This is a genomic window from Nocardioides sp. SLBN-35, assembly GCF_006715725.1.
In the GTDB taxonomy this organism is placed as follows: Bacteria; Actinomycetota; Actinomycetes; order Propionibacteriales; family Nocardioidaceae; genus Nocardioides.
Window position 1 is genome coordinate 3,653,690 of the sequence record NZ_VFNU01000001.1, and the last position, 229,391, is coordinate 3,883,080.

The window sequence follows — 229,391 nt, forward strand, 5'->3', positions numbered from 1 at the left end:
CGCGTACCTGCTGCCGACGGTCAACGAGCTCGGCGACTTCCCGGCCGACACGCTGTGGTACTTCCGCCGCTCCTCGCTGATCACCCTCGCCGCCCTCTGGGCGAGCATCGGCGTCGGCCTGACCGTCCTGGTCGGCCGGCTCCACGACCGAGCGGCGGCGGACCTCGCCCGCCGCGAGCTCGCCGCCAGCCTGTGAGGGCTGCCGGACTCCTGCTCGGGTACGCCGCGGATCGGCTCCTCGCCGATCCGCGGCGTGGTCATCCCGTCGCCGGCTTCGGTCGGGTCGCGGCCGCACTGGAGCGGAGCCTGTGGCGTGACGACCGCGCCACCGGGGTGCTGTACGCCGGCACCCTGGTCGGCGGCGCCGTGGTGCTCGGCGTCGCGGCCGAGCGCGCCCTGCCCGGCCCGCTCCCCCGCACGCTCGTCACCGCGGCCGCCACCTGGGCGGTCCTCGGCGGCACCTCCCTGGACCGCGAGACCACCACGGTCGCCCGGCTCCTGGCGACGGAGGACCTTCCGGCAGCACGACGGCAGCTGACCCACCTGGTCGGGCGCGACACGACGCGCCTCGATGAGGCCGAGGTGGTCCGGGCGACCCTCGAGTCGCTGGCCGAGAACACCAGCGACGCCGTGGTCGCGCCGCTCGTGTGGGGCGCCGTCGCCGGCGTACCCGGCCTGGTGGGCTACCGCGCCGCCAACACCCTCGACGCGATGGTCGGGCACCGCAGCGCGCGGTACGAGCGGTTCGGCTGGGCCGCCGCGCGCCTCGACGACCTGCTCAACCTGCCCGGCTCGCGGCTCACGGCCGCCCTCGCCACCGCCCTCGGCACCGACCCGCGAGGAGCGTGGCGGGCCTGGCGTCGGGACGCGGCCGGCCACCCCAGCCCCAACGCCGGTCCGGTCGAGGCCGCCTTCGCCGGCGCACTCGGCATCCGGCTGGGCGGCACCAACGACTACGGCGGCCGGGTCGAGCACCGCGCGGTGATGGGCGACGGGCCGGCACCGGTTCGTGCCGACCTGGACCGGGCGCGCGCCCTCGCCGGTCGCATCGGCACCGCTGCGGCCCTCCTCGCCGCGGCCGTCGCGCTCCGCCGCCACATCTGACCCACAATTCGGGTATCAACCGGCCGCGTTCCCGACTCCGTGGGTGTCAGTCACACCCCTCGGAAAGGAACCTGACATGCGTGTTCGACCCTCCAGCACCCTGGCCCGGGCGGCCTCGGCCGGCCTGCTCGCGCTCGGCGTGAGCGCAGCCGCGACCGTCGCCGCCGTCGGCGACCCGGGCGTGAGCCCGCAGCACTACACCGACGCGCTGGCTCCCGGCGCCTCGGTGACGATCACCAAGACGGTGGAGACGCCGCCCATCCCGCCCAACCCCGACATCGTGTTCCTGGCGGACACCACCACGAGCATGACCGCGAGCATCGGCAACGTGCAGGCCAACGCCACCAGCATCGTCGGCCAGATCCTCGCGGCCCAGCCCACCGCACGGTTCGCCGTCGCCGACTACAAGGACACCGCCGACGCGAGCGGGTACTTCCTGCTGCGCCAGCAGCTGAGTGGCGACACCACCGCGGTCACCAACGGCATCAACGCCTGGACACCGCTCTCGGGTGGCGGCGGCGACGCCGCCGAGGACTGGATCGGCGCCCTGGCGCAGGTCCCGGGCGCGATCGACTTCCGCGCCAACGGGTCCCCGATCGTCGTCATGTTCGGCGACTCGACCAGCCACGACCCGTCGGCCGGCCAGTCCCTGGCCTCCACGACGGCGGCGCTGCAGGCAGCCGGCATCCGGGTGATCGCGATCTCGGTCCCCGGCGCCGACGGCTACCTGTGGGACGGGCTCGACTCGGCCGGCCAGGCGTCGTACGTCACCTCGCAGACGGGCGGCACCCTCACCAACGCCGATCCCGACGAGGTCTCGGACGTGATCCTCAGCCAGCTGCAGAACCTCCCGGCCGAGGTCACCCACGAGGTCTCCTGCGACCCGGGTGTGACGGTCTCCCTGAACCCCGCCTCCCGCAGCGTCACCAGCGGCGAGACCACGACCTTCGACGAGACCATCACCCTCGCGGGCGACGCACCCCAGGGCCAGACCGTCTCCTGCACGGTGTCGTTCAAGATCAACGGTGAGGTCCCCGGCCCGGCGTTCGTGCAGACCGTCGACATCGACGTGGTGGACGTGACTCCCCCGGAGGTCACGGTCGAGAGCAGGACCGTCGAGGCCACGAGCCCGGCCGGTGCGGTGGTGTCGTACGACGCCAGCGCGGTCGACAACGTCGACGGCCCGCTCACGCCCACCTGTGTCCCGCCGTCGGGCTCGCAGTTCCCGCTCGGCAGCACCACCGTGGACTGCCAGGCCACCGACGCCGCGGGCAACACCGGCCACGGCTCGGGCACGATCGAGGTCGTCGACACGACGCCGCCGAGCGTCGCCTGCGCCGAGTCGACCAACCCGGGCGGGCGCGTGCCTCCCGCCGGCGGCGGCCAGCCGAACCCGCAGGGCCAGAACCAGGACGGCTTCTACCGGCTCGACGCGAGCGACGTCGTCGACACCGACCCGGAGGTCTACCTGCGCGACACCGGCAGCGGCCACGTGTGGGGCCCGTTCGCCAGCGGTCAGCGGATCAAGTACACCGAGGCCGCGTCCGGCCCCCGGCAGTCGCCGATGGCAGGCGGCATCCTGCACCTGACCGGGACGGGTGACGCGGAGCTGTACGCCGTGGACTTCTCCGGCAACACCGCCGACCCGGTGGCGTGCCTGGTCCCGGCCCCGCCGAAGTAGTCAGCACAAGCAGTCGGTCCAGGTCGTCGGGCCGGTCACGTCGTGGCCGGCCCGATGATCCCGTCGGCGTTGCGACCGACCCACCGCAGCAGCGGCACCATCACCTCGGCCAGCTCCTCGCCGAGCGGGGTGAGGCTGTAGTCGACCCGCGGCGGCATGACCGGCTGCTGCTCGCGATGGACCAGCCCGTCGGCCTCGAGGGTCTTCAGGGTCTGGGCGAGCATCTTCTCGCTGATCCCCTGGGCCCGGCGGCGCAGGTCGCTCCAGCGCTGCGGCCCGTCGGTGAGCGAGACCAGCACGAGCACGCCCCACTTGCTCATCACGTGGTCGAGCAGCACCCGGCTCGAGCAGGCCGCGGGGAACACCCCGCCGGGGAACTGCTCGAAGATCGTCTCGGTACTTCCTGCCACGGAAGTACCTTACTTCAAAGTGCGTACTAACTATTGGGAAGCAACTTCCCGAACGGCCCGTTGAGGACGTCGACAAGCACGACTCCCACCCGTTCCCGGAAGGAACCCACATGTCCCTCGTCGTCACCGGAGCCACCGGCCAGCTCGGCCGCCACGTCGTCGCCTCCCTCCTCGCCAAGGGCGTCCCCGCCGACCAGGTCGTCGCCCTGGGTCGCGACGAGGAGCGGCTCGCCGGCCTCGCCGACCTCGGCGTGACCACCCGCCGGGTCGACTACGCCGACACCGACGCCCTCGCGGCCGCATTCGACGGCGCCGACCGAGTGCTGCTCATCTCGGGCAGCGAGGTCGGCCAGCGCCTGCCCCAGCACCAGAACGTCATCGACGCCGCGAAGTCCGCCGGCGTCGCCCTGCTCGCCTACACGAGCATCCCGCACGCCGACACGTCCGGCATCGCGCTCGCGGCCGAGCACCGGGCCACCGAGGAGGCGATCCTCGCCTCCGGCCTGCCGCACACCTTCCTGCGCAACAGCTGGTACCTCGAGAACTACACCGACCAGCTCGCGACGTACGCCGAGCACGGCACCGTCCTCGGCGCCGCAGGTGACGGCCAGGTCAGCGCCGCCACCCGCGCCGACCTCGCCGAGGCCGCGGCCGCCGCGCTGCTCCTCGCGCAGCCGAAGGCCGTCTACGAGCTCGGTGGCGCCGCGTTCAGCCTCAAGGAGCTCGCCGCCACCGCCGGTGACGTCCTCGGCAAGGACGTCACCTACACCGACCTGCCGGCCGACGAGCTGACCAAGGTGCTGGTCGGTGCCGGCGTACCGGAGCAGTTCGCCGCCATCCTCGCCGACGCCGACCTCGGCCTGGGCCGCGGCGAGCTGTACGTCGACCCGGCCGACCTCCAGGAGCTGCTCGGCCGACCGGCGACCTCGCTGTCCGACGCGCTGCGTGCCGCTCTCTGAGGATCCGGGCGTGTGCTCCTCGTCGGTCGCGGGCATCGACGATGCATGGCGATCGATGAGGAGCACATCCGGCCCGACGGCGTCGACGACCTGACGGTCGAGGCGCTGGGCAACATCTCGGAGGCACTGGAGGCCGTCGAGGTCGCGCGCGGCCACCTGTACGCCTTCCACCGGATGAGCGGCACCGCCGACCTCACCCTCGGCAGGGGCGTCGACCAGCTCCGCGAGGCCGGACACACCGAGCTCGCCGACCGGATCGACCGCGAGCTGGTCGGCCGCAACGTGCTGCAGGGCCGGTGGACCTTCCAGGTCGTGGAGGAGTACGACGACGGCTACTACGCCACCTTCAAGGAGCTGGATCGCGCGGCCCGTGACAGCCTGGTCGGCGGCCGCCGGCACCTCTACGAGGCCGAGATGAAGGAGGACCGGCGCACCCAGGGGCGGCCCGGTCACGAGCGCATCCCCTAGCCTGGATCCACCGATTTGCCGCGTCGCGAGCGTCATCAGATGGGTGCGGTGGCAAGGCGTCCGGCGCGAAGCCAGACTGGGCGTCTGTCGAGCGTCGGCAACGCAGCCAACGTGCCCAGCTGGTGGCGCGTAGCAGCGGGAAATCGGTGGATCTAGGCTTAGGACTGGAGGGATCCCAGCCAGGCGACGACCGCGTCGACGTCCTGCACGGTCCCGACGCCCTCGGGCGCCGCGGCCCGTCGTACGACGACCACCGGGATGCCGAGCGCGGCGGCCGCCTCCATCTTGGGCCAGGTGAGCTCGCCGCCGGAGTCCTTGGTGACGAGCACGTCGCGGTCGGCCATCAGGTCGAGCTCGCGCTCGAGCGTGTAGGGCCCACGCGAGGTGAGCAGCTCCCAGGCGGGCGGGACCTCGAGGTCGGGCGGGTCCACGACCCGGGCCAGCACCTGCCGCTCGGCCAGCGCCGGGACGAACCGGGCCAGCTCCTGGCGGCCGATGGTGAGGAACGGGCGGCTGCCGAGCTCGCCGGCCACCGTCGCGGCCTGCTCGTGCGTGTGCACCCAGATCCACGAGGGGGTCGCGCGGTCGGCCCAGCCGGGGCGCTCGAGCCGGAGCAACGGCACGCCGCTCGCCGCGCAGGCCTCGGCTGCATTGCGGGAGATGCCCGCGGCGAACGGGTGGGTCGCGTCGACGACCGCGCCGAAGTCGGCCAGGGCCTCCTGCAGCCCCGGGACCCCGCCGAAGCCGCCGATCCGCACCTCACCGACAGGCAGCCGGGGCCGGGCGACTCTCCCGGCGAGCGACGAGACGACGGGGATGCCGGCGTCGACCAGCCGGGCAGCGAGGTCGCGGGCCTCACCCGTACCTCCGAGCAGCAGCACTCTCACCGGGTGAGCTCCAGCAGCGCGTCGACGTCGAGGTGCTCCTCGACCAGGTCGCCGAGGAGGTCCAGCCGGGCGGCGCGTGCTGCCGTGAACGACGCCTCGGACGACACCCCCAGCGCGTCGCGCAGGTAGGCGGCGCGGGTCGCATCGTCCTCCAGGCTGCCGTGCACCATCGTGCCGCTCACCACCCCGGCGACCGTCGAGCCGGTGATCCGGCCGTGGTGGATCTCGTAGCCCGCGGGGTCGTGCAGCACCAGCCGCTTCTCCGCCCCGAAGCGGGTGGTCAGGTCGAGGAGCCCCAGCCCGTCGACCGCGGCGCCCGGCGTGCCCTCGATCCCGTCGGAGTCCTCGATCCGCACGCCCAGCATCTGGCAGCCACCACAGATCCCCAGCACCGGCCGCCCCGCCCGCGCGTGCCGCACGATCGCCGTGTCCAGGCCGCGCTCGCGCAGCCACGCGAGATCGGCCAGCGTCGCCCGGGAGCCCGGCAGCACGACCAGGTCGGCGTCGGCCAGCCGGGCCGGGTCGGAGACGAACTCGACGTCCAGCGCCGGCTCCAGCCCGAGCGCGTCGACGTCGGTGAAGTTGCTGATCCGCGGCAGCCGTACGACGGCGACCCGCCGCACGCCCGCACCCACCTCGGCCCGGCGACCGGCCAGGTCGAGCGCGTCCTCGGAGTCCAGCCACAGGTCGGGGTGCCACGGCAGCACGCCGTACGTCGGACGTCCGGTGCGCTGCTCGAGGTCGGCCAGGCCCGGGCGCAGCAGGTCGACGTCGCCGCGGAACTTGTTGACGACGTACCCCTTGACCAGCGCCTGGTCCGCGGCATCGAGCAGCATCAGCGTGCCGTAGGCGGAGGCGAACCAGCCGCCGCGGTCGATGTCGCCGACCACGATCGTCGGCACGTCGCCGTGCCGCGCGAGGCCCATGTTGACGTAGTCGGTGGCACGCAGGTTGATCTCCGCCGGGCTGCCCGCACCTTCAGCCACGACGAGGTCGTAGCGCGAGCGGAGGTCGTCGAAGGCGTCGAACGCGGTCGCCGCGAGCCGCGCGCGCCCGTCGTGCCAGTTGCGCGCGGAGACCTCGCCGTCGGGCCGCCCCATCAGCACGACGTGGCTGCGCCGGTCGCTGCCGGGCTTGAGCAGCACCGGGTTCATCGCGACCTCGGGCTCGGCCCCGGCAGCGATCGCCTGCACCCACTGGGCCCGGCCGATCTCCCCGACCCCACCGTCCCCGTCGACCACGACCATCGAGTTGTTGGACATGTTCTGCGCCTTGTACGGCGCCACCCGGATCCCGCGCCGCGCGAACGCCCGGCACAGGCCGGTCGTGAGCACGCTCTTGCCGGCGTCGGAGGTCATGCCCGCGACGAGCAGGGCTGCGCCCCGCGTCACCCTCGCTTCCCCCGGAAGACGTGGCGCTGCAGCGTTGTCGGCACGGGTCCACCCTCGCGCACCCAGTCCACGACCGCATCCGTGGCCGCTCCCGAGAGGACACCGCCGAGCCAGGTGTCCTTGGGCCGTCGCCCGCCGGGGAACCAGGTGAAGTCGCGGACCAGCACGACATTGGACCGGTCGCACTCGTCGAGGCAGTCGACCACGCGGACCCGGACCCGCGGTCCGCGACGCCCCGCCGGGTCGTCGAGCGCCTCGATCTCGTCGCGCTGCGCACGGTGGTCGACGTCCGGATGCTTGCCGGCCGTGCCGCAGCAGCAGTCGCGGCAGAGCAGCACGTCACGCTCAGGCAGCCCCATCGGCTCCCCCGTCCGCCGGTCCCCGCAGCAGGAACAGGTCCATCACCCAGCCGGCCTCGGCCTTCGCATCCGCCCGCGCCGCGGCGATCTGCCCGGCCACGTCCCGGACGAGACCGGACACGAGGCGTTCCCCGACGCCGCCGAGGTTCGCGCCCCACCAGATCGTCCAGTCCGCGAAGCCGTCGAGGTCGACGCCGGAGGTCAGCATCACCACGAGATTCCGTTGCCCCAGGCCGACGTCGGCCCGGAGCCGACGCGCGGTCGTGACGTGGACCGGCTGCCCGACCTCGTGCAGCACGATCCCGTGCCGCGCGGCGAGCACCTGCGGCGCGCTGATCCCCGGCACGACGTCGAAGTCGGCACCGAGCTCCTGGAAGACCCGGATCGCGCCGTCGTACAGCGACGGGTCGCCCCAGACCAGGAAGGCGCACGTGCCGTCGCGCCCCTCGATCACGGAGCGGTACGCCGCCAGGCGGGCGGCGTACCAGTCGGCGACGGCGCCCTCGTAGCCCGCGCGGTCCAGTCCCGGCGAGCGGTCCCGCTCGGGGTCGCGGACCACGACGAGCTCCAGGCCGTGCGCGTCCGCGACCGCCTGCCGGACGGCCAGCAGCGGGTCGTCGTCCCGCTTGGCCACGGCGAGCGCGTAGTCGCACCCGGCCAGGGCCGCCGCGGCCTCCGGCGTGACGTGCTGCGGCCCCATCCCGAACCCGACGATCCTGACCCTCATCGGTCCTCGAGGTCCCCTTCGACCTCGAGGTACGCCGCCTGCAGCGCGGCCAGCACCTCGGGATCGGGCGACTCCCACAGGCCGCGGTCCTTCGCCTCGTGCAGCCGCTCGACGATGCTGCGCAGCGCCCACGGGTTCGACCTGCGCAGGAACTCCTGGTTGGTCTCGTCCAACACATACGACTGGGCCAGCGACTCGTACATCCAGTCGTGCACCACCCCGGCGGTCGCGTCGAAGCCGAAGAGGTAGTCGACGGTCGCGGCCAGCTCGAAGGCGCCCTTGTAGCCGTGCCGCTGCATCGCGCCGATCCAGCGCGGGTTCACCACGCGCGCACGGAAGACCCGGTTGGTCTCCTCCTGCAGCGTCCGGGTGCGGACGGCGTCCGGCGTGGTCGAGTCTCCGACGTACGCCTTGGGCGCGGTTCCGGTCAGCGCGCGGATCGTGGCGACCATGCCGCCGTGGTACTGGAAGTAGTCGTCGCTGTCGGCGATGTCGTGCTCGCGGGTGTCGATGTTCTTGGCCGCGACCTTGATCCGCCGGTAGTTGGCGCGCATGTCGTCGGAGGCGGGTACGCCGTCCAGGTCGCGGCCGTAGGCGAAGCCTCCCCACGCCGTGTAGACCTCGGCGAGGTCCCCGTCGTCGCGCCACGAGCCGGACTCGACCGCCTGCAGGATGCCGGCGCCGTAGGACCCCGGCTTGGAGCCGAAGATCCGCGTCGTCGCCCGCCGCTCGTCACCGTGCTCGGCGAGGTCGGCCTGGGCGTGCGAGCGCACGAAGTTCCGGTCCAGCGGCTCGTCGAGCTCGGCCACCATGCGGACCGCGTCGTCGAGCATCGCCACGACGTGCGGGAAGGCGTCGCGGAAGAATCCGGAGATCCGCACGGTCACGTCGATCCGTGGCCGGCCCAGCTCCTCGAGCGGCATCACGCTCAGCGTGTGCACCCGCTTGGACGCCTCGTCCCACTCCGGGCGTACGCCGAGCAGCGCGAGCACCTCGGCCACGTCGTCGCCGGACGTGCGCATCGCCGACGTCCCCCACACCGAGAGGCCCACCGACTCCGGATAGGCGCCCTCTTCCGACAGGTAGCGCTCGACCAGCGACTCGGCCATCGCCTGCCCGGTCTGCCACGCGAGGCGGGACGGGACCGCCCGCGGGTCGACGGTGTAGAAGTTGCGTCCGGTCGGCAGTACGTTGACCAGGCCGCGCAGCGGCGAGCCCGACGGACCGGCCGGCACGAAGCCACCGGCCAGTGCGTGCAGCGTGTGGTCGAGCTCGTCGGTGGTCCGCCCGAGCCGCGGGACGACCTCGGTGGCGGCGAACGCCAGCACCCGTCGTACGTCGGCCGAGGGGTGCAGGTCATCGACGTGCCCCGCGTCCCAGCCCGACTTCTCCATCGCCTCGACCAGCGCCCGCGCCTCGGCCTCGACCCGGTCAACCTCCACCGTCGGCGCGTCAGGGGCCAGGCCGAGCGCGGCCCGCAGCCCCGGCACCGCCTGCGCCTGGCCGCCCCACACCTGCGCGGCACGCAAGATCGCGAGCACCAGGTTGACCCGCGCCTCGCCTTCCGGCGCCTGGCCCAGGACGTGCAGCCCGTCGCGGATCTGGACGTCCTTGATCTCGCACAGCCAGCCGTCGACGTGGAGCAGGAAGTCGTCGAAGTCGTCGTCCTCCGGGCGGTCCTCCAGCCCGAGGTCGCGGTGCAGCTCGGCGGCCCGCATCAAGGCCCAGATCTCGCCGCGGATGGCGGCCAGCTTGGCCGGGTCCATCGCGGAGATCTTGTCGTACTCCTCGAGCAGGCCCTCGAGACGCGCGATGTCGCCGTACGCCTCGGCGCGGGCCATCGGCGGCACCAGGTGGTCGATGATCGTCGCGTGCGCGCGGCGCTTGGCCTGCGCGCCCTCGCCGGGATCGTTGACCAGGAACGGGTAGATCAGCGGCGTGCTGCCGATCGCCGCGTCGGTCGCGCAGGACGCCGACAGGGCGGCGTTCTTGCCCGGCAGCCACTCCATCGAGCCGTGCTTGCCGAGGTGCACGACGGCATGCGCGCCGAAGCCGTGCTGCACCCAGCGGTACGCCGCCAGGTAGTGGTGCGACGGCGCCAGGTCGGGGTCGTGGTAGATCGCGACCGGGTTCTCGCCGAAGCCGCGGGGCGGCTGGATCATCAGCACGACGTTGCCGGCCCGCAGGGTGGCGAGCACGATCTCGTCGCTGTCGTTGACGAACAGCCGTCCCGGCGCGGGCCCCCACGCCTCGACCATCGACTCGCGCAGGTCCTCGGGCAGGTCGGCCGTCCACGCGGCGTACTCCTCGGCGGAGACCCGCACGTGCGCGTCGGTCAGCTGCACCGACGTCAGCCACTCCTCGTCCTGCCCGCCGGCGGCGATCAGCGCGTGGATCAGGGTGTCGCCGGCGACCGTGTCGTCGTCGAGGTCCAGCACACCGAACCCGTCGCCGACGTCGTAGCCCGCGTCGCGGAGCCGGCGCAGCATCCGCACCGCGGAGACCGGGGTGTCGAGGCCGACGGCGTTGCCGATCCGCGAGTGCTTGGTCGGGTAGGCGCTCAGCATGAGCGCGATCCGCTTGTCCTGGTTGGGGATCCGCCGCAGCCGCGCGTAGTTCACCGCCAGCCCGGCGACACGCGCCGCCCGCTCCGGGTCGGCGACGTATGACGGCAGCCCGGCGGGATCACGGGGGTCGATCTCCTTGAACGAGAACGGCGCGGTGCTGATCCGCCCGTCGAACTCGGGGATCGCGACCTGGTTGGCGTAGTCGAGCGGGGTGACACCGTCGTCCGACTCCTCCCACTCCGCGCGGCTGCTCGTCAGGCACAGTCCCTGCAGGACCGGGATGTCGAGCGCGGCGATCCGCTCCACGTCCCAGGTCTCGTCCTCCCCGCCCGCACTCACCGAGGCCGGCGTGGAGCCGCCCGCCGCCAGCACCGTGACCACCAGTGCGTCGAGGGCGCCGAGCGCGGTGAACAGCTCGTCGGGAGCGGCCCGGAGCGAGCCGGCGAAGATCGGCACACCGACCGCGTCACCGGTCGCGTCGATGGCGTCACACAGCGCGTGCACGAACGCGGTGTTCCCGCTCGCCTGGTGCGCCCGGTAGAAGAGCACCCCCACCTTCGCCGACCCCGAGCTCGACGGCGTGTCGAGACGCTCCCGCTCCACGATCCCCCACGCCGGGATCACCTCGGGAGCGTCGAAGCCCTCACCGGTCAGCAGCACCGTGTCGGACAGGAAGCGGTGCAGCTCGGTGAGGTTCCGCGGCCCGCCCTCGGCCAGGTAGCGGTGCGCCTCCGCGGCGATCCCGACCGGCACGGTCGAGGCCTCCATCAGCTCCGCGCTGGGCGTCAGCTCGCCGCCGAGCACCACGAGCGGCCGGCCGGTGCCGCGCAGGGCGGCCAGCTCCGCGTCGTACTGCTGCGGGGAGCCGAGCAGCCGGATGACGACCAGGTCGGCGTCGGACGCCAGGGCGACGAGATTCTCGAGGTCCGAGCGACTCGGGTTGGCCCAGCCGTAGTCGGCGCCGCTGGCCCGCGCGGACAGCAGGTCGGTGTCGGACGTGGACAGCAGTGCGATGCGCGCCATGACGCTCAAGGCCTCCTCGGGGTTCGCGCCCCTCTTCGGTAGGTGTGTCCGCGGCCAGTGTCTGGCTGCCCGCCGCACGAAGGCGTCGGGGTCACAGTGGCGGAACCGCCCCGGTCTCACACCGGGTTCCTGCACCGCGGACCTGTGGGGCATCACCTTACGGTGGACCCGTGACTTCCCCGCAGGCGCCCGGCCTCAACGTGGCCGTGCACGGCCACCCCAACCTGGACACCCTCGTGCTGTGGCACCCCGCCGTCCGCACCGACGCCGACGCGGTCGGCGCCCTGGCGAGCCGGATCGCCACCCGCAGCGGGGTCCGCGTCGTCGTACCGACCTGGGAGGACGGCCGCGACCTGCTCCGCTCGGTCCGCTACGCCCGCCAGTCGGCGGTGCACCCGCCGGACCAGGTCTCCGTCGTCGGGTACGGCGCCGCCGGGATCGCCGCGCTGAGCCTGGCCCAGCACCAGCGACGCCTCGGCATCGGCCTGCGCCGGGTGACCTGCGTCGACGGCGCCCCCGACCTCACCGACCCGATCAGCGGGCAGCCGCTCGCCGCCCCGACCCCGGCCCCGGTGGACACCGCGGTCGACGTCGTCGCCTCGGAGGACCCGGCGTGGGCGCAGGCCACCGTCACGGCGTGGCAGGCCGCCGACTGGGCCGCCACGCTGGTCCCTGCCGATCAGTTCACCTGGCGCATCGCCTGACCCGCCCGCAGGTCGCCCAGCACCCGGCGCGCCGTGGTGATGCCGGACTCGATCGCACCGTCGACGACGACGCCGTTCCACCCCTTCGCATAGTCGGCGCCGGCGAAGTGCAGGCGCCCCGAGGGCTCGGTGAAGTGGCTCCAGCCGTTGATGAACTGCCCCGACTTCAAGGTGGCCCAGGTCTGCCCCGACCAGGGATCGGCGACCCAGTCGTGGCCGCCGCAGTCGATCACCCTCAGCCCGGCCTCCCACACGTCGACCGCGCGCTGCACCGAGGCGACGTCCTCGATGTCGATGGCCGTGTGATCGGACCCGAAGCCGACCAGGATCGTGGCGTCCTCCTCGTCGAGGAAGTACTCGCTACGCACCAGGGAGATCGGGTGCACGCCCGGCGCGCCCGCGATGACCGAGTGCCGGCCGGCGACCTTGATCCAGACCTTGAAGCCGACCGAGTTGGTGCCGTCCGCGACCACCTCCCGCTGCAGGTCCGAGAGGGCCGGTGAGAACTCGATCCGCCCCAGCGCACCGATCGGCGCGGTGACGATGACGGCGTCCGCCTCGTCGACCCGGCCGTCGGCGAGCACGACCCGTGCCCGGTCGGCGTCGTGCCGGACCGAGGCGACGGGCGTCGAGAGGGAGACCGGGCAGCGCAGGTCGGCGGCGATGGCGTCGTACAGCCCGCGCATCCCGTTGCTCAGCTTGAACCGAAGGGTCTGCTCGTCCATCAGTGAGCTGCGGTGGTCGCTCAGTGACGCCCAGTGCTTGGCCATCAGAGGCGACGCGGTCGCGGTCGACCCCTGGTAGCCGGCCGACCAGTACGAGTCGGCGAGGTCGATGTCCTCCTGGCTGAACTCGCCGGTGCGCAGACAGTCGAGCACGCTGCCCTTGTCCGCGGCGAGGAAGCGTTCGCGCAGGTCGGGGTCGGTGTCGTCCGAGCGCAGCACGAACAGCGGGTCGTGGGGATAGGGGAAGAACTCGCGCGACCCCTCGAAGATGGTGTCCTGCAGGCGCGCCAGCCTCGTGTCGAGCTCGTGCTCGGTCCCGGCGTGGACGACGCCGTCGCTGACCCAGTAGGCCGACTCGACGTCGGGGCTAGGGTGGATCTGCTGGGCGTAGCGGGTGATCTCAGTCCATATGAACGGCTGCATCCAGTGCACCCAGGTCGCGCCCATCTCCAGGGCGTGACCGCCCAGTCGCTCGTCGGTCCAGGCCCGGCCGCCGATCCGGTCGCGGGCCTCGTAGATCCGCACGTCGACGCCGGCCGCCTCCAGCTCGCGGGCGGCGACCAGGCCGGCGAAGCCGGCCCCGACCACGATCACGGACGGGCTCTCGGGTCGTGCGGGTGCAGTGTGGGTGGACATGGTGACTCCTTCGGGAGGGACGGTTCGGTGGTCAGGCGGAGCGGCGCGCGGGACGCCGCCAGCGCCCCACGGCCGTGCCGCCGAGGAAGGTCGCTGCGACGAGGGCGAGGAAGGCGATCGCCAGCACCCTCGACCCGCCGATCAGCGTGGTGAAGTTGGCGATCACGAGCACCGTGATGCCGACCAGTCCGAGGGTGCCGAGAACCGGCGCGACGGTCGTGTGCCACAGCGTCCGGCCCGAGCCCACCGACCGGAAGTAGGCGATGATCGCGACACTGGTCAGCACCATGACGGCGAGGATCGCCACGATCGAGACGCCGGCCATCCAGGTGAACAGCTCCAGGACGGGGTCGGCGCCGGCGAGGGCGAACACCCCGACGAGGACGACGGCGCTGGCGGTCTGCACGAGCGAGCCCGCGTGGGGGGACCCGTGCCGGGGGTGGACCTCCATCAGCCGGCGGGGCGCGTAGCCGGCGCGGGCCAGCGCGAAGGCGTAGCGCGCGATCGCGTTGTGGAAGGCGAGCAGGGCTGCGAACAGGCTGGTCACCAGCATCACCATCATCACGTCGGCCGCCGTGCCACCGAGGAAGGTGCTCGCGGCGACGAAGGTGAGCCCCGCCGGGTCGGCCTGCGCCGCGGCCTGGACCTCGTCGCTGCCGAACGCCAGCACCACGGCCCAGCTCGCGACGGCGTACAGGACCCCGATGGTGGCCACGGCCACGTAGGTCGCGACCGGCACGGTCCGCCTCGGGTCGCGCGCCTCCTCGCCGTAGATCGCGGTCGCCTCGAAGCCCACGAAGGAGCCGATCGCGAACATGAGGGCGATCCCCGGCGACCCGGACAAGAAGGCGGACGGCGTGAACGACGCCGCGTCGACGCCGTGGGCGCCGCCCCGCACCAGGACCGCGACCGAGAGCAGGACGATCAGTGCGATCTCGGCGACGAGAAGGAAGCCCAGGACCCGGGCGCCGAGGTCGATGCTGCGGTAGCCGAGCAGGGCGACCACGCCCAGCAGCACCACCGCCCACAGCCACCACGGCAGGTCCGGGCCACCGAAGCGCAGCACGACGTCGCGCAGGGTCGAGGCGGCCAGGCCGTAGATGGCCGCCTGGATGGTCGTGTAAGCCAGCAGGGCGAGTGCCGCCGCGCCGAGGCCGGACGAACGGCCGAGACCCTGGGTGACGTAGGCGTAGAACGCTCCGGTGTCGGTCACCTCGCTGCTCATCGCGGCGTAGCCGACGCTGAACACGAGCAGCACCGCCGCCGCGACGACGTACGCCAGCGGCGCGCCCGCGCCGTTGCCGATCGCCACCATGACCGGCAGTGAGCCCGCCACGGCCGTGAGGGGTGCCGCCGCCGCGATGACGAGGAACACGATGCCGGCGACTCCGACCGAGCCCTTCAAGGACGTGCCGGTCGTCGGCGCCGCCGATCGCGTGGTGTCGACCATGTGAACTCCCTGGGGTGCGCTATGATTCAACGAACGTAGAACCAACAATGTGACGCACGCTACAGCCGGCGGCCGGCCGCCGACATGGGCAATACCTTTACGGCGAGAGCGAGGACGCAAGGTGCCGCGACTGGTCGACCACGACGAGCGCCGCCGCGCGATCATCGCGGCGGCCTGGCGGCTGCTCGCCACGCGAGGCGTCGACGGCGTCAACATGCGTGACCTCGCCGCGGAGGCCGGGTACACCAACGGTGCCCTCAGCCACTACTTCGCCGGCAAGGACGAGATCCTGCGGACCTCCTACGAGCACGTCCTCGACGCGACCAACCAGCGGATCGAGGCCTCGGTCGGCCACCGCACCGGGCTGAGCGCCCTGCGCCGGCTGTGCCACGAGGTGATGCCGCTGACCGCGGAGGCCCGGCTGGAGGCACGGATCGCGATGTCGCTGTGGCAGCGCGCCATGGGCGACGCCGCCATGGCCGAGCTCAACAACGCGGCGGTCGCCGAGTGGAAGCAGCAGATGGCCCGGCACTGGCAGGAGGCCATCGACGCGGGAGAGCTGCCGGCCGCGGCCGTACCCGCCGGCGTGGAGCTGTTGATGACCACGATCATCGGCCTCCAGGTCACGGCCGTGCTCGACCCCGCGACGACCTCCCGCGCCGCCCAGGTCGCCCTGGTCGACGGGATCCTCGGTCAGTTCACGCCGCGGGAGTAGCCCTCCCAGTAGGGCGCGCGCAGCTTGAACTTCTGCAGCTTGCCGGTCGCCGTCCGCGCCAGCTCGGTGCGGAATTCGACCGACGTCGGCGACTTGTAGCCCGCCAGCCGGTCCTTGCACCAACGGATCAGCTCGGCCTCCATCTCGGGGCCGGCGGTCGCGTCGGGCGTGAGCACGACGAGCGCCTTGATCGTCTCGCCCCACTTCTCGCTGGGGACGCCGATCACCGCGACCTCGGCGACGGCCCGGTGCGAGAACAGCGTGTCCTCGACCTCGATCGAGGTGACGTTCTCGCCGCCGGTGATGATGACGTCCTTCTTGCGGTCGGCGATGGTGAGGTAGCCGTCCTCGCCCAGCACACCACCGTCACCGGTGTGGAACCAGCCGCCGGCCAGCGCCGCGGCCGACTCCTCGGGCTGTTCCCAGTAGCCCTCGAGGATCACGTTCGACTGCGCGAGCACCTCGCCGGCGCCCTCGTCGGACTCGTCGATCGCCAGCCGTACGCCGATCGCGGGCGCGCCCGCGCGGGTGAGCCGGGTCGCCCGCTCCTCGGCCGAGAGGTCGTCCCACTCCTCGCGCGTGCGGTTGATGGTCAGCAGCGGCGAGGTCTCGGTGAGGCCGTAGATCTGGATGAACTCCCAGCCCAGCTCCTCCTGGACCCGGATCACCGTCTTCGTCGGCGGCGGGGCGCCGGCCATGATGATCCGCACCTTGTCGCGCCCGGGGATCTCGCCCTCCCAGCTCTGCGCGGCCTCCAGTACGGCGGCCGCCACCGCGGGTGCCGCACACATCACGGTCACGCCGTGGTCGCGCACCCGGCGCAGGATCTCGGCACCGTCGACCTTGCGCAGGATGATGTGCCGCGCACCGACGCCGGTCATCGCGAAGGGCATCCCCCAGCCGTTGGCGTGGAACTGCGGCAGCGTGTGCAGGTAGACGTCGCGGTCGCCGATCCCGGCGTGCAGGCCGAAGGTCAGTGCGTTGACCCAGATGTTGCGGTGCGTGATCTGCACGCCCTTGGGGCGCGCGGTGGTGCCGGAGGTGTAGTTGATGGTCGCGGTCGCGGCCTCGTCGTGCTCCCACGCCTTGGGCTCCACGCCCGGCGCGGCATAGAGCGCGTCGTCGTCGCCGAGCAGGTACTTCTGCTCGCAGGTCACCCCCGCCAGCGACTCTTCGAGCTCCGGATCGACGTAGAGCACCCGGGCGCCGGAGTGGTCGACGATGTACTGCACCTCGTCGGGGCTGAGCCGGAAGTTCACCGGCACCAGCACGCGGCCCCAGCCGCTCACGCCGAAGAACGAGGTCAGCAGCCGGCTGCTGTTGTGGCTGACGACCGCCACCCGCTCCCCGACGCCGATCCCGAGCTCGTCGAGCTTCGCGGCCTGGCGCCGGGCCAGCTCGCCGATCCGCGCATAGGTGAGCTCGCCCTGGCTCGGCGCGGGCTGGGTCGGCTCGTCGACGACACCCACCCGCTCGCCGTACACCTGGACGGCCCGGTCGAGGAAGTCGTTGACGCTGAACGGGACGAACACGCGGGGCCTCCTGGGCTCGGGACACACGGATGTGACACCCACCACCCTAGGCCCGCGGCCCCCTCGGGCGCCCCCTCCGAAAGGAGGCACCCGAGGTGTCGGATGAGAGGACTCTCATCCGGATCTCACGGCCGGCCCACGATCAGGCAGGATGATCGGGTCATGAGTCGTGCGTGGAAGATCCTGCTGCCCGTGGCGGCGCTGATGGTGCTGGCCGGGTTCACCGCCGGCGCCGTGGTCCGCGCCGGCGCCGACGAGCCGCCCGCACGGACCCCGATCGACCTCGGCCCCGCACCGGCCGGCAGCACCGCGACGCCCTCCACGCCCTCCACCTCCCCCACCGTCCCCCAGGGCCCGCCGACGACCCCCTCGGCCGAGGTGATCACGCCGCAGCCCGATCTCGACGACGACGGTGACGACGACCGCCGCGGTCGCGACGACGACCGGGACGACCGGGACGACGACCGCCGCGGGCACGACGACGGCGACGACCGCGACGACGACCGTCATGACGACGACCGGGGCGACCGCGGGCACGATGACGACTGAGCCCGTTCGGGCGGGGCTGTCCGTCCGGACCCGGATCACCGCGGCCGTCGCGCTGCTCGTCACCGTCGCCCTCGCCGGCGCCGGCCTGATCGTCTACTGGGTCGAGAGCCGGGCGCTGACCGAGACCCTGCAGAGCGAGGTCGAGCAGGAGCTCGACGAGTTCGTCGCCCTCCAGCGCACCGGCGACTTCGCGACGGTCCGCGACCTGCTCGAGGGCTTCTTGACCCGCAACGTCCCCGACGACGACGAGCTGCTCGTCGGCTGGATCGGCGACGGCACCCTGGTGCAGTTCCCCGCTGACGACCTCGTCGACGAGCCGGCCTTCCAGGAGGCGGTCGCGTCGCTGGTCGTCGACGGCGGTACGACCTACCTCGACACCGACCGCGGCGAGGTGCGGATCACCGCCCAGCCGGTCGCCCAGGGCAGCCAGCGCGGCGCCCTGCTGGTGGTCACCTACCTCGCCGAGGACCGCGGCGAGCTCGGGCAGACGATGCGCACCTACACCCTCGTCGCGCTGTTGTCCGCCGTCCTGGTGACCGCCACCGCGGCCTGGGTGTCCGGGCGGCTGCTGCGTCCGCTGCGCACCCTGCACCAGGCTGCCGACACGATCACCGCGACCGACCTGTCGCGCCGGCTGCCGGAGCGTGGCAACGACGACATCACCGCCCTCACCCGCACCGTCAACGGGATGCTCGACCGGCTGGAGCGGGCCTTCGCCGGCCAGCGGCAGTTCCTCGACGACGCCGGCCACGAGCTGCGCACGCCGCTGACCGTGCTCCGTGGGCACCTCGAGCTGCTCGACACCGGCAACCCGCAGGAGGTCGCCGAGACCCGGGCACTGCTGCTCGACGAGGTCGACCGGATGGCCCGCCTGGTCGGCGACCTGATCGTGCTGGCCAAGAGCGACCGGCCCGACTTCCTCGCCCCCGGGCCCACCGACCCGTCCGCGCTGCTCGCCGCCGTGCTCACCAAGGCCAGCGCCCTCGGCGAGCGGCACTGGGTGCTCGAGACGTCCCCGGCGCTGCCTGCCGAGCTGGTTCTCGACGGCCAGCGGATCACCCAGGCGCTGCTCGCGCTCGCCGACAACGCCGTCAAGCACACCGGGCCCGCCGGCCGGATCGCCATCGGCGCCACGGTGGATGACGCGACCCTGCACTGCTGGGTCCAGGACGACGGCGCCGGTGTCGCGCCCGGCGACGAGGAGCGGATCTTCGGCCGGTTCGGCCGCGCCGCCGTACCCGAGGGCGACGAGGGCTTCGGGCTCGGGCTCTCCATCGTGGGCGCGATCGCCCAGGCCCACGGCGGGAGGGCGTACGTCGACCGCTCGGCTCCCGGCCCCGGCGCCCGGTTCGCGATCGACGTACCCGCGGTGCAGCCGGACCCCGCCGACTCCGAGCAGACCCAGGTCCTGACGTGGCCCACATCCTGATCGTCGAGGACGAGGAGCGGATCGCCTCCTTCGTGGCCAAGGGCCTGCGCGCCGAGGGGCACCGCACCACCGTCGCCTCCGACGGCCACCGCGGCCTCGACCACGCCCTCGCCGGCGACGTCGACCTCGTCGTCCTCGACATCGGCCTGCCCGGCATCGACGGCTTCGAGCTGCTCGACCAGCTCCGCTCCCAGGGCTCGCGGGTGCCGGTCATCGTGCTCACCGCCCGCGACTCGGTCGCCGACACCGTGACCGCGCTCGAGGGCGGGGCCGACGACTACATGGCCAAGCCGTTCCGCTTCGCCGAGCTGAGCGCCCGGGTCCGCCTGCGGCTGCGGCAGGCGAGCACCGTACCCGCGGGCAACGGCACCCCCGACACCCTCGCCGCCGCCGGCATCGAGCTCGACCTGCGCACCCGCCGCGCCACCGCCTCCGGACGCGAGGTCGAGCTGTCCGCGCGCGAGTTCGCCCTCGCCGAGACCTTCCTGCGCAACGCCGGCCAGGTGCTCTCCCGCGAGCAGCTCCTCGACCAGGTCTGGGGCCTCGACTTCGACCCCGGCTCCAATGTCGTCGACGTCTACGTCGGCTACCTGCGCCGCAAGCTCGGCGCCGACGCGATCAGCACCGTGCGCGGGATGGGCTACCGCCTCGACCGTTGACTTGCCCCATCCTCACCGTTGACTTGCCCCATCCTCACCGTTGACTTGCCCCATCCTCACCGTTGAGTTCGGACCTCGACGGTTGGGATGCGGCAACTCGACGGTGAGAAAGCGGCAACTCAACCCTTCCAGTGCAGCCGTGGAGCCGGCAGCGCCGCGATCTCCGGCTCCAGCGCCTCGGCGACCTCGCGGGGCAGTGGCCGGTCGGCCGGGTCGGGCTCCAGCAGCGCGTGCACGACCTTGTCCACCGCCGCCGGTACGTCGGCCGGCAGCTCCGCCGGCGCGTCCAGCAGCTGCGGGAACCGGTCGGCGGCCTCGGCGGCGGCCGGGTCGCCGTCGCGGAAGGGGCGATATCCGGCAACGGCGTGGAACAGGGTCGTGCCGAGACCCCAGAGGTCGCTCGCATGACCGGGGACGCCGTACGCACCACCGGGCGCGGCCTGCTCGGGCGCCATGTACGCGTCGGTGCCGATGTTCCCGGTGATCTCGGCGGCATGCGCGGCCTGGCGGGCGACCGAGAAGTCGATCAGTCGCGCCGGCGAGCCCATGATCACGTTGCTCGGCTTCAGGTCGAGGTGGCACACGTCAGCGTGCCGGAAGAAGTGCAGCGCGGAGGCGAGGTCGACCGCGAGCGGGAGGTACTGCTGCGGCGAGAGCCGACGGTGCCGCCGGATCAGGCGGGACAGGCTGGGTCCCTCCACGTACTCGAGCACCAGGTGCGGACGGGGGCCGTCGACGGCGTACCGCAGGCCGCGGGCGGTCACGGGGTGGTGCGCGACGTCCAAGGCGGTCGCCTCGCGGACCAGTCCCTCGAGCGTGTGCGTGTCGTCGACCTCCGCCGGGCGGACGACCTTGACGACGACGGGCCCGTAGGTGATCTCGTCGAAGGCCAGGTAGGCCTCGTACGCCGAGCCACCCCCGAGCGACCGCAGCGCGGTCAGCTCGGGGGTGATCGCGTCACCCTCGGCGAGCTCCCAGGACGACAGCGTGCCCATGGTCAGCCGCGCGTGTTGTGGCGGGTCTTGTCGTTGGTGTGGTTGCGGGTCCAGTCCCGCACCTTCGGCCCGGGCCCGTCGTTGGTCCAGTCCGCCGCGGCCGCGCGGCCGGTCCGGCTGTCGTCCCGGCCGCTGCGGGCACCGGTCCGGGTGCCGTCGCCCTGGGTGTTGGTCACGCCTCCGGCGGTGGTGCCGGTGGCGGTGTTCGTGTGGGTGTCCGCGTTGGTCGGGTCGTCGTCCGGGTCGTCATCGTCGTTGACGAGCACGACGTCGGCGGTGTCCTGCTCCCGCTTGAACGCGACCTTCGTGTCGGCGGCGCCGGCCTGGGCGGGCCAGGCGAGCACGCTGACGGCGACTCCGGCCGCCGTGACACCGCCCAGCGCGCTGACCGCGACCATCAGGGGCTTCTTCATGGGTACCTCCTCGATCGGTGGACGTCGACGTCCCGTCGACACCGCCACCCTCTCGAGCCGGGGTGAGGCACGCATGAGTCACCGGTGAGAGGGTTCTCATGAACAGCCGGCACCCTGGAGTGCAGGCCATGTACGTCGAGCTGGCGCGGATCAGCGCCTGATCTTCGGCGACTTCCCGGAGGCGCCGCTGAGCGTTGTACCGGTCCGTAGTCCGTCGTCGTCCATGCTCTGCCCGGTGACTAGGCCGAACGTCGACAGCGTCGCCCCGACCCGCACCCAGCGCGGGTCGTCGAGGCAGGTGCGCGGCACCGAGAGCCGGATCCCGGTCCTGCCCGCGACGAGCCTGCGCTTCAGGTCGCCGCACCGCACGGTGAGGTCCTTGCTGTTGAAGTCCATCAGCTCGGCGCTGTTCGCCCCCGGCGCCCGCATCCACATCAACGCGAAGTGGTGACCGCGCGTGCGCAGCTCGACGCCGGCGATGAAGGCACCGGTGATCCTGGTCCGGGTCCGGATGTCGATGACCACCTTCGAGCGTCGGTGGTCGACGGCGACTTGCACGATGTCGCCGTTCGCCTGCTCCGGGACCGACTGGACCGACAGCGAGGTGTCCGTCTCGACCAGCTGGGTCACGTCGCCCACCGCGTCGTCGTACGTCCACCGGTCAGCCTGCGCCGGCGCGGCGAGCAGGACCGAACCACCCGAGAGGAGGACGGACAGCAGCAGGGCGGGGACGGCCCGCGACACCGAGATCGACATGGCGCACACCCTCGCACAGATGTTGACGACATGTCGCCAAATCACCGGACCGGTGGGCGCAGAGGGGATCGAACCCCCGACCACCTCGTTGTAAGCGAGGGGCTCTACCGCTGAGCTATACGCCCGGAAGCCGGGCAAGCGTACCGAAGCGCGGTCGCAGGACCGAAACCAGCGCCCCGCCGGACCGGAGGCAAAAATGAGCTGAACCGCTGGCGTCTCGGGTCACCAGCGGTTCAACGAGTAGAACAGTAGCCGCCGGATCCCGTCCGTCCAACGGATCGAGCCCAAATAGTTGAAAAATGACCCAAATGGACTACGCGAACGGACCGAACTGTCTAGGAGCAGGCTCCTAGACAGCAGCCGCGCGCAGCGCCTCGAGCAGGTCGTCGGCGCTCCGGGCGGCGGGCTTGGGGTTGTGCACCGACCAGGCCAGGCGGCCCGCCTTGTCGATGACGTACGACGACCGCTCGGCGCTGCCACCGCGCTCGTCGAACACGCCGTACGCCCGCGCGACCTCGCCGTGCGGCCAGAAGTCGCTGAGCAGCCCGAAGTTGAGACCGTCGGCGTCGCTGAACGCGCGCAGCGCGTAGACCGGGTCGCAGGAGATCGCGAGCACCTCGGTGTCGAAGGTGAGGAACTCGTCGAGCCGGGTCCGGATGCCGTGCATCTCGCCGCTGCACACCCCGCTGAACGCGAACGGGTAGAAGACGAGCGCGACCGCCTTGACCCCGCGGTACGACGACAAGGTGATGTCCTGCCCGAACTGGTCGCGCAGCGTGAAGTCGGGCGCGAGTCCGCCGATCTCGATGCCCGCGGCGGCGCTGGGCGGTCCGGCCACGTCGGGCCTCACGGGGTGGAGTCCGTCGGCTCGATCGCCGCGAGCTCGCGCTTGAGGACCTTGCCGGTGGCGTTGCGGGGCAGCTCGTCGAGGAAGACGATCTCGCGCGGCACCTTGTAGCGGGCCAGGTTCTGCTTGACCAGGTCCTTGAGCTCGTCGGCCGAGACCGGCTCGGCCTCGGGGACGCGGACCACGAAGGCCCGCAGCCGCTTGCCGAAGTCGGGGTCCTCGACGCCGATGGCGGCGACCTCGGCCACCCGCTCGTGGGCCGCGAGGCAGTCCTCGACCTCCTTCGGGAAGACGTTCTCGCCACCGGAGACGATCATCTCGTCGTCACGGCCCTCGACGTAGAGCCGGCCCTCGGCGTCGAAGCGGCCCACGTCGCCCGACGACATCAGGCCGTCGACCATCTCCTTGCCGCCACCGCCGGTGTAGCCCTCGATCTGCAGGGAGTTGCCGACGAAGATCCGGCCCGACTCCCCCTGCGGCAGCTCGCGGCCGTCGGCGTCGAGGATGCGTACGACGGTCTGGTGCGGCAGCCGGCCGGCACAGCCGGGCGCCTCGCGCAGGTCCTTCGGGGAGGCGATCGAGGCCCAGGCGACCTCGGTGGAGCCGTAGATGGAGTACAGGTTGTCGCCGAAGCGGTCCATCCACTGGGTCGGCAGGTCGCCGGGCAGCGCGGAGCCGGAGGACGCGACCGCCTTGAGGTGCGGCAGCGGGTAGCGGTCCAGCGTCTCGGCCGGCAGCGCCAGGATCCGCTGGAGCATCACGGGGATGACCGCGAACGAGTCGCACTCCTCGTCGTGGAGGATCCGCAGCGCGTCCTCGGGGTCGAACCTGCGGGTGAGCACCAGGGTGGTGCCCAGCATCATCGCGAGCTGGTAGTGCGCGAAGCCCCAGGTGTGGAACAGCGGCGCGGCGACGTGGCACTTCCAGCCGCTCTTGAGCGGCATCCGCGACAGCAGCGAGATCGCCGCCGGCAGGCCGCCCTGGGGCCGGGGCGCACCCTTCGGCGTACCCGTCGTGCCCGAGGTGAGGATGATGGTGCGGCCCTTGCTGGCCGGCGGCGTGAGGTCGGCGGTGCGACCGGCGGCGACCCCCGCCGAGATGAGTCCCTCCAGGCTGTCCGGACCCGCGTCGCCGTCGGTCCAGCCGAGCACCCGGTCGGCGATGTCGGCGCCGGAGAGCAGGCCGGTGAACTCCTCGTCGTGGACGACGACGCGCGGCTTCTCCCGCGCGATCACGTCGGCCAGCTGCGGGCCGGCGAAGGCGGTGTTGAGGTAGAGCACGTCCGCGCCGAGCTTGCTGACGGCGATGGAGGCCTCGATGAAGCCGCGGTGGTTGCGGCACATGACGGCCACGCCGTCGCCCGCCCTCACCCCGCGGGCGCGCAGCCCGTGGGCCAGCGCGTTGGTGCGCTCCTGCAGCTCACCGAAGGTGAGCGCACCGCGCTCGTCGATGATCGCGACCTGCTGGGGCATCCGCAGCGCGATGGTCTTGAACCCGCCCGCGGGCGTGGTGCTCCACTGCCGCAGGGCGTTGGCCATGCCGGCGATCACGAGCGGCGAGTAGGGGCGCACGATCCCCGACTCGGTCAGGATCTTGAGGCTGGTTCCGGTGTCCTTGACCCGGCCGGTGACCAGGTGCGCGATCTTCCCCATGCCCCTATTCAAGCCCACGCCGTCAGGCGACGGACTTGGGTGCCACCAGTCGGGTCGCCGCCCAGTCCTTGCTGACCGCGGCGGCGGTCGTCTGCGAGAGGCCGGCGATGGGGGCCGCCTCGGCGATGTCGGCCGCGTCGACCGCGCCCGGGCGCCCGATCTTGGGCGTCAGCAGCCAGATCACGCCACCCCCGACGAGGTCGGTGAGGGCGTCCACCAGGCCGTCGACCAGGTCGCCGTCGTCGTTGCGCCACCACAGCAGGACGGCGTCGACGACGTTGCCGTAGTCACCGTCGACCAGGTCGCCGTCGATGGCGTCCTCGATCGCGACGCGCAGCTCGTCGTCGGTGTCGTTGTCCCAGCCGAGCTCCTGGACCACCATCCCCTGCTTGAGGCCCATCCTCTCTGCGGGTCCGGTCGGGCCGGATGAGCTGGTGCCGCCGGTGGCGGTCGAAGTCACGGTGAGTCCTCCAGTGGTTCGGGTACGACGAACGTCCCGCGGGTGCGGGATGAGGAGTAGTCCAGCGGAGTCTGGGGTCGTGGCGCAACCCTCAGGCGCCCAGAACGTCTCCCTCGCAGTACTCACGGGTAGATTTTCTGCCCTTCTGAGAGGTGCAACGATGGGCGACGTGACCTCCGACACGAACACCGGCACCAACTCCGACGGCACCACCCCGGCCGTGCGCGCGGCGTCGACTCCCTCGGTCATCCACGAGGGCCTGCCGACCCAGCTCCCCGACATCGACCCCGACGAGACCCAGGACTGGATCGACTCGTTCAACGCGCTCGTCGACGAGCGCGGCCGGGAGCGGGCCCGCTACGTCATGCTGCGCCTGCTGGAGCGCGCCCGTGAGGCGCAGGTGGGCGTGCCGGCGCTGCGCAGCACCGACTACATCAACACCATCCCGCCGGAGCGCGAGCCGTGGTTCCCCGGCGACGAGGACGTCGAGCGCCGGATCCGGGCGTTCATCCGCTGGAACGCCGCGGTGATGGTGTCCAGCGCCAACCGCAAGGGCCTCGAGGTCGGCGGGCACATCGCCACCTACCAGTCCAGCGCGAGCCTCTACGAGGTCGGCTTCAACCACTTCTTCCGCGGCAAGGACCATCCGGGCGGCGGCGACCAGCTGTTCATCCAGGGCCACGCCTCCCCCGGCATCTACGCCCGCGCCTTCCTCGAGGGCCGCCTCAGCGAGGATCAGCTCTTCCGCTTCCGCCAGGAGGTCCAGCACGGCAAGGGCGCCGGCCTGCCGTCGTACCCCCACCCCCGGCTGATGCCGGACTTCTGGGAGTTCCCGACGGTCTCCATGGGACTGACCGGCATCAACTCGATCTACCAGGCGCGGTTCAACCGCTACCTCGCCAACCGTGGCATCAAGGACACCGGCCAGCAGCACGTCTGGGCGTTCCTCGGCGACGGCGAGATGGCCGAGCCCGAGTCGCTCGGCGCCATCCGGATCGCCGCCCGCGAGGAGCTCGACAACCTCACCTGGGTCATCAACTGCAACCTGCAGCAGCTCGACGGCCCGGTCACCGGCAACGGCAAGATCATCCAGGAGCTCGAGGCCAACTTCCGCGGCGCGGGCTGGAACGTGATCAAGGTGATCTGGGGTCGCGAGTGGGACGCCCTGCTCGCCCGCGACGTCGACGGCGTGCTCGTCAACCAGATGAACTCCACCCCCGACGGTGCCTTCCAGACCTTCTCGGTCGAGTCCGGCGCCTACAACCGCGAGCACTTCTTCGGCCCCGACCCGCGACTGCGCGCCATGGTCGAGCACATGACCGACCGGCAGATCGAGAAGCTGCCGCGCGGCGGCCACGACTACCGCAAGGTGTACGCCGCCTTCGACTCGGCGACCAAGCACGTCGGCCAGCCGACGGTGATCCTCGCCCACACGGTCAAGGGCTGGACGATCGACGCCCTCGAGGGCAAGAACGCCACCCACCAGATGAAGAAGCTCACCCAGGACGACCTCAAGAAGTTCCGCGACCGGCTCTACCTGCCGATCAGCGACCGCGACCTCGAGGCGGCCTACGAGGCCACCGGCGCCGCGCCCTTCTTCCACCCCGGTGCCGACTCGCCGGAGATCGAGTACATGATGGAGCGCCGTCGCCAGCTCGGCGGCTCGATCCCCCGGCGCGTGATCCGCGCCAAGGCCCTGAAGCTCCCCGGCGACGCGATGTACGCAGACCTGAAGAAGGGCGCCGGCAAGCACAAGGTCGCCACCACCATGGCCGCGGTCCGCCTGCTCAAGGACTGGATGAAGGATCCCGAGATCGGCAAGCGCCTGGTGCCCATTGCGCCCGACGAGTACCGCACCTTCGGCATGGACGCGATGTTCCCCTCGGCCAAGGTCTACGACCCGCACGGCCAGCAGTTCGAGTCCGTCGACCGCAACATGCTGCTGTCGTACAAGATGTCGCCGCAGGGTCAGATGCTCCACGAGGGCATCTCCGAGGCCGGCGCGATGGCCTCCGCGATCGCGGCCGGCTCGTCGTACGCGACCCACGGCCAGCCGATGATCCCGTTCTACATCTTCTACTCGATGTTCGGCTTCCAGCGCACCGGCGACTCGATCTGGGCGATGGCCGACCAGCTCGCGCGCGGCTTCCTGATCGGCGCCACCGCCGGCCGCACCACGCTGACCGGCGAGGGCCTGCAGCACGCCGACGGCCACTCCCCGCTGCTCGCGGCGACGAACCCGGCCGTCGTCCACTACGACCCGGCGTTCGGCTACGAGGTCGGACACATCATGCGCTCGGGCATCGAGCGGATGTACGGCGTGAACTCCGCGCACCCGCTCGGGGAGGACGTGATCTTCTACCTGACCGTCTACAACGAGCCGGTCGACCAGCCCGCCGAGCCCGAGGGCCTCGACGTCGCGGGCCTGCTCAAGGGCATGTACAAGGTCACCGACTCCCCCACGTCCGAGGGACCGCAGGTGCGCCTGCTCGCCTCCGGCGTCGGCTTCCCGTGGATCGAGGAGGCCAAGCGCATCCTCGCCGAGGAGTGGGGCGTCCAGGCCGAGACCTGGTCGGTCACCTCTTGGAACGAGCTGGCCCGCGACGGCATCGCCGCCGAGAAGTGGAACCTGCTCCACCCCGACGAGGCCCACCGCACGCCGTACGTCGCCGAGGCGCTCGGCGCCGGCGCGAACGCCGACGCCCCGGTCGTCGCGGTCTCCGACTACATGACCGCGGTCCCGCTGCAGATCGCGCAGTGGGTGCCCGCCGACTACCACGTGCTCGGCGCCGACGGCTTCGGCTTCGCCGACACCCGCCCGGCCGCCCGCCGGTTCTTCCAGGTCGACGCCCCGTCCGTCGTCGTGCAGGCGCTCGCCGCGCTCGCCGACGCCGGCGAGATCGACCCCGGCCGGGTCAAGGAGGCCGTCGAGCGCTACCGGATCGACGACCCGACCGCCGTCGCCGGTGTGCTGCAGGAGGGCGGCGACGCCTGACGCCCGACCGGCACGAGCGAACGTCGAGGGGCGGTCACAGCCAGCCGGCTGCGACCGCCCCTCGCGTCGTCACCAGCAGGACCGCCAGGAACGCGACGTTGACGAGCGTGAAGACCCGCAGGAACGTGCGGGTCTCCCCCGGACGCGCCGTGGCGTGCTGGCGCAGGGTGATCAGGCTGGCCAGGGACGCGACGATGGTGCCGACGCCGCCGACGTTGACCCCCACCAGCAGCTGCGCGTGCTCGGTCGTGAAGGGCGCCGCGAGCACCGCCGTCGGCACGTTCGACAGGATCTGGCTGGCGAGCGCGCTGACCAGCAGCGGGTCGAGCGCGAGCACGTCGCGCAGCGCCTCGGCGACGCTCGGCACCCGGGCCAGGCCCTCGGCGATCGCGAAGAAGCCGGCCAGTACGACGAGGAGCAGCCAGTCCACCTTCAGCAGCGCGGAGCGGTCGGCGACGAGCAGCACCAGCACGACGACCAACCCCGCCCACACCGGCACCGCACGGACGACGATCGCGACGGTGACGGCGAACAGCGCGAGGTAGAGCAGCGTGCGGCCGAGCACGACGCGGTGGGGGAAGACGACCGGCTCGTGCGGCGTCCGCCGTACCTTCAGGCAGACGAGCACGATGAGCACCACCGACGCGGCGAACGGCAGCACCATGATCCGCCAGAAGTCCCCCAGCCCGAGCCCGTAGAACTGGTACAGGTAGAGGTTCTGGGGGCTGCCGAAGGGCGTGATCATCCCGCCCAGGTTGGCGGCGACCGTCTCCATCACGAAGACGAAGGTCACCAGGTCGTCGTTGCCCGTCGCCCGCAGCGTCACCAGGGTGAGCGGCAGCAGGGTGAGCAGCGCCATGTCGTTGGTGATCAGCATCGACGCGACCAGCGTGAGGCCGACCAGGCCCAGCACCAGGGAGCGGCGGGTGCGCAGCAGCGCGATGATCGTCTCGGCGACCGCGCCGAAGAAGTGGACGCCGTCGAGGGCCCGTACGACGGCGAGCAGGCAGAAGACGCTGGTCAGGGTCGTCAGCACCGACGACCGCCAGCTGCGGGCTCAGGCAGAGGTGACCGCCTCGTCGCGCGCCTGTGCCGCGGCGACCGCGGCAAGCGGCCCGAGGGGCGCGGTCGCGCCGGCCTTGAGCATCCGCCGGAACCGCGCCCGGTTGTACGACGCCGGCTCGGTCGTCGAGATGAAGTCGTCGAGCAGCCGGACGAACTCCTCGGGGTGGTCCTTGTGCGGGAAGTGACCGGCGTCCGCGAGCACGTCCACCCGTACGTCGGGCGCCAGCGCCCGGGCGTTCTCGGCGTGGGTGGCCGGGATGACCTGGTCCTCGCGGCCCCACAGCACGGCCATCGGCATGGCCTCGCTGAGGTACGCACGGTCGGACATGGTCACGATCTGGCCGCGCCAGTCGATCACCGCGCGGACCAGGTGACGGATCGCGAACCGGGTACGTCGGTCCTTCCACGACTCGACGATGTCGGCGACCTCGTCGAGGTCGCGGGTGTACTTGCGCAGCGGTCCGAACGTGAGCCGCCCGGACGCCGTACGCAGGGCGAAGGTCTCGACCTGCCGGACGCCGGGCAGGGTCAGCAGCCCGACGGCGCGGAACCAGCCCGGCACCTGGATCAGCCGGATCATCGGCGACACCTCGGGCCCGAGGCCGCCGGTCGACACGAGCATCACCCGCTGGGTGCGCTCGGGGAACTGGTAGGCGAACTGCATCGCGACGCCGCCGCCGAAGCTGTGGCCGACCACGGTGACCTTGTCGATGCCGAGGACGGTGAGCAGGTCGCGCATCCCGTTGGCGTACCCACCGAGCGTGTAGTCGGCGCGCGGCTTGTCCGACAGGCCGTGCCCGAGCAGGTCGGGCGCGATCACGGTGTACCGCTCGGCGAGGTCGTCGATCACGTGCGCCCACGTGGTGTGGTCGCACGCGAGACCGTGCAGCAGCAACAGCGCCGGGCCGGAGCCCTTCTTGACGTACGCGCGGCGCTTGCCGTGCAGCATGACGTACTCGACCCCGTGCCGGACGTCGTTCCCCACCGACATCGCTGCGCCCCCTCCGCGCTCGGCTAGCAAATGCTCACTCCTGCTAGCAATGGTGCACGATTCAACCACGCGAGCCCGGCGCCCGACACCCCCGCCTCCGCATCGCGGGCGAGGCCTTGACCCCTAGGCTTTGACCATGTCCCCCACCGGTTCGGCGCAGCGGGCCGAGGCCACCCGGCAGCTGCGCGCCGCGACCGGCTCGCTGAGCACGGCGGCGACCGCCCGGATGGACTCCGACCTGCCGTGGTTCCGCGACCTGAGCGCCGAGGAGCGCTCCTACGTCGCGATGATCGTCCAGGCCGGCGTGAAGGGCTTCGTCGACTGGTTCGCCGACGCCGGCGCCTCCGACCCGCAGGACCACGCGCTGGTCGGCCAGGTCTTCGGCGCGGCGCCCCGCGCGATGGCCGGCACAGTCGACCTGCACCAGACCGTCGACCTGATCAAGCTCACCATCGACGAGGTCGAGGCCAACATCGAGCGCCTCCTGGACCCCGAGGTGCTGCCCGACGTGCACGCCGCCGTGCTGCGCTACGGCCGCGAGGTCGCCTTCGCCACCGCCGAGGTCTACGCCCGCGCGGCCGAGGTCCGCGGCCGCTGGGACGCCCGGCTCGAGGCGCTCGCCGTCGATGCCGTCCTGCGTGCCGAGACCGACGAGGCCGTGCTCTCGCGGGCCAGCGCCGTCGGCTGGTCCTCCCGCGGCGAGGTCGCGGTGGTGGTCGGCACCGCCCCGCCCGAGGCCGACGCCGCGGGCCAGACCGGCGTCTTCGACGACGTACGACGCGCCGCCCGCGAGGGCGGCCTCGATGCCTTGAGCGCGGTCCAGGGCCATCTGCTCGTCGTCATCCTCGGCGGCGTCGACCAGCTCGAGAAGGACGCCAGCACCGTGGTCCACCTGTTCGGCGAGGGCGCCGTCGTGGTCGGCCCGACCGCGACCGACCTGGCCCACGCCCACGTCTCGGCCCGGGTCGCCCTCGACGCCCTGCGCGCCGCCGTCGGCTGGCCCGACGCCCCGCGCCCGGTCTCGGCCCACGACCTGCTCCCCGAGCGGATCCTCGCCGGCGACGACCTCGCCCGCTGGGAGGCGATCGACGACCTCTACCGCCCGCTCGCGGAGTCCCGCGGTGAGCTGGTCGAGACCCTCGTCGCCTACTTCGCCAACGGTGCCGGCATCGAGGCCACCGCCCGCACCCTGTTCGTCCACGCCAACACCGTGCGCTACCGGCTCGGCCAGATCGGCGACCTCACCGGCCTCACCCCCTCGGTCCCCCGCGACGCGCTCACCCTGCAGCTGGCGCTCGTGCTGGGCCGCCAGTCGACCTGACCCCGAGGACGCCCCAGGCGGATCGGCGTCCTTGTAGGACTCCCACAAGGACGCGGCGCCAAGTTCGTGGACGGTGCAGGCGCGGTCGTCAGGCCCCGGACGGCAGTCTGGATCCGTGCTCGTGATCGTGGCCCCCGGACAAGGCGCACAGACGCCAGGATTCCTCTCGCCCTGGCTGGAGGATGACGCCGTCGCCGCCTACGTCGACTGGCTCTCCGCGGTCGCCGGGCTCGACCTGGGCCACTACGGGACCGAGGCCGACGAGGACACCATCCGCGACACCAAGATCGCGCAGCCGCTGCTGGTCGCCGCCGGCCTGGTCGCCGCACGCCGGCTCGGTGTCACCCCGGATGCCGTGACCGGCCACAGCGTCGGCGAGATCACCGCGGCCGTGGGCGCCGGTGTGCTCACCGCCGAGCAGGCCATGGTCCTGGTCCGTGAGCGCGGCAACGCGATGGCCGATGCCGCCGCCGTCACCCCGACCGGCATGACCGCCGTCCTCGGCGGCGACCGTGACGAGGTGCTGGCCGCCATCGCCGCGCAGGGCCTCACCGCCGCCAACGACAACGGCCCCGGCCAGATCGTGGCCGCCGGTACGACCGAGCAGCTGGCGGCATTCGCCGAGAACGGCCCCAAGGGCGGCCGCCTGCGCCCGCTCTCGGTCGCGGGCGCGTTCCACTCCCCCCACATGGCGCCGGCCGTCGACCACGTCACCGGGCTGGCCCGGGCCGTCACCGCCGCCGACGCACACACGCCCTTCATCACCAACTCCGACGGCACCACGCTCACCGACGGCCGAGAGGTGCTGGAGCGGATCGTCGGCCAGATCGCCCGTCCGGTCCGCTGGGACCTGTGCCTGGCCCGGATGGCCGACCTCGGCGTGACCGGCATCCTCGAGCTTCCGCCCGCCGGTACCCTCACCGGTATCGCCAAGCGCTACTTCCGGGGCGGCGAGCAGGAGGTCGAGACCTTCGGGCTCACCGGCCCGGAGCAGCTCGACGAGGCCCGGGCGTTCTGCGAGCGGCACGCCCTCCAGACCCAGGTGGTGCCGGCATGACGACGCTGCGGACCGAGACCGGACCGTCGTACGCCGCCGTGCTCGGCGTCGGCGCCTACCGTCCGTCGCGCGTGGTCCCGAACTCCGAGGTCGTCGACGCGATCGACTCCAGCGACGAGTGGATCCAGCAGCGCTCCGGCATCAGGACCCGCCGTTTCGCCTCCGAGGACGAGACCATCGTCTCGATGAGTGTCGCGGCCGCACAACAGGCCCTCGACGCCGCCGGGGTCGACGCCCGCCAGGTCGACTGCGTCATCGTCGCGACCGTCAGCCACCTGCTGCAGACCCCGTCGGCGGCCACCATGATCGCCCACCAGCTCGGCACCGAGCAGCCGGCGGCCTTCGACATCTCGGCCGCCTGCGCCGGCTTCTGCCACGGCGTCGCGCTGGCCAACGACATGGTCCGCGGCGGCTCCGCCGGCTACGCGCTGGTCATCGGCGTCGAGCGGCTCTCCGACATCACCGACCCCACCGATCGCGGCACCGCGTTCATCTTCGCCGACGGCGCGGGTGCGGTCCTGGTGGGCCCGTCCGAGACCCCCGGCATCGGCCCGGTCGTCTGGGGCTCCGACGGTGAGCACTACGACCACATCCGCACGCCCGACTGGCGCGACATCCTCGCCTCCGGCGAGAAGAAGATGCCGTGCCTGTCGATGAAGGGCAACGAGGTCTTCCGCTGGGCCTCGTACGGGATGGCCAAGGTCGCCCAGCAGGCGCTCGACCGTGCCGGCATCACCGCCGACGAGCTCGACTGCTTCGTGCCCCACCAGGCCAACAACCGGATCACCGACGCGATGGCACGCTCGCTCAAGCTGCCGGACTCGGTCAAGATCGCCCGCGACATCATCGACGCCGGCAACACCTCGGCCGCCTCGGTCCCGATGGCCCTGCGCCGGATGATCGACGACGGCGACGCGAAGAGCGGCGACACCGCGCTCCTCATCGCCTTCGGCGCCGGCCTGGCGTACGCCGCCCAGGTCGTCGTCGTTCCCTGACGGGTCGCCCCGCGGCCCGCCCACGGATTGCACCACCCTGCACCACCCATCAACCACGGGAGAACAAGAAAATGAGCACCGAAGAGATCCGCGCCGCCCTCGCCGAGATCGTCAACGAGGTCGCCGGTATCCCGGCCGACAGCGTGCAGCTGGACAAGTCGTTCAGCGACGACCTGGACGTCGACTCGCTCTCCATGGTCGAGGTCGTCGTCGAGGCCGAGGAGAAGTTCGGCGTCACCATCCCCGACGACGAGGTCAAGAACCTCAAGACCGTCGGCGACGCCGTCGCCTACATCGAGCGCAACCGCGCCGCCTGATCCCCACCTGACTCACCAAGGAGACCGACAGCCATGTCCCGCACTCGTGTCGTCGTGACCGGCCTGGGCACCACCAGCCCGCTCGGCGGCGATGTCGCCAGCACCTGGGAGGGCCTGCTCGCCGGTCGCTCGGGGATCCGTCCCCTCGGCGACATGGCTGACGGTCTCCCCGTGAAGATCGGTGGTACGGCGGCCGTCGAGCCCACCGATGTCCTCGACCGCGTCGTCGCCCGGCGTCTGGACCGCTCCTCGCAGTTCGCCCTCGTGGCGGCACTCGAGGCCTGGGCCGACTCCGGGCTCGACGCCGTCCAGGAGGCCGGCGACCTCGACGGCGACCGCTTCGGCGTCGCCTTCGCCTCAGGCATCGGCGGCGTGCAGACGCTGCTGTCCAACCACGAGGTCCTGCTCGAGAAGGGTCCGCGGCGGGTCTCCCCGATCGCCGTCCCGATGCTGATGGCCAACGCCCCGGCCGCGACCATCAGCCTCAAGCTGGGCGCCCGTGGCCCGGTCAACACCCCTGTCTCGGCCTGCGCGTCGGGCAACGAGGCGGTCTCCCTGGCCGCCGACCAGATCCGGCTCGGCCGGGTCGACGTCGCGATCGCCGGCGGCACGGAGGCAGCCATCCACCCGCTGCCCATCGCCGCGTTCGCCAACATGATGGCCCTGTCGAAGAACGACGGCGACCCGACCACGGTCTCCCGTCCCTTCGACGTGGCCCGTGACGGCTTCGTGCTCGGTGAGGGCGCCGGCGCCCTCGTCCTCGAGTCGCTCGAGCACGCCCAGGCCCGCGGCGCCCGGATCTACGCCGAGGTGCTCGGCACCGGCATCACCGCCGACGCCCACGACATCGCCCAGCCCGACCCGGAGGGTCGTGGCGGCACCCGTGCTCTGCGCGCCGCCGTCAAGGACGCCGGCGTCGCCGCCGGCGACATCGTGCACGTCAACGCGCACGCCACCTCGACCCCGCAGGGCGACGTCGCCGAGTCCCTCATGCTGCACGCCGTGCTCGGCTCGGCCGCCAGCGACCTGGTCGTCTCGGCCACGAAGTCGATGACCGGCCACCTGCTCGGCGGTGCCGGCGCGCTCGAGGCGGTCGCGACCGTGCTCGCGATCCACCACCGCACCGCGCCGCCGACCATCAACCTCGACGAGCAGGACGAGCGCGTCGAGCTCGACGTCGCGACCAAGCCCCGGGACCTCCCGATCGGCGACATCGCGGCGATCAACAACTCCTTCGGCTTCGGCGGCGCCAACGTGGCCGTCGTCTTCGGGTCGCTCGGCTGACCCTCCCCCGGACCGGGGTCGCTGGAACCCTCCCATCCGGCGGCCCCGACTGCAGATTGCTCCCAGACGAAAGGCGCCCCGGCTCGAGCTGAGCCGGGGCGCCTTTCGTCGTGTCGTGGGGGCGGGGGGTCAGACCACCTGGTGCAGCCAGCGCACGGGCGCGCCTTCACCGGCATGCCGGAAGGTCTCCAGCTCGTCGTCCCAGGGCTTGCCGAGGAGCTTGTCGATCTCGTTCTCGAGGGTGACCTCACCGAGCGCGGCGCGGACCACGGAGGCCTTGAGCCGGTCCTCCGGGATCATGATGTCGCCGTGCAGGCCCATCACGGCGTGGAAGACGCCGAGGTCGGGCGTGTAGGAGAACCGGGCGCCCTCGGTCGAGGACGTCGGCTCCTCGGTCACCTCGAAGCGCAGGTGGTTCCACCCGCGCAGCGCGGAGGCCATCTCGGCGGCGGCACCGACCTTGCCGGTCCACGAGAACTCGGCCCGGTAGGTCCCCGACTGCGCCGGCTGCGGCGTCCAGTCCGGGTTGACGGGTACGCCGAGGACACCGCCCACGGCCCACTCGATGTGCGGGCACAGCGCGGACGGCGCGGAGTGGACGTAGAACACGCCCCTGGTCGCACTCATGCTTCCGGTCACCACGAACCCTCGCTTCCTCTACCTCCGGCGCGAGATACGCCTTCCCCAGCGGTCTCAACGGAGATGTCGGATGTGCGAACGCGTGCGGACACCGTTTGCGGAGTGACACCTGTGATGTTGTGTTCCCATTGTGGCCCATGGGGCGGCGCGACACCAGCGCAACCGCCGCGTGTCTGGGTCACACCCTGCCGCAATCAGGCGCCGAGCGCGAGCAGCTCGTCCATCACCTGCACGGCGATGCCCAGGCCGCCGAGGTGGCTCTCGCCGTCGATGGTCGTCATCGTCGCGTCCGGGAGCCGGTCGACGCAGTGCCGCCCGTGCCGGAACGGCACGATGTGGTCGTCGTCGCCGTGCCACCAGCGCACCGGCACCTTCACATCGGCGAGCCGGAACCCCCAGTCCCGCGTGAAGAGCAGCAGGTCGGCCAGCGGCGCCGAGGTCTGGAACCGGCTGCCGTTGAGCAGGTCGTCGAGGAACATCGCCTTGAACTCCGGCCGGCCTAGCAGGTTCTTGTCCCCCGGCGGCTGCACCGCGGCGTAGAGGTCGAGTGCGGGGCCGGCGAGCGGCTTCACCGTCCGGATCGCACCGGTCAGCGCGACCCCGAGCGGCACCCGGGTCGCGGCCAGCAGCGGCGCCGCGTGCACCGCGAGCTGGATGATGCCGCCCTCGGCCGCGTCGGGGCCTCGCGTCGGCGCCACGCCGCCGAGGACGCCCACGCCAGGCACGCGATCGGGCAGCGCCGCACCAGCGGCCAGGGCATACGGCCCACCGCCGGACAGGCCGATCACCCGGGCGCTGTCGATGGCCAGAGCGTCGAGCAGCAGGCTCAGGTCCCCCGTCCAGTCGTGCACGTTCTCGTACAGGTGCGGGGTCGAGGACCCGATCCCCGGCCGGTCGATCCCGATGATCCGCGCACCCACCTCGGAGGCGTACGCGCGGGCGTCGACCGGGATCTGCCGACGCGCTCCGGGGGTGCCGTGCATCCACACGATCGCCGGACCGCGGCGCGACCCGTACTCGGCGAAGCTGAGCCGTCGCCCGTCGCGGACGGCGACGTTGCCCTCCAACGTCGGGCGCTTCGGCTGCTCGGGCATCCGGGGAGCGGGGAACGTCATGCGCAGGAGTGTGGCAGGTGCGACGCGCGGGGATGCCGGTGTCCTACGCTTCGGCCATGACCGACGGAGGAACCGCTCCCAGCACCGCGCCCAAGCCGGGACGCCGGCGCGCGGAGCGTCCGGCCCGCGGGCGCGACCCGGAGCTCGACACCTCCCGGGTGCCCCGTCCCTCGCTCCAGTCCCGGGGCTGGCGGATCGCCGCCCTCGCGGTCGCGCTCGTCCTCGCCGTGGCCTGGCTGGTCTGGTATGCCATGACCCCCGAAGACCTCCCGACGTCGAAGAAGGTCGTCAACGCCAACGGCGTCGCCGGCACCCCCCTGTATGTCGGCATGTTCGCCGCGCCCGCCGACCTCGGCCGGACCCTGCGGATCTCCGGGGTCCGGGTGCACACCACGAGCGACGTGAAGCTCAAGGTCACGCCGATGCTGTGCCGCCGCGGGACGATCGGCGTGACGACCCAGCCAGGCCAGTTCTGTGCCGACCTCGTCGACCCCGAGGGCGAGCGCCTCGTCGGCGGCGACTCGATCGTCGTCCGCATCGAGGCCGCGGAGGCGGCCCTGGCCGTCATCGACCGGGTGCGGATCGCCTACCGCGAGGACATCCGTTGGGACACGCAGCCGGCCGGCAACCAGCAGGCGATCGTCACGATCGCCGGCCGGCCCTGATCAGCCCCGGTCGATCTTCTTCTCGAGCGCCTCGGCCCGCTCGGCCGCGTCGGTGATCTCGTCGGCGTCGATCGCGTTGGTCTTGTGGAACCAGGTCAGCGCGTCGTTGAGGCGGCCGGCCTCCTCCAGGGTGTCGGCGTACGCGTAGCGCAGCCGGACGACCCACGACTCGCGGGTCTTGGTGTTGAGCGGCGACACCTCGAGGGTGCGCAGCGCAGCATCCACCTGCCCGAGGTCACGGCGGGCGCCGGCCTCGACCAGCGTCATCTCGGCCTTGGCCGCCGGCACGAACTTCACCACCGAAGGGCTCTTCGCGAGCTCGAGGGCCCGGGTCGGGTTCCCAAGCGCGCGGTGGCAGTCGGCCATGATCGGCAGGTACGCCGTCGCGCCGTTCATCCGCTTCGCCGCACGCAGCTCGGAGAGCGCCTCGGCGTAGTGACCCGCGGCGTAGGCGGCCTCGCCCACGGCCTCGCGCACGGAGGCGATGCGTGGCGCCCGCGCCTTCGCGGCCAGGGTGTGCTGGTAGGCGGTCTCCGGGTCGTCGTCGACCAGCTGGCCGGCAGCCGCCAGGTGTCGCGCCACGCGCGCGGCCAGCTTCTCGGGAAGGCCCTTGAGGTGCGCCCGCACGGAGGCGCTGAGCTCGGACCCGGTCACGTCCTCGGGTAGCGGCGGACCGTCGTAGACCGCCTGCTTCTCGGTGCGCTCCGCCGGGTCCATCCGCGGCCGACGCTCGCCGTCGGTGCGCGGAGCACCACGGCGCTCCCCCGACGGCTTCCCGCCGCGACCGGCAGGCTTGCGGTCGTCGAAGCGTCGGTCGCCACTGGGCTTCCGGTCGCCCGTCGGCTTGCGATCTCCACTCGGCTTGCGGTCGTAGGGCTTACGGTCCTCACCGCTGCGGGAGCTCGCACCCTTGCGGGGAGCTCCGCCCTGCCGAGGCCCGCCCTTGCGGGGGGCACCCGCGCCGTCACGACGGCCACGCTGGTCTGCCACGTCAGTCTCCTGGGACTACTCGAGATCGCTATTGAGGAATCTAGGTCCAAAACAGAGTAGGGGCCACCCGTGACGGGTGGCCCCTACCTGAATGTTTGTCCGGCGGCGTCCTACTCTCCCACATCCTCTCGGTTGCAGTACCATCGGCGCTGGCAGGCTTAACTTCCGGGTTCGGGATGGGACCGGGTGTTTCCCTGCCGCTATGGCCGCCGTAACTCTATGAACCCCTGTCTACGACACGTATGTCGGGGTTGGTCATCTTCATGTGGACGCGCGCACCAACACAGTGTTGTCTTGTGCTTGTTGAGTGTGTTGGGGGTTTGTTGTGGCAAGTCTTCGGCCTATTAGTACCGGTCGGCTGGGCATTACTGCTGTACACCTCCGGCCTATCAACCCAGTGTTCTGCTGGGGGCCTTAACCCACAAAGGGGTGGGAAACCTCATCTTGAAACGTGCTTCCCGCTTAGATGCGTTCAGCGGTTATCACTTCCGAACGTAGCCAACCAGCCATGCACCTGGCGGTACAACTGGCACACCAGAGGTTCGTCCATCCCGGTCCTCTCGTACTAGGGACAGCCTTTCTCAAGTTTCCTACGCGCGCGGCGGATAGGGACCGAACTGTCTCACGACGTTCTAAACCCAGCTCGCGTGCCGCTTTAATGGGCGAACAGCCCAACCCTTGGGACCTACTCCAGCCCCAGGATGCGACGAGCCGACATCGAGGTGCCAAACCATCCCGTCGATATGGACTCTTGGGGAAGATCAGCCTGTTATCCCCGGGGTACCTTTTATCCGTTGAGCGACGACCCTTCCACTCGGAGTCGCCGGATCACTAGTTCCGACTTTCGTCCCTGCTCGACATGTCTGTCTCACAGTCAAGCTCCCTTGTGCACTTACACTCAACACCTGATTGCCAACCAGGCTGAGGGAACCTTTGAGCGCCTCCGTTACATTTTGGGAGGCAACCGCCCCAGTTAAACTACCCATCAGGCACTGTCCCTGAACCAGATCATGGCCCTAGGTTAGACATCTAGTACGACCAGAGTGGTATTTCAACGATGACTCCACAACCACTGGCGTGGCTGCTTCAAAGTCTCCCACCTATCCTACACAAGCCGAACCAAACACCAATGCCAAACTATAGTAAAGGTCCCGGGGTCTTTCCGTCCTGCCGCGCGTAACGAGCATCTTTACTCGTAGTGCAATTTCGCCGAGTCCATGGTTGAGACAGTAGGAAAGTCGTTACTCCATTCGTGCAGGTCGGAACTTACCCGACAAGGAATTTCGCTACCTTAGGATGGTTATAGTTACCACCGCCGTTTACTGGGGCTTAAATTCTGAGCTTCGACTTGCGTCTAACCCGTCCTCTTAACCTTCCAGCACCGGGCAGGAGTCAGTCCGTATACATCGTCTTACAACTTCGCACGGACCTGTGTTTTTAGTAAACAGTCGCTTTCCCCTGGTCTCTGCGGCCTCCGGCGCTTCCCCAGCAAGTGGGTACACGCCTCGGGCCCCCCTTATCCCTAAGTTACGGGGGCATTTTGCCGAGTTCCTTAACCATGGTTGTCTCGATCGCCTCGGTATTCTCTACCTGATCACCTGAGTCGGTTTCGGGTACGGGCGGCTCATGGCTCGCTAGAGGTTTTTCTCGACAGCATAGGATCACCCACTTCGACATAAATGTCTCGGCATCACATCTCAGACTCACCCACCAAAGGGCTGGGACCCGGATTTGCCTAAGCCCCGTCCTACATGCTTACCCGCCGTCTACCATCGCGGCGGTTGGGCTACCTTCCTGTGTCACCCCATCGCTTGACTACTACCGGATGGGATCCCACGCTCCACACCAAGCCCTCACCCCGAAGGGATCAGTACGAGGTGCTTCGGGTGGTTAGCATCACCGGGCTCGTCATGGGCGCCATTTCGCCGGTACGGGAATATCAACCCGTTGTCCATCGACTACGCCTGTCGGCCTCGCCTTAGGTCCCGACTTACCCAGGGCAGATTAGCTTGACCCTGGAACCCTTGATCAATCGGCGCACGGGTTTCTCACCCGTGATTCGCTACTCATGCCTGCATTCTCACTCGTGTCACATCCACACCTGGATCACTCCGGCGCTTCACCCGTGACACGACGCTCCCCTACCCAGCTCCACCCCTGGACGCCCCTCAAGGAGACGCCTGGGTTGAATGGAACTGCCATGGCTTCGGCGGATGGCTTGAGCCCCGCTACATTGTCGGCGCGGAATCACTTGACCAGTGAGCTATTACGCACTCTTTCAAGGGTGGCTGCTTCCAAGCCAACCTCCTGGTTGTCACTGCGACTCCACATCCTTTTCCACTTAGCCACCTCTTAGGGGCCTTAGCCGATGGTCTGGGCTGTTTCCCTCTCGACTATGAAGCTTATCCCCCACAGTCTCACTGCCACGCTCTCACTTACCGGCATTCGGAGTTTGGCTAACGTCAGTAACCTGGTAGGGCCCATCGGCTATCCAGTGCTCTACCTCCGGCAAGAAACACGCAACGCTGCACCTAAATGCATTTCGGGGAGAACCAGCTATCACGGAGTTTGATTGGCCTTTCACCCCTATCCACAGGTCATCCCCTCCATTTTCAACTGAAGTGGGTTCGGTCCTCCACGCCGTCTTACCGGCGCTTCAACCTGCCCATGGATAGATCACTCCGCTTCGGGTCTAGAACACGCGACTCAAACGCCCTATTCGGACTCGCTTTCGCTACGGCTACCCCACACGGGTTAACCTCGCCACGTATCGCTAACTCGCAGGCTCATTCTTCAAAAGGCACGCTGTCACCCCAAAGGGCTCCAACGGATTGTAGGCACATGGTTTCAGGTACTATTTCACTCCCCGCCAGGGGTACTTTTCACCTTTCCCTCACGGTACTGGTCCGCTATCGGTCATCGAGGAGTATTTAGGCTTAACGGGTGGTCCCGCCAGATTCACACACCATTTCAGGGGTGGCGTGTTACTTGGGAAATGCTGAACACAGCCAGACACTGTCGTCTACGGGGCTATCACCCGCTACGGCACCGCTTTCCAACGGACTTCGACCTCGCGTCTGGTTTCTTACTGCGCGCCATCCCGGCAGAGACAGCAACAACACTCCCACAACCCCCACACCGCAACGCCTGCCGGCTATCACACGACATGGGTTTAGCCTCATCCGATTTCGCTCGCCACTACTCTCGGAATCACTTTTGTTTTCTCTTCCTACGGGTACTGAGATGTTTCACTTCCCCGTGTTCCCTCCACACATCCTATTTTATTCAGATGCGGGTAACTGGACATGACTCCAGCTGGGTTTCCCCATTCGGACATCCCCGGATCAACGCTCGGTTGCCAACTCCCCAGGGCATTTCGCAGGCTCCAACGTCCTTCATCGGCTCTCGATGCCAAGGCATCCACCATGTGCCCTTAACAACTTGCCCACAACAAACCACCAACACACACAACAAACACCCCACCACGAACACCCAGAATACAAGGCCCGCAGCAGAGCATCCATGCAGTCAGTGGTCCTCATCACAAGACGTGTGGTACAAACCTGATAAGAGAACACACAAAACAATCACGAAACAAACACTATTATTAATGCTCGCGTCCACTATGAAGAAGTCAAACAACCAGAAGCCAAACCAGCCCCACACCCGGAACCAATCCAGGCAGGCGTCTGATGCCTCAGACACCCAACAGCGTGCCATACCTACCGAACAGCAACCACCTCACCCGAAGATGAACCAGCACCGTCCAACGATCGTTGCGTTCCACTATCCGAACACCCCAAGTAACAACAACACATTCGGCTGTCGTTGCGGGTGTGCTCCTTAGAAAGGAGGTGATCCAGCCGCACCTTCCGGTACGGCTACCTTGTTACGACTTCGTCCCAATCGCCAGCCCCACCTTCGACGGCTCCTTCCACAAGGGTTAGGCCACCGGCTTCGGGTGTTGCCGACTTTCGTGACGTGACGGGCGGTGTGTACAAGGCCCGGGAACGTATTCACCGCAGCGTTGCTGATCTGCGATTACTAGCGACTCCGACTTCATGGGGTCGAGTTGCAGACCCCAATCCGAACTGAGACCGGCTTTTTGGGATTCGCTCCCCCTCACGGGATCGCAGCCCTTTGTACCGGCCATTGTAGCATGCGTGAAGCCCTGGACATAAGGGGCATGATGACTTGACGTCATCCCCACCTTCCTCCGAGTTGACCCCGGCAGTCTCCCATGAGTCCCCGGCATAACCCGCTGGCAACATGGAACGAGGGTTGCGCTCGTTGCGGGACTTAACCCAACATCTCACGACACGAGCTGACGACAGCCATGCACCACCTGTACACCAGTATCAAAGAGACCCCCATCTCTGGGGGCTTCCGGTGTATGTCAAACCCAGGTAAGGTTCTTCGCGTTGCATCGAATTAATCCGCATGCTCCGCCGCTTGTGCGGGCCCCCGTCAATTCCTTTGAGTTTTAGCCTTGCGGCCGTACTCCCCAGGCGGGGCGCTTAATGCGTTAGCTACGGCACGGAACCCATGGAATAGGCCCCACACCTAGCGCCCAACGTTTACGGTGTGGACTACCAGGGTATCTAATCCTGTTCGCTCCCCACACTTTCGCTCCTCAGCGTCAGGTAATGCCCAGAGAACCGCCTTCGCCACCGGTGTTCCTCCTGATATCTGCGCATTTCACCGCTACACCAGGAATTCCATTCTCCCCTGCATACCTCTAGTCTGCCCGTATCGGAAGCAAGCACCGAGTTAAGCCCGGTGTTTTCACTCCCGACGCGACAAACCGCCTACGAGCCCTTTACGCCCAATAATTCCGGACAACGCTCGGACCCTACGTATTACCGCGGCTGCTGGCACGTAGTTGGCCGGTCCTTCTTCTGTACCTACCGTCACTTGCGCTTCGTCGGTACTGAAAGAGGTTTACAACCCGAAGGCCGTCATCCCTCACGCGGCGTTGCTGGATCAGGCTTCCGCCCATTGTCCAATATTCCCCACTGCTGCCTCCCGTAGGAGTCTGGGCCGTGTCTCAGTCCCAGTGTGACCGGTCACCCTCTCAGGCCGGCTACCCGTCAAAGCCTTGGTGAGCCATTACCTCACCAACAAGCTGATAGGCCGCGAGCACATCCTGTGCCGAAAAAACTTTCCACCACCAATAGATGCCTATAGTGGTTATATCCGGTATTAATCACCGTTTCCGGTGGCTATCCCAGAGCACAGGGCAGATTACTCACGTGTTACTCACCCGTTCGCCGCTCGAGTACCCCCGAAGGAGCCTTTCCGCTCGACTTGCATGTGTTAAGCACGCCGCCAGCGTTCGTCCTGAGCCAGGATCAAACTCTCCATAAGAAACTTGATACCTGACAATCAAGACCCTGCTGACAAACTTGTCATCAGAATCATCATTGCCGAAAACACACACCCAACCCCAAAGGATCGAGTGCACACAAACGTCACAACAATCTATGCATGACACACTGTTGAGTTCTCAAACATCACACGCTTCGAAGTTCCCCGCACAAGTCTGCGCAGTTCGTCTTCGAGCTGATGCAGTCCGAAACCTTAGGGTCTGACTCCGGTCTGTGCCAAATCCGAAAGGACTTGCTTTTCTGACCGGCGTCCGAACCAGCGGTTCAAGACTTGGTGGTCGCGGGGCCGGAAGCCCTCCGGCTGACCGCCGTCTTGCTTCCCGCCGCACCCGGCGACAAAGAGAACATTACGCACACCCGGCCAGAAGCACAAATCGAAACGACGTGACCCGGGCCACAGGCGTCCGCAGGGGCCTCCGAGGGCCTGAAAACGCCTCGTGGGCGGCCCCGCGAGGGGCCGCCCACGAGGGGGGTGCGAGGGGGATGTCGGGCTGGCTCAGCGCACGCGCACGCCGGCGAACCGCTTCTTGCCGCGGCGCAGGACCAGCCAGGAGGAAGCGATCAGGTCGCCGGGTGCCGGGACGTGTTCCGGGTCGTCGACGCGCACGTTGTTGAGGTACGCACCGCCCTCGGCGATCGTGCGCCGCGCCTCGCCCTTGGACTTGGCGAGCCCGGTGAGGGTCAACAGCTCCACGACATCGGGGATCCCGGCGCTGCCGTCGACGTCGATCGTGCCAGCCTCGCCGAGCGCTGCCTCGAGTGTCGTACCGGACAGCAGGGTGACGTCGCCGCCCCCGAAGAGCGCCTCGGCCGCCGCCTTGGCGTTGACGGTCTCGGCCTCGCCGTGGACCAGGGTGGTGACCTCGTCGGCCAGCACCTTCTGTGCCTCGCGCAGGAACGGCTTCTCGGCGTGGCGAGCCTCGAGCTCCTCGATCTGCTCGCGCGGGAGGAAGGTGAACACGCGCAGCAGCTCGCCGACCTTCTCGTCCTCGACGTTGAGCCAGAACTGGTGGAAGGCGTACGGCGGCATCATCTCCGCGTCGAGCCAGAGCGCGCCGCCCTCGGTCTTGCCGTACTTGGTGCCGTCGGCCTTGGTGATGAGCGGCGTGGCGAACGCGTGGGCGGTGCCGCCCTCGGCTCGGCGGATCAGCTCGACGCCGCCGGTGAGGTTGCCCCACTGGTCGGAGCCGCCGAACTGGAGCGTGACGCCGCGCTCGCGGAAGAGCGTCAGGAAGTCCATCGACTGCAGGAGGACGTAGGAGAACTCCGTGTAGCTGATGCCGGACTCGAGGCGACGCTTCACCGTCTCGCGTGCGAGCATCCGGTTGACCGGGAAGTGCTTGCCGATGTCGCGCAGGAAGTCGATGACCGACAGACCCTCGGTCCAGTCGTGGTTGTTGACCATGGTCGCGGCGTTGTCGCCCTCGAAGGAGAGGAACGGCTCGATCTGGCCGCGGACCCGCGCGGTCCACTCCTGGACGGTGTCGAGCGAGTTGAGGGTGCGCTCCCCCGAGTCACGCGGGTCGCCGATCATGCCGGTGGCGCCACCGACGAGGGCGAACGGCGTGTGGCCGGCGCGCTGCAGGCGCATGGCCGTGACGATCTGGACCAGGTTGCCCATGTGGAGGCTCGGCGCGGTCGGGTCGAAGCCCACATAGAACCGGACGCTCCCCTCGCCCAGCGCTGTGCGCAGCGCGTCGCGATCGGTGGACTCGGCCAGCAGGCCGCGCCACTCGAGGTCGTCCAGAAGCGTGGTGTCGACGGACACGTCGGTCCTCTCTGATTCGTGAGTCGGGGAAGGTCCCCGCCCCTAGGGTGCCCCATGGCCGGCGGGACGGCCCACTGGGTTCGCCTCGGTGGACGCGGGTACGTTGCGAGGGCGATGACCAACCAACGGGTAGCGGGGCGCTACACCCTCCAGCAGCAGATCGGACACGGCGCGCACGGCGCGGTGTGGGCGGCGTACGACGAGGTCCTCGGTCGCACGGTCGCGCTCAAGCGGCTCGGCACCACGACCGGTCTCGGCGGTGACGCGGTCCGCGCCGAGCGCGAGGCGCGGCTCGCCGCCCAGGTCGGCCACCCGAACGTGGTCGCGGTCTACGACCTCGTGACCGGGGACGGCGGCACCTGGCTGGTGATGGAGAAGGTCGACGGGCAGGCGCTGTCGGCGGTGATCCGCGACGCTCCCCTCTCGCCGGACGACGCCGCGAGGGTGCTGGCGCCGGTCGCCGACGCACTCACGCAGGCGCACGCGCTCGGGATCGTGCACCGCGACGTGAAGCCGTCCAACATCCTCGCCGGTCCGGACGGGCCGAAGCTGACCGACTTCGGCATCGCCCGCGGCTCGGACGACGCGACGCTCACCCGGACCGGGCTGGTGACCGGCTCCCCCGCCTATCTCGCCCCCGAGGTCGCGGTCGGCGGTCAGGCGACGCCGGCCAGTGACGTCTGGTCCCTGGGCGCGACGCTGGTCCACCTGCTGACCGGGCGGCCGCCGTACCACCGCGACGACCTCGACAACGGTCCGCTGGCCGTGGTCTACCGGATCGCCCACGAGGACCCGCCGGTGGTCGAGGGCGCCGGCTGGCTGGCACCGCTCCTGGCGCGGACCATGGCGAAGGACCCGCAGGCGCGGCCCACGATGGCGGAGGTGCGCGACCAGCTCGCTCGCACGGCGAGCGCCGCCGACCACACGATGGCGCTGCCCGCGGTGCCGTCAGCGCGCCGGTCGACCGGGCTGCTGATGGCCGCCGTGGCCGCTGTCGTGGTGGTGCTGCTCGTCGTCGCCTTCCTCGTGCTGCGCCCCAGCGGCGACGACGGTGCGCCGGCCGCAGGCGGCACCCCGAGCACGTCCGCGACCCCGACCGAGACGTCGAGCGCGGCGAGCACGCCGACGGCGGCCGAGCTCGAGGAGTTCGCGCGGACCTATGTCGCCACCGCGAGCGCCGACCCGGCCCGGGGCTTCACGATGCTCACCCTGGCCTACCAGGCACAGAGCCCCGACTACACGGGGTTCTGGGGCAGGGTGAAGAACCCGGAGCTGCTGGAGGTCGCCGCCGATCCGGCACGGATGACGGTGACCTACCGCTACACCTACGTCTTCAAGGGCGAGGGACGCCGGCGCGAGCGGGTCACCCTCTTCCTGGTCGCCGATGGCGGCAACCTGCTGATCGACAACTCCACGGCTGGGTAGCCTGCGAGCCGTGAGCGGGTACGGCGTGCTGTCACCTGACGACGCGGCCCGGCTGCTGCTGCCGGTCGCCGAGTCGGTCGCCTCCGTGCACGCCGCGTCCGGTCGCCACGGCGCGATCTCGCCCGCGGCGATCGAGGTCGACGACAGCGGCCGAGCACTCCTCGTCGACCGCACCCGAGTCGCACCCGACCCCGCGTTCTCGGCGCCCGGTGCCCCGGACGACGTCTGGTCGATGGCCGCGCTGCTGCTGCACGCGACGACAGGCGAGCCGCCGGCCGCGCTCGGCCAGCCGCCCGTCGTACCTCGCTCCAGCGGGTGGCTCGCGCCGCTCATCGAGCTCGGACTGCGCTCCGACCCGCGCGAGCGCCCGTCCACGGAGGAGCTGGCCGCCTACTTGCGGGCCCGGGTCGCTCCGCCGGACCAGCGCCGGCGGATCCCCGTGGCGGGACTGGCGCTCGCCGGAGCGGCGATGGTCACGCTGCTCGGGCTCGTCGGCGCTGCGCTGCTGTTCGGCGGCGGCGACGCGGAGTCCCCCGGCACGCGGCCGGAGACGTCGGACACCACCACTCCGGAGGAGAGCGAGCCGACGACCGCCGTACCGTCGAGCGGGCCGACGCCGCCGACCGCCGCCCAGCTGGAGACCTTCGCCCGCGACTACGTCGCCACCGCCAGCGGGGACCCCGCGCTCGGGTTCACCTGGCTGACCGAGGCCTACCAGCAGCGCAGCCCGCGGTACCGGGAGGTGTGGGCCTCGATCCGGGACCCGCGGATCCTGTCCGTCAGCGCGGATCCGGCGGCGATGACGGTGCGCTACACCTATCGCTACCGGTTGCGCGGCGGGGGTTCGCGCACCGAGGACATCACGCTGTTCCTCGTGCAGGACGGCGAGCGGCTGCTCATCGCGGACGCGACGGCGCGTTAGTGGGTACCGCTGCCCCATGGGCAGCATCCGGATCGGCACCTCGGGATGGTCGTACGCGTCGTGGCGTGGCGACTTCTACCCGAAGGGACTGGTGCAGCGCCGCGAGCTGGCCTACCTCGCAGAGCGGCTGACGACAGTCGAGGTCAACGGCTCCTTCTACTCGCTCCAGCGGCCGTCGACGTACCGGAAGTGGCGCGACGAGACACCGGACGGCTTCGTGCTCGCGGTCAAGGGCAGCAGGTTCATCACGCACCTCAAGCGGCTGCGCGACGTCGAGGAGGGACTGGCCCGGTTCTTCGGCTCCGGGGTGCTCGAGCTCGGCCCGAAGCTGGGGCCGTTGCTGTGGCAGCTGCCCGCCTCGCTGCCGTACGACGCTGCGCTGATGGGCTCGTTCTACCGGCTGCTGCCCGACGGTGTGCGCCACGTCGTGGAGTTCCGTCACCGCAGCTTCTGCGTCGAGGAGGCGTTCGCGCAGATGCGCGAGCACGGGATCGGCTGCGTGGTGTCGGACTCCCCGGGCCGCTGGCCGATGGCCGAGGTCGTGACCAGCGACGTCGTGCACGTACGGCTGCACGGGCACACCGAGCTGTACGCCAGCGGGTATGCGCCGCGGTCCCTGGACCGGTGGGCGCAGCGGTGCCGGCGCTGGGCCGAGGACGCGGACGTCTTCGTGTACTTCGACAACGACGCCCGCGGTCGTGCACCCCACGACGCCGTGGCGCTGCGGCGGCGCCTCGAGGAGTGACATGCTCGACGCATGACCGAGAAGCCGTCCCCGCTGGAGCCGCTCGACGAGACCTGGGAGCGGGCTCTGTGCGTCGTCGCGCATCCCGACGACATGGAGTTCGGAGCGGCGGCCGCGGTCGCGCGCTGGACCGGGCAGGGCAAGAGCGTCGTCTACTGCATGGTGACCAGCGGCGAGGCCGGCATCGACGGACTGGATCCCGACGCGTGCCGCGAGTTGCGCGAGGCCGAGCAGGTCGCCTCGGCGCGGGTCGTGGGCGTCGACGTCGTCGACTTCCTCGGCCAGGCCGACGGCGTCCTGGAGTACGGCGTCGCGCTGCGTGGCGTGATCGCCGCCGAGGTGCGCCGGCACCGGCCCGACATCGTGATCACCGGCAACTTCCGCGACACCTGGGGTGGGCGGAACCTGAACCAGGCCGACCACATCGCGGTCGGGCGCGCGGTGGTGGACGCCGTACGGGACGCGGGGAACCGGTGGGTGTTCGCCGACCAGCTCGGCGGCGCCGACGGCCTGGAGCCGTGGGGCGGCGTACGCGAGGTGTGGGCGTTCGGCTCACCCGAGGCGACCCACGCCGTCGACACGACGGCCACCTTCGACGCCGGGGTCGAGTCGCTGCAGGCGCACGCGGCGTACATCGACGGGCTGGGCTGGGAGAACTGGGACCCGCGGGAGTTCCTCGAGGGGATGGCCCGGGCGACCGGCGCCCGGCTCGGCGTGACGTTCGCGGCGCCGTTCGAGGTGTTCCCCATGGGGTGGGGCGAGTAGGGCGCCACTAGGGTTGTGGCCCTCGGGGCGGTAGCTCAGTCGGTCAGAGCAGAGGACTCATAATCCTTGGGTCGTGGGTTCGAGCCCCACCCGCCCTACGCAGGCGCGTCACCTCACGGACGGCGAGGCCCAGCACGGCCAGCGCGACGACGGCGACGGCGCCGCCCCGCACGCCGTCGTCGTGGCCGCCGTCGAGGAGCGGCCCGGCGGCGACGAGAGCGAGCAGCAGTCCGAGCGCGACGAGCGGGACGAGGTGCCACGACCGGGTCTCGCTCGGCGGAGCGCTCCACATGAGCACGAGGTTGCGCACCAGGCAGTAGCCCACCCACAGGACGAGCAAGCCTCCGACCGCCCAGTGCTGCCACGGCGCGCCGGCGACATCGGGACCGGTGAGCGAGCCGGCCACCGCAGGCAGGATCAGCCCGCCCTGGAGCAGGACCCAGGGCAGATGCCTGCTGATCGCGGTTCCTCGGCGGTCGGCCACGGGACGACTCTAGGGCGTGCCGAGCGGCGGTGGGTCGAGCAGCGAGGCCAGGCGTACGGCGGGCGCCGAGCCGAACTCGCGTCGTTCGTCGGGCGTCATGGTGGCCACGCAGCGGCGCCAGGACTCGACGCGGGCCAGGCGGCCGAGCTGGAGGGCGGCGGGCAGGGCGGCGCGCAGGTCGGCCGGGGCGGCGAGGTCGGACCAGACCTCGAGGGCGGCGTCGGCGATGCGCCACAGGGCCGGGTCGTCCGGTGGCAGCCCGAGGGACTCGCGGGCCATGGCCAGCGGGACGTAGAGGCCGGCGAGGGGATCGCCGACGAGGGCGTCGCCGAAGTCGAAGAAGCGCAGGCCGCCGTCGGGCGCGAGGACGACGTTCTCGGCGTGCAGGTCGTTGTGAAGCAGGGTGAGCGGCAGGTCGAGGTCCTCGACCCGGTCGGACCAGCGCTCGACGGTCGGGAGCAGCGCCTCGAGCAGGACCGCGACCTCGGGAGCCAGACGACGGGGGTCGTCAGGGGCGAGGGCGGCGAGGCGACCGACCGCGTCGGCGACGTACGTCGTGGCGTCGGCGGGGGCCAGGACACTCAGGCGGAGGTCGTCGACCGCGCCGACGAGCCGGCGCTGCAGGTCCGCCGCGTCGGCGGCGATCCGGGCCCAGGTCGCCGGATCCGCTGCTCCCCCGCGGTCGTGGACGGTCGGGCCGAGGTCGGCGGTGAGCAGCAGGTCGCGGTCCGGGTCGGCCGCGAGGACCGGCACGACACGGTCGGGGGCGACCCGGGCAAGGCGTGCCATCAGCCGGGCCTCGTGGGCCTGGCCCGGACAGTTCTGCTTGGCGTAGGACGTCCGGCCGCCCGCCGTGACCCGCCACAGCGCGGACCACGGCCGCAGCGCGACCACCTCGACCCGTTCCGGGATCCCGACCGCGGCGGTCAGGAACGCGCACAGCTCGGCGCGGAACTGCTCCGTCGCCCACACCGCGCTCGTCCAGGTGCTCGTGCTCACCCCTGCAGCGTGCTCCGCGAGGGCAGGCGGCGCCACCGGTTTCCGTGGCGGGTGCGCTCACCGGCGGATCGTGACGCTGCCGCCGGGCGGTCCCATCCGGACCCCGTTGCCGCCGAACCCGCCACCGCCGAAGCCCTGCTGGTCCTGGCCGTCGCTGCTCGGCAGGTCGGCGTCGAGATCCGCCAGGACCACCCGGGTACCGGCCTCGATCCCGTCGACGATCTCGACGTCGGTGCTGCCGACGATGCCGGTCGTGACCCGCACCCGCTCGGCCCTGCCGTCCACCAGGGTGGTCACGGTGCCGTCACTGATGGCCGAGGCGGGGACGGTGACGGCGTCCTGCGCGCTGCCGACGACCACCTCGACCGACGCGGGCAGGCCCTCCGGCAGCGCGAGATCGCGCTCGTCCAGCGTGATGTCGACGGCGTACGTCGGGTCGGAGGCCGTGTCGGAGGTCGAGTCCGAGGCCGAGGTGGTCGGGACGTTCGACACCCGGCTGATCTCGCCGGCCAGCGGGTCGGTCGCGCCCGAGGGCGTGGCCTCGACGGCGGTACCCGTCCTCAGCCGGGCGGCCTGGGTCTCGGTGACCTCCAGGGACACCGTCGTCACCCCTGGGGCGACCACGACCGCGATCGTGTCGCCGGAGGACACGTCGTCGCCCTTCGCGACCGACAGCGAGGTGACCGTGCCGGCCGCGGGGGCGCGGACCGCAGCGGCCTCCAGGTCGGCGCGAGCGGAGGCCAGGTCGGACTTCGCCTTGTCGATCGCGGCCTGGTCGTCGGCCAGCGTCGCTGCGGTGACGGTGCGCGACGGAGCTGCATCGGAGGGGGCGGCATCGGAAGGCGCGGCGTCGGAGGTGGGAGCGCCGGAGGTGGGAGCGCCGGAGGTGGGAGTGGCGGACGTGGGGGTGTCGGAGGTGGCCGCTCCGGATCCGGTGGCGAGGTCACCGAGCGCGGAGGTGAGCGTCGCGGTCAGGGTGGAGATCGCGTCCTGGAGCGCCTGCTGGGCCTGGGCCGTGGCGGACTGGGCGGACTGGACCGCGGCGAGTGCCTGGGTGCAGTCCTCGTCGAGGCCGGACCCGTCCGTCGGTTCGCTGCTGGGTGGGTCGGTCGGGTCACTGCTGGGTGCATCGGTCGGGTCGGCCGTCGCCCGGCAGGCCTGCTCCTGGGTGGCGAGGGCCGTGGTCGACCTCTCCAGGGCGGTGCCGGCCGTCGACTGCGCCGAGGTCACGGCGTCCTGCTGGGCCGTGAGCGCGGTGAGGTCGGGGGTCGTCGCGGTCGGGGTCGCGCTCTTGGTGGGCGAGCCCGAGGCGCCGGAGGATCCCGACGGCTCCGCGGTCGCGGGGGTGCTGGTGGTCGCGGTCGAGACCGAGGCGGCCTGGGCGTCCTCGTCGTCGACGAGGCGGGCCTTGGCGCTCGCGAGGTCGGACCTGGCCTGGTCGACCGCGGCCCGGAGCGCGGCGCGGTCGAGGACCGCGATCACCTGGCCCTGCCGGACCTCGTCCCCCACGGCGACGGGCACCCGGGTGACCTCGCCGTCCGTGCCGAAGGCGAGGTCGGACCGGCCGCTCGCCCCGATCACGCCGGACAGGTCGAGGGTCTGCTCGACGTCGCCGGTGGCGGCCGCGACCGTGCGGTAGGAGACGGCGTCGTCGCCCGCGGCGCCGTACGCCGCGAAGCCGGTGCCCGCCAGCGCCAGCACCGCGAGGGGTACGACGACCCGGCGGGGTGCCCTCCTCAACGCCCGCACTGGTCGTTCACCGCGTCGCTGACCTGGATCGCCGTCGCGGTGACCGCGCCGGCGTCGTCCGCGTCGCCCTCGACGCGGACGCAGCGGCCCTTGTTCAGGGCCGAGGAGTCGGAGGCGACCTGGTGGGTGTAGGTCGTGGTGCCGTCGACCGTGACGGTGACGTCGCCGTCGATGCCCTCGACGACGAAGCCGCTGTCGCTGACCGAGGTCACCTTGCCGATGGTGCCGAAGCCGCCGGGGCGTCCGCCGCCGGGCAGGCCGGAGGGCAGGTCGGAGGGCAGGTCGGAGGGCCGGTCGGTCGGCATCCCGCTGGGCCGTTCGCCGTTCCCGCCGCCCGGGCCGCCGCCGAAGCCGCCGGTGCAGGTGCCGTCGTCGCCCGCGGTCACGGAGACTGAGGCCGCGGTGACCGCGGTGACGGCCTTGTCGGCGCCGTCGGTGGAGCCGCTGTCCGCCGTACGCACGACGACGCAGACACCGGTGGTGACGTCGGCGAGGGTGCCGGCGGCCTGGTCGGTGACCGTCGTGCTGTCGGTGACCGTGACCGCGGTCTGGCCGGAGCCCTGGCCCTGGCCGCGGACCTGCAGCACGTCGCCGTCGACCGCGGCGATCAGGCCGAAGGTGCCGGGCATCCCGCCGCCGGGGCCGCCGTTCCCGGCCTCGCCGCCCTGCGCGGTCGCGGTGCCGGCAGCGGCGTCGGGCGTCGGGTCGTCCCCGCCACAGCCGGTGAGGGCGGCGGCGAGAGCGGTGCCGGCGGCGACGACGGCGAACGGGCGGGCGGTACGCCGGGTGAGGGCTGGGATGGTCATGGATGCTCCTGGGTGGGTGGTGCGGGGACGGGTCATTCGCTGCGCAGCGCGTCGATGGGGGTCAGCCGGGCAGCCCGGCTGGCCGGGTACACGCCGAAGCCGACGCCCATCGCGAGCGACGTGGCGAGGGCGGCCGTGGTCGCGAGCAGCGACACGGAGACGGCCTGGTCGATGAAGTGCGGGAGGACCTGGGCCCCAGCGATGCCGATCACGACACCGACGACGCCGCCGGTCAGGCCGAGCAGGGACGCCTCGACGAGGAACTGCCGCCGGATGACGCGCGGCGCCGCGCCCAGCGCCTTGCGCAGGCCGATCTCGCGGATCCGCTCGGTGACGGAGACGAGCATGATGTTCATGACCCCGATGCCGCCGACGAGCAGCGAGATGCCGGCGACGCCGGCGAGCAGGACGGTGAAGGTCCGGTTGGTGGAGTTCGCCGTCTCGACCAACGAGTCCTGCGTGGCGATCGAGAAGTCGGCGTCCGCGGTGGTCACGCCGTGGCGGGTGGCGAGCAGCGCCTGGACCTCCTGGTACGCGGCCGCCAGCGTGGTCTCGCTGGCGGCCTCCACGTAGATGGTCGACACCGCGCTGGAGGTGCTCCCGGTGAGCCGGCTCGCCGTACCGACCGGGACGACGGCCACGTCGTCCTCGCTCGCCCCCGAGGACGAGGCTCCCGACGACGAGAGCACGCCGATGATCGTGACGCGGGTGCCGTTGACGCTCACCTGCTGGCCGACCGGGCTCTGCCGGCCGAACAGCTCCGTGGCGGTGTCGGCGCCGATCACCGCCACCGCGGCGCCCGTGGCGGCCTCGTCGGTGGTGAAGAACCGGCCGGCGCTCAGCTCCCGGCTGCGGACGTCGAGCCAGGCGGTCGTCGTACCGGCGAGCGAGGTGGTCCAGTTGGTGGCGCCGTTGACGAGGGACACCGAGGCGGTGGACACGGGCGCGACCGCCGCCACGTCGGGTGCGGCGTCGGCATCGGCGAGCGCGGCGGCGTCGGCGATCGTCAGCGTCGAGGCCGAGCCGAAGCCGCCTCGTACGCCGGAGCTGCTGGTGGTGCTGCCGGGCGAGACGATGAGCAGGTTGGAGCCCAGGGCGTCGATCTGGTCCTTGACCTCCTTCTGCGCGCCCTGGCCCAGACCGACGGTCAGGATGACCGAGGAGATGCCGATGACGATGCCGAGCACGGTGAGCGACGAGCGCAGCCGGTGCGACCTGATCGCCGCCAGACCGGAGCGGACCGTCTCCCACCAGCTCATGCGGGGACCCGCGCGGTGAGCCGGTCGACGGTGATCAGGCCGTCGTCGATGACCAGGTTGCGCCGGGCGCGCCCGGCGACGTCCGGCTCGTGGGTGATCAGCACGATGGTGCGACCGGCCTCGTGGAGCTCGTCGAACAGGCCGAGCACGTCGCGGGTCGAGGTGGAGTCCAGGTTCCCGGTCGGCTCGTCGGCCAGCAGGAGGTCGGGCTCGGTGAGCAGGGCGCGCGCGACGGCGACCCGCTGCTGCTGGCCCCCGGACAGCTCCCCGGGGCGGTTGTCGATCCGGTCGGCGAGGCCGACCCTGCCCAGCGCCGCGATCGCCCGCTCCTTGCGCTCGGGACGCGGCACGCCGGCGTACACCAGCGGCAGCTCGACGTTGCGCCACGCCGACATCGACGGCAGCAGGTGGAACTGCTGGAACACGAAGCCGATCCGGCGGTTGCGGATGACCGCGAGGGCCGCCTCGTCGAGCTCGGCGGTGTCCTCCCCGGCGAGGACGTAGTGGCCCTCGGTCGGTACGTCGAGGCAGCCGATCAGGTTCATCAGGGTCGACTTGCCGGAGCCGGACGGGCCGATCACGGCGACGTACTCCCCCTCGTCGATGGTGGCGTCGATGCCGCGCAGTGCCTCGAACTCCACGCTGCCGGAGGTGTAGGTCTTGCGAACGCCGGAGATCTCGATCAGGGCGCTCACCGGCTGCCACCGCCCGGGAGCCCGCCGGTGCCACCGCCCGGGAAGCCACCGCCGGGGAAGCCGCCGTTCTGCTGCATCTGCTCGCGGAGCTGCTGCATCTGCTGGTCGCCGCCGGGGCCGCCGGGGCCGGCGAAGCCGGCGACCTCGACGACGTCGCCCTCGCTGAGGCCCGAGGTGATCTCGGTGGCCATGCCGGAGGTCTCGCCGACCTCGACCTCGGTGCGCTCGGTGGTGCCGGTCTTGCTGTCGGTGACCTTCTCGACGTAGGTCTTGTCGCCCTCGGTGGTGATCGCGCGGCTGTCGACGGTGAGGACGTCGGCACGCTGGCTGACGACGATGGCGACGTCGGCCGACGTACCCCCGAAGAGGTCGTCGCGCTGGTCGGTCACCTGGATCGTGACGGGGAAGACCGCGGCGCCGGTGGAGTCGGTCTCGGCGACGAGGCCGACCTCCTCGACCGTGCCGTAGACAGTCTCGTCGACGCCGCTGACGCTCAGCTCGGCCTGCAGGCCGACGCTCACCTTCTCGATGTCCGCACTGGCGACGGAGGCGTCGACGACGAACTCGCCGGTCGACACGACGGTGATGGTGCCGGAGTCCGAGCCGTCGGCGGAGCCGGTCGAGCCGGTCATCGAGCCGCTGCTCGCGGTGTCGCCGACCTCGAGGCCGACGTCGGTGACGGTGCCCTTGGTGGTCGAGCGCAGCACGGCGTCGTCGACGGCGTCCTGGGCCTGGGCCAGCTTGGACTCCGCGGCGAGGACGGCGGCATCGTCGGCGGCGAGCTGCACCTCGGACGCATCGTCGGCGACGTCCTGCGAGCGTGCGGTCCGCGCGGCTGTCAACGAGCTCTCCGCGGCGTCCAGCTCGGCCCGGAGCACGTCGTCGTCGATCGCCGCGAGCCGCTGGCCCTTCTTCACCTTCTCGCCCGGCTCGACGTAGACGGCGGCGACGGTGCCGCTCACGTCGAAGGAGAGCTCCGCGGTGGTCGCGGCCGCGACCGTGCCGCTCGCCGAGACGGTCTGCTTCAGGGTCTGGGTCTGCACGGTCGCCGTCGTCGTGGTCGCGGCGGCGGGCTCGCCGCCCCGCAGGAGCAGCCAGCCGCCGGCGACACCGGCGACCACGACGAGAGCGACCAGGGAGAGGACGAGGCGCCGGGAACGACGCAGGCCGCGGACACGGCGCAGGAGCTTGCGTTTCACGAGCCCGACTCTGTTCGGTCGGACTGTGGCGCTCCTCGGCCGAACCTATGGGCGCGCTGTGAGGGTGATGCTGATCCGGGTGTCCCCCGGCACGCTGTGCAGGGCCACCGATCCCCCGTGCGCACTGATGATCGCCTGCACCAGCGCGAGCCCGAGCCCGACCCCGTCGGAGCGGTGCCGGGACGCGTCGCCGCGGGTGAACCGCTCGAAGGCCGTGTCCACCAGGTCCGGCGGGAAGCCGGGACCGTCGTCGTGCACGTCGAACCCGTCGGGGCGCACGGTGACCGTGACGGTGGTGCCAGCCGGGGTGTACTTGCGGGCGTTGGTCAGCAGGTTGGTCACGACCTGGTGCAGCCGGTGCTCGTCGCCCGTGATCTCGACGGGCTCGCCGTCGTCGGGCAGCACGATCCGCCAGCGGTGGTCGGGCGCAACCACCCGGGCGTCGTCGACGGCCTCGAGCAGCAGCCGGGTCAGGTCGACCGGCTCGGCCGCGAGCGGGCGGCCGGCGTCGATGCGGGCCAGCAGCAGCAGGTCCTCGACCAGCGCCGTCATCCGCGCGGCCTCCTCCTCGACCTTGGCCAGCGCGACGGCCGAGGTGTCGGCGTCGCCGCGACGACGGGCGAGCTCGGTGTAGCCGGCGATCGTGGTCAGCGGGGTCCGCAGCTCGTGGGAGGCGTCGGCCACGAACTGGCGCACCTGCAGCTCGCTGCGGTGCCGGGCCGACAGGGACGACTCGACATGCTCGAGGAGCTGGTTGAGGGCGAGACCGACCTGGCCGGCCTCGGTCCGCGGGTCGGTGAGGTGCTCGGGGACCCGCTCGGTCACGCCGATCTCGCCCTCGGCCAGGGGGAGCTCGGCGACCGCGTGGGCGGTCGCGGCCACCTCGGTCAGGGGACGCAGCTGGCGGCGTACGACGGCGGTGCCGGCCAGCGCCGCGGCGACGATGCCGAGCAGGCCGAGGACGACCTCGAGGCGGATGAGCGACCCGGTCGCCTCGTCGACGTCCTCGGTGGGCAGGCCGGCCACGACCGTGATGCCCGACCGCTCGTCCCGCCCCCGCATGACGCGGTACTTGCCCAGGCCGGGCAGCTCCACCGTCGTCGGCTCGCTGCCGACCTCTGCCAACACCGCGAGCACGGCTGGGTCGAGGGACTCGGGCTGCACGACCTTGTTGCGCACCCGGACGACCTCCCCTTCCCGGGCACTGCCGGCGAACCGGGCCTGCAGGGTGCCCGGCGAGCCGAACAGCACGCGGCCGCCCGGTCCGGGGCGCAGGCTCTCGGCCACGTCGGAGTCGAGCCGGTTGGTCAGCCACGCATGCATGCCGAGGGTGGTGACCGTGCCGACGAGCAGCGACACCAGGGCGACCAGGGCCACCGCGGTGATGACGAGCCGCGCGGTGAGCGAGCGCGGCCAGAGCCGCCCCATCAGCCGGCCGGCTTCAGCACGTAGCCCGCGCCCCGCATGGTGTGGATCATCGGTTCGCGGCCGGCATCGATCTTCTTGCGCAGGTAGGAGATGTAGAGCTCGACGACATTGGCCTGGCCGCCGAAGTCGTAGTTCCAGACCCGGTCGAGGATCTGGGCCTTGCTGAGGACCCGGCGCGGGTTGCGCATCAGGTAGCGCAGCAGCTCGAACTCGGTGGCCGTCAGCGCAATCTCCTCACCGGCCCGGGTGACCTCGCGGCTGTCCTCGTCGAGGACCAGGTCGCCGACGACGAGGGTGGAGCGGCTCTGCTCGACGGCGGTGCCGGCGCGGCGCACCAGCGCGCGGAGGCGGGCGACCAGCTCCTCGAGCGAGAACGGCTTCGTGACGTAGTCGTCGCCACCGGCGGTGAGGCCGGCGACCCGGTCCTCGACCGCGTCGCGGGCGGTGAGGAAGAGCACGGGGACGCCGGGGTCGTCGGCGCGGATGCGGCGCAGCACCTCCATGCCGTCGTAGTCGGGCAGCATCATGTCCAGGACGACGACGTCCGGGCCGTGGCTGCGTACGGCGGTGACGGCGTCGGTACCGGTGTGGGCGGTCTCGACCGCCCAGCCCTCGTAGCGCAGCGCCATCGCCACGAGCTCGGCGATGTTGACCTCGTCGTCGACGACGAGGGCGCGCAGCGGGGTGCCGTCGGGACGGGTCGCGGTCTGGCTCATGACCTCAGACTGTGCCAGGAACCTGTGCGGATCCTGTGGATCCCTTGTGCGGATCCTGCGGCTCCTCACGGCCGGACCACAGCATCAGCACAGGGTCCGGAGGCAGCGTGGAGGCATGAGCCAGAACGACGACCCGACCCCTGAGCCGACCCCTGAGCCGACCCGTGAGCCGACCCCCGACGTACCACCCGCTCCCATCGAGCCGACTGCCCCGGCGCCGGTCCTGAAGACCCGCTGGCGCGACCGGGTGTTCCACCTGCGTGCGATGGTCGCGGTCGGCCTGGCCGGCCTCGTCCTCGGTGCGGGCGCCGGCGCCGGCACCGCGCTGGTCGCCGGCCACGACGACCGCCCGGACTTCCGCCACCAGCGGATGGGCGGACCCGGCGAACGCGGCTTCCCCGGTTGGGGCGGGCGCGGGGGCCAGGAGGGCCCGCCGAACATGGGGCAGGTGCCGCCCGGGTCGTCGCAGCAGGACGACGACTCGTCGGGAGGTACGTCGCAGGCTCCGTCGAGCAGCTGAGGCCGGGAACGACGAAGCCCCGCCGGGTTCCCGGCGGGGCTTTCATGGTGGCTCCCCCGATTGGACTCGAACCAATAACCCTGCGATTAACAGTCGCATGCTCTGCCAGTTGAGCTACGGGGGAAAGCTGCTCCCCACCCGCGGGGTGGAAGCGGGGAAACACTAGCAAGGACGCGGCCCGCGGCCGAAATCGAGGTGGGGCTCAGGCCAGGACGTCGGCCTGGGCGGCGCTGAGGGCGTCCTGGACCACGGCATCGACGCGGGGGTCGGCGGGGTCGAGGCCGTCGTCGTACTCGACGAACCAGGCCAGCTCGCCGCGGGTGCCGGGTGCGCGGCGGGCGAGGATCCGCACCTGGCGGCGGCCGGAGACCGCGACGTGGCGCTGGACGGCGATGCTGGCGGTGACCCGCTCGCGGACCAGCTCGAGGAGGCGGCCGGCGTCGTCGAGGCGCAGCAGGTGGACGGGGCTGGGCTCGCCGAAGCCGGCGACCTCGACCACGCGCAGGGTGGACTCCTCCTGGTCCCAGTCGGCGCTCGCCACCTGCTCCCACGGGATCCGGTCGGGCAGGTAGAGCGCGTCGCGGGTGCCACCCACCAGGCCCGGACCATCGCCGGGCGCACGGACGGTGGCCCAGGCGAGCAGCCGCTCCCCCGCGCCGACCGGGAACGGCGGGCGGCGCGACGGCAGGGGCACCCACCTCATGTCCACCGCCTCACGGGACGCCGACGATCTTCTCGCGCAGCGTGCGCCGGTGCTGCTCGAGCGCGGCGAGCTCGCCGAACATCTTGTTGTAGTCGGTGGGGTTGTCGAGTGGGTTGGTGCGCTGAAGGCGCGACTTCACCTCGTCGATGCGGCGCAGCACGGTGAGCTCCTGCAGGCGGAACAGGTGGGTGGCGATGTAGCCGGCGTCGATGTCGCGGTTGGCGGGGATCGGCTCGACCGCGAGGGCGCTGACGATCGAGGACACCGCGGGGTCCGTGGCGGCGTCGCGGACGTGGGCCACCCAGCCGGCGTCGTTCTGGCCCGCGACCGCGCCACCGGCAGCGGTGATCGCCTCCCAGACGCCGCGGTAGGTGGGGTGGACGAAGTCGTTGAGGCCGATGTCGGCGCTGGTGCGGCCGATCGCGACCGGGTGCTGCAGGACGAGCTTGAGCGTCTCGCGCTCGATCCCGAACCGAGGGTCGCGCAGGTCGGGGACCCGGGTCGCCGGCGCCGGCTGCTCGGGGGGCCGCTCGGCGGCACGCGACGACTTCATCCCGCGGTCCTGCTGCGGGCCCTTGGCCGCGGCGCGTCGTACGGCGGCCAGCACCTGGTTGGTGTCGATGTCGGCCCCGACCAGCCGCGAGATCTCCTGGGCGAACGCCGTGACCTTGGACTGGTCGCGCACCGAGGCGACCAGGGCGGCCGCGTCGCGGACCGCGTCGATGCGGCCGTCGGCGCGGTCGAGGTCATGGCGCTTGACGACGTTCTCGAGCACGAAGCGGTAGAGCGGGCGGCGGCTGGCGATCAGCTCGCGGACCGCGTCGTCACCCTTCGAGATCCGCAGCTCGCAGGGGTCCATGCCCTCCGGGGCGACCGCGACGTACGTCTGCGACACGAAGCGCTGGTCGCCCTCGAAGGTGCGCAGCGCGGCCTTCTGCCCGGCCTCGTCGCCGTCGAAGGTGAACACGACCTCGCTGCGCAGCTCGGCGTGGTCGTCGAGGAAGCGACGCAGGACTCGGGCGTGGTCGTCGCCGAAGGCGGTGCCGCAGGTGGCGACCGCGGTCTCGACGCCGGCGAGGTGGCAGGCCATCACGTCGGTGTAGCCCTCGACGACGACGGCCTTGGAGCTCAGCGCGATCGGCTTGCGGGCCAGGTCGATGCCGTAGAGCACCTGGCTCTTCTTGTAGATGGGCGTCTCGGAGGTGTTGAGGTACTTGGCCTCGATCCGGTCGTCCTCGAAGATCCGGCGCGCCCCGAACCCGATGGTGTCGCCGTTGGTCTCCCGGATCGGCCACAGCAGCCGGCCGCGGAACTTGTCGTAGAGGGAGCGGCCCATCGCCACCAGCCCGGCGGCGATCACCTCCTCGCGGGTGAACTTGCGCCCGCTCAGGTGACGCCACAGCGCCTCCCCGTCGCGCGGCGCGAAGCCGACCCCGAACTTCAGCGCGGCGCCCTGGTCGAAGCCGCGCTCCGCCAGGAACTGGCGCGCGGCCAGCGCCTCGGGGGTGCCGAGCTGCTCGGCGTAGAACTCCTGGGCCACGGCGTGCGCCTCGACCAGGCGGCGCCGCTGGGGACCCTTGGGCCGGTCGTCCTGGCCGGTCTCGTCGCGACGCAGCTGGACGCCGTACTTGTCAGCCATCCGCTCGACGGCCTCGCCGAAGCTGAGGCCGTCGATCTTCATCAGGAAGGTGAAGACGTCGCCACCTTCCTGGCAGCCGAAACAATGGAAGAAGCCCCGGCTCGGCGTCACGTGGAACGACGGGGACTTCTCGTCGTGGAACGGGCACAGGCCCTTCATCGAGCCGCCGCCGGCATTGCGCAGGGTGACGTACGACGACACGACCTCGTCGATCTTGACCCGCTCACGGACCGTGGCGATGTCCTCGTCACGAATCCGGCCGACCATGCGGCGATCCTACTGAGCACCCCTCGGCCGGGATCCGGCAGCCGACACCCCTGTGGACGACCGGGCCGACAGCGGTGCGTTTCCGCAGGTCGGCGTGACCTTCGTCGCTCAGTCTCGTTGCTCGACCGGGAGGACCGCACGAAGGGGTCTGGGGATGAGCGTTCGGGGAGGGACCGCGCATGGAGGAGTCGCGCCGCCGCACCAGCTGGCCGGTGACCCTCGTCGTGCTGCTCTTCGCGCTCTCGACGTTGGTCATGGTGCTCAAGGACGGTGGGGACGACGAGACGTCGCCGGCCGCGGCGCCGGCGGCCTCGGTCGACCTGGACCTGAAGAAGCTGCCGGTCAGCTCCACCCACTCCACGATCAAGGCGGCGCCGCAGGACCCGCGGCCCACGAAGACGCCCTCGGGCACCGTGGTGCACCCGAAGCGGGCGACTGCGCTGTACGACGAGCCCGACGGCAAGCCGTTCGCCAAGGTGCGACCGACCGAGTTCGGGGACGTCTGGCTGCCGGTGATCACGCGCAACCGCGACTGGGTGCAGGTGCTGCTGCCGTCGAAGCCGAACGGCTCGACCGGGTGGATCAGGGGCTCCGAGCTGACCGAGGCGCACAGCCGGTTCCGGGTCGAGGTGCATCTCGGCGAGCGGTCGCTGGAGCTCTTCGAGGACGACGCGCTGGTCGGGACCTGGACCGTCGCGATCGGGGCCGGAGGCACGCCGACGCCGGTCGGCCGGACCTTCGTGCTCGGGCAGATCATCGACGACAAGCAGCCGTTCTCGCCGGTGATCATGCCGCTGGGCAGCCACAGCGAGACGCTCGACTCCTACGGCGGCGGGCCCGGCACGGTGGCGCTGCACGGCTGGACCGACCCGTCGGTCTTCGGCAAGGCGATCAGTCACGGCTGCGTGCGGGTGCCCGACGACGCCCTCGACCTGCTGCGCACCGTCCCGATCGGCACCCCGGTCATGGTCGACGAGGCCTGACCCCCACGAACTGCTCCATCTCGGGGACACAGTGATGAAGATGAAGGGAACACGATGAAGAACAAGCGGCAACTGGCTCCGTTGGCCGGCGCCCTCGCCCTGGTGGCGGGAGCGGCGACGTCCGCCGCACTCCTCACCGGCGGTACGGCGACCGCGGCGGGCACCCCGTCGTCTGCCTTCGGCCTCGAGCTGTCCATCGCCGGCAACGGGGTGATCCCACGGACTCCCGCCGTCAGCTCCACCGACGGCTCGCTCAAGACCGACTCCCTCATCGGCCTGCCCACCAACCCCGTCGCCAGCGGCGGCATCATCAACGCGTCCGCGCAGAACGGTGCAGCCACGGCCAGCGTCGCCGACCTCGCGGTCGGCGACGGCCTGCTGAAGACGCTCGACCCGCAGGGCACCCTCACCACCCAGCTCAACACGGTCTGCACGCAGATCACCTCACAGCTCGGCCCGGCCCTCGACCCGGTCAACACCCAGGTCCTCGGCCCGGTGCTCACGCAGCTGCAGGGCGTCCTCGACCAGGTCGGCACCGCGACCCAGGGCACGCCGCTCAACCTGAGCGCACTCGGCGCCCTCGACATCAGCAAGCTCACCAACGGCCAGCTCGGCGGCCTGTGCGACGTCCTCGCGGGCAAGCTGAAGCTGGTCGGCGCGGGCGCCGTCGAGGCCAAGTGCACCGGCAACACCGGCACCACCACGATCGCCGACCTCAAGGCCCTGGGCCTGCCGGTCAACGTCGACACCAAGAAGGCCAACCAGTCGGTCAAGATCCCCGACGTCGCGGGCGTGCCGCCGATCATCGAGCTCGTCGTCAACCGGCAGAGCGCGAACGCCGACGGCACCTTCACCGTGGACGCGCTCTACCTGAACCTGCTCGACCAGGTGAAGGTCACCGTCGCCTCGGCCACCTGCGGCAACGTGACCAGCGACAAGGCGCCGGTCCCCGGCGACGCGCCGCCGCCGAAGCCGGTCAAGGAGCACATCCCGGTCACCGGCTGACCCGGCACCACCGATCGAACCGACCGGCCCGTCGCGCACCAGCGCGACGGGCCGGTTCGCGTCACAGCCCGGATCCGGGCTCAGCCCTCGCGCACGGTCCGGTAGTGCAGGAAGACGACCCCGCTCCCGAAGGTGCGGCTCTCGACGAGCTCGACGTTCCTGCACACCGCGTCCTGGGGGACGTACGGCGTACCGCCGCCGACCAGGACCGGGTAGTACCGGATCCGGTACTCGTCGACGAGGCCCGCGGCGATGACCTGGGCCGCGAGGTCGGCGCCGCCGATGGCGATGTCGCCCTCCCCCGGCTCGGCCCGCAGCCGCTCGACCTCCTCGACCAGCCCGCCGGACAGCAGCCGCGCGTTGCCCTCGACCTCGGTGAGCGTCGTGGAGAACACGACCTTCGGGATGCGCCGCCAGCGGTGGGCGAACTCGGCCGTGGAGAAGCCGAGCCCGGGGACCTCCTCGGTGGTCTCCCAGACCAGCATCGACTCGTAGAGGCGGCGGCCCAGCAGGTGGGTGCCGACCCCGCCGACCTCCTCGGTGCTGAACCGGAACACCTCCTCGCTGGGCGCGGTCCAGGCGAACTCACCGTCGGGCCCGATGACGTAGCCGTCGAGGGAGACCCCCATCGAGTAGGTGACCTTGCGCATCGCGAGCTCCTGTCTCGTCGTACCTGCTCAGCCCAGTAGCCGGTCATGCCAGGCGACAGCGCTGGCGTCGGTCAGTGACGCGACCTGGTCGATGACGACCCGGGTCCGGGCCGCGTCGTCGGATGCGGCGTGCCAGTCGGCGGCGTACATCTCGTCCAGGGCGTCCGGCCCCCGATCGAGCAGCACCTCGACCAGGGCCGCGAGCAGCTCGCGCTGGCGGATCTGCAGCGCGACCCGGTCGGCGGCCTCCATGACGTAGTGCGCCGCGATCCCCTTGAGCACGGTGATCTCGGCCCACGTGTCGGCCGGGATCACCAGGTCGCCGGCGTAGCGCACGAACGGGCCCTCGGTCGCCGCGAACGTCGCCTGCTGCACGGCGCCGCAGAACCGGCCGATCAGGTCGCTGGTGAGGTTCTTCAGCGCGGCGAGGCCCGCCCGTCCGCCGTCGTACGGCGCCCGCGGCCAGCTCCCGACGGCCCGGAGCCGGTCGAGGACCGCGTCGAGCTCGGCGTCGGTCGCGTCGGGGCGGTACCAGACCCGGACCGTGTCCCACAGGGCCGGGGCGTCGAGCCGGGTCAGGTCGACCTTGCCGGCGACGGTGCCGTCCTCGACGTCGTGGACGGAGTAGGCGACGTCGTCGGCGAGGTCCATCACCTGCGCCTCCAGGCAGCGGCCGCCGGCAGGCGCGCCCGCCCGGAGCCACTCGAAGGCCGGCAGGTCGTCGTCGTACACCCCGAACTTGCCGGCATGCTCCGCCCCGCCGGCGCGGCCCCAGGGGTACTTGGTGCAGGCGTCGAGGGTGGCCCGAGTCAGGTTGAGCCCGGCACCCGGCGTCTTGGCCTCGAGCCGGGTCAGCAGGCGCAGGGTCTGGGCGTTGCCCTCGAACCCGCCGCAGCCCGTGGCCAGCTCGGCCAGCGCGCGCTCGCCGTTGTGGCCGAACGGCGGGTGGCCGAGGTCGTGCGCGAGCGCGGCCGTCTCGGTGATGTCGGGGTGGGTTCCCAGCGCGCGGGAGAGGTCGCGCGCGATCTGGGCGACCTCCAGGCTGTGGGTGAGCCGGTTGCGGACGAAGTCGTCGCTCTGCGGTCCGACCACCTGGGTCTTGGCCGCCAGCCGCCGGAAGGACGCCGCGTGCACCACGCGCGCCCGGTCGCGCTCGAACGGCAGCCGCTCGGGCGCCTCAACACGCTTCGGCGGCTCGGGCACGATCCGCTCGCGCGCGTGCGCGTCGTACCGCTGCTCGACCGGGTCCACGCAGCGACCCTAGCGGGGTCTCCGACGCCAGCGCGGCGATGCCGAGGCAGCCGGAGGCCATCGTGGCACCGAGGACCAGCCAGCCGACCGGGCCGAGCGTGAGGACCAGCGGCAGGGCGAGGCTGGGGCCGACGATGCGGGCGGCGCTGGTCGACATGGAGTACGCCGCCTGGTAGCGCCCCTCCGCCGCGGCCGGGACCTCGCTGAGCGCCACCCGCCAGGTGGCCAGGCCGCCGCCGATCTCGCCGACGGTCAGCGCGAGGACACCGGCGACCACCACGACGCTGAAGGCGATCGGCGAGTCGGTGCGAGCGGAGACCGCGAGCAGGGCACCTGCGGCGGCCAGGGCGATCGCGGCGGCGACGCCCGTGCGCACCGTGCTCCGCGTCGACGTGACCCGCGCGGCCCACCGCCGCTGCCCGGCGATCACCGCGACGGTGTTGAGCGCGAGCGCCACGGCGGGCAGCCAGGCCGGGCCGCCGGACCGGAGCACGACCCAGACGGGGAGGATGACCGAGAGCACCGGCATGGTGAGCTGGATCGCCGCCGCGAGCCCGAGGGCCGTCGCGAACCGGCGGTCGCGCAGGGCGAGCAGCATGCCGCCGGTGGCGGGGGCCGAGGTCCCGGCGCCGGGGCGCCGGCGTCCGGTCAGGGCGACGAGGAGGAGCGCGGCCAGGGCCATGGACACCGCGCCGACGCCGTACGCCGTCTCGGTGGTGGTCCCGAGGTCGACGGCGGCCAGGAGCGCGCCGATCGTGGTGCCGATGCCGATCCCGGCGTTCAACAGCATGTGCATGGTGGCCCGGATGGCCAGTCGGTCGGCCGGGTCGGCCCCCTCGACGGCGAGCGCCTGGCGTGCGGCGCCGGAGGCGGACTGCGCGACCGCGAAGGCGATCGCGGCCGCGGTGAATCCGGCGCCGGTGTCGGTGACGGCGTACCCGGCCAGGGCGAGCGAGGCCAGTGCCGAGAGCGCGGCCGCCGCACGCCCCAGGCCGAGCCGGTCGGTGAGCATGCCGAGCGGGACCGCCAGGGCGATGGCGGTGCCCGCGCCCAGCGCCAGGATGACGCCGACGGAGGCGGGCGGGAGGCCGAGGGTGACGGTGGCGTGCAGGACGATCGTGGAGAGCACGATGCCCTCGACCGTCGCGGTGCCGAGCTGGACGGTGCGGATCAGTCGCTGCTTCGCGGTCGTGGTGGTCATGACCTCAGCGTGCGCCGCAACAGTCCAGTAGTCCAACAGATGCTTCTACTGCTTGCTAGTATCAACGCTTATGGAGGTGCACCAGCTCCGCTACGCCGTGGCGGTCGCGGACGAGGGCTCGTTCACGGCCGCCGCCCAGGCCCTGCACGTCACCCAGTCCGGCGTCAGCGCCCAGGTCGCTCTGCTCGAGCGCGAGCTGGGCACCCGGCTCTTCGACCGCACACCCAAGGGCACCCGGGTGGCGCCCTCGGCCGCTCCGGTCCTCGACCAGATCCGGTACGTCGTCGCGGGGCTCGATCGCGTGCGGAGCACCGCGGACGAGGTCAACGGGCTGCTCAGCGGGACGGTCGCCGTCGGCGCGGTCGCCGGACTGAGCTGGCCGGCGTTCCTCGACGGGATCCAGTCGGTCCACGACGAGCACCCCGGCCTCGAGCTGTCCCTGCGCGAGGGTCGCTCCTTCGAGCTGCAGGCCGACGTCGCCGCGGGCCGTCTCGACCTGGCGCTGGTCTCCTGGCCGGACCAGCCGTTGGCCGGGCTCGCGTCCTGGGTGGCCCTCGACGAGCGCGTCGTGGTCGTCGTCGATCCTCGGCACCCGTGGGCCGGACGCACCGAGGTCTCCCCCGCCGAGCTGCTCGACGAGCAGGTGATCTGCACCTCCGAAGGCACCGGCATGCGGCTCGCCTACGCGACGCTGATGCGGGCCGAGGGCCTGCCGGCGCCGGTGACCTGGGACGTCACCTTGCCGACCACGGCTCGCGCACTGGCCGCGCGCGGTCTCGGCGTCGCCGTCGTGACCAGCTCGTCGGCGGACGCGCCGAGCGAGCTGCACCACGTCCGCGTCACCTCGACACAGGCCGACTCGCACCTGGGCCTGGTCTGGCGCGCCGACCCGGCGCCGTCGGCCGCCGCCCGGGCGACCCTGGCTGCGCTACGCGCCCACCTGGGGCAGGGTTCGAGGACCGGTCAGTAGACCGAGACGTGCACGTGGTCGTAGTGGTTGGCGGTGGCCGAGCCGCGGTTCGGCATGCCCCGCCAGCCCTCGCCGGCCCGCTCCACCGACCAGATCTTCTGCGAGTAGATGATGTAGGAGACGCCGAGCGCCGCGTAGTTGGCCCGCACGAACTCGGCGACCTTCCAGCCCTCGGAGCCCGAGATCATGATGTCGACGGCACGGCCGGTCTCGTGGTCCCCGGAGATCGAGGCACCGCGGAACGTGCCGTAGACGCTGATGTCGGGGAAGTTGGCGCAGACCGCCTCGTGGATCTTCTCGATGCTGGGGCTGACACCGGGCGACACCGACGTGCCGTTGGTGCAGCGCCCGCCCAGCGTCGGCGGCTTCTCGTCGGTGAAGTAGCCGGCCGTGACCCAGCGGGACTTGCCGTCGAGCACGATCTCGGCGCGCTCGCCGTACGTCCGCCCGGTGACGAGGACCCTCTCGCCCTCGTCGATCTCACCGATCTCCTTGGCCCGCTTGTCGGGGCGCGTCCACAGGTTGAGGGACGTGGAGGTCCAGCTCTTCTTCGCCCCGGCGATCGCCTGGGCGGTCGCTGCGTCGGAGAGCAGCGCGTCGAGCTTGGTGCCGATCGCGTCGGCGGAGCGGTCCGTGCTGCGGGAGATGAGGGGCACCCGGGTGCCGGTGTCGCCCACGGAGCCCGCGGCGGCCTTCGAGCGGTCGACCGCCACGAGGTCGGCGTCGGGGGCCGAGGAGTTGAGGACGCCTCCCGTGACGACCGCAGTGGTCGCGAGGGCGGCGAGGGAGCCGGCCAGCAGGGCGGCTCGGGGTGTACGTCGCGCGGTTTCCCGCTTGTGGCTGGTGGCCACGCGCTGATCCTTTGCTGTTGCTTGCAGATGCATCCCGAGAACCCTGACCTGGGCCAGAGCATCGTGCTACTAGAGCACAACGATCAAGCCTTCAACCAATTGGTGAGACCGCACGCTGGGGTGAGTCGGCTCACCCCACGACTCACCCACCCGTGGTCTCGTCGACGTCCTCGAGCACGCCCACACCGCCACCGGAGAGGCCGTCGGTGTCGTCGAGCCAGCCCTCCGGGAGCACGATCCTGGACCGCGGCGCGCCCTGCCGCCCGCGCGGGGCACCGAGCTCGGAGGCCGGGAACGGCTCAGCCGGGTCCAGCTCGGCGAGCAGCCGGTCCAGGGCTGCCAGCGAGTCGACCAGGCCCAGCGAGCGGCGCAGCTCGCCGCCGGCACGGAAGCCCTTGAGGTACCAGGTGACGTGCTTGCGGAACTCCTTGCAGCCGCGCTCCTCCCCCATGTGCTCGCACAGCAGCTCGGCATGCCGACGCATCATCGCGGCCACCTCGCCGAGGGTCGGCAGCGTCGTCTCCCCGACGCCGGCCTCGGAGAACGCGGCGGCCAGGTCGCGGAACAGCCAGGGCCGGCCCAGGCAACCGCGGCCGACGACGACGCCCGCGGCGCCGGTCTCCTCGACCATGCGCAGCGCGTCCGCAGCCTCCCAGATGTCGCCGTTGCCGAGGACCGGGATGTCGACGGCCGCGACCAGCTCAGCGATGGCGTCCCAGTCGGCCTGCCCGGAGTAGGCCTGCGCCACGGTCCGCCCGTGCAGCGCGATCGCGGCGACGCCTGTCTCCTGCGCGATGCGGCCGGCGTCGAGGAAGGTCAGGTGGTCGTCGTCGAGGCCCTTGCGGGTCTTCATCGTGACCGGGACGTCGTAGGGCGCCGCGGCGGCGACCGCCTCCTCGAGGATCGCGCCCAGCAGGTTGCGCTTCCACGGCAGGGCGCCACCGCCGCCCTTGCGGGTGACCTTGGGCACCGGGCAGCCGAAGTTGAGGTCGACATGGTTGACGCCCCATTCACCACACAACAGCTTCGTCGCCTGGCCGACGTACGTCGGGTCGGTGCCGTAGAGCTGGACCGAGCGGACCGTCTCGAGCTCGTCGAAGACCAGCATCCGCTTGGTCGTCTCGTCGCCCTCGACCAGCCCGCGACTGGTGATCATCTCGCAGACGTACAGCCCGGCGCCGTGCTCGGCACACAGCCGGCGGTAGGCGGCGTTGGTGATGCCGGCCATCGGGGCGAGCACCACCGGGGTGGGCACCTCGAGCGGGCCCAGGCGCAGTCCGGTCACGAGGCCTTCTCGTCGCTCTCGGCCGACTTCTCGGCCTTCTTGCCCTTCTTGCCCGGCTTCTTGACCTTGCTCAGCTCCCCGCTCCAGGTGACGGCGTCCAGGCCACCGAACGGCGGAAAGGACACGTTCACGAGCTCGTGGGTCGGGGCGATGAAGTAGACCTGGCACAGCTCGGCGCTCGCGCCGGCGGCGAACGGCGCCGGCAGCGGGTCGCCGGAGCAGACCGGCAGCTGGTCGGCGGTGTAGTAGTTGGGCGCCTCGAGGTTGGTGCCGTCGTCGGCCCACAGCACGTTGTCGAGCCGCAGCCCGCCGAGGTCGGTGTCGCCGACGTTGGTGACCCTGACCCGGACGAAGTACGGCGTGCGCGCGGCGGTGGCCGCGTCGACGTTCCAGCCCGGGAACGACTTCTGGAACGAGGTCCGCTCGATCCGCTCGACGGTCACCGCAAGCACCCCGACCTCGTCCTGGCGTCGCTGGAACGCCACGACGCCCTCCGTACCGAGCGCGAGCGACGTGCCCGGCTCGGTGAGGGTGACGTCGTCGGGCACGGGAAGGTAGTCGGCCGGCGCCGTGGTCGTGGCGCTCGCGGTCGGCTTCGCCTTCCTCGCATCCTTCGAGTCGTCCGATCCGCAGCCCGAGAGACCGGCGGCCACCGCGAGGGCGAGCGCCGGCACGGCGACGGACCGGAGGCTCAGCACCCGACGAGCCGCTCGGCGAAGTAGGACGTCAGCTTGGTCAGCGAGACCCGCTCCTGGGACATGGTGTCGCGGTCGCGGACGGTGACGGCCTGGTCCTCGAGGGTGTCGAAGTCGACGGTGACGCAGTACGGCGTACCGATCTCGTCCTGGCGGCGGTAGCGCTTGCCGATCGCGCCGGCGTCGTCGAAGTCGACGTTCCACAGGGCACGCAGCTCGGTGGCGACGGCCTTGGCCTTCGGGGTGAGGTCCTCGTTGCGGCTCAGCGGCAGCACCGCGGCCTTGACCGGGGCCAGGCGCGGGTCGAGCCGCAGCACGGTCCGCTTGTCGACGCCGCCCTTGGTGTTGGGGGCCTCGTCCTCGGCGTACGCGTCGACGAGGAAGGTCATCAGGCTGCGCGAGAGGCCTGCTGCGGGCTCGATGACGTAGGGGACGTAGCGGGTGTTGGAGGCCTGGTCGAAGTAGGACAGGTCCTTGCCCGACGCCTCGGCGTGGGTCGACAGGTCGAAGTCGGTGCGGTTGGCGATGCCCTCGAGCTCACCCCACTCGGAGCCGGCGAACCGGAAGCGGTACTCGATGTCGACGGTCCGCTTGGAGTAGTGGGAGAGCTTCTCCTTGGCGTGCTCGTAGTGGCGCAGGTTGTCGGGGTTGATGCCGAGGTCGGTGTACCACTGCGTGCGGGTGTCGATCCAGTACTGGTGCCACTCCTCGTCCTCACCCGGCTTGACGAAGAACTCCATCTCCATCTGCTCGAACTCGCGGGTGCGGAAGATGAAGTTGCCCGGCGTGATCTCGTTGCGGAAGCTCTTGCCGATCTGCGCGATGCCGAACGGGGGCTTCATCCGCTGCGAGGTCACCACGTTGGCGAAGTTGAGGAAGATGCCCTGCGCGGTCTCGGGGCGCAGGTAGTGCAGGCCCGACTCGTCCTCGATGACGCCGAGGTAGGTCTTGAGCAGGCCGGAGAACTGGCGCGGCTCGGTCCAGGCGCCGCGGCTGCCGCAGTTGGGGCACGCGATGTCCGACATCGGGACCGTGTCGGGGTCCTCGATCCCCTTCTTCTCGGCGTACGCCTCCTGCAGGTGGTCGGCGCGGAACCGCTTGTGGCACGACTGGCACTCGGTCAGCGGGTCGGTGAACGTCGCGACGTGGCCGGACGCCTCCCAGGTCTGCCGCGGCAGGATCACGCTGGAGTCGAGGCCGACGACGTCGTCGCGGCTCTGCACCATCGAGCGCCACCACTGGCGCTTGATGTTCTCCTTGAGCTCCACGCCCAGCGGGCCGTAGTCCCAGGCCGAGCGGGTGCCGCCGTAGATCTCGCCACAGGGGTAGACGAAGCCTCGGCGCTTCGCGAGGGAGACGACCTGGTCGACGGTGGACGGGGGCGGCTTGGCCACGGTGGATTCCTTGCGTGGGACGAGCCCGGCTGGCTGCCGAGCGGGTTTGTGATGGTGTCGCGGAGCGAGTGCCTAGGTTACGCGAGGCTCCACCACATTGAGGACTCCGCCGGGCTCCACGACCTCGTAGGCACCGGGCTCGTCGACGGCCCGGCTGAGCACGGGGACGCCGTGCAGCTTGAGGTCGTACGTCGACAGCGCGCGCCGGTAGGCGCCGACGTTGGCCCAGCGTGTGGTGAGGGTCCACAGGTCCGGGTCGTCGAGGTTGCGGCCGACCCAGCCCTCGACGTACCCGGTCTGGGCGGCGAGGAGCCCGTGGACGAGCTCGAGCTCGGCCCGGAGTCCGGCCGGGTCCTGGCCTGCGCGGAAGCGGTTCACGACGAGCACGGCCGCACTCTACGCACGCGAGCGCCGGCGTCGGCTTGACCGACAGCCGCCAACGGTTGAGAATGATTCTCATGCGCTTGTCTTCCGGCCTCGTCGCCCTGTCCTCGCTCGCCCTGCTCGCCTCCGGCTGCTCCGCCTTCAGTGACGACACGAAGGGCGACGACGGCAAGGTGAGCGTGGCGGCCGCCTTCTACCCGCTGGCGTACGTCGCCGAGCGGGTCACCGAGGGCACCGGCGCACGGGTGGACCTGCTCACCCAGCCCGGTACCGAGCCGCACGACCTCGAGCTGACCATCAAGGAGACCGCGGACCTGGCCGACGCCGACCTGGTCGTCTACGAGTCGGGCTTCCAGCCCGCCGTCGACGACGCGGTCGAGCAGAACGCCACCGGCGCAACGGTCGACGCGACGAAGGTCGTCGACCCGCTGCCGTTCGAGGAGCACGCCGACGAGCACGCCGAGCACTCCGACGAGGAGGAGCACTCCGGCGAGGAGGAGCACGACCACGACCACGGCGACCTCGACCCGCACTTCTGGCAGGACCCGCTGCGGGTCGCCGACCTCGCCGACGCGGTCGCCGACGAGCTCGCGGGCGTCGACGCGGACCATGCCGACGCCTACCGGGAGAACGCGGCGGCGCTGCGGGCCGACCTGACCACGCTCGACGAGTCCTATGCCGCTGGTCTGGCCGACTGCGATCGTGACACCATCGTGGTGTCCCACGACGCGTTCGGCTACCTGGAGAAGTACGGCCTCCACGTCGCTTCGATCGTGGGCCTCTCCCCCGACGCCGAGCCGACCGGTGCGGTGCTCGGGGAGCTGCAGGACCTCATCAAGACGGAAGGCATCACCACGGTGTTCAGCGAGCCGCTCAAGCCGGCGCTCGGCGCGAGCTTCGCCGACGACCTCGGCCTGACCAACGGAGTGCTCGACCCGGTGGAGGGCCTCACCGACGCCACCGCCGACGAGGACTACCTGTCGCTGATGAAGACCAACCTCGCCACCCTGCGCTCCGCGAACGGCTGTCGATGAGCGCAGTGCCCGCTGTCGAGGTCCGTGACGCCAGCGTCGCCCTGGGCGGACGCCCGGTGCTGCGCGGCATCGACGTGGCCGTCGTACCTGGTGACTTCGTGGCCCTGATGGGCGCCAACGGCTCCGGGAAGTCCACGCTGGTGCGGGCGATGGTCGGACTGCGGCCGCTGATCGGCGGCGAGGTGCGGCTGTTCGGCACCCCGCTCGAGGAGTACGACGCGTGGAGCCGGATCGGCTACGTCCCCCAGCGCGCCACCGCCGGCTCCGGCATCCCGGCCTCCGTGTGGGAGGTGGTCGCCGCCGGCCGGCTGACCCGGCGCCGCCTGCTGCGCCCGCTGTCGAAGGCGGACCGCGCGGCCATCGACGACGCGCTCGAGGTGGTCGGGCTCGCCGACCGCCGCCGCGACGCCGTCACCAACCTGTCCGGCGGCCAGCAGCAGCGGGTGCTCATCGCCCGTGCGCTGGCCGGCGAGCCGGAGCTGTTCTTCCTCGACGAGCCGACCGCGGGCGTCGACCTGCCCAACCAGCAGGTGCTCGCCGACACCCTGCGCCGGCTCAAGGAGCGCGGCGCGACCATCGTTCTCGTCGCCCACGAGCTCGGCCCGCTGGCCCCCCTCGTCGACCGGGCCGTCGTGCTCCGCGACGGCCGCGTGGCCTACGACGGCGCCGCGCTGCGCGACCACGAGGTGCACCAGCCGTGGTTCGCCGAGCCCCACACGCACCACCACCATCACGACCCCGTCCCCCATCCGTCGACGCCGCTGGGGACCGAGCCGCACCTGCCGGGAGACCGCCTGTGAGCGCCCTCGAGCTGTTCAGCCAGCCGTTCATGCAGCGCGCGCTCATCGCCGCGCTGCTCACCGGCCTGGCCGCGCCGGCGATCGGCACCTTCCTGGTCCAGCGCCGGCTCGCGCTGATGGGCGACGGGATCGGGCACGTCGCCGTCACCGGCGTCGCGATCGGTCTCGCTACGGGCGCGTCCCCGCTGTGGACGGCGGTCCTGGTCGCGGTCCTCGGCGCGGTGCTGATCGAGGTGATCCGCGAGCGCGGCCAGACCAACGGCGACGTCGCGCTGGCGCTGCTGTTCTACGGCGGCCTGGCCGGCGGCGTGTTCGTCAGCGGACTGGCCGGGCAGAGTGCCGCTGCGCTCAACCGCTTCCTCTTCGGCTCGCTGACCACCATCTCCTCGGGAGACGTGCTGATCACCATGGTGCTCGCGATCGCGGTCGTCGGGCTGTGCGTGGGGCTCGCTCCGCAGCTGTTCGCGGTCGCCCAGGACCAGGAGTTCGCCCGGGTCGCCGGGCTGCGGGTGCGCGTCTACAACGTGCTCGTCGCCGTGCTGGCCGCCGTGTCGGTCACCGTCGCCATGCGCACCGTCGGCCTGCTCCTCGTGTCCGCCCTGATGGTCGTCCCCGTCGCCACCGCCCAGCAGCTCACCCGCTCCTTCCGCACCACCATCGGCGCCGCCATGGTCCTCGGCACCCTCGCCTCGGTCGGCGGGCTGGTCGCGGCCACCTTCGCGTCGTACCAGGCGACCGTCGCGCCCGGCCCGACGATCGTGCTGCTCGCCCTCGCCTGCTACGCCGTCGCCTGGCCGATCGGCATCTGGCAGCGTCACCGTGCCCGCCTGCGCGAGCCGTTCGCGGCCGGTCAGGCCGCGCCGTCACACGAGGCGTGCGGCGAGCACCCGCATGCCCACGGGCCGGGGTGCGGGCACCTCGCCGTACCCCACGACGACCACGTCGACTACGTGCACGACGGGCACCGGCATGCCGTGCACGGCGGGCACTACGACGAGCACTGACCCGCGCGCTGGGTCCCTCAAGTCGTTCGATCGAACGGTTCGAGGGAGTTTGCGAGCCAGAACTCCCCCGGACCGTTCGATCGAACGGTTCGGGGGGCGCACCAGTCCCGATCAGACGGCCGGGTTCGGCTCCGCGCCGCCGTAGCGCCGGTCCCGGCGGGCGTACTCGTCGATGGCGGCCCACAGGTGACGGCGGTCGACGTCGGGCCAGAGCACGTCGGAGAAGACGAACTCGGAGTAGGCGGCCTGGTAGAGCATGAAGTTCGAGAGCCGCTGCTCGCCGGAGGTGCGCCAGATCAGGTCGGCGTCGGGGAGCTCGGGAACGTAGAGGTAGCGGCCGAGCGTCTTCTCGTCGACCTTGTCGGGGTTGATCCGCCCCGCGGCCACGTCCCGGGCGAGCCCGCGCGCGGCGTCGCCGAGCTCGGAGCGGCCGCCGTAGTTGACGCACATGGTCAGCGTGAGGACGTCGTTGTGCTTGGTCATCTCCTCGGCGACCTGGAGCTCGGTGATGACCGACTTCCACAGCCGCGGTGCGCGACCGGCCCACCGGACCCGGACCCCGAGCTCGTGCATCTCGTCGCGACGGCGGCGGATCACGTCGCGGTTGAAGCCCATGAGGAACTTGACCTCCTCGGGGCTGCGCGACCAGTTCTCGGTGGAGAAGGCGTACGCCGAGATCGCCTTCACGCCGATCTCGATCGCGCCCTCGACCACGTCGAACAGGCTCGACTCCCCCTCCTCGTGGCCCTTCGTGCGTGGCAACCCGCGCTCCTTGGCCCAGCGGCCGTTGCCGTCCATCACGACCGCGACGTGGTGCGGGACCAGCTCGGCGGGTACGGCGGGCGGCCGGGCACCCGAGGGGTGCGGCGTGGGCGGGCGGACCGGGCCCCGGGTGGCGGCAGCGGCCGCGGCGGCGCGGGTACGACGGGTGGAGCGGGTCACGGGGAGCAGTCTGTCAGCGCTCGACGTACGCCAGCGACCGGAGGCCCCGCTCCAGCTGCCACTGCACGAACGCGGCGACCAGGCCGCTGGCCTCACGGACGTGGCGCGGGTCGGCCGCCTCGATGACCGACCAGTCGCCGGAGAGCAGGCCGCCGAGCAGGGTGAGAGTCTCGGCGGCGGGCGTGGCGGAGCCGGGGATCCGGCACGTCGAGCAGAGCACGCCGCCCATCGACGGGTTGAACCAGCGGTGATGGCCGAGCTCGCCGGTCGCGGTCACGGGCGGTCGACCGCAGTGGGCGCAGTCGACGAAGGCCGGGGCGTAGCCGGCGATGGCGAGCGCGCGCAGCAGGTAGGAGTCGAGGACGTGGCACTGGTTGCGGGTGCCTGCCGCCATCGCGTTGAGCCCGCCGAGCAGCAGCGTGAACTGCTGGCGCGCGGGCTCGCGCTCCTCGACCACCAGCCGCTCGGCGGTCTCCAGCATCGCGGTGCCGGCGGTGTAGCGGTCGTAGTCGGCGCCCAGCGGGGCGGCGTACGCGGCCCGGGTCTCGGCCTGGGTGATCGTGTCGAGGTTGCGCCCCTCGGCGAGCTGCAGGTCGACGTGGGTGAACGGCTCGAGGCGCGAGCCCCACCGCGACGTCGTACGGCGCACGCCCTTGGCGACCGCACGGACCACGCCGTGCTCGCGGGTCAGCAGCGTGACGATGCGGTCCGCCTCACCCAGCTTGCGGGTGCGCAGGACGATCGCCTCGTCGCGGTAGAGCGGCACCCCACCATTGTGCGGCCTCGGGCGTGACGAAGCGCGTCGCCACCCCGCCGACGGTGATTCACGATCCCCTCACCTGGGGCTGGGGTCCCGGCCGCATGGTCGCGAAGGACCACCTCGCCTCGTCCGGCCGCGGGTGTGCCGACCCCTCGACGGCCAGCCATGCTCGAGGACTCCGGCACGAAAGGACCTCTCCACCATGCGTACTCGCCGAGCCATCGCGACCGCCGCTGCGGTCTCCGCGCTCCTCCTCGCCCCGTCCCTCGCGAGCACGGCGGCTGCCGGGCCCCCGGCCGACACCCCTCCCGCGCACGCCGGCGGGCATTCCGGCGGGCATTCCGGCGGGCAGTCCAGCGACAAGGGCGGCGCCGGGAAGTCACCCGGCTCGGGCAAGAACGCCGGAGCCACCGCCAAGGCCGTGGCCAAGCAGATCAGGGCCGTCGACCGCATGCTGGCCAAGGTCGCCGACGCGCCACGACTCCTCGCGCTGCCCGAGGACCAGCGGGCCACGCTGCTGGCCTCCGTCCAGGCCGACCGCGACGCCCTCACGAGCCTCGGCGAGGCGGTCGCGACCGGCACCACGACCGGCAAGCAGGCGCGCAAGAGCCTGCGTGGCTACCGTCCGGAGAACTACCGCAAGGCGGTCAACATCCTGCGCGACGCGGCCGACCTCGCCGACGTCAGCGACGGTGACAGCGCGGTGGCGGATCTCATCGACCAGGCGGTGACGGCCGCACTCTCCGTCACCGCGACCAGCCCGCGCGGCCTCGTCAAGCAGGCACGCAAGGATCTCGCGACCGCGTGGGACCTGGACGACGAGGGCACCGACGACGCCCCGGACGGGACCGACGAGGACGAGGACTGACGAGGACTGACCGCCTCCACCTCTCCGGACACCCGCCGCCGATCAGGACGATCGCGTACGACGCCCGCGCCGCGTCGGCCGCGCGCACTCGAGCACGAACCGGGTGACCACCAGGTCCAGTCGCTCGGGGCGCCGCCGCCACTCGAACGGCGTCTCGGCCCGCTCCAGGACCGCGCCGGCGATCTCGCCGACGAGCGTCTCGGCGTCGCCGACCGGGTGGAACGGGTCGGCGGTGCGGGCCAGGACCAGCGTCGGCACGGTCAACGCGGCCCGCTCGTCCGAGGAGGGCGCGATCCGGCCGAAGAGCACGCCGCGGACCACGGCGGCGACCGGGCCGGGGCGGGCGTCGAGGGTCTCGAGCGCCAGCCGCACCCATTCGGGAGCGAGGCGACGCGGGAGCGGTCGGGTGACCAGGCGCAGCGCGGTGAGCGCGAAGGGCGCGAACCGGGCGGTCGCCAGCACCGGGGTGAGCACGGAGAGCTGGGCACCGAGGGCGTTCTCGAGGACCGGCCCGTCGAGCAGCAGGCCGGTCACCCGCTCGGGGGCGCGGACCGCGACCTCGAGCGCGACGTCGGCGCCGATCGAGCTGCCGCCGACCACGGCCCGCGCGGCGCCGACGTGGTCGAGCAGCGCGACGACCTGGTCGGCGAACGCGCTCACCGAGTAGGACAGCGGGTCGGCGGGCTTGTCGGAGCGGCCGTGGCCGAGCGGGTCCAGGACGAGCACGTGCAGCCCGCTGGAGGCGAGCATCCGTGCGGAGCGGTCGTGGACCCGCCGCGGCACCAGCAGCGGCGGGACCAGGACGACCCAGGCGTCCCCGGCGCCGTACTCGGTGAACTCGAGACGGTCGCGGCCGCGCCGACCCTCGACGAAGACCTGTCCGACCTGCTCGGAGGCCAGCGCGGGTTTCGAGGCTCGCTGCGCTCGCACCTCAACCACCGAGTTTCCGCCGTCAGCCGATCGGCTCGACGGGAGCGGCCGGGATGGTGGTCGTCCGCGCCCGGTTGGCGGCGCAGACCACCGCACGGAGCGAGGCCGTGACGATGTTGTGGTGGATCCCGATGCCCCAGACGATCTCGCCGGCGATCTCGCACTCGACGTACGCCGCCGCGAGGGCGTCGCCACCCGAGGAGAGCGCGTGCTCGGCGTAGTCGAGGACCCGGATGTCGGCGCCCGCCTGGCGCATGCCGTCGACGAACGCGGCGACCGGGCCGTTGCCCATGCCGGTGAAGGTCTGCTCCTCGCCGCGCACGGCGAGGCGGACCTCCTGGCGGTCGTCACCGTCCTCGCTGGTCGAGGAGGAGAACGAGACCAGGTCGTAGGGCGTCTCGCGGTCGAGGTACTCCTTGCGGAAGATCGTCCAGATGTCCTCCGGCGTCACCTCGCCGCCCTGGGCGTCGGTGTGCTGCTGGATGACGCGGCTGAACTCGATCTGCGCGCGGCGCGGCAGGTCCAGGCTGTGCTCGGCCTTGAGGACGTACGCGACACCGCCCTTGCCCGACTGGCTGTTGACCCGGATGACCGCCTCGTAGGTGCGGCCGACGTCCTTCGGATCGATCGGCAGGTACGGCGCCTCCCACGGGATCTCGCCGACCGGCTTGCCCTGCTCGGCGGCGATCCGGTCGAGGTCCTCCAGGCCCTTCTTGATGGCGTCCTGGTGGGAGCCGGAGAAGGCGGTGTAGACGAGGTCGCCGGCCCACGGGTGGCGCGGGTGGACGGGCAGCTGCGTGCAGTACTCGACCGTGCGGCGGATCTCGTCGATCCCTCCGTTGCTCGCGAAGTCGACCTGCGGGTCGATGCCCTGGCTGAACAGGTTCATGCCGAGGGTCACCAGGTCGACGTTGCCGGTGCGCTCGCCGTGTCCGAACAGGCAGCCCTCGACCCGGTCGGCGCCGGCCATCAGTGCCAGCTCGGTGGCCGCGACCGCCGTACCGCGGTCGTTGTGGGGGTGCAGGCTGATGACCGAGTGCTCGCGCCGGGTCAGGTTGCGCCCGAAGTACTCGATCTGGTCGGCGTAGGTGTTGGGCGTCGACATCTCGACGGTCGCCGGCAGGTTGAGGATGATCTCGCGGCCGGCCTCGGGCTGCCAGACGTCGGAGACCCGCTCGCAGACCTCGAGCGCGAAGTCGGTCGGCGTCTGGGTGAAGATCTCGGGGCTGTACTGGTACCCGAAGTCGGTGCCCTCGAGCAGCTGGTCGGCGTACTTCATGACCCACTCGGTGCCGCGCGTCGCGATCGCGATGCACTCGGCCTCGGTGACGTGGAAGACGACGCGCTGGAACAGCGGCGCGGTGGCGTTGTAGAGGTGGACGGTCGCCTTGTCGGCGCCCTTGAGCGACTCGACGGTGCGCGCGATCAGGTCCTCGCGGGCCTGGGTCAGCACCGAGACGCGTACGTCGTCGGGGATCCGGTCCTCCTCGACGAGCTGGCGCACGAAGTCGAAGTCGGTCTGGCTCGCGGCCGGGAAGCCGACCTCGATCTCCTTGTAGCCCATCTGGACCAGGAGCTCGAACATCTTCATCTTGCGCGAGGGGCTCATCGGGTCGATGAGCGCCTGGTTGCCGTCACGCAGGTCGGTGGACAGCCACCGCGGCGCGCGGGTGATCTTCTGGTCCGGCCAGGTGCGGTCCGGCACGGTGACGGGCTCGAAGGCGGTGTAGCGGTGGTACGGCATCCCGCTCGACTGCTGCGACGGGATGGTGACGCTCGGCTTGGTCATGACTTCCTCGGCTGGGTCGTGGTTCTGAGATGGGCGCCGGGCGCGCGACTCACTCCGCAGCGAGGGGGTCCGGCTGAGTCAGACCTCGCTGCGGCCGCTAAGAAGGAGCGCTCGCGTCATGATGGAAGTCAGCGTAGCAGCACCCGGTGTCGGGGGCAGGGGCCCGGGTACCGCGGGGACCCGCTACCCCCAGGAGCCCCCCATGGACCCGAAGCAGGCCCCCCTCCCCGGTGCGCCGAGCGCCGTCCCGCCCAGCCTCGCCGAGCCGACGGAGCCCGTCGAGCCGCTGCCGCCGAAGCCGGATCAGGCCACGCCCGACACCCGGACGCCGACCGGCGCCCCTGCGAGTGACGATCCCCGCTCGGCGGGCCAGCAGGGTCGCTGGCTGACCACGTCGACCGGGACCCGGCTGCGCGACACCGACCACTCGCTCAAGGCGGGCGAGCGCGGGCCGACCCTGCTGCAGGACCACCACCTGCGCGAGAAGATCACCCACTTCGACCACGAGCGGATCCCGGAGCGGGTCGTGCACGCCCGCGGGGCCGGAGCGCACGGCTACTTCGAGGGCTACGGCACGGCGGCCTCCGTCACCTTCGCCGGACTGTTCGCCGAGGGGAAGCGGACGCCCGTGTTCGTGCGCTTCTCCACCGTCCTGGGCTCCCGCGGCTCGGCCGACACGGTCCGCGACACCCGCGGGTTCGCGACGAAGTTCTACACCGACGAGGGTGTCTGGGACCTGGTCGGCAACAACATGCCCGTCTTCTTCATCCAGGACGGGATCAAGTTCCCCGACATCATCCACGCCGGCAAGCCGCACCCGGACCGCGAGATCCCGCAGGCGCAGAGCGCCCACGACACCTTCTGGGACTTCGTCTCCCTGCACACCGAGGCCCAGCACCACGCGCTGTGGAACATGTCCGACCGCGGGATCCCCCGCTCGTTGCGGATGATGGAGGGCTTCGGCGTCCACACCTTCCGGCTCACGAACGAGGCCGGTGAGACCTCGCTGGTGAAATTCCACTGGAAGCCCCGGCTCGGCATCCACTCGCTGACCTGGGAGGAGGCCCAGCTGATCGGCGGCCTCGACCCTGACTTCCACCGCCGCGACCTCGCCGACGCCATCGAGGCGGGCGCCCACCCCGAGTGGGAGCTCGGCATCCAGGTCTTCGAGGACACCGACGACCAGCTGTTCCAGGGCATCGACCTCCTCGACCCGACCAAGCTGGTGCCCGAGGAGCTCGCCCCCGTCCAGCCGATCGGCCGGATGGTGCTCGACCGCAACCCCACCAACTACTTCGCCGAGACCGAGCAGGTCGCCTTCCACGTCGGGCATCTCGTGCCCGGCATCGACGTCACCGACGACCCGCTGATCCAGGCCCGGCTGTTCTCGTACGTCGACACGCAGCTCACCCGGCTCGGCGGCCCGAACTTCAACCAGATCCCGGTCAACCGGACCCATGCGCCCGTCAACGACATGCTCCGCGACGGCTTCCACCAGCATGCGGTGCACGCCGGCGTGGCGCCGTACCACCCCAACTCCCTCGACGGTGGCTGTCCCTTCATGGCCGGCGCCGACCTGTCGGACGAGCAGACCCGCGCCTTCGTCGACGCGGCCCGCAACGTGGCGGGGTCGAAGGTCCGGGCCCAGCCCGCGACATTCGACGACCACTTCACCCAGCCCCGGCTGTTCTGGGCGAGCATGAGCCCGGTCGAGCAGGAGCACATCATCCGGTCGTACTCCTTCGAGCTCGGCAAGTGCTACGAGCAGGCGATCAAGGAGCGCCAGCTCCAGGCCCTGGCACAGATCGACCCCCGACTCTGCTCCGAGGTCGCCACGGCGCTCGGCCTGCCCGCACCCGAGCCCTCCGACACGCTCCCCGACGTGACGCCGAGCCCTGCCCTGTCCCAGCTGGCCGGCGGGCCGTGGCCGGGCGACGGTCGTGTCGTCGGGATCGTGGTCGACCCCGACGGCGACCTCGCGGACGTCGCCGAGGTGCGCTCCACCGTCCGGTCCAGCGGCATGGTCCCGCTGGTCATCGCACCGCACGGCGGCACGGTCGGCGACCTCGATGTGCAGCGGACCTTCGCGACGGTGCGCTCGGTCGAGCTCGACGCGGTGCTCCTTGCCGGATCGCCCGTGGCCGCGCCCGACGCCCTGCCCGTGCGCGACGCCAAGGCCGGCGCCGCCCGCACCACGACACTCGACCCGCGGGTGGTGCTGCTGCTGGAGGAGGCCTACCGGCACGCGAAGGTCATCGGCGCCTGGGGCGAGGGCGTCCGCGCGCTCGCCGTCGCGGGCATCCCCGAGGACGTCCCCGGCGTCGTCACGGGAAGCGCGGGCATCGGCGTGCTGGACGAGGTCCTCGCCCTGTCCGGCATGCACCGGGCCTGGGATCGCTTCGTCACGTCGGGTCTAGCCTGAGCGGGTGCCTCGGCTCCTCATCGTCCACCACTCCCCCAGCCGCTCGATGCAGTCGCTCCTCGAGCAGGTGGCGTCGGGGGCCCACGACGAGGACGTCCAGGCGGGCACGCCGGTCGAGGTCGTCGTACGGCCGGCGCTCGAGGCGAGTGCCGACGACGTCCTGGCCGCCGACGGCTACGTCCTGGGCACGACCGCCAACTTCGGCTACATGAGCGGCGCGCTCAAGCACTTCTTCGACTCCACCTTCCTCGCGGTCGGCGGGGCGCTCGACCCGAGCGGCGCGCCCGCGGTCTCGACAGGCTCGACCACCTCGGGGAGAGAGACGACCGGGCGTCCGTACGGGCTGTGGCTGCACGGACGCTACGACCTGACCGGCGCCGAGCGGTCGGTGCACTCGATCGTGGGCGCGCTCGGCTGGCGTCAGGGGTACGACGTCCTCGGCGTCCTCGGCGAGGTCGACGACGCCGCGTTGGATGCGGCCTATGCGCTGGGCGCTACGATCACGGCACTCCTGACCGACTGACCACCGAGGGGCTGACCGCGTGCTGCACCGAGCCGTCGTGCTGATCGCGCTCGCCCTGCTGGCACCCGTGCTCGCGGCGTGCGGCACCCAGAACCAGGGCAGCAACACCGACGACGACCTGGTCGACTCCCTCGAGGTCCCCGAGAGCGGCGTGTGCCGCTCCCTGACGCCCGAGGACGTCGCCCACCCGGCGAACGCGACCCGGACCGTCCCCTGCTCGAAGGAGCACACGGCCGAGACCTTCGCGACCGGTGAGCTGCCCTCCGAGTTCGACGACGCCGACTACGACGACAAGGACCTCGGCCGGTTCGCCTACAAGACCTGCTCGACCGCCTTCGCGACGTTCGTCGCGGCCGACGAGAGCCTGGTGCTGCGCACGACCCTGAGCTGGGCCTGGTTCCGGCCCTCGGAGAAGGCGTGGGGCAAGGGCGCGCGCTGGTATCGCTGCGACGTGCTCGGCGGGAGCGCGGCGAGCACGTCGTACCGCCCCCTTCCGGAGACCGCGAAGGGGATGCTCGCCGGGCGCCCGCCGGACGTGTGGCTCAGCTGCGCGCGCGGCCCGTCGGTCGGCGAGGGCGAGAAGGTGCCGTGCTCGCAGAAGCACGACTGGCGTGCGGTGACGACCGTGAAGCTCGGGCAGCCGGAGGACGCGTACCCCGGCGACCGCGTGATGGAGAGCCGCACCCGGTCCTTCTGCTCCAACTCGGTCAAGGCATGGCTGAACTACCCCTCCGAGTTCGAGTACGGGTTCACGTTCTTCCACAAGGCCGAGTGGGACGCCGGGATCCGGCGCTCGGTGTGCTGGGCGAGGACGAGCGAGTGAGCCGATGAGGAACCCGACGCCCCGGCCGCGCCGCGCGAGCGCCGTCGCCGCGGCCCTGCTCGCCGTGACCGGCCTCGCCGCCTGCAGCAGCGGCGGTGACGACGGCGGCACGGCACCGAAGCAGGAGCCGACGACCCAGACGACCGCGTCCGCACCCGACCCGGGTCCCGCCACCGGCGCCTGCTACTCCCTGCCGTACGACGCCGCCGTCGCCCCCACCTCCAAGGTCGAGGCGATCGACTGCGGCCAGGCGCACACCAGCGTCACCTTCGCGATCGGCGCCATCGACGCGGTCGTCGACGGCCACCTGCTCGCCGTCGACTCCGAACGGGTCCAGTCCCAGGTGTCCTCGGCCTGCCCCGCCCAGCTGCTGACCTACGTCGGCGGCACCCTCACGAGCCTGCGGCTGAGCATGATCCGCTCGATCTGGTTCACCCCCACCGTCGAGCAGTCCGACGCCGGCGCCACCTGGTACCGCTGCGACGCCGTCGTCCTCGACGGCGCCTCCAAGCTCGCCGACCTCGACAGCGACCTCAAGGGCGCGCTGGCCAAGGGCGTCCCCGACAAGTACGCCATGTGCGGGACCGCCGCCCCCGACGCCCCCTCCTTCGAGCGGGTCCGCTGCTCGGCCAAGCACTCCTGGCGCGCGATCGACGTCGTCGCCTTCGAGGAGGCCGACTACCCCGGTGCCAAGAAGGTGCAGGAGGCCGGGCGCACTCGGTGCGAGGATGCCGCCGCCGACGTCGCCAAGGACCCGCTGACGTTCAAGTGGGGCTACGAGTGGCCGACCAAGGAGCAGTGGGCGATGGGGCAGAAGTTCGGGCGTTGCTGGACTGCTGAGTAGCCACAGTCTTCGCGCTGGGTCAGTGCGTCTCGCGACCGACTCACGGTGTTTGTTTGGCGCTCGCTTCGCTCGCGCATGTCGGGCGCCCTTTTGCGCGTGATCTTCCCTCGCTGCGCTCGCTTCCTCGCTGGCGCTCGGTCGCTCGCTCCGCTCAGTCCAGATCACGCGGGGCGCCCGACGGGATTCAGCTGAATGAGACTCGCATGCGCACAGCGTTCAGCCGAGCCCGTCGCGCCGCCCGCCGTTTCTGCACGGAGGAGCCCGCGACCGAGGAACGAGGGAGCGGGCGGGGGAGGAAGAAACGGCGTTGGCAGGCGGCGCGACATGCGCGAGCGAAGCGAGCGCCAAACAAACACCGTGAGTCGTCCGTGAGACGCATCAACCCCGAGCCGACCCGACCGGCACACCGACCCGCTAGAACCCCAGCTTCCGCAGCTGCCGGGGATCCCGCTGCCAGTCCTTGGCGATCTTGACGTGCAGGTCGAGGTAGACCGGCGTGCCGAGCAGCGCCTCGATCTGCTGGCGGGCGGCGGTGCCGACCTGGCGCAGGCGGGCACCCTTCTTGCCGATCACGATGCCCTTCTGGGAGTCGCGCTCGACGTACAGGTTGGCGTGGATGTCGAGGAGCGGCTTGTCGTCGGGGCGGCCCTCGCGCAGGCCCATCTCCTCGACGACGACGGCGATGGAGTGCGGGAGCTCGTCGCGGACGCCGTCGAGGGCGGCCTCGCGGATCAGCTCGGCAGCGAGGATCTCCTCGGGGGCGTCGGTGAGGTCGCCGTCGGGGTACAGCGGCGGGCCCTCGGGCATCAGCGCGACCAGCAGGTCGCCGAGGAGGCCGATCTGGTCGCCGCCGACCGACGACACGGGGACGATCTCGGCCCACTCGGTGCCCGTCTCGCGGCCGAGCTCGGCAATGTCGAGGAGGTGCTCGCCGATGCGGTCGGCGGTGACGAGGTCGGTCTTGGTGGCGACGGCGATCTTCGTCGTACGACGGACCTTGGCCAGCTCGTTGACGAGGAACTTGTCGCCGGGGCCGATCTTCTCGTCCGACGGGAAGCAGACGGCGACCACGTCGACCTCGGCCCAGGTGGTCTTGACGAGGTCGTTGAGGCGCTCGCCGAGCAGGGTGCGGGGCCGGTGCAGGCCGGGGGTGTCGACCAGGACCAGCTGGCCGTCGGGGCGGTGCACGATGCCGCGTACGACGGTCCGCGTGGTCTGCGGCTTGTCGGAGGTGATCACGATCTTCTGCCCGACCAGGGCGTTGGTCAGCGTCGACTTGCCGACGTTGGGGCGCCCGACGAAGCAGGCGAAGCCGCTGCGGTAGCCCTCGGGTACCTCGCCCGTGCCGAACACCGGCGCGGCCGGCGGCGGCAGGGCGCCGAAGTCCTCGTCGAACTCGTCCTCGTCGTCGAACTCGTCGTCGAACTCGCCCTCGAGCTCTTCTCCGTCGTGCTCGCTCATCCCTGTGCCTCCCGTGCGGCGTCGTAGTCGGCCCAGATCTCCTCGTCGGACTTCCCGGCGGCCTTGCCGGCCCGCCAGATCGGGCCGGGGTCGACGGCACGGGGCTGGCGCTTGGCGACCGAGCGCCAGTAGCCCATGACGTCGTAGTGGGTGCTGGGCAGCTTGCGCTCCCGCATCAGGTGCTTGCGGATCGCCCGCATCTGCGCGGACTCCCCCGCCATCCAGAAGTAGCCCTCGCCCTCGGGCCAGGCGATCTCCTCGACCACCTCGGCCAGCCGGCTCTGCTCACCGAGCGGCAGCCAGGTGACCTCGACGCCCGCAGGGAAGTAGTCCTCGATCCGCGAGTCCGCAGGCACCTCGGCGTGGATCCGCACCGGCAACCTGTCGCGGTGCTCGAGCGCGATCCGAGCCATCGCCGGCAGCGCGGTCAGGTCGCCGACCAACAGCAGCCACCGCGCGTCGTCGGGCGGCAGGAACGAGCCCTTCGCCTCGGTGAGCACGACCTGCTGGCCGACGACGTCACCCGAGCGGCCCGAGGCCCACTCGGTGACCAGCCCGACGTCGTGGACGACGACGTCGAGCACCATCTGCCCGGCCTCGAAGGAGCGCACCGTGTAGTAGCGGCTCTGGAACTGCCCGGGCACCACCAGGCCGACCCACTCGTCGGCGATGCCCGTCGAGCTGAAGCCGGGTACGTCGAGCGTCAGCCGCACGAGGTGAGGGGTGATCTGCTCACGGCCGCGGACCGTGGCGTCGTACTGCTGGGCCCGGGTGCTCACCCACCAAGGCTAGTGGTCGGCGCGCGCGACACCCACTCAGCGGTTGTTGATCGTGGCCCGGTAGCGCCGGTGCGTGGCGTCGGTGGGCACCAGGAACAGCGAGGTCCGGCGGAACTTGCGGCGCCTGAGAGAGTATGTCCCCTGCCCGGGGCCGGGTCGCTTCGTGGTGAAGGTCAGCTCGAAGCTGCGGTTGGAGCCCTTGGTGACCAGCGGGATGTTGGAGATGTCGACCAGCTTCATCCTGAGCCGGACACCCGGCCCGGTCACGGTGAACCGCGCCTTGCGGTGCTTCGTGAACCGCTTGCGTCGGTACAGCTTCGCGTCCCGGGTGATCGCGCGCTCGGCGACCTCGGACGGTCCGACCACGAGGTCCGGTACGGCGACCGCGGGCGGCGGCGTGAGGCCGACCGCGGCCACGGCGACACCGGTGGCGGTCGCCCCGAGGACGGTACGGCGGGTCAGCTCGGTCATCGAGGCTCTCCTAGGCTGGCTGCATGACTGCGTGGTTGGACTTCGACGACTTCTCCGGCCTCGTGGGCGAGCCGTTCACGACGACCGTCGCGGATGACGCCGAGGTCACCCTCACGCTCGCGGAGGCCACGCTCGGCGCGGAGCTCGGCGGGCCCGGCCCGGACGGCACCCCGCGGCGGCAGTTCTCCCTGGTGTTCTCCGGCCCAGCGCAGCCCGCGCTCGGCCAGGGCACCCGCGACCTCAGCCACGCCGGCCTCGGCGTGATCGCGCTCTTCCTGGTCCCCGTCGGCGGCGACGCCGGGGGCACCCGCTACCAGGCCGCGTTCGCCTGAGCGCCACTCGAGGAGACGCCGGATCCCTCGGTCCTCGACCTGCCGGAAGCCCAGGCGCTCGTAGAGGGCACTCGCCCGGTGCCCGGTCTCGACGTGCAGGCTGACGGTGCGGCCGTCGGCGGCGGCGCGGTCCGTCACGGCACGCAGTAGCGCGCTGCCGATCCGTTGCCCCTGGAACGCCGGCAGCAGGGCGATGTCGACGATGCGGATGTCCTCGGACCGCTCGGAGACGTAGAGCCGACCGGCGGGCTGTCCGTCGACCTCCACGACGTCGAAGGACCCCTGTGGGTGGGCGGTCCGGTACTGCCGGTCCTGGAGGTCGAACTGCATCCGCTCGAAGGCCTCGCGCTGCCCCGGCTGCCAGCTCGCCCGGTCCAGCTCGTCGGCCCGGCCGGCGGCGTACACCTCGACCAGGAGCGGGGTGTCCGCTGCTGTCGCCGGCCGCAGCCGGACGGCCCGGCCGTGCACGGTCAGGGTGGTCATCGCAGCCTCATCCGCGCGGCGGGAACACGCCCTGCAGCGCGATGCAGAAGTTGAAGGTCAGGTAGGGCTGCATGTTGTTGTGGGGCAGCGACCCACCGGCGACGGACAGCGCCGAGAGGGCCAGCGAGTCGGCCGCGGTCGGCGCGGACTGGTAGAGCGTGCCGCCCGAGGACAGGGCGAACGAGGCGTTCGGGTTCGGCGTGCTGGTGTCCGCGAGGTCGGCCGTGTCGGCGCGCAGGGTGTGGGTGTGCACGGGGATCTCGGACTGGATCAGGGTGACCGTCTCCGACCCGGAGGCCTCGCCGAGGAACCGCTCGGAGAGCCCCTGTCCCTGCCCCTGGCCCAGCGGCGCCGCGCCCTGCAGGTTCGGCAGCGCGAACGTCGACTTCCCGTCGCCACCGTAGAACGTGCCGAGCAGCGAGAACAGCGCGGTGTTCTGGGAGATCGGGAGCAGCTGACCGTCGCAGAACGCCCAGCCCTTGGGGGCGAGGTTGAAGGGGAAGATGCGGATCTCCGCAACGAAGGGGTCGGCCATGATCCGTCCTCAGGTCGGGTTCGGGAAGATGCCGAACAGGGAGATGATGAAGCTCACGCACAGGAACGGCTGCATGTTCTCGTGCGGCTGGGAGCCGCCCACCGGGTCGATCGCGCCCGCTGCGAAGCTGCCGTTGGGCACGTCGTTGATGAACGGGACGACGTTGAGCGACATCGCGGGCAGGTTGCCGGCCGGGGACACCTGGTTGCCCGGCTGGCCGCCCACGGCCGTCAGCGCGTGCGTGTGGTTCGGGATCTGCTGCGTGCTCAGGGTGACCGTCTCGACGCCGCCGGTCTCGCCGATCTGGTAGGTGGTCCCGGTCGCGGTGCTGGTGCCCATGTGGATCGGGATGCGGCTCTGCAGGTTGGGCAGCGCGAAGGTCTCCTGGCCGTCGCCACCGTAGGTGGTGCCGATCAGCTGGAAGAGGACGTCGTTCTCGCTGATGGGGAGTACTGCTCCGTTGCAGAACGCCCAACCGGCGGGGGCGAAGCTGCCCGCGAACATCCGGATCTCACCGACATAGGGTTGTGCCACCGGTTCTCCTAGGTCTGGCTCGGGAAGATGCCCTGGAGCGCGATGCAGAAGCTCAGGGTCAGGAACGGTTGACGGTTCTCGTGCGGCTGGCTCCCGCCGACGGACGTCACGGATGCCGGGTTCAGGGAGGTCGACGCCGGACCCGATCGGTAGGCGTTGTTGGCGCCGCCGAGGTACGCGCCGGCCGGGCTGGCCGTGCCTCCGGTCGCGGTGGCCGAGACCCGGACCGCGTGGGTGTGGGCCGGGAGCTCGCCGACGGTCACCGTGTGGGCCTCCTGGCCGCCGGTCTGGCCGAGGGTGAACCCGCCGCCCATGTGGATCGGCACGCGGCCACGCAGGTCGGGCAGGGCGAAGGTGGTCTGCCCGTTGCCGCCGTACGTCGTGCCGAGCAGTGAGAAGAGGGCCTGGTTCTGGTTGATCGGCAGGAACTGGCCGTTGCACAGCGCCCAGCCCTGGGGCGGGAAGTTGAACGACATCAGCCGGATCTCGGAGAGGAAGGGCTCAGCCACGGGGTCTCCTGGCGGTCGTGGGGCGGTGGACGGGGAACGGCTGACGGCTCATGGGACCGCCGGGGCGGGGCAGGACGCGACGTTGACGAAGCCGGCGCCCGTGGGGAACGTGCTGCTCGCCGCGGCGGTCGGCCCTCCGGTCGGGTTGTTGGCCACCAGGAAGGTCTGCACCGCGGTGGTGTCCCCCGCCGCTCCGGCGTAGCCCGGGAGCTGGACAGTGGTCGCCTGGCGCTGCCGCACTCGGATGTCGTACGTCGACGCCGGGCCGGCCTGGTCGAACCCGCTCGCTGCGACGTCGTTGGTCCGTACGTCGGCGCAGGCCGTGAAGCTGTCGCCGATCTGCGTGCCGATGTTGTAGTGGATGCCGTTCTTCGGGATCGCCAGCGTGCTGAGGGTCGTGCCGGGCTCCGCCACCGTGTTGCCCGTGACCGTGGCGTTCACGAAGCCGGGCTCCGGGTCGGCCCCGCCACCGGCGAGGACCTCGACACCGAAGTTGTTGTACTGGCGGATCGCGTTGCCGGTGACCGACCAGGTCGACACTCCCCCACCCATCTGCTGGAGCTTGAGCGCCGAGCCCTCGGCCGAGCCCGAGTTGGCCACACCGCTGACACCGATGGTGTTGTTCTTGAACAGGCCCTGCTGGACGGCGATGCCGACCCGCTTGACGATCAGCACACCGGGCCCGACGGCGTCGCGGAAGGTGTTGTTCTCGACGTCCATCGTCGCGTTGCCGCCGGTGCCGCTCTGGAAGATCGACACGCCACCGCCGCCGGTGGCGATCGCCGGGTGGCTGTTCGAGAGGGTGTTGCCGGTGACCGTCAGGGACGACGTCCCGGTGCCGTTGAGGTCGACGCCGAGCAGGTCGCCCGCGGCGCTGCTGAACGTGTTGGCGGTGATCGTGGCGTCCACTGCGCCCGCGCCCGGCTCGGTGATGATCGACAGGGCGTCGTTGGCGGTGAGCGCGCCGTTGGCACCGAACGTGACGTGGTCGACGGTCAGGGTGACCGAGCCGCTCGTGTTGTCGACGCGCAGGCCGTCCTCGACCCCGCCGCTGACGTGGGTGTCGGTGACCGAGACCGCGCCCGTGGCGTTCTGCAGCAGGATCGCCGAGTCGTCGTACGGCGTTGCTCCGGTGGTCCCGTTGGTCCCGTTGACCACGCTGTTGGCGAGGGTCAGGCCGGAGACGCCGGACCCGCGGATCGCGTAGTTGCTGTGGTCGTGGATCCACATGCGGGTCAGCGACGGCGCCTTCGTGTTGCTCAGGACGACGCCGGCACCGTCGGGTGTGCTGCTCGAGCTGTCGGCGCCGGTGCTGCCGCTGACCGTGCCGCCGGTGCACCCGCTGGTGTTCGCCGCGGTGCACGTGCCGCCGGTGCCGGTGACGGTGAGCGAGCCGGCGCTGCCGGTGTCGGCGAGCAGGATGCCGCCGGCGCCACCGGTGGAGTCGATCCGGGCGAAGGTCAGCCCGGTGGCACCGATGCCGGTGGAGGTGACCCACAGCGCGCGTCCGGCACCCGAGCTGATCGTGTTCCCGGTGCCGGTCACCGCGATAGTGCCGCTGGTGGCGGCCCGGATGCCGTCGCCGGTGGTGGTGGTCACGGCGAGGCCGCCGCCGGTGATGGTGAGCGTGTGGCCGGCACTCGACGTCATCGACACCGCGGTACTCGCACCGGTGCTGAGCGTCTTGGCGGCGCCGCTGAGAACCGTGGTGCCGCCGGTGTTGCTGCTGAGGGCGATGCCGCCGCCGGCGTCCGCGCCGTCGGTGAGCGAGCCGCTGAGGGTGATCGTCCCGCCGGAACGTCCCGTCACCTCGAGGGTGCCGCCCGTCCCGTCGGTGATCGGGCCGGGGTAGGTGATCGCACCGCTTCCGGCGTTGACGTCGAACGCCATGACCTGGGCGCCGGAGACGGATCCGCTGGTGGCGCTGAACGTGCCGCTGCCGAGGCCGTCGAGGTTGACGCCCTTGGTCGTGCTGCCCGTCGAGGTCACCTCGCCGAAGGAGAGGGTGGAGCCGGCCGCGTTCGTCACGTCGACCGCCGGGCCGCCCTTGGTCCGCACGTCGGCGGCCTGGACGCTCACGGCGCCGGTGCCCTGCAGCTGCAGCCCGGCGGCCCCGCCCGAGCCGGACGTTGCGGTGTTGTCGATGACCACGTCCTGCAGCGAGAAGGCGCCGGTCGTGCTCACCAGCGAGATGCCGGCCCTGGTGCCGGCGGCGCCGGTGTCCACGACGCGCAGGTTCCGCAGCACGCCGCCCGAGTCCCCGGCCGCACCGGCGATGCCGCTGCTGGTGCCGGACGGGTCGAGGGTCAGGCCCGCGACGGTGTTGCCGGCCGCGAGGGTCACCACGTCGGCCCCGCTCGCCGTGATCAGGGGCCGCTGCCCGGCGACGCCGGTGCTCAGGGTGACGCCGTCGACGACGAGGTCCTCGACCTCCCCGAGGAGCCGCTGGTTCGTCTTCAGGGTGACCCCGGCGGCGTACCCGGTGCTGGTGCCGTCGCCGGCGTCGACGTAGATGGTCTGGTCGGTGCCCGAAGCGGTCTGGGCCTGGGCGAGCGTGTCGAAGGGCTCGGTGGAGGTGCCGCTGTCGCCGGCGCCGTTGTTGGCGACGTACCAGACGCAGCCGCTGAGCGGGATCGTCACCGTGCCGGTGCCGGTGGCAGCGCCGTCGGGGTCGTTGTCGGTGACCTGGTAGCTGAAGCCGTCGCTGGCGATGCAGCCGGCGGGCGGGGTGTAGACGAAGTCCCCGTCGGCCTGCAGCGTCACCGATCCGCCCTGGGTCGTGCTGACGGTGGCCGCGACGACCGTGACCGTGCCAGGCGTCTCGGCGTCGTCCGCACCGGACAGCACATCGGCGGTCGTGGTCTTGCGGGGGCCGGCCGCGGAGGGCACGCCGTCGGTCGGGTCGTCGACGACCAGGACGGTGTTGCCCACGGCGGCCGCAGCGGCGCTCAGGGTGAGTGGGGCGACCGTCGGGGCGTCGTTGACGCAGGTGACGGTCACGGCCACGGTCGCGGTGCTGCCGCCGGTGATCGTGTACGTGAACGTGTCGGCCGTCCCGCCGGCCTGCGTGTTGCAGTAGTTCGCGTGGGGCGTGTACCCGACCGTGGAGCCGTTCGTGGTCGTGGTGCCGTCGGCCGGTTGGGTGACCGAGATGATCTGCGGCGAGTCGTCGCCGATCTGGTCGTTGGCCATCACCGTGAGCGGACCGGCCTGGTCCTCCGTGATCGTCACGTCGTCGTCGACGGCGACCGACGGGTCCACGACGCAGGTGACGGTCATGGCGACCGAGGCGGTCGTGCCGCCGGTGATCGTGTACGTGAAGCTGTCGGGGGTGCCCCCGGGCTGGGTGTTGCAGTAGTTGGCAGTGGGCGCGTAGGTCAGCCCGGTGCCGCCGCCGGTGATGACCACGACGCCGTTGGCCGGCTGGGTCACGCTGGTGATCGACAGGGTGAGCCCGTCGGGGTTGAGGTCGTTGGCGAGCACGGATACGGCAGTCGCGCCGCTGTCCTCGCTCACCGTGGCAGTGTCGTCGACGGCGGTCGCCGCGTCCGCCACGCAGGTCACGGTGACGGCGACGGTCGCGGAGTCCCCGCCAGGGGCCAGGGAGTAGGTGAACGTGTCTGCCGCTCCTCCGGGGGCGCTGTTGCAGTAGTCCGCGGAGGGCGCATAGGTCAGCCCGGTGCCGCCCCCGGTGATCACCACGACGCCGTTGGTGGGCTGCGTGACCGACCCGATGGTGAACGCGTCGCCGTCGGCGTCCGTGTCGTTGCCGAGGACGAGGAACGGGGTCGCGGCCGCGTCCTCGAGCACCGTCTCGCTGTCGTCGACGGCGATCGGCAGGTCCTCGACGCAGGTGACGGTCATGGCGACCGAGGCGGACGAGCCTCCGGAGATCGTGTAGGTGAACGTGTCGGCGCTCCCGCCGGCCCCGGTGGTGCAGTAGTCGGCCGCGGGACGGTAGGTCAGGCCCGCACCGCCGCCGGTGATCGCGACGGTGCCGTGGCCCGGTTGGGTCACCGACACGATGCTCCGGGGGCCACCGTCGGTGTCGGTGTCGTTGGCCAGGACGTCGACGGCGCTGGCCGACGCGTCCTCGCTGACGGTGTCGCTGTCCGCGACGGCGACCGGCGGGTCGTCGACGCAGGTCACGTGCACCGAGACGGTCGCCGTGGCGCCGCCCGGTGTGAGCGTGTAGGTGAACGTGTCGGGGGTCGTCCCCGGCGGGTCCGTGCAGAAGTCGGCGTCCGGTTGGTAGGTCAGGCCGGTCCCGCCACCGGTGATGACGACGGTGCCGTCGCCCGGCTGGGTCACCGACGCGATGGCGAGCGGATCGCCGTCGATGTCGGCGTCGTTGGCGAGCACGTCCACAGTGGTCGCCGCGGCGTCCTCGCCGACCGTCGTGACGTCGTCGACGGCCGTCGGGTCGTCGGGCTGGCAGGTGATGTCGACCGTGACCCGGCCGGCGTCGGTGCGACCGGTCCCGTCGCCGACGGTGTAGTCGAACCGTCCGGCACCGGTGCCGCACAGGTCGGCCAGGGGCGTGAATCGGATGACGCCGCCCGTGAGCACCACCGCGCCGCCGACGGGTCCGGCCACCGAGGTCACGCTCAGCGGATCGCCGTCGGGGTCGGTGTCGTTCGCGACCGGGCTGCCGGCGCCGCTCGCGGGCAGCTCGAGGACGGTGTCCTCGTCGGTCACCACGGTGTCGTCGACGGCGACGGGTGCGCCGGGCGCGTTCGGCGGCTCCGGCGTGACGGGCGGGGTGGCGTCGTCGTCGCAACTGCGGCCGAGGTCGTCGTCGGGCGAACCCACGGCGGTGTCGGCGCCCCTGCCGCAGCCGAGGTCGTCGGCGCCCGGGCCGCCGTCGAGCCGGTCGTCGCCGCGCCCGCCGTACAGGGCGTCGGCCCCGGGTCCGCCCCGCAGGACATCGCCGCCGGGGCCACCGTGCAGCTGGTCGTCGCCCGCCGCGCCGCGGAGTGTGTCGTCGCCCGCGCCGCCGAACAGGCGGTCGGCACCGCCGCCGCCGCGCAGCACGTCGTCGCCGCTGCTCCCCCAGACGAGGTCGTCGCCGGCTCCCCCGTCGATCACGTCGTCGCCGGGACCCCCGCTGATGGCGTCGTCACCACCGCCGCCGGAGATGCGGTCGTTGCCACCCAGGCCGCAGATGACGTCGCGTCCGGAGGTGCCCACCAGCACGTCGGGGCCGGGGGTGCCGGCGATCGTGCAGGAGCTGCGTGCCGGGACACCCGGCGCGACCGCCGTGGCCGGGAAGGCCGAGACGACCAGGAGCAACCCGGTTCCGACCCAGCTCGTCGCTGCCACTGCGTGCCTCGTCACACGACCGATCGTCATGATCGTTCCCCAAGCTGTGTTGTCGTCCAGTGCGCACGACGCAGCACCGCCCCCAGGTCGAGGAGTCTGGCACCTGCGGAACCGGCGCGGACGAGAACGCGACGACCCGGGACCTAGGTCCCGGGTCGTCGTGGCGTGCGGTGCGGCGGGGTCAGAACTCGTGCCGCAGCGGGTAGCCGCTCGCCCCGTCGTCGGTGCGCGTCGCGAGCACGTGGTGGAGCTGGATCTCGTTGCGCTCGAAGGCGATCCGGGAGCCGGCCATGTAGAGGCCCCACACCCGGGCGGTGCCCTCGTCGGTCTCGGCGACGCAGGCGTCCCAGTTGTCGGCGAGGTTCTGGCACCAGCCGGCGAGGGTCTTCGCGTAGTGGACGCGGAAGTTCTCGTGGTGCTGCACCTCGAGACCCGCGTCCTCGACCGCCGTGACGATCGTGCCGGAGCCGGCGAGCTCGCCGTCGGGGAAGACGTAGCGGTCGATGAAGGCACCCGTGCGCCGGTCGATGTTGTCGTGGCGGGTGATGCAGTGGTTGAGCATCCGGCCCTGGGGCTTGAGCTTGTCGCGCATGAAGGAGAAGTACGCCGGGTAGTTGGCGATGCCGATGTGCTCGGTGAGACCGATCGAGCTGACCGCGTCGAAGTCGCCCTCCTCGACGGCGCGGTAGTCGCAGTGGCGCACCTCGGCGAGGTCGTCGAGGCCCTGCTTCTTGATCTCCTCCTGGGCCCAGGTGGCCTGCTCGCGCGAGAGCGTCACGCCGAGCGCCTTGACGCCGTAGTGCCGGGCCGCGTGGCGCACCATCCCGCCCCAGCCGCAGCCGATGTCGAGCAGGCGCTGGCCGGGCTGCAGGTCGAGCTTGCGGCAGACCAGGTCGTACTTGTGGGCCTGCGCCTCCTCGAGGGTGGTGTCGTCGGTCGGGTAGACCGCACAGGTGTAGGTCATCGAGGGACCGAGGACGTGCTCGTAGAAGGCGTTCGAGACGTCGTAGTGGTGGTGGATCGCGTCCGCGTCGCGCTCCTGGGAGTGGCGTCCCCACCAGCTGAGCGAACGCAGCCCCTCGAGGCGGTTGCGCCAGGCGGGCAGGTGCTCCTGCGGCGGGGGCGGCGGCGGGACGAGGTGGCTGAGACCGAGGGAGCGCAGGATGCCGACCAGCTCGAGTGGGCCGGGGATGCCGAAGTCGGTGTGGTCCTTCAGCAGCGAGAACGCGGGGTACGGGTCGCCGGGGTGGGCCCCGTGCAGGACCAGGTCGCCGGCGACGTAGGCCCGCGCCAGGCCGAGGTCGCCGGGCGCGGTCATGATGTAGGAGAGGCCGCGCTCGCTGACCAGCTCCATGCCGTACGGCAGGTCGAGGTCCCCCGCGGAGGACCCGTCGTACGCCTTGAGCCACAGGGGCAGCCCCCCGGGGAACAGGGATGCGATCGTGGGAGCAATGCCCTTGCCAGGCTGAGCCGTCATCGGCTCCTCACCGCCTTGTCGTAGAGAGTGGTCAGTCGGTCGTCGGGATCGTGGACGCGCTTGACCGCCGCGAGCCGGGCGGTGTTGTAGAGCGCGTCGAAGGTGTCCTTGTCGTAGAAGGCGTCGGAGTAGAGCGACTTGTGGCCGCCGAGCTCGTGGACCTTGGCCTCGATCGCACGGTTGCGCGGGCCGTCGACCGCGTCGGGTCCGACGTGGACGGTGCCCCAGAAGCCCACGTTGACGTAGACCTTGCCGGCCTCGAGCGGGTAGAGCGGCCAGGGCCGGGTGGTCGCCAGCGGGCACAGCCAGACCGGCCGCATCCCGATCTCCTCGTCGAACCAGGCCAGGAACTCGCCCAGCCGCTCGACCGGGACCTCGATGTCCTGCACCACCCGCTCGCGCAGCGGGCGGCCGGCGCGAGCGTCCAGCCGGTCGGCGATGCCGAAGCGGCGGTCGAGGTGGAGCATGCGCATGTAGACGTCGGAGCGCCGGTAGCGGCGCGGCCAGAACCGGCGGATCCGCGGGTTCTGCGCGCCGAAGGCGCCCGAGCACCAGAACCAGTCGGTGTCCCAGCGCCACAGGTAGTCGTGGAAGGTGAGCCGGTCGCGGTCGCAGGTCTGCAGCGAGCGGTAGTAGATCTGCTGCCCGGCGTAGTCGGACGTCGCGCCCGGCTCGTCGGTCCACCGCGCCAGCGTCAGGACGTGCTCGCCGGGGCCGAAGGAGACGCCGTCGAGACCGTGGACCGGCTCTCCGTCGTACTCCTGGGTCGCGGCGATCTCGGCGATCGTCTTGGCGAGCAGGTCGGCATCGTCGATGCGCAGGTGGCGCAGGGCGACGTACGGCGGCACCTGCGCCAGCTTGATCCGCAGCCGGGTCGCGTAGCCGAGCGAGCCGTAGGAGTTGGGGAAGCTGTCGAAGAGGTCGTCGCCGGGGCGCGTGGTGACGACCTGGCCGCTGCCGGTGAAGACGTCCATCTCGAGCACCGACTCGTGGGGCAGCCCGAGCCGGAAGCTGGTCGACTCGATGCCGAGGCCGGTCACGGCGCCGCCGAGAGTGATCGTGCGCAGCTGCGGGACGACGTGGGGCACCAGGCCGTGGGGCAGGGTCGCGTCGACCAGGTCCTCGTAGGTGCACATGCCCTGGACCTCGGCGACCGGGCCGTCAGGTCCGTCGGGCAGCACCTCGATCACGCCGGCGAGGCCGCTGACGTCGAGACCCGGCGCGGTGGTGGCCGCGCGGGCGCGGAACAGGTTGGTCGTCCGCTTCGCGAGGCGGACCGGCTGGCCGGCGGGGATCGCGGCGTAGGAGTCGGAGAGCCGCTGGACGGCCCGCGCGTGCTCCTCCCAAGAGCGGTTTGCCATGTTGCGAAAATACTCCTGTCCTCGGACAACGGGCAGCCGGGTGGTTGACCTCACTCAACCAGTGGCGTCTGCCAAGGCCAAGTGGTTTTCACAGCCAGCCATTCCCGACGGCGACGAGAACCGCCTCGGTGCGGTTGGTCGCGCCGGTCTTGCCGATCGCCGCAGAGAGGTGGTTGCGCACGGTGCCCTCGGAGAGGAAGAGCTCTCCCGCGATCGCCGCGACCGAAGCCCCGTCGCGAGCCGCACGCAGCACGTCGGTCTCCCGGGCGGTCAGCGGCGACTCCCCCGTCAGCAGCGAGTCCGTGGCCAGCGCCGGGTCGACGACGCGCAGGCCCCGGTGGATGCGTCGTACGGCGTCGGCGAGCTGGGGCGCCGGGGTGTCCTTGACGACGAACCCCGAGGCACCGGCCTGCAGGGCGCGGCGCAGGTAGCCGGGACGGCCGAAGGTCGTGACGATGAGGACCCGGGTGCCGGGACTCGCCTCGCGCACCGCCGCGCAGGCGGCGATCCCGTCCATGCCGGGCATCTCGACGTCGAGCAGGGCGACGTCGGGCGTGTGCTCGGCGGCGGCGCTGACGGCGTCCTCGCCCGTGCCGACCTCGGCGACCACCTCGAGGTCGGGCTCGAGGCCGAGCAGGGCGGACAGGGCGCCGCGGACCAGGGCCTGGTCGTCGGCGAGGAGCAGGCGGATGCCCGTTCGACCGGTCATTCGACGACCACCGCCAGGGACCAGCCGGGATCGAGCCGAGTGGTGACCAGTCGGGCACCGAGCGCGGTGGCGCGCTCCTGCAGGCCGTTGAGCCCCGACCCGCGCGACGGTACGGCGCCCGGCCCGGTGCCGTCGTCACGGACCTCCGCCCGGCCCGGCGCGAGCAGCACCTCGCAGCGGCGGGCACCGGAGTGCCGGACCACGTTGGTCACGCCCTCGCGCACCGTCCACGCGAACAGCTCGCGCAGCTCGCTGGGGACCTCGTCGGTGCTGTTGGGCAGGCGGGCCTCGATCTCGGCGGCCTCGAGCGCCGTCCGGGCCCGGGCGAGCTCGCCGGGCAGGGTCAGCTCGCGATAGCCCTCCACCGCCCGTCGTACGTCGGCCAGGGCGTCGCGGCTCAACCGCTCCAGGTCACCGATCTCCTGCCGCGCGCGCTCGGGATCGGCGTCGAAGAGCCGTCCGGCGAGCTCGGCCTTGATCGTGATGACGGTCAGCGAGTGGCCGAGGATGTCGTGCAGGTCGCGCGCCAGGCGGTTGCGCTCGCCCTCGGCGGCGAGCTCGGCGTTGGTGGCGTGGGCCCGGATCAGCTCGACGTTGCGGTTCATCATCGAGCGCACACCGAAGACGGCCAGCGACGCGGCGATGATCGAGAAGGCCAGCCACGGACTGTGCTCCCAGCCGGGCACGGTGACGCCGGTGACCAGGACCGCCGCCGCGAGCGCGGCCACCGTCGGCACGAAGACCACCGCGGGGTAGAGCATCACCACGGTGACGGCGAGGTAGACCACGCTGGCCGTGCCGACCTGGCCGAGGGCGGCGACCATGACCCCCGCCAGGCCGGCCAGGGCGGCCGTCCACACCAGCCGGGTCCCCAGCGGCGGTACCTGGACCAGCCGGGCCCGGTCGGCGCGCATGGCGATCCACAGGCACAGGTAGGTCCCCGCGAACACGAGGGTCGCGACCAGCCCCAGCCAGGCGCGCGGCGCCGGCAGGTCGCTCCAGGCGGCGCGGGCCGGGTCGAGGAGGAAGGCCAGCCAGATGGCCGCGAACATCGGCCCGAGCCTGCCCAGTGGGCGCGGCGTCGCGTCCTGGCCCGGCGTCTCCACGGTCGTCACGTTAGCCCCCGCTGGTCCTTCTCGGCCGGGCCCGGGTCAGACCCGGGCGGTGTCCTTGCTCATCCGCCACGCCGCGCCGGCCACGAACAGCGCGAACCAGGCGACCGCGTTGACGACGGCGTACCAGGGCAGCTCGTGGGTCAGCGGCCACCGGGCGATCTCGGCGACGCCGTACATCGGCGTCCAGTAGGCGATCTGTCGGACCGTCTCCGCATAGTTGTCGAGCGGGACGAAGACACCACCGAGGAAGGAGAGGAGGGCCAGGCCGGGACCGAGGATCTGCATGGCGTTCTCGCCGGGGACGACATAGCCGATGAAGACGCCGAGGGCGGCGAAGGTCAGCGTGCAGAAGAGCGTGACGACGGCGCACTCGACCCAGACGTGGGTCGGCATCTGCGCCTTGCCCTGGAGGATGCCCACGAGGTTGACCGCGGCGATCGCGAGTCCGCCCATGACCAGCGCGACGAGGGCCTTCATCAGGATGTAGACGACCGGGTTGAGAGGGGTGAGGCGCAGCTGGCGCGACCAGCCGAGGGAGCGCTCGAGGGCGACCATCGAGCCGCCGGCGGCTGCGGTGAGGGCGGAGCCGTAGAGCGCCATGGAGGCGAGGATGTACGCCGCGACGTTGCCGTCGCCGACCTTGTCCTGCCAGCCGTGCTGGCCGCCGAAGGCGAGGAACATCGCGCCGGGGAAGAGCAGCGTGAAGATGATGGTGCGGCGGTTGCGCAGCATCCGGCGCAGCTCGATGCGCAGCACGGTCGGGTTGAACCCGCCCAGCGGCGGGACCCGGCGGGTGGTCGGGTCGATGGTGCTCGTGGCGCTCGTGCTCATGCGTTGTCTCCTGTCAGGCTGAGGAAGGCCTCTTCGATGCCCTGGGCGGTGATCTCGACGTCGCGGGCGTCGGTCTCGGTCAGCAGGTAGCGGGCGACCGAGTCGCTGTCCTTGGCGTGGATGGTCACCGACTCGCCGCGCAGGTCGACGTGGTCGACGCCGCCCAGCGCGGTGATCGCGGCGACCGCCGTGTTGTCGGCGCCCGGCAGCCAGGCGCGGATCGTGCGTCCCGAGGCGAGCGCCCGGATCTGGGGACCGGTGCCGTCGGCGACGACCCGGCCCTTGCTGATGAGGACGATCCGGTCGGCGTACTGGTCGGCCTCCTCGAGGTAGTGGGTCGCGAACATGACGGTGCGGCCGGTGGCGGCGTCCGCGCGGATCGCGCTCCAGAACGAGCGTCGGCCCTCGACGTCCATGCCGGTCGTGGGCTCGTCGAGGAGCAGCAGGGCCGGGTCCGAGAGCAGCGCCATCGCGAACCGCAGCCGCTGCTGCTCACCGCCCGAGCACTTCCCGACCCGGCGCTCGGCGATGCCGCTGATCCCGGCCCGCTCGAGCACCTCGTCCACCGGCCGGGTGTCGGCGAACAGGCTGGCCGTGTAGGCCACGGTCTCGCGCACGGTGAGGTCCTTGAGCAGGCCGCCGGTCTGCATCACGGCCGACACCAGGCCCCGGGCGATCGCCTTGCGCGGCTCGAGGCCGAGCACCTCGACGGTGCCGGTCGTGGGTCGGCTCAGGCCGAGCACCATGTCGATGGTCGTGGTCTTGCCCGCCCCGTTCGGGCCGAGGAAGGCCACGATCTCGCCCGGGTGCAGCTCGAGGTCGATCCCCCGCACCGCCTGCACCTGGCCGAAGTCCTTGGTCACCCCGGCCAGTCGGACCGCCAACAGGTTCGTGGTCGTCGTCATGCTCCCAGCCTCGTCGGCTGCGGGGCCCGGTACCTCTGGCAGTCGTCACGACCGGGGCATGACATCTGTCATGGCCGGCTCGGGAGTTTCACCGGCCGGCCGGTGAAACTGGCACTGGGACGAGGAAGCATCCTCGTCCCAGCGCCAGTTTCGTCGTCCAGGCTCGGGTCGGGTCAGGGCGAGACGGTCGCGGAGATGGTGCCGCGGGCGTCACCGACGTGCACGACGACGCCGCTCGCGCCGGCGAAGTCCCCCAGCGCGGCCGCGTCGGGCTCGGTGAGGTCCTGCGCGTCGCCGAGCACCACGCAGGCGTCGACGCCGGTCGAGCCCGAGGCGACGGCCATGGCGACGACGGCCTGGACCGCGGTCAGCTGCAGGGAGGGCAGGTCGACGGTGGCGGCGGCATACGTGCGGCCGTCGGAGTCGCGGACGGCGGCGCCCTCGGCGGCCTGGATGCGGGCCCGGGTGGCGCGGGCGAGGGTGACGAGCTTGTGGTCCTCGGCGGAGAGGTCGGGCATAGGACGAGTGTTCCAGAGCCCGACCGCCCCGGTCCCGCCAGGTCGCGTCAGGCCCCCCGGGTCAGGCCCGGTGCATCCGCTCCCCCGCTACCCAGGTCTCGTGGACAGCGACCCCGGCCAGCTCACCCGGCGGTACGTCGTACGGGTCACGGTCCAGGACGACGAGGTCGGCCAGCTTGCCGGGCTCGAGCGTGCCGCGGTCGTGCTCGAGGTGCACGGAGGTGGCGCTGCCGAGGGTGTAGCCGCGGATCGCCTCGTCCACGGTGACCGCCTCCTCGGGCTGCCAGGGCGTGCCGCCGTCGAGCGGGGCGCGGGTGACGGCGCACTGGACGCCGACCATCGGCTCCATCTCCGCGACGTTCCAGTCGCTGGAGAAGGCGAGCACCGCGCCGTGCTCCTGCAGCGAGCGCAGCGGCCAGGCCTGGTGCCAGCGGGCCTCGCCGACCGCCTCGGCCCAGGCGTGGCCGGGGCCGGCGATCTCCGGGCTCGCGTGACGCGGCTGCATGCACGCGACCACGCCGAGCTCGGCGAACCGGGGCAGGTCGCTGCGCCGCAGGCACTCGACGTGGACGACCTGGTGGCGAGCGTCCCTGGGGCCGTTCGCGGTGCGCGCCGCCTCGACCGCGTCGAGGACCGTCGTGATGCCGCGGTCGCCGGTGGCGTGCACGAACAGCTGGAAGCCCTCCGCGTCGAGGCGGGTGACCAGGTCGGCGAAGACGGCCGGGTCGTAGTAGGTGCGGCCCCGCGTGTCGGGCTCGTTGGCGTACGGCTCGTGCAGCGCCGCGGTGTGCGGCTCGACGACGTCGTCGATGTAGAGCTTGAGCGGCCCGACTCGGATCCGGTCGTCGGCGTACGTCGATGCGAGTGCCTTGAACTCGGCGCGGTCGGCGTCGGTGGTGGTCGGCGGGTGGAACATCGCCAGGACCAGGCGCGGCCCGAGGCGGCCCTCGTCGCGGGCGCGCTCGAACAGGGCGAGGTCGTCGGGCGAGTTCTGCGGTTCGACGACGGTGGTGATGCCGCTGGCGACGGCGAGGTCGAGGCTCGTCAGCAGTCGCTCGTACTGCCGGTCGGTGCTCGCCCACGGCAGGCCGCGCTCCTTCAGCGCGCGCATGCCGGCGCGGGCCAGGCCCTTGACCGCGAAGTCCGCGACGAAGCCGGTGGGCCGACCCCGGTCGTCGAGCTCGGCGGTGCCGAACGGCTGGTCGGCCGCGGTGACGCCGAGGGCCTCGAGTCCCGCGGTGTTGAGCCACAGCGTGTGGACGTCGTAGCTGAACACCGCGGCAGGCCGGTCCGCGACGATGGCGTCGAGCATCGCGGCGGTGGGGTGGGCGCCGTCCTCGAGCCCCGCATAGCCGTAGCCCTCTCCCTCCACCCAGCCCTCGCCCGGGTTGGCTGCGCACCAGTCGCGGAGCCGGCGCGCGACCTCGTCGAGGGTCTCCGCACCGGCCAGCTGGGCGCAGGCGGCGTCGGACCCGAGGCGCACGTGGTTGTGGGCGTCGACGAAGCCGGGCAGGACGGTGCGTCCGGCGAGGTCGACGTTCCGGGCCGCCCGCCGTACGTCGTCCGGCGCGTCGGCGAGGTCGCCCACCCAGGCGATGCGGTCGCCGGCGAGGGCGATGCTGTCGACGACCGCGCGCTCGCCGGCCAGCGGCCGCACGATGCCGCCGGTGAGCAGGGTGTCGATGCTCATCGGTCCTCCTTGGCGTCGACCACGAAGTGGGTCTCGCGGCGCGGCTGCAGGTAGAGCTGGTCGTAGGCGAGGGCGGCGAGCACGATGCCGCCGACGATGAACAGGTCGGCGCGCGCGGACTCGAGCAGCGCGTACCCGACCCCCAGGATCACCAGCACCGACGGGAGCGGCCACAGCGGCATCCGCCAGCCGGGGTGCGGCGTACGGCGGACAGCGAGGCCGGCGAGCGCGAGCAGCAGGTAGACCGCGGAGACGGTGACCGAGGTGACGCCGAGGAGCGACTCGATGTCGACCAGGTAGGCCAGTACGGCACCCGGCAGGCTGATCACGAGGGTCGCGGCGGCCGGGGAGTTGAAGCGCGGGTGCAGCCGGCTCAGCCGCTTGTTGACGGCGTCGGGCCAGGCGCGGTCGCGGGCCGAGGCGTAGATGACGCGGCCGTTCTGGAGCACCATCACGATGACCGCGTTGAGGATCGCGACGGCGATGCCGACGCTGATCGCGGCGGAGACCCGCGAGCCGCCCCAGGCGGTGACGAAGTCCGGGAAGGTGCCGGTCGCCAGGTCGCGCAGGTCCGCGACGCCGAGCACCGTCGCCGCGGTGGGGATCACGATGATCAGCGACCCGATGAACAGCGACCCGAAGACGGCGCGGGCGACATTGCGTCGGGGGTCGATGATCTCCTCGGCCAGGTAGGACGCGGTGCCGAACCCGTTCGCGACGAACATGGCCACGGCGAGGCCGGAGAGGAGGATGCCGAGGGAGAACGGTGCGAGGTGCCCGGCACCGTCGAGCGCCTGGGGGTGCCACAGCGTGCTGACGCTGCGCTCGCTGTGCGTGAAGCCGAGGTAGGCGACGACCGCGGCGGCGAGGGTCTCGATGGCGAGGAAGGCGCTGGTGACGATCGCGTTGGCCTTGATGTCGAGCACCGCGGTTGCGGTGGCGAGCAGCATGACGACGGCACCCGTGGTGGCCCGGTCGAGGCTGAGGACGGGCGCGAGGTAGTCGGCGGTGCCCAGGGCGATCACCGGCGGGATGACGACGAGCGTCGCGCAGGTCAGCACGAAGGTCAGCCAGCCGAGGCGGCGCCCGAGCGTGTGCGTGACCATCGCGTACTCGCCGCCGGAGCTGGGCGTGCGGGTGCCCAGCTCGGCGTAGCAGGCGCCGACGCCCACCGAGACCAGGACGCCGGCCAGGATCGTCAGCACCACGCCCGAGCCCTGGGAGGCCAGCAGCGTCGGCACGATGATGAACAGGCTCGACGCCGGGGTGATGCACGAGATGGTCAGCAGGATCGCGGCCTTGACGCCCAGGACGGGCGTCAGGCCGGCCACCGGCGCGGTGAGCTCGACCGGGTCGACGGGCTCGGAGGGGGAGACAGTGGTCATCGCAACCTCGACTTTGAATGACGTACAAATGTGACGTGGACCACCGTGACTGAACGGTCAGTCAGGGTCAATGGTCGTCCCACCCCTCGGACGTGCCGGCGCCCTCCGCTGCCGTGCGGCGGAGCAGGCTGCGGCAGGATGGCGGCATGCCCGCCTACTGGATCAGCAGCTACCGCGCCATCACCGACGCCGAGAAGATGGCCGCCTACGCCGCCCTGTCCGTCCCGGCACTGACGGCCGCCGGCGGCCGGTTCCTCGCTCGCGGCCTGCCGGAGCAGGTCTACGAGGCCGGACTGCACGAGCGTGCCGTGCTCATCGAGTTCGACAGCATCGAGGCGGCCCGGGCGGCCCACGACACCCCGGCCTACCAGGAGGCGCTGGCCGCCCTCGGTGACGGTGCCGAGCGCGACATCCGGATCGTCCCGGGCGCCTGAGGCGGCCACGCGTGCGGTCCCTGAGCCTGCGGCTGCGGCTGGGGCGCCCTGAGATCGGCCGGTACGCCGACAGTTTCGGCCTGCCACAGGCGTCCGCGCGGCCCGACGGCCCCACGGTGACCTTCCTCGGCGTCGCGACTCTGCTGTTCGAGGACGGCACCACCGCCGTGCTCACCGACGGCTTCTTCTCCCGGCCCTCCCTCCCCCGCGTCGCACTCGGACGGCTCGCCCCCGACGAGGCGCGGATCGAGGCGACCCTGGCCCGCGCGGGCATCGACCGGGTGGCCGTGGTCGCACCGGTCCACACCCACTTCGACCACGTGATGGACTCCGCCGTCGTGGCGCGGCGCACCGGCGCCCGCCTCGCCGGCGGTACGTCGGTCGCCCAGGTCGGCCGCGGCGGCGGGCTCCCCGACGACCGGATCGACGTGGTCGTGCCGGGCGAGCCGATGACCGTCGGCGGCTTCCGGCTGACCTGGGTCGAGGGCGAGCACTGCCCGCCGGACCGGTACCCGGGCACGATCACGGCGCCCGTCGTACCGCCGGTGAGGACCGACGCCTACCGGTGCGGCGAGGCCTGGTCGATCCTGGTCGAGCACGACAGCGGTCGCAGCGCCCTGGTCCAGGGCAGCGCCGGGTTCCGGCCCGGGGCGCTCGCCGGCCGGCACGCCGACGTCGCCTATCTCGGGATCGGGCAGCTCGGGGTGCAGGACGAGGCGTACATCGCGGAGTACTGGGCCGAGACGGTCGAGGCGGTCGGCGCCCGGCAGGTCGTGCTCATCCACTGGGACGACTTCTTCCGTCCGTTGGACAGGCCGCTGCGGGCGCTGCCGTACCTCGGCGACGACCTGGACGCGACGATGGCCGTGCTCGGCCGCCTCGCGGACGAGCAGGGGGTCGGGCTGCACTTCCCCACCGTGTGGCGGCGCGAGGACCCGTGGGTGCTGCTCGGCCGCTGACAGCTCAGCGATCGACGCGGTCGCAGGGCACCCGCACCCTCCAGTTGGACAGGTCGGGCGCGACCTGGACCACCACGCTCCGGTCCGCGGCTGCACACAGCGTCGAGAACTCGGCGGTCGTCGGCCAGGCCGGCCCCTGGTCGCGTACCACGAGGGCGGGCCGGGCCGCGAGCACCGCGACGGTCAGCACGACGAGGACGACCGCCGCGCTGACGAGGTGGTGCGCGCGGGTCCGGGCCAGGTCCAGGGCGAGCAGGGGCACGGCGAACAGGAAGAGGCCCGACGACGCCGCGTAGCGGAGGAGCCCGCCGGCTCGCCAGTCGTCGCCGCTCCAGCCGGCGAACGTCATCGGATAGGCGTTCGCGGCCAGGCTGGCGCTCCACACCAGGCCGGCGAGGAGGACCAGGCCGACGGCGGCCGTGCGCTGGATGCCGCTGCCGCGTCGCAGCACCAGTGCGAGGGAGACCGCCGCCGGCAGCAGGAGCAGGAAGGCACCCGCCGGGCCCACCTCGTCGACGATCCGGGCCGCGGGCTCGACGGTGTCGGCCCACAGGGCCGAACCGGACTGGCCGGCGAAGCCCACCACGAGCCCGGGGAGCGACCAGTCGATGTCGCCACGCGGCGGGCGTGGGTGCTGCACTGTCGTCACGATCTGGGCGAGGGCACCGAGCAGCAGGCCGGCGCGCGGGAGCCAGCGCAGCCGGTCGCGCCAGCCGACGACCATCAGCGGAGCGAGCAGGACCACGACGACCTCGGTCAGCCCCACCAGAAGCCCGGCGACCGCCCAGGCGAGGGCAGCCGCGCGGGAGGCGGGGCGGTGCAGCACCAGCCAGAACGCGAGCCACAGCCCGAAGCCGTGCAGGTTCGCCAGGTTGCCGAGCACCTCGGCGGCGCCGCCCGGCAGCAGCGCCGGCGCGAGGGCGACCAGGCCGCGGACCCAGCGGTGTTCGATCACGTCCTCGGTGAGCAGCCAGGTCAGCGCACCGACCAGGCCGACCAGGCCCACGGCGGCGAGGGTCAGCGCGACGTCCCACCAGCCGACCGGGACCATGGCGGCGATCAGGTCGGTCACCAGGCGGGGCACGACGTGCAGGTAGCCGTCGTACGACTGCCAGACCGGGGCTCCGTCGAGGCTGCCCTGCAGGAAGATCACGCCGTCCTCGGCCCAGATCCGGTTGCGGGCGCCGACGGGGATCCGCCACCAGCAGTAGGTCGCGCCGGCCACCCAGATCAGGAGCGGGACCGCCGCTCGACGCAGCACAGGCACGGCCCGCATCCTGTCATTCGGCAATCGGCTCGTCCTGCGGAACGCGCGAGATGAGCACGGTGCCGATCTTGTTGCGGCGCCCGGCGGCGTGCTCGGCCTCGAAGCGCAGGCCGTGCGCCTCGACCACCGAGCCCGGGATCGGGACCCGGCCGAGGTGCTTGGCGAGCAGGCCGCCGACGGAGTCGACGTCCTCCTCCTCGATCGTGAAGCCGAAGAGCTCGTCGAGGTCGTCGACCGGGTAGCGCGAGGAGACCCGCACCTTGCTGTGCGGGTCGTCGATGCCGTCACCGAGGTGCTCGACCTCGACCTCGGCCTCGTCGTACTCGTCGGTGATCTCGCCGACGATCTCCTCGAGCAGGTCCTCGATGGTGATCAGGCCGGCGGTGCCGCCGTACTCGTCGACGACGATCGCCACGTGGAGGCGGCGCAGCTGCATCTCGCGCAACAGGTCGTCGACCGGCTTCGACTCGGGCACCCAGATGGCGGGTCGCATGACCTCCTCGACCTTCTGGGTGAGCTCGACGTCCGGGGCCTCGAAGTCGCGGCGGACGACGTCCTTGAGGTACGCCATGCCGCGCACGTCGTCGAGGTTCTCACCGACGACGGGGACCCGCGAGAAGCCGGAGCGCAGGAACAGCGACATGGTCTGGCGCAGGTTCTTGTGGCACTCGATGTAGACCACGTCGCCGCGCGGGACCATCACCTCGCGCACGGTGGTGTCGCCGAGCTCGAAGACCGAGTGGATCATCTTGCGCTCGTCGGCCTCGATCAGCTCGGAGGCCTCCGCGATGTCGACCAGCTCGCGCAGCTCGGTCTCGGTCTGGAACGGGCCCTCGCGGAAGCCGCGCCCGGGCGTGATCGCGTTGCCGACCAGGATCAGCAGCCGCGGGATCGGGCCCAGCACGGTGGTGAGCGCGGACAGCGGCCAGGCGCACACGGTCGCGACCGTCTCGGCGTGCTGCCTGCCGACGGTGCGGGGCGCGACGCCGATCACGACGAAGGACACCACCAGCATGATCCCGAGGGCCACGCCGGCACGGGCCCACCAGGAGGAGTCGAGCCGGTCGTCGACGTACAGCGTGACGACGACGATGGCCGCGATCTCGCACAGCAGCTGCAGCAGAAGCGCGGTGTTGAGGTGGCGTGGCGCGTCCTCGAGCACGACGACGAGGCGCCGCGCGCCGGCCCTGCCCTCTCCCACCATCTCCTGCGCGCGGGCGCGCGAGAAGCCGGCGAGCGCCGCGTCCGCCGCGGCGAACAGGCCCGCGAGCACCACCAGGACAGCCGCTGCTCCCAGCGGCCACAGACTGTCGGCGATCATGTGGCCGGCTGGGCCCGCCACTGGGCCAGCAGCTGGTCCTGCAGGCCGAACATCACCTTGTGCTCCTCCGGCTCGGCGTGGTCGTAGCCGAGCAGGTGCAGGATGCCGTGGGTGGTGAGCAGCTCGAGCTCGGCGAGGGTGCCGTGGCCGGCCGTCTCGCCCTGTCGCTCGGCGACCGCCGGGCACAGCACGAGGTCGCCGAGCACACCCTCCTCGGGCTCCTCGTTGACCAGGCCGGGCCGCAGCTCGTCCATGGGGAAGGCGAGCACGTCGGTCGGGCCCTCCTTCTCCATCCACTTCTCGTTGAGTTCGGCGATGGTGTCCTCGTCGACCGCCTTGATGCACAGCTCGGCGAGCGGGTGGACGCGCATCTGGTCCATCACGAACCGCGCCAGCTGGGAGAAGTGCTTCACGTCGAGACCGCTGCCGGACTCGTCGAGGATCTCGATGGTCACTCCTGGTCGCCCTTCTTGACGGCCTTCCTGGCCACCTTCTGCGATTCCTTCTTGGCATCGAAGTCGTCGTACGCCGCCACGATCCGCGCCACGAGCTGGTGGCGGACGACGTCGTGGCTGGTCAGCCGTACGAACGCGAGGTCCTCGACGCCGTCGAGGATCTTCTCCACGATGCGTAGGCCCGACGTGGTGCCCGACGGCAGGTCGACCTGGGTGACGTCACCGGTCACCACGATCTTGGAGCCGAACCCGAGCCGGGTCAGGAACATCTTCATCTGCTCGGGCGTGGTGTTCTGCGCCTCGTCGAGGATGATGAAGGAGTCGTTGAGCGAGCGACCGCGCATGTAGGCCAGCGGCGCCACCTCGATGGTCCCGGCGGCCAGCAGCTTGGGCACCGACTCGGGGTCGAGCATGTCGTGCAGCGCGTCGTAGAGCGGGCGCAGGTAGGGGTCGATCTTCTCGCTGAGCGTGCCGGGCAGGTAGCCGAGCCGCTCGCCGGCCTCGACCGCCGGGCGGGTCAGGATGATCCGGTTGACCTGCTTGGCCTGCAGCGCCTGCACGGCCTTGGCCATCGCGAGGTAGGTCTTGCCGGTGCCGGCCGGACCGATGCCGAAGGTGATCGTGTGCTTGTCGATGGTCTCGACGTAGCGCTTCTGGTTGAGCGTCTTGGGCCGGATGGAGCGACCGCGGTTGCTCAGGATGTTGAGCGAGAGGATGTCGGCGGGCCGCTCGGAGGTCGCGGTCTGGACGCGCAGCATCGCCTCGACGCGCTCGACGACCTCGGCGGTGATGCCCTGGCCGGTGCGCAGGATCGCGACCAGCTCGTCGATCAGCTTCTCGGCCAGCTCGATCTCGTGGACGTCACCGGCCAGCGTGATCCGGTTGCCCCGGACATGGATCGTGACGCCGAGCCGCTTCTCGATGATGCCGAGGTGCTCGTCGCCCGGCCCGAACAGGGTCACCATGTCGATGCTGTTGGGCACGACCACCGTGTGACGGGTGGGTGCCGGGCGCGTGGCTGCGGGGACGGTGGCGTTGGGGAGTGAGTCGGTCATGGATGCCCGAGGACGGGCGGCCTTTCAGGGACGACGATGCGGCCTCTCCATGGTACGTGGCGGGGCCGTGCCGCGCCCACTCGTTTGCGCAGGCGCGGTGGGGTGCGGCTCAGCCGGGCGGCCAGCCCATCGGACGCCCGGCGAGCACGTGGCAGTGGGTGTGGAAGACCGTCTGCCCGACGCCGGCACCGGTGTTGAAGACGAGCCGGTAGTCGTCGTACCCCTCACCGGTGGCGACACTGCGCGCGGTGGTGGCGATCTCGGCGAACATCGAGGCGTCGGCGGTGGCCGAGGCGGCGGCGTTCGGCTCGTGGTCGCGCGGCACCACGAGGACGTGCAGGGGTGCCTGCGGGTTGATGTCGCGGAAGGCGACCGTGCGCTCGCCGGTGTGGAAGATCTCGGCCGGGATGTCACCGGCGACGATCTTGCAGAACAGGCAGTCGGGATCCGTCACGAGCCCCACCCTAGGACCTCGCGCGATGCCGGCTCACCACTCCCACCGCACGCCGAGGTAGCCGGGCCCGAAGGCGGTCTGCCGGTAGTGCACGCTGGTCCCGCCGGCGAGCTCGACCGGCCAGCTGTGGCTCAGCCCGCCCTCGGAGAAGTACACCCAGCACCGCGAAGGAGTCCGGTCGGCGTGGAACCGCACCCAGACCAGGGCTTCCTCGAGACGCTGCTCGGCGGCCAACGCGTAGTCGGTCTCCAGGTCCAGTCCGTCGGTCGTCGCCTCGATCTCGGTCACCGTCGACTCGCCCAGTGCGAGCGGCCGCTCGAAGACCAGCCGTGAGCCGCGGATGCCGTTCTCGACGTCGTAGGTCTCCTCGATCGTGCATCCGGCGACCGCGGTCATGACGACGGCGTTCTCCTGGGTCCCGACGTCGGGGCCGACGAACAGGGTGACGCCGTCGACGCCCTCCCGGTCGGCGACGACGACCTGACGGACCCGCGCCCGGAGGATCTCGCCCCGGGCTCCCACGTCGACCACGAGGTGGGAGGAGACCCGGCAGACGTCCTCCTCCCCGATCACCGACTCGACCGCGGGGTCGCCCAGGAGCTCGTCGAAGGGCTCGACCGCGCCGACGCGCCGACGCAGCCGGCCGGACAGCCGCCGGCTCAGGGCGCCGTCCTCGAGGCCGAGGAGGGCCTCCAGCTCGGGGATCGCCTCGAGCGAGGCGGCACGTTCGGGCTCGCGCTGCCCGGAGCGCCAGTAGGACAGCGCGGTGAGGGACACGGGGTGGCCGAGCGCGGCGAGCCGGTCGCGCAGGTGGGTCAGCGTGGCGCCACGACGCTCCATCGCGGCCCCGAGGGCCTCGGCGAAGGTGGTCGGAGCGGTCCCGGAACGGTCTGCCACGCCGCCCATGGTGCATCATCCGAGCCGCTGCATCGGAGAGGATCGAGGCATGACCTTCCCCCGCACCCTCGTCGCCGCCGGCGCCGTCCTCGCCCTGGGCGTGCTGGCCGGTTGCGGTGACGACGACCCTGCCGCCGAGCCGACGCCCAACGCGCCGACGTCCGATGTCGCCACCGGCAGCGCCACCGGCAGCGCCGCTGGGACGCCGTCGGCGACCGGCAGCCCGGACGACGAGGCGTCGGCCGTGCCGGCGTACTACGCGGGCGAGACGCCGCAGGGCGACCGGCTCTACCGCGAGTTCATCCAGGTCGCCGGCGCCGACCGGCTGGTCGCGACCGCCGCCGCGGTCACCAGCGGCGACCCGGTCGATCCCGACTACCGCACGCTGTGGCCGAAGGGCCGGTTCGCGTCGGTGACGAGGTCCGCGGACGCGATCGAGGTCGGCCTGGCCGACGACACCTGGCTCACGGGCGGCTCGCTGCAGCCCGCCCGGGCGAAGCTCGCCGTCCAGCAGCTCGTCTACTCCCTGCAGGGAGCGGTCGGCGAGCGGCTCCCGCTCCGGGTGACGTACGACGGCAAGCCGGCCGCCACCCTGCTCGGAGTGCCCGTCGGTGACGGCCTGAGAGCCGCTCCCGAGCTCGACGTCCTGGCCCTGGTCAACGTCACCGAGCCCGCGGAGGGCACCGCGGTCAGCGACACCTTCACCGCCTCCGGCCGCGCCAGCTCCTTCGAGGCGACGGTGCCCTGGGAGATCCAGGACTCCTCGGGCAAGGTCGTCCTCGAGAACTCCGCCATGGCGGACGGCTGGATCGACAAGCTCTGGCCGTGGACCACGCAGGTCGACGTGAGCGAGCTGCCGCCGGGCAGCTACACCTTCGTCGCCCGCACCGACGACCCGTCGGGCGGCGAGGGTGGCGGGCCGACCGAGGACACGAAGCGGATCACGGTCGAGTGAGGTTCTCGCGGCGCCGGCTGAACCGGACGCTCCTGCTGCGCCAGCACCTGCTCGAGCGGGTGACGATGGAGCCGGCCGCGATGGTCGGGCACCTGGTCGGGCTGCAGGCGCAGGAGCCGCTGTCGCCGTACCTCTCCCTCGCGGCGCGGCTCACCGACCTCGACCCACACGCCGTGAGCGCGGCGATCGAGGACCGCTCGCTGGTGCGGATCCTCAGCCTGCGCGACACCGTCCACCTCCACCTGCCCGCCGACGCGGTCACCCTGCCCGTGTGGGCGGCGCCGGTGCGCGAGCGTGAGATGAAGGTGAGCCAGTCGATCGGTACGGCGCGCGAGGTCGACCGCGCGGCCTTCTCGGCCGCCGTCCGCGAGGTCCTGGCCGACGGCCCGCTCCCCCAGCGCCAGCTCGGCGCGGCGCTCGCCGAGCGGTTCCCCGCCTACACCGCCACCCAGCTGGGCCAGGTCGCCCGGGTCGCCGAGGTGCTCGTCCAGCTGCCCCCGCGGGGCTGCTGGAAGCCGACCGGGTCGACCGCCGTCGCCTACGACCACGCCGAGCGCTGGACCGACCTGCCCCTGGCCGCGCCCGACGTACCGTCCCTCGTGCGTCGCTACCTCGCGGCCTTCGGCCCCGGCACCGCCGCCGACGTCACGGCCTGGTCCGGCATCACCCGCCTGGGGCCGGTCGTCAAGGCGATGGACGACCTCGAGGTGCACGAGGACGAGGACGGCAAGGCGCTGTACGACGTACCGGGCGCCCCCATCGCCGACGAGGACGCGCCCGCGCCCGTGCGGCTGCTCGGCAACTACGACAACGTCTGGCTCTCCCACGCCGGTCGCGACCGGGTGACCGCACCCGAGCACCGCCGGCTGTGGATGGGCGTCAACGGCGCCCAGGCCCTGTCGATCTACGCCGACGGCTGGCTGGCCGGCCTGTGGCGGGTCGAGGACGGCCGGGTCGTGGTCGTCGAGCTGGTCCGGGAGCTGACCCGGTCCGAGCGCGCCGGGCTGGACGAGGAGATCGGGCGGGTCGAGGCGCTGCTGGCCCGCTGAGTTGTTGCGGTTTGGGACCAAACCGCAACATTTCGGGCCGTCCAGCTGCGGTTCGTGCCCAATCCCTAACTGGTCAGACCACCCCAGCGGCGGGTCCGCGACAGCAGTGCGGCGACCGCGGCGACGCCGGCGGTGGAGGTGCGCAGCACCTCGGCACCGAGGCGTACGGCGACCGCGCCCTGCGCCACGAACCGGCCGACCTCCTCCTCGGTGAGCCCGCCCTCCGGTCCGACCACGACGACCAGGTCGCCGTCGGCGGGCAGGGCGAGGGCGCCGAGTGGCTCGGTGGCGTCCTCGTGGAGGACGACCGCGACGTCGGCGGAGCCGATCAGGTCGGCCACCTCGTCGGTCCCGGCGAGCGGCAGCACGGTCGGGTGCCAGGCGCGGCGGGCCTGCTTGGCCGCCTCGCGGGCGGTCGCCTGCCACTTGGCGTGCGACTTGGCGGCGCGCTCGCCCTTCCAGACGGCGACGCTGCGGGCGGCGGCCCACGGGACGATCCGGGCGACCCCGATCTCGGTGAGGACCTCGACGGCGAGCTCGCCGCGCTCACCCTTGGGCAGCGCCTGCACGACGGTGACCGACGGCCGGGGCTCGGGATGGTCCTCGACCGCGGTGACGCTGACGGTGAACGCCCGCTTGGCGGTGGCGGTCACCTCGCCGGTCGCGACCAGGCCCAGCCCGTCGGTGAGCAGCAGCCGCTCCCCCACCCGCAGCCGTCGTACGACGACCGCGTGGTGTGCCTCGTCGCCCTCGACGGTGACCGCGTCACCGGGGCCCACGCCGCCGAGCGACGCGACGAGGTGCTGGGGCAGCGTCATGTGCTCAGCCGTGGGTCAGTGCGCGGTGAACGCGTCGCGGAGCCGGCCGAACATGGTCTTGTGGGCCGGGCGGACGTCGCCGGTCGGCTGCTCCTCTCCGCGGATCGCCGCCAGCTCGCGAAGCAGCTCCTCCTGGCGGGGGTCGAGCCGGGTCGGGGTGTCGACGGCGATGGTGACGGCGAGGTCGCCGCGCCCGCCACGCAGACCGGGGACGCCGCGGCCGCGGAGCAGGACCTGGTGGCCGGACTGGGTGCCGGCGGGGACCTGCAGGTCGAAGGAGCGCTCGACGTCCGCGCTCGCGTCGAGGTCGGCCTCGAGGGTGGGCAGCTCGATCGTCGTACCGAGGGCGGCGGCGGTCATCGGCACCGACACGGCGCAGTGCAGGTCGTTGCCGTGGCGCTCGAAGACCTCGTGCGGCGCGACGTGGATCTCGACGTACAGGTCGCCGGCGGGGCCGCCGCCGGGACCGACCTCGCCCTGCTCGCTGAGCTGGACGCGAGTGCCGTTGTCGACGCCGGCGGGGATCTTGACGGTGAGGGTACGACGCGAGCGGACCCGACCATCGCCCGCACACTCGCGGCACGGGTCGGGGATCACGGTGCCGAATCCGCGGCACGCCGCGCACGGGCGCAGCGTGCGGATCTCGCCGAGGAAGGAGCGCTGGACGTGGGCGACCTCGCCCTGGCCGTGGCAGGTCTCGCACGGAACCGGGTGGCTGCCGGGGGCGGCGCCCTCGCCGCCGCAGGTGGTGCACCGCACGGCGGTGTCGACCTTGAGCTCGCGGGAGACGCCGAAGGCGGCCTCGGCGAGCTCGACCTCGATCCGGATCAGGGCGTCCTGACCGCGCCGCACGCGCGGCCGCGGACCGCGGCCACCGCCCTGCGCGCCACCTTGGCCGCCGAAGAAGGCGTCCATGATGTCGGTGAACGAGAAGCCCGCGCCCTGACCGCCGAAGCCGCCGCCGAACGGGTCGCCGCCGCGGTCGTAGGCCGCCCGCTTCTGCGGGTCGGAGAGCACCTCGTAGGCGGCGGTGACCTGCTTGAACCGCTCCTGGCTCTCCGGGTCCGGGTTGACGTCCGGGTGGAGCTGGCGGGCGAGCTTGCGGTAGGCCTTCTTGATGGCGTCGGCGTCGGCGTCGCGACCGACGCCCAGCAGCTCGTAGGGGTCCTGGCTCACTTCTCTTCTTCTCAGCTCTCGTCGAGGATGCGGGAGACGTAGCGCGCCACGGCACGCACCGCCGCCATCGTTCCGGGGTAGTCCATGCGGGTGGGGCCGACGATCCCGAGCGCGGCGAGCGCGTCGTCGGGGCCGTAGCCGGTGGCGACCACGCTGGTGGAGGCGAGGTTCTCGTAGGGGCCCTCGGCGCCGATGCGGACCGTCACCGCACCGCCGGAGGTCGCCTCGCCGAGCAGCTTGAGGAGCACGACCTGTTCCTCGAGCGCCTCGAGCAGCGGGCGGACCGAGGTCTCGAAGCTGTCGCCGAACCGGGCCAGGTTCGCCGTACCGCCGACGACGACGCGCTCGTCGGAGCGGTGGTCGCTCATCGCCTCGACCAAGGTGTCGACGACGGCGACGGTGGGCGCGGAGGCCGTCGGGGTGCCCGCGTCGTCGCGGACCAGGGCGAGGAGCGCGGTGGCGGCGTCGGCGATCACCTCGCCGGTGGCGGCGAGGTTGATCCGCGAGCGCAGGGTGGCGAGCTCGTCGTCGCTGATCTCGGCGTCGAGCTCGACGAGGCGCTGCTCGACACGGCCCGAGCTCAGGATCAGCACCAGCAGCAGCCGCACCGGCGTCAGCGCGACGACCTCGATGTGGCGCACGGTGGAGCGCGAGAGCGTGGGGTACTGCACGACGGCGACCTGCCGGGTCAGCTGCGCGAGCAGGCGGACCGAGCGGTTCACGACGTCGTCGAGGTCGACCGCGCCCTCGAGGAATCCGGCGATCGCGCGGCGCTCGGCCTGAGTGGTCGGCTTGACCGTGGAGAGGCGGTCGACGAAGAGCCGGTAGCCCTTGTCGGTCGGCACCCGACCGGCGCTGGTGTGCGGCTGGTGGAGGTATCCCTCCTCCTCGAGCGCCGCCATGTCGTTGCGGATGGTGGCCGGCGAGACGTTGAGGTGGTGGCGCTCGACGAGCGCCTTGGAGCCGACCGGCTCCTCGGTCGAGACGTAGTCCTCGACGATCGCCCGCAGCACGGCGAGCCTGCGCTCCTCCTGCATGCCCACCTCCTGAACCTTCGCCGAGCCCCGTGGAACCTGGCACTCCACCGCCGGGAGTGCCAATCCTAGCCCTGACCCGGTCGAATCCCCGGACCCGCGGGACACGCCCTTCCCTCTCCAGCGCGATTCAAGTAGGTTAGGCTCACCTAATATCATCCAGGCTCACGACGGAGCTGCAAGGAGCGGACATGACGGTCGACCCCGGTCTCGACGTACGACGCCTCGCCGCTGCCGCGCGCAGCATCCTGGCCTGCCCGCTCGAGGTACAGCTCGTCGTCGACGGCCTCGACGACGTGACGGCCGGGCTCGACGACAGCCTGCTCGAGATGCAGGACCACGGCGGTCGCCCGGTCCTCTCCTGCCCCGCCGACTCCGCCCTCGCCATCGCCGCCACCGACGCCCGCGGCGCGCTGCTCACCCTCACGAGCGGCCTCGGCGCCGCCGGCTCCCCCGACCGCGACGCCACGCTGACCCTGTCCGGGCGCCTCGACGCGCTCGGTCTCGAGCAGTGCGAGTGCTGCGACGAGATCCGGATGCGGATCGGCGTCGAGCTCGACTTCGCGCTGCTCGCCCGGGCCAGCGCGCCGGACGACGCGCCCGACGAGACCCGCGTCCGGGTGCCGCTCGCCGCGTTCACCTCCGCCGAGCACGACCTCAACCGCGGCTTCCTGCAGCGCTCCGCCGAGCACGCCAACCACTGCCACCAGGATGAGCTGCGCCGCGCCGTCGCCTCGATGACGCAGACGCGCCTCGGCGAGGTCGTCGGCGTCCAGCTCACCGGGCTGCGCCCCGAGGGCGTCGAGCTGCGCTGGGTCGACCTCACCGGCGCCCACCGCACCGTGCTCCGCTTCGCCACCGCCGCCTGCTCCGCGCAGGAGCTGGGCGAGCTGCTGCGCACCGAGCTGCACGCCGGCCTCTGCTGAGCCGCTCCGGATCGCTACGGTGGACGCGTGCCGTTCACCGAGGTCGCGGACCGGGTCTGGGTCCGCCGCGTTCCGTCGTACGACGTCAACCTGGTCGCCGTCGGGGGCGAGCGGGGCCTGGTGGTCATCGACACGCTGGCCAGCGCCGCCGAGGCCCGCGCCGCCATCGCCGCGATCGGCGACCTGCGCGCCGGCCCGGTCGTCGCGGTCGTCAACACTCACGACCACTTCGACCACGTGCTCGGCAACGCCGCCTTCAAGGACCGCTACGACGACCTGCCGGTCCACGCGACCGACGAGGCCGCGGCCCGCACCGACCCCGCCGCACCGCCCGCCGACCACACCTTCTCCAGCGCCGCGGTCATCGACCTCGGCGACCGTCAGCTCGAGCTCGTGCACCCCGGCCGCGGCCACACCGCCGGCGACCTCGTCGTCCGGGTCCCCGACGCCGACGTACTCCTCGCCGGCGACCTCGTCGAGGAGTCCGCTCCCCCGTCGATCGGCTCCGACTCCTGGCCGATGGACTGGCCGCAGACGCTCGACCTCGTCCTCGGCCTGACCACTCCCTCGACCGTCGTCGTACCCGGGCACGGCGGCGTGGTCGACCGGCGGTTCGTCGAGCAGCAGTGCGACGACCTGCGCGCCGTCGCCGAGACGATCCGCGAGCTCGCTGCCCGCGGCGTACCCGAGGCCGAGGCGCTCGGCGCCGCCGACTGGCCCTTCCCTCTCGAGGCGCTGCACCACGCGATCGGGCGGGGGTACGCGCAGCTGCCTCCGGCGCGGCGACAGCTGCCGCTGGCCTGAGCTCCCACGTCGCAGGACCCGACCACCCGCGGCGCAGACCGGACGAGGTCCGCGCACAACGGATAGTCGCGGCGCGTCCTGCCTCCCTAACGTCCCCTCCCAATCTCTTCCCGAGAACAAGGAGGCAGGAACGATGGGAGCACTCGACGCCCGCACGGCGATCGTGACCGGCGGCTCGACCCTGATCGGACACGGCGTGGTCCAGGCGCTCGCCGACGCCGGCGCGCACGTGGTCGTCGCAGACCTCGACGCCGCCGGCGCGGCCCCGGTCACCGGCGGTTCGGTGACCTTCCGGCGCACCGACGTCACCGACGACGACCAGGTCGCCGCGCTGGTGCGGGAGACCGCCGCGCAGCACGGCGGCATCGACGTCGTGGTCAACCTCGCCAGCGTCTACCTCGACGACGGACCCGCGACCTCCCGAGCCGACTGGCTCACCGCGCTGGACGTCAACGTGGTCTCGATGGTCGCCGTCGTCCAGGCCGCCCTCCCCTGGCTCCGCGCCAGCCGGCACGCCTCGGTCATCAACTTCGGTTCGGTCTCCTCGAAGGTCGCCCAGCCGGGCCGATGGACCTACCCGGCCAGCAAGGCGGCCGTCGTCCAGCTGACCCGCAGCATGGCGCTGGACCTCGCCGCCGACGGGATCCGGGTCAACTCGGTGAGCCCCGGCTGGACCTGGTCGAAGATCATGGACCAGCTCTCCGGCGGCGACCGCGCGAAGACCGACGCCGTGGCCGCACCCTTCCACCTCACCGGCCGGGTGGCCGACCCCGCCGAGATCGGCGCCGTGGCGGCCTTCCTGGCCTCCGATGCGGCGTCCGTGGTCACCGGCGCGGACTGGGCGGTCGACGGCGGCTACTCGGCGCTCGGACCCGAGCAGGCACTGCCCGCGATCCCGCAGCTGATGGCGTGAGGTGGTCGGGATGAGGATCGCCATCGTCGGCGCGGGCTTCGCCGGCCTCGCCTCCGCCAAGGTGCTGCGCCAGCTCGGCCACGACGTCACCGTCCACGACAAGGCCCCGGACGTCGGCGGCGTGTGGAGCCGCACCCGCCGCTACCCCGGACTGCGGACCCAGAACAACAAGCAGACCTACCACTTCTCCGACCACCCGATGCCGCGCCGCTTCCCCCAGTGGTTGGAGGGCGCCCAGGTGCAGGAGTACCTCGAGGAGTACGTCGCGCGCTTCGGGCTCGCCCCGTTCCTCCGCCTCGGCACCGGGGTCGAGCAGGCCGTGCCCGCTGCTGGCGGCGGGTGGGACGTGACCACCACCGGCGCCGAGGCCGGCACCGAGCACTACGACCACCTCGTCGTCGCGAACGGCATCTTCTGCGAGCCCGCGATCCCCGACTTCGAGGGCGTCGCCGAGCTCACCGCCGCCGGTGGCCGGCTGATCGCGACGAGCGAGCTGGCCGGCCTCGAGGAGGTCCGCGACCGGCACGTGCTGATGGTCGGCTACGGAAAGTCGTCGTGCGACGTCGCGGTCGAGGTGAGCCGCGTCGCCGCGAGCACGACCGTGGTGGCCCGGAGCCTGCTCTGGAAGGTGCCCCGCCGGATCAAGGGCGTGCTCAACTACAAGTACCTGCTGCTCACCCGGCTCGGCGAGGGGCTGTTCCCCTACCAGCGGCTCACCGGTGTCGAGCGGGCCCTGCACGCCCGCGGCTCCGCCCTGCCGGACGCGATGCTCGGCAGCGTCGAGAAGGTCGTCACAGCCCAGCTCGGGCTGCCCGGCCTGGGGCTGGTCCCCGATGCTCCCTTCGCGAGCATCGCCAAGGCCTCGGTGTCCCTGGCGACCGAGGGGTTCTACGAGGGCGTCGCCGCCGGCACGATCGCGGTCCGTCGCGACACGGTCGTCGCCCGCTTCCTGGAGAAGGACGGCCTGCCCCACGCCGAGCTCTCCGACGGCTCGGTGGTCCGCGCGGACGTCGTCGTGTGCGGCACCGGCTTCCGGCAGGAGGTCCCGTTCCTCCCCGAGGACGTGCAGCACCGCCTCCTCGACGAGCGCGGGAACTTCGCCCTCTACCGCCAGATCCTGCCGGTCGACGTGCCGGACCTGACCTTCGCCGGCTACAACTCGTCGTTCTTCTCACCGCTCTCGGCCGAGATGTCGGCGGTCTGGATCGCCTCCTACCTCGCGGGCCACCACACGGTCCCCGCACCGGAGACGATGCGGGCGGTCGTGCGCGACCGGGTCGCGTGGATGGAGGATCGGACCGACGGGCACTCCGCGCGTGGCACCAACGTCGTGCCCTTCTCGATGCACAACATCGACGAGGTGCTCGGCGAGGTCGGCCTCGACGTCGGCCGTGCCACGAAGGCGGTGCAGTGGCTGCTCCCGGTCCGCCCGTCGTCATACCGGAAGGTCGCCCAACGGCTGGCACGGCGGGTCGCACGACAGGCCTCCGCCGATTCCGCGTGACGAAAAACCCGACCGGATCCGGTGCGTGAACGGGTCCCCCGGCCCTAGGGTCGGCGGACCCGTTCACGCAAGGAGCAACCCATGGGCGCCGACCTGCTCGCCCAGCACCCCGTGGTCGTCACGACCGAGCTCGACGTCGCTCGGGAGCAGGTCGCCGCGCGCTACTGCGCCCACGCGCTGACGCTGGCGCGCCGTGACGGCCGACTGGACCTGGTGCACAACGCCGTCGGGATCGGCGAGGACGTGGTCCTCAACTACATGCGCTACGGCGAGGAGGTCCGGATCACGCCGGGCCGCTTCCTCGACTTCTACCTCGTCCAGCTGCCCCTGCGTGGGCGGGCCCGGGTGCGCTCGGGACGGCGGGAGCTGGTCGCCGACCGGCGCACGGCGTTCGTCGGGTCGCCCGACGACCCGGTCGACATGCGCTGGTCCGCGGACTGCGCCAAGCTCGTCGTCCAGGTACGACGCAGCGCGGTCGAGGCCCTCGCCGCACCCGGCGTCGCCTTCGACCCGGTGCTCGCCCTCGACCGTCCATCGGCGCGGGACTGGCTGCGGCTGCTGTGGCTCTGCGTCGAGCAGCTCGAGGTCGGCAGCGACCTGATCCACTCCCCGCTGGTCGCGACCAGCTACGAGCAGACCCTCGTCGCGGCGCTGATCGCGCTGCAGCCCAACAGCGCGCTCGCACAGCCGCGCACCGCCGCTCCCACACACGCGGTCCGCACCGCGCAGGCGCTCATCGACGGCGACCCCGGCCGGCCGTGGCGGGTCGCCGACCTGGCCGAGCTCAGCGGAGTGTCGGCGCGCACGCTCCAGGATGCCTTCCACCGCGACCTGGGGACCACTCCCCTGGCCGAGGTACGGCGGGCCCGGCTCGAGCGCGCCCGGCGCGACCTGGTCGCCGCCGACCCGCTGTCGACGACCGTCGCCGTGGTGGCCGCCCGGTGGGGCTTCTTCCACCTCGGCCGCTTCGCCCGGGCCTACCGCGACCGCTTCCACGAGCTGCCCTCACAGACGCTGGCGCGCTGACCCCGATGGTCAGCGCGCCAGGTGCGTGCGAAGAGGGTCGGACTGGACTGCCTACTCCGCCAGCTCCAGCGCGGCGCTGGCCGCGACGGTGTTCGTGCCGCGGCCCTCGGGCAGCAGCGAGGTGCGCAGGACGACGTACACCACCGGGCACAGGACGAGCGCGACCAGGAAGCCGAGGTTGGTCCGGCCGGAGTCCTGCAGCCAGTAGGCGACGGCGGACGAGCCCAGCATCGCGACGACGCCCGCCCAGTTGACCTGCTCGACCCGCTCCGCGCTGCGGGCCCGACCACGCCCGACCACGAAGAAGTCGGTGATCATCAGCGCGCACAGCGCGGTGGTGAGGATGCCCAGCAGGCCGAGGAACGAGTTGATCCGGTCCAGGATGTCGCCCCAGATCGCGAGCAGCGCGATGACGTTGCCGAGCACCACCATGAACAGTCGGCCCGGGCTGCGGCCGAGGACCGCGTCGGACAGGTTGCTCAGCGCGAGCGAGCCCGAGTACGTGTTGAGCACCTGCGCCTTGGCCTGCGCGGCGTACATCACGAGGAACCCGAGGAAGCCGGACAGGACGATGAAGTACGCGCCGGGGTTGGCCGACGACATGAAGGCGATCTTCTCCGGGATCGTGGCACCGGCCTGGCTGGCCGCCTGGGCCGCGTTGGCCGGGTCGGCGAGGTACTCGGCGACCACGACGTTGCCGGCCTGGAAGACGATGGTGCCGATCGCGACGATCACGATGTTGACCACGATCGCGCCGCCGACGGCGAGCACCTTCACGTCGCTCGACGTCCGGGCGTAGCGGCTGAAGTCGGCCCCCACGAGGGCGAGGGCACCGGCGATGCCGGCGATGATCGAGAGCGCGCCGGTGACCTCGGTGAAGCCGACGTTCGGCGGGCTGTAGGCCCAGATGTCGGCCAGCGAGACGTGGGACTTGTCGAGCGCGATCACGGTGACGACGACGAACAGCACGCCGCAGACGGCGGTGAGCAGCAGGGAGACCTTCTGCACGAGCCCCAGGCCGAACGTCGTGAGCGCGATCCAGGCCAGCGTCAGGACGCCGAAGATGCCGATCTTGTTGGCCGCCGACGGCTCCCAGCCGAACATGAAGATCGTGCCGTAGTAGAGCAGTGCGTTCTCCAGGGCGAGGAAGCCCAGGATCATGAACGCGAAGACCAGCGAGGCGATCGCCGACCCACGGGCGCCGAGGCCGTGGAAGCGGGCGGTGACCGTGGAGGACGTGCCGGTCACCTGACAGATCCGGCCCACGGCCCAGCCGATCGACGAGCCGAAGACCGCCGCGACCAGGGCGACGACGAGTCCCCACTTGGTCCCGGCGGTGAAGGTGACGGCCGCGCCGACCCCGAGGACGACGAGGGTCGAGCCGACACCGGCGGTGTTGGCGAACAGCGACCAGCCGCTCTGGCGCTGGTCGAGGGGCACGGACTGGAGGGCGTTGTCCTCGATGACGGCCCGGAGATCGGGCCGTCGTGGGGTGTTTTCGGGCATGACGGAACTCCTGACGGGGTGGGTGGGGTGACCGGCCCGGCGCTGACTGCGCCGGGCCGGTGTGGGAGCCCGAGAGACGGTGAGGCTCAGAGGTTGAGCTGCGCCTCGATCTCCGCTGCGCGCTCGCGCAGGTACATCACGAACGAGCCGCTGCGGTCGACGACGCAGTCGTACTGGTCGAGCACGACGATGGTCGTCGTACCGAGCTCGATGACCGCGGGCCCGCTGAGCCGGGTGCCCGGCCCCATCGAGGTGCCCTGGTGGACGTCGACCTCGACCATCGCCTTCTGTGCCGGAGACCAGATCTCTCGCCGGGCGGGACGCGCGGGCTTGTCGACCGGGACTTCCGAGCTCAGGTCGATCCGCTCGTCGGAGGTCCGGCCGACCGCCGAGAGGCGGACGTTGAGGACGTCGATGGGCATCTCGTCGCTGTGGTAGCCGAAGAGCAGCTCGTGCTCGGCGTGGAAGGCCGCCGCGATCGCGGCGACGTCGGGGGCCTCCAGCATCGAGGCGTCGAGCGGGATGCCCAGCTCGTACCACTGGCCCTTGTAGCGCAGGTCGAGCGACGGCTCGAAGGAGATCGCGTCGTCGCCGACCCCCTCGCCGTGCAGGGTCGCGCGGCCCTCCTCGGCCATCGCCTTCCAGGTGTGGACCAGGCCGTCGAGGTCGAGGCTGTCGAGCCGGTCGTTGGCGCTCTGCACGTAGTCGTGCTTGAAGTCGCACACGAGCATGCCGGCGGCACAGAAGATCGACGAGTCACGGGGCGTGATCAGTACCGGGATGTCCAGCTCGCCCGCGATCGCGGCCGCGTGGACCGGTCCCGCACCGCCCGCCACGACGATCGGGAAGTCCCGCGGGTCCAGGCCCCGACGCACCGTGATGTCACGGACGCCGGAGGCCATCGAGACGTTGACCATCTCGTAGATGCCGGCCGCCGCCTCCAGCACGCTGATGCCCAGCGGCTCGGCGACGTCGCGGCGGATCGCCTCCTCGGCGGCCTTCTTGTCCAGCTGCATCTGGCCGTTGAGGAAGCTGTCCGGGTCCAGGTAGCCGAGCACGACGTCCGCGTCGGTCGTCGTCGGACGGTCGCCGCCGCGGCCGTAGCAGGCCGGGCCGGGCACGGCTCCGGCGCTCTGCGGTCCGACACTGAGCAGACCGCCCTCGTCCACGGAGGCGATGGAGCCTCCCCCCGCGCCGATGGTGTGGATGTCGACCGAGGGCAGCGCCAGCGACCAGCGGTCGATGCTGCCGTCGGTCATCACCAGCGGCTTGCCGCCCTTGACCGCCGCGGCGTCGAAGCTGGTGCCGCCCATGTCGACGGTCAGGCACGAGTCCCAGCCGTGCTCGGCGGTGACCAGCAGGCCCGCGGTCGGCCCCGACGCCGGGCCGGACAGCAGCGACAGGGCGGCCCGCCGGGCCAGCTGGTCGGGCGTCGCGACGCCACCGTTGGACTGCATCATGAGGAGGAGTCCGCCGAAGCGCACCTCCTCGAGCAGGCCGGTCAGCGTCGTCAGGTACGACGAGATGATCGGCCCGGCGTACGAGTTGAGGACGGCGGCGCTGGAGCGCTCGTAGTAGCGCGCCTGGCCGAGCAGTTCCGCCGACTCGGTGAGGTAGACGTCGGGCAGCAGCTCGCGGAGCAGGTCCGCGGCCCGCTGCTCGTGCGCCGCGTTGGCGTGCGAGTGCATGAACGAGATGGCGACCGACTCGACGCCCTGCTCACGCAGGGTCGCCGCAGCCGCGCGTACACCGTCTTCGTCGAGCGGCGTCACTTCTTCGCCCTGGTAGTCCATCCGGCCCTCGATCGGCAGCCGGAGGTGTCGCGGCGCGAGCGGCTCCGGCATCGCGAGGAGGTTGTCGTAGCCGTCCTCGCGGGTGCCGTGCCGCATCGGCAGCACGTCACGGAAGCCCTCGGTGACGAGCATGGCGGTCTTCGGGCCGCGCCGGGTCAGCAGCGCGTTGGTGGTCACGGTCGTGCCGTGCACGATCATGCCGATCCGGTCGACGAACTCCTCGACGGTCGTGCCCTCGAGGTCGGCCAGCTCGCGCAGCCCGTTGAGCACCGCCTGCGGTGGATCGGACGGGACCGAGCTGGTCTTGTGGATGCGGCGGCTGCCGTCGGGGTAGATCACGAGGAAGTCGGTGAACGTGCCGCCGACGTCGATTCCGATTCGGATGCTCATGGTGGTGCTCATGGTGGGTCCTTGCGGGTCAGGCGCGCAGCGCCGCGGTCTGGACTTCGTCGACGGCCTGACCGTCGGCGGTGAGTACGACGCCGTAGTCGGCGCGGGCCTTCTCGGCCGAGAGGAGGCCGTCGCGGACCTCCGCGAGCACCTTCGCCGCGGGACGGCGGCGCGGGTCGCCGTACCCCGCTCCGCCCCCGGCGTTCGAGACGATCCGGGTGCCGACGGGCTGGTCGATGATCTCCTTGGAGCCCCAGTCCTGACCGGAGCCGTCGGGGTACTCGACGCGCAGCTCGTTGAGGCCGGAGTCGCGGCCACCGAACAGACCGCGAGCCGGGTAGGCGCCCTCGTGCGCCATGTTGTCGGCCAGGGTCACACCGATCTGGCCCTCCCCGTAGGTCCGCCAGGCCGACCGCGTGCCGTAGCCGCCGCGGAACTCGCCGGAGCCCGCGGAGTCCGGGAGGTACTCGTTGTACTCCAGGAAGTGCGGAGTGGTGATCTCGAGCATCTCCGGGTCGGGGTAACGCATCTGGCCGGCGGTGCCGGTGAAGCCGAGCGCGTCCCAGCCGTCCTGGCCCTGGACGCCGCCGGGACCTGTCCTCTGGAAGACGGTGAAGGCCGCGAACGGCTCACCGGTGCGCGGGTCGATGCCGTTGGTGGCGGTGCACATGTACTTGTTCCAGCCGGCGCAGACCCGGTCGGGCAGCGCGTCGGCGAGCGCGAGCATGATCGCCTCGACGACCTCGTCGCAGAGCTGGTTGCCGTAGATCGTCGCGGCCGGGAACTCCGGGTCGACGATCGATCCCTTGCGGAACCTCGTCGCGATCGGCGCGAACAGCCCCTGGTTGGTGGGGATCCGGATCCCGCCGCTGGCCATCAACATGAGGAACGCGATCCGGACCGCACCCTTGGCCGCGGCGGGAGGCATGTTGCAGATGCCGGGCGACTGGTCGTCGGAGCCGGAGAAGTCGAAGGTGATGTCGCTGCCGGCGATCTCGATGTCGACGGCGATCTTGTACTTCTTCTCCGGGTCGACGCCGTCGGAGGTCATGAAGCTCTCCCCGTGGTAGCGGCCGTCGGGCCAGCGCCCGACCTCGGCCTCGACCTGGCGGCGCGAGCTGTCGAGGATGTAGCGCCAGTGCGACTCGTAGCTCTCGAGCCCGTAGCGGTCGACGACCTCGACCACCCGACGCGCGCCCACGGTGCAGCAGCCGACCATCGCCCGGATGTCCTCCATGACGAAGCCGAACCGGATGTTGGCGGCGAGCAGGTCCCACACGTCCTTGCGCGGGACGCCCTTCTCGGCGAGCTTGAGCGGCGGGATCCGCAACGCCTCCTGCCAGATGTCACGGGCGTTGGGGTTGTAGCCACCCGCCGTCATGCCGCCGATGTCGGCCAGGTGGCCCTTCGCGGCGGTCCAGCCGATCAGCTGCCCCTCGGCGAAGATCGGCAGGAAGATGCCGGTGTCCGCGTTCTGGTTGCCGCCGTGGTAGACGTCGTTGTGGATGATGACGTCGCCCTCGTGGATGTCGTCGCCGAAGTACTCGATGATGTACTCCAGCGACGGGTGCGCGCCGAAGGCGATGATCGCGGCGAACTCGGCCTGGGCCAGGGTGTTGCCGTTGCGGTCGAAGATGACCGTCACCAGGTCGCCGATCTCGTTGAAGATCGGGGAGCGCGACGAGCGCATCAGCATCGTCGCCATCTCCTTGGCGACGGAGTCGACCCGGCGCTGCAGGACCGACGCGGTGATCGGGTCGATGCCGGCGGCCGGCGCGGTGGTCGGCTCGGTGGTCATGGGCTCAGTGGTCATGGATGGTGACCCCTCCTCGGGAGACGCGGTGGAGACCGGTCGGGTGCTCGGAGAGCTTCCGGCTGCCGCCGGACTCCACGATGAAAGTGTCGGACATGTAGCCGCTGTGGCGCCCCTCGATGTCCTGGACCATCGGGTGCAGGGTCAGGACCATGCCTGCCTCGATGGTGTTGTCGGGTGACTGCTCGGGATCCTCGACGACGTCGAGGCCGATCATCGGGTCCTCGATCACGTCGAGGCCGAGCGAGTGCCCGGACCAGTACGACGTGGTGGCACCGTGCTGCTCGACGCCCGTCAGCACGGTTCGCTGGATGTCGCTCGGGATCGCGCCGGGTGCCATCGCCCGGGCGCCGTTCCCGATGCCGTCGGTGACCGCGCGCGCCATCCGCGCGGTGACCTCGTCGGGCTGGGCGAAGGTGACCATCCGGGCCAGCTCGGTCCAGTAGCCGCGCGGCCCGATCATCTCGAAGGAGAACGTGTGCACGTCGTGGGTGCCGAGCACCCGGTCGCGCGGGCTGTCGAAGGTCGAGCGGGAGTGCTCGTTCTGCTCGTCGGTGTGCATGGACAGGAAGATCGGGTCCTCTCCGCCCAGCAGGTGGCCGACGCGGTGCATCTCGGCGCCGATCTCGCGCTCGGTGATCCCGGGGTGGACGATCTCGAGCAGCCGGTGGAAGCACTGGTCGAGGATGTGCGCCGACTCCTCGGCTCCCGCCAGCTCGTAGCCGCTCTTGACCGCGCGGATCCGCTCGAACTCCTTGGTGAAGTCGACGAACGCGCAGCCCGGGAACGCCTCGGTGAGGGCGAGGTACTCGTTGACCTTGAGCACCTGGCCCATGCCGATGATGCCGACCTTCTCGACCCGGCTCGACTCCTTGAGCGCCTCGACCAGGCCGGCGCCGGTCGTGGCCGGGAACCGGTAGTCGCGCACCCAGCCGGAGACCGGCTTGCGGGCACTGACCAGGCTGCCGGACAGGACGAGCACCGGCTCACGGTCGCGCAGCAGGACGGCGTTGCCGTACTTGTGGCACAGGTTGTAGTCGGCGACGTAGCGCAGCGATCCCTTGTGGCCGCGGTAGTCGTTCGCCGCGAAGACGAGGGCGTCGAGGTCGTGCTCGACCATCGCCTTGTCGAGCGCGGCCCAACGCCGATCGCGCTCGTCGATGGACTGGGACATGGGGAACCTCCTCCAATGAGGGCAGGGGCGGACGACGGCGTGGCCGGCGCGCCCGGACTCGGTGAGGACCGGCGCCACCGGGTCGCAGAGTCGCGAGCCGGGCGGCGTCTCCGAGGTCGGTCCTCGAGGTGACGTGAACGTAGTCCCGCGGCAACAGCACCGAGAACGAACGGCGCTATGTTTTTCGTTGTGGCGAATTCCACACCACCGATCGAGTCCCTGCACCGCGGGCTGGTCCTGCTCAAGGAGCTGCGCGACGGCCGCGTCCTCGGCGTCAAGGAGGCGGCCGAGCTCCTCGGCGTTGCCCCGTCGACCGCGCACCGGCTGCTCGCCGCGCTGTGCTTCGACGGCTTCGCGATGCAGGACCGGGACCGGCAGTACCGGCTCGGCCCGGAGATGCGGCCCGAGCAGGTCCGCGGCCGCGACGTCGGCGAGTTCCGCACGCTCGTGCACCCGGTCATCGACCGGTTGAGCCAGGCGGTCGGCGAGACGGTGCACGTCTGGGTGCGCCAGGGGCCGCTGCTGCGCTGGGTCGACGGCGTGGCCGGCCCGACCCCGTCGCACGTCGCCACCGACCGCTGGGACCGCGTGCCGGCGTACGCCTCCGCAGCGGGCAAGGCGTTGCTCTCCGAGCTCAACGGCAAGCAGCTCGAGGAGGTCTTCGCCGACGGCCTCCCGCCGGCGCGCTCCTCGCGGATCACCAGCATGCAGTCACTCAAGCGGCACCTGCACGCCGTCCGCACCCGCGGCTACGCCCTGAGCATCGAGGAGTCCGCCCAGGGCGTCGACGGTGTCGCGGTCTGCTCGAAGGACGCTCTGGGCCGCCCGATCTTCGCGATCTCGCTGGCGATCCCGAGCTCGCGCTTCGACCGGTCGAAGGTGGCGGACTACGTCGAGGCCCTGCGCTACGCGGTCGAGCAGACGGAGGAGGCGCTAGGTACGTCGACCTCCTGAGCCTCGCCGAGCCTGACCTGACGGTCCGGAATTTCCCTGGGGGGAATTCAGCACGTACGGCGTAGTCCCACGACGCTCGCCGTCAATAGCGTGCCGCCACCCGCAGCGCGGTGGAGGCGGACGCATCTCTGGCGAACCTCTGCCGCTGCTCATCGACAGCGATCCGAGCGAGGCGCGAGATGACCGTCCAGGAACAACGACCGACTGCAGCACCGGAGAGGGGCCGAACCGACCGCTGGGGCGACCTGGTGCACGAGGACCGGGTGCACCGCACCCTGTACACCGAGCCCGAGGTCTTCACCGAGGAGATGGTGAAGGTCTTCGGCGGCGAGTCGTGGGTGTACCTCGCCCACGAGTCGCAGCTGCCCGAGCCGAACGCCTTCGTGTCGGTGCGGATGGGGCTGCGTCCCGTACTGGTGACCCGCGACCGGCGCGGCGCGCTGCACGCGGTCTTCAACCGCTGCGCCCACCGCGCGGCGACGGTGTGCCGCGAGGAGTCCGGCACGGCGAAGAGCTTCCAGTGCCCGTACCACGGCTGGACCTTCCGCAACACCGGCGAGCTCGTCGGCGTCCCGTGGCCGCAGGGGTACGGCGAGATGGACCGCTCCGAGTTCGGCCTGACCCGGGTGAGCCGGGTCGAGAGCTACCGCGGCTTCGTGTTCGGCACGATGAACGCCGACGCACCCTCGGTCGAGGAGTGGCTCGGCCACGCCCTCCCCTGGCTGGACTACTGGATCGACCGGGCCCCCGAGGGCGAGGTGCTCCTCGGCTCCGCCGCCTACCGGATGGGCTTCCGGGGCAACTGGAAGCTCGCGTACGACAACGCGGGCGACGGCTACCACCCGTCGTTCTCACACCGCTCGTTGCTGGAGATGGCCTCGCGCATGGGCGAGTCGAAGGACATGTCGTACTTCGGCCGCACGCCTGACGACGGCCCGATGCAGTCGTACTCCCTCGGCAACGGCCACAGCGTGATCGACCAGCGGCCCGCCCACGGCGACGATCCGGGCAGCTTCTGGGCCAACCAGCGGCCGCAACCGGGACGGGAGTCCTTCGAGCAGCGGATCCGCGAGCAGCACGGCGACGACGCCGACCGGCTGCTGGACCTGGCGATCGGAGCCCAGATCAACCTGAGCATCTTCCCGAACCTGCTGATCATCGGGAACCAGATCCAGGTGATCGAGCCGCTGGCCGTCGACCGCACCCAGCTCACGTGGCACGCGACCCGGATCGGCGGTGTCCCGCAAGAGGTGAACACCCTGCGGATGCGCACCCAGGAGGACTTCCCTGCCTTCGGGGAGCCGGACGACCAGGCCAACTTCGAGGAAGCCCAGCGCGGGCTCGCCGCGCCCGAGGCCGAATGGATCTTCATGAACCGCGGCCTCGACGTGGCCGGCTGGCAGTCGCTCGGCGACGACGGGGTGATCGGTACGGCTGTCACCGACGAGCTGCACATGCGCAGCTACTACGACGAGTGGCTGCGCCGGATGCGGGAGGAGGTCCGATGAGGCTCTCCGCGCTCCCGCCGCAGTTCCAGGACACCTCCGCGCACTCGTTCCACGTCGACGCCGACTGGTACGACGAGCTCGACGGCTTCCGTGCCCTGTTCGCTGACGACTGGCCGGCCGCAGCCCTCGAGGAGTGGCACCAGGCGCAGTCCTTCCTCGCCCACGAGGCACGCCTGGTCGACGAGGGCCGGTTCAACGACTGGCTCGACCTGTTCGCCGGCGACGGCCTCTACTGGGTGCCTGTCACCGCCGGCGGAGGCAACCCGCGCACCGAGGTCAGCCACGCCTTCGACGACCACCGCAGGCTCACCGACCGGGTCTACTGGCTGCGCACCGGCCTGGCCTACAGCCAGCTCCCGGCCTCGCGAACCCGACGCACGATCACGAACATCGAGACGGTGACCGATCCGGACGGGCGCCTCGTGGTGCGCTCGAGCTTCGTCGTGCACGAGTTCCGCGCCGGGGTCGCCAAGGTCTACGCCGGCTGGTACGGCCACGTGCTCCTCCCGCACGACGACGGCTGGCGGATCCGGTTGAAGATGGTGAACCTGCTCGACTCCGAGCAGTACCACGAGAACCTCACGCTGGTGTTCTGAGATGGCGGACGACCTGCCCCGCCTCGAACGCGAGCTGGCGCTGTCGCGTGCCCGGGTGAGCCGGTTGGAACGCGAGCTGGCCTCGGTCCAGCCGCTCGTCCAGACCGCGCGGCACCTCGCACCGTGGGACTTCACGCCCTACCAGGTGTACCCCGACGGCGACTGGGTCGCCGTCGACCGGCACCGGATGGAGGAGCTGCTCGCCGCGCTCGCCGCCATCGACCACTGGGCGCCGTGGCGCACCCCGATCGAGCCGAGGCCCCAACCATGAGCATCGCTGTCCTGAGCCACGTCCCCGACCCGTCGATCGGCGTCCTGTGCAAGCAGGCCCAGGCGGCCGGTCGTGAGCTCGTGATCCATGCCGCCTACCGCGGCGAGCTCCCCGACCCCGACGCTCACGAGGCCTGGGTGGTGCTCGGCGGAGCGCAGAGCGCGTACGCCGACCGGGAGCTGCTACGGCCCGAGATCGAGGCGCTCTCCGCTGCCGTCCAGCGGGAGACTCCCCTGCTCGCCATCTGCCTCGGCTCCCAGCTGCTCGCCGTCGCCACTGGCGGCCGGGCCTTCCCCGGGGCCAGCGGCCTCGAGTTCGGCTACATCGACGTGGCGTCCACGGCCGAGCAGCCACCGTCCGGTCGCTACCTCTCCTTCCACTCGGACTCCATGGAACCGCCGCCGGGAGCCGCCGTACTCGCCCGGACCGACCGGTACCTGCAGGCCTGGAGCTACGGCTCCGCGCTGGCCGTGCAGTTCCACCCCGAGCTCGACAGCGCCGGCTTCTACGCCGTCCTGGACGCCGAGGAGGAGAAGCTCACCCGCTTCGGCGTCGACGTCCCCGCGCTGCGGGCCGAGGTCGCGGCGGGTCCGCCGTCGCCGACCCCGGGCGAGCGCCTCATCGATACCTGGCTCGCCGGTCTCCCGGCAGCCGTCTGACCTACCCACCCTCACAGGAGGACCCATGTCCGCGAAGTTCATCGACAAGCACGGCCTCTACACCCCGGACCAGGCGGCCGCTGCCGAGCAGTCCCTGAAGACCATCGAGCAGCAGGGCGTCGAGATCGTGCGCCTGGTCTGGCCCGACCAGCACGGCCTGCTGCGCGGCAAGGCGCTCACGGCCGACGCCTACCGTGCCGCGTTGGCCGCGGGGAACGAGATCACGATGGCGCCGTTCTTCTTCGACCCGGCCAACGCGATCGTGTTCAACCCGTTCACCCCCGACGGCGGTTTCACCATCGACGGCCTCGGCGGCAGCCCGAACGTGAAGATGGTCCCGGACCCGGGCACCTTCACCGTGCTGCCCTGGATCGAGAAGACCGCGCTCGTCTTCTGCGACCTCTACATGGTCGACGGACGGCCGCTGCCGCTGGCGCCGCGCACGATCCTCAAGCAGGCTCTCGCCGAGATGGCCGGGGCCGGGCTGACCCTCATCGCCGGCGTCGAGATGGAGTGGTACCTGACCAGGCTCCTCGAGGAGAACCTGGCCGGGGTCTCGCTCGGTTCTCCCGGCACGCCGGCCGACCCGCCGGCGGTCGCGCCGGTGGCCCGGGGCTACAACTACCTGCTGCTGGAGCACCTCGACGAGATCGACCCGATCCTGGCGCCGATCCGCGACTCGCTCCTCGCCATGGGCCTCCCCCTGCGCTCGTTCGACGACGAGTGGGCACCGAGCCAGGTCGAGACCACCTTCGACATCCTCGAAGGACTCGCCGCGGCCGACTCCGCCGCCCTGTTCCGGACCACCGCCAAGCAGGTCGCCAAACGCCACGGCCACCACGCGTCGTTCATGTGCACGCCCGCCATCGCCGGGTTCTACGCCAACGGCTGGCACCTGCACACCTCGATCGTCGACGCCGAGGGCCGCAACCTGATGGTCCCGGGCGAGGGCGAGTCGCTCTCCGAGCTCGGTCGCCACTACGTCGGCGGGACGCTCGCCCACGGCGTCGCCGCCTCCGTGTTCACGACACCCACGGTCAACGGCTACCGCCGGCGTCGTCCGTACTCGCTCGCGCCCGACCGCCTGACCTGGGGCCAGGACAACCGGGCGGCGATGATGCGCGTCATCAGCGCACCCGGTGACGCCGCCTCGCACGTCGAGAACCGCGTGGGCGACTCGGCGGCGAACCCGTACCTCTACATCGCCGCCCAGGCCGCCGCCGGCCTCGACGGCATCGTCAACCGGATCGAGCCCGGCCCGATCAGCACGGACCCGTACGCCGCCGACGTCCCGCAGCTGCCCACCTCGCTCGCCGAGGCGGTCGACGCCCTGGAGGACGACGCCTTCTACCGCAAGTCGTTCGGCGACGGCTTCATCGACTACCTGGTCACGATGAAGCGCAGCGAGGTCGACCGACACCGGGCCTGGGTGGAGGCCAACCCCGACGAGTCCACCTACGTCAACGGGGTGACCGACTGGGAGCACCGCGAGTACTTCGACCTGTTCTGACCCGCTTCGACGAGGACGAGGAGCCGTCATGCCCACCATCGAGTTCACCTGCCCGGACGGGAGCCGTCGTACGGTCGAGGCGCGCCCCGGCGCGTCCGTCATGGAGACCGCCGTCAAGCTCGGCGTCCCCGGGATCGTCGGCGAGTGCGGCGGCGGCCTCTCCTGCGCCACGTGCCACGTGTTCGTCGACGTCGACCAGATCGACCTCACGGGTCGCGCGACGGACTTCGAGGAGGAGATGCTCGAGGACGCGGTGACCCCGCCGACCGAGCTGAGCAGGCTGTCGTGCCAGATCACGATGACCGATGCGCTCGACGGCCTGCGCGTGACGATCGCCAAGGAGCAGCAGTGACCGGGTGCATCGCCGTGGTCGGCGCGGGTCAGGCAGGACTGCAGGTCGCACTCGGCCTGCGGGCGCTCGGGTACGACGGCAGGGTGGTGCTCGTGGGCGCCGAGCCGGAGCTCCCGTACCAGCGCCCGCCGCTGTCCAAGGGCTTCCTCGCCGGCACCGTGCCCGTCGAGGAGCTCGAGCTGCGCGACGCGTCGTACCTGGGCGAGCAGCGGATCGACCTCGTCCTCGGCCGCTCGGTGGTCGAGGCCTCCGTCGGTGACTCCGGCGGCGAGCTCCGCCTGGACGACGGCACCACGCTCGCGTTCGACGGCCTCGCCCTCGCCACCGGCGCGAGCGCACGCCGGCTGCCGGTCCCGGGCGCCGACCTGTCCGGCGTCCTCGGCCTCCGCAGCGTCGCGGACGCCGAGCGGCTCCGAGCCGGCCTGGCGGACGCCTCCGACGTCGTCGTGGTCGGCGGGGGCTTCGTCGGGCTCGAGGTGGCCGCGACGGCCCGTGCCCAGGGGAAGCGGGTGACCGTCGTCGAGGCCGCTGACCGCCTGCTGGCGCGGGTCGCCGCGGCCCCCTTCTCCGCGCACGTCCGGGCGTGGCACGAGGCGCAGGGCACGACCGTGCTGACCAGCCGGACCGTCGCGGCGCTGGCCGGTTCCGGCCGGGTGGGCGGTGTGGTCCTGGGCGACGGGCACCTGCTGCCCGCCGACCTGGTCGTGGCCGGTGTCGGTGCGGCGCCCGTCACGGACCTCGCGAACGCACTGGGCCTCCGGGTCGAGCACGGCATCGTCACCGACCCCTCGGGCCGCACCAGCCATCCCCGGGTCGTCGCCGTCGGCGACTGCACCGTCCAGCCGCACCCTCACGATCCGGGCCGCCTGCTCGGCGTCGAGTCGGTCAACAACGCCGTCGAGCAGGCGAGCGCCGCGGCCGCCGTCCTCCTCGGGCTGGATCCGGGACCCCGCGGTGTGCCCTGGTTCTGGTCGAACCAGGGTGAGCTCAAGCTGCAGCTGGCGGGCATCTCCGACGGTCACGACACCCAGGTCGTCCGCGGCGACGGCCAGGACGGCCGGCTGACCGTCCTCTACTACCGCGCAGGCCGCCTGGTCGCCGCCGACGTGGCGGGCAACCCGCGCGACTTCAACGCCGTGAAGGATGCGCTCGCCCGCGGGTGCACGATCGACCCGGATGCCGCGGTCGACACCGCCGTGCCTCTCAAGACGCTCGTCAGCGCGGTGAGGGAGCCGGCGAGCCTGGCCTGAGTTCTCGCGTCGCACCTGACGAATGGGTCGCGATCCCGGCCAATTCACAACCCATTCGTCAGGTGCGCGGTGTGTCAGAGTCCCTGACCGGAGGGTCCGATCCGTAGGGTGGTCCGTCGTGGATCGCTACGGGACCGACGTGCTGTCAGGTGACTGGAAGGCCCCCAAGCGGGGCCGGGCCGTGGAGACGCCGGCAGATCCCGGTCTCGTGGTCGAGGAGGTCACCACCGACTGGTGCGGCGAGATCGTCGCCGTCGACCGCGACATCGACACCGTGACACTCGAGGACCGGCACGGGAAGCGTCGCACCTTCCCGCTCGGCACCGGCTTCCTGCTCGAGGGCAGGCCCGTCATCCTCACCGCGCCGATCACGAAGGCCGGACCGGCGAAGCCGACGCGGACGGCGAGCGGGTCGATCGCGGTGCACGACGCCAAGGCGCGGGTGGCGCGAGCCAGCCGGATCTTCGTCGAGGGCCGGCACGACGCCGAGCTGGTCGAGAAGGTGTGGGGCGACGACCTGCGGATCGAGGGCGTGGTCGTGGAGTACCTCGGCGGGGTCGACGACCTCGCCGACCACCTGCGCGACTTCAAGCCCGGCCCCAACCGGCGCGTCGGCGTGCTCGTCGACCACCTGGTCGCGGGTTCCAAGGAGAGCCGGATCGCGCAGAACATCATGAAGTCGCTGGTCGGCAAGGACGTGCTGATCGTCGGGCACCCGTTCATCGACATCTGGCAGGCGGTCAAGCCGTCGCGGCTGGGCTTCGCGGAGTGGCCGAAGGTGCCCAAGGGGATCGACTGGAAGAAGGGCACCTGCCAGCAGCTCGGCTGGCCGCACCGCGACCAGGCCGACATCGCCCGGGCGTGGAAGCACATCCTCGGTGGGGTGCGCGGGTTCCAGGACCTGGACCCGACGCTGCTGGGGCGGGTCGAGGAGCTGATCGACTTCGTCACGGCATGATTTTGGCGCTCGCTCCGCTCGCGCATGTCGCGCCGCCTGCCAACGCCGTTTCTTCCTCCCCCGCTCGCTCGTTCCTCGCTCGCTCCTCCGTCCAGAAACGGCGGGCGGCGCGACGGAAACCACTTCGGGCGCCTGCGCTGGCTACAGCCCCGCGCGGAACCTCGCCAGCACGTCGTCGACACGACCCTGGTCCCGCGACTCCAGCGGGATGAGCAGCTCGGTGACGACATCGGTGAGCTCGGCGATGCGCCGGTTGAGCTGACGGCTCTCCTGCACCTCCGCCTCGAGGACGCGGACCCGCTCGCGCAGGCCGGCGCGCTCACGGAGTCGGTGGCGGGCCTGGCGGGCGCGGCGGGCGAGGTCGGTGGCGGTCATCGGGACTCCTTCGTGGTCCAGGCGGCGCGGATCCGGCACACGGCCGGGTCGGGCAGGTCGAACATGTCCTCGCCGGGGCCGGTGGTGAGGCGCTCGACGACGCCGCCCGAGGCCTCGATGCCGCGGCGCACCACCTCGACCGGCGTACGCCGGACCAGGCCGTCGCTCTCACTCGCCGAGCCCGCGGCGAACTCGAGGAACAGCCGCCCGCCACCGGGACGCAGGGCCATCCGCGCGAGCAGCCAGAGGTGGTCGAGGGCGGCGGGGTCGAGGCAGCCGACGAGGTGGCGGGCGTGCAGGTGGTGCGGGTCGCGGGCCAGGCGGGCGCCGTGCAGCAGGGTCGAGCGGAGCTCGCCGAGGATCAGCTGGTCGACCTCCACCTCGACGCCGCGGCGGCGGGCCCGGCGGCGTGCGACTGCCAGGGCGCCGCGTGAGAAGTCCAGGGCCGCCACCCGGCGCCCGGAGGAGGCGAACCAGATCGCGTCGCGGCCGGTGCCGGCGCCGAGGTCGGCGACGGGCAGGGCGCCCAGCTGCGGCTCCACCCACTGCGCGAAGGCGGACGGCGACCGCGGCACCGCCGCCCGGCGCGGACCGTTGTGCAGCTCGGTCCAGCGGCCCATCTCGGTGCGGAAGCCGCGCAGCCACCCGTCGAGTCGTCGTACGCCGGCCGGCGGGTCGGCGTACTTGAAGGACGGGTCGGGGGTGCGCCAGTGCGGGCCGTAGAGGAAGGCGAGCATCGCCTCCGGGTCGCGCGGGGCCGGGAACGCGTGCCCGTGCAGCGTGATCGTCGAGAACGGCACGATCGCCTCCCGCCGTAGGCGCCCGCTGCGGTTGCCGAGCTGGTAGAAGGTCCCGCCGACGTGGAACGCCGAGAACACGTCGATGTGGCAGACCCGGCCGTCGGACAGCGGCAGCAGCAACTTCACGTCGCCGCCGGACATCCGCAGCACCCGCCAGCCACGGTCCCGCATGGCGCGGGTGATCCGGTACGACTCGAGCACGATGTCGGCCGGCGAGCTGTGCTCGGAGAGGTAGCACAGGTCGGTGTCCGAGTCGTGCGCGAGCATCCGGCCCTCGCGCACGGCACCGAGGAGCGCTCCGTAGTTGAGGTACGCCGCCACGCCGGCGTGCTCGCGCAGGTCGTCGATCGCGCGCCGGGTGCCGGCGAGGATCTCGTCGCGGACCGCCTCGTCGGTGGCGGCGAACGAGCGGGCCAGGTGGCCGACCTTGTCGACGCTGAGGCGGTGGCCGGCCGGGTCGACCACGGCGAGGGTGCCCTCGCCGGACCCGAGGCCGACCTCGTCGTCGTACAGCACCGCGGCACCGGCGGCGTCGGTCACCCGGACCCGGCCGCGACCACTGAGGTGCGGTCGGAGCGCCCCGGGCCAGGGCACCAGGACTCCCCCGGTGGTGGGCCGGCCGTCGCGCAGCGGGGTCAGCGACCAGACGTAGTGCCCGTCGATCTCCACGACCAACGGCTCGCCCCCGGGCGGGACCAGCAGGCCGTCGTCGGAGACAGCCACCGTCATGCCGACGAGGCTCCCCGGTGGGCGAGCGCCTTGCGCAGCGCGGTGGACGAGGTCTGCAGCGTGTAGGGGAAGTAGGTGACCTCGACACCGAGCGCGGCCATCCGCTCCTCGAGCCGGCGGCCCTTCACCGTGCCCTGCCAGTCGTCGCCCTTGAAGATCCGGTGGAAGCCCACGTCCCGCCAGGAGTCCGTCTTGTCAGGGGTGTTCTCGGCGTAGACGGCGTCGACGATGCCGATGGCCTCGACGATCTCGAGCCGCTCGGCGAGCGGCACGGTCGGGAGCACGCCCTTCGTCGCGACGCACACCTCGTCGGCGACGACCCCGGCGACCAGTACGTCGCACCACTGCCGGGCCTGGCGCAGCGCGTTGAGGTGCCCGACGTGGAACAGGTCGAAGGCCCCCGGGACGTACCCGATCACAGGGCCGACGATGTCACCCGACTTCTCCATAAAGTCGAGTGTAACACTAGATTTAATAGTTGTTCACGCGAGGAGACGGTGCACGACCCCGTCCGCGAGCAGGCGCCCGCGCAGCGTGAGCACCACCCGGTCGGCCCGGTCCTCGACCAGGCCGTCGGCGACCAGGCCCGGCAGCGCGGCCCGTTCGTCGTCGTCGAGGACGTCGACCGGCAGCCCGGAGCGCAGCCGGACCTCCAGCAGCACCCGCTCCACGCGCCGCGTCTCGGCGCCGAGGACCTCCCGCGCGTGCGCCGGGGTGACGCCCTCAGCCAGCCGCCCGGCGTACGCCGCCGGATGCTTGACGTTCCACCAGCGGACCCCGCCGACGTGGGAGTGCGCGCCGGGACCGATCCCCCACCAGTCCGCGCCCGCCCAGTAGCCCAGGTTGTGGCGGCACCGGGCGGCGTCCTCGCGCGCCCAGTTGGACACCTCGTACCAGCCCAGTCCGGCGCCGACCAGCCGCTCGTCGGCCTGCACGTACTTGTCCGCGAGGTCGTCGTCGTCCGGCATCGGCAGCTCACCGCGGCGCACCCGGCGGGCCAGGGCGGTGCCGTCCTCGACGATGAGGGAGTACGCCGACACGTGGTCCGGCACGCACGCGAGCGCCGCCTCCAGCGTCTCCTCCCAGTCGTCGTTGCTCTCCCCCGGCGTCCCGTAGATCAGGTCCAGGCTCACCTGGTCGAAGCCCGCGGTGCGTGCCGCCTCGACGACGCCGGGCACCCGCAGCGGGTCGTGGGTGCGGTCGAGCACCGCCAGCACGTGCGGCACTGCGGACTGCACGCCGAACGAGACCCGCGTGTAGCCGGCCTCCCGCAGCCGCTCGAGGTAGGACAGGTCGACCGAGTCGGGGTTGGCCTCGGTCGTCACCTCCGCGTCGGGTGCCAGCCCGAACTCGTCGTCGATCGCCCGCAGGACCCGGCCCAGGTCCTCGGGCGGCAGCAGCGTGGGCGTGCCGCCCCCGAGGAAGACGGTGTCCACCGGGAGGTCGCGCTCGCCCAGCACGCGGCGCGCCAGCCGGACCTCGGCGACCGCCTGGTCGGCGTACGACGCCCGGGAGACGCCGGGACCGAGCTCCTCGGCGGTGTAGGTGTTGAAGTCGCAGTAGCCGCAGCGCACCCGGCAGAACGGGACGTGCACGTAGAACCCGAACGGGCGGGTGCCGGCCTCGGCCAGCGCCTCGGGCGGGAGGGACCCGTCGGTCGGGACGGGATCACCTTCGGGAAGCGCAGACGGCACCGGCCCAGTTTCTCAGACGGGGATGTTGAGGCTGACGGTGTAGCCCTCGTCGACCGATCCGGTGACCTTGGCGAGCTGGAGCGAGTACCCGTCGCTGAAGATCCCGTCGGTGTCCAGGCTCAGTCGGGAGAGGTTCTTCACGCTCTGCTCGTAGCCCTCGGTCGCGTACACGTCGTTGCAGACGTCCTCGGGCAGGGCGAGCTGCGAGGTGCGCAGCTTGTTGGCGACGTCGGTCGCGGCATCGAGGCTCTCGTAGACCTCGAAGTGCATGTGCGGCCAGCGCCCCGAGTAGCAGGCCGGGAAGATGGTGGTGAAGCTCAGGTTGCCTTCCTCGTCGGCCTCCTGGACGCCACGCAGGTAGTTCTCGTCGGCGATCTCGTCGTCGTACATCGAGTAGCGACCCTCGCGGTCGCAGTGCCACAGGTAGATCGCGGCGCCGGCCAACGGGGTGACCTCGTCGCCGTCGAGGTCGTAGACCTTCAGCCTCACGGTGGTCGGGATGCCCTCGGCCACGCCGGACGCGGTGCCGAAGCTGGAGGTGAGGTCGCTGCGTACGACGCCCGACTCGCTCAGCACGTCGGGGCCGTTGCTGCCGTCACCCGGGTACGGGCCGGCCGTCTCCTCCGGGATCTCGCCCTCGGCGACCTCGACGCTGCTGTCGCCGCCCATGCCGCCGGGAGGCGCCCCGTTCGGCGGCTGCCCCGTCGTACCGGAGGATCCGGTCGATCCGGAGGAGGCGGTCGTGTCGTCGGCGCCGCAGGCGCTCAGCGCCGCCGCGGCACCGACCCCGCCCAGGAGGCCGAGCAGCCCCCGGCGCGCCATGATCCTCGGCAGGTCATGGGACAGCCCGAGGTCGTGCTCTTCGGTCTCGTCGGGTGCGTGGGTGTGGTGGCTCATGCCCCGAGTCTGGCGCTGGATGCTGTCCGAGATCTGTGAGCCGGCTGTTGGCCGGCGACGAGCGGGAGTTTCACCGGTCGGCCGGTGAAACTCCCAGGGTTGGACGACAAAACTGGCGCTGGGACGAGGATGCTTCCTCGTCCCAGCGCCAGTTTCACCGGTCGGCCGGTGAAACTGGCTTTCGGCCCCAGCCGCAGCGTCAGCCGTAGAAGGACGCGATGAGATCCTTGTTGTTGTTCTCGACGACGTTGCGCTTCACCTTCAGCGAGGGGGTGAGCTCACCGGACTCGATGGTCAGGTCGTGGTCGAGCAGCTTCCACTTCTTGATCGTCTCCCAGCGGTTGAGCTGGGCGTTGAGCTCGTCGACGTACTCCCCGACCATCGCCTGGACGGCGTCGTCGTTGACGAGGGCGGTGTAGTCCTTGCCGTCCTTGCCGTTCTCGGCGGCCCAGCCGGCGATGGCGTCGGGGTCGAGGGTGATCAGCGCGGAGACGAAGTTGCGCTCGGCACCGAAGACCATGAACTGGCTGACGTAGGGGCAGATCGCCTTGAACTTGGCCTCGATCGCGGGCGGGGCGATGTACTTGCCGCCGGAGGTCTTGAAGAGCTCCTTGATCCGGCCGGTGATCTTGAGGAAGCCGTCGGCGTCGAGCTCGCCCTTGTCACCGGTGCGCAGCCAGCCGTCCTCGGTGAGCGCCTCGCTCGTCGCCTCGGGGCGGTTGTGGTAGCCGGCCATGACGTGCGGGCCCTTGAGCTGGACCTCGCCGCCGTCGCCGATGCGGACCTCGGTGCCGGGGAACGGCTGGCCGACGGTCCCGAGCTTGTAGGCGTCGGGGTGGTTGACCGTGGCACCTGCGGCGTTCTCGGTCATGCCGTAGCCCTCGAGGATGAGGACGCCGGCGGCGTGGAACCAGGCGGCAATGTCGGCGTTGAGCGCGGCCGAGCCGGAGATGAAGAACTTCACCCGGCCGCCGAAGCGCTCGCGGACCTTGCTGAAGACCAGCTTGTCGAACAGGGCGTGCTGGACCTTCAGCGGCAGCGGCACCGACTTGCCGGCCAGCCGCAGCGCGTCGACCTTGCGGCCGACCTCGAACGCCTTGAGGAAGATCTTCTCCTTGGCGCCGCCCTCGGCGGCCTGCATGGTGACGATCCGCGCGTGCGCCTTCTCGAAGATGCGGGGCGCGGCGCCCATGAAGGTCGGCTTCACGATGCCCAGGTTGTCGACGATCTTGTCGACACGACCGTCGATCGCGGTCGCGAAGCCGCAGGCGAGCTGCGTGGAGAGCAGCACCTTGCCGAAGGAGTGGGCCATCGGCAGCCACAGGAACTGCAGGTCGTCCTCGTGGAGGATGTCCTGGGCCTTGATCGCCTCGCCCTCGAAGACCCACGCGCGGTGCAGCGTGCGCACGCCCTTGGGCTTGCCGGTGGTGCCGGAGGTGTAGATCAAGGTGGCGAGCTGGTCGGGGCCGATCGCCTTCGCGACCTCGTCGACCGCGTCGGGGTTGGCGGCGAGATGGGCGTCACCGAGCTCGGCGAGCTGGTCGAGCGAGATCACCCAGTCCCCGTCGGCGGCCCCGGCGAGCGTGGCGTCGAAGGTGACGACCTTCGTCAGCTCCGGCAGCTCGGCGCGGTGGTCGCGCAACTTGGCCAGCTGGGACTCGTCCTCGGCGAACACGATCCGGCAGGCCGAGTCGCTGAGGATGTACGCCGTGTCGTCGCCGCCCGTCGACGGGTAGACCGTCGTGGTGGCACCGCCGGCGCACATCACGGCCAGGTCGGCGAGGATCCACTCGTAGCGCGTCGAGGACGCGATGCCGACCCGGGTCTCGGGCTCCAGGCCCAGGGCGAGCAGGCCCGCCGCGAGGCGGCGTACCCGGTCGCCGGCCTGGCGCCAGGTCACCGACTCCCACGCCTCACCCCGCGGGAAGCGGAAGGCCTCCCGGTCGGCACTCTTCTCGACGCGGTCGAGGAACTGCACCGCGCAGTTCGCCGGCATGTGCTCGAGGAAATTGGTGTCGTGGATGACGGGCATGACGCTCCCTGTGGTGCTCGTCCGAGACAGTGACTGGGCAGTAACCTAAGCCACCGGCTCCGCCGGGGGTAGCGAACCACCCGTCCTCTGGACGAAATCCTCCGCTTTCGCGCGCACCTTGGGCAGCAGTCCGTCCACCACCAGCAGCCCGGGGAGCAGGCTGCGGTCGGTGTTGAGGGCCACGAACATGTCGCGGATCGTCCTCTGGTGCGTCGGGACGTGCACCAGCTCGATCTCGTCGCCGGGAGCGATGGTGCCGGTCTCCAGGACCCGCAGGTAGGGCCCGGGGCGCGCCTCGAGCGTGAACCTCTTCACCCACGCACGCGGGTCGTAGCCGCTCTCCCCCATCCAGCCCTTGAAGTCGTTGCAGGGGGTGCGGACGTAGACCGCCTCCAGGAGCACGCCGATGCCGGGCGTCCCGATCCGCAGCCGGGTGCCGATCGGCAGCGCGTTGAGGTCGATGCCCTCGGTGGTGAGGTTCTCGCCGAACTGTCCGTCGCGGATGGGCATGCCGAGCTCGGCCTCCCAGAAGTCCAGGTCCTCGCGGGCGTAGGCGTAGACCGCCTGGTCGGGCCCGCCGTGGTGCTTCGTGTCGGAGACCGAGTCGCCGTCGATGCCGAGCTCGTGGACCGCGACCGGGCCACCCACCGGACGCTTGTCGATCGAGGTTCGCCCGATCCCCGCCCAGTCCCTGTCCCGGGGTTGGCCGACACTGATGCTCCGCACGAACGCCATGGCGTGAGGCTACCTTCGAGACATGGGCCGCTTCCTCCTCGTTTCCGGCGTGGGGCTCGCCCTGGCCCTGGGCGCGTGCACCGGCGACGCGCAGGAGCGGTCGGCCGACCCTCCGCCGGCGACCATGGCGGCGCCGGGCCCGTTCCCGGCCGAGACCACCGACGTGCCGGCCGGCTTCCGCGAGGTGCTGTGCCCCGACCTGCGCGGCGACGGCACCGGGCTGACGGTGCGGCTCGTCGTGCCGGACGCGACCGAGTTCGCCCAGGCGAACGGGCGCGCCTGCGGATTCAGCCGTGGCTACGTGCGCGGGGTCGGCGTCGAGATCGGGCCGCGGCAGAGCCTGGCGACGTTCCGCAAGAGGTCGCTGGACGCGTTCGAGGACATCGGCGGCGACGACGAGGTCAACGACATCCGCTACCGCACCCGCGTCCCCGGGCTCGGCGGGCAGCCCGCCGAGGAGCTCACCTGGCGGGTCTACAACGACGGCCTGCCGTTCTGGGAGATCGCCGTCCAGGCCGCCGGGGTGCGGCTCACCTGGAGCGTGCCGGACGAGAAGCCGCGCCTGCTCGACGCGTTCGACGTCGTGCGGCGCTCGGTCGAGGTGCGCACCGGCACCAGGTGGCGGTGCCCGTCGTGGGGCCCGCCCGACGGCTCCCGGGTGAGCTTCGCGCCGCCGAAGGACGTCGGCTGGGTCGAGCGGGAGGGCGACCACTGCCGGATCTACGTCGAGGGCTCACCGACCGTCCTGGAGTACGGCGCGGTCGACCCGACTCCCCCGCCGCTCGAGCGGCTCGCCACCCGGATGCGCCGCGACCCCGAGGTGACCCGGGTGCGGCTCGAGCGCGGCGCCGGGCGGATCGACGGCCAGCGGGCCGACCGGCTGACCTGGACCGTCGTGCGGACCGAGGAGACCGAGAACTACGAGCCGCCCGGCACCTGGCGCATCGTCGTCCTGCAGAGCCCGGCGGCCCGGGTCGAGTGGGGCGGCACACCGCAGTGGTGGCGCACGCACCGCTCGACGTACGACGACCTGGTCGCCTCGGTGCGCGTCAGTCCTGGACCGCCTTCGCGACCGTGATGCACGCGGTCACGTGCGCGCGCTCCTCGGCGTCGAGCGGCCGATCGGCACGGACCGCGTCCTCGTGGGCCCAGTGGGCGTTGAGCACCGAGCGGACCACGACCCAGTCACGGGCGCGGGCCTCGTCGAGCCCGGCGGCGTCGACGAGGGCGTGGAAGCGGCGGCGGATCCCGTCGCGGACCGAGCCGACGGCCCAGGGCGCGGCGTACTCCTCGAACCGGTCGCGCAGCATCGGCTCGAGCTCGTAGTGCGGGTCGCCGTTGGCCGGCTTCGGGTCGATGACCAGCCAGGTCTCCTCGCCGTCGCGGCGACCGCGCAGCACGTTGCCGTAGTGGAGGTCGCCGTGGATGACCGCGGTCGCGGGCTCGGTGGTCAGCTCGGCGGCCAGGGCCAGCGCCTGCTCGACGAGGCGGCGCGGGATCGGCACCGAGGCGGCGTCGCGGGCGAGGGCGGCCGCCCACCGCCGGACGTAGGACGCCTGCGGGCGCAGCTGCGGCATCGGAGGCACGTGCAGGTCGGCGTACCTGCTCGCGACGATCTCGCACGCCTCCACGTCCCAGGCCTCGGTGAGGTCCTCGCGGTCGAGGCGCTCGAGCAGCAGGGCCCGCCGGCCGGGGTCGGCGCGCAGCAGCTCGACCGCGCCTCGGCCGTGCCAGCGCTGGAGGGCGAGGTGCTCGTGCTGCGACTCGTCGTCGGGCAGCCCGACCTTGAGGGCCGCGGGAGTCCCGTCCGCCGTCGTCACCGGAAGCACGAGGGAGCAGAAGCCGTGCCAGGTCTCGCCGTCGGGCGTGAGCTCCCAGTCGTCGAGGACGGACCGGGTGGTCGCCGGGAGCCGGTCCAGCCAGGCCGCCCACTCCGGGCCGAGGTGACGTCGTCCGTCGAGCTCGGCGGGGATGGTGAGCGGCACGCGCTCACCGTAGGTCGTCGCCGGTGATGCTGCTGGGCCGGCCCTCGTCGTCGACGAGCAGCAGCAGCTCCTGGCCGACGACCAGGGTGCCGTCGGGCTCGGGCAGCCGCTCGCCGGTCGCCGCGTCGAGCACGACCTGCCGGTCGATGTCCGCACCGTCGCGGACCACGACGACGCCCGATCCGACCTGCGGGTCGGCCAGGTTGACCTCGCCGCGCTCGAGCTCGGAGGTCCACCGGGTCGCGCCGGTCGCGAGGTCGAGCCCGACCGGGTGTCCCTCGCGGTCGGTGGCGAGCACGATGCCGGTGGTCAGGTCCGCCGCCTGAGCCGACACCGCGGCATAGCTGACGTCGCCGCGCTGCCACAGCGTCGCCGCGTCCGCGAGCCGGACCAGGCTGAGCCCGCCGGCCCCCGCCAGCAGCACCCGGTCGGCGTCGACGCCGGCCGCGATGCCCTCGAGGTACGGCGACCACCCGGGCAGCCGCACGACAGTCGCCTCGAGGGTCGAGACCAGGTCCCGCGCCAGCGCGAGCGCGGGACGCCGGGCGTCCGGGTCGGTCCGGTCGCCCTCCCCCTCGGCGACGGTCGCGCCGGTCCGGGCGTCGACCACCGCCCAGTGCCCGGCCTCGGGCCCGAGCCGCTCCAGCAGGAAGGAGCCGGTGCCGTCGTAGTCGCCGAGCACCTGGCCCGGCTCCTCGCGGACCCACAGCTGCTCGCCCTCGGGCGTGAGGCCGGCGACCAGCTTGGGCGGCGCGTCGGCGATGTCGGTGAACAGGTCCTGCGTCTCGACGACAACGACCGGGCCGTCGGGGGTCGGCACGCAGCCGCCGTCGGTCAGCCAGCGGTCGTCGGGCTCGAGGTCCGAGCCCGGCGGCGGGGTGACCTTCGGCAGCAGCACCCGGTCGTTCGCAACGTCGACCACCTGCAGCTGCTCGCCGATGTCGGCGCGGACCACCCAGGTGCCGCAGGCGTCGGCGGTGGCGATGGCGTCGTCGATGTCCCAGCGCAGGTCGGCCATCGTGGCCGGGGCCGCGTCGGAGCGCCCGTCGCGGCCGTCCTCGTGGTCGCCGTCGCCGCACGCGGTCAGCGGGAGGAGCAGGCAGAGCACGGGCAGGGCGAGCAGGCGGGAGCCGCGGGTCGTCGTACGCACGGCGGCATCCTGTCCCCTCGCCGCGACCGGCAACCCTCTTGTCCCCACGCCTAGCGTGGGTGCATGCGGATGGACGACGTGCGGCGCATCGACCTCGGCAGCTTCGTGCGCCCGGCCGCGGAGACCGGCACCGGGCGGCCGCGGGTCGAGGCGGTGCTCGGGTACGTCGTCCGCACGTCGGCCGGGCTGGTCCTGCTCGACACCGGGATGGGCGATGCCGGCGCGGAGACCGAGGCGCACTACCAGCCCACCCGGGTCCCCCTCCCGGAGGCGCTGGCACGTGTCGGCGTGGACCTCGACGAGGTCGCCGTCGTGGTCAACTGTCATCTGCACTTCGACCACATCGGCGGCAACCCGCTGCTCGCCGGACGGCCGGTCCTCGCCCAGCGCGGCGAGCTGGAGATCGCCCGCGGGCCGGACTACACGGTGCCGGAGCTCGTCGACTTCCCCGGCGCGCGCTACGAGCTGCTGGACGGGGAGGCCGAGCTCGCGACGGGGGTGGTCGTCGTACCGACGCCGGGGCACGTCGAGGGTCACCAGTCGCTCGTCGTGGCCTGCGCGGACGGCACGGTCGTGCTCGCCGGCCAGGCCCACGACACCGCTGCGGAGTGGGCGGCGCACGCGGCAGCCGACCAGCAGAGCCCGTGGATGCGCCGGATCCTGGCCCTCGACCCGCGCCGCGTCGTGTTCGCGCACGACGGGGCGGTGTGGGAGCCCTGAGCCCTACTTCTTGGGCTTGTCGCCCGCCGGGCCGGTGGTGGACAGCGCGGCGACGAAGGCCTCCTGGGGGACCTCGACGCGGCCGACCATCTTCATCCGCTTCTTGCCCTCCTTCTGCTTCTCCAGCAGCTTCCGCTTCCGGGTGATGTCGCCGCCGTAGCACTTGGCGAGCACGTCCTTGCGGATGGCGCGGATGTTCTCGCGCGCGATCACCCGGGCGCCGATGGCGGCCTGGATCGGCACCTCGAACTGCTGCCTGGGGATGAGCTCCTTGAGCTTGCCGGCCATCATCACGCCGTAGGAGTAGGCGGCGTCCTTGTGGACGATCGCGGAGAAGGCGTCGACCGGCTCGCCCTGCAGCAGGATGTCGACCTTGACCAGGTCGGAGGCCTGGTCGCCGGAGAACTCGTAGTTGAGCGAGGCGTAGCCCTTGGTCTTGGACTTGAGCTGGTCGAAGAAGTCGAAGGCGATCTCGCCCATCGGCAGCGTGTAGCGCATCTCGACGCGGTCCTCGGACAGGTAGTCCATGCCCTGCAGGGTGCCGCGCTTCTGCTGGCACAGCTCCATGATCGTGCCGATGTAGTCGGCCGGCGCCAGCACCGTGGCGTCGACGATCGGCTCGCGGACCTCGGCGATCTTGCCGTCGGGGTACTCGCTGGGGTTGGTCACCGTGAGCTGGGTGCCGTCCTCCATGACGACCTCGTAGACCACGTTGGGGGCCGTCGAGATGAGGTCGAGGTTGAACTCGCGCTCGAGCCGCTCGCGGGTGATCTCCATGTGGAGCAGGCCGAGGAAGCCGCAGCGGAAGCCGAAGCCCAGCGCGCCAGAGGTCTCCGGCTCGAAGGTGAGCGCGGCGTCGTTGAGCTGGAGCTTCTCGAGCGCGTCGCGCAGCGTCGGGTAGTCGTCGCCGTCGATCGGGTAGAGCCCCGCGAAGACCATCGGGTTGGGGTGCTCGTAGCCGCCGAGCGGCTCGGCGGCCTGGCGCCCTTGGACGGTCACCGTGTCACCGACGCGGGACTGGCGCACGTCCTTCACGCCGGTGATCAGGTAGCCGGTCTCGCCGACGCCGAGCTTGGCGGCCTTCATCGGCTCGGGGCTGATCACGCCGACCTCGAGCATCTCGTGGAGCGCTCCGGTCGACATCATCTTGATCTTGTCGCGGTGGGACAGCTCGCCGTCGACGACCCGGACGTAGGTGACCACGCCGCGGTAGGTGTCGTAGACCGAGTCGAAGATCAGGGCGCGGGCCGGGGCGGACGCGTCGCCGACGGGCGCCGGGACGGAGCGCACGATCTCGTTGAGCAGGGCCTCGACGCCGACGCCGGTCTTGGCCGAGGTGAGCAGCACGTCCTCCGGCTCGCAGCCGACCAGGTTGGCCAGCTCGGCGGCGTACTTCTCGACGTTGGCGCTGGGCAGGTCGATCTTGTTGAGCACCGGGATGATGTGGAGGTCGGCGCCCATCGCGAGGTAGAGGTTCGCCAGGGTCTGCGCCTCGATGCCCTGGGCGGCGTCGACCAGCAGGATCGCGGCCTCGCAGGCCTGCAGCGACCGGGACACCTCGTAGGTGAAGTCGACGTGGCCCGGGGTGTCGATCATGTTGAGGATGTAGGTGCCCGGCTCGGCGCCCGCCTCGTTGCCGGCCGTGACGGTCCACGGCATCCGGACGGCCTGGCTCTTGATGGTGATGCCGCGCTCGCGCTCGATGTCCATCCGGTCGAGGTACTGTGCCTTCGCCTCACGCTCGCCGACGACGCCGGTGAGCTGCAGCATCCGGTCGGCGAGCGTCGACTTGCCGTGGTCGATGTGCGCGATGATGCAGAAGTTGCGGATGATCGCGGGGTCGGTGTGACCCGGCTGCGGGGCGGCGGCAGACATGGTGGCTCCATTGTCCCCGAGCGGGACGCGGTTCAGGAATTCGCCGCCCGCGGTTCACCGTCGACGGGGCTCGCCGTTCGCCGTACGCCGACAGCGTGGCGCCATGATCTCGGCCTCCCCGGAACCCACCTCCCGTCGCGCCCTCCTGCGGGGCGCCGTCCTGACGGCGGGCACTGCCGCCGCCTCCGGCCTGCTCCCCGCCCGCTCCTCGGCCGCTCCCCTGCTCGTGCGCCGCGACCGCCCGGCGCTGCCGTTCGGCGTCCAGTCCGGCGACGTCCGGCCCGGCTCGGCCGTGCTGTGGTCGAAGGCCGACCGCCCGTCTCGGCTGGTCGCCGAGATCAGCCGCGACCCGTTCTTCCGCAGGGCCCGGACCGTGCGGGGCCCGGTCGTCACGCCCGGCACCGACCTGACCGGGCAGATCGTGCTCGGCGACCTGCCCGAGGGCACCGACCTGCACTACCGGATCCGGGCCGTCGACCTCCACGACCACCGCGCGACCAGCGCACCGGTCCTCGGGCGGCTGCGGACCGCGCCGGGCCGCCGTGACGACGTCCGGTTCCTGTGGTCGGGCGACATCGCGGGGCAGGGCTGGGGCGTGAACCCGGCGTACGGCGGCTTCCGGATCGCCGACGCGATGCGGGCCCGCGACGCCGACTTCTTCCTGTGCAGCGGCGACAACGTGTACGCCGACGGGCCGGTCCAGGCGTCGGTGGCGCTGCCCGACGGGTCGACCTGGCACAACCTGGTGACCCCGGAGAAGTCCAAGGTCGCCGAGACGCTCGACGAGTACCGCGGGCAGTACCGCTACAACCTGATGGCCGACAACTGGCGTGCGTTCCTCGCCGAGACGTCCCAGGTCTCGCAGTGGGACGACCACGAGGTGCGCAACAACTGGTTCCCCGGCCAGGTCCTCGACGACGCCCGCTACACCGAGAAGCGGATCGACGTGCTCGCCGCGCGGGCGCGGCAGGCGTTCCACGAGTACGTTCCGGTCGCCTCGATCTCGCCGGACTCCGAGGGCCGGGTCTACCGGGTGATCCGGTACGGGCGGCACCTCGACCTGTTCGTCCTCGACATGCGCACGCACAAGGACCCCAACACCGGCAACCGCGAGCCGGTCGGCGACGGCGGCGTGCTCGGCGAGGAGCAGACCGCGTGGCTGATCCGCGAGCTGCGGCGGTCGAGGGCGACCTGGAAGGTGATCGCCAACGACCTGCCGCTCGGCCTGGTCGTGCCCGACGGCGCCAGCGCGCAGGAGGGCCTCGCGCAGGGCGACCCGGGCGCCCCGCTGGGCCGCGAGATCGACATCGCGCGGGTGCTGACCGCTCTGCAGCGCGCCGGGATCCGCAACCACGTGTGGCTGACCGCCGACGTGCACTACACGGCGGCCCACCACTACTCACCCGACCGGGCGGCGTACCAGGCCTTCGACCCGTTCTGGGAGTTCGTCTCCGGCCCGCTCAACGCGGGCGCGTTCGGGCCGAACGCGCTGGACGGCACGTTCGGCCCGGTGGCCGACTTCGTCGCTGCCCCACCGGCGGCCAACGCCTCACCCGCGCAGGGCTTCCAGTTCTTCGGCGAGGTCGAGGTCGACGGTCACAGCGGTCGGCTGACGGTGACCCTGCGCGATGTCGACGGTGCGGCGATCTACACCAGGACGTTGGACCCCGCCGCGTAGGTGCGCAGCACCTGGGTCTTCAGCAGCGCCTCCGGCTCGTCGGCGAACGGGTCGGCGGCCAGCACCACGAGGTCGGCGGACCGGCCGGGCGCGATGGTGCCGATGGTCCCCTCCATCCGGGACGCGTACGCCGCGTCCCGGGTGGCGTGGGTCAACGCCTCGGCCAGCGGTACGGCGAGGTGCGGGGTGTTGGCCGGCAGCCCCTCCACCAGCGCGGAGCGGCGGGTGGTGGCGACGTACATGTTGTGCAGCGGGAGGTGCGGCGCCGTGGGAGCGTCGGTGCCGAACGCGAGCACCGCGCCCGCGTCGGTCATCTCGCGCCACGGGTAGCCGCGCTCGACCCGCTCGTCGCCGAGCATCGCGCGCCAGTTGTCCTGGACGGCCGGGTCGGCGTGCACCGGCTGCATCGACGCGACGACACCGAGCCGGGCGAGCCGGGCGACGCTCTCCTCGGAGACCACCTCGAGGTGCTCCATGCGGTGGCGGCGCTCGCGGGGTCCGTTGACCCGGATCGCCTCCTCGAGGGCGTCGAGAGCGATGGCGGAGGCCTCGTCGCCGATGGCGTGGATCGCGATCTGCAGGCCGGCGGCGTCCGCGGCGACGACGACGGGGGTCAGCGCCTCGCGGTCCCATATCGGGGCGGCGTTGCTGCCGTCGGCGTACGGCCTGGCCATCGAGGCCGTGCAGCTGTCGATGACGCCGTCGGCCATGATCTTGATGCCGGTGATCCGCAGCCGGTCGCCGTCGAGGCGGCGGGCGTGGGCGAGCGCGGTCTCGACCTGGGCGAGGTTCTCGGCCTCGCTCGCCGACGGCTTCACCAGCCAGTGCCCGACCACCCGCAGCGGCAGCGCGTCGGCGGCCAGCGCCCGCTCGAAGGTCGCGAGGTCGTGGCCCTCGACACCCATGTCGACGACCGTGGTGACGCCGTCGGCGAGGTAGCGGGCCATGCCGGCCTGCAGCCAGGCGTCGCGGTCGGCGTCGGTGACCTGGGCGGCGAGGAAGCTGCGGGCCAGGCCCAGGGCCGCCATCTCGCTGAGCAGACCGGTGGCCTCGCCGTCGGCGTCGCGCTCGATGGTCCCGCCGATCGGGTCCGGGGTGGCGGCGTCGATGCCGAGCTCACGGAGCGCGGCGGAGTTGCACCACGTCGAGTGCAGGTCGTTGGACTGCAGGTAGACGGGCACGTCCGGGACGACCGTGTCGAGGATGTCCCTGTGCGGCGCGCGGCCCTCCAGGGCCGGGAAGAGCCAGCTGTTGCCGATCACCCGGGTGCGGCCCTCGGCCGCGGCGGCCGCCACGCGCGCCTGGATGTCGGCGATGTCCGCGGCGTCGACGAGCCCGACCTCCTCCGCGGAGGCGCCCATCTCGACGAGGTGGGTGTGAGCGTCGACGAAGCCCGGCAGCACGAAGGCACCGTCGAGGTCGATCACCTCGGCTCCTGCAGGCACCGGCCGGTCCAGGCCGCGGACCCGGCCGTCCGCGATCTCGACGGACCCGGCCCACGGCTGGTCGGGGTCGGCGGTGAAGATCCGGGCGTTGCGCAGGACGACGGTGCCGGTCGCGCGGCTCATCGGGCATTCCTTCCGTAGAACAGGCGGGTCAGGCCGACGTACAGCGCCGAGGCGCCGATCATGCCGACCGGGACGGACAGGTCGAGACCGTCCAGCGCCTTCGCGACCGGACCGGTGAAGGCCTCCGTGCTGGCGCACATGAGCGCGGCGACGAAGGCGGTGAGGCAGGCGATCGCGCCGGCGAGGTTGACGCCCCCGGTGTACCAGTAGCGCGAGCCGGGGCTGCTGTCGCTGAGCTCCACGCCGTCGTAGGCGTTGCGGCGCATCAGGATGTCGGTCACGTAGATCGCCATGATCGGGCCCACCAGGCTGACCAGCAGGACCAGGCTGCTGCTGACGGTGTCGAGGAAGTCGAAGACGAACAGCGCGTAGAGCGTCATCGCGACACCGACGACGGCGGTGACGGCGACGCTGACCACGCGGGAGAACGGCAGGCCGACGGCCTGGAGCGCGAGTCCGGAGCTGTACGTCGTGAGCGCGTTGTTGGCGAGGATGCCGATGATGATCGCGACCAGGAAGACCGTGACCAGCCAGCCCGGGACGATGCCCCTCAGGCCGGCCTCCGGGTCGGACAGGTCGGTGACGGTGGCGGCCAGGATGCCGACGGTGAGCAGCACGATGCCGGGGACGGCGTTGCCGAGCGCGGTCCAGGTGGCGACGGCGACCGGGTTGGTGTCGCGAGGCAGGTAGCGGGCGAAGTCGGAGCTGATCGTGTACGACAGCGGGGTCGCGGCGATGAGGGTGACGCCGGCGACCCAGGTGAGCCACAGGTCGGCGCCGTGCAGGGCGACCGGCGGCGCGTAGGCGAGGTCGGCCTTCGCCACGAGGAATCCGGACACGACCAGGAACACGACGGTCAGGCCGGCCGAGAGCGGGCCGTAGAGCCGCATGATCAGGCCCTGGCCGTAGATCGAGATCGCGGTCGTCGCCGATGCGATGACCAGGACGACGAGCACCTGGACCGGCGTCGAGGAGCCGAGCCCGATCCGCTCGGTGAGGGCGAAGCCGATGACCGAGGCGGTCAGCCAGTTCAGCGCGATGTAGCAGACCGAGACGAACCAGCCGTTGACCGCGATGGCGACCCGGTTGCCGCGCACGCCGTACATGGCCCGGGTCGCGACCTGGCTGGGCGTGCCGGAGACGGGACCGGTCACCGCGACGATGCCGGTGGCGATCGAGAACAGGCAGCCCACGACGACCGCGGCGATCGCTTGGGCCAGGCTCAGGCCGATCAGGACGAGCACGCCGCCGACGACGAACGAGAGGTAGTTGACGTTCGGCGCGACCCAGAGCGCGAACAGGCTGCGGGCGGTTCCGGTGCGCTCGCTGTCGGGGATGACGTCGATGCCGTGGGTCTCGACGTGGCCGGGCAGCAGGCCCTCGTCGCGCGGCGCTTGTGTCTGGTCGATGGCCATGGCTCCCCCGGGTTCGGTCGGTGTGTCGGCCGTCACGCTAGGGAGCCAAAACGATTTGGACCAGACCTTGTGCCACCCTGGCCAAAACGGTTTGGGCGGGCCTACCGTGGCCGGGTGACCGCGCGGCGCCCCACCATCCGCGACGTCGCGCACCGGGCGGGCGTCTCGGTCACCACGGTGTCGCACACCTTCACCGGCAACGGCACCGTCGCGCCGGCCACCCAGCAGCGGGTGCGCACCGCCGCCCACGACCTCGGCTACCGGCCCGACGTGATCGCGCAGGGCCTGCGCCGCAACCGGCTCGGGGTGATCGCCCTCGTCGCCCGCCAGCTCGACGCGCTGCGCCCCGACCTGCTCGTCGACGTCGACTACTTCGCCCGGTTCGCCGGCGCCGCGGCCGTCGCCTCGCTCGCCGAGGGGCTCGGGCTGATGCTCGTCTCGGACCCGACCGGACCGCGCGCCGCGGGCGCTGCCCTGGCCAGCGACGGGTTCATCGTCACCGAGCCGGTCACCGACGACCCGCTGGTCGCGATGCTGACCAGCGCCGGGATCCCCTTCGTTACCGTCGGGGAGGTCCCGGGCGTCCCCCTCGGACCGGAATCCCCGCCCCACGTCGACATCGAGTCCGGCCGGCTCACCACCCTCGCCCTCGACCACCTCTGGGACAGCGGCGCGCGCCGGATCGCGCTGGTCACCGGCACCGACCGCAACGAGTGGAACCTCCGCACGGCCGCCGTCTACCGGCGCTGGGCCCGCTACCGCCGGATCACCCCCTCGATGGTCCACGTCCCCGAGCACCTCGACGACGAGGGCGGGCGCCGCGCCGCCAGGACCCTGCTCGCGTCCGGACCCGCGCCGGACGGCGTCTACGCCCTCACCAGCAACCATGCTCTCGGCGTCGTCGCGGTCCTCGCCGAGCACGGCCTGCGGGTCCCCGCCGACGTCCGGATCGTCGCCGGGTCCGATGCCGAGAGCCTGCGCGCCGCCCACCCCACCATCTCCTCCATCGACCTGCAGCCCGACGAGCTCGCCCGGCGCGCCGTCGAGACCCTCTCCGCCCGCCTCGACGACCGGCCCCTCCCCGACCACGGTGAGCAGCGGGTGGGGCGACTGGTCGTGCGGGCCTCGTCGACGCCGCCGGGCCCTCAGCCATGATGGGCCGCGTGTTCCCCACCGTCATCCCCCACGGTCGCACCGCCCGCCGCCTGTCCTGGGTGCACCTGCCCCCGCTCGTACGGCGCGCGGTCGAGCAGCGGCTCGGCTCGCCGGTCGTGGACGCGGTATCCCAGGACGGCGGGTACACCCCCGGGTTCGCCTCGGTGCTGACCTGCGACGACGGGACCCGCACGTTCGTGAAGGCGGCTTCCACCAAGGCGCAACGGCTCTTCGCCGACGCGTACCGCGAGGAGGCGCGCAAGCTCGCGGGGCTCCCGGCCGGCGTACCGGCTCCGGGGCTGCTGTGGACCGACGAGGTCGCCGACTGGTTCCTGCTCGCCACCGAGTACGTCGACGCGCGCGCCCCGCACCGCCCCTGGACCGCCGAGGACCTCGCGTCCGCGTCCGCGATGACGGTGACCATCGCGGAGTCGCTGACCCCCGCGCCGGGCATCGCGCTGGACAGCGCCGTCGACGACTTCGCGTCGTGGCCGGCCCTGTGGGACCGGGTCACCCACCCGCGGCGCGACGAGCTGCGGGCCCTGGCCGACCGGTACGCCGAGGTCGTCGCCGGCGACACCCTCGTCCACACCGACATCCGCGACGACAACATCCTGGTCCGGCCCGACGGCAGCGCCCTGCTGTGCGACTGGACCTGGCCGACCGTCGGCGCCGCCTGGTTGGACTCGCTGATCCTCCTGATCGGCCCGCGCGGCGACGGACTCGACGTGGACGCGCACATCGCCGCCCACCCGCTGCTCGCGAGTGTGCCGGCCGAGGACGTCGACGTGTTCCTGGCCCTGATCCTCGGCTACTTCGCCGCCAGCGCCGACCAACCCGTCCCCGCCACGTCGCCGCACCTGCGCGCGGCGCAGGCCTGGCAGCGCGACGTCATCGACCACTGGCTGGCCGAGCGGCGCGGCTGGCACGCCTGAGCGCGCTCAGTGCTCGGCGAGGGGAGGTCCCCAGCCGAGCTGCATGCCCAATGCCAGGTCGTCCCGGTTCGCCCAGTGCTCGGTCACCTGGCCGTCGTGGACCCGGAACCAGTGGCTCTGGGTGACCGCGAACGACCCGCCGGCCGGCGGGAAGGACGCCTGGACACCACCGTCGGGCCCGTACGTGACGAACGGGCCCGTCTGGCGGCCGGACATGGTGGCGTGGACCGCCACGAGGTCGCCGGTCCGCGCGGTCGCGTGGACCTCCCACGCCAGGTCGGAGAAGGCCGAGCGGAGCCAGTCCGAGGTGGCCAGGAAGGCCGCCGGCCCGCGCCCCCGGGTCTCGGGCGGCTCGGTGACGGACTCCCGGTTGACGGCGTCGGGGGCGAACACCGCGTCGAACTCCTCCCGCGTCCCGCCCGCCATGAGGTGCAGCGAGGCCACCGCCACGGCGACCGGGTCGGACTCGGGCACCCGGGTCGTGTAGAAGCGCACCTCGTGCCCGTCCGGGTCGTGCAGCCCGGGCAGGATCCATCCGATCGTCGCGACCCGGATCCCGGCGTGCTCCTCACCGAGCGCGGCGAGGCGGGCGGCGAGGTCGTCCAACGACTGCTGGGTCGGGACCCCGATCGCGAAGTGGTCGAACGCCGCCGACGCAGCGGCCTGCTCGGGGGCGAGCCGCAGCGCCACCTCCGGGCCGCCGTTGGGATGCAGCATCGAGATGCCGCGCAGCACGCCGTCCTCGACGAACTCGAGCACCTTGCGGTAGCCCAGCCGGGACTCGTACCACTCGCGCGACCGGGCCAGGTCCCGGACCGGGAGCTTGACGTGGTGGATGCCGTCCAGCGTCGGAGCGGACATGGCGCCTCCAGAGCTCAAGTTGCAGCCCCACTGCAACATTGCAGTTAGACTGCAACTCATGGCCGATCCTGTCAAGACCCAGAGCCTCCGCACTGCGCGCGTCCTCGAGAACGAGGAGCGGATCCTGCGCGCGGCGCACCGCCTGTTCGTCCAGCAGGGCTACCGCGCCACGACGCTGACCGCCGTCGCCGAGGAGGCCGGCGTCGCCTCGCGCACGGTCTACGTCCGCTTCGGCACCAAGGCCGCCGTCCTCAAACGGGTGATCGACATGGCCGTCGTCGGCGACCTCGCGCCCGTCGACGTGCGCGGCCGCGACTGGTACCGGACCGCGACCACGGCCGCCACGCTCGCCGAGCGGATCGCCGCCTTCACCCGGGGCGGAGCTCGCCTGGCCAGGTCCGCGGCCGACGTCGTCGCCGTGTCCCGCGAGGCCGAGCCCACCGAGCCGCTGCTGGCCGAGCAGGCGCACGCGGGCCGGGCGGCGACGTACGACGCGGTCCGCACCTTCTGGACCCGGGCCCAGGAGGACGGGCTGCTGCCCCCCACGTGTGACCTCGCCTGGCTCGTGCGGACGACGGCGCTCGCCGCGCACATCGACACCTACCTCCTGCTGCGCGAGATGGAGCCGGGTGCCGAGGAGGCCTACGAGACCTGGCTCACGACCACCTTCGAGCGAGCGCTGCGCGGTGCCGACGGGGGCTGAAGGTCAGCGGCCGAGCGCGACCGGGTCGATGACCACGAACCGGTCGTCGTCGGGGTGGACGTGCACGTCGACGACCGCGTCCGGCTGGATCCGCGGGATCGCCAGCTGCGAGACGAGCTCGGTGACGCTGGTGCGGTAGGGCGCGCCGGTCTCGGGGGTGACCTCGAGCTCGAACACGACGTACGGGTCCTGGTTCAGGTGCCCCTTGACCCGAGTGCTGACGATCCGGGCCGTCGTACGGATGCCGTCGCGCACCGCCCGCCGCTCGTCGGCGTTGCGCGCCCGGACCTGGCGGATCTTGAAGAACGCGAAGATCGCCAGTGTCACGCCGGCGATCCCGAACGCGTACCCGGCGTAGCGGCCCGCGTCGCCCTCGTCGCCGCTGGTCGCTCCCCTGATCACCAGGATCCAGAACAGCAAGGTCGGTAGGATGAACAGCGCGCCGAGCGGGAGCGGCGGCCGGGAGGGTTCGCGCACGGGGTCATCCTGCCCGATTTGGGCGACGGATCGACCCGCTGTTAGCCTTGCTGGTCGCGACTGCGCGTTCCCTCCTGCCCGTCCCCGGACTCGTCCGGAAGGTAAGGATCACGGTGACCGAGGCGCGCTCCGGACCAGAACCAGCATTTCCACCTGACACAGAGGCGAGTAACCCGTGGCGAACATCAAGAGCCAGATCAAGCGCAACAAGCAGAACGAGAAGCGTCACGAGCGCAACAAGGCCGTCAAGTCCGGCCTGAAGACCGCGATCCGCAAGTTCCGCGAGGCCGCCGAGGCCGGCGACAAGGACGCCGCCGTCGCGCTGGGCCGCGAGGCCACCAAGAAGCTCGACAAGGCCGCCTCCAAGGGCGTCATCCACAAGAACCAGGCCGCGAACCGCAAGTCGTCGATCGCGAAGCAGGCCGCCTCTCTCTGAGACCACCCTGCTGGCTCCGGTCCTGAGCCATCACGTCAAGGGAGTCCCCGTCAGGGGGCTCCCTTCGTGATTTTTCACGGCCCCGTTGAGTTGCCACTTTCTCACCGTCGAGTTGCCGAAGAGCGCCAACTCAGCGCTGCGGAGGTGGCAACTCAACGCTGGCGGAGAGCGGTGACGGTCAGGACAAGGCGTTCGAGGGCGTACGACGCGTCGCTGGCCGCGCCCTTGATGTCGGCGTCGGCCTGGGCGACGGCACGGATGGCGCGGGCCAGGCCGACGTCGGTCCAGCCGCGGGCCTGGTCGCGCAGCGAGCGCAGCTTCCACGGCGGGACGCCGACCTCGCGGGCCAGGTCGGCGTCGCGCATGCCGCGCGGGGCACTGACCATCCGGGCCAGGCCGCGAGCGCTGCCGGCGAAGGCGGAGGTGATGAGCACGGCGGCCGTCCCCGCGTCGAGGGCCCAGCGCAGCTCCTCCAGCGCGACCCGGTCGCGGCCGGCGAAGGCGGCGTCGGCCACAGCGAAGGACTTCGCCTCGGCGCGGCCGCCGAAGTAGCGGCGGACCTGCTCCTCGCTGATCCGCTCCCCCGGGAAGTCGCTGGTGAGCTGGTGGGCGGCGCCGGCCAGTGAGCGGAGGTCGCGACCGATCGCCTCGATCAGGACGTCGGCCGCCTCCCGGTCGATGGTCGCGCCGTGGCGGCGTATCTCGTTGGCCACGAAGGCCGGGAAGTCCGACGGCTTGAGCTCCTCGGACTTGTGCTCGGAGACGGCCTTCAGCTTGCGCAGCTTGGTCAGCACGCCGCTGCCCTTCTGACCGCCCCCGTGGACGAGCACGAGCGCCACGTCCTCGACCGGCGCGGCGGCGTAGCCCAGCAGGCCCTCGACCGACTCGTCCGGCAGGTTCTCCAGGCCGCGGACCACCACGCAACGCACCGCGGAGAACAGCGACGGCGCCGCCATCTCGCCGAGCGTCGCGAGGGTCAGGTCGGACGCGGAGCTGTCGGCGAACTCGGCCTCGGCGTCGTGCGCGCGCACCGCCGCCCTGACCTCGTCGACGGTCCGGGCACCGAGGAACTCCTCCTTGCCGGTGACCAGGATGACCCGCCCCAGCACGTCCTCGGCCCGCATGTGCTCACCCTCCCACACGCCCCCGACACGGTCCCCGGCACCTTGGCCTGAATCCACGCTTGACGCTCACTGCCGGGTGGTCGCCCGCACCCCGCCGGAACTGTCGCCGACCACCGCGATGTCGCCGTCGCGGTCGGTCCGCAGCACCTCCGCCCCGGCCGCCTCCAGACCCCGCACCACCTCCGGCGACGGGTGGCCGTAGTCGTTGTCGGCGCCCACCGACACCAGCGCCACCTCGGGACGTAGGTCGGTCAGCCAGTCCAGGTCCTGGTGGGAGCTGCCGTGGTGCGGCACCTTCAGCACGTCGATGTCCAGGTCGCCCACGAGCCCGGCCACCTCGGCCTGCCCGGGTGGCTCGAGGTCACCGGTCAGCAGCAGCCGCACGCCGGCCACCTCGACCAGCAGCACCACGCTCGCGTCGTTGGCGGTGCTGCCGTCGCCGGGACCGTCGACCATCGCGCCGGGTAGCTCGGGGTGGAGCACCTGGAGGGTGGCCTCGCCGATCCGCCGCGTGAGACCGTACGCCGCCGTCGCCACCGGCACGCCCGCAGCGGCCGCCGCACGCCGCACCAGCCGCACCCCGCCCGGCGGGTCGGCCAGGGCCGTGGTCTCGACGGCTGCCACGCTCCGCCCGTCGAGGACTCCCGCGATGCCGTCGACGTGGTCGGCGTGGAAGTGGGTGAGCACGAGCAGCGGCACCTGCTCGACGCCCAGCCTGTCCAGGCAGCGGTCGACCGCCCGCGGGTCGGGTCCGGCGTCGACCACGATCGCGGAGCGGCGACCGACCGCGAGCGCGAGGGCGTCGCCCTGCCCGACGTCGCAGGCCACCAGCACCCAACCCGGTGGCGGCCACGCCCCCGAGGCGGCCGACCAGAGCCGGCCGGGCACCCCGAGCACGACGAGCAGCAGCAGGGCGACCAGAGCCGCCCCGGCGGCGCGGTACCGCACCAGCCGTGGCAGCGCGATCCCCAGCAGCAGGCAGAGCACCGCGAGCGCCCCGATCGCCAGCGTCCCGCTCCCCCAGCCGATGGCGGCGCCGGGCAGGGCGGCGGCGTGCTCGGCGACGGCGATGATCCATCCGACGCTCCAGCCCGCGGCGGTGCCGCACCACCGCCCCGCCCACGGCCACACCAGCCCGACCAGGCCGCCCGCCAGGCCGAGCACCGTTGCCGGTCCCACGGCCGGTCCCGCCAACAGGTTGGCGCCGACCGCCACCAGGCTCACCTGCCCCGACAGGCCGGCGATGACCGGGGTGCACGCCAGCTGGGCCGCGGTCGGCACCGCAACTGCCTCGGCCACACCTCGTGGCAGCCACCGCGCCAGGGACCGCGCGAGCGGCGGACCGAGCAGCACGATCCCCGCGGTGGCCAGCACCGAGAGTGCGAAGCCGGCCGCCACGGCCAGGTCCGGCTGCACCAGGACCAGACCGGCCACCGCGACCCCGAGGGCGCGCAGGCCCCGCCGCCGGCCGTCGGGGCCGAAGGCGAACAGCCCGACCGTCCCCATCACCGCCGCACGGAGCACGCTCGGCTCGGTGCGGGCCAGCAGCACGAACCCGACGATGCCTGCCAGGCCGACCACGGCCAGCCACCGCCGGCGGACCCCGGCCCCTCGGGCGAGCAGCAGCAGCGAGCCGACCACCAGCGTCAGGTTGGTCCCACTGACGGCGGTCAGGTGCGTGAGGCCGGTCGTGCGGAAGTCCCGCTCGACCGCGTCCGGCAGCCCGGCGTCGTCGCCGTCGACCAGCGCCGGCACGAGTCCCGCCTGGTCGGGCGGACGGTGCGCGACCGCACGCCGGATCGACGTACGCACCGCCGCGGACGCCCGCCACCAGGGATCGGGACCCCGGATCCGCACCGGGTCGCGGGCACCGGTGAGCAGCGCTGCCGTGCCCGGGTCGTCGGAGGCGGCGAGCCGTCCCTCGGCGATCACCCGCGAGCCCAGCTCGGCCGTGGTCCAGCCCGGAGTGCCGATGACGACGATGCTGCCGCCGGTGCGCAACCGGTGGCCGCGCGAGGTCACCTCCCGCGCCCGGAGCCGGACCACGACCTGCGGCCCTGCCCGCCCGGTGATCTTCCGGGGATCGGAGACGACGGTGCCGACCAGGTCGGCCGTGGCACGCTCGGCGGCCAGGTCGTGCAGCGGTGAGGCGCGGACGGCATCGTGGCGCAGCACCGTGCCGGTGGTCGCGGCACCCGCGATCACCAGGGTGGCGAGCAGCAGCCGGAGCCCGCCGGGCGGCAGGCGTGGGGCGAGCACCCAGACGAGGAGACCGAGTCCGGCGAGTCCGGCGTACGCGATCCGTCCGGACTGCTGCGCGGCGATGCCGCCCAGCCACGCCGCGGCGCCCAGCGCGGGCATCCGCAGGTCGGGCGCGGTTGCCCTAGGGTCGGGCGGGTGACCCGCTACAGCTCCGCCGAGCTCGCCCGCGGCGCGCTCGGCGCCCTGCTCGGGATCGCCGTCGCCGGCGCGACCGCCCGGGCCGTGCCCGGCGGCCCCGAGCTGTTGCCGTTCATCGTGGCGCCGATGGGCGCGTGCGCGGTGCTGCTGTTCGCGGTGCCCGCCAGTCCCCTCGCCCAGCCATGGCCGGTGCTCGGCGGCAACCTGGTCTCGACGGCGATCGGCCTGGCCGCGCACCTGGTCGTGGACGACGTCCTGCTCGCCGCGGCCTTCGGCGTCGGGGCCGCGATCGGCGCGATGATGCTGCTCGGCTGCCTGCACCCGCCCGGGGGCGCGTGCGCGCTGCTGGCCGCCACCGCCACCCCCGCCATCCACGAGCAGGGGTTCCTCTTCGTCCTCACGCCGGTGGCCGTGAACACGCTCGTGCTGCTGCTGATCGCGATCGCGGTGAACAACCTGAGCGGGCGGAGGTACCCGCACCGGCCGGCCGCGGCCGCCGCCTCCCCCGCCGCCGCGGCCCTCGGCATCACCACGCCCGACGTCGAGCAGGCGATGAAGCGCCTCGCCGACCGGCTCGACGTACTGCCCGCCGACATCGTCTCGATCGTGCGCGACGCCGAGACCCACGCCCTCGACCGGCGGCTCGGCTCGATCCCGGTCTCGCGGATCATGAACACCGACGTCGTGGTCGTGCACCCCTTCGAGTCGATCTACCGCGCCCGAACCCTGCTCGTGCAGCGCCAGGTCAAGACCCTGCCGGTCGTCGACGCCGAACGGCACGTGGTCGGGGTGGTCTCGATCATCGACCTGTTCACCCGCGACATCGTCGAGCTGGAGTCGGTCGACTCGATCATGCGGACCGACGTCACCACCATCGCCGCCGACACCCCCGTTGCCGACCTGGTCCCGATCATGACGACCGAGGGGTACAAGAACGTCCCCGTGGTCGACGACGAGGGCCGGCTCGTCGGCATGATCACCCGCGGCGAGCTGATCGCCGTGCTGCACCGCGCGCTCCTCGGCGCCACCTGATCCGCTCGTCACGTCCGGCACCGGTCACACCGTCACGTGCGGGGTGATCTGCTCGAGCGTCTTGGCGCCGATCCCGTCGACCTCGAGCAGCTCGTCGACGCTGGTGAACCCGCCGTGGGCGTCGCGCCAGGCGATGATCGACTGGGCGGTGACCGGGCCGACCTGGGGCAGGGACTCGAGCTCGGCCTGACCGGCGGTGTTGAGGTTGACCAGCGGGCCGGGCGGCGCACCGCTCCCGGTCCCCGAGGCACCCGTGGCGCCCGGGGCTGCCTGCGGCCGGGCCGGGCCGCCGACCACGATCTGCTCGCCGTCGACCAGCACCCGGGCCAGGTTGAGCGGAGTCAGGTCGACCCCCTTGCGCGGGCCGCCGGCCGCCGCGAGCGCGTCGGTCACCCGCGCCCCCGCATCGAGTACGACGATCCCGGGCCGCCGCACCTCGCCCGCCACGTCGACCGTCACCCTCCCCACACTCGGGGCCGGCGCACCCACAGCACCCGAGGCGGACGGGACCGTCGCGCCCGGGGCGGCGGGTGTGGTCGCGACGAGCGGGGCGGTCGGCTCCGCCGCGACCGGCGCGAGCGCCTCGGGGCGATCGCGCAGCACCCACCAGGTGGTCACGGCCAGGCCGAGAGCGACAGCGAGCGCCACGACCGCGACCTGGGCCATCCCGAGGGCGGGGAGCCGGTCGGCGAGCGGAGCGAGCACGGTGCGCGGGTGGGGTCGCGGTCGTCGGCGGCGGGCTGCGTGACGGCCCGGCTCGGGCAGCGCCGGCGCCTCCCGAGGCTCCGGCGGCGCCGCTGCCCGGGACGCCCGGGACGCCGGGGACGCCTGCGGCACCAGGCTCAGCGAAGGCCGGGCGTCAGGCTGGTCGGCCACCCGGGTGTGGTCGGCCCACCAGGGCTCGACCGGCTCGGCCACGTCCCCGGGCGCCTCCGGGGTGGCCGCCGGCGCGACCCCGAGGTCGGCGGCGATCAGCGCCAGCCGGCGCGCCGCGGCATCGGCGGCGGGCGGGTCGGGGCGGGCGGCGGAGCGTCGTACGGACATGGCGGCACGCTAGGTCGGCCTCCGGTCATCGAGCCGCCGGAGCGAGCCGGCCTGGGGATGACCAGCACCCCGAGCCCCGCCTGTGGACAGCCGACGTCCCCGCCCGTGACTGGAGTGACGCCGGAGCGCTCAGAGCACCGGCGCCACACAGATCGCCAGCATCCCCGGTCCGACATGCGCACCGAGCACCCCGCCGAGCTCGACGCAGCGCACGACCTCGCCCGACCGGGCCGGCACGACCTGGTCGCCCAGCGCCTCGGCGAGCCGCTCGGCCAGCGCGGAGGCCCGCTCCTCGGCGGCGAGGTGGGCGACGCACACCTCGACGGGGACGTCCCCGGCCGCCTCCACCGCCAGCGCCTCGAGGCGGGCGATCGCCTTGGCTGCGGTGCGGACCTTGGCCTGGGGCGAGATCACGCCGTCGACGATGCCGAGCAGCGGCTTGACCGCGAGCGCCCCGCCGAAGACGGCGGCGGCAGCACCGACCCGGCCACCACGGCGGAGGTACTCGAGGGTGTTGACGTAGAAGAGCGAGGCCGCCGAGGCGGCCCGGGCCCGCGCCGCCTCGGCGGCCTCGGCGGCCGTGCCGCCGCGCGAGATGACGTCGAGGGCCGACTCGACGGCGTACCCCGTGGCGACCCCGACCTGGCGCGAGTCGACGCAGGTCACCGGGACCGGAGCCTGCCGTGACGCGACCAGCGCCGACTCGAAGGTGCCGCTGACCTCGGCAGAGAGGTGGATCGACACGATCTCCGTCGCGCCCTCGGCGGCGAGGCGGTCGTAGAGGTCCGCGAACACCGCGGGCGAGGCCCGCGAGGTGCTGACGGCGCGCTTCTCCTTCAGCGCGACGGCGAGCCGCTCGGGAGTGACCTCTTCGGCACCCTCGTCGTAGACGTCGTCGTCGATCACCACCTGCAGCGGTACGACGTGCACCCCGCTGGCCTCCGCGACCTCGGCCGGGACGGTCGAGGTGGAGTCGGTGACCACGACGATCGACATGCGCTGAGGCTAGCGGCTCACGACTCAGAGCCCGAGCAGGGCGGGCGCACAGCCCAGCTCGCGGACAGCCGCCTCGAGCCACAGCCGCGGGATGGTCTCGACGGGTACGTCGCGGTCGCCGAGCGTGGCGGACACGGACAGCCCGTCGAGCAGAGCCGACAGCCGCAGGACGGCGTCGGCGGGCGCCGCGGTCGTGAAGCAGCCCTCCCGCACGCCCTGGTCGATCACCTCGCGCAGGGTGGCGCGCCACCGCGCCTCCAGGCCGGCACACAGTGCGGCCGTGGCGGGGTCGCGCATCGCCCGCACCCAGAACTCCATCCACAGCGTCCACGCGGGGATGCCGGTCACCGGGTCACCGGAGCGCTCGACGAGCAGCCGCAGCCGCTCGGGGGCGGGTCGGTCGGCGCCGTTGTCGTCGAGGCTGCGGTAGTAGCGGTCCTCAGACTCCTCCATCGCGGCCGCGACCAGGCCGTCGAGGGTGCTGAAGTGGTAGAGCACCAGGCCGGTGCTCACCCCGGCGCGGCGCGCGATCTCGAGCGTGCGCGTGCCGGCCAGCCCGTGGTCGCGGATCACGTCGAGGGTCGCGTCGATGATCCGGCGTCGCCGCGAGTCCGCCTCAGCCATCGCCCGTCCAGCTCAGACGACGATGTTGACGAGCTTCGGCGCCCGCACGATCACCTTGCGCACCGCACGCCCGTCGATCGCCTTGACGACCGCCGGGTCGGCGAGCGCCGCGGCCTCGAGGTCGGCCTCGCTGATGTCGGGCGCGACCTCCAGGCGGCCGCGGACCTTGCCCTGGATCTGGACGACGGCGGTGACCGCGTCCTCGACCAGCAGGGCGGGGTCGACGGTGGGCCAGGCGGCCTGGGCGACGGACGGCTCGTGGCCGAGCCGGGCCCACATCTCCTCCGCGGTGTACGGCGCCACCAGGGACAGCAGGATCGCGACCGTCTCCGCGGCCTCGCGCACGGCCGGGTCCTCGGGACCGCACCCGCTGTCGATGGCCTTGCGGGTCGCGTTGACCAGCTCCATCGTGCGTGCGACGACCACGTTGAACCGGTAGGAGTCGAGCAGGTGCGCGGCCTCCTCCACCGTCTTGTGGGTGACCTTGCGCATCCCGACGTCACCGGTGGTCACGTCCACGTCCACGGCCGACGTCACGTCGCCGGACAGCCGCCACGCACGCTGCAGGAACTTCGCCGAGCCGGCCGGCGACACGTCGGCCCAGTCGATGTTGTCCTCGGGCGGGCTGGCGAAGACCAGCGTGAGCCGGACCGCGTCGACGCCGTACTCGTCGAGCTGGGCGCCCAGCGCGACACCGTTGCCCAGCGACTTGCTCATCTTGTGGCCGTTGTTGATGACGGTGCCCTGGGAGAGGTACGCCGAGAACGGCTCGTCCCAGTCGATCAGGCCCATGTCGCGCATCGCCTTGGTGAAGAAGCGTGCGTAGAGCAGGTGCAGCACGGCATGCTCGGAGCCGCCGAGGTAGAAGTCGACCGGCCCCCAGGCCTTGGCCAGCGCCGGGTCGAAGGCCTGCGTGCTGTCGTGGGGCGAGAGGTAGCGGAAGAAGTACCAGGACGAGTCCACGAAGGTGTCCATGGTGTCGGTGTCGCGGGTCGCCGGGCCGCCGCACGTCGGACAGCTGACGTTGACCCACTCGGTGGCCGCGCCCAGCGGCGAGGTGCCCTTGGGCTTGAGGTCGGCGCCGCGCAGCTCGGGCAGCTCGACGGGCAGCTGGTCCTCGGGGACCGGCACCTCACCACACGCAGCGCAGTGGATGATCGGGATCGGCGCGCCCCAGTAGCGCTGGCGGGACAGCAGCCAGTCGCGCAGCCGGAAGTTGACGGTGCCCTCGCCGTGGCCACTGGCCTCGACGGCGGCGATCGCCTTCGACACCTCGGCGGCCTTGTCGTAGGGCTGCTCGTCGTCGTAGACCGGCACGATCGGGAGCCCGAACTTCTCGGCGAACTCGCGGTCGCGGTCGTCGTGGGCGGGGACCGCCATGATCGCGCCGGTGCCGTAGTCGGCCAGCACGTAGTCGGCCGCCCAGACCGGGATCTGCTCGCCGGTCAGCGGGTTGGTGGCGCTCACGCCCAGGTCGACGCCGGTCTTGGGCCGGTCGGTGGCGAGCCGGTCGATGTCGGACGCCTTGCGTACGTCGGCGAGGTACTCCTCCAGCGCCTGGGCCCGCTCCGGCGCGACCAGCTGCTGGGCCAGCTTGGCATCGGCGGCGACGACCATGAAGGTCGCTCCGACCAGGGTGTCGGGACGCGTGGTGAAGACCGTGATCGGGTCGTGGCCCTCGACGTCGAAGGACACGTGGGCGCCCTCGGAGCGACCGATCCAGTTGCGCTGCGCGTTGACGACCTTGGGGATCCAGCTGTCCTGCAGGTCATCGAGCGAGTCGTAGAGCTCCTGCGCGTAGGCGGTGGTCCGGAAGTACCACTGCGTGAGCTCCTTCTTGGTGACCTCGGCGCCGCAGCGCTCGCAGGTGCCGTCGGCCAGCACCTGCTCGTTGGCCAGCACGGTCTGGTCGTTGGGGCACCAGTTGACGGCCGAGTTCTTCCGGTAGGCCAGGCCCTGCTCACGCAGCTTGAGGAAGATCCACTGGGTCCACTTGTAGTACTCGGGGTCCGAGGTGTGCAGGCGGCGCGACCAGTCGAAGCTCAGGCCGTACTTCTTGAAGGAGGAGAACTGGGTCTCGATGTTGGCGTAGGTGTAGGTCGCCGGGTGCTCGTCGTTCTTGATCGCGGCGTTCTCGGCGGGCAGGCCGAAGGAGTCCCAGCCCATCGGGTTGAGGACCTCGAACCCGCGGAACCTCTTGTAGCGGCACAGGACGTCGTGCAGCGCCATCACCTCGGCGTGCCCCATGTGCAGGTCGCCGCTCGGGTAGGGGAACATCGTCAGCCCGTAGAACTTGGGCCTCTCACCGGCGAGCACGGCCGCGTCGTCGGCCCGGAAGGCGTCGAGGCGCTCCCACACGGGAAGCCACTTCGCCTCGACGGCATGCGCGTCGTAGTGGACCTCGGGGGATGCAGCCGTTTCACTCACGACCAAAGGATAGTCGTCGGCGAGCGCGGGTCAGGCCACGGCCTCACCTGTCTGGACACGCCACAGCGCGGCGTAGGCGCCGTCGCGCGCGACCAGCTCGTCGTGGGTGCCCGCCTCGGCCACCCGGCCACCGTCGAGGACCCAGATCCGGTGGGCGTGCCGGACCGTCGAGAGCCGGTGGGCGACCACGATCGTGGTGCACCGCTCCCCCGCCCGGCGCAGGGACTGCTGGATGGCGGCCTCCGTCTCGTTGTCGACCGCGCTGGTGGCCTCGTCGAGGACGAGCAGGGCCGGCTCGCGCAGCAGGGCGCGGGCCAGCGCGATCCGCTGCCGCTGCCCGCCGGACAGCGTGATGCCGCGCTCGCCCACCCACGCGTCGTACCCGCCGTCGAGGCGCTCGATGAACTCCGCGGCCGCCGCAGCCTCGGCTGCGTCGCGGACCTCCTCGCGGGACGCGTCGGGCCGGCCGTAGGCGATGTTGTCGGCGATCGTGCCGCTGAACAGGTAGACGTCCTGGGCGACGTAGCCCATCGAGCCGCGCAGCGAGTCCCAGTCGAGGTCGCGCACGTCGGTGCCGTCGAGCAGCACCTGTCCGGCGCGCGGGTCGTCGAAGCGCAGCACCAGCCGCAACAGCGAGGACTTGCCGGCGCCGGTGGGGCCGACGATCGCGTGCGTCTCGCCCGCCGGTACGACGAGGTCCAGGTCGTGCAGCACGTCCGGGCCCTCGGCGTACCCGGCCCGGACACCGCGCAGCTCGATCCGGCCGCCCACCGGCTTCGCCAGGCTCGCCGAGCCCGCGGGCACGTCGACCGGCTCGGCCAGCAGCGCGAGGATCCGCACGGTCGAGGCGCGGCCGCGCTGGTAGAGGTCGAGCACCTCGGCCACCTCGGTCAGCGGCCACAGCAGCCGCTGGGTCATGAACACCAGGACCGAGTACAGGCCGACCTCGAGGCGCCCGTCGAGCGTCGCCCAGCCGCCGAGCAGCAGGGTGCAGGTGAAGCCGGCGAGGATCGCCATGCGCACCAGCGGGACGAAGGCGGCCGAGGACCGGATCGCGCGCAGGTTCGCATCGCGGTAGGCCGAGGACACCGCCGTGATCCGGTCGTGCTCACGGTCCTCTGCCGTGAAGGACTTGATGGTCGCGATGCCGGCGAGGTTGGCGCTGAGGGCACCGGACAGGTCGCCCACCCGGGCCCGCACCTCGTCGTACAACGGCTCGAGGCGGCGCTGGAAGACCAGCGAGCCGACCACGATGAGCGGGATCGGAAGGAACGCGTAGAGCAGCAGCTCCCAGGACGCGATCGCGAACACGATGCCGACCAACAGGACGTTGAGGGCGGTCTGCAGGATCGCCTTGAGGCCGACGTCGAGCATCCGCTCGAGCTGGTTGACGTCGTCGTTGAGAGTGGCCAGTGTCGCGCCCTGCGGTCGGGCCTCGTGCCAGCCCAGGTGGAGGTGCTGCGCGTGGTCGTAGGCCTCGACCCGCAAGTCATGCTCGATGCCCTGCGCGAGGCCTCGCCACAGGACGTCGGCGGCGTACTCCGAGGCGGACTCGACGATCCACACGACGAGGTTGATCACCGCGAGCCAGCCCAGCTGGGCGTAGCGGGACTCGACGCCGAGCAGGTCGCCGACGAAGGAGTCGGCGCCACGGACCACGACGTCGACGGCGGCGCCGATCAGCAGCTCGGGCACGACGTCGGCGACCTTGTTCAGGGTCGACATCGCGACGGCGAGCACGAACCGGCCGCGGTAGCGCCGGTAGCGCTGCCACAGGGCCGCCAGGGGGCGGTCGACGACCGGTTCCACCGGGTCTCCTCCTCGAGGTCAGGGAAGTTAGGTGAACCTTAGTTGGTGGGCGCCGCCGACCGGCAGGTGGGGCCGCTACCGTGCCTCCATGACCGTCACCGATCTCTTCCGCCTCGACGGCAAGGTCGCCGTCGTCACCGGCGCCAGCTCCGGGCTGGGCGTCGACTTCGCCAAGGCGCTCGCCGAGGCCGGCGCGGACGTCGCCCTCGGCGCGCGTCGCGCCGACCGGCTCGCCGACACCGCCGCCCTCGTCGAGGCCGCGGGCCGCCGCGCGCTCGGCGTCGCCACCGACGTCGCCGACCCCGCCTCCTGCCAGGCACTGGTCGACGCGACCATGGCGGAGTTCGGCCGGGTCGACATCCTGGTCAACAACGCGGGTGTCGGGACCGCCGTACCCGCGACGCGGGAGACGCCCGAGCAGTTCAGCCAGGTCATCGACATCAACCTCAACGGCAGCTACTGGATGGCCCAGGCGTGCGGCCGCGTGATGCAGCCCGGCTCCAGCATCATCAACATCTCCTCGGTGCTCGGCATCACCACCGCCGGCCTCCCCCAGGCCGCGTACGCCGCCTCGAAGGCCGGTGTGATCGGCCTGACCCGCGACCTGGCCCAGCAGTGGACCGGCCGCAAGGGCATCCGGGTCAACGCGATCGCGCCGGGCTTCTTCGCCTCGGAGATGACCGACAGCTACCCGCCGGGCTACCTCGACTCCCAGCAGGCGCGGATCCCCGCCGGCCGCAAGGGCGACCCCCGCGAGCTGGCCGCCACCGTGGTCTTCCTCGCCTCCGACGCCGCCGGCTACGTCACCGGCCAGACCCTCCCCGTCGACGGCGGGATGACCATCACCTGACCCCCGGCCCCCGCCGACCCGGCGCGAAGTTGCCCGGGAATTGCGCCGACCCGGCAGAAAGTGTCTTGACGAGAAAGACTCTTTCTGCCGGGTCGGCGGGTTCTGAGGGCCAGTTCGCGCCGGGTCGGTGGGCGGGGCTACTCGTTGACGAGGACCGGGACGCCGATGGCCGCGGTGACGGCCTGGCCGCGCAGCCGCTTCGGTACGACGATCGCGAACTCCTCGTGCTCCGAGGGCGGACCCTCGTCGTGATGGGTGCCCTCGTCGAGGTGGTGGGTGTAACGGCCGCGGCCGAGCAGCGCGCCCGAGGCGTCGTAGAAGCCTGCCAGCACCTGCAGCTCGAGCAGGTCGGAGACATCGGTGGTGACATCGAGTGAGCCGACAACACGCTCGCCGTCGAAGGCGAGCTCCCCGAACCGGAAGCGGTCGTCGAAGGGCCCGGGAATGTGGCCGACGGCGCCTGCCGAGGCTGGTGCCGCGGTGGCGATGCCGGGCAGGTCGGGCTCGCCGGTCGGGGCCGGCAGGTCGGGGAAGCTGGTGACGACCACCGGGCTCGGGGTGCTCGTCGAGGGGTCGGAGGCGGCGGAGCCGCCACCGTTCCCGGCGCCGCCGCAACCCGCGAGAGCGAGGGCGGCGGCGACCGAGACGGCAGTGGTGCGGAGTCTCATGGTCAGCGCACGTGCACCTTGACGGCCGGAGACGTCGACGGGTCGTACGACGTGCTGCCGGCGTACTCCGCCCTGAGCTTGTGCTTGCCCTTCTTCAGCCTGACCTTCACCTTGACGGTGGAGCCCGACACGGCGACGGTCCTGATGACCTTGCCCTTGTCGAGGATCCTCACCGACCCCGTGGCGGCGGCCGGGGCCACGGTGACCTTGACGGTCGCCTTCTTGCCCACCTTGACCGTCTTCGGTGCCTTGATCGCGGTCGTCGACGCAGCCTTGGCCGGAGATGCCGAGCCGTCGAGGTTCAGCGCGGTGCGGACGATGCCGAACAGGTCGGTGTTGTCGATCTCGGCGCTGATCGCGGACGAGCCTGGACCGTAGGCGAAGACGGGGACGTCGGCGCCGGTGTGGTTGCCCGACAGGTAGGTGAGCCACAGGCTGGCTGCGGCGTCGCCGTCGTGGACCGAGGCAGGGTCGTCCTTCGTGCGGAAGGTGGCCGGGGCGAACTCGGTGCGGCCGGCGTCCTTGGCCTGGTTGCCCGGTCGCGACGGGGTCGAGTTGTTGGCGGCGTTGCCACCGTCGACGTTGACCGGGAGGTGGTCGGCCTCGGCGTTGGTGAAGGTGCCCTTCTCGATGATGTTGAAGCCCGCGCACTCGTGGTCGGCGGTCACGATCACCAGGGTGTTGCCGTCGGACTTGGCGAAGTCGAGTGCGACCTTGACGGCGTCGTCGAACGCCTTGATCTCCTCCAGCGTCTGTGCGGCGTCGTTGGCGTGCGAGCGCTTGTCGATGAGCGCGCCCTCGACCTGCAGGTAGAAGCCCTTGCCGCCGTTCGCGTCGCTCTTGGACTTGAGCAGGCTGATCGCCTTGCTGGTCATCTCGGCGACGGTCGGCTCCAGCGCCTGCGGGGAGGCGGGGTTGTCCTGCTTGGACTTCTCGACGGTCAGGTTGCCCTTGTTGAAGAGGCCGAAGACCTTCTGCCCGCTCGCACCGTCGAGGTCGCTCTCGGTCGCGACGGTCTGGGTGCCCGGCGAGCCGAGCACGGTGTAGCCGTTCGCCTTGAGCGCGGTCTCGTCCGCGGCGTCGAACCGGGCGAGTCCACCACCGAGGATGACGTCGGCGGTCTGGTTCCGCGCGATCTGGTCGGCGATCGGGGTGACCCGGAGGTCGCTCGTCGGCAGGTCGGCGCCGGTGATGGCGTTGTCCTGGCAGCTGGCGGAGTAGCTCGGGCCCTGGCAACCGCGCGCGAGCGCGTGCGACATCTGGCCGGCCGGCGTGGCGTCGGTGATCTCCGCGGTCGACACGTTGCCCGTCGCGAGGCCGGCGGCGTGCGCCTGCTCCATGACGGTCGGCGCCAGGTTGCCCTTCGCGTCGATGCCGAGCGCCGCGTTGTAGGTCTTGACGCCCGAGGACCACGCGGTGGCGGCCGAGGCCGAGTCGGTGACCAGGTTGGGGTGGAAGTCGGCCGCGCCGGGCTGGCCGGAGTTCTTCTCGACGGCGTACGTCGACACCTGGCCCACCACCGGCATCGTCTCCATGTTCAGCTTGCCGTCGGCGCCGTAGTACCGCTCCCGGCCCGCCGTCACGTGAGTGCGGCCCATGCCGTCGCCCAGCAGGTAGATGACGTTCTTGGCCTTGCCCGCGGCGGGCTCGGCAGCAGCCTGGTTGGTCAGGCCCGCACCGATGCCGGTGGTACCGGCCAGCAGCACGGCCGCCAGTGCGGTCGTCTTGATGCGAGATCGCATGCTCGGGATGTCCCTTTCCTCCGCGCCGCTGTTCGGCACGATCGTCGGGAGGCTAGGGATCCCTCGTCAACCGGTCGCCAGCAGCGGTTGGCCGCCAGGCGTGCACGAGGTGAACGGCTCGTTCCGCCGTTCCGAGGCGGAGGTGGCCGGCTACCGGACCGGGTGGTGGCTGGTGATCGAGATCCGGTTGAACGCGTTCATCGTGATCGCGACCCAGGCGACAGCGCTGTAGGCGTCGTCGCCCAGCACCGCACGCGCCTCGTCCTCGGCGTAACGACGCTCGTCGGGCTCCGGCAGCCGGGTGATCGACTCCGCGAGCTGCAGCGCGGCCCGCTCCTGCTCGGAGAACAGGGCGGTCTCGGCCCAGGCGTCGAGGACGATCAGCCGTCGCTCCGACTCCCCCGCCTCGACGGCGCGGCGGCGGTGGAGGTCGAGGCAGTAGGCGCAGCCGTTGATCTGCGAGACCCGGATGTTGACCAGCTCGAGGAGCCTCCGGTCCAGGCCGGCAGCCTCTGCGGCCGCGCCCACCTCGAGGGCCAGGTCGGCCGCCGCCTGGTAGGACGTCGGGTGCGACTTGTCGAGGTAGACGTTGCGACGCCGCTCGGCGGTGCTCACAGCGCGGGGTCGGTGATGTCGTCGTACTCGGGGTGCTTGGTCAGCCACCGGGCGACGTAGGGGCAGTGCGCGATGATCCGCTTGCCCTGCTCGCGGACGTCGGCCAGCGCCGCGGCGACCAGCTCGCCGGCGAGGCCGCGGCCGCCGTACGCGTCGTCGACCTCGGTGTGGACGAAGTCGACGTGCTCGTCGTCCGGCAGGCGGTACTGCGTGAACCCGGCGAGCGTCTCGCCGTCGCGGATCTCGTAGCGGTGCTTGGCGGGGGCGTGGACGTAGGCGATGCCGCTGTTGTCCGGGCCGTCGGTCATGCGGGGTCCCCGACAAGTTGTTCGCTGGAGGAGCGGAGCGGGGGAAGCGAAGAACTTGGTGGGGTGCTCATGCGGACATCCTGCCGGTAGGTCCCTGAAAAGGCACGGAGGCCGCCCCGGACGGGGCGGCCTCCGCTCACGACACCGGAGGAGTCATGCGCTCAGCGCAGGTCCCAGCGGTCAGCGTCCATGACCTTGGTCCACGCGGCGACGAAGTCGTTGACGAACTTCTCCTTCGCGTCGTCGCTGGCGTATACCTCGGCGAGCGCGCGCAGCTCGGAGTTCGAGGCGAACACCAGGTCGTTGCGGCTGCCGGTCCAGGTCGCGCCGGACTCGGTGGTGGCCGCGAACACCTCCTGCGAGGAGTCCGTGGGGGTCCACGTCGTACCGAGGTCGAGCAGGTTGACGAAGTAGTCGTTCGTCAGCACACCCGGGTTGTCGGTGAGGACACCGAGGTCCGAGCCGTCCCAGTTGGTGCCGAGCACGCGGAGGCCGCCGATGAGGGCGGTGAGCTCCGGCGCGCTGACGCCGAGGAGGTTGGCGCGGTCGACCAGCGTGAACTCGGCCGGGAACCGGCTCGACTTCGCAAGGTAGTTGCGGAACCCGTCGGCCTTGGGCTCGAGATAGTTGGTCAGCTCGATGTCGGTCTGCTCCTGGGTGGCGTCGCCGCGACCGGTCGTGGTGGTGACCGTGACGTCGAAGCCGGCCGCCTTGGCAGCCTGCTCGACGCCCACCGAGCCGGCGACCACGATGGTGTCGGCCAGCGAAGCGCCCTGTGCGGTGGCGATCTCCTGGAGCTTCGCGAGCACCGCGGCCAGCTCGGCCGGACGGTTGATCGCCCACGACTTCTGCGGTTCCAGCGCGATGCGGGCCCCGTTGGCGCCGCCGCGCTTGTCAGAGCTGCGGTACGTCGATGCAGAGGCCCAGGCGGTCGAGACCAACTGGGACACCGACAGCCCGGCGCCGGCGACGGCCTGCTTGAGCTCGGCGACCTGTGCGTCGGTGAGCGCGGTGCCGGCCGGGATCGGGTCCTGCCAGATGAAGTCCTCGGCCGGAACCTCGGCGCCGAGGTAGCGCGCCTTCGGGCCCATGTCGCGGTGGGTCAGCTTGAACCAGGCGCGACCGAACGCGTCCGCGAACGCTGCCTGGTCCTCCTTGAACCGCAGGGAGATCTGACGCATCTCCGGGTCCTCGCGCAGCGCGAGGTCGGAGGTGAGCATGCGCGGCTCACGCTTGGCGTCGCCGAACGACTCGGGCACCAGGTCGGCGCCGCCGTTGTTCTTCGGGCGCCACTGGTTGGCACCGGCTGGCGACTGGAAGAGCTCCCACTCGTAGGCGAAGAGGATGTGGAAGAACTCGTTGTCCCAGCGGGTCGGGTGGTAGGTCCAGGTGACCTCGAGGCCCGAAGTGATGGCGTCGATGCCCTTGCCGGACTTGTACGACGAGCGCCAACCCAGGCCCTGCTCCTCGATCGGGGCGGCCTCCGGCTCGGGACCGACGAGCCCGGCGTCGCCGGCACCGTGAGTCTTTCCGAAGGTGTGGCCACCGGCGATGAGCGCGACGGTCTCCTCAACGGTCATCCCCATCCGGCCGAACGTGTCCTTGATGTCGACCGCCGACGCCAGCGGGTCCGGGTTGCCGTTGGGGCCCTCGGGGTTGACGTAGATGAGGCCCATCTGAACCGCGGCGAGCGGGTCCTCGAGATCGCGCTCACCGGTGTAGCGCTTGTCGTCGAGCCACTCCGACTCGGGACCCCAGTAGACGTCGTCGTCGGCCTCCCACACGTCGGGACGGCCTCCGGCGAACCCGAAGGTCGAGAAGCCCATCTCCTCGAGCGCGACGTTGCCGGCCAGGATCATCAGGTCGCCCCACGACAGCGCTCGGCCGTACTTCTTCTTCACCGGCCACAGCAGGCGGCGGGCCTTGTCGAGGTTGCCGTTGTCGGGCCAGGAGTTGATCGGCGCGAAGCGCTGCTGACCGTGGCCACCGCCGCCGCGACCATCCTGGGCGCGGTAGGTGCCGGCAGAGTGCCAGGCCATGCGGACGTAGAGCGGGCCGTAGTTGCCGAAGTCCGCCGGCCAGAAGTCCTTCGAGTCGGTCAACGTCGCGGCGATGTCGGCCTTGACGGCGGCCAGGTCGAGGCCGAGGAAGGCGGCCTTGTAGTCGAAGTCGCCACCGAAGGGGTCGGCCACGGCCGGGTTCTTGGCGAGGATCTTGAGGTTCAGCTTGTTGGGCCACCACTGCTGGTTGGCCGAGCCCTGGGTCGGGTGGGTCAGACCGTGCATGACCGGGCACTTGGCCTGCGGCTGCTCGGCATCCTGCGGCTCCTCGCTGACGAGAGGCTCGGTGTGCTGGGTGTTGTCGGGCATCGGGGTTCCTTCCGGGACCTACTGGGGGCGGGATGTGCAGTCGGGGCAGAGGCCCCAATAGATGACCTCGGCCTCGTCGATGACGAACCCGTGGGAGTCGGACGCGGTCAGGCACGGCACGTGGCCGACCGCGCAGTCCACGTCGGCGATGGACCCGCAGGTCCGGCACACGACGTGGTGATGGTTGTCGCCGGTGCGGGTCTCGTAGCGCGCGACCGACCCGGCGGGCTTGATGCTGCGCACCAGTCCGGCGTGGGTCAGCGTGTGCAACGAGTCGTACACCGCCTGGTGGGACACCTCCGGCAGCAGCGCGCGCGCCGCGGAGATGATGGACTCGGTGTCCGCGTGGGGGTGCTGGTGCACCGCCTCGAGGACCGCGAGCCGGGGTCGGGTGACCCGGAGCTCGACGTCCCGCAGCTGTTGCTGGAAGTCGGGCGCCGTCATGGCACCCAGCATGCCACTTTTCTTGAACGAGTCAAGACTTCGCGTGGGTGTGTCCGGACTGCAGCCGGACCGCCCGGGTACCGCCCCGCCATGGACATCTCACCTGCCTGGCTCATCCTGGGCGTCGTCGTCGCCGCGTTCATCGTCGGAGGCATGATCTGGGCCTTCGTCGCCGACCGCCGGCGCAACGAGCGGGTCGCCCACGACACGGACCGCTTCGACCAGCCGGCGAACCCGGCCGACCCCACGCCGCCGTCGGGTCGGACCGGACCAGGCCGCGAGCGACTGCACGTCGACCCCGAGTACCGCGACCCCAGCGAGCGCTGACCACCTCCCGACAAGGAGCACGACCGACTCCCGTCCGAGGGAGCCGGTCGTGCGCTGGCGTCGTCGGCCTCAGCCCTCCGCGACCCGCAGCGCGCGCGGACGCGGGACTGCGCCGGGCGCCCAGTAGGCACGGTCGTGGTGCACCAGCGGGGCGGTCGCCGGCCCGAGCTCGACACGCTCGACCTCGAGCAGTACCAACCAGGACCCACCCGCGGGGATGACGTGAGCGGGGCACCCGCGGAAGGTCGCGACCGCGTCGGGCAGCACCAGCCGCCCGTCGTCGCGGACCCAGCCCTGGGCGGCGGTGAAGCGCTCGGCCTCCCGATCGGCGTACGTCGCGGCGAGGTCGGCTTGCGTCGCCGCCAGCACGAACACCGAGAGCGCGTCGCAGCCGACGAGCTGCGGCCCCACGCTGCTCGCCCGCGCCAGCGAGAAGGACAGCAGCGGCGGCTCGACACTGACCGAGGCGAGACTCGACACGGTGGCGCCGACCGGCCCGACCGGGGTCTCCCCCACGACGAGCGCCACACCGGCGGCATGACGGCGGAAGCCGGCCTTGAGCTGGTCTGCGAGGGATCCGTTCACGGATGAAACGCTAGAACCTCAACAGCGCTTGAGGTCCACCGATCATGGCGGACGTCACACCGCGCGCACCACGCGCTACCGTCGCGTCATGGCACACAGGATGCGGGTCCGCCGCTCGATCGCCCGTGGCGCGCTCAAGGTGACGCGGTGGCGACTGGTCGGCGACGTCCCCGAGGCGGGGATCCTGGTCGGCGCACCGCACACCTCCCAGTGGGACTGGGTCGCCATGCTGATGATCGCGTGGGCCAACGGCGCCCGGCCGCGGGTGCTCGTCGCCGCGCACTACTTCGACGGGCCGGTCGGCTGGGTGCTGCGGCGCACCGGTGGGATCCCGCTGGACCGCTCCAGCCCGGGCGCCACCGTCCGGGCGCTGCTGAAGGCCGCCGAGGAGGACGACGCCTTCCAGCTCGTGATCGCACCGGAGGGCACCCGCAGCAAGGGCGAGTTCTGGAAGCCGGGCTTCTACCGGATCTCCGAGCAGACCGGGCTGCCGGTCACCCTCGGCTTCGTCGACGGCCCGACCCGCACGCTCGGGATGGGACCGAGCTTCCACCCCTCCGGCGACGTCGCCGCCGACATGGACCTGGTCCGCGCGTTCTACGCCGACAAGCAGGGCATCAAGCCCGAGCTGCGCACCGAGCCGCGGCTGCGCGAGGAGACCGCGGAGCCTCCTACCGACCGCTGACCCGATCGGCGAGTGTCGCGACCCACGACGTACGACGCCCGCCGCGCGCCTCCAGCCGGTCGGCCAGCCCGTACGCGCGGTAGAGGCCGTGGATCCCGAGCCAGCGCAACGGCTCCGGCTCCCAGGGCCGGGCCCGCTGGTCGACCCACGGCAGGGTGGTCCGCTCGGTCCGCTCGCCCGCGACCAGGTCGGCCAGTGTGCGTCCGGCCAGGTTGGTCGCGGTCACCCCGGTGCCGACGTACCCGCCGGCCCAGCCCCGGCCGCTCGCGGCGTCGTACCCGACCGTGGCGCGCCAGTTGCGCGGCACGCCCAGGACACCGCTCCACGCGTGGGCGATCCCGACCTCCCCGACCTGGGGGAACCAGGAGCAGAGCACCGCTCGCAGGTGCTGCACGGTGCGGTCGGGGATGTCGCCGTCGAGGTCGGTGCGCGAGCCGAAGCGGTAGGGGTTGCCGCGCCCGCCGATCGCGATCCGCCCGTCCGGGGTGCGCTGCGCGTAGGAGTAGACGTGGGCGAAGTCCTCGAGGGTGTCGTGGTGCGCCCACCCGATCTCCGCCCAGGCCAGCGGAGGCAGCGGGTCGGTGACGATCATCGAGGAGTTCATCGGCACCCAGGTACGCCGCTCCCCCGCCAGGCCGGCGGTGAAGCCCTCGGTGGCACGGATGACGTGACGCGCCCGGACCGTCCCGCGGTCGGTCTCCACCCACCCCGTGGCGATCCCGCGGACCGTCGTGCCCTCGTGGATCCGCACCCCCCGTTCGCGCACGACCCGGGCCAGGCCCTGCACCAGCCGGGCCGGGTTGATCCGCGCGCAGTGCGGCTCCCAGATCGCGGCTCGCGTCCCGGCGACCCGGATCCGCCGGTCCGCCTCGTCCGCGCCCAACAGCCGGGCCCCGGTCTCCGGCCACCGCGCCGCGGTCCGGGCCGCTTCGCGGGCACGGCCCGCCTGCGCGGCGTTGCGGGCGACCAGGAGGGTCCCGCCCCGCCGTACCTCAGCGTCGATGCCGTGCCGCTCCGCGACCGCGATCACCTCCTCGACCGCGTCGTTCATGGCGAGCTGGAAGCGGGCGACGTCGGTGCGCGGGTGGGTGCGCGCATAGCCGTCGAGCCCGCCGGTCACCGACGCCGAGAGCCACCCGCCGTTGCGCCCCGACGCGCCGTACCCGGCGAACCGCTGCTCGACGACCCGCACGTCGAGGTCGGGCCGCAGCCCGGCGAGGTAGTACGCCGTCCACAGCCCGGTGTAGCCCGCACCGACGATCACGACGTCGGCCTCGACGTCGCCGGCCAAGGGGTCCTGCGGCTCGGGGATGCCGAGGTCGGCCCACCAGTAGGAAACGCCACCCGTCGTCCGTGCGCCCGTCGCTCCCGTCACGCGGGCGAGCCTAGGGCCCAGGCGATGAGGTGCGCCGCGCGACGCTCTCCGCGAGTCCGTGGGCGGACGAGGTCATCGTTCCAGCGCGGTGCAGCGACTCTCCGCAGCCTCCACCACGTTGCTCAGGAGCATCGCCCGTGTCATCGGTCCGACCCCGCCGGGGTTCGGCGAGACCCAGCCGGCGACCTGGCGGACGTCGGGCGCGACGTCGCCCGCGATCTTGCCCTCATCAGTTCGTGACACCCCGACGTCGAGGACGACGGCGCCGGCCTTGAGCATGTCCGCAGTGATGATTCCGGGCACGCCCGCTGCCGCCACCACGATGTCGGCGGCACGGGTGTGCGCGGCCAGGTCGCGAGTCCCGGTGTGGCACAGCGTCACCGTCGCGTTCTCGGTACGCCGGGTCAGGAGCAGCCCGAGTGGCCTTCCGACCGTGATTCCGCGCCCCACGACCACCACCTCCGCGCCGCCGAGCTCCACCCCGTGGCGGTGCAGGAGCTCGACGATTCCGTTCGGAGTGCAGGGCAGGGGTGCCCGACGGCCGAGCACCAGCCAGCCGAGGTTCGTGGGATGCAGGCCGTCGGCGTCCTTGTCGGGGTCGATGAGCCCCAGGACGGCGTTCTCGTCGATGTGCGCCGGCAGCGGCAGCTGCACGATGTAGCCGGTGCAGGCCGGATCGGCGTTCAGCCGCAGCACCGCCTCCTCGACGGTGGCTTGGGAGGCATCGGCCGGGAGATCGATCCTGATCGACTCGATGCCGACCTCGGCACAGTCGCGATGCTTGCCGGAGACGTACCAGGCCGATCCGGGGTCGGCGCCGACGAGGATCGTGCCGAGCCCGGGTACGACCCCGTGCTCGCGCAGTTTCTCCACCCGCGCGGAGAGCTCAGCCTTGATCGCGGCAGCGGTCGCGACACCGTCGAGGATGCGCGCGCTCACGCGAAGACCACCGTGCGCGCACCGACCAGGAGGACGCGATCCTCGGCGTGCCGCCGTACGGCCCTCGACAGCACGGTGCGCTCGACGTCGCGGCCCAGAGCGACCAGCTGGTCGGCGGTGTAGGCGTGGCTGACGCGGTGGACGTCTTGCTCGATGATCGGCCCCTCGTCGAGATCGGCGGTGACGTAGTGGCCGGTCGCCCCGATCAGCTTCACGCCGCGGGCATGGGCCTGGTGGTACGGCTTGGCACCCTTGAATCCCGGGAGGAACGAGTGGTGGATGTTGATGACCCGCCCGGAGAGCTGGGCACACAGGTCGTCGGACAGCACCTGCATGTAGCGGGCCAGGACGACGAAGTCGATCCGGTGCTGCTCCACGAGGGTCAGCAGGTCGCTCTCTGCCTGCGCCTTGGTCTCCTTCGTCACCGGCACGTGGACGAACTCGATGCCGGCCTGCTCCGCGACCGGGGCGAGGTCGGGGTGGTTGGAGACGATGAGGGGGATGTCGACGGGCAGCTCTCCCGTGCGGTGGCGGTAGAGCAGATCGACGAGGCAGTGGTCGAACTTGGAGACCATGATCAGCACGCGCCGGCGGTGGCTCGCGTCACGCAGGCCGATGATCGGGTCGAAGTCGGCCAGTGCGTCGTCGAGGCTCCGGCGCACGGCCTCCACGCTCGCCTCGGGCGAGTCGAGCTCGGCGCGGAGGCAGAACGTGCCGGTGTCGGGGTCGGTGTACTGCTGGCTGTCGACGATGTTGCCCTTGACGTTGACGACGCCGTCGGCGAAGGCACGGACGATGCCGGGTTGGTCGGGGCAGCGCAGGGTGAGCACGTAGCTGTTCATGGCAGTTCCTCTCAGCCCCGGACGCGGACGCGCTCCGGGTCGTGGATCGGCGTGCGGACGACGACGGCCGTGCCGCCCTCGTCCCCGAGGCGCAGCTCGGTGCCGATCCTCGCGGCAGGGGCGGCGACGCGAGCCAGTGCGAGGGTCGCACCGCCGAGCGCTGGCGAGGGTACCGCCATCGTGACGAAGCCGACGTCCGCCCCGTCCTGGAGCAGTCGGGCCCCGTCGGCGGCGTCGGGCTCGCAGTCGAGGGTCACCGAGACGACGCGGGTGCGGACGTCGTCCTTGAGCGCCAGCAAGGCCCCGCGCCCCTGGAAGTCGGGCTTGTCGAGGTCGACGGCCCAGCCCATCCTGCACTCGAAGGGTGTGCTGGTCTCGTCGTACTCCAGCTCGCCCATGATCATCCCCGCCTCGACGCGGACCTGCATGAGCGCGGCTGCCGCCGCCGGCTGCACTTCGAGGTCCTGGCCGGCCGCGAGGACCGCGTCCCAGAGCTCGAGAGCTCGCTCCACGGGGACCATGACCTCGTAGCCGAGCTCGGCGGTGAAGCCCATGCGGTTGACGTGCGCGGGAATCCCGGCGACCTCCATCGCCGGGTCGAACGTGTAGTAGGGAAATGCCTCTTTCGACATGTCGCGGTCGGTCAGGCGCTGGAGGAGCGTGCGACTCCGAGGCCCCTGCACCGAGAGCACGGCCAGCGTGTCGCGGATCTCGTCGACCTGGACGTCGCGTCCGGTGCCGGCGGACTCGAGCGCCTCGCCGGTTGCCGGGTTGCCGCCGATGATGCGCACGTGTCCGTCGTCGATCACTGCTGCAGTGACATCGTCGAGCATGTGGCCGTCCGGCGAGACCACCACGCCGTAGGCGATACGTCGCGGGCCGAGGTCGCGAAGGTTGCGTGAGAAGACCGCGTCGGCGACGGCGAGCGCGTCGGCTCCCGTGAGGTCCCACTTGTAGAGCATGGAGAACTCGAGAACGGCGACCCGGTTGCGGATGGCGTCGTACTCCGTCTCCGGGTCCGCGTACCAGAGCGGTACGGCGAAGCCGTAGACGTCGATCACTTCGCCGGCGGACTCAGGGAAGCGCGGCGAGAAGGGGGTCGAGCGAAGCTCGTCGGTCTGGATGGTCACGAGATCTCCTCGGTCGGGCGGTCAGCGGACCGCGATGGGAAGTGCGGTGATCGAGCGGATGAAGTCGGAGTGGTCGTGGGTCACCGGGCCGGTGAGCTCGAGCGCTGTGAACCGCTCGACCAGGGCCGTGAAGACGACGTGTGCCTCGGCTCGGGCGAGCACCTGTCCGGCGCAGCCGTGGATGCCTCCGCCGAAGGCGAGGTGCTTGCTGAGGTCCACGTCCCGGTCGAGGCGGAAGCTGTCCGGTTCCTCGAAGACCTGGGGATCGCGGTTCCCGGCACCGATGAACAGGACCAGGACCTCTTGTGCAGGGATCTCCTGCCCGTCGAGGGTGATCGGTTCGGTGGTGGTGCGTACGACGAACTGTTCGGGGGTGTCCAGCCGGAGCGTCTCGTTGACGATGGCCTCACGCTGCTCGGGGTGGTTCCGGTACGCGTCGAAGATCTCGGGGCGTCGCGCCATGAGCTCGATGCCGTGGGCGATGAGATAGGTGATGTCGAGGTGCCCCACGGCGAAGAGCAGCGTGGTGGAGGCGATCACTTCGTCGTGCGACATCGTTCCCTCGTCCTCGAAGCCCAAGAAGGCGTCCAGGAGCCCGTCGCCGGGCTGCCGCCGCTTGTCGGCGATCAGGCGCTCGATGTGGCCGACGAACCAGTCGAACGCCGCGGCAGTTCGGGCCGCCTCGGCCTCCGTCGGAGCGAGACCGAGGCTCTTCCCGAGGTCGTAGGTCGCTTGGCGCACCTTGGCCCCGTCGGTGTCGGGGACGCCGAGCAGGTGGCTGATGGTGGCGAACGTGATGGGGAAGGCCAGGTCGCGGACCGCATCGAACCTGCGCGGGCCCGCTGCGATCGCGTCGAGCCGGGAGTGGACCTCGGCACGCGTGATGTCGGTCCAGGTCCTCACCGCCTTGGGGGTGAACCATCGGCTGTGGGTGCGCCGCACGCGGGTGTGCTTGGGCGCGTCGGCGCCCAGCATGCTGTCGTGCAACGGGCCGGCGGGGCCGTAGTCGAGCTCGGCGACGCCCAAGGTCCGGTCGTAGAGCAGGTGCCGGATCGCGTCGTAGGAGGTGATCGCCCAGAACCCGTCGGGATGCCGGTGCACCGGATGCTGCGCCCGCAGCGCCGCGTAGAACGGATAGGGATCCGTCCGGTACTCCTCGGTCAGGTACGGCAGCGGGTCGGCCGTCGGCTGCAGGGTCGTCATGGCCGCTCCTCAGGCCGCCGCGGTGACCACGTCGGCCAGGACCGCTTCTGCCCACGCGATCGCGGAGGCGACCAGGTCGTCACTGCTCGACGCGTCATGACGACCGAACTCTCCGAAGCGCTCGGCACCGAGCGCGTCCAGTCGCTCGGCCACCTGGTCGCCGCCGAGGCTGTAGGACTCTGCGTAGCTGCTGTCTCCGAGACCGAAGATCGCATAGCGGACTCCCGTCAGGTCCGGCCGCTGCGTGTGGAGCGCCTCCACGAACGGCTGGGCCGAAGCCGGTAGCTCGCCGTCACCGTAGGTGGAGCAGAGCACCAAGTAGACGGTCGACGAGACAAGGTCACCGGGGTCGAGGTCGTGGAGGTCGACAGCCCGCGCGTCACCGAGCGCGGCGACGATCTCCTCGGCCGCCATCTCGGCATTGCCGGACTCGGTCCCGTACAGGACGTCGATGCTCATGCTGGTTCTCCTTCGAGGTGGTTGAGGTGGGGCCGGGCCAGCTGCAGCAGCGCCCGGCGGTCGGTGACCTTGTTCCGGATGCGCCCGTCGGCTGCGGTGGCCCGTTCGTAGCGTTCGATGGCGTGCCAGCCGCCGAGATCCGTGGCGGGCAGTGCCATGAAGCAGCGGTGCGGATCGGACCGGACCGGCGACGATCGCCGTGCCTCGAGGTCGTCCACGAGGAGTCCTGCGACGACGCGGGCATCGGCGCGCGCCTCGGGGATGGTTCCGCGAGCGCCGCGCCGCGCCCATCCCACGCAGTACAGTCCGGCGGCGAGCCGTCCCGCGTCGGCCGGGGCGTCGTCCGGGACGAGCGCGGCCGGGCCGGTGAACCCGATGGCTGAGACGACGACGTCGGTGGCGACGGGACGCTCGGTGCCGGTGGCGTCGGCGAAGACGACCTCTTCCACCCGGGCAGCGCCCTCCATCCGCAACGGGGTCCAGCCGAACCTGAACCGCACCGTCACCCGGTCGCCGCGTCCCTGCCTCTCCTCGAGATGACGCAGGGCGGCGGCCTGAGGGCTTGCATCGGCGCTGGAGAGGCCAACGATCTCGAAGGTCGCTCCCCCGATCTGGGCCAGCTCCTTGACCATGGCCGGGTCGAACCTCGCCTGATCCACCGTTCCGCGGCCGGCCACGACGAGCTCCTCCACAGGGACGGCGGCCAGCGCCGATGCCACGTTGCCCGGCAGGTCGCTTCCCACGAAGTCGCTCTCCGCCTTCGCGAGCAGACGCACGACGTCGATGGCCACGTTGCCGTTGCCGATGACCACGGCGCGGCGGCAGAGGAGGGGAGCTGCGTCGCTGACGTCCGGATGTCCGTTCGCCCACCGGGTCAGTCGGCCGGACGGGATGACACCGGGCAGGTCCTCCCCCGCGATGCCGAGGCGCCGATCGCGGTCCAGGCCGGTGGCGATGACGACGGCATCGAAGCTCGAGCGAAGGGCTTCGAGGCTGATGTCGATGCCGACGTCGACATTGCCGACGAAGGCGACGTCCGGGTGGGTGAGGACGCGGTCGAACTGCCGGGCGACGGACTTCGTGCCCTGGTGGTCGGCGGCGACGCCGTACCGGACAAGGCCGAAGGGGACCGGGAGACGCTCCACGAGCGTGATCCGCACTCCGGGGAGGGTCTTGAGGAGGGCCTGGGCGGTGTAGCAGCCAGCAGGGCCGCTCCCGACGATGGCGACCTGGACGGTCATCTCAGGCCGCCGTCTCGACAGCGACTTCGACCGCGCCCGCCCCTGCCCGGCGCCTGAAGGCCGTCGAGACCAGCCAGCCGAGGAGAGTCACCGCAGGCACCGACCAGAGCAGGACGTCACACGTGGTCGCACTGCCGCCGGTGAGGGTCTGGAAGTTCCTCACGATGATGAAGAGCTCGCCGAGCATCAGCACCACCGAGGCAGCTGGGGCCGCGACGGTGCTCCAGGCGTTGGAGTGCACGCGGTGGGCCCGGAAGTAGCGGATGATCGAGACGGAGACGAGCACGTACAGGACGACCAGTGCCGCGACGGCGGTCCCGCTGAGCCATCCGAACAACGTCGCGACGGGGTTCTTGTCGCCGATCATGAACCAGGCCATCACCAAGACGACCGTGAGCGACTGGACGGCAGCCGCGACCGCGGGTGCCTGGTGCCGGTTGGTGCGGCTGAGCTGCCGGGGCAGCTCGTCGTGCTCGGCCATGGAGTGCAGGTACCGGTTCACGATGTTGTGGAATGCCAGCAGGCCGGCGAGCAACGAGGTGCACAGCAAGACGGACGTCAGGTCCGCGGCCCAGCCGCCGAGCACGCTGCTGATCGGCACGAGCACGAAGTTGCCGGGGTCCGTGGCGAGTGTGTCGAGCGCCGCCCCCTGCGCGCCGCTCGCGCCGTAGTACGAGATGAGCACCCACATGATGAAGGCGAAGAAGACCGCGATCAGGCTCACCGAGAGGTAGGTCGCGCGGGGAACCGTGCGCTGGGGCTCCCGGGCCTCGCCGGCGTAGATCGCCGTGGACTCGAACCCGAACATCGACGCGATCGCGAACAGTACGGCGATGCCCGGCGCTCCCGCGGTGATGGCCTGCGGGCCGAAGCTGGCGGCGAGGTCGAAGCCGTGCGGGGCACTGCCCCGGACGATGACGCCGATGGCGAAGGCCAGCAGGATGGCCACCTCGGCGCTCACCAGCACTGCCATCACCCGCGCCCCCACCTCGATGTTGCGGCAGCCGAAGGCATAGACCAGGGCGACGGTTGCCAGCACGATCGCCCACCACGCCACGTCGACGTGCAGGTACCGCGAGATCAGGCCGCTGGCAGTCGCCCCGAAGAGCCCGTACATCGCGGCCTGGATGGTGTTGTAGGTGATGAGCGCCAGCCAGGAGCCCGCGCGGGCCATGCTCACACCGAGGCCCGCGCGGATGAGCGCGGAGAAGCCGCCGACGCTGTCGACGTAACGGGTGATCGTCGTGAAGCCGACCGCGAAGAGGATGATCACGAGGCCCACGACGAGGTAGGCGCCCGGCGCGCCGGCGCCGTTGCCAAGGGCGACCGCCAACGCCGCCGCGCCGACGATCCCGGTCAACGGCGCCTGGGCGGAGAGGACGAAGAAGAGGATGCCGACCACGCCGACAGCGTCCTTGCGCAACGCAGTGGTGGACCGAGTGGGTTCGGCGACAGACATGTACACCCCGCAGAGGTTCGATCGAAGGACTAAACTAGCCAGATGACAAGTTCTGGGAACAAGTAACGCGGATCACATCGAACTTGTCAAGTGGCTAGTTTGCTTCGAGTCGCATCTCTGCACCACGCGCGGCGGGGACGCCTCTGCCGGACGGTTCGATAGGTTGATGGCGATCAACGAGGAGCACCATGAGCAACGAGTCATCCCGCGCCGTGCAATACGGCGGAGGCCGCGAGGCGCTCCTGGAGGCGACGATCCGGGTGGTGGCGCGCGCAGGGTTGCGCAAGGTGACCAACCGAGCCGTGGCCGAGGAAGCGGGTGTCACGCACGGCTTGGTGAGCCACCACTTCGGGAACCGCGACAACCTCATCGCCGAGGCGTTGAGGTACGTCCTCGACCGGAGCCTGGACCGGTCGACGCTCGAGTCCGGAACGGGCTCCGTCGACGACTTCGCGCGGACACTGGTGGAGATGGCGACCGGCGACGCGGACGGGCAGGCATTCCAGTACGAGCTGATCCTCGAGAGCCGCCGGCGGCCAGAACTGCGACCACTGGTGGCCAGCCTCTACGGCACCTATCGGGATGCCACTCGTCGCGAGCTGGCACGCATCGGGCTGGCCGACACACCAGGTCTGGACCACGCCGTGTTCGCGGCCCTCGACGGGCTGGTCTTCCAGGAGCTCGCCGATCCCGACCCGGAGCGGATGCAGTCGGCACTCGATGCCCTGCACGACCTGCTCCGCTCCGCCACTGGTTCGCTCGCGACAGCTGCCACGGCGCGCGCCGCCCAGGGGTGACAGCGCGCCGAACGGGTCACTGGCTCATCCCACCGGCCGGCCGTAGCTCGACGAGCGCGACACACGGCCTGGACAACGCAGAAGGCCGGATCCTGTCGGATCCGGCCTTCTGTGTCTCGGTGGAGGTGAGGGGACTCGAACCCCTGACCCCCTGCATGCCATGCAGGTGCGCTACCAGCTGCGCCACACCCCCGGAGTCATCGCTCCGCCCGAAGGCGGGGCAACGACGGAAATACTAGCCACACCCCCAACCCAAGGTGAAATCGGGGGGCGGTTTCGAGGCTCGCTGCGCTCGCACCTCAACCACCGAGGACCGCTCCGCTCGGTCCTCAACCACCGAGGTTGTACGACGCCAGCGCCCACTGCCCCGTCGAGCGCTCCTCGAGCACCACGCGGGCGCAGTTGCCGAGGGCGCGCAGGTCGTGGGCGAGCTCGCGGGGCCAGCCGAGGAAGCCGACCAGGCCGGAGCGGGTGGCGGCTCCGTGGGAGACCGCGACTCCCGTCTCGCCGGGACCGAGGGCGGCGGCGAGGTCGGTGACCGCGGCGGTGAAGCGATCAGCGACCTCACGGGTGGTCTCGGCGCCGGGGATGGCGTCCCACTCGCCGCGCTGGAACAGCGCGAAGGCCGCGGGGTCGCGGGCGTCGAGCTCGGCGTGGGTGAGGCCCTGGTACTCCCCCAGGCGGAACTCGCGCAGGCGCTCGTCGTACGTCGGCACCAGCCCGGCCTCCTTGGCGATCGTCTCCGCGGTCTGCCGGGCTCGGGCCAGGTCGCTGGACCAGACCAGGACCGGGTCGAGGGCGGCGATCACGGGCGCGACGGCTCGGGCCTGCTCGAGGCCGGTGGCGTCGAGCTCGACGTCGAGCTGTCCCTGGATCCGGCGCTCGGCGTTCCAGGCGGTCCGTCCGTGGCGGACCAGGACGATGCGGCGGGCGGTCACGCCACGGGACCGTGGACCTCGGCGGGGAGGTCGATGGTCGGGCAGTCGCGCCACAGCCGCTCGAGGGCGTAGAACTCGCGCTCCTCGGAGTGCTGGACGTGGATGACGACGTCGCCGTAGTCGAGCAGCACCCAGCGGCCGTCGCGGTGGCCCTCGCGGCGGATCGGCTTGGCCTCGAGCTCGCGGAGCTTGTCCTCGATCTCGTCGACGATGGCGCGGACCTGACGGTCATTGGCGCCGGTGGCGAGCAGGAAGGCGTCGGTGATGGCGAGCTGCTCGCTGACGTCGAAGGCGAGCTGGTCCGTCGCGAGCTTGTCGGCCGCGGCGAGGGCGGCGGCGTGGACGAGCCGGACGGCGTGGTCGGTGGCGGTCATGCGGTTTCCGTTCCGGGTGCGGCCGAGTAGAGGCCGTGCTTGGTGATGTACTGGACGACGCCGTCGGGGACGAGGTACCAGACCGGCTGGCCGGCCCGCTGTCGCTCGCGGCAGTCTGTTGACGAGATCGCCAACGCGGGGATCTCGACCATGGTGACCCGGTCGTGCGGGATCCGGGCCAGGGTGGCCGGGTCCATCTCCGACCCGGGCCGGGTGCAGCCGACGAAGTGCGCCAGCTCGAAGAGCTCGTCGGCGTCGCGCCAGCTGAAGATGTCGGTCAACGCGTCCGCACCGGTGATGAAGTACAGCTCCGCGTCGGGCCGCAGTGAGCGCAGGTCGCGCAGGGTGTCGCCGGTGTACGTCGGCCCGCCGCGGTCGATGTCGACCCGGCTGACCGTGAACCGCGGGTTGGCGGCGGTCGCGATGACCGTCATCAGGTAGCGGTGCTCGGCGGGCGCGACCTGCCGGTCCGCCTTCTGCCACGGCTGGCCGGTGGGCACGAAGACGACCTCGTCGAGATCGAACCAGCCCTGGACCTCCGAGGCGGCGACGAGGTGGCCGTGGTGGATGGGGTCGAAGGTGCCGCCCATCACGCCGATCCGGGTGCGGCGCGGCGCGTCCGTCACCGATCCACCACTGTCTGCCTCGGGCTCAGCTGTGGTCGCGGCCGCCGCCGAACCAGACGAGGCCGAGGAGCAGGAAGAGGAGGAACGCCAGCACGCCGCCACCGATGAACCACGGGTTCACGGCGGGCTCGCCGTGCTCCTCCGCGGCGCGGGCGACAAGGAGGGCGACCTGGCTGATCTGGCTGAGCATGGCGGCATGCTATCGAAAGACCGGCGCCCGGGATCCATCGCGGGGTCTCGTGACGCTCGCTGCGCGAGCGCGCCGAGCCGGATGACTCAGTGGACGGCGAAGTCGACGCCCAGGAACAGCAGGGTGAAGCGCACCGTGCGGCCGAGGAAGACGGTGGGCACGAACACCCACATCGGCATCTTCAGGATCCCGCCGATGGCCGCCATCGCCAGCAGCGGCGGGATGCCGGCGGAGGCGGCGAGGAACATGATCGCGGCGGCGTACCAGGGACGGCCCTGCATCCGCTGCATCCACTTGTCGTAGGACGCCTTGATCTTGGGGCCGGAGAGCTTCTTCTGGGCCCACTTCGACTCCGAGCCGCGACGAGCGGCCTCGTAGACGATCACCTTGCCGACGGTGGCGCCGGCACCGGCGGCGATGCCGAGCGAGATGGCGGTCGCCGTACCGGCCTCGGCGGCGCCGGCCCCGAGGATGTAGACCTCGATGGGCAGGAACGGGAGAAGGGCGGACGCGATGCTGAAGGCGAACGTCGTCAGCCACAGGATCATGCTGCCGGGGCCCCTTCGGGGCGGGCCTCGCGCGTCGGCACCGGCAGCCCGAGCTGGAGCAGCCAGCGCAGCGAGACGCACTTGAGCACGAGCAGCCCGATCGCGATGACCGTGCCGAGCCACACCCACCCGCTGACCAGCAGGATGACGGCGAAGGCGCCGGAGTTGGCGGCCTTGCCGATGCGCGACCAGTTCCACAGGTAGATCCGGCGGTCGATCACGTGGAAGTAGTTGGGGCTGCGGATCGGCCAGGCGAGGAAGGCCAGCGACAGGTACATGTCGATGACCATGAACTCGAACAGGTAGATCGCGATCGGGATCCCGATCCACTTCATCGGCTCGTCGCTGATCCATCCGCCCGGCTGCAGCCACACCAGCCCGACGTACAGCGCGCCGCAGCTGAGGCGGTCGCACATCATGTCGACGACTGCGCCCATCCGGGTCTCGCAGTCGCGCCAGCGCGCCCACTCGCCGTCGATGCTGTCGCCGACCCAGTAGGTGACCAGGCCGACCACGATCAGGGTCAGGCTGTGGTCGTACGCCGCCCACACCGCGATCGCGAGCGTGATGACGGTGCGGATGAACGTGATCACGGTCGCCCCGGTCAAGAGACGCTCGACCGACGGGTCGGCGTAGATCCGGTCCGGGGAGCCTGCCATGCCGCGAAACCTACCCCGTTGCCGGAAGTGTCCTGACGCCAGACCCCCTGTGACTCGCAGGGATTCACCGACCGTCCACCTGGCGCTCCTAGCCTGGATCCGTGGCTGGCCACCTACTACGCGACACCGCCCATCCACGGATCCAGGCGGCCTCGCCATCGTGATCTGGCTGGCGGTGGTGTTCGCGCTCGCGAGCGCGCTGACGACGGCCGTGTCGACCTCGACCCAGCACCTCGCCGCGCCGCGCGCCCCGTTGGTGGCACTGCTACTGGCAGCGGTGCTCGGTCCGGTCGGCTTCACCTTCCACGTGCTCGCGCTCGACCATGGCCCGATCGGGCTGGTCCAGCCGATCGCGATCCTGGGGATCGTGCTCGCGGTGCCGCTCCGCGCGGCGCTGGCCCGGACCCGGCCCGGTCGCGGCGAAGTGGCCGCGGTGGCGGTGACGGCGCTCGCGATCGCCGCGCTGCTGCTGGCCACCGACGCCCGCGAGAGCGCCGCGCCCCTCGATGCCGGGCAGCTGGTCGTCGCGGTCGGCGCCTGCGCGGTGGTGGCGGTGCTGCTCATCGCGGTGGCGGTCGGCGTACCGCACCCGACGAGCCGGGCGTTCCTGTTGGGCAGCGCGTCGGGGGTGCTGTTCGCGCTGATGTCCGTCCTCGTCGAGGCGGACCGGCTGTACGCCGTGCTCGCGGTCTGCGGCGTCGGCGGGGTGGTCGTCAACCAGCTCGCCTACCGGGCCGCGCGCCTCTCGGCGTCGATGCCGGTGCTCAACGTCGTCAATTGCCTGCTCACGCTGGGTTTCGCGCACCTCGTGCTCGGCGAGGTGCCCCACCGGACGCCGGTCTCGACCGCGGTGTCGGTCCTCGCGATCGCCGCGATGGCGTGGGGGTTGTGGAGGCTGGCGTCAGCGGACGTGGCCGTCGCCGATGACGACGTACTTGGTCGAGGTCATCTCCGGCAGGCCCATCGGGCCGCGGGCGTGCAGCTTCTGGGTGCTGATCCCGATCTCGGCGCCGAAGCCGAACTCGCCGCCGTCGGTGAACCGGGTCGACGCGTTGACCAGCACCGCGGCTGAGTCGACCTCGGCCACGAAGCGGCGCGAAGCGGCGAGGTCCTCGGTGACGATCGCGTCGGAGTGACCGCTCGACCAGGTGCGGATGTGCTCCAGCGCCCCGTCGAGGTCGGGTACGACGCGCGCGGCGATGTCGAGTGAGAGGTACTCGGTCGCCCAGTCCTCGTCGGTGGCCGCGACGACGCCGTCGAGGGCGCCGAAGGCGGCGTCGCCGTGGATCGTCACGTCGGCCTCCTGCAGCGCGGCGACGACGCGCGGCAGGAACTCCCCCGCGACGTCGGCGTGCACGAGCAGCGACTCGGCGGCGTTGCAGACGCTGGTGCGGTGCGTCTTGGCGTTGAGCACGATGGCGAGCGCCTTGTCGAGGTCGGCCGCCCGGTCGACGTAGACGTGGCAGTTGCCGACGCCGGTCTCGATCACGGGGACCGTGGACTCGTTGACGACCGACTGGATCAGGCCCGCTCCCCCGCGCGGGATGAGCACGTCGACCTGGCCACGCGCGCGCATCAGCGCCTTGACGCTGTCGTGGGTGTCGCCGGGGACCAGTTGGACGACGTCGGCCTCGAGGCCGGACGCGGAGACCGCGTCCCGCAGCACGGCCACGATGGCAGCGTTGCTCGAGCGGGCCGAGGACGAGCCGCGCAGCAGGACGGCGTTGCCGGACTTGAGGCAGATGCCCGCGGCGTCGGCGGTCACATTGGGCCGGGCCTCGTAGATCATGCCGACCACGCCGAACGGGACTCGCACCTGCCGCAGCTCGAGGCCGTTGGCCAGCACGCTGCCGCGCACCACCTCGCCGACCGGGTCGGCCAGCCCGGCGACCTCGCGCAGCCCCTGGGCCATGCCCTCGAGGCGCTCGGTGGTGAGACGGAGCCGGTCGATGATGTTGGGCGGCGTGCCGTCGGCCTCGGCGCGGGCGACGTCCTCGGCGTTGCCGGCGAGGATCTCGTCGGCACGGGCCAGCAGGGCGTCGGCCATGGCGTGGAGCGTGGCGTCCTTCTGGGAACGCGTCGCGAGCGCCAGCGAGCGGCTGGCGACCCGGGCGCGCTGGGCGACCTCGCGGACCTCGACCTCGGCTGTCATGGCACCAAGTCTAGAGAGGGTCAGCGACAGGGCCGCGACGTCGGCCGGATGCCGGGCCGGTGGGTGATCCGGGTGCTGGCGAACATCTTCTGCCACTGGGTGTCGTACGCCGCGACCGCGGCCGGGTCGTGCACCTCGAAGGTCACCTCGTCGCTGCTCAGGCCCGGCGGCGACCAGTTCTCCGAGCCGGTCCAGACCACCTGGGTGCCGGCGCCACGGAAGGTGCCGTCGACGGTGACGTACTTGAGGTGGGAGTAGCAGCGGGCCCCGAAGACCATCTCGTCGCCGGCGGTCGACAGCTTCTCGCCCCAGTCCCAGTCGGCGATCCGGACCGGGATGCCGGCCTTCTGCAGGATCTTCACGACCGGCCCGCTCACGACCGAGCCCACGACGGCGATGTCGCAGCCCTCGGCCCGCATCGAGGCGAGCTCGCGGGCCAGCGCCTCGCCGCGCCCGGCGTACCAGGCGTACATGTTGACCCGCACCACGCTGTGTCCCTGCCCGTCGCCGAAGCCGCCGGGCGCGGCGCAGTCCACCCGGCGCAGCCGCCGCAGCTGGGGGTCACCGGTCGCCGCCCGTGCGACCCGGACCCGCTGGAAGTCGGCGCCGACGGTCTCGCTGTCGTACTCCAGGTGCCGGGGCTCGGCCGTCCGGTCGCGCTTGAGCTGCTCGAACACCTGGGTCCACGCAGCGAACAGCGCGTCGTCGTTGCTGAAGGTGAGCGCGTCGTTCCACTGGCCCGCCGCGGCGCCGTACCCGAGGTTGCTCGAGCTGCTGATCACCACGGAACGGGCCGCGCCGGACTGGCTGAACGAGTAGACCTTCATGTGCAGGTTGCCGGTGCGCGAGCCGTTGCGGCAGGCACTGGTGCAGATGTGGAGGAAGCTCTCGGCCTTGCGGTTGGCGCCGAGCCGCGCCCGGAGCCCGCGGATGGTCCGGCCGACGATGTTGTCGTTGACGACGATCTGCACGTGGACGCCGCGCTTGTGCGCCTTGAGCAGCAGCCGAGCGGTGTCGTTGCGGTCGATGTTGTACGTCGCGATCCGGATCGTCGAGCCCGGCGGGGCGTGCCGGATGGCCGCATGCACCTGCCGGACCACCTTGGTGCGCGCCTTGAAGCCGCCCATCGGGTTGTTGAACGTCGGCCCGGTCGTGGGCTGCCAGGTGTCGTCCGCGGTGGCCGCGGGCACGGGTGCGACGAGCAGGGTGGCGAGCACCAGGAGCAGCGCGGCGACGGTCTTCACTCGAAGAACACTAAGCCACTTGATTTAATCGACCAAGGTGCGGGGTGAAAAGCAGCGCGGGACGCCGTACCGGAGTACGACGTCCCGCGGCCGGGTGAGCGGCTGGCTCAGCCCTTGCGCTTCTCGATCTCCGCGGTCACGGCCGGGAGGACGGCGTGGAGGTCACCCACGACGCCGAAGTCGACGAGCTCGAAGATCGGCGCCTCCTCGTCCTTGTTGACCGCCACGATGGTCTTCGAGGTCTGCATGCCGGCGCGGTGCTGGATCGCACCGGAGATGCCGTTGGCGACGTAGAGCTGCGGCGAGACGACCTTGCCGGTCTGGCCGACCTGGAAGGTGTGCGGCTTCCAGCCGGAGTCGACGGCGGCACGCGAGGCGCCGACGGCGGCACCGAGCGCGTCGGCGAGGCCCTCGACCGCGGTGAAGTCACCGCCGGTGCCACGACCACCGGAGACCACGATCGCGGCCTCGGTGAGCTCGGGGCGACCGGTGGCCTGGCGCGGCTGCGCGGCGACGATCTGGGCGGTCTTGGCGCCGTCGGAGATCGCGGCGGCGAACTGCTCGACGGCACCGGCGCCCGCGCCCTCCTCCGGGGCGGCGGCATTGGGCTTGACCGCGATGATCGGCGTGCCCTTGACGACCTTGGCGTCGACGGTGAAGTTGCCGGCGAAGACCGACTGGGTGGTGACGATGTCGTCACCGTTCACCTGGACGTCGACGGCGTCGGTGATCAGGCCCGAGGAGAGCTTGATCGCGAGGCGGCCGGCGATCTCCTTGCCCTCGGCCGAGGCCGGGATCAGGATCGCGGCGGGCGAGGTCTTCTCGGCGAGCTGCTGGAGCACCTCGGCCTTGGGGGCCACGAGGTAGCCCTTGATCTCGGCGTCGTCGACGACGTAGACCTTGTCGGCGCCGTACGCCTTGACGGCGTCGGCGGCGGCAGCGGCCTTGTCGGCACCGCCGATGAAGACGGCCGAGGGGGATCCGATGCGCTTGGCGATCGCGAGCAGCTCGTAGGTGGGCTTGCGGACCGCGCCGTCGACGTGGTCGACCAGAACGAGAACTTCAGACATGACTAACCGATCTCCTCTGGGGCTCTCAGATGAACTTCTTCGACGCGAGGAACTCGACCAGCGCAGTGGCGCCCGACCCGTCCTCGTCCTTGACGATCTCACCGGCGGTGCGCGCGGGGCGGGCGGTCACGTTGTCGACCTTCGTCCACGCGGCGTCGAGGCCGACCTCGGAGGCGTCCACGCCGATGTCGGCGAGGGTCAGCGACTCGAGCGGCTTCTTCTTCGCGGCCATGATGCCCTTGAAGGACGGGTAGCGAGCCTCGCCCGACTGGTCGGTGACCGAGAGGACCAGCGGCAGGGTGCCGCCGACGACCTCGGTGGCGGTGTCGCCGTCACGCTTGATGCGGACCTGGTCGCCCTGGGTCTCGACGACGGCCGCGAGGGTGACCTGCGGCAGGCCGAGGCGCTCGGCGAGCATCGCCGGGACGACGCTCAGGCCACCGTCGGTCGACGCGAGGCCACCGACGACGAGCTCCGGGACGCCGATCTTCTCGATCGCCTTGGCGAGCACCAGCGAGGTCGCCACGGCGTCGGAGCCGGCGATCGCGTCGTCCTGCACGTGGACGGCCTTGTCGGCACCCATCTGCAGCGCCTTGCGGACAGCGGCCTCGGCCTCGGCCGGACCGACGGTCAGCGCGGTGACGGTGATCTCCTCGTCGGCGCGCTTCTCCTTGATCTGGAGAGCCTGCTCGACGGCGTACTCGTCGAGCTCGGAGAGGAGACCGTCGACGCCGACGCGGTCGACAGTGTTGTCCGCCTCGAACTTCCGGTCACCCGTGGCGTCGGGGACGTACTTCACAAGGACGACAATGTTGGAGAGAGTCATGGTTGTGGCCGGACCGGCCCCTTCCTGTGCAACGTGAGCCCTGCCGCGTGATCGGGCAGGGAACAGCTCTGGTCCGCTGAGGACAGCGTCTCGCAGGCTACCGCCCGGTCACCAACGACGGGAACCTCGTCCACGTGGCGTCCGCCACAGGGAACCCGCCGGGGTCAGGGCCGGATGATCCGCTCGAGCACGCGCCCGACGACGAGGTAGACGACCGAGGCGAGGCCGTAGTTGAACAGCGCGGTCTTGACCACGGCGTTCTTGCCGGCGAACGCCTTCACCGGGTTGTCGAGGTCGAAGAAGCCCAGGTCGAAGACGTCGGCGAGGTCGCGGACCACCTTGACCAGGCTGTTCTTGTCGTTGGCCTCGAGCGCATAGGTGAACGCCGCGATCGCCAGGACCAGGGCGAGCGCCATGCACACCATCCACACGACGCGGGCGATGTTGTCGCGGACGCGGGCGGCGGTCAGCGAGCGGGTCGCCGCGGGCGTCGTCCGGCCGTGCTGGTCGGTGGCGCCGTCGGCCGTCGTGTTGTTGTCGTCACTCTTGCTCACCGGGCTCACCGCCCCTCGAAGGTGGCCTTGCCCGGGCCGTTCTCGATGAAGGACCGCATGCCGGTGCGGCTGTCCTCGGTGGCGAAGATCGCCGCGAAGCTGTGCCGCTCGACCTGCAGGCCGGTCTCGAGGTCGACCTCGAGGCCGCGGTCCACGCTCTCCTTGATCGCCCGCAGCGCGTACGGCGCCGCGGTGGCGAACGTCGACGCCCAGGCCACGGCCTCGGCGTAGACGTCGGCAGCGGGGACGACACGGTCGACGAGGCCGATCGCCAGCGCCTCCTCGGCCTTCACGAACCGCCCGGTGTAGAGCAGGTCCTTGGCCTTGCTGGGCCCGACCAGCCGGGGCAGCCGCTGGGTGCCGCCGGCACCCGGGATGATGCCGAGCAGGACCTCGGGCTGGCCGAGGACCGCGTTCTCCGCGGCGAAGCGCACGTCGGCGGCGAGCGCGAGCTCGCAGCCACCGCCGAGGGCGTAGCCGTTGACGGCCGCCACGACCGGCTTGGGGATCCGGGCCACCGCGTTGACGGCGTCCTGCAGCCTCTGCACGCGGTCGACCATGTCCGTGTAGGACATGTCGGCCATCTCCTTGACATCGTTGCCGGCGGCGAACACCTTCTCGCCACCCCACACGACGACCGCACGGACGTCGCTGCGGTCGGTCGCCTCGGCGGCGGCGAGCGCCAGCTCGTCCTGGACCTGGATGCTGATCGCGTTCATCGCCTTGGCCCGGTCGAGCCGAATGGTCCCGACGCCGTCGGCGACCTCCAAGCGCACGAACTCCGCAGTCATCTGCTCCCTCTCGTCACGGCGTACCGGGGCCCCGTTCTTGGGTCGGGACCCCGTCCCCGCCCCGCATTCTGCCGCGTCCGGACCGGCCGGGTCACCTGAACCCGGCACCTCGGCGCGCCGCAGGCACAATGGGGCGGGTGACCCCCGGCCTCTGGCGCACCCTCGGAGAGCGGGCCCCGGTGTGGCCCGGACGCAACTGGCCCCTCGGCGCGACCTGGTCGCCCGAGGCCACCAACTTCGCCGTGCACTCCCCCGCGGCGAGCGCCGTGTGGCTGTGCCTGTACGACGACGAGGCCGGCGAGCGCCGGCTGCCGCTGACCGAGCAGTCCCTCGGCATCTGGCACGGCGCCGTCCCCGACATCGCTCCGGGCACCCGCTACGGATTCCGGGTCGAGGGGCCGTGGAAGCCCGAGGAGGGCTTGCGCTTCGACCCGGACACGCTGCTGCTCGACCCCTACGGCCTGGCCGTGGCCGGCACCGAGGGCGACGCGCAGAGCGTGGTCGTGGACCCGGCGTTCGACTGGGGCGACGACACCCCGATGCGGCGGCGCTGGCGTGACACCGTGATCTACGAGCTGCACGTCAAGGGCTACACGAAGCTGCACGACCGGATCCCTTCCGAGCTGAGGGGGACGTACGCCGGGCTCGGACACCCGGTCGTGACGCAGTACCTCCAGGACCTCGGCGTAACCGCGGTCGAGCTGCTCCCGGTGCAGCAGTTCTTCTCCGAGCCGGCGCTGCTGGAGCGCGGGAGCGTGAACTACTGGGGCTACAACCCGATCGGCTACTTCGCGCCCGAAGCGTCGTACTCCTCGTCCGGCGACCGGGGCGGACAGGTCGCCGAGTTCAAGCAGATGGTGCGCTCGCTGCACGCCGCGGGCATCGAGGTGATCCTCGACGTCGTCTACAACCACACCGCCGAGGCGGGGGCCGAGGGGCCGACGTACTCATTCCGTGGGCTCGACGACCGCGGCTTCTACCGCCGGGTCCCGACGGCCGAGGGGTACGACGACACCTACTGGGACGTCACCGGCTGCGGCAACACGGTCGACTCCGAGGACCCGCTGGCGTTGCGGCTGATCCTCGACTCGCTGCGCTACTGGGTCACCGAGATGCACGTCGACGGCTTCCGGTTCGACCTGATGTCGGCGCTGACCCGCACCGCCGGGCCCGACGCGATCCCCGTCGACATGGCCTGCAAGCTGCTCATCGCGATCGGCCAGGATCCCGTGCTGCGCCACGTGAAGCTGATCGCCGAGCCGTGGGACACCTCGATGGACGGCTACCTCGTCGGAGGGATGCCGCCGCCGTGGGTGGAGTGGAACGACCAGTACCGCGACACGATCCGCGACTTCTGGCGCGGCCACTCCGACGGCACCCACGCCGTCGCCACCCGGCTGGCGGGCTCCTCGGACCTGTACGCCGACGACGGCCGCTCGGCGTACAACTCGGTCAACTTCGTCACGGCGCACGACGGGTTCACGGTGCGCGACCTGGTGTCGTACGACGCCAAGCACAACGAGGCGAACGGCGAGGACAACCGCGACGGCACCGACAACAACCGCTCGTGGAACCACGGCGTCGAAGGCGAGACCTCGGACCCCGAGGTGGTCGCGCTGCGGCGGCGCCAGGCGGCGAACCTGATGGCGACGCTGTGCCTGTCGAACGGCGTGCCGATGCTGACCGCGGGCGACGAGCGCGGGCGCACCCAGGGCGGCAACAACAACGCCTACTGCCAGGACAACGAGATCTCGTGGGTCGACTGGCGCGCCGACGACGCGTGGCTCGACGTCTACGAGGTGACCCGGGCGGCCCTGCGGCTGCGCCGCGAGCACCACGCACTGCGGCAACGGCACTGGTTCGAGGGCCGTCCTGCCATCGTCGGCGGCCCCAAGGACCTGGCCTGGCTACACCCGTCGGGGCGCGAGATGACCGACGAGGACTGGTACGACTCGACGTTGCGGACCATCGGGATGTTCGTGTCCGGGCGCCCGCTGCGCGAGCCGGGGCCGCACGGCGAGCAGCAGATCGACACCTCGTTCCTGATCTGGTTCCACGCCGGAGCCGACCCGGTCGAGGTGCACCTGCCCGACAACGACTGGGTGCACGCCGGCGCGGTCGTGCTCTCGACCGACCCGGACCTGGCCGCCGGCACCGAGGTGGCGGTCGGCGGGGTCGTGCCCATCGGCCCGCGATCGGTGGTGGTGATGCAGGAGGAGTCCTGAGCATGAGCCGCGATGGCCTAGGTTGTGGTCACCGTCACACCTATCTCGGGAGGTCACCCATGCCTCGATCCAGGACCGTCCTCGGCGCCGCACTGGCGTCGCTGGTCGCCATCGGGCTCACCGTCACCGCCGGCGTCGTACCGGCCACGTCCACCCCGCCCTCACCGGGCTCGCCCGCGGCGGCGCTGTCCGTCGCGGGCCGCGCACCGGACGCCGAGGGCGACATCCTCGACCGGGTCCGGAGCCTGCGCGGCGTCACCTCGATCACCGAGGCGGCCGCACCGGCCGGCTACCGGTTCTTCAAGATCACCTTCCGACAGCCGGTCGACCACCGCCACCCCGAAGCCGGCACGTTCGAGCAGCGGCTGACCCTGCTGCACAAGGACACCAGCCGTCCGATGGTGATGTACACCAGCGGCTACAACGTCTCGCAGAACCCCAGCCGCAGCGAGCCGACGCAGATCGTCGACGGCAACCAGCTGAGCATGGAGTACCGCTTCTTCGAGCCGTCGATCCCCGACTCCCCGGACTGGCCCCGGCAGCTGACGATCTGGCAGGCCGCCTCCGACCAGCACCGGATCATCCGCGCGTTCCAGCGGATCTACCGGGAGAGCTGGATCACCACCGGCGGCTCCAAGGGCGGCATGACGGCGACATACCACCGCCGCTTCTTCCCCGACGACGTCGACGGGACGGTGCCGTACGTCGCGCCGAACGACGTCGACAACGACCACGACGCCTACAACGAGTTCCTGGCGAACGTCGGCACCGACCCGCAGTGCCGGGCCGCCCTCACCGCCGTCCAGCGGCGGATCCTCGGGCCCGACCGGGCCTGGTTCCTCGAGCGCACCCGGGCCGATGCCGAGGCGACCGGTGACACCTGGGAGGTGCTGGGCAGCCTCGACCGCGGCATGGAGACGGCGGTCGTCGACCTGTACTTCACCTTCTGGCAGTACTCCCCGCAGTCCGCGTGCGCCGACGTACCCGGTCCCGAGGCCACCAACGAGGAGGTCTGGGCCTGGACCCAGGGCGTGGTGCCGCTGACCGGCTATCTCGACCAGGGCCTGCTCGGGACGCTCGCGTACTACTACCAGGCGGCCTATCAGCTCGGCTGGTACGAGGCCTACGAGGCGCCGCTGGCCGACGTCCTCCAGCACCCGGGCGGCTGGGGCGGGGCGAACTTCGTGCCCGACGAGCTCAAGCCGATCGCGTTCGACCGCCGGGCGATGGCCGACATCGACCGCTGGGTGCGGACCCGGTCGACCGAGATGCTCTACGTGTACGGCGGCAACGACCCGTGGGGCGCGGAGGCGTTCGAGTGCGGGCGACGCGCGGTCCAGCGGGAGTGCTCGGTGCACGTCGTCGCGGGCGGCACCCACGGCGCCCGGATCGCCCAGCTGCCCGAGGCGGAACGGCTCGCGGCGACCGCGCAGATCCTCGCGTGGGCCGGGCTCGGTCCGGACGACCGCGCGGCGAAGGAGGTCGCCGCGGACGGGCGCCCCGCCCACGTCCCCGGCCTCGACCGGCGCCCGGACTACCTGCGCCCGCCCGGGCGCTGACGCCTCGCGGGGTCAGGCCAGCGCCACGACCCCGAGCTCGGCCGGTGCGACCAGGAGCGGGTTGCGCGGCAGCACGCGGACCGTGTAGCCGAACGGACCGGACCGGCCGAGCTCGACGTCGCCGTCGAAGCGGTGGCGGCCGCCGTCGTACGACTCGACCAGGGTGAGTGGGACGGCGGCCGCGGCGACGATGTCGTCCTCGGCGTCGACCCGGCCGTGGACCAGCTGCACCTCGACGTCCTGGGGCGAGAGCTCCCCGAGTGCGACGTAGGAGCGGACGTGGAGGACGGCGCCGACCTCGGCGACATCGCCGATGCCCTCGGTCTCGACGTGCTCGACCCGGACGCCACCCCAGGCCCCGCGGACGTGGGCCTTCCAGGCGGCCAGGTCACGGGCGCCGTTCTCGACGGCTGCGAGCGCGCGGGCGTTGTGGGCGGCAGGTGCGTAGAGCTTCTCGACGTAGTCGCGGACCATCCGGGTGGCGAGCACCTTGGGGCCGAGGTTTGCCCAGGTGGCGCGCAGCATCGCGATCCAGCCCGCGGGCACGCCCTCGTGGTCGTGGTCGTAGAAGCGGGGTGCGACCTCGTTCTCGATGAGGTCGTAGAGGGCGGCGGCCTCGAGGTCGTCGCGCTGGTCGGAGTAGTCCTCCAGCCCGTCGGCGGACGGGATCGGCCAGCCGAACTCCGGCTCGTACCACTCGTCCCACCAGCCATCGAGGATCGACAGGTTGAGGCCGCCGTTGAGCGCGGCCTTCATGCCCGACGTACCGCAGGCCTCGTAGGGGCGCAGCGGGTTGTTGAGCCACACGTCGCAGCCCGGGTAGAGCGGCTGGGCGAGGGCGATGTCGTAGTTGGGCAGGAACACGATCCGGTGGCGCACGTCCTCGGCGTCGGCGAAGCGCACCAGCTCCTGGATCAGCCGCTTGCCGCCGTCGTCGGCGGGGTGCGCCTTGCCGGCGACGACCAGCTGGACCGGACGCTCGGGGTGGAGCAGCAGTGCCTTGAGCCGGTCGGGGTCGCGCAGCATCAGCGTGAGTCGCTTGTACGACGGCACCCGGCGTGCGAAGCCGATCGTCAGCACGTCGGGGTCGAGGGCGTCGTCGATCCAGCCGAGCTCGGCCGGCGAGGCACCGCGCTTCTCCCACGACTTGCGCAGCCGGCGGCGGGCGTCGTCGACCAGCCGCTGGCGCAGCGCGCGCTTGGTGCTCCACACCTCGGTGCCGGGCACCTTGTCGAAGGCCGCCCAGAACGCGGCGGCGTCGTCGCCGTGGTAGTCGGCGCCCTGCGCCTCCGCGAGCGCGGCGACCTCGGGTGCGACCCAGGTCGGGGCGTGCACGCCGTTGGTGATCGAGGCGATCGGCACCTCCGCCTCGTCGAACGCCGGCCACAGGCCGTTGAACATGCCGCGGCTGACGTGGCCGTGCAGCTGCGAGACGCCGTTGGCGCGCTGCGCGAGCCGGAAGCCCATCACCGCCATGTTGAACACACCGGGGTCGCCGCCGTCGTAGTCCTCGGCACCCAGCGCCAGCACCTGGTCGACCGGGACTCCGGGGGTGGCGCCGTGCTCGCCGAGGTACTGCTCGACCAGCGTGCGCGGGAACCGGTCGATGCCCGCCGGCACCGGAGTGTGGGTGGTGAAGACGGTCGAGGCGCGGCCCGCCTCGAGCGCGGCGGCGAAGTCGAGGTCGCTGTCGGCCGTGAGCTCGCGGATCCGCTCCACGCCGAGGAATCCGGCGTGTCCCTCGTTGGTGTGGAACACCTCGGGCGCGGGGGCGCCGGTGATCCGGGAGTAGGCGCGCAGCGCCCGCACGCCGCCGACCCCGAGCAGCAGCTCCTGGCGCAGGCGGTGCTCGGTGTTGCCGCCGTAGAGCCGGTCGGTGACGAGCCGGTAGGCCTCCGGGTTCTCCTCGACGTCGGTGTCGAGCAGCAGCAGCGGCACCCGGCCCACGCTCGCCACGAAGACCCGGGCGAGCAGGTCCGGGCCGTCGGGCATCCGGATCGCGATCGTCGTACGGCTGCCGTCGGGCTCGTGGAGCAGCGAGAGCGGCAGCTCGTCGGGGTCGAGGACGGGGTAGCTCTCCTGCTGCCATCCGTCGCGCGAGAGCGCCTGCTTGAAGTAGCCGTGGTGGTAGAGCAGCCCCACGGCGACGATCGGGACGCCGAGGTCGCTGGCGGCCTTGAGGTGGTCGCCGGCGAGGATGCCGAGGCCGCCGGAGTACTGCGGCAGCACGGCGGTGATGCCGTACTCCGGGGAGAAGTAGGCGATCGAGCTCGGCCAGGTCGCGTCCGGGTCGGCTGCTTGCGCGCGCTGGTACCAGCGGTCCTCGGTGAGGTACGACGCCAGGTCGGCTCGGGTCTCGGCCACCCGTCGTACGTAGTCGTCGTCGGCCACCAGCTCGGCCCACCGCTCCGCGCTGACCTCACCCAGCATCCGCAGCGGGTCGCGCCCAGACTCCTGCCAGAGACGGTCGTCGATGGCCTCGAACAGCGCCTGGGTCGGCGGGTGCCAGGACCAGCGCAGGTTGGCCGCGAGCTCGCCCAGTGAGGCGAGCGCGTCGGGCAGGACGGGGCGGACCGTGAACCTCCGGATCGCACGCATGGACCGACGTTAGCCAATCGGACTTGAACGATCCAATAGGCGGTGGCATCGGACGAGATAGATGTGACGCGGGGTTCCGCGTAACGCGGGCGTGCCCACCTCCGTTGTGGTGGTACAGACGGGCGGGGTGGAGTCATGGGGGCCGCCTCGCCCGTCGTACTTCTCGAGTACGGGGCGGGTGTTTCCGGCTCAACTACCGAATTCGTCGCTGGGCGCCGCCGTCGGTGACGAATTCGGTAGTTGAACCGCAGCGACCACCCGAGCCGCCGGAGGCGATCGGCCTAGGCTGGCGCCGATGACTACCGCACCCCTCCGCCCGGTCCCCGAGCACCAGCGCCACGTCGCCGCCCTCCTCGCCGCGGGGCACGGCCCGGACCGGCCGTGGCCGACCGAGACGGTCCCGCTCGAGCAGGCCCTCGGTCGGGTGCTGGGCGAGAGCGTCACCGCGCCGGAGCCGCTGCCGGCGTTCGACAACTCCGGGATGGACGGGTACGCCGTGCGCGCGGCCGACGTCGCGGGCGCGACGCCCGACACGCCGGTCCGCCTCAGCGTCGGCGAGGACATCCCGGCCGGGGCGCCGGTGGGTGAGCTGGCGCCGGGGACGGTGCGGCGGATCATGACCGGCGCGGCCGTACCCGCGGGTGCCGACGCGGTGGTCGAGGTCGAGGTGACCGACGGCGGGACCGAGACGGTCGAGATCCGCGAGGCGCGCGACGTGGGGAGCTTCGTCCGGACCGCCGGGTCCGACGTGGCGCAGGGTGCCGAGGTCCTGTCGACCGGTTGCACGCTGGGACCGGCCCAGCTCGGCGTCCTCGCCGCGTTCGGGGTCCGCGAGGTCGTCGTACGACGGCGCCCGCGGGTGCTCGTCGTGTCGACCGGGAGCGAGCTGGCCGAGGACCCCGCGCCCGGATCCGGCCAGATCCGCGACGCCAACGGGGCGCTGCTCGCGGCGGCGGTCGAGGAGGCCGGCGGCGTGGCGGTGCGCAAGCTGTGGGTCGAGGACGACGTACCGACCTTCCTGGCGCTGCTCGACGGCGAGCTCGCGGCGGGCGACGTCGACCTGGTCATCACCAGCGGCGGCGTCAGCGCCGGGGCCTACGAGGTGGTCAAGGACGGGCTGGGACCGCGCGGGGTCGAGTTCGTGAAGGTGGCGATGCAGCCCGGCATGCCGCAGGGCTCCGGCCTCCTGAACCAGAAGACGCCCATCATCTGCCTGCCCGGCAACCCGGTGAGCGCGCTGACCTCATGGGAGGTCTTCGTGCGGCCCGCGCTGCGGCTGGCGTTCGGGCACCCCCGCCCGCAGCGCACCGTCGTGCGCGCCACGCTCACCGAGCCCCTCCAGCCGCTGCGGGGCAAGCGCCAGCTGCGGCGCGCCCGCCTCGACCGCACCGCCGGGACGGTCGCGCCGTGGGGTCCCCCGGGCTCGGCCTTCCTCGGCTGGTTCGCCGGCGCCGACGCGCTCATCGACCTCCCGGCCGACGGCGCTCCCCTGGCGGCCGGCGACCCGGTGGACGTCTGGGACCTGGCGTCCGACTAGCCACACGACTGGACGCACCCCATCAGTGACTCGATAGGTTCGAGTCATGGTCGGACGCATCCCCGTGATCGACGTCGAGCCGGTCCTCGAGGCCGGAACCAGCAACCCCACCGGGGGCGCTCGCCTGCCGGTCAAGGCCAGCCTGGGCGAACCCTTCCCGGTCAGCGCGACCGTGTTCCGCGAGGGACACGACCGCCTCGGTGCCGAGGTGGTGCTGGTCGGGCCGGACGGCGTACGACGACCACCGGTGCGGATGCAGGCGCTGCCGACCCGCGACCGGTTCACCGTGGACCGCTACGAGGCATGGGTGAGCGCCGACGCCGAGGGCCCGTGGTCGTTCGAGATCCACGCCTGGTCCAGCCCGCTCGGGACCTGGTTCCACGACGCCGGGATCAAGATCCGCGCCGGCGTGGACGTGGAGCTGATGTTCGCCGAGGGCCGGCTGCTGTTCGAGCGGGTCCTGGCCGCAGGCGGCCTCACCAAGGCGGAGAAGGCCACCGTCGAGGCCGCGATCGCCGCTGCCACGGACGACGCCAGGCCGGTCGAGGCCCGGCTCGCACAGCTCGAGTCGCCCGAGGTCGTCACCACGCTCGAGGCCCACCCGCTGCGTGACCTGCTCACCGTCGAGGGCCCGTTCCCGGTGTACGTCGACCGGTCCCGTGCGCTGTTCGGCAGCTGGTACGAGCTGTTCCCCCGCTCCGAGGGCGCAACCTACGACCCGGCGACGGGCGAGGTCACCAGCGGGACCTTCCGTACGGCGGCCGAGCGGCTCCCCGCGGTGGCCGCGATGGGCTTCGACGTCGTCTACCTGCCGCCGATCCACCCGATCGGCGAGGTCAACCGCAAGGGCCCCAACAACACGGTGCTGCCCGACGGCGAGGCAACTCCCCCGGACTGGAAGGGCTCGCCGTGGGCGATCGGGAGCAAGGACGGGGGCCACGACGCCGTCCACCCCGACCTCGGCTCGATCCGCGACTTCGACGCGTTCGTCGCCGCCGCCAAGGAGCTCGACCTCGAGGTCGCGCTCGACCTGGCGCTGCAGTGCGCGCCCGACCACCCGTGGGTCGCCGCGCACCCCGAGTGGTTCACGACCCGCGCCGACGGCACCATCGCCTACGCCGAGAACCCGCCGAAGAAGTACCAGGACATCTACCCGGTCAACTTCGACAACGACCCGGCCGGGATCTCCGCCGAGGTGCTGCGCGTCGTACGCCACTGGATGGCCCACGGGGTGCGGATCTTCCGGGTCGACAACCCGCACACCAAGCCGGTCGCGTTCTGGCAGTGGCTGCTCGCGGAGGTCCGGCGTACCGACCCCGACGTGCTCTTCCTGGCCGAGGCGTTCACCAAGCCGCCGATGCTGCAGACCCTCGGCGCGATCGGGTTCCACCAGTCCTACACGTACTTCACCTGGCGCACCGAGAAGGTCGACGTCGAGGACTACCTGCGCGAGGTGTCCCAGGAGTCCGCGCACCGGATCCGGCCGAACTTCTTCGTCAACACCCCCGACATCCTCCACGAGTTCCTGCAGTACGGCGGCCCGGGCGCCTTCCGGATCCGTGCCGTGCTGGCGTCGATGTCCTCGCCGTCCTGGGGCATGTACGCCGGCTACGAGCTCGGCGAGCACGTGGCCGTGAAGCCGGGCAGCGAGGAGTACCTCGACTCGGAGAAGTACCAGATCCGAGTCCGGGACTGGACGGCGCCGAGCCCGCTGGCGGCGTACGTCACCCGGCTCAACGAGATCCGGCGCGCCCACCCGGCGCTGCAGCTGCTGCGCAACCTGCGCCTGCACCGCACCGAGGACGACCATGTCGTGGCGTGGTCGAAGCGCGCGGGCGACGACACCGTGGACGACACTGTGATCGTGGTGCTCAGCCTCGACCCGCACCAGGTCCGCGAGTCGATGGTCCACCTCGACCTCGCGGCGCTCGGCCTCGAGCCTGGCACGTCGTTCACCGTCCACGACGAGCTGAGCGGCAGCGAGTGGACCTGGACCGAGAACAGCTACGTCCGGCTCGACCCGGCGCAGCCGGCGCACATCCTGACCGTGAAGGGGCACGCATGACCACGGCCGAGTCGATCGTCCTGAACGAGGAGCCGGAGTGGTTCCGCACCGCGGTCTTCTACGAGGTGCTGGTCCGCTCCTTCCGCGACTCCAATGCCGACGGCACCGGTGACTTCCAGGGCCTGACCGAGAAGCTCGACTACCTGCAGTGGCTGGGCGTCGACTGCTTGTGGGTGCCGCCGTTCTTCACCTCGCCGCTGCGCGACGGCGGGTACGACGTCGCCGACTACACCGGGATCCTGCCCGAGATCGGCACCGTCGAGGACTTCCACGCCTTCCTCGACGCCGCCCATGAGCGCGGGATCCGGGTGATCATCGACTTCGTCATGAACCACACCAGCGACGCGCACCCGTGGTTCCAGGCCTCGCGCAGCGACCCCGACGGCCCGTACGGCGACTTCTACGTCTGGTCCGACACCGACGAGCTCTACCAGGACGCGCGGATCATCTTCGTCGACACCGAGCCGTCGAACTGGACCTGGGACCAGACCCGCGGCCAGTACTACTGGCACCGCTTCTTCCACCACCAGCCCGACCTGAACTTCGACAACCCCAAGGTGCAGGAGGCGATGCTGGAGGCGATGGCGTTCTGGCTCGACATGGGCCTCGACGGGTTCCGGCTCGACGCGGTGCCCTACCTCTACGAGCGGCCCGGCACCAACGGCGAGAACCTCCCCGAGACGCACGAGATGCTCAAGCGGGTGCGTCGCTTCGTCGACGACAACTACCCCGGCCGGGTGCTGCTGTGCGAGGCGAACCAGTGGCCGACCGACGTCGTGGAGTACTTCGGCGACCCGGAGGTCGGCGGCGACGAGTGCCACATGGCCTTCCACTTCCCGGTGATGCCGCGCATCTTCATGGCCGTGCGCCGCGAGTCGCGCTTCCCGATCTCGGAGATCATGGAGCAGACGCCGGACATCCCGTCGGGCTGCCAGTGGGGCATCTTCCTGCGCAACCACGACGAGCTGACCCTCGAGATGGTCACCGACGAGGACCGCGACTACATGTGGGGCGAGTACGCCAAGGACCCCCGCATGAAGGCCAACATCGGCATCCGCCGCCGGCTCGCGCCGCTGCTCGACAACGACACCAACCAGATCGAGTTGTTCACCGCGCTGCTGCTCTCGCTGCCCGGCTCCCCCGTCCTCTACTACGGCGACGAGATCGGGATGGGCGACAACATCTGGCTCGGTGACCGCGACGGCGTGCGTACGCCGATGCAGTGGACCCCCGACCGCAACGCCGGATTCTCCTCGGCGACACCCGGCAAGCTGCACCTGCCGACCATCCAGGACCCGGTCTACGGCTACCAGAGCGTCAACGTCGAGGCGCAGCTGGAGAACCCTTCCTCGCTGCTGCACTGGACCCGCCGGATGATCCACATCCGCCGCCAGCACGACGCCTTCGGGCTCGGCACCTTCAGCGACCTCGGCGGCTCCAACCCGACCGTGCTGTCCTACGTCCGCGAGCACGACGCGGACGACGTCATCCTGTGCGTCAACAACCTCTCCCGCTTCCCGCAGCCGGTCGAGCTCGACCTGCGCCGGTTCGAGGGCCGGGTGCCGGTGGAGCTGCTGGGCGGCGTCCCGTTCCCCAAGATCGGTGAGCTCCCGTATCTCCTGACGCTGAGCGGGCACGGCTTCTACTGGTTCCGGTTGACGGATCCGGAGACGACCGGGAGGCCGGTGCTGTGACTGCTTCGTTCCTCGCCCCGTTCCTCGAGCACAGCCGCTGGTTCGGCGGGAAAGGACGCGCGTTCGCCGTCACCGGCACCCGCGAGCTGCTGCGCCTCGGGACCGACCCTGAGGTCGTGCTGCTGCTCGTCGAGGTGACGTACGACGGCGCCGAGCGCGAGCTCTACCAGGTCCCCCTGGCGCTGTACGACGAGCCGCAGGACCGGCTCGAGCACGCCAAGGTCGGCCACTGGCCGCCGGCGGAGGACGGGAGCGCGCGGCCGGCGTACGACGCCCTGCACGACCGCGCCGCGACCGCCCACCTGCTGCGGGCCTTCGGCGAGCGGCCGGGGTTCGTGCGGCTGCCCGGCCACGACCTCGACCTGGACGCGCCGGGCTCGCTGTTCAGCGGCGAGCAGTCGAACTCGTCGGTGCTGTTCGGCGAGGACTCGGTGCTCAAGATGTTCCGCAAGGTGACGCCGGGCGAGAACCCCGACATCACCACGCACCGGGTGCTCACCGAGGCCGGGTCGCCCCACGTCGCGCAGCTCTACGGCTGGATCGAGGTCGAGGACCTGCAGCTCGGGATGCTGCAGCAGTTCCTGCGCACCGCCAGCGACGGCTGGGACCTGGCGCTGGCCAGTGTGCGCGACCTGTTCGCCGAGGCCGACCTGCATGCCGAGGAGGTCGGTGGCGACTTCGCCAGCGAGGCCGCCCGGCTCGGCACCGCGCTCGCCGAGGTGCACGCCCAGCTGGCCGAGTCGTTCCCCACGACGTCCGTCGCCGGCGCCGACCTGGCGACCGCGATGGCCAACCGGCTGACGGCGGCCGTCGAGGTGGTGCCGGAGCTGGAGGAGTACGCCGCGTCCGCGCAGGCCGTGTTCGCGGCGGTGGCCGGGCTCGGCGACGTACCCGTCCAGCGGGTGCACGGCGACCTCCACCTCGGCCAGACGCTGCGCACCGTACTCGGCTGGAAGCTGGTCGACTTCGAGGGCGAGCCCGCCAAGCCGCTGGCCGAGCGGGTGCTCCCCGACTCGCCGTGGCGCGACGTCGCGGGCATGCTCCGCTCCTTCGACTATGCGCCGCACGCCGTCGCCGAGTCGATGCCCGAGGAGGATCCGGACGTGCTGCACCAGCGCGGGGTGCGGGCCGACGAGTGGGCGCGCCGCAACCGCAAGGCGTTCCTCGCCGCCTACCTGGGCGGGCAGCCGCTGTGGCCGGCCGCCCGGACGCTGCTGACGGCGTACGTCGTCGACAAGGCGGTCTACGAGTGCACCTACGAGGCGCGCAACCGGCCCACCTGGCTGCCGATCCCGCTGGCGGGGGTCGCTCGGCTGACGGCCGGCTGAGCCTGCGTCTGGCCGCTCGAGCGGTCTGCACCAGATCTCCACGATTCCCGACCACCTCCTGCCCCTGCGGGGCCGTAGCGTGCGGGGCATGAGGACTTCGAGGACCTGGTACGCCGCCGGCGCGGTCGTCGCGCTCGGCACCACGCTCGTCCTCGCCTTCGGCATCGCCGCCCTCGGCATCGTGGGTGACGGCGGCCCACCGGACCTGCTCTACGTCGGTGCCCTGCTGGTGGGCCTCGCCGGCGCCGCGTTGGCGCGGCTGCGCGCGCGGGGCCTGGCGGTGGCGCTGGGCGTCACGGCCGCCGCGGTGCTGCTCGCGGGCGCGGTCGCGGTGTCCTCCGGGCTCGCCGAGGACGCCCAGACGCTCGACGTGCTCTGGCTCAGCGCCGGCTTCGCGGGGATGTTCGGGCTGTCGGCGTGGGCGTTCGAGCGCTCGGACGCCGCCCGCGGGGCTCAGCCGAGGTAGCGTCGCACCGCGGTGGCCAGGGCGGCGGCGTACCGCCTCTGTCCCTTCGCCGAGGTCATCACCCGGGCGTCGGCGGCGCTGCGCATGTTGCCGAGCTCGACCATCGCGGTCGGGACCTCGGACAGGTTGAGGGTGGCGAGGTCGGAGCGGTGGGTGAGGCCGCGGCCGCCGGCGGTGTAGGTGGCGTTGCGGAAGCCGCGTCCGTGGAGGGCGCCGCGGACGGTGCGGCCGAAGGCGGTGGACGCGACCTGGCCCTCGGGCTTCGCGGCGACGATGACGTGGAAGCCGCGGCCTCCGCTGAGCGAGCCGTCACCGTGGATGCTGAGCTTGAGGTCGGCGGGGCGGTCCCAGCCGCGGTACCCGGCGTTGCCGAGCCGGCCGCGGAGGTCGACGCACGGCCCCCAGTCGGCGCGGCTGTTGGTGGTACGGGTCAGGACGACCTCGGCGCCGAGCGCGCGCAGCCGCTCGGCGACACGGCGGGCCACCCGCCAGGTGAAGGTCGCCTCGGGGAAGCCGCCGTTGGTCGCCGTACCCGTGGTGTTGCACGGCTTGGTCTGGCCGTTGCCCGCGGGGACGGGCTGGGCGATCTCGGCGCGGTGGCGGGAGTTGCCGAGCTGGTGGCCGGGGTCGATCACCACCACCCGCCCGGCGAGCGGCAGGTGCGCACGGACGGTCGCCGGGGAGTGTGCCGACGCCGGGGCCGCGGGCGTGATCAGGCCGGTGAGGACGGCCAGGACGGCGAGCACCACGAGACGAGCCATGCCCGCATCATCACACCGGCACGACCGACACAACCGAACGGGCGCCCGGCGACATCTTGGGGGTATGGAGAGTCTCGGGACCGCGCCACCTCCGGCATCCTTCGTCGAGGAGGTGCTGGTGGACGACGAGCGGGAGTACGCCGACCTGTTCGCGGCGCAGTGGCCGCGGCTGTACCGGATGGCGCGTGCGGTCGCGGACGACGCTGCCAGTGCCGAGGATGCCGTCCAGGCTGCCTTCGCGCGCGCGTACGCCTCGTGGGGACGGGTACGTCGGGCCGACAGCCCGGAGGCCTACCTGCGCCGGATGGTCCTCAACGAGATCCTCGGCCTGCGCCGCAAGGCGTGGTCGCGGCGCGAGCGGCCCCATCCGACCGTCGAGACAGGCCTGGTCGCCGAGGCCCATGACGGCGCCGTCGCCGAACGCGACCGGATGTGGGCCGCGGTCCGCGCGCTGCCGCCGCGGCAGCGCGCGGTCATCGTGCTGCGCTACTACGAGGACCTCAGCGAGGAGCAGATCGCACTCGCGCTCGGCTGCTCGCGCGGGACGGTCAAGTCCCAGGCCGCGGCCGCGCTCACCGGCCTGCGCCGATGTGGCGCCTTCACGACGGGAGACGACGAGTGACCATCGAGCTGAGCGACCTGCTCGCCGAGCGGATCGACGACTTCGCGGTGCCTCCCGCGGACCTGTCCACCGCCCGGGCCGCCGGACGTCGGCTGCGCCGGCGACGGCGTACGACGGCCGCGCTCGCCGCGACCACCGTGCTCGCCGCGGGGATCGGCCTGGCCGTCACCCTGCCGGGGACCGGCCACGACGGGCAGGCGGTCCGCGACCCGGCGTACGCCTCCGTGGGGGCGCTCGACCTCACCCACGGTGCCCGCGCGTACGCCGACCCCGGGGTGACGATCCACCTCGGTGGACGCTCGTTCGACTACGGGAAGCTGACCTACCTCGACACCGACGCCGTCGCGACCCCCCGCGGTGTGGTGTTCTTCGACGCCGGCCGGCCGATGCTGCTCGACGCGTCCGGCTCGGTGGTGCGCCTGGTGACGGGTCCGCTCGACGCCCCGGCCGGGTTCCACCCGACGGCGAAGGTCGACGCGCAGGCGCCGCTCGTGGCCTGGGCGACGCTGCGCGAGGGGGTCGCGACGATCACCGTCCGCGACCTCGACACGGGAGCCGACGTGGGGTCCACGACGCTCGACTGCGGGGCGTGCGACGACCTCGTCGTCGACGGGATCGACAGCGGCCGGGTGTTCGTCCGCGACGCGGCCGGCACCCGCACCTGGACCTTTGCGGACGACACCTGGCAGGACTTCGCCCCGCCGAAGACCCGCGTCGCCGACGTACGTGGCGGCGTGGTCCTCTACACCGGTCCCCGGCCGACCGTCCCCGGTGACCTGCGCTTGGTCGAGGGGCCCGGGATCGACGCCCAGCTCACGCTCGACGGCCGCTACGTCCTGTACTGGAGCAGCACCCTCCAGCCGACCGCCCCGGGCGACGAGCCCGTCATCCTCGCCGTCGGTCCGCGCACGCAGCAGGACGGTCCCGCCTGGTACGCCGTCGACACCGACGGCACCGTCCTCGTCGCCACCGCCGACGGCACCGTCCACGACTGCGTGATCGCCCCCGGCAGCTGCACGGAGCTGGACCGGCTGAGCGGGAAGGGCGGGGACCCTCAGTTCATCGGGGTCGACATGTGAGGATCGGGCATGCCCGTCACCAACCCGTGGCTCGCCGGACCCTCGCCCGACGGCGTGCTGCCGCGGGAGCAGCTCGAGGAGCGGATCCTCAACCTGCTCTCCAGCCTGAACACCGCGGTGATCGCGACCGTCGACGCCGAGGGCGCACCCGCCGCCACCCCGGTCCGCTACTTCAGCCTCGGCCTCGAGATCTTCTACACGAGCTGGAACGCATCGCCGAAGTCGCGCAACCTGGCCCGCGACCCCCGCGTCTCGGCCGGCATCGTGGCCCCGCTGGTCGGCCAGGCGAGCAGCCGCGGCGCACAGCTGTTCGGCACCGCCCGCACGCTCGAGCGCGACCACCCCGACGCCGACGCGTACTGGGAGGCGGTGCGCTGGCAGTCCGACCACGTCGAGCGTGGCCGCTCGCTCTCGGAGCCGCCGGCCGACCCGCTCACGGTCATCACGCCGGACCGGATCGTCTACACGGAGCACTGGCTGCGACGCGGCGGATTCGCGCCGCGGCAGACCTGGCGGCGCTGATGCCCGGGGGCGACTTCACGGACCTGCCGTGGATCGCGGCGCCCGAGGAGATGCGCGCGGTCTTCAAGGCCGCGATCCGACGGATCAGACGGGACCGGAAGCGGATGAGCATGGACGACGCCGTCGACATCATCTGGATGGAGAAGCGGCGCCAGGGCGTACAGGCGCCGATCCCGGTACTTCGTGCGCCTGGTCGCCGAGGGGGCCCTGCTCAGCCCATGGCAGAACGTCCAACGGATCCGCCGGCTCCGGCGGGAGCACCGCGGGCTCTGACCGCGACCGGGCCCCCACCTATCACTTGCGTCACAGCAGTCAGGCATTTCCTGCGCTTGTCGGGCGTTGCAACCCCTGACAAGCGCATGAATCCCCGGCCGACCGGGGATTCATGCAACGACCTACAGCAGCTCGACCGGCTCCCGCTCGCCCACGTCCCTGGAGACGGCGCAGTCCCGGTCCTCGACGGCGACGTGCCAGCTCCAGCACAGCTGGCCGGCGCCGACGCCGACGAGGGCGGCGACGGCGAAGCCGAGGGCCGAGCCGCCGATCACGGGTACGACGGCCACCGCGGTGACGGCGTTGAGGACGAGGGCGATGAACGTGGCGAGCGAGACCACGGCGCCGCGGCGGGCCGGGAAGCGGTCGAGGAGCATCAGCTGCATGGTCGGGTACGTGATGCCGTTGCCGAGGGCGATGAGGGACACGCCGATGACGGCCCAGGGCAGCTCGTCGCCGGCTCCGAGGGAGGCGACGAGGACGCCGATCACCCCGCCCGCGAAGGACGTCGTGCAGCCCCAGGAGACCAGGCGGCGGGCGGAGATCCGGCCGGCGGCGCGGCCGCACAGCCACGAGCCGAGCATCATCGAGCCGATCATGGGGACGAACAGCTTCCAGAAGTCGAGCTCGCCCTCGCCGAGGACGTCCACGACGAAGATGGCGGCGCCGCCGATGTAGAGGAACTGGGCGCCGAAGATCAGCGCGGTGGCCCAGCCGAGGCGGTGGAAGGCGCCGACCCGGGCGACCTCGACCAGGCCGCCGAGGACGGCACCGACCTGCAGCGGGACCCGGCGTTCGCGCGGGTGGGTCTCGGGGAGCAGGAAGAGCACGGAAGCGATCAGCAGCACACCCATGGCGGCCTGGAAGCCGAAGATCAGCTGCCAGGGGCCGAGCTGCAGGAGCACCCCGCCGAGCAGCGGTCCGACGGCAGGCGCGAGGCCGAATATGATCGCGACCCGGCTCATCAGCTTCTGCGCCTGCGGGCCGTCGAAGAGGTCGCGGATCACGGTCCGGCTGACGATGGTGGCGCCGCCGGCACTGAGGCCCTGCAGGGCGCGGCACACCAGGAGCAGCGGCAGGCTGCCGGACACGACGCAGCCCAGCGAGGCGAGCACGTAGACCGCGACGCCGCCGACCATCACCGGCCGCCGGCCGACCGCGTCGGACAGCGGGCCGTGGAAGACGCTCATCAGGGCGAACGAGCCGAGGTAGACGGTCACGATCAGCTGCAGCGCGCCGGTGTCGACGTCGAGGTCGCGCCCCATCTCGGGGAACGCCGGGAACGGCGTGTCGATGCTGAAGGGCCCGATCATCGACAGCACCGCCAGCACCGCCGGGACGAGGACGGTGTACCTCCAGCCGATGCGCTCACTCACCCGCGCATCATGGCGCACGGGCTAGACTCAACGAGATGCCGCCCGTCCCGCGCAGCACCTCCGGAACCTCCGTCGGCGAGGTCGACCTTCACCTGATCGGTGAAGGCCGGCACGAGCTCCTGTGGCACGTCCTCGGTGCCCACGTCCGCGAGGAGCCGGAGCCAGGCACCAGCTTCGTGGTCTGGGCCCCCAACGCCCGCAACGTCAGCGTGGTCGGGGACTTCAACGGCTGGGACGGCAACGCCCACCGGCTGCACACGATCGGCAGCGGACTGTGGGAGCTGTTCGTCCCGGGCGTCGGGTCCGGCGCGTCCTACAAGTACGTCGTCGAGGGTGCCGACGGTCTGTGGCGGCACAAGGCCGACCCGATGGCCTTCCATGCGGAGGCGCCACCCGCGACCGCCTCGCGCGTGTTCTCCAGTACCCACACCTGGACCGACGACGCCTGGCTCGCCGCGCGTGCCGCCCGGCAGCCGGTCAACGAGCCGATGGCGACCTACGAGCTCCACCTCGGCTCGTGGAAGCGCCACCCCGACGGCTCCTTCTGGTCGTACGACGAGCTGGCCGCCGACCTCCCGGCGTACCTCGCCGACCTCGGCTTCACCCACGTCGAGCTGATGCCGGTCATGCAGCACCCGTTCGGCGGCTCCTGGGGCTACCACGTCACCGGCTACTTCGCCCCCGACGCCCGCTTCGGCGACCCCGACGGCTTCCGCCGCCTCGTCGACGCCCTGCACGGCGCGGGCATCGCGGTGATCCTCGACTGGGTGCCCGGGCACTTCGCGACCGACGACTGGGCGCTGGTGCGCTTCGACGGGACCCCGCTCTACGAGCACCCGGACCCGCGGCGCGGCTGGCACCCGGAGTGGGGCTCCCACATCTTCGACTTCGGCCGCCCCGAGGTCCGCAACTTCCTCGTCGCCAACGCGCTGTACTGGCTCGAGGAGTTCCACGTCGACGGTCTGCGCGTCGACGGTGTCGCGTCGATGCTCTACCTCGACTACGGCCGCAAGGACGGCGAGTGGACGCCCAACAGGTACGGCGGCCACGAGCACCTCGAGGCGGTCCAGCTGCTGCAGGAGCTGAACGCGACGGCGTACAAGCGCGTGCCCGGCATCGTCACCATCGCCGAGGAGTCGACCGCGTGGCCGGGCGTGACCGGCGCGACGTCGGGCGGCGGGCTCGGGTTCGGGTTCAAGTGGAACATGGGCTGGATGCACGACAGCCTGCGCTACCTCGCGCACGACCCGATCCACCGCTCCTACCACCACGGAGAGATGGCGTTCTCGCTCGCCTACGCGTTCTCCGAGAACTACGTGCTCCCGCTCAGCCACGACGAGGTGGTCCACGGCAAGGGCTCGCTGGTGCGCAAGATGCCCGGCGACCGCTGGCAGCAGCTCGCCACGCTGCGCGCCTACCTCGCCTACATGTGGGCCCACCCCGGCAAGCAGCTCGTGATGATGGGCACCGAGCTCGCCCAGGAGACCGAGTGGGCAGAGGCCCGCGAGCTCGACTGGTGGCTGCTCCAGAAGCCCGACCACGCCGCGTTCCGCGACTTCGTGCGCGACCTCAACGCCCGCTACCGCGAGGAGCCCGCGCTGTGGCGCCTCGACAACGACCCCGCCGGTTTCGGCTGGATCGACGCCCAGGACGCCGGCCACAACGTCTTCTCGTTCGTGCGCCGCTCCGGTGACGCCGGCACGCCCGACCTGGTCTGCGTCACCAACTTCGCCGCGGTCCCCCACGACTACCGGCTCGGCCTCCCGGTCGAAGGCGAGTGGGCCGAGCTGCTCAACACCGACGCGACGACCTACGGCGGCAGCGGGGTCGGCAACCTCGGCGTGGTCCACGCACGGGCGGCAGGTCCGCTCGAGTCGGGCGCGCCGGGCGGAAGCCCGGCGTACGCCGACCTCGTGGTGCCCCCTCTCGCCACTCTCTGGTTGCGCTCACCCGTAGGGTGAGCGCGTGCCCGAGTCCGAGATCAGCCACGCCACCGTCGACGACGGCGTCGCCCGGCTGACCTGGACCTCTGACCTGACCGAGCGCGGCTGGCAGGCCGCGGTCGACGTCGTACGCCGCCAGGTGGCCGAGGCCCTCACCGACCACGAGCGGGTCGAGGTGAAGGTCGCCATCGACGACGCCGAGGCGCAGCGGATCGCGACCTGGTCGGGGATGCGGCGTGAGGGCGTGCAGCGCGGTCGCGCGGGCGACGTGGTGGTCTACGCACGGCTGGTCGACGACGTGCCGGTCCACGAGCCGGGCGGGTTCCGTGCACTGCTCAACTCGTTCCTGCCGCGCAAGCGCGGGATCGGCCAGATGCTGGTGCGCGACTGCGACGGGTCCGACGGTTCCGAGCCGCGGGTGCTCATGTGCAACCTGACCTACAAGACCGACTGGGACCTGCCCGGCGGCGTGGTCGAGGTCGGCGAGTCGCCGCGGGTCGCGGTCGCCCGTGAGGTCGAGGAGGAGCTCGACCTCACGATCGATGCCGGAGCGCTGCTGCTCACCGACTGGCTCCCGCCGTGGGGCGGCTGGGACGACGCCCTGTGCCTGGTCTTCGACGGCGGCGTGCACCCCGCCTCGATCGTGCAGCAGGTCGTCCCGCAGCCACGCGAGATCAAGACGGCCGACTTCCTCACCCTCGCCGAGATCGACGAGCGGGCGGCCGACTTCACCGCCCGGCGGGTGCGGGCTGCCCTGGCGAGCCTGGCCGGGACGGGTCCGGCGTACACCGAGTCGGGGCGCTGACCACCGGCGCCCCATCCGAATTGGTCGCAGAATCGCCCCGATCGCGACCAATTCGCATGGGGCGCGCTGACACGGCAACCCCGAGCACCAGCACCGCTCCCCCGACCAGCTCGGCCGGCGCCGGGACCTCGTCGAGCAGCGCCCACGCCGATCCGATCGCGACCGGCGGGACGAGCAGGATCCAGGGCACCACCGCGGCCGAGGGGTTGCGTGAGAGCAGGGTGTTGAAGATCCCGTAGCCGACCAGCGAGGCGAGGCCGGCGGTGTAGAGCGTGGAGACCGCCGCCCGCCAGCCGAAGGCGCCGAGGCCGTCCGCGACCGCGGCCGGGCCGTCGACGACCAGGGAGAGCAGCACCAGCGGGACGGGTACGACGAGCGCCGACCACACGGTCAGCGACAGCCCGCCCGTGGCGCCCGAGGCGCGCGAGACGACGTTGCCGATCGCCCACATCAGGGCGGCCGACAGGCACAGCAGCAGCGCCACCGCGGGGACGTGACCGCCGCGGCCCAGGCCGACCACGACCAGCCCGGCGACGCCCAGCACCACGCCGAGCACCTGCGGGCGGGTCGGCCGCTCACGCAGCACGGCAGCGGCGATGAGGATGGTGAGCACCACCTGCGCCTGGAGCACCAGCCCGGCCAGCCCGGGCGGCATCCCGGCGTCCATGGCGACGTACAGGAACGCGAACTGGCCCAGCGACATGAACGTCCCGACCGCGGCGACGGTGCGCCACGGCACGGGCGGCGGGTCGAGCAGGAACACCGCCGGGACGACCACGGCGAGGAAGCGCGCCGCAAGGAACAGCAGCGGCGGAACCTCGCCCATCCCCCAGTCGATGACGACGAAGTTGAAGCCCCAGATCACGGCCACCAGGGCGGCGAGGGACTGGTCACGGCGGCTCACGTCGTCCATCGTCCCGCCCGCGACCTTGAAGCACCAGCAAACAGATCTGGCGCAGACGATGTAGCGTTCCTGCATGATCGATCTGGACGCGCTCGCCGGACTCCGCGCCGTGGCCACCCACGGCTCGGTGGTCGGGGCGGCCGCGGCGACCGGGTACACCCCCAGCGCCATCTCCCAGCAGGTCAAGCGGCTGGAGAAGCAGACCGGCGCCCCGCTGCTCGAGCGGGTCGGCCGCGGGGTGATGCTCACCAGCCACGGCCAGCACCTCGTCGACGCCGGCGAGCAGGTCCTCGCCGACCTCGAGCAGCTCGAGGCCTCGCTGCAGGAGCGGGCCGGTGTGGTCGCCGGCCGGATCCGGCTGGCCGCCTTCTCCACGGCGATGCGCGGCCTGGTCGCGCCGATCGCCCGCAGCCTGCACGACGCCCACCCCGGCCTGACGCTCACCCTGCGCGAGGCCGAGCCGTGGGACGTCGTCGAGCTGGTCGCCAGCGGCCAGGTCGAGCTCGGGATCGTGCACCGGTGGGGCGGGGTGGCGCTCGCCGTACCCGACCACGTCCTCGCCACACCTCTCCACGGCGACGTGGCCGACCTGATCGTGCACCGCGACGACCCGCTCGCGACCCGGCGCACGGTGACGCCGCACGATCTCGTGGACATCGGCTGGATCGCCACGCCCGAGGGCACGATCTGCCGTCAGTGGCTCTCGCGGATGTACGACGGCACCGGACGTCCGCCACGCATCGCCCACGTGTCCGCGGAGTTCGAGTCCCACCTCGCCCTCGTGCGGGCCGGGCTCGGCGTCGCACTGGTGCCGCGGATGGGGCGGGCGGCGCTCGGCGAGGACCTGGTCGCCGTACCGGTGGCCGATCCGGAGCCGGTGCGCCTCGTCGACGCCCTGCACCGGCGCACGATGGCCGACTCCCCCGCGGTGCGCGCGGTGCTCGCGGCGTTCGACGGAGTGCGGCCCTCGGGCGGCTGAGCCTCAGCCGCGCAGCACGGCGAAGTCGCCCAGTCCGATCCGGATCGTGAAGGTGCGCCGGGCGAGCAGCCAGCGCTCGCCGTCGCGGACCCAGCGGTCGTCGTACTCACCCATGCACTCGTAGAACGAGCCCTCCATCGGGCCGGCGCCGACGTGGTGGACGCGTGCGTAGGTGAGGGTGCGGGCCCGGTCGCCGTCGACCTCGACGCGGTGGTTGCCGAGCAGGTGCTGGGTCGGGCCGACGCCGTCGAGGTGGGCGCGCATCTGCGCGACGATGGCGGCGGGACCGCCGTCCTTGCCGTAGCCGTGGGCGTCGGCGGTGAACGCGCCGGACACTGTGTTCCAGTCGCGCCCGTCGATGGCGGCGGCGATCTCGGCGAGGCGCTCGATCAGTGCTGCGCGGTCGTCCATGGTGGGTTCCTCTCGATGAGAACGCCGGTGCCCCGGTCGCACGAGCGGCCAGGGCACCGGCTGGGTCAGGCTGGGGGTGAGGCTGGGTCAGCTCACTTGCTGAGCCACGCGTCGTCGAACAGCACCGCGGTCTGCGTGGTGGGCGTGATGCCGTGCACGTTGTCGTTCCACGCCTCGAGGAAGCCGCCGAAGCCGACGTTGAGGTAGACCGCGTCCTTCTTCCACAGCTCCTCGATCTTCGCGAGCGTGGCGCCACCCTCCTCGGGACCGTCGGCGGCGCGCAGCTCGGCGAGCAGGCCGTCCATCTCCGGGCTGGCGTAGCGGCCCGGGTTGGCGCCCGAGGTGCTGTCCATCGCGGTGTCGAGGGCGGCGTACGGGTCGGAGTCCGGGATGCTGTTGGACCCGCGGGCGAGATCGAAGTCGCCGTCGACGTACACCTTCTTGACGACGTCGCCCACGGCGGAGACCAGGTCGAGCTGGACGTCGAAGCCGACCGCGTCGAGCATCGCCTTGATGGCCACGGCGCCGGACTTGGACGTGGCGTCACTGAGGCCGACGTAGTGGAGCTTGCCGTCGAAGCCGTCGGCCTTGGCCTCCTCGACCAGCTTCTTCGCCGCGGCCGGGTCCGTCTCGACCGGCTCGACGCCGGTCTTCCAGATCGACGTGGCGCCCATCAGGCCACGGTCGGCGAGCACGTCGCTGCCGGTGGTGCGCTCGAGGAAGGTGTTGGCGTCGAAGGCCAGCTCGACCGCCTGGCGCACCCGGACGTCGGCGGTGGCCGTGCCCTCGCGGTGGTTGAAGTTGATGGTCGGCACACCGCTGACGGCGCTCATGTTGCCGGCGTAGCCCTTGGCGACCAGGTCCTTGACGACCTTCTCGCTCGACACGTAGACCGCGTCGACCTCACCGGCCTCGAGGGACTCCAGCTTGGTCTGGTCGGGGCCGAGCTGCAGGAACTCGATCTTGTCGAGGTGCGGGCGCCCGCCGAAGTAGTCCTCGTTGGCCTTCACCACGGTCTTCTCGCCCGGCGCCTGGCTCTCCAGCACGAACGGACCGGCACCGATCGGCTTGAAGCTCGCCGGGTCGGCGTACGCCGCGGGGGCCAGGATCAGGCCGGGCCCGGCCGCGAGCAGGCTGGGGAAGCGCGCCCATGCCCCGTTGAAGGTGAAGGTGACCGTCGACTTGTCGGTCGCGACCATCGACTTCAGGTTGGCGCCCAGGATCTGGCCGTGCAGGCCCCGGTTGGTGATGAAGCGCTGGATGCTGGCCACGACGGCGTCGGCGTCGAGGGCGGTGCCGTCGGTGAACTTCACGCCGTCGCGCAGAGTGAGCGTCCAGGTGATGTTGTCGTCGCTGGCGAGCGACTCGGCCAGCTGCGGGTCGTAGCCCTTGGTCTCGGGGTTGTAGCGCATCAGGGTGTCGTAGATCGACGCCATCACGTTGAGGCCGGTCGAGCCGGTCGGGTAGGTCTTCGTGGGGTCGAGGACGACCGCCTCGGAGTACTCCGCCATCCGCAGGGTGCCACCGTCGACGGGCTCCCCCGGGTCCTTCTCCGGGTTGACGAGGCCGTCCTTGTACAGGTCCTGAGGCGACGTCCTGGCGCCGGAGGAGTCCTTGTCCCCGTCGTCGCTGCTGGCGCAGGCCGTGGCGGCGAGAGCGGTCGCACACAGGGCCGCGGCCATCCGCGTGCGCACGGAAATGCGTGTCTTCACTGTTCACTCCAGGTGGGTCTCGTACTGGGGCTGTCGGGCGCCTGCAGGCCCCCGGTGGCCTGTGCGTGGCGTCACACTAGGAAGACGCCCGCCCGACGAGTCGGCGCGATTCCCACTCAGCGGGCATCCGAGCGCAGCGCCCGTCCGAGGTACGAGGACGGACGCTGGTCAGCGAGGAGGTCGAGGAGCGCCGGCGAGCTCGCGCCGCGAAGCAAGCGAGATCGCGGCGCGTCACGAGACCAGGCGAGATGCTGCCGGGACTGGTCCGGGGAGTGTTGGCGAGAGCACAGCAGGGGGTCTCGAGACGGTCGCTGCGCGACCTCCTCGACCACCGGAGTCACTGCGCGACCTCCTCGACCACCGGAGTCGCTGCGCGACCTCCTCGACCACCTCAGGGCAGCAGCGCCTGGCGTCCCTGCTCGACGAACTCCTTCTCGATGGCGTCGCGTCCGTCGTCGTCGAGGAGCCGGAACTGCGCGGTCCGGCCCACCCGCACCCACACCGGATCGGTGGTGTTCCACGCCGCGCGGCGCAGCGGGGCCTTGTCGATCTTGCCGCTCCCGGTGAGCGGCATCCGGTCGACGACACGCACGTACGCCGGCCACCACTTGGCGCCGAAGTCCGGCTGGGCGGCGAGGTGCTCCCCGAACGCGACGGGGTCGAAGGTGGCGCCGGGCTCGAGGTCGACGGCGACCATGACGCTGTCGCCGGTGCGCGGGTCCGGTACTGCGAACACCGGTGCGGCCGCGATCCACGGCAGCCGCTGGACGACCCGCTCGACCGGCGCGGCGGAGAAGTTCTCGCTGTCGACGCGCAGCCAGTCCGAGGAGCGGCCGGCGAAGTAGAAGAACCCCGCCTCGTCGCGGTAGGCGAGGTCGCCGGACCAGAAGTCGTCGCCGCGCACCCGGTCGGCCATCGCGCCCGGGTTCTTGTAGTAGCCCTCGAAAGAACCGGCCATGCCGACGGCGACCATCTGCCCGACGGCGCCGCCGTCGACCAGGCGGCCCTGCGCGTCGAACCGCGCGCGGGGGCACTCCTGCCCGGTGTCCTCGTCGAGGACCCGGACGTCGACGTCGCCGGCGGGCAGGCCGAGCGAGCCGACGGGGGTGTCGGGCGTGCGGTTGATCCGGAAGACGCCCTCACTGAGGCCGTAGCCCTCCATCACCTCGCAGCCGAAACGCTCGGTGAACCGGGCGACATCGGCTTCGGAGGCCTCGGTGCCGAACGCCAGCTCCAGGGTGCTGGTGCGGTCGCGCGGGTCCTCGGGGCGGGTCAGGACGTAGGACAGCGCCCGGCCGACGTAGTTGACGTAGGTCGCGCCGTGGCGGTGAATGTCGTCGGCGAACGCGCTCGCGGAGAACTTGCGGGTCATCGTCACCGTGGCGCCGGTGGCCATCGCGGGAGCGAGGTTCATCATGACGGCGTTGCCGTGGAACAGCGGCATGCACAGGTAGGTGACCGAGTCGCGGCGCATCCGGACCCGGCCGACGATCGCCTCGGTGAGCCGGCCGAGCCGGCCCTGGCCCACCACGACCGCCTTGGGGGCGCCGGTCGAGCCGGAGCTGAACAGCAGCATCGCGAGGTGGTCCGGTCCGGGCACCTCCGCGGTGTCGGGCACCGGTGCGCCGCGGTACGGCGCCAGCCACTCGTCGTACGCACGGTCGTCGACGTCGAGCACCCGCAGGCCATCGAGGTCGGACGCGAGGTGCCGCAGGCGGCCTTCGGTCACCACGAGGTCGACGTCGGCGTGCCGGGCGTCCTGGGCGATCTCCGGGCCGCTGCGGCTGGCGTTGAGGCCGACCACGACGGCGTCGGCGAGCGAGGCCGCGGCGATCCAGAAGACGTAGTCGGGCACGTTCTCGAGCAGCACCCCGACGTGGACCTGGCGCCCCTCGGGGGTCGGTACGGCGGCCCGGAGCGCCGCGGCACGCACGGCTCCCTCGCCGACCACCTCGTCCCAGGTCCACTGCCGGTCCTCGAAGATCAGGCCCGTCTTGTCGTCGCCGGCCCGGCTCGCCACGATCTGCGCGAAGGTCTCCATCACACTCTCTCCTCGGCCGACGGTCGCGTCGGCATCTCGATTGTCTCGGGTCTCTCGGATCGTTCGGGGTCGACCTGCCGGGTCCGCCCCAGGACCAGGCAGGTCAGGGCGGCGAGCAGCGAGAGGCCTGCTCCCGCCAGGCCGCCGGCGACGAAGCCGGACTCGCTCGTCTGTCGCCCGCTGTCGGCGAACCCGGCGAGCACGGCCAGTGCCAGCGCGCTCCCGGTGGACATGCCGAGGAAGCGCAGGACCAGGTTGAAGCTCAGCGCGCTGCCGGTCTCCGCCGGCGGCACGAAGCGCACCATCAGCCACGGCATCGAGTTGAACGTCATCCCGCTGCCGAAGCCGCCGATCACGACGGCGAGGGTGACCTTCCACAGCGCGTCGTGCCCGAGGGCGAGCGCGAGGTTGGCGGCGGCGAACAGCAGGCAGCCGCAGGCGAGCAGCACGTCGGACGCCACGAACCTCCCCAGCCACAGGGCGATCCGGGAGCCGAGCACGCTGGTGACGGCGTACGGCGTCAGCATCAGGCCGGCCACGGCGACCGAGCGGCCGAGCCCGTAGCCGTGCTCGCCGGTGGTCTGCACGAGGATCATCGACAGCGACAGCAGCACGAACATGCCGAGCGCGGCGAGCAGCCCGCACACGTTGGCGACCAGCACGCCGGGACGCACCGCCACCCGCAGGTCCACCAGCGGCCGCTCCGCGCGCAGCAGCCACCAGCCGCAGGCGAGGTACGCCAGCAGCCCGCCGCCGAGCAGCCCGAGCGTCAGCGGCGAGGTGGTCCCCCACGCCTTCGCCTGCGTGACGGCGAACAGCACCGCGGCGGTGGCGGCGCTCAGGAGCACCGCACCGAGCCAGTCGACGCCGCGCGGTGCCTCCTCGTCGCTGTCCGGTACGACGACCAGCGCCACGACCAGCGCGGCGGCGGCCAGCGCGCACGCCCAGCCGAAGGCGCCCTTCGTGCCGGCGAGGGTCGCGACGAACGCGGTGACCGGGAAGCCGAGCCCGGCAGCGGTGACGTTGGCGACCGAGATCGCCGCCACCGCGCCGCGGACCTTCTCCTCGGGCAGCTCGCTGCGGGCGATCGAGAACGCCAGCGGCACGATCGCGAACGCGAGGCCCTGCAGGATCCGGCCGGCCAGCAGCGGGACGAACCCGAGCGGGAGCGCGCCGAGCGCGGTGCCCACCACGACGAGCACGAGGCAGCCGAGCAGCGCCGGCCGCCGGCGACGCCCGGCACCGAGCCGCCCGACGACCGGGCACACCACGGCCGCGGTCACCAGGGTGGCGGTGATCGCCCACTGGGCGGTGACCAGCGAGACGCTCTCGGTGCGGGCGATGCCCGTGACCAGCGGGGTGCCGAGGCTGCCCACGACGCCGGTGACGGTCGTGACCAGCAGGATGCCCGGGAGCATCCAGCGGCTCTCCCGGGCATCGCTGGGGGCGGTCAGTCGACCCACGCGTCGTCGAGCAGGATCATCGAGTTCGCGCCGCCGGTGATGCCGTGGACCTTCGTGGTCCACACGCTCAGCTCGGAGAACGGCCCGAAGGTGACGAACGGGACGTCCTCGTTGACCTGCTCCTGGAGGGCGGTGATCGCCTTCAGCTGGTCGTCCTTCGTGGTGGCGGCCTGGAACGCGGCGATGTGCTCGTCCATGGCCGGGCTGGTGTACATCCCGTAGGTCTGGGTGCCACCGCTGTGCATGGTCGCGTACATCCGGGCGAACGGGTCGGCCTCGACGAAGTTGATGCTCCAGCCGGCCAGGTCGTAGTCACGCTCCACGGCGATCCGGGTGATCTGCTCGGAGATGGTGCGCGCCGGCTTCGGGTCGAGGGTCATCCCGACCGCCTCGAGCGACGCCTTGACCGCCTGGGTGGCGGCCCGCGACGCGGGGTCGGTCCCGTCGACGTACCTGATCACGCCGTCCCAGCCGTCCGCCTTGGCCTCCTCGACGAGCTTCGTCGCCTCCGCGCGGTCGGGCGCGAGCCCGGCCGCGTCGGTGTGCCACACGGAGTAGTCGGGGAACAGGTCGGAGGACGCGATGCCGGTGCCGCCGAACATCCGCTCCCGCATCAGCTCGGGGTCGATAGCCAGGGCGATCGCCCTGCGGACCCGGACGTCGTGGCCGGCAGCGCCCTCGGAGGCGTTGATGATGGCGACGTTGCTGGCAGCACGCATGTTGACGTATGCGGGCAGCTTCTTGTCCAGCACCTCGTCGACGAGGTCGGGGTCGCGGACCAGGGCCGCGTCGATGTCGCCACCCTCCAGCGAGTCCAGGCTGGTGCGCTGGTCGCCGAGGAAGGCCATCTTCACGCTGTCGAGGCGGGGGGCACCGTCCCAGTAGTCGTCGCGGGCCTCGAGCTCGAGGGACTCGCCGTGCTTCCACTCGCCGAGCGTGAACGGGCCGGCGCCGACGGGCGTGAAGCTGCCGTCGGCCCCCACCGACGACTTGGCCACGACCATGCCGGGCCCGGTGCTGAGGATGCCCGGGAACAGCGGCCACGGGCGCGCCAGCTCGTAGGTGACGGTGTGCGCGTCGGTGGCGGTGGCCGAGGTGACGTTGCCGGCCCACAGCGCGGTCTCGGGCGCCTTCGCGGTGGCGTACCGCTGCTGGCTCCAGACCACGGCCGCGGCGTCGAGCGGGGTGCCGTCGGAGAAGGTGACCCCGTCGCGCAGGGTGAGGGTCCAGGTCGTGTAGTCGGCGTCGTGCTCGATCGACTTCGCCAGGCGCGGCACGAACTCCTGCTCGTCCGGGTCGAAGTTCAGGAGCGTGTCATAGATGTTCGCCATCTCGATGCCGCCCGTGGTCGCGGCGGCGATGGTCACGGTCGGGTCGAGCGAGGTCGGCTCGGTGTAGGCGCCGTACGTCAGGGTGCCGCCGTCGACCGGCTCACCGGCATCGTCGACATTGCGGAAGCCCTCGGCGAGGGCCTTGCCCTGGCCGCGTGGCTTCTTCTCCTCCTGCGAGGCGCAGCCGCTCACGAGCAGCGACGCGGCCACCACGACGGCTGCGGTACGACGCAGTCCCGGGACGGGGATGGACATGGCGATCTCCTTCTGTTGGGGGCTTGCGACCAGGTCAGACGAGGCGGACGTCGCGGCGGTTGACCTTGCCCGTCGCGTTCCGGGGCAGCTCCTCGAGCGTGATCTGCCAGCGGGTGGGGACCTTGTAGCGCGCGAGGCCGGC

At 71.8% G+C, this 229,391-nt stretch carries 207 protein-coding genes, 4 tRNA genes, 3 rRNA genes, 1 pseudogene and 1 riboswitch (2 of these 216 running past the window's edge); of the genes and pseudogenes, 78 read left to right on the forward strand and 137 right to left on the reverse strand.

Features of this window, described 5'->3' with window-relative positions; translation table 11 throughout:
- From FBY23_RS17645 to FBY23_RS17655, 3 genes are all read left to right on the forward strand, one after another.
- Positions 1-196, forward strand: the final stretch of a protein-coding gene (locus tag FBY23_RS17645; protein ID WP_141799337.1) for a CbtA family protein. 632 nt of this gene lie to the left of the window's left edge; the window shows 196 of its 828 coding nt (coding positions 633-828); its start codon lies off the left edge, out of view; the stop codon is at positions 194-196.
- Complete coding sequence (locus tag FBY23_RS17650) at positions 193-1,104, forward strand: cobalamin biosynthesis protein (protein ID WP_141799338.1); 912 nt, start codon at positions 193-195, stop codon at positions 1,102-1,104. The genes FBY23_RS17645 and FBY23_RS17650 overlap by 4 nt, the downstream gene beginning before the upstream one ends.
- A 76-nt stretch (positions 1,105-1,180) precedes the next feature.
- Positions 1,181-2,785: an HYR domain-containing protein gene (locus FBY23_RS17655; RefSeq protein WP_141799339.1), complete on the forward strand. Its 1,605-nt coding sequence runs from the start codon at positions 1,181-1,183 to the stop codon at positions 2,783-2,785.
- 35 nt (positions 2,786-2,820) lie between these two features.
- Here FBY23_RS17655 and FBY23_RS17660 read toward each other — a convergent pair whose 3' ends face one another.
- The gene (locus FBY23_RS17660; RefSeq protein WP_260806072.1) at positions 2,821-3,195 is read right to left on the reverse strand and encodes a helix-turn-helix domain-containing protein; all 375 of its coding nucleotides are present in this window, start codon (positions 3,193-3,195) and stop codon (positions 2,821-2,823) included.
- 110 nt (positions 3,196-3,305) lie between these two features.
- On the opposite strand from FBY23_RS17660, the gene FBY23_RS17665 reads away from it, so the two are divergent.
- On the forward strand, positions 3,306-4,154 hold the full coding sequence (locus FBY23_RS17665) for an SDR family oxidoreductase (protein WP_141799340.1): 849 nt from the start codon (positions 3,306-3,308) through the stop codon (positions 4,152-4,154).
- A 45-nt stretch (positions 4,155-4,199) separates the two neighbouring features.
- Positions 4,200-4,622: a hypothetical protein gene (locus FBY23_RS17670; protein ID WP_141799341.1), complete on the forward strand. Its 423-nt coding sequence runs from the start codon at positions 4,200-4,202 to the stop codon at positions 4,620-4,622.
- A 158-nt stretch (positions 4,623-4,780) separates the two neighbouring features.
- On the opposite strand, the gene FBY23_RS17675 is transcribed toward FBY23_RS17670, so the two are convergent.
- The 5 genes from FBY23_RS17675 to cobN are packed head-to-tail and all read right to left on the reverse strand — an operon-like array spanning position 4,781 to position 11,576.
- The gene (locus tag FBY23_RS17675; RefSeq protein ID WP_141799342.1) at positions 4,781-5,509 is read right to left on the reverse strand and encodes a cobalt-precorrin-6A reductase; all 729 of its coding nucleotides are present in this window, start codon (positions 5,507-5,509) and stop codon (positions 4,781-4,783) included.
- Positions 5,506-6,900, reverse strand: a complete 1,395-nt coding sequence (locus FBY23_RS17680; RefSeq protein WP_260806073.1) for a cobyric acid synthase — start codon at positions 6,898-6,900, stop codon at positions 5,506-5,508. The genes FBY23_RS17675 and FBY23_RS17680 overlap by 4 nt, the downstream gene beginning before the upstream one ends.
- Positions 6,897-7,259, reverse strand: coding sequence for a (2Fe-2S) ferredoxin domain-containing protein (locus FBY23_RS17685; protein WP_141799343.1), 363 nt, complete (start codon positions 7,257-7,259; stop codon positions 6,897-6,899). The genes FBY23_RS17680 and FBY23_RS17685 overlap by 4 nt, the downstream gene beginning before the upstream one ends.
- Positions 7,246-7,986: an SAM-dependent methyltransferase gene (locus FBY23_RS17690; RefSeq protein WP_141799344.1), complete on the reverse strand. Its 741-nt coding sequence runs from the start codon at positions 7,984-7,986 to the stop codon at positions 7,246-7,248. The genes FBY23_RS17685 and FBY23_RS17690 overlap by 14 nt, the downstream gene beginning before the upstream one ends.
- Positions 7,983-11,576 carry a cobaltochelatase subunit CobN gene (gene cobN, locus FBY23_RS17695; RefSeq protein WP_141799345.1) on the reverse strand — a complete coding sequence of 1,198 codons (3,594 nt, stop codon included), beginning with the start codon at positions 11,574-11,576 and terminating at the stop codon, positions 7,983-7,985. The genes FBY23_RS17690 and cobN overlap by 4 nt, the downstream gene beginning before the upstream one ends.
- Positions 11,577-11,610: 34 nt before the next feature.
- Positions 11,611-11,730: riboswitch (cobalamin riboswitch) on the reverse strand.
- Between the two features lie 16 nt (positions 11,731-11,746).
- On the opposite strand from cobN, the gene FBY23_RS17700 reads away from it, so the two are divergent.
- Positions 11,747-12,280, forward strand: coding sequence for a hypothetical protein (locus FBY23_RS17700; protein ID WP_141799346.1), 534 nt, complete (start codon positions 11,747-11,749; stop codon positions 12,278-12,280).
- Here FBY23_RS17700 and FBY23_RS17705 read toward each other — a convergent pair.
- Positions 12,256-13,641 (reverse strand): NAD(P)/FAD-dependent oxidoreductase, encoded by a 1,386-nt coding sequence (locus FBY23_RS17705; protein WP_141799347.1) that lies wholly within the window; start codon positions 13,639-13,641, stop codon positions 12,256-12,258. The two genes, FBY23_RS17700 and FBY23_RS17705, sit on opposite strands and share 25 nt — an antisense overlap.
- Before the next feature lie 31 nt (positions 13,642-13,672).
- The gene (locus FBY23_RS17710; RefSeq protein WP_141799348.1) at positions 13,673-15,091 is read right to left on the reverse strand and encodes an APC family permease; all 1,419 of its coding nucleotides are present in this window, start codon (positions 15,089-15,091) and stop codon (positions 13,673-13,675) included.
- A 121-nt stretch (positions 15,092-15,212) separates the two neighbouring features.
- Here FBY23_RS17710 and FBY23_RS17715 point away from each other — a divergent pair, with 121 nt between their 5' ends.
- On the forward strand, positions 15,213-15,806 hold the full coding sequence (locus FBY23_RS17715; protein WP_141799349.1) for a TetR/AcrR family transcriptional regulator: 594 nt from the start codon (positions 15,213-15,215) through the stop codon (positions 15,804-15,806).
- Here FBY23_RS17715 and FBY23_RS17720 read toward each other — a convergent pair.
- A complete protein-coding gene (locus FBY23_RS17720) occupies positions 15,785-17,338 on the reverse strand; it encodes an AMP-binding protein (RefSeq protein ID WP_141799350.1) in 1,554 nt (517 codons plus the stop codon). The genes FBY23_RS17715 and FBY23_RS17720 overlap by 22 nt on opposite strands.
- Positions 17,339-17,500: 162 nt before the next feature.
- Between FBY23_RS17720 and FBY23_RS26345 the strand changes: the two genes are divergently transcribed.
- Genes FBY23_RS26345 through FBY23_RS17735 form a run of 3 tightly spaced genes read left to right on the forward strand, consistent with a single transcriptional unit; the run spans position 17,501 to position 19,975 of the window.
- Complete coding sequence (locus tag FBY23_RS26345; protein ID WP_186348234.1) at positions 17,501-17,887, forward strand: hypothetical protein; 387 nt, start codon at positions 17,501-17,503, stop codon at positions 17,885-17,887.
- On the forward strand, positions 17,877-19,316 hold the full coding sequence (locus tag FBY23_RS17730) for a cell wall metabolism sensor histidine kinase WalK (RefSeq protein WP_260806074.1): 1,440 nt from the start codon (positions 17,877-17,879) through the stop codon (positions 19,314-19,316). The genes FBY23_RS26345 and FBY23_RS17730 overlap by 11 nt, the downstream gene beginning before the upstream one ends.
- The gene (locus tag FBY23_RS17735) at positions 19,301-19,975 is read left to right on the forward strand and encodes a response regulator transcription factor (protein ID WP_141799352.1); all 675 of its coding nucleotides are present in this window, start codon (positions 19,301-19,303) and stop codon (positions 19,973-19,975) included. The genes FBY23_RS17730 and FBY23_RS17735 overlap by 16 nt, the downstream gene beginning before the upstream one ends.
- 119 nt (positions 19,976-20,094) lie before the next feature.
- On the opposite strand, the gene FBY23_RS17740 is transcribed toward FBY23_RS17735, so the two are convergent.
- From FBY23_RS17740 to FBY23_RS17770, 7 genes are all read right to left on the reverse strand, one after another.
- A complete protein-coding gene (locus FBY23_RS17740; protein WP_141799353.1) occupies positions 20,095-20,970 on the reverse strand; it encodes a serine/threonine-protein kinase in 876 nt (291 codons plus the stop codon).
- A gap of 2 nt (positions 20,971-20,972) precedes the next feature.
- On the reverse strand, positions 20,973-21,383 hold the full coding sequence (locus tag FBY23_RS17745; RefSeq protein ID WP_141799354.1) for a hypothetical protein: 411 nt from the start codon (positions 21,381-21,383) through the stop codon (positions 20,973-20,975).
- Positions 21,384-21,533: 150 nt separating this feature from the next.
- Positions 21,534-22,139: a hypothetical protein gene (locus tag FBY23_RS17750; protein ID WP_141799355.1), complete on the reverse strand. Its 606-nt coding sequence runs from the start codon at positions 22,137-22,139 to the stop codon at positions 21,534-21,536.
- Between the two features lie 53 nt (positions 22,140-22,192).
- A tRNA-Val gene (locus FBY23_RS17755) sits at positions 22,193-22,264 on the reverse strand.
- Positions 22,265-22,488: 224 nt separating this feature from the next.
- On the reverse strand, positions 22,489-22,989 hold the full coding sequence (locus tag FBY23_RS17760; protein ID WP_260806075.1) for a peroxiredoxin: 501 nt from the start codon (positions 22,987-22,989) through the stop codon (positions 22,489-22,491).
- A complete protein-coding gene (locus FBY23_RS17765) occupies positions 22,986-24,638 on the reverse strand; it encodes an AMP-binding protein (protein WP_141799356.1) in 1,653 nt (550 codons plus the stop codon). Before FBY23_RS17765 ends, FBY23_RS17760 begins: the two co-directional genes overlap by 4 nt.
- Before the next feature lie 22 nt (positions 24,639-24,660).
- Complete coding sequence (locus FBY23_RS17770; RefSeq protein ID WP_141801133.1) at positions 24,661-25,038, reverse strand: DUF3052 domain-containing protein; 378 nt, start codon at positions 25,036-25,038, stop codon at positions 24,661-24,663.
- 229 nt (positions 25,039-25,267) lie between these two features.
- On the opposite strand from FBY23_RS17770, the gene aceE reads away from it, so the two are divergent.
- Entirely contained in the window at positions 25,268-28,093 is a 2,826-nt protein-coding gene (gene aceE, locus FBY23_RS17775) for a pyruvate dehydrogenase (acetyl-transferring), homodimeric type (protein ID WP_396954499.1), read from the forward strand.
- 34 nt (positions 28,094-28,127) lie between these two features.
- On the opposite strand, the gene FBY23_RS17780 is transcribed toward aceE, so the two are convergent.
- Complete coding sequence (locus FBY23_RS17780) at positions 28,128-29,129, reverse strand: SLC13 family permease (protein ID WP_141799358.1); 1,002 nt, start codon at positions 29,127-29,129, stop codon at positions 28,128-28,130.
- Positions 29,130-29,150: 21 nt separating this feature from the next.
- Entirely contained in the window at positions 29,151-30,149 is a 999-nt protein-coding gene (locus tag FBY23_RS17785; RefSeq protein WP_141799359.1) for an alpha/beta fold hydrolase, read from the reverse strand.
- A 136-nt stretch (positions 30,150-30,285) separates the two neighbouring features.
- On the opposite strand from FBY23_RS17785, the gene FBY23_RS17790 reads away from it, so the two are divergent.
- From FBY23_RS17790 to FBY23_RS17810, 5 genes are all read left to right on the forward strand, one after another.
- Entirely contained in the window at positions 30,286-31,470 is a 1,185-nt protein-coding gene (locus tag FBY23_RS17790) for a CdaR family transcriptional regulator (RefSeq protein ID WP_141799360.1), read from the forward strand.
- Between the two features lie 115 nt (positions 31,471-31,585).
- A complete protein-coding gene (locus tag FBY23_RS17795) occupies positions 31,586-32,527 on the forward strand; it encodes an ACP S-malonyltransferase (RefSeq protein ID WP_141799361.1) in 942 nt (313 codons plus the stop codon).
- Positions 32,524-33,522 (forward strand): beta-ketoacyl-ACP synthase III, encoded by a 999-nt coding sequence (locus FBY23_RS17800; protein ID WP_141799362.1) that lies wholly within the window; start codon positions 32,524-32,526, stop codon positions 33,520-33,522. The genes FBY23_RS17795 and FBY23_RS17800 overlap by 4 nt, the downstream gene beginning before the upstream one ends.
- Before the next feature lie 71 nt (positions 33,523-33,593).
- Complete coding sequence (locus FBY23_RS17805; RefSeq protein WP_141799363.1) at positions 33,594-33,839, forward strand: acyl carrier protein; 246 nt, start codon at positions 33,594-33,596, stop codon at positions 33,837-33,839.
- Positions 33,840-33,872: 33 nt separating this feature from the next.
- Entirely contained in the window at positions 33,873-35,123 is a 1,251-nt protein-coding gene (locus tag FBY23_RS17810; RefSeq protein ID WP_141799364.1) for a beta-ketoacyl synthase, read from the forward strand.
- Between the two features lie 129 nt (positions 35,124-35,252).
- On the opposite strand, the gene FBY23_RS17815 is transcribed toward FBY23_RS17810, so the two are convergent.
- Complete coding sequence (locus FBY23_RS17815) at positions 35,253-35,750, reverse strand: DUF3145 domain-containing protein (RefSeq protein ID WP_141799365.1); 498 nt, start codon at positions 35,748-35,750, stop codon at positions 35,253-35,255.
- A gap of 206 nt (positions 35,751-35,956) precedes the next feature.
- Positions 35,957-36,877, reverse strand: a complete 921-nt coding sequence (locus FBY23_RS17820) for an alpha/beta fold hydrolase (protein ID WP_260806076.1) — start codon at positions 36,875-36,877, stop codon at positions 35,957-35,959.
- Between the two features lie 56 nt (positions 36,878-36,933).
- On the opposite strand from FBY23_RS17820, the gene FBY23_RS17825 reads away from it, so the two are divergent.
- Entirely contained in the window at positions 36,934-37,542 is a 609-nt protein-coding gene (locus FBY23_RS17825) for a hypothetical protein (protein WP_141799366.1), read from the forward strand.
- On the opposite strand, the gene FBY23_RS17830 is transcribed toward FBY23_RS17825, so the two are convergent.
- The 5 genes from FBY23_RS17830 to tyrS form a co-directional block, all read right to left on the reverse strand.
- A complete protein-coding gene (locus FBY23_RS17830) occupies positions 37,543-38,532 on the reverse strand; it encodes a lipopolysaccharide assembly protein LapB (protein WP_141799367.1) in 990 nt (329 codons plus the stop codon).
- Between the two features lie 97 nt (positions 38,533-38,629).
- Positions 38,630-38,746, reverse strand: a 5S ribosomal RNA gene (gene rrf / locus FBY23_RS17835).
- Between the two features lie 110 nt (positions 38,747-38,856).
- Positions 38,857-41,979: ribosomal RNA gene (locus tag FBY23_RS17840) — 23S ribosomal RNA — on the reverse strand.
- Between the two features lie 400 nt (positions 41,980-42,379).
- A 16S ribosomal RNA gene (locus FBY23_RS17845) occupies positions 42,380-43,899 on the reverse strand.
- Together the 16S, 23S and 5S rRNA genes form the textbook arrangement of a ribosomal RNA operon.
- Before the next feature lie 516 nt (positions 43,900-44,415).
- Complete coding sequence (tyrS, locus tag FBY23_RS17850; RefSeq protein ID WP_141799368.1) at positions 44,416-45,687, reverse strand: tyrosine--tRNA ligase; 1,272 nt, start codon at positions 45,685-45,687, stop codon at positions 44,416-44,418.
- A 114-nt stretch (positions 45,688-45,801) separates the two neighbouring features.
- Here tyrS and FBY23_RS17855 point away from each other — a divergent pair, with 114 nt between their 5' ends.
- The 5 genes from FBY23_RS17855 to FBY23_RS17880 all read left to right on the forward strand — a co-directional run bounded on the left by FBY23_RS17855 (position 45,802) and on the right by FBY23_RS17880 (position 49,642).
- Positions 45,802-47,112 (forward strand): serine/threonine-protein kinase, encoded by a 1,311-nt coding sequence (locus FBY23_RS17855; RefSeq protein WP_160158280.1) that lies wholly within the window; start codon positions 45,802-45,804, stop codon positions 47,110-47,112.
- A 10-nt stretch (positions 47,113-47,122) separates the two neighbouring features.
- Positions 47,123-48,034: a hypothetical protein gene (locus tag FBY23_RS17865; protein ID WP_160158281.1), complete on the forward strand. Its 912-nt coding sequence runs from the start codon at positions 47,123-47,125 to the stop codon at positions 48,032-48,034.
- Positions 48,035-48,050: 16 nt separating this feature from the next.
- Positions 48,051-48,779 (forward strand): DUF72 domain-containing protein, encoded by a 729-nt coding sequence (locus FBY23_RS17870; RefSeq protein WP_141799372.1) that lies wholly within the window; start codon positions 48,051-48,053, stop codon positions 48,777-48,779.
- Positions 48,780-48,791: 12 nt separating this feature from the next.
- The gene (locus tag FBY23_RS17875) at positions 48,792-49,544 is read left to right on the forward strand and encodes a PIG-L deacetylase family protein (RefSeq protein WP_141799373.1); all 753 of its coding nucleotides are present in this window, start codon (positions 48,792-48,794) and stop codon (positions 49,542-49,544) included.
- 24 nt (positions 49,545-49,568) lie between these two features.
- A tRNA-Ile gene (locus FBY23_RS17880) sits at positions 49,569-49,642 on the forward strand.
- 395 nt (positions 49,643-50,037) lie between these two features.
- Here FBY23_RS17880 and FBY23_RS17890 read toward each other — a convergent pair.
- Genes FBY23_RS17890 through FBY23_RS17925 form a run of 8 tightly spaced genes read right to left on the reverse strand, consistent with a single transcriptional unit; the run spans position 50,038 to position 58,879 of the window.
- On the reverse strand, positions 50,038-51,027 hold the full coding sequence (locus FBY23_RS17890) for a phosphotransferase family protein (RefSeq protein ID WP_160158282.1): 990 nt from the start codon (positions 51,025-51,027) through the stop codon (positions 50,038-50,040).
- 57 nt (positions 51,028-51,084) lie between these two features.
- Positions 51,085-52,767, reverse strand: a complete 1,683-nt coding sequence (locus FBY23_RS17895; RefSeq protein WP_141799375.1) for a biotin/lipoyl-binding protein — start codon at positions 52,765-52,767, stop codon at positions 51,085-51,087.
- Complete coding sequence (locus FBY23_RS26860; RefSeq protein WP_141799376.1) at positions 52,764-53,582, reverse strand: DUF5666 domain-containing protein; 819 nt, start codon at positions 53,580-53,582, stop codon at positions 52,764-52,766. The genes FBY23_RS17895 and FBY23_RS26860 overlap by 4 nt, the downstream gene beginning before the upstream one ends.
- 32 nt (positions 53,583-53,614) lie before the next feature.
- Positions 53,615-54,841 carry an ABC transporter permease gene (locus tag FBY23_RS17905; protein WP_141799377.1) on the reverse strand — a complete coding sequence of 409 codons (1,227 nt, stop codon included), beginning with the start codon at positions 54,839-54,841 and terminating at the stop codon, positions 53,615-53,617.
- Positions 54,838-55,536, reverse strand: coding sequence for an ABC transporter ATP-binding protein (locus tag FBY23_RS17910; RefSeq protein WP_141799378.1), 699 nt, complete (start codon positions 55,534-55,536; stop codon positions 54,838-54,840). Before FBY23_RS17910 ends, FBY23_RS17905 begins: the two co-directional genes overlap by 4 nt.
- A complete protein-coding gene (locus FBY23_RS17915; RefSeq protein ID WP_141799379.1) occupies positions 55,533-56,735 on the reverse strand; it encodes an efflux RND transporter periplasmic adaptor subunit in 1,203 nt (400 codons plus the stop codon). Before FBY23_RS17915 ends, FBY23_RS17910 begins: the two co-directional genes overlap by 4 nt.
- Before the next feature lie 45 nt (positions 56,736-56,780).
- Complete coding sequence (locus FBY23_RS17920) at positions 56,781-58,163, reverse strand: cell wall metabolism sensor histidine kinase WalK (RefSeq protein WP_141799380.1); 1,383 nt, start codon at positions 58,161-58,163, stop codon at positions 56,781-56,783.
- Complete coding sequence (locus FBY23_RS17925) at positions 58,163-58,879, reverse strand: response regulator transcription factor (protein WP_141799381.1); 717 nt, start codon at positions 58,877-58,879, stop codon at positions 58,163-58,165. The genes FBY23_RS17920 and FBY23_RS17925 overlap by 1 nt, the downstream gene beginning before the upstream one ends.
- 115 nt (positions 58,880-58,994) lie before the next feature.
- Between FBY23_RS17925 and FBY23_RS17930 the strand changes: the two genes are divergently transcribed.
- Entirely contained in the window at positions 58,995-59,399 is a 405-nt protein-coding gene (locus FBY23_RS17930; protein ID WP_141799382.1) for a hypothetical protein, read from the forward strand.
- Between the two features lie 48 nt (positions 59,400-59,447).
- Here FBY23_RS17930 and FBY23_RS17935 read toward each other — a convergent pair.
- The 3 genes from FBY23_RS17935 to dnaG all read right to left on the reverse strand — a co-directional run bounded on the left by FBY23_RS17935 (position 59,448) and on the right by dnaG (position 62,008).
- Positions 59,448-59,523, reverse strand: a tRNA-Asn gene (locus FBY23_RS17935).
- A gap of 78 nt (positions 59,524-59,601) precedes the next feature.
- A complete protein-coding gene (locus FBY23_RS17940) occupies positions 59,602-60,102 on the reverse strand; it encodes a hypothetical protein (RefSeq protein ID WP_141799383.1) in 501 nt (166 codons plus the stop codon).
- Between the two features lie 10 nt (positions 60,103-60,112).
- Positions 60,113-62,008 (reverse strand): DNA primase, encoded by a 1,896-nt coding sequence (dnaG, locus tag FBY23_RS17945; RefSeq protein ID WP_141799384.1) that lies wholly within the window; start codon positions 62,006-62,008, stop codon positions 60,113-60,115.
- 179 nt (positions 62,009-62,187) lie between these two features.
- Between dnaG and FBY23_RS17950 the strand changes: the two genes are divergently transcribed.
- Together FBY23_RS17950 and FBY23_RS17955 are read left to right on the forward strand one after the other, a co-directional pair.
- The gene (locus FBY23_RS17950) at positions 62,188-62,991 is read left to right on the forward strand and encodes a L,D-transpeptidase (protein ID WP_141799385.1); all 804 of its coding nucleotides are present in this window, start codon (positions 62,188-62,190) and stop codon (positions 62,989-62,991) included.
- A 54-nt stretch (positions 62,992-63,045) separates the two neighbouring features.
- Entirely contained in the window at positions 63,046-63,996 is a 951-nt protein-coding gene (locus FBY23_RS17955; RefSeq protein WP_141799386.1) for a hypothetical protein, read from the forward strand.
- A gap of 80 nt (positions 63,997-64,076) precedes the next feature.
- Here FBY23_RS17955 and FBY23_RS17960 read toward each other — a convergent pair whose 3' ends face one another.
- Genes FBY23_RS17960 through FBY23_RS17970 form a run of 3 tightly spaced genes read right to left on the reverse strand, consistent with a single transcriptional unit; the run spans position 64,077 to position 67,098 of the window.
- On the reverse strand, positions 64,077-64,646 hold the full coding sequence (locus tag FBY23_RS17960) for a dihydrofolate reductase family protein (protein ID WP_141799387.1): 570 nt from the start codon (positions 64,644-64,646) through the stop codon (positions 64,077-64,079).
- A gap of 27 nt (positions 64,647-64,673) precedes the next feature.
- On the reverse strand, positions 64,674-65,897 hold the full coding sequence (locus FBY23_RS17965; protein ID WP_141799388.1) for a deoxyguanosinetriphosphate triphosphohydrolase: 1,224 nt from the start codon (positions 65,895-65,897) through the stop codon (positions 64,674-64,676).
- Positions 65,824-67,098, reverse strand: coding sequence for an MFS transporter (locus FBY23_RS17970; RefSeq protein ID WP_141799389.1), 1,275 nt, complete (start codon positions 67,096-67,098; stop codon positions 65,824-65,826). Before FBY23_RS17970 ends, FBY23_RS17965 begins: the two co-directional genes overlap by 74 nt.
- 70 nt (positions 67,099-67,168) lie before the next feature.
- On the opposite strand from FBY23_RS17970, the gene FBY23_RS17975 reads away from it, so the two are divergent.
- Entirely contained in the window at positions 67,169-68,068 is a 900-nt protein-coding gene (locus FBY23_RS17975) for a LysR family transcriptional regulator (RefSeq protein WP_141799390.1), read from the forward strand.
- Here FBY23_RS17975 and FBY23_RS17980 read toward each other — a convergent pair.
- From FBY23_RS17980 to FBY23_RS18000, 5 genes are all read right to left on the reverse strand, one after another.
- Entirely contained in the window at positions 68,062-68,919 is an 858-nt protein-coding gene (locus FBY23_RS17980; protein WP_141799391.1) for a hypothetical protein, read from the reverse strand. The genes FBY23_RS17975 and FBY23_RS17980 overlap by 7 nt on opposite strands.
- Positions 68,920-69,061: 142 nt before the next feature.
- A complete protein-coding gene (gene dusB, locus FBY23_RS17985) occupies positions 69,062-70,204 on the reverse strand; it encodes a tRNA dihydrouridine synthase DusB (protein ID WP_141799392.1) in 1,143 nt (380 codons plus the stop codon).
- A complete protein-coding gene (locus FBY23_RS17990; RefSeq protein ID WP_141799393.1) occupies positions 70,201-70,902 on the reverse strand; it encodes a hypothetical protein in 702 nt (233 codons plus the stop codon). Before FBY23_RS17990 ends, dusB begins: the two co-directional genes overlap by 4 nt.
- Positions 70,896-72,293 (reverse strand): glycine--tRNA ligase, encoded by a 1,398-nt coding sequence (locus FBY23_RS17995; protein WP_141799394.1) that lies wholly within the window; start codon positions 72,291-72,293, stop codon positions 70,896-70,898. Before FBY23_RS17995 ends, FBY23_RS17990 begins: the two co-directional genes overlap by 7 nt.
- Before the next feature lie 72 nt (positions 72,294-72,365).
- Positions 72,366-72,680, reverse strand: coding sequence for an antibiotic biosynthesis monooxygenase (locus FBY23_RS18000; RefSeq protein WP_141799395.1), 315 nt, complete (start codon positions 72,678-72,680; stop codon positions 72,366-72,368).
- A gap of 71 nt (positions 72,681-72,751) precedes the next feature.
- Between FBY23_RS18000 and FBY23_RS18005 the strand changes: the two genes are divergently transcribed.
- Genes FBY23_RS18005 through FBY23_RS18015 form a run of 3 tightly spaced genes read left to right on the forward strand, consistent with a single transcriptional unit; the run spans position 72,752 to position 75,515 of the window.
- A complete protein-coding gene (locus tag FBY23_RS18005; RefSeq protein WP_141799396.1) occupies positions 72,752-73,711 on the forward strand; it encodes a metal ABC transporter substrate-binding protein in 960 nt (319 codons plus the stop codon).
- Entirely contained in the window at positions 73,708-74,511 is an 804-nt protein-coding gene (locus tag FBY23_RS18010) for a metal ABC transporter ATP-binding protein (protein WP_141799397.1), read from the forward strand. The genes FBY23_RS18005 and FBY23_RS18010 overlap by 4 nt, the downstream gene beginning before the upstream one ends.
- Positions 74,508-75,515, forward strand: a complete 1,008-nt coding sequence (locus FBY23_RS18015; RefSeq protein ID WP_260806077.1) for a metal ABC transporter permease — start codon at positions 74,508-74,510, stop codon at positions 75,513-75,515. Before FBY23_RS18010 ends, FBY23_RS18015 begins: the two co-directional genes overlap by 4 nt.
- A gap of 111 nt (positions 75,516-75,626) precedes the next feature.
- Here the strand turns inward: FBY23_RS18015 and FBY23_RS18020 are convergent, their stop codons facing one another.
- Positions 75,627-76,457: an isoprenyl transferase gene (locus FBY23_RS18020; protein WP_141799398.1), complete on the reverse strand. Its 831-nt coding sequence runs from the start codon at positions 76,455-76,457 to the stop codon at positions 75,627-75,629.
- A 13-nt stretch (positions 76,458-76,470) separates the two neighbouring features.
- Positions 76,471-77,223, reverse strand: a complete 753-nt coding sequence (gene recO, locus FBY23_RS18025; protein ID WP_141799399.1) for a DNA repair protein RecO — start codon at positions 77,221-77,223, stop codon at positions 76,471-76,473.
- A gap of 196 nt (positions 77,224-77,419) precedes the next feature.
- On the opposite strand from recO, the gene FBY23_RS18030 reads away from it, so the two are divergent.
- Positions 77,420-78,085: a hypothetical protein gene (locus FBY23_RS18030; protein ID WP_141799400.1), complete on the forward strand. Its 666-nt coding sequence runs from the start codon at positions 77,420-77,422 to the stop codon at positions 78,083-78,085.
- Positions 78,086-78,127: 42 nt separating this feature from the next.
- On the opposite strand, the gene FBY23_RS18035 is transcribed toward FBY23_RS18030, so the two are convergent.
- Together FBY23_RS18035 and leuA are read right to left on the reverse strand one after the other, a co-directional pair.
- Positions 78,128-79,015 (reverse strand): alpha/beta fold hydrolase, encoded by an 888-nt coding sequence (locus FBY23_RS18035; RefSeq protein ID WP_160158283.1) that lies wholly within the window; start codon positions 79,013-79,015, stop codon positions 78,128-78,130.
- 22 nt (positions 79,016-79,037) lie between these two features.
- Positions 79,038-80,804: a 2-isopropylmalate synthase gene (leuA, locus tag FBY23_RS18040; protein WP_141799402.1), complete on the reverse strand. Its 1,767-nt coding sequence runs from the start codon at positions 80,802-80,804 to the stop codon at positions 79,038-79,040.
- A gap of 202 nt (positions 80,805-81,006) precedes the next feature.
- On the opposite strand from leuA, the gene FBY23_RS18045 reads away from it, so the two are divergent.
- The 4 genes from FBY23_RS18045 to FBY23_RS18060 are packed head-to-tail and all read left to right on the forward strand — an operon-like array spanning position 81,007 to position 85,416.
- Entirely contained in the window at positions 81,007-83,226 is a 2,220-nt protein-coding gene (locus tag FBY23_RS18045; RefSeq protein ID WP_141799403.1) for a catalase, read from the forward strand.
- 4 nt (positions 83,227-83,230) lie between these two features.
- A complete protein-coding gene (locus FBY23_RS18050) occupies positions 83,231-83,749 on the forward strand; it encodes a flavodoxin family protein (RefSeq protein ID WP_141799404.1) in 519 nt (172 codons plus the stop codon).
- 19 nt (positions 83,750-83,768) lie between these two features.
- A complete protein-coding gene (locus FBY23_RS18055) occupies positions 83,769-84,572 on the forward strand; it encodes a septum formation family protein (protein WP_141799405.1) in 804 nt (267 codons plus the stop codon).
- A 4-nt stretch (positions 84,573-84,576) separates the two neighbouring features.
- Entirely contained in the window at positions 84,577-85,416 is an 840-nt protein-coding gene (locus FBY23_RS18060; protein ID WP_141799406.1) for a septum formation family protein, read from the forward strand.
- 414 nt (positions 85,417-85,830) lie between these two features.
- Here the strand turns inward: FBY23_RS18060 and era are convergent, their stop codons facing one another.
- The 3 genes from era to FBY23_RS18075 are packed head-to-tail and all read right to left on the reverse strand — an operon-like array spanning position 85,831 to position 88,127.
- Positions 85,831-86,877, reverse strand: coding sequence for a GTPase Era (gene era / locus FBY23_RS18065; protein WP_141799407.1), 1,047 nt, complete (start codon positions 86,875-86,877; stop codon positions 85,831-85,833).
- Positions 86,874-87,656, reverse strand: coding sequence for a siderophore-interacting protein (locus FBY23_RS18070; RefSeq protein WP_141799408.1), 783 nt, complete (start codon positions 87,654-87,656; stop codon positions 86,874-86,876). Before FBY23_RS18070 ends, era begins: the two co-directional genes overlap by 4 nt.
- A gap of 36 nt (positions 87,657-87,692) precedes the next feature.
- Complete coding sequence (locus FBY23_RS18075; protein WP_141799409.1) at positions 87,693-88,127, reverse strand: DUF6916 family protein; 435 nt, start codon at positions 88,125-88,127, stop codon at positions 87,693-87,695.
- A 23-nt stretch (positions 88,128-88,150) separates the two neighbouring features.
- Here FBY23_RS18075 and FBY23_RS26940 point away from each other — a divergent pair, with 23 nt between their 5' ends.
- Entirely contained in the window at positions 88,151-88,459 is a 309-nt protein-coding gene (locus tag FBY23_RS26940; protein WP_141801136.1) for a DUF6916 family protein, read from the forward strand.
- Between the two features lie 39 nt (positions 88,460-88,498).
- Here FBY23_RS26940 and FBY23_RS26945 read toward each other — a convergent pair.
- The 14 genes and pseudogenes from FBY23_RS26945 to FBY23_RS18150 all read right to left on the reverse strand — a co-directional run.
- Positions 88,499-88,942: pseudogene (locus FBY23_RS26945) on the reverse strand (GNAT family N-acetyltransferase); the annotation flags it as partial.
- Positions 88,943-88,949: 7 nt separating this feature from the next.
- A complete protein-coding gene (locus FBY23_RS18090) occupies positions 88,950-89,477 on the reverse strand; it encodes a phage tail protein (protein WP_141799410.1) in 528 nt (175 codons plus the stop codon).
- 9 nt (positions 89,478-89,486) lie between these two features.
- Positions 89,487-90,011, reverse strand: a complete 525-nt coding sequence (locus FBY23_RS18095) for a phage tail protein (protein WP_141799411.1) — start codon at positions 90,009-90,011, stop codon at positions 89,487-89,489.
- An 8-nt stretch (positions 90,012-90,019) separates the two neighbouring features.
- Complete coding sequence (locus FBY23_RS18100) at positions 90,020-90,520, reverse strand: phage tail protein (RefSeq protein WP_141799412.1); 501 nt, start codon at positions 90,518-90,520, stop codon at positions 90,020-90,022.
- Between the two features lie 48 nt (positions 90,521-90,568).
- Complete coding sequence (locus tag FBY23_RS18105) at positions 90,569-95,842, reverse strand: Ig-like domain-containing protein (RefSeq protein ID WP_160158284.1); 5,274 nt, start codon at positions 95,840-95,842, stop codon at positions 90,569-90,571.
- 181 nt (positions 95,843-96,023) lie between these two features.
- Entirely contained in the window at positions 96,024-97,319 is a 1,296-nt protein-coding gene (locus tag FBY23_RS18110; RefSeq protein WP_141799414.1) for a cyclopropane-fatty-acyl-phospholipid synthase family protein, read from the reverse strand.
- A complete protein-coding gene (locus FBY23_RS18115; RefSeq protein WP_141799415.1) occupies positions 97,316-98,680 on the reverse strand; it encodes an FAD-binding oxidoreductase in 1,365 nt (454 codons plus the stop codon). The genes FBY23_RS18110 and FBY23_RS18115 overlap by 4 nt, the downstream gene beginning before the upstream one ends.
- Positions 98,681-98,768: 88 nt before the next feature.
- Positions 98,769-99,389 carry a response regulator transcription factor gene (locus FBY23_RS18120; RefSeq protein ID WP_141799416.1) on the reverse strand — a complete coding sequence of 207 codons (621 nt, stop codon included), beginning with the start codon at positions 99,387-99,389 and terminating at the stop codon, positions 98,769-98,771.
- Positions 99,386-100,504 carry a histidine kinase gene (locus FBY23_RS18125; RefSeq protein ID WP_222117863.1) on the reverse strand — a complete coding sequence of 373 codons (1,119 nt, stop codon included), beginning with the start codon at positions 100,502-100,504 and terminating at the stop codon, positions 99,386-99,388. Before FBY23_RS18125 ends, FBY23_RS18120 begins: the two co-directional genes overlap by 4 nt.
- Positions 100,505-100,540: 36 nt before the next feature.
- On the reverse strand, positions 100,541-101,335 hold the full coding sequence (locus tag FBY23_RS18130) for an ABC transporter permease (protein WP_141799417.1): 795 nt from the start codon (positions 101,333-101,335) through the stop codon (positions 100,541-100,543).
- Positions 101,332-102,240, reverse strand: a complete 909-nt coding sequence (locus FBY23_RS18135; protein WP_141799418.1) for an ABC transporter ATP-binding protein — start codon at positions 102,238-102,240, stop codon at positions 101,332-101,334. Before FBY23_RS18135 ends, FBY23_RS18130 begins: the two co-directional genes overlap by 4 nt.
- Positions 102,241-102,413: 173 nt before the next feature.
- Entirely contained in the window at positions 102,414-102,758 is a 345-nt protein-coding gene (locus tag FBY23_RS18140; RefSeq protein ID WP_141799419.1) for a cytidine deaminase, read from the reverse strand.
- A gap of 61 nt (positions 102,759-102,819) precedes the next feature.
- Complete coding sequence (locus FBY23_RS18145) at positions 102,820-104,448, reverse strand: amidohydrolase (RefSeq protein ID WP_141799420.1); 1,629 nt, start codon at positions 104,446-104,448, stop codon at positions 102,820-102,822.
- On the reverse strand, positions 104,445-105,833 hold the full coding sequence (locus tag FBY23_RS18150) for an APC family permease (protein WP_141799421.1): 1,389 nt from the start codon (positions 105,831-105,833) through the stop codon (positions 104,445-104,447). Before FBY23_RS18150 ends, FBY23_RS18145 begins: the two co-directional genes overlap by 4 nt.
- A 146-nt stretch (positions 105,834-105,979) precedes the next feature.
- Here FBY23_RS18150 and FBY23_RS18155 point away from each other — a divergent pair, with 146 nt between their 5' ends.
- Both FBY23_RS18155 and FBY23_RS18160 read left to right on the forward strand, forming a co-directional pair.
- The gene (locus FBY23_RS18155; RefSeq protein WP_141799422.1) at positions 105,980-106,267 is read left to right on the forward strand and encodes a DUF1330 domain-containing protein; all 288 of its coding nucleotides are present in this window, start codon (positions 105,980-105,982) and stop codon (positions 106,265-106,267) included.
- A gap of 11 nt (positions 106,268-106,278) precedes the next feature.
- A complete protein-coding gene (locus tag FBY23_RS18160) occupies positions 106,279-107,226 on the forward strand; it encodes an MBL fold metallo-hydrolase (protein ID WP_222117864.1) in 948 nt (315 codons plus the stop codon).
- Positions 107,227-107,230: 4 nt separating this feature from the next.
- Here the strand turns inward: FBY23_RS18160 and FBY23_RS18165 are convergent, their stop codons facing one another.
- The 6 genes from FBY23_RS18165 to FBY23_RS18190 all read right to left on the reverse strand — a co-directional run bounded on the left by FBY23_RS18165 (position 107,231) and on the right by FBY23_RS18190 (position 112,675).
- Positions 107,231-108,493: a hypothetical protein gene (locus FBY23_RS18165; RefSeq protein ID WP_141799423.1), complete on the reverse strand. Its 1,263-nt coding sequence runs from the start codon at positions 108,491-108,493 to the stop codon at positions 107,231-107,233.
- A gap of 13 nt (positions 108,494-108,506) precedes the next feature.
- A complete protein-coding gene (locus tag FBY23_RS18170) occupies positions 108,507-109,814 on the reverse strand; it encodes a hemolysin family protein (protein ID WP_141799424.1) in 1,308 nt (435 codons plus the stop codon).
- Positions 109,811-110,269, reverse strand: a complete 459-nt coding sequence (gene ybeY, locus FBY23_RS18175; protein WP_141799425.1) for an rRNA maturation RNase YbeY — start codon at positions 110,267-110,269, stop codon at positions 109,811-109,813. Before ybeY ends, FBY23_RS18170 begins: the two co-directional genes overlap by 4 nt.
- Complete coding sequence (locus tag FBY23_RS18180) at positions 110,266-111,324, reverse strand: PhoH family protein (RefSeq protein WP_141799426.1); 1,059 nt, start codon at positions 111,322-111,324, stop codon at positions 110,266-110,268. The genes ybeY and FBY23_RS18180 overlap by 4 nt, the downstream gene beginning before the upstream one ends.
- Before the next feature lie 109 nt (positions 111,325-111,433).
- Complete coding sequence (locus FBY23_RS18185; protein ID WP_141799427.1) at positions 111,434-111,778, reverse strand: HIT domain-containing protein; 345 nt, start codon at positions 111,776-111,778, stop codon at positions 111,434-111,436.
- A gap of 33 nt (positions 111,779-111,811) precedes the next feature.
- Positions 111,812-112,675, reverse strand: coding sequence for a hypothetical protein (locus FBY23_RS18190; protein ID WP_141799428.1), 864 nt, complete (start codon positions 112,673-112,675; stop codon positions 111,812-111,814).
- 49 nt (positions 112,676-112,724) lie between these two features.
- Here FBY23_RS18190 and FBY23_RS18195 point away from each other — a divergent pair, with 49 nt between their 5' ends.
- Together FBY23_RS18195 and FBY23_RS18200 are read left to right on the forward strand one after the other, a co-directional pair.
- The gene (locus FBY23_RS18195) at positions 112,725-113,630 is read left to right on the forward strand and encodes a Gmad2 immunoglobulin-like domain-containing protein (protein ID WP_160158285.1); all 906 of its coding nucleotides are present in this window, start codon (positions 112,725-112,727) and stop codon (positions 113,628-113,630) included.
- The gene (locus FBY23_RS18200) at positions 113,627-114,679 is read left to right on the forward strand and encodes a winged helix DNA-binding domain-containing protein (RefSeq protein ID WP_141799430.1); all 1,053 of its coding nucleotides are present in this window, start codon (positions 113,627-113,629) and stop codon (positions 114,677-114,679) included. Before FBY23_RS18195 ends, FBY23_RS18200 begins: the two co-directional genes overlap by 4 nt.
- Positions 114,680-114,744: 65 nt before the next feature.
- Here the strand turns inward: FBY23_RS18200 and FBY23_RS18205 are convergent, their stop codons facing one another.
- The 3 genes from FBY23_RS18205 to hrcA are packed head-to-tail and all read right to left on the reverse strand — an operon-like array spanning position 114,745 to position 117,710.
- The gene (locus FBY23_RS18205; protein WP_141799431.1) at positions 114,745-115,497 is read right to left on the reverse strand and encodes a 16S rRNA (uracil(1498)-N(3))-methyltransferase; all 753 of its coding nucleotides are present in this window, start codon (positions 115,495-115,497) and stop codon (positions 114,745-114,747) included.
- Positions 115,498-115,512: 15 nt separating this feature from the next.
- On the reverse strand, positions 115,513-116,673 hold the full coding sequence (dnaJ, locus tag FBY23_RS18210; protein WP_141799432.1) for a molecular chaperone DnaJ: 1,161 nt from the start codon (positions 116,671-116,673) through the stop codon (positions 115,513-115,515).
- 11 nt (positions 116,674-116,684) lie between these two features.
- The gene (gene hrcA, locus FBY23_RS18215; RefSeq protein WP_141799433.1) at positions 116,685-117,710 is read right to left on the reverse strand and encodes a heat-inducible transcriptional repressor HrcA; all 1,026 of its coding nucleotides are present in this window, start codon (positions 117,708-117,710) and stop codon (positions 116,685-116,687) included.
- 188 nt (positions 117,711-117,898) lie between these two features.
- On the opposite strand from hrcA, the gene FBY23_RS18220 reads away from it, so the two are divergent.
- The 5 genes from FBY23_RS18220 (at position 117,899) to FBY23_RS18240 (ending at position 122,880) form a co-directional block, all read left to right on the forward strand.
- Entirely contained in the window at positions 117,899-118,633 is a 735-nt protein-coding gene (locus FBY23_RS18220; RefSeq protein WP_141799434.1) for a hypothetical protein, read from the forward strand.
- A gap of 27 nt (positions 118,634-118,660) precedes the next feature.
- Entirely contained in the window at positions 118,661-119,437 is a 777-nt protein-coding gene (locus FBY23_RS18225) for an MBL fold metallo-hydrolase (RefSeq protein WP_141799435.1), read from the forward strand.
- 133 nt (positions 119,438-119,570) lie between these two features.
- The gene (locus tag FBY23_RS18230) at positions 119,571-120,350 is read left to right on the forward strand and encodes an SDR family oxidoreductase (RefSeq protein ID WP_141799436.1); all 780 of its coding nucleotides are present in this window, start codon (positions 119,571-119,573) and stop codon (positions 120,348-120,350) included.
- A 10-nt stretch (positions 120,351-120,360) separates the two neighbouring features.
- Positions 120,361-121,854, forward strand: coding sequence for an NAD(P)/FAD-dependent oxidoreductase (locus tag FBY23_RS18235; RefSeq protein ID WP_141799437.1), 1,494 nt, complete (start codon positions 120,361-120,363; stop codon positions 121,852-121,854).
- 81 nt (positions 121,855-121,935) lie between these two features.
- Positions 121,936-122,880: a helix-turn-helix domain-containing protein gene (locus FBY23_RS18240; RefSeq protein ID WP_141799438.1), complete on the forward strand. Its 945-nt coding sequence runs from the start codon at positions 121,936-121,938 to the stop codon at positions 122,878-122,880.
- A gap of 51 nt (positions 122,881-122,931) precedes the next feature.
- Here the strand turns inward: FBY23_RS18240 and FBY23_RS18245 are convergent, their stop codons facing one another.
- The 4 genes from FBY23_RS18245 to FBY23_RS18260 form a co-directional block, all read right to left on the reverse strand.
- Positions 122,932-124,386: a cytosine permease gene (locus FBY23_RS18245; RefSeq protein ID WP_141799439.1), complete on the reverse strand. Its 1,455-nt coding sequence runs from the start codon at positions 124,384-124,386 to the stop codon at positions 122,932-122,934.
- 86 nt (positions 124,387-124,472) lie between these two features.
- Positions 124,473-126,569, reverse strand: coding sequence for a hydantoinase/oxoprolinase family protein (locus tag FBY23_RS18250; RefSeq protein ID WP_141799440.1), 2,097 nt, complete (start codon positions 126,567-126,569; stop codon positions 124,473-124,475).
- A 28-nt stretch (positions 126,570-126,597) separates the two neighbouring features.
- Complete coding sequence (locus FBY23_RS18255; RefSeq protein WP_141799441.1) at positions 126,598-128,382, reverse strand: hydantoinase B/oxoprolinase family protein; 1,785 nt, start codon at positions 128,380-128,382, stop codon at positions 126,598-126,600.
- On the reverse strand, positions 128,372-129,556 hold the full coding sequence (locus tag FBY23_RS18260) for a Xaa-Pro peptidase family protein (protein ID WP_141799442.1): 1,185 nt from the start codon (positions 129,554-129,556) through the stop codon (positions 128,372-128,374). The genes FBY23_RS18255 and FBY23_RS18260 overlap by 11 nt, the downstream gene beginning before the upstream one ends.
- A 189-nt stretch (positions 129,557-129,745) precedes the next feature.
- Here FBY23_RS18260 and FBY23_RS18265 point away from each other — a divergent pair, with 189 nt between their 5' ends.
- The 9 genes from FBY23_RS18265 to FBY23_RS18305 all read left to right on the forward strand — a co-directional run bounded on the left by FBY23_RS18265 (position 129,746) and on the right by FBY23_RS18305 (position 137,614).
- Positions 129,746-130,510: an IclR family transcriptional regulator gene (locus FBY23_RS18265; protein WP_160158286.1), complete on the forward strand. Its 765-nt coding sequence runs from the start codon at positions 129,746-129,748 to the stop codon at positions 130,508-130,510.
- Between the two features lie 263 nt (positions 130,511-130,773).
- Positions 130,774-132,018, forward strand: coding sequence for an aromatic ring-hydroxylating dioxygenase subunit alpha (locus FBY23_RS18270; protein WP_260806078.1), 1,245 nt, complete (start codon positions 130,774-130,776; stop codon positions 132,016-132,018).
- A complete protein-coding gene (locus tag FBY23_RS18275) occupies positions 132,015-132,614 on the forward strand; it encodes an aromatic-ring-hydroxylating dioxygenase subunit beta (protein WP_141799445.1) in 600 nt (199 codons plus the stop codon). The genes FBY23_RS18270 and FBY23_RS18275 overlap by 4 nt, the downstream gene beginning before the upstream one ends.
- Before the next feature lies 1 nt (position 132,615).
- Positions 132,616-132,885: a hypothetical protein gene (locus tag FBY23_RS18280; RefSeq protein WP_141799446.1), complete on the forward strand. Its 270-nt coding sequence runs from the start codon at positions 132,616-132,618 to the stop codon at positions 132,883-132,885.
- Positions 132,882-133,544: a type 1 glutamine amidotransferase gene (locus FBY23_RS18285; RefSeq protein ID WP_141799447.1), complete on the forward strand. Its 663-nt coding sequence runs from the start codon at positions 132,882-132,884 to the stop codon at positions 133,542-133,544. The genes FBY23_RS18280 and FBY23_RS18285 overlap by 4 nt, the downstream gene beginning before the upstream one ends.
- A gap of 25 nt (positions 133,545-133,569) precedes the next feature.
- Positions 133,570-135,054: a glutamine synthetase family protein gene (locus FBY23_RS18290; RefSeq protein WP_141799448.1), complete on the forward strand. Its 1,485-nt coding sequence runs from the start codon at positions 133,570-133,572 to the stop codon at positions 135,052-135,054.
- Between the two features lie 28 nt (positions 135,055-135,082).
- Entirely contained in the window at positions 135,083-135,406 is a 324-nt protein-coding gene (locus FBY23_RS18295; RefSeq protein WP_141799449.1) for a 2Fe-2S iron-sulfur cluster-binding protein, read from the forward strand.
- The gene (locus tag FBY23_RS18300) at positions 135,403-136,656 is read left to right on the forward strand and encodes an NAD(P)/FAD-dependent oxidoreductase (RefSeq protein WP_141799450.1); all 1,254 of its coding nucleotides are present in this window, start codon (positions 135,403-135,405) and stop codon (positions 136,654-136,656) included. The genes FBY23_RS18295 and FBY23_RS18300 overlap by 4 nt, the downstream gene beginning before the upstream one ends.
- A gap of 118 nt (positions 136,657-136,774) precedes the next feature.
- Complete coding sequence (locus tag FBY23_RS18305) at positions 136,775-137,614, forward strand: DUF3097 domain-containing protein (RefSeq protein ID WP_260806079.1); 840 nt, start codon at positions 136,775-136,777, stop codon at positions 137,612-137,614.
- Between the two features lie 141 nt (positions 137,615-137,755).
- Here FBY23_RS18305 and FBY23_RS18310 read toward each other — a convergent pair whose 3' ends face one another.
- The 7 genes from FBY23_RS18310 to FBY23_RS18340 form a co-directional block, all read right to left on the reverse strand.
- Positions 137,756-137,989, reverse strand: coding sequence for a DUF6752 domain-containing protein (locus tag FBY23_RS18310; protein WP_141799452.1), 234 nt, complete (start codon positions 137,987-137,989; stop codon positions 137,756-137,758).
- A complete protein-coding gene (locus FBY23_RS18315) occupies positions 137,986-139,518 on the reverse strand; it encodes a methyltransferase domain-containing protein (RefSeq protein WP_141799453.1) in 1,533 nt (510 codons plus the stop codon). The genes FBY23_RS18310 and FBY23_RS18315 overlap by 4 nt, the downstream gene beginning before the upstream one ends.
- Positions 139,515-139,967 (reverse strand): adenylyltransferase/cytidyltransferase family protein, encoded by a 453-nt coding sequence (locus tag FBY23_RS18320; protein ID WP_141799454.1) that lies wholly within the window; start codon positions 139,965-139,967, stop codon positions 139,515-139,517. Before FBY23_RS18320 ends, FBY23_RS18315 begins: the two co-directional genes overlap by 4 nt.
- A gap of 33 nt (positions 139,968-140,000) precedes the next feature.
- Complete coding sequence (gene hemW / locus FBY23_RS18325) at positions 140,001-141,212, reverse strand: radical SAM family heme chaperone HemW (protein WP_141799455.1); 1,212 nt, start codon at positions 141,210-141,212, stop codon at positions 140,001-140,003.
- Positions 141,213-141,224: 12 nt separating this feature from the next.
- The gene (locus FBY23_RS18330) at positions 141,225-142,109 is read right to left on the reverse strand and encodes a hypothetical protein (protein WP_141799456.1); all 885 of its coding nucleotides are present in this window, start codon (positions 142,107-142,109) and stop codon (positions 141,225-141,227) included.
- Between the two features lie 199 nt (positions 142,110-142,308).
- Positions 142,309-144,141 (reverse strand): long-chain fatty acid--CoA ligase, encoded by a 1,833-nt coding sequence (locus FBY23_RS18335; protein WP_141799457.1) that lies wholly within the window; start codon positions 144,139-144,141, stop codon positions 142,309-142,311.
- A 45-nt stretch (positions 144,142-144,186) separates the two neighbouring features.
- Entirely contained in the window at positions 144,187-144,876 is a 690-nt protein-coding gene (locus FBY23_RS18340; RefSeq protein WP_141799458.1) for an MOSC domain-containing protein, read from the reverse strand.
- Between the two features lie 22 nt (positions 144,877-144,898).
- Here FBY23_RS18340 and FBY23_RS18345 point away from each other — a divergent pair, with 22 nt between their 5' ends.
- Positions 144,899-145,954: a hypothetical protein gene (locus FBY23_RS18345; RefSeq protein WP_141799459.1), complete on the forward strand. Its 1,056-nt coding sequence runs from the start codon at positions 144,899-144,901 to the stop codon at positions 145,952-145,954.
- On the opposite strand, the gene FBY23_RS18350 is transcribed toward FBY23_RS18345, so the two are convergent.
- Both FBY23_RS18350 and FBY23_RS18355 read right to left on the reverse strand, forming a co-directional pair.
- Complete coding sequence (locus FBY23_RS18350) at positions 145,926-146,861, reverse strand: aminoglycoside phosphotransferase family protein (RefSeq protein ID WP_141799460.1); 936 nt, start codon at positions 146,859-146,861, stop codon at positions 145,926-145,928. The two genes, FBY23_RS18345 and FBY23_RS18350, sit on opposite strands and share 29 nt — an antisense overlap.
- A gap of 4 nt (positions 146,862-146,865) precedes the next feature.
- Positions 146,866-148,011 (reverse strand): PQQ-binding-like beta-propeller repeat protein, encoded by a 1,146-nt coding sequence (locus FBY23_RS18355; RefSeq protein WP_141799461.1) that lies wholly within the window; start codon positions 148,009-148,011, stop codon positions 146,866-146,868.
- 63 nt (positions 148,012-148,074) lie between these two features.
- Here FBY23_RS18355 and FBY23_RS18360 point away from each other — a divergent pair, with 63 nt between their 5' ends.
- Complete coding sequence (locus tag FBY23_RS18360; RefSeq protein WP_260806080.1) at positions 148,075-148,731, forward strand: MBL fold metallo-hydrolase; 657 nt, start codon at positions 148,075-148,077, stop codon at positions 148,729-148,731.
- Between the two features lie 3 nt (positions 148,732-148,734).
- On the opposite strand, the gene lepA is transcribed toward FBY23_RS18360, so the two are convergent.
- On the reverse strand, positions 148,735-150,606 hold the full coding sequence (gene lepA, locus FBY23_RS18365; protein WP_141799462.1) for a translation elongation factor 4: 1,872 nt from the start codon (positions 150,604-150,606) through the stop codon (positions 148,735-148,737).
- A 103-nt stretch (positions 150,607-150,709) separates the two neighbouring features.
- On the opposite strand from lepA, the gene FBY23_RS18370 reads away from it, so the two are divergent.
- Positions 150,710-152,284 carry an alkaline phosphatase gene (locus FBY23_RS18370; protein ID WP_141799463.1) on the forward strand — a complete coding sequence of 525 codons (1,575 nt, stop codon included), beginning with the start codon at positions 150,710-150,712 and terminating at the stop codon, positions 152,282-152,284.
- Here the strand turns inward: FBY23_RS18370 and FBY23_RS18375 are convergent.
- Both FBY23_RS18375 and FBY23_RS18380 read right to left on the reverse strand, forming a co-directional pair.
- Positions 152,254-153,852: an amidohydrolase gene (locus tag FBY23_RS18375; protein WP_141799464.1), complete on the reverse strand. Its 1,599-nt coding sequence runs from the start codon at positions 153,850-153,852 to the stop codon at positions 152,254-152,256. The two genes, FBY23_RS18370 and FBY23_RS18375, sit on opposite strands and share 31 nt — an antisense overlap.
- Positions 153,849-155,267: a cytosine permease gene (locus FBY23_RS18380; protein ID WP_141801140.1), complete on the reverse strand. Its 1,419-nt coding sequence runs from the start codon at positions 155,265-155,267 to the stop codon at positions 153,849-153,851. Before FBY23_RS18380 ends, FBY23_RS18375 begins: the two co-directional genes overlap by 4 nt.
- A 114-nt stretch (positions 155,268-155,381) precedes the next feature.
- Here FBY23_RS18380 and FBY23_RS18385 point away from each other — a divergent pair, with 114 nt between their 5' ends.
- Positions 155,382-156,422: a LacI family DNA-binding transcriptional regulator gene (locus FBY23_RS18385; protein WP_141799465.1), complete on the forward strand. Its 1,041-nt coding sequence runs from the start codon at positions 155,382-155,384 to the stop codon at positions 156,420-156,422.
- An 8-nt stretch (positions 156,423-156,430) separates the two neighbouring features.
- A complete protein-coding gene (locus FBY23_RS18390; RefSeq protein WP_260806081.1) occupies positions 156,431-157,357 on the forward strand; it encodes a phosphotransferase family protein in 927 nt (308 codons plus the stop codon).
- Between the two features lie 6 nt (positions 157,358-157,363).
- Here FBY23_RS18390 and FBY23_RS26470 read toward each other — a convergent pair whose 3' ends face one another.
- A complete protein-coding gene (locus FBY23_RS26470) occupies positions 157,364-158,218 on the reverse strand; it encodes an ester cyclase (RefSeq protein WP_222117866.1) in 855 nt (284 codons plus the stop codon).
- Between the two features lie 58 nt (positions 158,219-158,276).
- Between FBY23_RS26470 and FBY23_RS18405 the strand changes: the two genes are divergently transcribed.
- On the forward strand, positions 158,277-158,921 hold the full coding sequence (locus FBY23_RS18405) for a TetR/AcrR family transcriptional regulator (RefSeq protein ID WP_160158287.1): 645 nt from the start codon (positions 158,277-158,279) through the stop codon (positions 158,919-158,921).
- Between the two features lie 3 nt (positions 158,922-158,924).
- Here FBY23_RS18405 and FBY23_RS18410 read toward each other — a convergent pair whose 3' ends face one another.
- Positions 158,925-159,398 carry a hypothetical protein gene (locus tag FBY23_RS18410; protein ID WP_141799467.1) on the reverse strand — a complete coding sequence of 158 codons (474 nt, stop codon included), beginning with the start codon at positions 159,396-159,398 and terminating at the stop codon, positions 158,925-158,927.
- Between the two features lie 175 nt (positions 159,399-159,573).
- Here FBY23_RS18410 and rpsT point away from each other — a divergent pair, with 175 nt between their 5' ends.
- Positions 159,574-159,834 carry a 30S ribosomal protein S20 gene (gene rpsT / locus FBY23_RS18415; RefSeq protein ID WP_141799468.1) on the forward strand — a complete coding sequence of 87 codons (261 nt, stop codon included), beginning with the start codon at positions 159,574-159,576 and terminating at the stop codon, positions 159,832-159,834.
- A 152-nt stretch (positions 159,835-159,986) separates the two neighbouring features.
- On the opposite strand, the gene holA is transcribed toward rpsT, so the two are convergent.
- A complete protein-coding gene (gene holA / locus FBY23_RS18420; protein WP_141799469.1) occupies positions 159,987-160,958 on the reverse strand; it encodes a DNA polymerase III subunit delta in 972 nt (323 codons plus the stop codon).
- Positions 160,959-161,024: 66 nt separating this feature from the next.
- Positions 161,025-163,319, reverse strand: a complete 2,295-nt coding sequence (locus FBY23_RS18425) for a ComEC/Rec2 family competence protein (protein WP_141799470.1) — start codon at positions 163,317-163,319, stop codon at positions 161,025-161,027.
- Positions 163,320-163,355: 36 nt separating this feature from the next.
- On the opposite strand from FBY23_RS18425, the gene FBY23_RS18430 reads away from it, so the two are divergent.
- The gene (locus tag FBY23_RS18430) at positions 163,356-164,390 is read left to right on the forward strand and encodes an HPP family protein (RefSeq protein WP_141799471.1); all 1,035 of its coding nucleotides are present in this window, start codon (positions 163,356-163,358) and stop codon (positions 164,388-164,390) included.
- Positions 164,391-164,414: 24 nt separating this feature from the next.
- On the opposite strand, the gene FBY23_RS26350 is transcribed toward FBY23_RS18430, so the two are convergent.
- From FBY23_RS26350 to FBY23_RS18455, 5 genes are all read right to left on the reverse strand, one after another.
- Positions 164,415-165,434, reverse strand: a complete 1,020-nt coding sequence (locus FBY23_RS26350) for a helix-hairpin-helix domain-containing protein (RefSeq protein WP_186348235.1) — start codon at positions 165,432-165,434, stop codon at positions 164,415-164,417.
- Between the two features lie 129 nt (positions 165,435-165,563).
- Positions 165,564-166,430 carry a DegV family protein gene (locus tag FBY23_RS18440; RefSeq protein WP_141799472.1) on the reverse strand — a complete coding sequence of 289 codons (867 nt, stop codon included), beginning with the start codon at positions 166,428-166,430 and terminating at the stop codon, positions 165,564-165,566.
- A gap of 24 nt (positions 166,431-166,454) precedes the next feature.
- A complete protein-coding gene (locus FBY23_RS18445) occupies positions 166,455-167,054 on the reverse strand; it encodes a TetR/AcrR family transcriptional regulator (RefSeq protein WP_141799473.1) in 600 nt (199 codons plus the stop codon).
- 12 nt (positions 167,055-167,066) lie between these two features.
- Positions 167,067-169,481, reverse strand: coding sequence for a leucine--tRNA ligase (leuS, locus tag FBY23_RS18450; protein ID WP_174245228.1), 2,415 nt, complete (start codon positions 169,479-169,481; stop codon positions 167,067-167,069).
- 30 nt (positions 169,482-169,511) lie between these two features.
- Positions 169,512-171,290, reverse strand: coding sequence for an ABC transporter ATP-binding protein (locus FBY23_RS18455; protein ID WP_260806082.1), 1,779 nt, complete (start codon positions 171,288-171,290; stop codon positions 169,512-169,514).
- 88 nt (positions 171,291-171,378) lie between these two features.
- Here FBY23_RS18455 and FBY23_RS18460 point away from each other — a divergent pair, with 88 nt between their 5' ends.
- Positions 171,379-172,140 (forward strand): SDR family NAD(P)-dependent oxidoreductase, encoded by a 762-nt coding sequence (locus FBY23_RS18460; RefSeq protein ID WP_141799475.1) that lies wholly within the window; start codon positions 171,379-171,381, stop codon positions 172,138-172,140.
- A gap of 137 nt (positions 172,141-172,277) precedes the next feature.
- Here the strand turns inward: FBY23_RS18460 and FBY23_RS18465 are convergent, their stop codons facing one another.
- The 6 genes from FBY23_RS18465 to FBY23_RS18490 all read right to left on the reverse strand — a co-directional run bounded on the left by FBY23_RS18465 (position 172,278) and on the right by FBY23_RS18490 (position 178,286).
- Positions 172,278-172,808 carry a hypothetical protein gene (locus tag FBY23_RS18465; RefSeq protein ID WP_141799476.1) on the reverse strand — a complete coding sequence of 177 codons (531 nt, stop codon included), beginning with the start codon at positions 172,806-172,808 and terminating at the stop codon, positions 172,278-172,280.
- Between the two features lie 2 nt (positions 172,809-172,810).
- A complete protein-coding gene (locus FBY23_RS18470; RefSeq protein ID WP_141799477.1) occupies positions 172,811-174,550 on the reverse strand; it encodes an alkaline phosphatase in 1,740 nt (579 codons plus the stop codon).
- A gap of 150 nt (positions 174,551-174,700) precedes the next feature.
- Positions 174,701-175,165 (reverse strand): carboxymuconolactone decarboxylase family protein, encoded by a 465-nt coding sequence (locus FBY23_RS18475; protein WP_141799478.1) that lies wholly within the window; start codon positions 175,163-175,165, stop codon positions 174,701-174,703.
- Positions 175,162-175,473, reverse strand: a complete 312-nt coding sequence (locus tag FBY23_RS18480) for a GNAT family N-acetyltransferase (protein ID WP_141799479.1) — start codon at positions 175,471-175,473, stop codon at positions 175,162-175,164. The genes FBY23_RS18475 and FBY23_RS18480 overlap by 4 nt, the downstream gene beginning before the upstream one ends.
- Positions 175,474-175,634: 161 nt before the next feature.
- Positions 175,635-177,842, reverse strand: coding sequence for a catalase/peroxidase HPI (katG, locus tag FBY23_RS18485; protein WP_141799480.1), 2,208 nt, complete (start codon positions 177,840-177,842; stop codon positions 175,635-175,637).
- Between the two features lie 18 nt (positions 177,843-177,860).
- On the reverse strand, positions 177,861-178,286 hold the full coding sequence (locus FBY23_RS18490) for a Fur family transcriptional regulator (RefSeq protein ID WP_141799481.1): 426 nt from the start codon (positions 178,284-178,286) through the stop codon (positions 177,861-177,863).
- Positions 178,287-178,376: 90 nt separating this feature from the next.
- Between FBY23_RS18490 and FBY23_RS18495 the strand changes: the two genes are divergently transcribed.
- The gene (locus tag FBY23_RS18495; RefSeq protein ID WP_141799482.1) at positions 178,377-178,613 is read left to right on the forward strand and encodes a hypothetical protein; all 237 of its coding nucleotides are present in this window, start codon (positions 178,377-178,379) and stop codon (positions 178,611-178,613) included.
- A gap of 69 nt (positions 178,614-178,682) precedes the next feature.
- Here the strand turns inward: FBY23_RS18495 and FBY23_RS18500 are convergent, their stop codons facing one another.
- Positions 178,683-179,198 (reverse strand): flavin reductase family protein, encoded by a 516-nt coding sequence (locus tag FBY23_RS18500; RefSeq protein WP_141799483.1) that lies wholly within the window; start codon positions 179,196-179,198, stop codon positions 178,683-178,685.
- An 88-nt stretch (positions 179,199-179,286) separates the two neighbouring features.
- Here FBY23_RS18500 and FBY23_RS18505 point away from each other — a divergent pair, with 88 nt between their 5' ends.
- Complete coding sequence (locus FBY23_RS18505; protein ID WP_222117867.1) at positions 179,287-179,883, forward strand: 1-acyl-sn-glycerol-3-phosphate acyltransferase; 597 nt, start codon at positions 179,287-179,289, stop codon at positions 179,881-179,883.
- Here FBY23_RS18505 and FBY23_RS18510 read toward each other — a convergent pair.
- From FBY23_RS18510 to FBY23_RS18545, 8 genes are all read right to left on the reverse strand, one after another.
- Complete coding sequence (locus FBY23_RS18510) at positions 179,870-181,258, reverse strand: FAD-binding oxidoreductase (RefSeq protein ID WP_141799484.1); 1,389 nt, start codon at positions 181,256-181,258, stop codon at positions 179,870-179,872. The genes FBY23_RS18505 and FBY23_RS18510 overlap by 14 nt on opposite strands.
- A gap of 72 nt (positions 181,259-181,330) precedes the next feature.
- On the reverse strand, positions 181,331-182,197 hold the full coding sequence (locus FBY23_RS18515) for a bifunctional methylenetetrahydrofolate dehydrogenase/methenyltetrahydrofolate cyclohydrolase (RefSeq protein ID WP_141799485.1): 867 nt from the start codon (positions 182,195-182,197) through the stop codon (positions 181,331-181,333).
- Entirely contained in the window at positions 182,194-183,039 is an 846-nt protein-coding gene (purU, locus tag FBY23_RS18520) for a formyltetrahydrofolate deformylase (protein WP_141799486.1), read from the reverse strand. Before purU ends, FBY23_RS18515 begins: the two co-directional genes overlap by 4 nt.
- A gap of 11 nt (positions 183,040-183,050) precedes the next feature.
- The gene (locus tag FBY23_RS18525) at positions 183,051-184,169 is read right to left on the reverse strand and encodes an aminomethyltransferase family protein (protein ID WP_141799487.1); all 1,119 of its coding nucleotides are present in this window, start codon (positions 184,167-184,169) and stop codon (positions 183,051-183,053) included.
- Positions 184,170-184,190: 21 nt separating this feature from the next.
- Complete coding sequence (locus FBY23_RS18530; RefSeq protein WP_141799488.1) at positions 184,191-185,372, reverse strand: cytochrome P450; 1,182 nt, start codon at positions 185,370-185,372, stop codon at positions 184,191-184,193.
- Positions 185,373-185,381: 9 nt separating this feature from the next.
- On the reverse strand, positions 185,382-185,831 hold the full coding sequence (locus FBY23_RS18535) for a flavodoxin family protein (protein WP_141799489.1): 450 nt from the start codon (positions 185,829-185,831) through the stop codon (positions 185,382-185,384).
- Positions 185,828-187,072 (reverse strand): FAD-dependent oxidoreductase, encoded by a 1,245-nt coding sequence (locus FBY23_RS18540; protein WP_141799490.1) that lies wholly within the window; start codon positions 187,070-187,072, stop codon positions 185,828-185,830. The genes FBY23_RS18535 and FBY23_RS18540 overlap by 4 nt, the downstream gene beginning before the upstream one ends.
- 1 nt (position 187,073) lies before the next feature.
- Entirely contained in the window at positions 187,074-188,474 is a 1,401-nt protein-coding gene (locus tag FBY23_RS18545) for an APC family permease (RefSeq protein ID WP_222117868.1), read from the reverse strand.
- Positions 188,475-188,719: 245 nt separating this feature from the next.
- Between FBY23_RS18545 and FBY23_RS18550 the strand changes: the two genes are divergently transcribed.
- Complete coding sequence (locus FBY23_RS18550) at positions 188,720-189,328, forward strand: TetR/AcrR family transcriptional regulator (protein ID WP_141799492.1); 609 nt, start codon at positions 188,720-188,722, stop codon at positions 189,326-189,328.
- Positions 189,329-189,448: 120 nt separating this feature from the next.
- On the opposite strand, the gene FBY23_RS18555 is transcribed toward FBY23_RS18550, so the two are convergent.
- From FBY23_RS18555 to FBY23_RS18610, 13 genes are all read right to left on the reverse strand, one after another.
- Positions 189,449-189,521: transfer RNA gene (locus FBY23_RS18555), tRNA-Ala, on the reverse strand.
- Between the two features lie 136 nt (positions 189,522-189,657).
- On the reverse strand, positions 189,658-190,266 hold the full coding sequence (locus FBY23_RS18560; RefSeq protein ID WP_160158288.1) for a histidine phosphatase family protein: 609 nt from the start codon (positions 190,264-190,266) through the stop codon (positions 189,658-189,660).
- Positions 190,263-190,640: a ribosome silencing factor gene (rsfS, locus tag FBY23_RS18565; RefSeq protein WP_141799494.1), complete on the reverse strand. Its 378-nt coding sequence runs from the start codon at positions 190,638-190,640 to the stop codon at positions 190,263-190,265. Before rsfS ends, FBY23_RS18560 begins: the two co-directional genes overlap by 4 nt.
- Complete coding sequence (nadD, locus tag FBY23_RS18570) at positions 190,637-191,266, reverse strand: nicotinate-nucleotide adenylyltransferase (RefSeq protein ID WP_260806083.1); 630 nt, start codon at positions 191,264-191,266, stop codon at positions 190,637-190,639. Before nadD ends, rsfS begins: the two co-directional genes overlap by 4 nt.
- A gap of 25 nt (positions 191,267-191,291) precedes the next feature.
- The gene (locus tag FBY23_RS26250; protein WP_174245230.1) at positions 191,292-191,456 is read right to left on the reverse strand and encodes a hypothetical protein; all 165 of its coding nucleotides are present in this window, start codon (positions 191,454-191,456) and stop codon (positions 191,292-191,294) included.
- Between the two features lie 86 nt (positions 191,457-191,542).
- Positions 191,543-192,004, reverse strand: coding sequence for a VTT domain-containing protein (locus tag FBY23_RS18575; protein WP_141799495.1), 462 nt, complete (start codon positions 192,002-192,004; stop codon positions 191,543-191,545).
- A complete protein-coding gene (locus FBY23_RS18580; protein WP_141799496.1) occupies positions 192,001-192,663 on the reverse strand; it encodes a CDP-alcohol phosphatidyltransferase family protein in 663 nt (220 codons plus the stop codon). The genes FBY23_RS18575 and FBY23_RS18580 overlap by 4 nt, the downstream gene beginning before the upstream one ends.
- 901 nt (positions 192,664-193,564) lie before the next feature.
- Complete coding sequence (locus FBY23_RS18585; RefSeq protein WP_141799497.1) at positions 193,565-194,815, reverse strand: glutamate-5-semialdehyde dehydrogenase; 1,251 nt, start codon at positions 194,813-194,815, stop codon at positions 193,565-193,567.
- A 20-nt stretch (positions 194,816-194,835) separates the two neighbouring features.
- The gene (locus FBY23_RS18590; protein ID WP_141799498.1) at positions 194,836-196,059 is read right to left on the reverse strand and encodes a phospholipase D-like domain-containing protein; all 1,224 of its coding nucleotides are present in this window, start codon (positions 196,057-196,059) and stop codon (positions 194,836-194,838) included.
- Positions 196,060-196,166: 107 nt separating this feature from the next.
- The gene (locus tag FBY23_RS18595; RefSeq protein ID WP_141799499.1) at positions 196,167-197,129 is read right to left on the reverse strand and encodes an electron transfer flavoprotein subunit alpha/FixB family protein; all 963 of its coding nucleotides are present in this window, start codon (positions 197,127-197,129) and stop codon (positions 196,167-196,169) included.
- Positions 197,130-197,154: 25 nt separating this feature from the next.
- On the reverse strand, positions 197,155-197,955 hold the full coding sequence (locus FBY23_RS18600) for an electron transfer flavoprotein subunit beta/FixA family protein (RefSeq protein WP_141799500.1): 801 nt from the start codon (positions 197,953-197,955) through the stop codon (positions 197,155-197,157).
- Between the two features lie 164 nt (positions 197,956-198,119).
- Positions 198,120-198,509 carry a hypothetical protein gene (locus FBY23_RS18605; protein ID WP_260806084.1) on the reverse strand — a complete coding sequence of 130 codons (390 nt, stop codon included), beginning with the start codon at positions 198,507-198,509 and terminating at the stop codon, positions 198,120-198,122.
- 5 nt (positions 198,510-198,514) lie between these two features.
- Positions 198,515-199,300: an enoyl-CoA hydratase/isomerase family protein gene (locus FBY23_RS18610; RefSeq protein ID WP_141799501.1), complete on the reverse strand. Its 786-nt coding sequence runs from the start codon at positions 199,298-199,300 to the stop codon at positions 198,515-198,517.
- Positions 199,301-199,437: 137 nt separating this feature from the next.
- On the opposite strand from FBY23_RS18610, the gene glgX reads away from it, so the two are divergent.
- Complete coding sequence (gene glgX / locus FBY23_RS18615) at positions 199,438-201,525, forward strand: glycogen debranching protein GlgX (protein ID WP_141799502.1); 2,088 nt, start codon at positions 199,438-199,440, stop codon at positions 201,523-201,525.
- A gap of 59 nt (positions 201,526-201,584) precedes the next feature.
- On the forward strand, positions 201,585-203,084 hold the full coding sequence (locus FBY23_RS18620; protein ID WP_141799503.1) for a S28 family serine protease: 1,500 nt from the start codon (positions 201,585-201,587) through the stop codon (positions 203,082-203,084).
- Between the two features lie 12 nt (positions 203,085-203,096).
- Here the strand turns inward: FBY23_RS18620 and glgP are convergent, their stop codons facing one another.
- The gene (gene glgP, locus FBY23_RS18625) at positions 203,097-205,682 is read right to left on the reverse strand and encodes an alpha-glucan family phosphorylase (protein WP_141799504.1); all 2,586 of its coding nucleotides are present in this window, start codon (positions 205,680-205,682) and stop codon (positions 203,097-203,099) included.
- 295 nt (positions 205,683-205,977) lie between these two features.
- Between glgP and glp the strand changes: the two genes are divergently transcribed.
- The 5 genes from glp to FBY23_RS18650 all read left to right on the forward strand — a co-directional run bounded on the left by glp (position 205,978) and on the right by FBY23_RS18650 (position 212,772).
- A complete protein-coding gene (gene glp / locus FBY23_RS18630; protein ID WP_141799505.1) occupies positions 205,978-207,219 on the forward strand; it encodes a gephyrin-like molybdotransferase Glp in 1,242 nt (413 codons plus the stop codon).
- A 46-nt stretch (positions 207,220-207,265) separates the two neighbouring features.
- Entirely contained in the window at positions 207,266-209,284 is a 2,019-nt protein-coding gene (locus FBY23_RS18635) for an alpha-1,4-glucan--maltose-1-phosphate maltosyltransferase (RefSeq protein WP_141799506.1), read from the forward strand.
- Positions 209,281-210,978 (forward strand): maltose alpha-D-glucosyltransferase, encoded by a 1,698-nt coding sequence (gene treS, locus FBY23_RS18640; protein ID WP_141799507.1) that lies wholly within the window; start codon positions 209,281-209,283, stop codon positions 210,976-210,978. Before FBY23_RS18635 ends, treS begins: the two co-directional genes overlap by 4 nt.
- The gene (locus FBY23_RS18645; RefSeq protein WP_141799508.1) at positions 210,975-212,306 is read left to right on the forward strand and encodes a maltokinase N-terminal cap-like domain-containing protein; all 1,332 of its coding nucleotides are present in this window, start codon (positions 210,975-210,977) and stop codon (positions 212,304-212,306) included. Before treS ends, FBY23_RS18645 begins: the two co-directional genes overlap by 4 nt.
- An 88-nt stretch (positions 212,307-212,394) precedes the next feature.
- Positions 212,395-212,772 carry a hypothetical protein gene (locus FBY23_RS18650; RefSeq protein WP_141799509.1) on the forward strand — a complete coding sequence of 126 codons (378 nt, stop codon included), beginning with the start codon at positions 212,395-212,397 and terminating at the stop codon, positions 212,770-212,772.
- Here FBY23_RS18650 and FBY23_RS18655 read toward each other — a convergent pair.
- Positions 212,760-213,533, reverse strand: coding sequence for an N-acetylmuramoyl-L-alanine amidase (locus FBY23_RS18655; protein WP_141799510.1), 774 nt, complete (start codon positions 213,531-213,533; stop codon positions 212,760-212,762). The genes FBY23_RS18650 and FBY23_RS18655 overlap by 13 nt on opposite strands.
- A 118-nt stretch (positions 213,534-213,651) precedes the next feature.
- Here FBY23_RS18655 and FBY23_RS18660 point away from each other — a divergent pair, with 118 nt between their 5' ends.
- From FBY23_RS18660 to FBY23_RS18670, 3 genes are read left to right on the forward strand one after another with little or no spacing between them, the layout of a single operon-like run.
- Positions 213,652-214,155, forward strand: coding sequence for a SigE family RNA polymerase sigma factor (locus tag FBY23_RS18660; RefSeq protein ID WP_222117869.1), 504 nt, complete (start codon positions 213,652-213,654; stop codon positions 214,153-214,155).
- The gene (locus tag FBY23_RS18665) at positions 214,152-215,234 is read left to right on the forward strand and encodes a hypothetical protein (protein WP_141799512.1); all 1,083 of its coding nucleotides are present in this window, start codon (positions 214,152-214,154) and stop codon (positions 215,232-215,234) included. The genes FBY23_RS18660 and FBY23_RS18665 overlap by 4 nt, the downstream gene beginning before the upstream one ends.
- 9 nt (positions 215,235-215,243) lie before the next feature.
- On the forward strand, positions 215,244-215,756 hold the full coding sequence (locus tag FBY23_RS18670) for a pyridoxamine 5'-phosphate oxidase family protein (RefSeq protein WP_141799513.1): 513 nt from the start codon (positions 215,244-215,246) through the stop codon (positions 215,754-215,756).
- Positions 215,757-216,151: 395 nt separating this feature from the next.
- Here FBY23_RS18670 and FBY23_RS18675 read toward each other — a convergent pair whose 3' ends face one another.
- On the reverse strand, positions 216,152-217,405 hold the full coding sequence (locus FBY23_RS18675; RefSeq protein WP_222117870.1) for a multidrug effflux MFS transporter: 1,254 nt from the start codon (positions 217,403-217,405) through the stop codon (positions 216,152-216,154).
- A 35-nt stretch (positions 217,406-217,440) separates the two neighbouring features.
- On the opposite strand from FBY23_RS18675, the gene glgB reads away from it, so the two are divergent.
- Together glgB and FBY23_RS18685 are read left to right on the forward strand one after the other, a co-directional pair.
- Positions 217,441-219,366: a 1,4-alpha-glucan branching protein GlgB gene (gene glgB / locus FBY23_RS18680; RefSeq protein WP_141799514.1), complete on the forward strand. Its 1,926-nt coding sequence runs from the start codon at positions 217,441-217,443 to the stop codon at positions 219,364-219,366.
- Between the two features lie 4 nt (positions 219,367-219,370).
- Entirely contained in the window at positions 219,371-220,153 is a 783-nt protein-coding gene (locus tag FBY23_RS18685; RefSeq protein WP_260806085.1) for an NUDIX hydrolase, read from the forward strand.
- On the opposite strand, the gene FBY23_RS18690 is transcribed toward FBY23_RS18685, so the two are convergent.
- Positions 220,077-221,066, reverse strand: a complete 990-nt coding sequence (locus tag FBY23_RS18690; protein ID WP_260806086.1) for an EamA family transporter — start codon at positions 221,064-221,066, stop codon at positions 220,077-220,079. The genes FBY23_RS18685 and FBY23_RS18690 overlap by 77 nt on opposite strands.
- Before the next feature lie 64 nt (positions 221,067-221,130).
- Here FBY23_RS18690 and FBY23_RS18695 point away from each other — a divergent pair, with 64 nt between their 5' ends.
- Positions 221,131-222,036: a LysR family transcriptional regulator gene (locus tag FBY23_RS18695; RefSeq protein ID WP_141799516.1), complete on the forward strand. Its 906-nt coding sequence runs from the start codon at positions 221,131-221,133 to the stop codon at positions 222,034-222,036.
- A 3-nt stretch (positions 222,037-222,039) separates the two neighbouring features.
- On the opposite strand, the gene FBY23_RS18700 is transcribed toward FBY23_RS18695, so the two are convergent.
- From FBY23_RS18700 to FBY23_RS18725, 6 genes are all read right to left on the reverse strand, one after another.
- On the reverse strand, positions 222,040-222,447 hold the full coding sequence (locus FBY23_RS18700; protein ID WP_141799517.1) for a nuclear transport factor 2 family protein: 408 nt from the start codon (positions 222,445-222,447) through the stop codon (positions 222,040-222,042).
- Positions 222,448-222,539: 92 nt separating this feature from the next.
- Positions 222,540-224,159, reverse strand: coding sequence for an ABC transporter substrate-binding protein (locus FBY23_RS18705; RefSeq protein WP_141799518.1), 1,620 nt, complete (start codon positions 224,157-224,159; stop codon positions 222,540-222,542).
- Positions 224,160-224,550: 391 nt separating this feature from the next.
- Positions 224,551-226,200: an AMP-binding protein gene (locus FBY23_RS18710; RefSeq protein ID WP_141799519.1), complete on the reverse strand. Its 1,650-nt coding sequence runs from the start codon at positions 226,198-226,200 to the stop codon at positions 224,551-224,553.
- Positions 226,200-227,663, reverse strand: coding sequence for an MFS transporter (locus FBY23_RS18715; protein WP_141799520.1), 1,464 nt, complete (start codon positions 227,661-227,663; stop codon positions 226,200-226,202). The genes FBY23_RS18710 and FBY23_RS18715 overlap by 1 nt, the downstream gene beginning before the upstream one ends.
- The gene (locus tag FBY23_RS18720) at positions 227,651-229,249 is read right to left on the reverse strand and encodes an ABC transporter substrate-binding protein (protein WP_141799521.1); all 1,599 of its coding nucleotides are present in this window, start codon (positions 229,247-229,249) and stop codon (positions 227,651-227,653) included. The genes FBY23_RS18715 and FBY23_RS18720 overlap by 13 nt, the downstream gene beginning before the upstream one ends.
- A 34-nt stretch (positions 229,250-229,283) precedes the next feature.
- Positions 229,284-229,391, reverse strand: partial view of a class I adenylate-forming enzyme family protein gene (locus FBY23_RS18725; protein ID WP_141799522.1) — the 3' end only. 1,521 nt of this gene lie beyond the right edge of the window; the window shows 108 of its 1,629 coding nt (coding positions 1,522-1,629); its start codon lies beyond the right edge, outside the window — the gene reads right to left on this strand; its stop codon occupies positions 229,284-229,286.

Bases quoted from the DNA above. Each gene is read 5' to 3' on its own strand.
- FBY23_RS17655 (WP_141799339.1), top strand. From the start codon at position 1,181: ATGCGTGTTCGACCCTCCAGCACCCTGGCCCGGGCGGCCTCGGCCGGC.
- FBY23_RS17665 (WP_141799340.1), top strand. From the start codon at position 3,306: ATGTCCCTCGTCGTCACCGGAGCCACCGGCCAGCTCGGCCGCCACGTC.
- FBY23_RS17670 (WP_141799341.1), top strand. From the start codon at position 4,200: ATGGCGATCGATGAGGAGCACATCCGGCCCGACGGCGTCGACGACCTG.
- FBY23_RS17685 (WP_141799343.1), bottom strand. From the start codon at position 7,259: ATGGGGCTGCCTGAGCGTGACGTGCTGCTCTGCCGCGACTGCTGCTGC.
- FBY23_RS17690 (WP_141799344.1), bottom strand. From the start codon at position 7,986: ATGAGGGTCAGGATCGTCGGGTTCGGGATGGGGCCGCAGCACGTCACG.
- cobN (WP_141799345.1), bottom strand. From the start codon at position 11,576: ATGGCGCGCATCGCACTGCTGTCCACGTCCGACACCGACCTGCTGTCC.
- FBY23_RS17705 (WP_141799347.1), bottom strand. From the start codon at position 13,641: ATGTCCACCCACACTGCACCCGCACGACCCGAGAGCCCGTCCGTGATC.
- FBY23_RS17710 (WP_141799348.1), bottom strand. From the start codon at position 15,091: ATGGTCGACACCACGCGATCGGCGGCGCCGACGACCGGCACGTCCTTG.
- FBY23_RS26345 (WP_186348234.1), top strand. From the start codon at position 17,501: ATGAGTCGTGCGTGGAAGATCCTGCTGCCCGTGGCGGCGCTGATGGTG.
- FBY23_RS17730 (WP_260806074.1), top strand. From the start codon at position 17,877: ATGACGACTGAGCCCGTTCGGGCGGGGCTGTCCGTCCGGACCCGGATC.
- FBY23_RS17740 (WP_141799353.1), bottom strand. From the start codon at position 20,970: ATGGGCACGCTGTCGTCCTGGGAGCTCGCCGAGGGTGACGCGATCACC.
- FBY23_RS17745 (WP_141799354.1), bottom strand. From the start codon at position 21,383: ATGAAGAAGCCCCTGATGGTCGCGGTCAGCGCGCTGGGCGGTGTCACG.
- FBY23_RS17750 (WP_141799355.1), bottom strand. From the start codon at position 22,139: ATGTCGATCTCGGTGTCGCGGGCCGTCCCCGCCCTGCTGCTGTCCGTC.
- FBY23_RS17765 (WP_141799356.1), bottom strand. From the start codon at position 24,638: ATGGGGAAGATCGCGCACCTGGTCACCGGCCGGGTCAAGGACACCGGA.
- FBY23_RS17770 (WP_141801133.1), bottom strand. From the start codon at position 25,038: ATGGGCCTCAAGCAGGGGATGGTGGTCCAGGAGCTCGGCTGGGACAAC.
- FBY23_RS17785 (WP_141799359.1), bottom strand. From the start codon at position 30,149: ATGTCGGTGGGGAACGACGTCCGGCACGGGGTCGAGTACGTCATGCTG.
- FBY23_RS17790 (WP_141799360.1), top strand. From the start codon at position 30,286: ATGTCCCCCACCGGTTCGGCGCAGCGGGCCGAGGCCACCCGGCAGCTG.
- FBY23_RS17800 (WP_141799362.1), top strand. From the start codon at position 32,524: ATGACGACGCTGCGGACCGAGACCGGACCGTCGTACGCCGCCGTGCTC.
- FBY23_RS17805 (WP_141799363.1), top strand. From the start codon at position 33,594: ATGAGCACCGAAGAGATCCGCGCCGCCCTCGCCGAGATCGTCAACGAG.
- FBY23_RS17810 (WP_141799364.1), top strand. From the start codon at position 33,873: ATGTCCCGCACTCGTGTCGTCGTGACCGGCCTGGGCACCACCAGCCCG.
- FBY23_RS17815 (WP_141799365.1), bottom strand. From the start codon at position 35,750: ATGAGTGCGACCAGGGGCGTGTTCTACGTCCACTCCGCGCCGTCCGCG.
- FBY23_RS17820 (WP_260806076.1), bottom strand. From the start codon at position 36,877: ATGACGTTCCCCGCTCCCCGGATGCCCGAGCAGCCGAAGCGCCCGACG.
- FBY23_RS17825 (WP_141799366.1), top strand. From the start codon at position 36,934: ATGACCGACGGAGGAACCGCTCCCAGCACCGCGCCCAAGCCGGGACGC.
- FBY23_RS17855 (WP_160158280.1), top strand. From the start codon at position 45,802: ATGACCAACCAACGGGTAGCGGGGCGCTACACCCTCCAGCAGCAGATC.
- FBY23_RS17870 (WP_141799372.1), top strand. From the start codon at position 48,051: ATGGGCAGCATCCGGATCGGCACCTCGGGATGGTCGTACGCGTCGTGG.
- FBY23_RS17875 (WP_141799373.1), top strand. From the start codon at position 48,792: ATGACCGAGAAGCCGTCCCCGCTGGAGCCGCTCGACGAGACCTGGGAG.
- FBY23_RS26860 (WP_141799376.1), bottom strand. From the start codon at position 53,582: ATGACCATCCCAGCCCTCACCCGGCGTACCGCCCGCCCGTTCGCCGTC.
- FBY23_RS17905 (WP_141799377.1), bottom strand. From the start codon at position 54,841: ATGAGCTGGTGGGAGACGGTCCGCTCCGGTCTGGCGGCGATCAGGTCG.
- FBY23_RS17920 (WP_141799380.1), bottom strand. From the start codon at position 58,163: ATGGGGCGGCTCTGGCCGCGCTCGCTCACCGCGCGGCTCGTCATCACC.
- FBY23_RS17925 (WP_141799381.1), bottom strand. From the start codon at position 58,879: ATGAGCCAGACCGCGACCCGTCCCGACGGCACCCCGCTGCGCGCCCTC.
- FBY23_RS17930 (WP_141799382.1), top strand. From the start codon at position 58,995: ATGAGCCAGAACGACGACCCGACCCCTGAGCCGACCCCTGAGCCGACC.
- FBY23_RS17940 (WP_141799383.1), bottom strand. From the start codon at position 60,102: ATGAGGTGGGTGCCCCTGCCGTCGCGCCGCCCGCCGTTCCCGGTCGGC.
- dnaG (WP_141799384.1), bottom strand. From the start codon at position 62,008: ATGGTCGGCCGGATTCGTGACGAGGACATCGCCACGGTCCGTGAGCGG.
- FBY23_RS17950 (WP_141799385.1), top strand. From the start codon at position 62,188: ATGGAGGAGTCGCGCCGCCGCACCAGCTGGCCGGTGACCCTCGTCGTG.
- FBY23_RS17955 (WP_141799386.1), top strand. From the start codon at position 63,046: ATGAAGAACAAGCGGCAACTGGCTCCGTTGGCCGGCGCCCTCGCCCTG.
- FBY23_RS17960 (WP_141799387.1), bottom strand. From the start codon at position 64,646: ATGCGCAAGGTCACCTACTCGATGGGGGTCTCCCTCGACGGCTACGTC.
- FBY23_RS17970 (WP_141799389.1), bottom strand. From the start codon at position 67,098: ATGACCACCACGACCGCGAAGCAGCGACTGATCCGCACCGTCCAGCTC.
- FBY23_RS17975 (WP_141799390.1), top strand. From the start codon at position 67,169: ATGGAGGTGCACCAGCTCCGCTACGCCGTGGCGGTCGCGGACGAGGGC.
- FBY23_RS18005 (WP_141799396.1), top strand. From the start codon at position 72,752: ATGCGCTTGTCTTCCGGCCTCGTCGCCCTGTCCTCGCTCGCCCTGCTC.
- FBY23_RS18010 (WP_141799397.1), top strand. From the start codon at position 73,708: ATGAGCGCAGTGCCCGCTGTCGAGGTCCGTGACGCCAGCGTCGCCCTG.
- FBY23_RS18030 (WP_141799400.1), top strand. From the start codon at position 77,420: ATGCGTACTCGCCGAGCCATCGCGACCGCCGCTGCGGTCTCCGCGCTC.
- leuA (WP_141799402.1), bottom strand. From the start codon at position 80,804: ATGACCAAGCCGAGCGTCACCATCCCGTCGCAGCAGTCGAGCGGGATG.
- FBY23_RS18045 (WP_141799403.1), top strand. From the start codon at position 81,007: ATGGACCCGAAGCAGGCCCCCCTCCCCGGTGCGCCGAGCGCCGTCCCG.
- FBY23_RS18060 (WP_141799406.1), top strand. From the start codon at position 84,577: ATGAGGAACCCGACGCCCCGGCCGCGCCGCGCGAGCGCCGTCGCCGCG.
- era (WP_141799407.1), bottom strand. From the start codon at position 86,877: ATGAGCGAGCACGACGGAGAAGAGCTCGAGGGCGAGTTCGACGACGAG.
- FBY23_RS18075 (WP_141799409.1), bottom strand. From the start codon at position 88,127: ATGACCGAGCTGACCCGCCGTACCGTCCTCGGGGCGACCGCCACCGGT.
- FBY23_RS26940 (WP_141801136.1), top strand. From the start codon at position 88,151: ATGACTGCGTGGTTGGACTTCGACGACTTCTCCGGCCTCGTGGGCGAG.
- FBY23_RS18090 (WP_141799410.1), bottom strand. From the start codon at position 89,477: ATGGCCGACCCCTTCGTTGCGGAGATCCGCATCTTCCCCTTCAACCTC.
- FBY23_RS18110 (WP_141799414.1), bottom strand. From the start codon at position 97,319: ATGACGGCTCAGCCTGGCAAGGGCATTGCTCCCACGATCGCATCCCTG.
- FBY23_RS18115 (WP_141799415.1), bottom strand. From the start codon at position 98,680: ATGGCAAACCGCTCTTGGGAGGAGCACGCGCGGGCCGTCCAGCGGCTC.
- FBY23_RS18120 (WP_141799416.1), bottom strand. From the start codon at position 99,389: ATGACCGGTCGAACGGGCATCCGCCTGCTCCTCGCCGACGACCAGGCC.
- FBY23_RS18130 (WP_141799417.1), bottom strand. From the start codon at position 101,335: ATGAGCACGAGCGCCACGAGCACCATCGACCCGACCACCCGCCGGGTC.
- FBY23_RS18135 (WP_141799418.1), bottom strand. From the start codon at position 102,240: ATGACGACGACCACGAACCTGTTGGCGGTCCGACTGGCCGGGGTGACC.
- FBY23_RS18140 (WP_141799419.1), bottom strand. From the start codon at position 102,758: ATGCCCGACCTCTCCGCCGAGGACCACAAGCTCGTCACCCTCGCCCGC.
- FBY23_RS18145 (WP_141799420.1), bottom strand. From the start codon at position 104,448: ATGAGCATCGACACCCTGCTCACCGGCGGCATCGTGCGGCCGCTGGCC.
- FBY23_RS18150 (WP_141799421.1), bottom strand. From the start codon at position 105,833: ATGACCACTGTCTCCCCCTCCGAGCCCGTCGACCCGGTCGAGCTCACC.
- FBY23_RS18155 (WP_141799422.1), top strand. From the start codon at position 105,980: ATGCCCGCCTACTGGATCAGCAGCTACCGCGCCATCACCGACGCCGAG.
- FBY23_RS18170 (WP_141799424.1), bottom strand. From the start codon at position 109,814: ATGATCGCCGACAGTCTGTGGCCGCTGGGAGCAGCGGCTGTCCTGGTG.
- FBY23_RS18180 (WP_141799426.1), bottom strand. From the start codon at position 111,324: ATGACCGACTCACTCCCCAACGCCACCGTCCCCGCAGCCACGCGCCCG.
- FBY23_RS18195 (WP_160158285.1), top strand. From the start codon at position 112,725: ATGACCTTCCCCCGCACCCTCGTCGCCGCCGGCGCCGTCCTCGCCCTG.
- FBY23_RS18205 (WP_141799431.1), bottom strand. From the start codon at position 115,497: ATGACGCTGCCCCAGCACCTCGTCGCGTCGCTCGGCGGCGTGGGCCCC.
- hrcA (WP_141799433.1), bottom strand. From the start codon at position 117,710: ATGCAGGAGGAGCGCAGGCTCGCCGTGCTGCGGGCGATCGTCGAGGAC.
- FBY23_RS18220 (WP_141799434.1), top strand. From the start codon at position 117,899: ATGACGGTCGACCCCGGTCTCGACGTACGACGCCTCGCCGCTGCCGCG.
- FBY23_RS18230 (WP_141799436.1), top strand. From the start codon at position 119,571: ATGGGAGCACTCGACGCCCGCACGGCGATCGTGACCGGCGGCTCGACC.
- FBY23_RS18235 (WP_141799437.1), top strand. From the start codon at position 120,361: ATGAGGATCGCCATCGTCGGCGCGGGCTTCGCCGGCCTCGCCTCCGCC.
- FBY23_RS18240 (WP_141799438.1), top strand. From the start codon at position 121,936: ATGGGCGCCGACCTGCTCGCCCAGCACCCCGTGGTCGTCACGACCGAG.
- FBY23_RS18245 (WP_141799439.1), bottom strand. From the start codon at position 124,386: ATGCCCGAAAACACCCCACGACGGCCCGATCTCCGGGCCGTCATCGAG.
- FBY23_RS18250 (WP_141799440.1), bottom strand. From the start codon at position 126,569: ATGAGCATCCGAATCGGAATCGACGTCGGCGGCACGTTCACCGACTTC.
- FBY23_RS18255 (WP_141799441.1), bottom strand. From the start codon at position 128,382: ATGACCACTGAGCCCATGACCACCGAGCCGACCACCGCGCCGGCCGCC.
- FBY23_RS18260 (WP_141799442.1), bottom strand. From the start codon at position 129,556: ATGTCCCAGTCCATCGACGAGCGCGATCGGCGTTGGGCCGCGCTCGAC.
- FBY23_RS18275 (WP_141799445.1), top strand. From the start codon at position 132,015: ATGAGGCTCTCCGCGCTCCCGCCGCAGTTCCAGGACACCTCCGCGCAC.
- FBY23_RS18280 (WP_141799446.1), top strand. From the start codon at position 132,616: ATGGCGGACGACCTGCCCCGCCTCGAACGCGAGCTGGCGCTGTCGCGT.
- FBY23_RS18285 (WP_141799447.1), top strand. From the start codon at position 132,882: ATGAGCATCGCTGTCCTGAGCCACGTCCCCGACCCGTCGATCGGCGTC.
- FBY23_RS18290 (WP_141799448.1), top strand. From the start codon at position 133,570: ATGTCCGCGAAGTTCATCGACAAGCACGGCCTCTACACCCCGGACCAG.
- FBY23_RS18295 (WP_141799449.1), top strand. From the start codon at position 135,083: ATGCCCACCATCGAGTTCACCTGCCCGGACGGGAGCCGTCGTACGGTC.
- FBY23_RS18310 (WP_141799452.1), bottom strand. From the start codon at position 137,989: ATGACCGCCACCGACCTCGCCCGCCGCGCCCGCCAGGCCCGCCACCGA.
- FBY23_RS18315 (WP_141799453.1), bottom strand. From the start codon at position 139,518: ATGACGGTGGCTGTCTCCGACGACGGCCTGCTGGTCCCGCCCGGGGGC.
- FBY23_RS18320 (WP_141799454.1), bottom strand. From the start codon at position 139,967: ATGGAGAAGTCGGGTGACATCGTCGGCCCTGTGATCGGGTACGTCCCG.
- FBY23_RS18330 (WP_141799456.1), bottom strand. From the start codon at position 142,109: ATGAGCCACCACACCCACGCACCCGACGAGACCGAAGAGCACGACCTC.
- FBY23_RS18335 (WP_141799457.1), bottom strand. From the start codon at position 144,141: ATGCCCGTCATCCACGACACCAATTTCCTCGAGCACATGCCGGCGAAC.
- FBY23_RS18340 (WP_141799458.1), bottom strand. From the start codon at position 144,876: ATGGCGTTCGTGCGGAGCATCAGTGTCGGCCAACCCCGGGACAGGGAC.
- FBY23_RS18345 (WP_141799459.1), top strand. From the start codon at position 144,899: ATGGGCCGCTTCCTCCTCGTTTCCGGCGTGGGGCTCGCCCTGGCCCTG.
- FBY23_RS18360 (WP_260806080.1), top strand. From the start codon at position 148,075: ATGCGGATGGACGACGTGCGGCGCATCGACCTCGGCAGCTTCGTGCGC.
- lepA (WP_141799462.1), bottom strand. From the start codon at position 150,606: ATGTCTGCCGCCGCCCCGCAGCCGGGTCACACCGACCCCGCGATCATC.
- FBY23_RS18370 (WP_141799463.1), top strand. From the start codon at position 150,710: ATGATCTCGGCCTCCCCGGAACCCACCTCCCGTCGCGCCCTCCTGCGG.
- FBY23_RS18375 (WP_141799464.1), bottom strand. From the start codon at position 153,852: ATGAGCCGCGCGACCGGCACCGTCGTCCTGCGCAACGCCCGGATCTTC.
- FBY23_RS18380 (WP_141801140.1), bottom strand. From the start codon at position 155,267: ATGGCCATCGACCAGACACAAGCGCCGCGCGACGAGGGCCTGCTGCCC.
- FBY23_RS26470 (WP_222117866.1), bottom strand. From the start codon at position 158,218: ATGTCCGCTCCGACGCTGGACGGCATCCACCACGTCAAGCTCCCGGTC.
- FBY23_RS18405 (WP_160158287.1), top strand. From the start codon at position 158,277: ATGGCCGATCCTGTCAAGACCCAGAGCCTCCGCACTGCGCGCGTCCTC.
- holA (WP_141799469.1), bottom strand. From the start codon at position 160,958: ATGCGGGCCGAGGACGTGCTGGGGCGGGTCATCCTGGTCACCGGCAAG.
- FBY23_RS18425 (WP_141799470.1), bottom strand. From the start codon at position 163,319: ATGCCCGCGCTGGGCGCCGCGGCGTGGCTGGGCGGCATCGCCGCGCAG.
- FBY23_RS26350 (WP_186348235.1), bottom strand. From the start codon at position 165,434: ATGTCCGTACGACGCTCCGCCGCCCGCCCCGACCCGCCCGCCGCCGAT.
- FBY23_RS18440 (WP_141799472.1), bottom strand. From the start codon at position 166,430: ATGTCGATCGTCGTGGTCACCGACTCCACCTCGACCGTCCCGGCCGAG.
- FBY23_RS18445 (WP_141799473.1), bottom strand. From the start codon at position 167,054: ATGGCTGAGGCGGACTCGCGGCGACGCCGGATCATCGACGCGACCCTC.
- FBY23_RS18460 (WP_141799475.1), top strand. From the start codon at position 171,379: ATGACCGTCACCGATCTCTTCCGCCTCGACGGCAAGGTCGCCGTCGTC.
- FBY23_RS18465 (WP_141799476.1), bottom strand. From the start codon at position 172,808: ATGAGACTCCGCACCACTGCCGTCTCGGTCGCCGCCGCCCTCGCTCTC.
- FBY23_RS18470 (WP_141799477.1), bottom strand. From the start codon at position 174,550: ATGCGATCTCGCATCAAGACGACCGCACTGGCGGCCGTGCTGCTGGCC.
- FBY23_RS18480 (WP_141799479.1), bottom strand. From the start codon at position 175,473: ATGACCGACGGCCCGGACAACAGCGGCATCGCCTACGTCCACGCCCCC.
- katG (WP_141799480.1), bottom strand. From the start codon at position 177,842: ATGCCCGACAACACCCAGCACACCGAGCCTCTCGTCAGCGAGGAGCCG.
- FBY23_RS18490 (WP_141799481.1), bottom strand. From the start codon at position 178,286: ATGACGGCGCCCGACTTCCAGCAACAGCTGCGGGACGTCGAGCTCCGG.
- FBY23_RS18495 (WP_141799482.1), top strand. From the start codon at position 178,377: ATGGACATCTCACCTGCCTGGCTCATCCTGGGCGTCGTCGTCGCCGCG.
- FBY23_RS18505 (WP_222117867.1), top strand. From the start codon at position 179,287: ATGGCACACAGGATGCGGGTCCGCCGCTCGATCGCCCGTGGCGCGCTC.
- purU (WP_141799486.1), bottom strand. From the start codon at position 183,039: ATGAACAGCTACGTGCTCACCCTGCGCTGCCCCGACCAACCCGGCATC.
- FBY23_RS18530 (WP_141799488.1), bottom strand. From the start codon at position 185,372: ATGACGACCCTGCAGCCGACGGCCGACCCGCTGCCGTACCTGACCGAG.
- FBY23_RS18535 (WP_141799489.1), bottom strand. From the start codon at position 185,831: ATGAGCATCGACGTCCTGTACGGGACCGAGTCCGGCAATGCCGAGATG.
- FBY23_RS18540 (WP_141799490.1), bottom strand. From the start codon at position 187,072: ATGACCGTCCAGGTCGCCATCGTCGGGAGCGGCCCTGCTGGCTGCTAC.
- FBY23_RS18550 (WP_141799492.1), top strand. From the start codon at position 188,720: ATGAGCAACGAGTCATCCCGCGCCGTGCAATACGGCGGAGGCCGCGAG.
- rsfS (WP_141799494.1), bottom strand. From the start codon at position 190,640: ATGACCGCCACCGACCACGCCGTCCGGCTCGTCCACGCCGCCGCCCTC.
- FBY23_RS26250 (WP_174245230.1), bottom strand. From the start codon at position 191,456: ATGCTCAGCCAGATCAGCCAGGTCGCCCTCCTTGTCGCCCGCGCCGCG.
- FBY23_RS18575 (WP_141799495.1), bottom strand. From the start codon at position 192,004: ATGATCCTGTGGCTGACGACGTTCGCCTTCAGCATCGCGTCCGCCCTT.
- FBY23_RS18580 (WP_141799496.1), bottom strand. From the start codon at position 192,663: ATGGCAGGCTCCCCGGACCGGATCTACGCCGACCCGTCGGTCGAGCGT.
- FBY23_RS18585 (WP_141799497.1), bottom strand. From the start codon at position 194,815: ATGACAGCCGAGGTCGAGGTCCGCGAGGTCGCCCAGCGCGCCCGGGTC.
- FBY23_RS18595 (WP_141799499.1), bottom strand. From the start codon at position 197,129: ATGTCTGAAGTTCTCGTTCTGGTCGACCACGTCGACGGCGCGGTCCGC.
- FBY23_RS18600 (WP_141799500.1), bottom strand. From the start codon at position 197,955: ATGACTCTCTCCAACATTGTCGTCCTTGTGAAGTACGTCCCCGACGCC.
- FBY23_RS18610 (WP_141799501.1), bottom strand. From the start codon at position 199,300: ATGACTGCGGAGTTCGTGCGCTTGGAGGTCGCCGACGGCGTCGGGACC.
- FBY23_RS18620 (WP_141799503.1), top strand. From the start codon at position 201,585: ATGCCTCGATCCAGGACCGTCCTCGGCGCCGCACTGGCGTCGCTGGTC.
- glgP (WP_141799504.1), bottom strand. From the start codon at position 205,682: ATGCGTGCGATCCGGAGGTTCACGGTCCGCCCCGTCCTGCCCGACGCG.
- glp (WP_141799505.1), top strand. From the start codon at position 205,978: ATGACTACCGCACCCCTCCGCCCGGTCCCCGAGCACCAGCGCCACGTC.
- FBY23_RS18635 (WP_141799506.1), top strand. From the start codon at position 207,266: ATGGTCGGACGCATCCCCGTGATCGACGTCGAGCCGGTCCTCGAGGCC.
- treS (WP_141799507.1), top strand. From the start codon at position 209,281: ATGACCACGGCCGAGTCGATCGTCCTGAACGAGGAGCCGGAGTGGTTC.
- FBY23_RS18650 (WP_141799509.1), top strand. From the start codon at position 212,395: ATGAGGACTTCGAGGACCTGGTACGCCGCCGGCGCGGTCGTCGCGCTC.
- FBY23_RS18655 (WP_141799510.1), bottom strand. From the start codon at position 213,533: ATGGCTCGTCTCGTGGTGCTCGCCGTCCTGGCCGTCCTCACCGGCCTG.
- FBY23_RS18670 (WP_141799513.1), top strand. From the start codon at position 215,244: ATGCCCGTCACCAACCCGTGGCTCGCCGGACCCTCGCCCGACGGCGTG.
- glgB (WP_141799514.1), top strand. From the start codon at position 217,441: ATGCCGCCCGTCCCGCGCAGCACCTCCGGAACCTCCGTCGGCGAGGTC.
- FBY23_RS18690 (WP_260806086.1), bottom strand. From the start codon at position 221,066: ATGGACGACGTGAGCCGCCGTGACCAGTCCCTCGCCGCCCTGGTGGCC.
- FBY23_RS18695 (WP_141799516.1), top strand. From the start codon at position 221,131: ATGATCGATCTGGACGCGCTCGCCGGACTCCGCGCCGTGGCCACCCAC.
- FBY23_RS18700 (WP_141799517.1), bottom strand. From the start codon at position 222,447: ATGGACGACCGCGCAGCACTGATCGAGCGCCTCGCCGAGATCGCCGCC.
- FBY23_RS18710 (WP_141799519.1), bottom strand. From the start codon at position 226,200: ATGGAGACCTTCGCGCAGATCGTGGCGAGCCGGGCCGGCGACGACAAG.
- FBY23_RS18720 (WP_141799521.1), bottom strand. From the start codon at position 229,249: ATGTCCATCCCCGTCCCGGGACTGCGTCGTACCGCAGCCGTCGTGGTG.